The organism is Kitasatospora sp. NPDC048239, from assembly GCF_043202015.1.
Lineage (GTDB): Bacteria > Actinomycetota > Actinomycetes > Streptomycetales > Streptomycetaceae > Kitasatospora.
On record NZ_JBICZP010000009.1, the window covers coordinates 1 to 230,686 of the forward strand.

General features: G+C 73.7%; 179 protein-coding genes and 4 pseudogenes (1 of these 183 cut by a window edge). 94 read left to right on the forward strand and 89 right to left on the reverse strand.

Going from position 1 to position 230,686, the window contains the following annotated elements; all coding sequences use genetic code 11:
* Positions 1–519: 519 nt before the first annotated feature.
* Positions 520–1,236 (reverse strand): ScbR family autoregulator-binding transcription factor, encoded by a 717-nt coding sequence (locus ACGFZP_RS23765; protein WP_392936366.1) that lies wholly within the window; start codon positions 1,234–1,236, stop codon positions 520–522.
* Between the two features lie 191 nt (positions 1,237–1,427).
* Between ACGFZP_RS23765 and ACGFZP_RS23770 the strand changes: the two genes are divergently transcribed.
* Positions 1,428–2,819, forward strand: a complete 1,392-nt coding sequence (locus ACGFZP_RS23770; protein WP_392936369.1) for a condensation domain-containing protein — start codon at positions 1,428–1,430, stop codon at positions 2,817–2,819.
* A 92-nt stretch (positions 2,820–2,911) separates the two neighbouring features.
* Here ACGFZP_RS23770 and ACGFZP_RS23775 read toward each other — a convergent pair whose 3' ends face one another.
* The 6 genes from ACGFZP_RS23775 to ACGFZP_RS23800 form a co-directional block, all read right to left on the reverse strand.
* Positions 2,912–6,106 (reverse strand): amino acid adenylation domain-containing protein, encoded by a 3,195-nt coding sequence (locus ACGFZP_RS23775; protein ID WP_392936372.1) that lies wholly within the window; start codon positions 6,104–6,106, stop codon positions 2,912–2,914.
* 35 nt (positions 6,107–6,141) lie between these two features.
* Entirely contained in the window at positions 6,142–11,712 is a 5,571-nt protein-coding gene (locus tag ACGFZP_RS23780) for an amino acid adenylation domain-containing protein (protein WP_392936375.1), read from the reverse strand.
* Positions 11,709–12,059 (reverse strand): acyl carrier protein, encoded by a 351-nt coding sequence (locus ACGFZP_RS23785; protein WP_392936378.1) that lies wholly within the window; start codon positions 12,057–12,059, stop codon positions 11,709–11,711. The genes ACGFZP_RS23780 and ACGFZP_RS23785 overlap by 4 nt, the downstream gene beginning before the upstream one ends.
* A complete protein-coding gene (locus ACGFZP_RS23790) occupies positions 12,056–15,223 on the reverse strand; it encodes an amino acid adenylation domain-containing protein (RefSeq protein ID WP_392936380.1) in 3,168 nt (1,055 codons plus the stop codon). Before ACGFZP_RS23790 ends, ACGFZP_RS23785 begins: the two co-directional genes overlap by 4 nt.
* Before the next feature lie 137 nt (positions 15,224–15,360).
* On the reverse strand, positions 15,361–16,893 hold the full coding sequence (locus ACGFZP_RS23795) for a class I adenylate-forming enzyme family protein (protein WP_392936383.1): 1,533 nt from the start codon (positions 16,891–16,893) through the stop codon (positions 15,361–15,363).
* 372 nt (positions 16,894–17,265) lie between these two features.
* A complete protein-coding gene (locus ACGFZP_RS23800; protein ID WP_392936386.1) occupies positions 17,266–18,513 on the reverse strand; it encodes an alpha/beta hydrolase in 1,248 nt (415 codons plus the stop codon).
* Positions 18,514–18,614: 101 nt separating this feature from the next.
* Here ACGFZP_RS23800 and ACGFZP_RS23805 point away from each other — a divergent pair, with 101 nt between their 5' ends.
* Together ACGFZP_RS23805 and ACGFZP_RS23810 are read left to right on the forward strand one after the other, a co-directional pair.
* Positions 18,615–19,106, forward strand: a complete 492-nt coding sequence (locus ACGFZP_RS23805; protein WP_392936388.1) for a MarR family winged helix-turn-helix transcriptional regulator — start codon at positions 18,615–18,617, stop codon at positions 19,104–19,106.
* A 145-nt stretch (positions 19,107–19,251) separates the two neighbouring features.
* Positions 19,252–19,860, forward strand: a complete 609-nt coding sequence (locus ACGFZP_RS23810; protein ID WP_392936391.1) for a C40 family peptidase — start codon at positions 19,252–19,254, stop codon at positions 19,858–19,860.
* Positions 19,861–19,949: 89 nt separating this feature from the next.
* Here the strand turns inward: ACGFZP_RS23810 and thrS are convergent, their stop codons facing one another.
* Together thrS and ACGFZP_RS23820 are read right to left on the reverse strand one after the other, a co-directional pair.
* Positions 19,950–21,242, reverse strand: a complete 1,293-nt coding sequence (gene thrS / locus ACGFZP_RS23815) for a threonine--tRNA ligase (RefSeq protein ID WP_392936394.1) — start codon at positions 21,240–21,242, stop codon at positions 19,950–19,952.
* A 235-nt stretch (positions 21,243–21,477) separates the two neighbouring features.
* Positions 21,478–22,038: a TetR/AcrR family transcriptional regulator gene (locus ACGFZP_RS23820; RefSeq protein ID WP_392936396.1), complete on the reverse strand. Its 561-nt coding sequence runs from the start codon at positions 22,036–22,038 to the stop codon at positions 21,478–21,480.
* Between the two features lie 82 nt (positions 22,039–22,120).
* Here ACGFZP_RS23820 and ACGFZP_RS23825 point away from each other — a divergent pair, with 82 nt between their 5' ends.
* Positions 22,121–22,975: a patatin-like phospholipase family protein gene (locus ACGFZP_RS23825; RefSeq protein ID WP_392936399.1), complete on the forward strand. Its 855-nt coding sequence runs from the start codon at positions 22,121–22,123 to the stop codon at positions 22,973–22,975.
* Between the two features lie 85 nt (positions 22,976–23,060).
* On the opposite strand, the gene ACGFZP_RS23830 is transcribed toward ACGFZP_RS23825, so the two are convergent.
* The 3 genes from ACGFZP_RS23830 to ACGFZP_RS23840 form a co-directional block, all read right to left on the reverse strand.
* Positions 23,061–23,801, reverse strand: a complete 741-nt coding sequence (locus ACGFZP_RS23830) for a leucine-rich repeat domain-containing protein (protein ID WP_392936401.1) — start codon at positions 23,799–23,801, stop codon at positions 23,061–23,063.
* 69 nt (positions 23,802–23,870) lie between these two features.
* Positions 23,871–25,280 carry a dihydrolipoyl dehydrogenase gene (lpdA, locus tag ACGFZP_RS23835; protein ID WP_392936403.1) on the reverse strand — a complete coding sequence of 470 codons (1,410 nt, stop codon included), beginning with the start codon at positions 25,278–25,280 and terminating at the stop codon, positions 23,871–23,873.
* A 194-nt stretch (positions 25,281–25,474) separates the two neighbouring features.
* Positions 25,475–26,974 carry a M28 family metallopeptidase gene (locus tag ACGFZP_RS23840; protein WP_392936983.1) on the reverse strand — a complete coding sequence of 500 codons (1,500 nt, stop codon included), beginning with the start codon at positions 26,972–26,974 and terminating at the stop codon, positions 25,475–25,477.
* A gap of 249 nt (positions 26,975–27,223) precedes the next feature.
* Between ACGFZP_RS23840 and ACGFZP_RS23845 the strand changes: the two genes are divergently transcribed.
* The 5 genes from ACGFZP_RS23845 to ACGFZP_RS23865 all read left to right on the forward strand — a co-directional run bounded on the left by ACGFZP_RS23845 (position 27,224) and on the right by ACGFZP_RS23865 (position 31,849).
* The gene (locus ACGFZP_RS23845; RefSeq protein ID WP_392936405.1) at positions 27,224–27,400 is read left to right on the forward strand and encodes an antitoxin; all 177 of its coding nucleotides are present in this window, start codon (positions 27,224–27,226) and stop codon (positions 27,398–27,400) included.
* 383 nt (positions 27,401–27,783) lie between these two features.
* Complete coding sequence (locus tag ACGFZP_RS23850) at positions 27,784–28,269, forward strand: cation:proton antiporter regulatory subunit (RefSeq protein WP_392936407.1); 486 nt, start codon at positions 27,784–27,786, stop codon at positions 28,267–28,269.
* Between the two features lie 4 nt (positions 28,270–28,273).
* A complete protein-coding gene (locus ACGFZP_RS23855; RefSeq protein ID WP_392936409.1) occupies positions 28,274–29,581 on the forward strand; it encodes a cation:proton antiporter in 1,308 nt (435 codons plus the stop codon).
* A gap of 298 nt (positions 29,582–29,879) precedes the next feature.
* Positions 29,880–30,470, forward strand: a complete 591-nt coding sequence (locus ACGFZP_RS23860; protein WP_392936411.1) for a TetR/AcrR family transcriptional regulator — start codon at positions 29,880–29,882, stop codon at positions 30,468–30,470.
* Positions 30,467–31,849: an MFS transporter gene (locus tag ACGFZP_RS23865; protein WP_392936412.1), complete on the forward strand. Its 1,383-nt coding sequence runs from the start codon at positions 30,467–30,469 to the stop codon at positions 31,847–31,849. The genes ACGFZP_RS23860 and ACGFZP_RS23865 overlap by 4 nt, the downstream gene beginning before the upstream one ends.
* Positions 31,850–31,869: 20 nt before the next feature.
* Here the strand turns inward: ACGFZP_RS23865 and ACGFZP_RS23870 are convergent, their stop codons facing one another.
* Positions 31,870–33,240, reverse strand: a complete 1,371-nt coding sequence (locus ACGFZP_RS23870; RefSeq protein WP_392936414.1) for an MATE family efflux transporter — start codon at positions 33,238–33,240, stop codon at positions 31,870–31,872.
* 183 nt (positions 33,241–33,423) lie between these two features.
* Here ACGFZP_RS23870 and ACGFZP_RS23875 point away from each other — a divergent pair, with 183 nt between their 5' ends.
* The 6 genes from ACGFZP_RS23875 (at position 33,424) to ACGFZP_RS23900 (ending at position 38,825) form a co-directional block, all read left to right on the forward strand.
* Positions 33,424–33,963, forward strand: a complete 540-nt coding sequence (locus tag ACGFZP_RS23875) for a PadR family transcriptional regulator (RefSeq protein ID WP_392936417.1) — start codon at positions 33,424–33,426, stop codon at positions 33,961–33,963.
* Between the two features lie 148 nt (positions 33,964–34,111).
* Positions 34,112–35,041 (forward strand): class I SAM-dependent methyltransferase, encoded by a 930-nt coding sequence (locus ACGFZP_RS23880; RefSeq protein ID WP_392936419.1) that lies wholly within the window; start codon positions 34,112–34,114, stop codon positions 35,039–35,041.
* Between the two features lie 87 nt (positions 35,042–35,128).
* Complete coding sequence (locus ACGFZP_RS23885) at positions 35,129–36,154, forward strand: acyltransferase domain-containing protein (protein ID WP_392936421.1); 1,026 nt, start codon at positions 35,129–35,131, stop codon at positions 36,152–36,154.
* 246 nt (positions 36,155–36,400) lie between these two features.
* Complete coding sequence (locus ACGFZP_RS23890) at positions 36,401–37,285, forward strand: oxaloacetate decarboxylase (protein WP_392936424.1); 885 nt, start codon at positions 36,401–36,403, stop codon at positions 37,283–37,285.
* Entirely contained in the window at positions 37,282–37,629 is a 348-nt protein-coding gene (locus ACGFZP_RS23895; RefSeq protein ID WP_392936425.1) for a hypothetical protein, read from the forward strand. The genes ACGFZP_RS23890 and ACGFZP_RS23895 overlap by 4 nt, the downstream gene beginning before the upstream one ends.
* A gap of 155 nt (positions 37,630–37,784) precedes the next feature.
* Positions 37,785–38,825, forward strand: coding sequence for a bile acid:sodium symporter family protein (locus tag ACGFZP_RS23900; RefSeq protein WP_392936985.1), 1,041 nt, complete (start codon positions 37,785–37,787; stop codon positions 38,823–38,825).
* A 127-nt stretch (positions 38,826–38,952) separates the two neighbouring features.
* Here ACGFZP_RS23900 and ACGFZP_RS23905 read toward each other — a convergent pair whose 3' ends face one another.
* Entirely contained in the window at positions 38,953–39,549 is a 597-nt protein-coding gene (locus ACGFZP_RS23905; protein ID WP_392936428.1) for a hypothetical protein, read from the reverse strand.
* A 350-nt stretch (positions 39,550–39,899) separates the two neighbouring features.
* On the opposite strand from ACGFZP_RS23905, the gene ACGFZP_RS23910 reads away from it, so the two are divergent.
* Both ACGFZP_RS23910 and ACGFZP_RS23915 read left to right on the forward strand, forming a co-directional pair.
* Positions 39,900–40,787 (forward strand): HAD family hydrolase, encoded by an 888-nt coding sequence (locus ACGFZP_RS23910; protein WP_392936431.1) that lies wholly within the window; start codon positions 39,900–39,902, stop codon positions 40,785–40,787.
* A 12-nt stretch (positions 40,788–40,799) separates the two neighbouring features.
* The gene (locus ACGFZP_RS23915; RefSeq protein ID WP_392936434.1) at positions 40,800–41,444 is read left to right on the forward strand and encodes a hypothetical protein; all 645 of its coding nucleotides are present in this window, start codon (positions 40,800–40,802) and stop codon (positions 41,442–41,444) included.
* A 60-nt stretch (positions 41,445–41,504) separates the two neighbouring features.
* On the opposite strand, the gene ACGFZP_RS23920 is transcribed toward ACGFZP_RS23915, so the two are convergent.
* Positions 41,505–41,963, reverse strand: a complete 459-nt coding sequence (locus ACGFZP_RS23920; protein WP_392936436.1) for a DNA-binding protein — start codon at positions 41,961–41,963, stop codon at positions 41,505–41,507.
* Between the two features lie 68 nt (positions 41,964–42,031).
* On the reverse strand, positions 42,032–42,475 hold the full coding sequence (locus tag ACGFZP_RS23925) for a hypothetical protein (protein WP_392936438.1): 444 nt from the start codon (positions 42,473–42,475) through the stop codon (positions 42,032–42,034).
* Between the two features lie 338 nt (positions 42,476–42,813).
* Here ACGFZP_RS23925 and ACGFZP_RS23930 point away from each other — a divergent pair, with 338 nt between their 5' ends.
* On the forward strand, positions 42,814–43,509 hold the full coding sequence (locus ACGFZP_RS23930) for a glycerophosphodiester phosphodiesterase (protein WP_392936441.1): 696 nt from the start codon (positions 42,814–42,816) through the stop codon (positions 43,507–43,509).
* Between the two features lie 21 nt (positions 43,510–43,530).
* Here ACGFZP_RS23930 and ACGFZP_RS23935 read toward each other — a convergent pair whose 3' ends face one another.
* Genes ACGFZP_RS23935 through ACGFZP_RS23945 form a run of 3 tightly spaced genes read right to left on the reverse strand, consistent with a single transcriptional unit; the run spans position 43,531 to position 46,540 of the window.
* Positions 43,531–44,412, reverse strand: a complete 882-nt coding sequence (locus ACGFZP_RS23935; protein ID WP_392936443.1) for a hypothetical protein — start codon at positions 44,410–44,412, stop codon at positions 43,531–43,533.
* Positions 44,409–46,199, reverse strand: a complete 1,791-nt coding sequence (locus ACGFZP_RS23940; protein ID WP_392936446.1) for a GMC family oxidoreductase — start codon at positions 46,197–46,199, stop codon at positions 44,409–44,411. The genes ACGFZP_RS23935 and ACGFZP_RS23940 overlap by 4 nt, the downstream gene beginning before the upstream one ends.
* Positions 46,196–46,540 (reverse strand): hypothetical protein, encoded by a 345-nt coding sequence (locus ACGFZP_RS23945; RefSeq protein WP_392936449.1) that lies wholly within the window; start codon positions 46,538–46,540, stop codon positions 46,196–46,198. Before ACGFZP_RS23945 ends, ACGFZP_RS23940 begins: the two co-directional genes overlap by 4 nt.
* 404 nt (positions 46,541–46,944) lie before the next feature.
* Here ACGFZP_RS23945 and ACGFZP_RS23950 point away from each other — a divergent pair, with 404 nt between their 5' ends.
* Positions 46,945–47,700 carry a DUF4389 domain-containing protein gene (locus tag ACGFZP_RS23950; protein ID WP_392936451.1) on the forward strand — a complete coding sequence of 252 codons (756 nt, stop codon included), beginning with the start codon at positions 46,945–46,947 and terminating at the stop codon, positions 47,698–47,700.
* Between the two features lie 12 nt (positions 47,701–47,712).
* Here ACGFZP_RS23950 and ACGFZP_RS23955 read toward each other — a convergent pair whose 3' ends face one another.
* On the reverse strand, positions 47,713–48,177 hold the full coding sequence (locus ACGFZP_RS23955) for an AAA family ATPase (RefSeq protein WP_392936988.1): 465 nt from the start codon (positions 48,175–48,177) through the stop codon (positions 47,713–47,715).
* 87 nt (positions 48,178–48,264) lie between these two features.
* Between ACGFZP_RS23955 and ACGFZP_RS23960 the strand changes: the two are divergent.
* The 3 genes and pseudogenes from ACGFZP_RS23960 to ACGFZP_RS23970 all read left to right on the forward strand — a co-directional run.
* Positions 48,265–48,447: pseudogene (locus ACGFZP_RS23960) on the forward strand (transposase); the annotation flags it as partial.
* Positions 48,448–48,586: 139 nt separating this feature from the next.
* The gene (locus tag ACGFZP_RS23965) at positions 48,587–49,075 is read left to right on the forward strand and encodes a GNAT family N-acetyltransferase (protein ID WP_392936454.1); all 489 of its coding nucleotides are present in this window, start codon (positions 48,587–48,589) and stop codon (positions 49,073–49,075) included.
* A gap of 2 nt (positions 49,076–49,077) precedes the next feature.
* On the forward strand, positions 49,078–49,818 hold the full coding sequence (locus ACGFZP_RS23970; RefSeq protein ID WP_392936991.1) for a hypothetical protein: 741 nt from the start codon (positions 49,078–49,080) through the stop codon (positions 49,816–49,818).
* Positions 49,819–49,825: 7 nt separating this feature from the next.
* Here ACGFZP_RS23970 and ACGFZP_RS23975 read toward each other — a convergent pair whose 3' ends face one another.
* Positions 49,826–50,113, reverse strand: a complete 288-nt coding sequence (locus tag ACGFZP_RS23975) for a hypothetical protein (protein ID WP_392936457.1) — start codon at positions 50,111–50,113, stop codon at positions 49,826–49,828.
* Complete coding sequence (locus tag ACGFZP_RS23980; protein WP_392936459.1) at positions 50,110–50,913, reverse strand: alpha/beta fold hydrolase; 804 nt, start codon at positions 50,911–50,913, stop codon at positions 50,110–50,112. The genes ACGFZP_RS23975 and ACGFZP_RS23980 overlap by 4 nt, the downstream gene beginning before the upstream one ends.
* A gap of 144 nt (positions 50,914–51,057) precedes the next feature.
* On the opposite strand from ACGFZP_RS23980, the gene ACGFZP_RS23985 reads away from it, so the two are divergent.
* Positions 51,058–51,666, forward strand: coding sequence for a TetR/AcrR family transcriptional regulator (locus ACGFZP_RS23985; protein WP_392936462.1), 609 nt, complete (start codon positions 51,058–51,060; stop codon positions 51,664–51,666).
* 329 nt (positions 51,667–51,995) lie between these two features.
* Here the strand turns inward: ACGFZP_RS23985 and ACGFZP_RS23990 are convergent, their stop codons facing one another.
* From ACGFZP_RS23990 to ACGFZP_RS24000, 3 genes are all read right to left on the reverse strand, one after another.
* Positions 51,996–52,943: a hypothetical protein gene (locus ACGFZP_RS23990; protein WP_392936463.1), complete on the reverse strand. Its 948-nt coding sequence runs from the start codon at positions 52,941–52,943 to the stop codon at positions 51,996–51,998.
* Positions 52,944–53,148: 205 nt separating this feature from the next.
* The gene (locus tag ACGFZP_RS23995) at positions 53,149–53,970 is read right to left on the reverse strand and encodes an SAM-dependent methyltransferase (RefSeq protein ID WP_392936993.1); all 822 of its coding nucleotides are present in this window, start codon (positions 53,968–53,970) and stop codon (positions 53,149–53,151) included.
* A 309-nt stretch (positions 53,971–54,279) separates the two neighbouring features.
* Positions 54,280–55,482, reverse strand: a complete 1,203-nt coding sequence (locus ACGFZP_RS24000) for an MFS transporter (protein ID WP_392936466.1) — start codon at positions 55,480–55,482, stop codon at positions 54,280–54,282.
* Positions 55,483–55,740: 258 nt separating this feature from the next.
* Between ACGFZP_RS24000 and ACGFZP_RS24005 the strand changes: the two genes are divergently transcribed.
* Positions 55,741–56,406: a hypothetical protein gene (locus tag ACGFZP_RS24005; protein ID WP_392936469.1), complete on the forward strand. Its 666-nt coding sequence runs from the start codon at positions 55,741–55,743 to the stop codon at positions 56,404–56,406.
* Positions 56,407–56,437: 31 nt separating this feature from the next.
* On the opposite strand, the gene ACGFZP_RS24010 is transcribed toward ACGFZP_RS24005, so the two are convergent.
* The 5 genes from ACGFZP_RS24010 to ACGFZP_RS24030 all read right to left on the reverse strand — a co-directional run bounded on the left by ACGFZP_RS24010 (position 56,438) and on the right by ACGFZP_RS24030 (position 63,578).
* On the reverse strand, positions 56,438–57,358 hold the full coding sequence (locus ACGFZP_RS24010) for an NAD-dependent protein deacetylase (protein WP_392936471.1): 921 nt from the start codon (positions 57,356–57,358) through the stop codon (positions 56,438–56,440).
* Positions 57,359–57,396: 38 nt separating this feature from the next.
* Positions 57,397–59,511, reverse strand: a complete 2,115-nt coding sequence (locus ACGFZP_RS24015; protein WP_392936474.1) for a HelD family protein — start codon at positions 59,509–59,511, stop codon at positions 57,397–57,399.
* Between the two features lie 150 nt (positions 59,512–59,661).
* On the reverse strand, positions 59,662–62,355 hold the full coding sequence (locus tag ACGFZP_RS24020) for a lanthionine synthetase LanC family protein (protein WP_392936477.1): 2,694 nt from the start codon (positions 62,353–62,355) through the stop codon (positions 59,662–59,664).
* Positions 62,352–62,666 carry a hypothetical protein gene (locus ACGFZP_RS24025; RefSeq protein WP_392936480.1) on the reverse strand — a complete coding sequence of 105 codons (315 nt, stop codon included), beginning with the start codon at positions 62,664–62,666 and terminating at the stop codon, positions 62,352–62,354. Before ACGFZP_RS24025 ends, ACGFZP_RS24020 begins: the two co-directional genes overlap by 4 nt.
* A gap of 267 nt (positions 62,667–62,933) precedes the next feature.
* Positions 62,934–63,578 carry a GntR family transcriptional regulator gene (locus tag ACGFZP_RS24030; RefSeq protein WP_392936483.1) on the reverse strand — a complete coding sequence of 215 codons (645 nt, stop codon included), beginning with the start codon at positions 63,576–63,578 and terminating at the stop codon, positions 62,934–62,936.
* A 108-nt stretch (positions 63,579–63,686) separates the two neighbouring features.
* Here ACGFZP_RS24030 and ACGFZP_RS24035 point away from each other — a divergent pair, with 108 nt between their 5' ends.
* The 14 genes from ACGFZP_RS24035 (at position 63,687) to ACGFZP_RS24100 (ending at position 82,037) form a co-directional block, all read left to right on the forward strand.
* On the forward strand, positions 63,687–65,651 hold the full coding sequence (locus ACGFZP_RS24035; RefSeq protein ID WP_392936485.1) for a beta-galactosidase: 1,965 nt from the start codon (positions 63,687–63,689) through the stop codon (positions 65,649–65,651).
* Positions 65,652–65,732: 81 nt separating this feature from the next.
* Positions 65,733–67,082, forward strand: a complete 1,350-nt coding sequence (gcvPA, locus tag ACGFZP_RS24040) for an aminomethyl-transferring glycine dehydrogenase subunit GcvPA (RefSeq protein WP_392936488.1) — start codon at positions 65,733–65,735, stop codon at positions 67,080–67,082.
* Entirely contained in the window at positions 67,079–68,635 is a 1,557-nt protein-coding gene (gene gcvPB / locus ACGFZP_RS24045; protein ID WP_392936490.1) for an aminomethyl-transferring glycine dehydrogenase subunit GcvPB, read from the forward strand. Before gcvPA ends, gcvPB begins: the two co-directional genes overlap by 4 nt.
* A complete protein-coding gene (locus ACGFZP_RS24050) occupies positions 68,590–69,747 on the forward strand; it encodes an ATP-NAD kinase family protein (protein ID WP_392936492.1) in 1,158 nt (385 codons plus the stop codon). Before gcvPB ends, ACGFZP_RS24050 begins: the two co-directional genes overlap by 46 nt.
* A complete protein-coding gene (locus tag ACGFZP_RS24055; RefSeq protein WP_392936494.1) occupies positions 69,744–70,493 on the forward strand; it encodes an SDR family NAD(P)-dependent oxidoreductase in 750 nt (249 codons plus the stop codon). The genes ACGFZP_RS24050 and ACGFZP_RS24055 overlap by 4 nt, the downstream gene beginning before the upstream one ends.
* A 56-nt stretch (positions 70,494–70,549) precedes the next feature.
* Complete coding sequence (locus ACGFZP_RS24060; protein WP_392936496.1) at positions 70,550–71,854, forward strand: ABC transporter substrate-binding protein; 1,305 nt, start codon at positions 70,550–70,552, stop codon at positions 71,852–71,854.
* A complete protein-coding gene (locus tag ACGFZP_RS24065; RefSeq protein ID WP_392936499.1) occupies positions 71,851–72,795 on the forward strand; it encodes a carbohydrate ABC transporter permease in 945 nt (314 codons plus the stop codon). The genes ACGFZP_RS24060 and ACGFZP_RS24065 overlap by 4 nt, the downstream gene beginning before the upstream one ends.
* Positions 72,796–72,802: 7 nt before the next feature.
* The gene (locus ACGFZP_RS24070; protein WP_392936502.1) at positions 72,803–73,627 is read left to right on the forward strand and encodes a carbohydrate ABC transporter permease; all 825 of its coding nucleotides are present in this window, start codon (positions 72,803–72,805) and stop codon (positions 73,625–73,627) included.
* Entirely contained in the window at positions 73,627–75,195 is a 1,569-nt protein-coding gene (locus ACGFZP_RS24075) for an amylo-alpha-1,6-glucosidase (RefSeq protein WP_392936505.1), read from the forward strand. Before ACGFZP_RS24070 ends, ACGFZP_RS24075 begins: the two co-directional genes overlap by 1 nt.
* Positions 75,196–76,065: 870 nt before the next feature.
* The gene (gene cseB / locus ACGFZP_RS24080) at positions 76,066–76,731 is read left to right on the forward strand and encodes a two-component system response regulator CseB (protein ID WP_392936995.1); all 666 of its coding nucleotides are present in this window, start codon (positions 76,066–76,068) and stop codon (positions 76,729–76,731) included.
* Between the two features lie 5 nt (positions 76,732–76,736).
* Positions 76,737–78,083 (forward strand): ATP-binding protein, encoded by a 1,347-nt coding sequence (locus ACGFZP_RS24085; RefSeq protein ID WP_392936508.1) that lies wholly within the window; start codon positions 76,737–76,739, stop codon positions 78,081–78,083.
* Between the two features lie 144 nt (positions 78,084–78,227).
* A complete protein-coding gene (locus ACGFZP_RS24090; protein WP_392936998.1) occupies positions 78,228–78,995 on the forward strand; it encodes an ABC transporter ATP-binding protein in 768 nt (255 codons plus the stop codon).
* A gap of 53 nt (positions 78,996–79,048) precedes the next feature.
* A complete protein-coding gene (locus tag ACGFZP_RS24095) occupies positions 79,049–81,658 on the forward strand; it encodes an ABC transporter permease (protein ID WP_392936510.1) in 2,610 nt (869 codons plus the stop codon).
* Between the two features lie 49 nt (positions 81,659–81,707).
* Complete coding sequence (locus tag ACGFZP_RS24100; protein ID WP_392936512.1) at positions 81,708–82,037, forward strand: DHCW motif cupin fold protein; 330 nt, start codon at positions 81,708–81,710, stop codon at positions 82,035–82,037.
* 50 nt (positions 82,038–82,087) lie between these two features.
* Here the strand turns inward: ACGFZP_RS24100 and ACGFZP_RS24105 are convergent, their stop codons facing one another.
* The 3 genes from ACGFZP_RS24105 to ACGFZP_RS24115 all read right to left on the reverse strand — a co-directional run bounded on the left by ACGFZP_RS24105 (position 82,088) and on the right by ACGFZP_RS24115 (position 85,567).
* Positions 82,088–82,564 (reverse strand): hypothetical protein, encoded by a 477-nt coding sequence (locus tag ACGFZP_RS24105; protein WP_392936514.1) that lies wholly within the window; start codon positions 82,562–82,564, stop codon positions 82,088–82,090.
* A 562-nt stretch (positions 82,565–83,126) separates the two neighbouring features.
* Entirely contained in the window at positions 83,127–84,407 is a 1,281-nt protein-coding gene (locus ACGFZP_RS24110; protein ID WP_392936517.1) for a cytochrome P450, read from the reverse strand.
* 242 nt (positions 84,408–84,649) lie between these two features.
* The gene (locus tag ACGFZP_RS24115) at positions 84,650–85,567 is read right to left on the reverse strand and encodes an MBL fold metallo-hydrolase (RefSeq protein ID WP_392936519.1); all 918 of its coding nucleotides are present in this window, start codon (positions 85,565–85,567) and stop codon (positions 84,650–84,652) included.
* Between the two features lie 347 nt (positions 85,568–85,914).
* On the opposite strand from ACGFZP_RS24115, the gene ACGFZP_RS24120 reads away from it, so the two are divergent.
* The 3 genes from ACGFZP_RS24120 to ACGFZP_RS24130 all read left to right on the forward strand — a co-directional run bounded on the left by ACGFZP_RS24120 (position 85,915) and on the right by ACGFZP_RS24130 (position 91,267).
* Positions 85,915–89,724: an endonuclease/exonuclease/phosphatase family protein gene (locus ACGFZP_RS24120; protein WP_392936520.1), complete on the forward strand. Its 3,810-nt coding sequence runs from the start codon at positions 85,915–85,917 to the stop codon at positions 89,722–89,724.
* Positions 89,725–89,914: 190 nt separating this feature from the next.
* Positions 89,915–90,286 (forward strand): glycoside hydrolase family 88 protein, encoded by a 372-nt coding sequence (locus ACGFZP_RS24125; RefSeq protein ID WP_392936523.1) that lies wholly within the window; start codon positions 89,915–89,917, stop codon positions 90,284–90,286.
* Positions 90,287–90,391: 105 nt separating this feature from the next.
* A complete protein-coding gene (locus ACGFZP_RS24130) occupies positions 90,392–91,267 on the forward strand; it encodes a ribosome-inactivating family protein (protein WP_392936525.1) in 876 nt (291 codons plus the stop codon).
* A 154-nt stretch (positions 91,268–91,421) separates the two neighbouring features.
* Here ACGFZP_RS24130 and ACGFZP_RS24135 read toward each other — a convergent pair.
* The 6 genes and pseudogenes from ACGFZP_RS24135 to ACGFZP_RS24160 all read right to left on the reverse strand — a co-directional run.
* Positions 91,422–92,057 (reverse strand): annotated as a pseudogene (locus tag ACGFZP_RS24135) (sigma-70 family RNA polymerase sigma factor); the annotation flags it as partial.
* A 187-nt stretch (positions 92,058–92,244) separates the two neighbouring features.
* Entirely contained in the window at positions 92,245–95,004 is a 2,760-nt protein-coding gene (locus ACGFZP_RS24140; protein WP_392936528.1) for an AAA family ATPase, read from the reverse strand.
* Between the two features lie 236 nt (positions 95,005–95,240).
* On the reverse strand, positions 95,241–98,015 hold the full coding sequence (locus ACGFZP_RS24145) for an AAA family ATPase (protein WP_392936531.1): 2,775 nt from the start codon (positions 98,013–98,015) through the stop codon (positions 95,241–95,243).
* Between the two features lie 415 nt (positions 98,016–98,430).
* Positions 98,431–100,212: a S8 family serine peptidase gene (locus ACGFZP_RS24150; protein WP_392936533.1), complete on the reverse strand. Its 1,782-nt coding sequence runs from the start codon at positions 100,210–100,212 to the stop codon at positions 98,431–98,433.
* Positions 100,213–100,484: 272 nt separating this feature from the next.
* The gene (locus ACGFZP_RS24155) at positions 100,485–101,123 is read right to left on the reverse strand and encodes a hypothetical protein (RefSeq protein ID WP_392936536.1); all 639 of its coding nucleotides are present in this window, start codon (positions 101,121–101,123) and stop codon (positions 100,485–100,487) included.
* A gap of 56 nt (positions 101,124–101,179) precedes the next feature.
* The gene (locus tag ACGFZP_RS24160) at positions 101,180–101,971 is read right to left on the reverse strand and encodes a glycoside hydrolase family 25 protein (protein WP_392936539.1); all 792 of its coding nucleotides are present in this window, start codon (positions 101,969–101,971) and stop codon (positions 101,180–101,182) included.
* A gap of 267 nt (positions 101,972–102,238) precedes the next feature.
* Between ACGFZP_RS24160 and ACGFZP_RS24165 the strand changes: the two genes are divergently transcribed.
* Positions 102,239–106,078 (forward strand): helix-turn-helix domain-containing protein, encoded by a 3,840-nt coding sequence (locus ACGFZP_RS24165; RefSeq protein WP_392936541.1) that lies wholly within the window; start codon positions 102,239–102,241, stop codon positions 106,076–106,078.
* A gap of 36 nt (positions 106,079–106,114) precedes the next feature.
* Here ACGFZP_RS24165 and ACGFZP_RS24170 read toward each other — a convergent pair whose 3' ends face one another.
* Together ACGFZP_RS24170 and ACGFZP_RS24175 are read right to left on the reverse strand one after the other, a co-directional pair.
* The gene (locus tag ACGFZP_RS24170) at positions 106,115–106,867 is read right to left on the reverse strand and encodes a thioesterase II family protein (protein WP_392936543.1); all 753 of its coding nucleotides are present in this window, start codon (positions 106,865–106,867) and stop codon (positions 106,115–106,117) included.
* Positions 106,868–107,024: 157 nt separating this feature from the next.
* Entirely contained in the window at positions 107,025–107,693 is a 669-nt protein-coding gene (locus ACGFZP_RS24175; protein ID WP_392936546.1) for an AAA family ATPase, read from the reverse strand.
* 210 nt (positions 107,694–107,903) lie between these two features.
* Here ACGFZP_RS24175 and ACGFZP_RS24180 point away from each other — a divergent pair, with 210 nt between their 5' ends.
* Positions 107,904–109,001: a glutamate--cysteine ligase gene (locus tag ACGFZP_RS24180; RefSeq protein WP_392936549.1), complete on the forward strand. Its 1,098-nt coding sequence runs from the start codon at positions 107,904–107,906 to the stop codon at positions 108,999–109,001.
* A gap of 87 nt (positions 109,002–109,088) precedes the next feature.
* On the opposite strand, the gene ACGFZP_RS24185 is transcribed toward ACGFZP_RS24180, so the two are convergent.
* From ACGFZP_RS24185 to ACGFZP_RS24220, 8 genes are all read right to left on the reverse strand, one after another.
* A complete protein-coding gene (locus ACGFZP_RS24185) occupies positions 109,089–109,244 on the reverse strand; it encodes a DUF6131 family protein (protein WP_392936551.1) in 156 nt (51 codons plus the stop codon).
* Positions 109,245–109,376: 132 nt separating this feature from the next.
* Complete coding sequence (locus ACGFZP_RS24190; protein WP_392936554.1) at positions 109,377–109,832, reverse strand: SRPBCC family protein; 456 nt, start codon at positions 109,830–109,832, stop codon at positions 109,377–109,379.
* Between the two features lie 66 nt (positions 109,833–109,898).
* Positions 109,899–111,536 (reverse strand): phytoene desaturase family protein, encoded by a 1,638-nt coding sequence (locus tag ACGFZP_RS24195; protein ID WP_392936556.1) that lies wholly within the window; start codon positions 111,534–111,536, stop codon positions 109,899–109,901.
* A 198-nt stretch (positions 111,537–111,734) separates the two neighbouring features.
* On the reverse strand, positions 111,735–112,523 hold the full coding sequence (locus ACGFZP_RS24200; protein ID WP_392936559.1) for a YhjD/YihY/BrkB family envelope integrity protein: 789 nt from the start codon (positions 112,521–112,523) through the stop codon (positions 111,735–111,737).
* Positions 112,524–112,530: 7 nt separating this feature from the next.
* A complete protein-coding gene (locus ACGFZP_RS24205) occupies positions 112,531–113,316 on the reverse strand; it encodes a SigB/SigF/SigG family RNA polymerase sigma factor (RefSeq protein ID WP_392936562.1) in 786 nt (261 codons plus the stop codon).
* A gap of 449 nt (positions 113,317–113,765) precedes the next feature.
* A complete protein-coding gene (locus ACGFZP_RS24210) occupies positions 113,766–116,153 on the reverse strand; it encodes a SpoIIE family protein phosphatase (protein WP_392936564.1) in 2,388 nt (795 codons plus the stop codon).
* A 154-nt stretch (positions 116,154–116,307) separates the two neighbouring features.
* Positions 116,308–116,673 carry an STAS domain-containing protein gene (locus ACGFZP_RS24215; RefSeq protein WP_392936567.1) on the reverse strand — a complete coding sequence of 122 codons (366 nt, stop codon included), beginning with the start codon at positions 116,671–116,673 and terminating at the stop codon, positions 116,308–116,310.
* Between the two features lie 35 nt (positions 116,674–116,708).
* Positions 116,709–116,882, reverse strand: coding sequence for a CsbD family protein (locus ACGFZP_RS24220; protein WP_392936569.1), 174 nt, complete (start codon positions 116,880–116,882; stop codon positions 116,709–116,711).
* 396 nt (positions 116,883–117,278) lie between these two features.
* Here ACGFZP_RS24220 and ACGFZP_RS24225 point away from each other — a divergent pair, with 396 nt between their 5' ends.
* From ACGFZP_RS24225 to ACGFZP_RS24240, 4 genes are all read left to right on the forward strand, one after another.
* On the forward strand, positions 117,279–117,758 hold the full coding sequence (locus ACGFZP_RS24225) for a flavin reductase family protein (RefSeq protein WP_392936571.1): 480 nt from the start codon (positions 117,279–117,281) through the stop codon (positions 117,756–117,758).
* Positions 117,759–117,798: 40 nt separating this feature from the next.
* Positions 117,799–118,356, forward strand: coding sequence for a DUF6328 family protein (locus ACGFZP_RS24230; protein WP_392936574.1), 558 nt, complete (start codon positions 117,799–117,801; stop codon positions 118,354–118,356).
* A 212-nt stretch (positions 118,357–118,568) separates the two neighbouring features.
* The gene (locus tag ACGFZP_RS24235; protein ID WP_392937000.1) at positions 118,569–120,065 is read left to right on the forward strand and encodes an AMP-binding protein; all 1,497 of its coding nucleotides are present in this window, start codon (positions 118,569–118,571) and stop codon (positions 120,063–120,065) included.
* 156 nt (positions 120,066–120,221) lie between these two features.
* Entirely contained in the window at positions 120,222–120,407 is a 186-nt protein-coding gene (locus ACGFZP_RS24240; protein ID WP_392936576.1) for a hypothetical protein, read from the forward strand.
* A gap of 462 nt (positions 120,408–120,869) precedes the next feature.
* On the opposite strand, the gene ACGFZP_RS24245 is transcribed toward ACGFZP_RS24240, so the two are convergent.
* On the reverse strand, positions 120,870–121,040 hold the full coding sequence (locus ACGFZP_RS24245; protein WP_392936579.1) for a hypothetical protein: 171 nt from the start codon (positions 121,038–121,040) through the stop codon (positions 120,870–120,872).
* A gap of 317 nt (positions 121,041–121,357) precedes the next feature.
* Here ACGFZP_RS24245 and ACGFZP_RS24250 point away from each other — a divergent pair, with 317 nt between their 5' ends.
* The 3 genes and pseudogenes from ACGFZP_RS24250 to ACGFZP_RS24260 all read left to right on the forward strand — a co-directional run bounded on the left by ACGFZP_RS24250 (position 121,358) and on the right by ACGFZP_RS24260 (position 124,979).
* Complete coding sequence (locus ACGFZP_RS24250) at positions 121,358–122,374, forward strand: G1 family glutamic endopeptidase (protein WP_392936582.1); 1,017 nt, start codon at positions 121,358–121,360, stop codon at positions 122,372–122,374.
* A 901-nt stretch (positions 122,375–123,275) separates the two neighbouring features.
* On the forward strand, positions 123,276–124,085 hold the full coding sequence (locus ACGFZP_RS24255) for an aldolase (RefSeq protein ID WP_392936585.1): 810 nt from the start codon (positions 123,276–123,278) through the stop codon (positions 124,083–124,085).
* Between the two features lies 1 nt (position 124,086).
* Positions 124,087–124,979: pseudogene (locus tag ACGFZP_RS24260) on the forward strand (dihydrodipicolinate synthase family protein).
* Between the two features lie 45 nt (positions 124,980–125,024).
* Here the strand turns inward: ACGFZP_RS24260 and ACGFZP_RS24265 are convergent.
* From ACGFZP_RS24265 to ACGFZP_RS24285, 5 genes are all read right to left on the reverse strand, one after another.
* Entirely contained in the window at positions 125,025–125,600 is a 576-nt protein-coding gene (locus ACGFZP_RS24265; RefSeq protein WP_392936588.1) for a helix-turn-helix domain-containing protein, read from the reverse strand.
* A gap of 169 nt (positions 125,601–125,769) precedes the next feature.
* The gene (locus ACGFZP_RS24270) at positions 125,770–127,026 is read right to left on the reverse strand and encodes an SLC13 family permease (protein WP_392937002.1); all 1,257 of its coding nucleotides are present in this window, start codon (positions 127,024–127,026) and stop codon (positions 125,770–125,772) included.
* A 221-nt stretch (positions 127,027–127,247) separates the two neighbouring features.
* The gene (locus ACGFZP_RS24275; protein ID WP_392936590.1) at positions 127,248–128,240 is read right to left on the reverse strand and encodes an ABC transporter ATP-binding protein; all 993 of its coding nucleotides are present in this window, start codon (positions 128,238–128,240) and stop codon (positions 127,248–127,250) included.
* A 223-nt stretch (positions 128,241–128,463) separates the two neighbouring features.
* Positions 128,464–131,334, reverse strand: coding sequence for a hypothetical protein (locus ACGFZP_RS24280; protein ID WP_392936593.1), 2,871 nt, complete (start codon positions 131,332–131,334; stop codon positions 128,464–128,466).
* Positions 131,331–134,618, reverse strand: coding sequence for an FtsX-like permease family protein (locus tag ACGFZP_RS24285; protein ID WP_392936595.1), 3,288 nt, complete (start codon positions 134,616–134,618; stop codon positions 131,331–131,333). Before ACGFZP_RS24285 ends, ACGFZP_RS24280 begins: the two co-directional genes overlap by 4 nt.
* Before the next feature lie 299 nt (positions 134,619–134,917).
* On the opposite strand from ACGFZP_RS24285, the gene ACGFZP_RS24290 reads away from it, so the two are divergent.
* Positions 134,918–135,643, forward strand: coding sequence for an ABC transporter ATP-binding protein (locus ACGFZP_RS24290; RefSeq protein WP_392936597.1), 726 nt, complete (start codon positions 134,918–134,920; stop codon positions 135,641–135,643).
* A 161-nt stretch (positions 135,644–135,804) separates the two neighbouring features.
* Here the strand turns inward: ACGFZP_RS24290 and ACGFZP_RS24295 are convergent, their stop codons facing one another.
* Positions 135,805–136,080 carry a hypothetical protein gene (locus tag ACGFZP_RS24295; RefSeq protein ID WP_392936600.1) on the reverse strand — a complete coding sequence of 92 codons (276 nt, stop codon included), beginning with the start codon at positions 136,078–136,080 and terminating at the stop codon, positions 135,805–135,807.
* A gap of 588 nt (positions 136,081–136,668) precedes the next feature.
* Here ACGFZP_RS24295 and ACGFZP_RS24300 point away from each other — a divergent pair.
* Positions 136,669–137,016 carry an antibiotic biosynthesis monooxygenase family protein gene (locus ACGFZP_RS24300; RefSeq protein ID WP_392936602.1) on the forward strand — a complete coding sequence of 116 codons (348 nt, stop codon included), beginning with the start codon at positions 136,669–136,671 and terminating at the stop codon, positions 137,014–137,016.
* A 285-nt stretch (positions 137,017–137,301) separates the two neighbouring features.
* On the opposite strand, the pseudogene ACGFZP_RS24305 reads toward ACGFZP_RS24300, so the two are convergent.
* From ACGFZP_RS24305 to ACGFZP_RS24325, 5 genes and pseudogenes are all read right to left on the reverse strand, one after another.
* Positions 137,302–137,529, reverse strand: a pseudogene (locus tag ACGFZP_RS24305) (NAD-dependent epimerase/dehydratase family protein); the annotation flags it as partial.
* Positions 137,530–137,739: 210 nt separating this feature from the next.
* Entirely contained in the window at positions 137,740–138,174 is a 435-nt protein-coding gene (locus ACGFZP_RS24310; RefSeq protein WP_392936605.1) for a hypothetical protein, read from the reverse strand.
* A 342-nt stretch (positions 138,175–138,516) separates the two neighbouring features.
* The gene (locus tag ACGFZP_RS24315) at positions 138,517–140,169 is read right to left on the reverse strand and encodes a hypothetical protein (RefSeq protein WP_392936607.1); all 1,653 of its coding nucleotides are present in this window, start codon (positions 140,167–140,169) and stop codon (positions 138,517–138,519) included.
* Positions 140,170–140,478: 309 nt separating this feature from the next.
* On the reverse strand, positions 140,479–140,802 hold the full coding sequence (gene fdxA / locus ACGFZP_RS24320) for a ferredoxin (RefSeq protein WP_392936609.1): 324 nt from the start codon (positions 140,800–140,802) through the stop codon (positions 140,479–140,481).
* Between the two features lie 236 nt (positions 140,803–141,038).
* Positions 141,039–142,673, reverse strand: a complete 1,635-nt coding sequence (locus tag ACGFZP_RS24325; RefSeq protein ID WP_392936612.1) for an FAD-binding oxidoreductase — start codon at positions 142,671–142,673, stop codon at positions 141,039–141,041.
* A 258-nt stretch (positions 142,674–142,931) separates the two neighbouring features.
* On the opposite strand from ACGFZP_RS24325, the gene ACGFZP_RS24330 reads away from it, so the two are divergent.
* The 5 genes from ACGFZP_RS24330 (at position 142,932) to ACGFZP_RS24350 (ending at position 150,703) form a co-directional block, all read left to right on the forward strand.
* The gene (locus ACGFZP_RS24330; RefSeq protein ID WP_392936614.1) at positions 142,932–143,459 is read left to right on the forward strand and encodes a MarR family winged helix-turn-helix transcriptional regulator; all 528 of its coding nucleotides are present in this window, start codon (positions 142,932–142,934) and stop codon (positions 143,457–143,459) included.
* A 162-nt stretch (positions 143,460–143,621) separates the two neighbouring features.
* The gene (locus ACGFZP_RS24335) at positions 143,622–144,092 is read left to right on the forward strand and encodes a hypothetical protein (protein WP_392936617.1); all 471 of its coding nucleotides are present in this window, start codon (positions 143,622–143,624) and stop codon (positions 144,090–144,092) included.
* 28 nt (positions 144,093–144,120) lie between these two features.
* Positions 144,121–144,987, forward strand: a complete 867-nt coding sequence (locus ACGFZP_RS24340) for an SDR family oxidoreductase (protein ID WP_392936619.1) — start codon at positions 144,121–144,123, stop codon at positions 144,985–144,987.
* A gap of 359 nt (positions 144,988–145,346) precedes the next feature.
* On the forward strand, positions 145,347–149,294 hold the full coding sequence (locus tag ACGFZP_RS24345) for a Pls/PosA family non-ribosomal peptide synthetase (RefSeq protein ID WP_392936621.1): 3,948 nt from the start codon (positions 145,347–145,349) through the stop codon (positions 149,292–149,294).
* 74 nt (positions 149,295–149,368) lie between these two features.
* Positions 149,369–150,703 (forward strand): M1 family metallopeptidase, encoded by a 1,335-nt coding sequence (locus tag ACGFZP_RS24350; RefSeq protein ID WP_392937004.1) that lies wholly within the window; start codon positions 149,369–149,371, stop codon positions 150,701–150,703.
* 117 nt (positions 150,704–150,820) lie between these two features.
* Here the strand turns inward: ACGFZP_RS24350 and ACGFZP_RS24355 are convergent, their stop codons facing one another.
* Together ACGFZP_RS24355 and ACGFZP_RS24360 are read right to left on the reverse strand one after the other, a co-directional pair.
* A complete protein-coding gene (locus ACGFZP_RS24355) occupies positions 150,821–152,494 on the reverse strand; it encodes a carbohydrate binding domain-containing protein (RefSeq protein WP_392936624.1) in 1,674 nt (557 codons plus the stop codon).
* 74 nt (positions 152,495–152,568) lie between these two features.
* Entirely contained in the window at positions 152,569–152,787 is a 219-nt protein-coding gene (locus ACGFZP_RS24360; RefSeq protein ID WP_392936625.1) for a hypothetical protein, read from the reverse strand.
* 302 nt (positions 152,788–153,089) lie between these two features.
* On the opposite strand from ACGFZP_RS24360, the gene ACGFZP_RS24365 reads away from it, so the two are divergent.
* The 3 genes from ACGFZP_RS24365 to ACGFZP_RS24375 all read left to right on the forward strand — a co-directional run bounded on the left by ACGFZP_RS24365 (position 153,090) and on the right by ACGFZP_RS24375 (position 156,584).
* A complete protein-coding gene (locus ACGFZP_RS24365) occupies positions 153,090–154,469 on the forward strand; it encodes a serine hydrolase domain-containing protein (RefSeq protein WP_392936628.1) in 1,380 nt (459 codons plus the stop codon).
* 283 nt (positions 154,470–154,752) lie between these two features.
* Positions 154,753–155,658, forward strand: a complete 906-nt coding sequence (locus ACGFZP_RS24370; RefSeq protein WP_392936631.1) for a GNAT family N-acyltransferase — start codon at positions 154,753–154,755, stop codon at positions 155,656–155,658.
* Positions 155,655–156,584 (forward strand): lysophospholipid acyltransferase family protein, encoded by a 930-nt coding sequence (locus ACGFZP_RS24375; protein WP_392936634.1) that lies wholly within the window; start codon positions 155,655–155,657, stop codon positions 156,582–156,584. The genes ACGFZP_RS24370 and ACGFZP_RS24375 overlap by 4 nt, the downstream gene beginning before the upstream one ends.
* A 7-nt stretch (positions 156,585–156,591) precedes the next feature.
* On the opposite strand, the gene ACGFZP_RS24380 is transcribed toward ACGFZP_RS24375, so the two are convergent.
* Entirely contained in the window at positions 156,592–158,187 is a 1,596-nt protein-coding gene (locus ACGFZP_RS24380) for an MFS transporter (protein WP_392936637.1), read from the reverse strand.
* 241 nt (positions 158,188–158,428) lie between these two features.
* Between ACGFZP_RS24380 and ACGFZP_RS24385 the strand changes: the two genes are divergently transcribed.
* From ACGFZP_RS24385 to ACGFZP_RS24395, 3 genes are all read left to right on the forward strand, one after another.
* Positions 158,429–159,157 carry a TetR/AcrR family transcriptional regulator gene (locus tag ACGFZP_RS24385; RefSeq protein ID WP_392936638.1) on the forward strand — a complete coding sequence of 243 codons (729 nt, stop codon included), beginning with the start codon at positions 158,429–158,431 and terminating at the stop codon, positions 159,155–159,157.
* A gap of 88 nt (positions 159,158–159,245) precedes the next feature.
* The gene (gene pip, locus ACGFZP_RS24390) at positions 159,246–160,220 is read left to right on the forward strand and encodes a prolyl aminopeptidase (protein WP_392936640.1); all 975 of its coding nucleotides are present in this window, start codon (positions 159,246–159,248) and stop codon (positions 160,218–160,220) included.
* A gap of 129 nt (positions 160,221–160,349) precedes the next feature.
* Positions 160,350–161,984 carry an esterase/lipase family protein gene (locus ACGFZP_RS24395; RefSeq protein WP_392936642.1) on the forward strand — a complete coding sequence of 545 codons (1,635 nt, stop codon included), beginning with the start codon at positions 160,350–160,352 and terminating at the stop codon, positions 161,982–161,984.
* A 368-nt stretch (positions 161,985–162,352) separates the two neighbouring features.
* Here the strand turns inward: ACGFZP_RS24395 and ACGFZP_RS24400 are convergent, their stop codons facing one another.
* Entirely contained in the window at positions 162,353–162,919 is a 567-nt protein-coding gene (locus ACGFZP_RS24400; protein WP_392936644.1) for an RICIN domain-containing protein, read from the reverse strand.
* Between the two features lie 123 nt (positions 162,920–163,042).
* Entirely contained in the window at positions 163,043–163,234 is a 192-nt protein-coding gene (locus ACGFZP_RS24405; RefSeq protein WP_392936647.1) for a hypothetical protein, read from the reverse strand.
* Here ACGFZP_RS24405 and ACGFZP_RS24410 point away from each other — a divergent pair.
* Positions 163,195–163,614 (forward strand): GNAT family N-acetyltransferase, encoded by a 420-nt coding sequence (locus ACGFZP_RS24410; RefSeq protein ID WP_392937007.1) that lies wholly within the window; start codon positions 163,195–163,197, stop codon positions 163,612–163,614. The genes ACGFZP_RS24405 and ACGFZP_RS24410 overlap by 40 nt on opposite strands.
* Before the next feature lie 100 nt (positions 163,615–163,714).
* On the opposite strand, the gene ACGFZP_RS24415 is transcribed toward ACGFZP_RS24410, so the two are convergent.
* The gene (locus ACGFZP_RS24415) at positions 163,715–164,275 is read right to left on the reverse strand and encodes a MarR family winged helix-turn-helix transcriptional regulator (protein WP_392936650.1); all 561 of its coding nucleotides are present in this window, start codon (positions 164,273–164,275) and stop codon (positions 163,715–163,717) included.
* 76 nt (positions 164,276–164,351) lie between these two features.
* Between ACGFZP_RS24415 and ACGFZP_RS24420 the strand changes: the two genes are divergently transcribed.
* From ACGFZP_RS24420 to ACGFZP_RS24430, 3 genes are all read left to right on the forward strand, one after another.
* Positions 164,352–165,677, forward strand: coding sequence for an MFS transporter (locus tag ACGFZP_RS24420; RefSeq protein ID WP_392936652.1), 1,326 nt, complete (start codon positions 164,352–164,354; stop codon positions 165,675–165,677).
* A 142-nt stretch (positions 165,678–165,819) separates the two neighbouring features.
* Positions 165,820–166,824 (forward strand): YdcF family protein, encoded by a 1,005-nt coding sequence (locus ACGFZP_RS24425; RefSeq protein ID WP_392936654.1) that lies wholly within the window; start codon positions 165,820–165,822, stop codon positions 166,822–166,824.
* A gap of 474 nt (positions 166,825–167,298) precedes the next feature.
* Entirely contained in the window at positions 167,299–168,882 is a 1,584-nt protein-coding gene (locus ACGFZP_RS24430) for a PHB depolymerase family esterase (RefSeq protein WP_392936656.1), read from the forward strand.
* A gap of 47 nt (positions 168,883–168,929) precedes the next feature.
* Here the strand turns inward: ACGFZP_RS24430 and mca are convergent, their stop codons facing one another.
* On the reverse strand, positions 168,930–169,826 hold the full coding sequence (gene mca / locus ACGFZP_RS24435; protein WP_392936658.1) for a mycothiol conjugate amidase Mca: 897 nt from the start codon (positions 169,824–169,826) through the stop codon (positions 168,930–168,932).
* Positions 169,827–169,951: 125 nt separating this feature from the next.
* Between mca and ACGFZP_RS24440 the strand changes: the two genes are divergently transcribed.
* The 4 genes from ACGFZP_RS24440 to ACGFZP_RS24455 all read left to right on the forward strand — a co-directional run bounded on the left by ACGFZP_RS24440 (position 169,952) and on the right by ACGFZP_RS24455 (position 172,106).
* Complete coding sequence (locus tag ACGFZP_RS24440) at positions 169,952–170,596, forward strand: TetR/AcrR family transcriptional regulator (RefSeq protein WP_392936660.1); 645 nt, start codon at positions 169,952–169,954, stop codon at positions 170,594–170,596.
* A gap of 124 nt (positions 170,597–170,720) precedes the next feature.
* On the forward strand, positions 170,721–171,401 hold the full coding sequence (locus tag ACGFZP_RS24445; RefSeq protein WP_392936661.1) for a DUF6445 family protein: 681 nt from the start codon (positions 170,721–170,723) through the stop codon (positions 171,399–171,401).
* 121 nt (positions 171,402–171,522) lie between these two features.
* On the forward strand, positions 171,523–171,738 hold the full coding sequence (locus tag ACGFZP_RS24450; protein WP_392936663.1) for a hypothetical protein: 216 nt from the start codon (positions 171,523–171,525) through the stop codon (positions 171,736–171,738).
* Positions 171,735–172,106 carry a fic family toxin-antitoxin system, toxin component gene (locus tag ACGFZP_RS24455; RefSeq protein ID WP_392936664.1) on the forward strand — a complete coding sequence of 124 codons (372 nt, stop codon included), beginning with the start codon at positions 171,735–171,737 and terminating at the stop codon, positions 172,104–172,106. Before ACGFZP_RS24450 ends, ACGFZP_RS24455 begins: the two co-directional genes overlap by 4 nt.
* Before the next feature lie 886 nt (positions 172,107–172,992).
* On the opposite strand, the gene ACGFZP_RS24460 is transcribed toward ACGFZP_RS24455, so the two are convergent.
* Positions 172,993–173,931, reverse strand: a complete 939-nt coding sequence (locus ACGFZP_RS24460; RefSeq protein ID WP_392936666.1) for a MerR family transcriptional regulator — start codon at positions 173,929–173,931, stop codon at positions 172,993–172,995.
* A gap of 447 nt (positions 173,932–174,378) precedes the next feature.
* Here ACGFZP_RS24460 and ACGFZP_RS24465 point away from each other — a divergent pair, with 447 nt between their 5' ends.
* Together ACGFZP_RS24465 and ACGFZP_RS24470 are read left to right on the forward strand one after the other, a co-directional pair.
* The gene (locus ACGFZP_RS24465) at positions 174,379–175,113 is read left to right on the forward strand and encodes a dienelactone hydrolase family protein (protein WP_392936668.1); all 735 of its coding nucleotides are present in this window, start codon (positions 174,379–174,381) and stop codon (positions 175,111–175,113) included.
* Positions 175,114–175,204: 91 nt separating this feature from the next.
* Entirely contained in the window at positions 175,205–175,645 is a 441-nt protein-coding gene (locus ACGFZP_RS24470; protein ID WP_392936671.1) for a hypothetical protein, read from the forward strand.
* A gap of 15 nt (positions 175,646–175,660) precedes the next feature.
* On the opposite strand, the gene ACGFZP_RS24475 is transcribed toward ACGFZP_RS24470, so the two are convergent.
* The 3 genes from ACGFZP_RS24475 to ACGFZP_RS24485 all read right to left on the reverse strand — a co-directional run bounded on the left by ACGFZP_RS24475 (position 175,661) and on the right by ACGFZP_RS24485 (position 177,169).
* Positions 175,661–176,026 carry an STAS domain-containing protein gene (locus ACGFZP_RS24475; protein WP_392936673.1) on the reverse strand — a complete coding sequence of 122 codons (366 nt, stop codon included), beginning with the start codon at positions 176,024–176,026 and terminating at the stop codon, positions 175,661–175,663.
* 206 nt (positions 176,027–176,232) lie between these two features.
* The gene (locus tag ACGFZP_RS24480; protein ID WP_392936676.1) at positions 176,233–176,697 is read right to left on the reverse strand and encodes an ATP-binding protein; all 465 of its coding nucleotides are present in this window, start codon (positions 176,695–176,697) and stop codon (positions 176,233–176,235) included.
* Positions 176,687–177,169: an STAS domain-containing protein gene (locus ACGFZP_RS24485; protein ID WP_392936678.1), complete on the reverse strand. Its 483-nt coding sequence runs from the start codon at positions 177,167–177,169 to the stop codon at positions 176,687–176,689. The genes ACGFZP_RS24480 and ACGFZP_RS24485 overlap by 11 nt, the downstream gene beginning before the upstream one ends.
* Before the next feature lie 711 nt (positions 177,170–177,880).
* Between ACGFZP_RS24485 and ACGFZP_RS24490 the strand changes: the two genes are divergently transcribed.
* A complete protein-coding gene (locus ACGFZP_RS24490) occupies positions 177,881–179,536 on the forward strand; it encodes a cytochrome bc complex cytochrome b subunit (RefSeq protein ID WP_392936681.1) in 1,656 nt (551 codons plus the stop codon).
* Positions 179,537–179,670: 134 nt separating this feature from the next.
* Here the strand turns inward: ACGFZP_RS24490 and ACGFZP_RS24495 are convergent, their stop codons facing one another.
* Positions 179,671–180,081, reverse strand: coding sequence for a hypothetical protein (locus ACGFZP_RS24495; RefSeq protein ID WP_392936682.1), 411 nt, complete (start codon positions 180,079–180,081; stop codon positions 179,671–179,673).
* 480 nt (positions 180,082–180,561) lie between these two features.
* Here ACGFZP_RS24495 and ACGFZP_RS24500 point away from each other — a divergent pair, with 480 nt between their 5' ends.
* From ACGFZP_RS24500 to ACGFZP_RS24535, 8 genes are all read left to right on the forward strand, one after another.
* On the forward strand, positions 180,562–180,945 hold the full coding sequence (locus ACGFZP_RS24500) for a hypothetical protein (RefSeq protein WP_392936685.1): 384 nt from the start codon (positions 180,562–180,564) through the stop codon (positions 180,943–180,945).
* A complete protein-coding gene (locus tag ACGFZP_RS24505; RefSeq protein ID WP_392936687.1) occupies positions 180,942–182,075 on the forward strand; it encodes a polyprenyl synthetase family protein in 1,134 nt (377 codons plus the stop codon). The genes ACGFZP_RS24500 and ACGFZP_RS24505 overlap by 4 nt, the downstream gene beginning before the upstream one ends.
* A gap of 239 nt (positions 182,076–182,314) precedes the next feature.
* Positions 182,315–182,983 carry a cupin domain-containing protein gene (locus ACGFZP_RS24510; protein WP_392936689.1) on the forward strand — a complete coding sequence of 223 codons (669 nt, stop codon included), beginning with the start codon at positions 182,315–182,317 and terminating at the stop codon, positions 182,981–182,983.
* Positions 182,980–184,062 (forward strand): hypothetical protein, encoded by a 1,083-nt coding sequence (locus ACGFZP_RS24515; RefSeq protein ID WP_392936692.1) that lies wholly within the window; start codon positions 182,980–182,982, stop codon positions 184,060–184,062. The genes ACGFZP_RS24510 and ACGFZP_RS24515 overlap by 4 nt, the downstream gene beginning before the upstream one ends.
* Entirely contained in the window at positions 184,059–184,952 is an 894-nt protein-coding gene (locus tag ACGFZP_RS24520; RefSeq protein ID WP_392936695.1) for a hypothetical protein, read from the forward strand. The genes ACGFZP_RS24515 and ACGFZP_RS24520 overlap by 4 nt, the downstream gene beginning before the upstream one ends.
* A 32-nt stretch (positions 184,953–184,984) precedes the next feature.
* Entirely contained in the window at positions 184,985–185,575 is a 591-nt protein-coding gene (locus tag ACGFZP_RS24525) for a hypothetical protein (protein ID WP_392936698.1), read from the forward strand.
* Between the two features lie 86 nt (positions 185,576–185,661).
* Entirely contained in the window at positions 185,662–187,419 is a 1,758-nt protein-coding gene (locus ACGFZP_RS24530; protein ID WP_392936701.1) for an asparagine synthetase B family protein, read from the forward strand.
* A gap of 22 nt (positions 187,420–187,441) precedes the next feature.
* Positions 187,442–188,806, forward strand: coding sequence for an aldehyde dehydrogenase family protein (locus ACGFZP_RS24535; RefSeq protein ID WP_392936704.1), 1,365 nt, complete (start codon positions 187,442–187,444; stop codon positions 188,804–188,806).
* Between the two features lie 71 nt (positions 188,807–188,877).
* Here the strand turns inward: ACGFZP_RS24535 and ACGFZP_RS24540 are convergent, their stop codons facing one another.
* The gene (locus ACGFZP_RS24540; RefSeq protein WP_392936707.1) at positions 188,878–189,636 is read right to left on the reverse strand and encodes a DeoR/GlpR family DNA-binding transcription regulator; all 759 of its coding nucleotides are present in this window, start codon (positions 189,634–189,636) and stop codon (positions 188,878–188,880) included.
* A gap of 49 nt (positions 189,637–189,685) precedes the next feature.
* Between ACGFZP_RS24540 and ACGFZP_RS24545 the strand changes: the two genes are divergently transcribed.
* The 3 genes from ACGFZP_RS24545 to ACGFZP_RS24555 all read left to right on the forward strand — a co-directional run bounded on the left by ACGFZP_RS24545 (position 189,686) and on the right by ACGFZP_RS24555 (position 191,998).
* A complete protein-coding gene (locus ACGFZP_RS24545; protein ID WP_392936710.1) occupies positions 189,686–189,814 on the forward strand; it encodes a hypothetical protein in 129 nt (42 codons plus the stop codon).
* Positions 189,811–190,488 (forward strand): NUDIX domain-containing protein, encoded by a 678-nt coding sequence (locus ACGFZP_RS24550; protein ID WP_392936713.1) that lies wholly within the window; start codon positions 189,811–189,813, stop codon positions 190,486–190,488. The genes ACGFZP_RS24545 and ACGFZP_RS24550 overlap by 4 nt, the downstream gene beginning before the upstream one ends.
* Before the next feature lie 319 nt (positions 190,489–190,807).
* Positions 190,808–191,998 (forward strand): serine hydrolase domain-containing protein, encoded by a 1,191-nt coding sequence (locus ACGFZP_RS24555; protein ID WP_392936716.1) that lies wholly within the window; start codon positions 190,808–190,810, stop codon positions 191,996–191,998.
* Positions 191,999–192,122: 124 nt separating this feature from the next.
* Here the strand turns inward: ACGFZP_RS24555 and ACGFZP_RS24560 are convergent, their stop codons facing one another.
* The gene (locus ACGFZP_RS24560; protein WP_392936719.1) at positions 192,123–193,721 is read right to left on the reverse strand and encodes a PQQ-binding-like beta-propeller repeat protein; all 1,599 of its coding nucleotides are present in this window, start codon (positions 193,719–193,721) and stop codon (positions 192,123–192,125) included.
* A 143-nt stretch (positions 193,722–193,864) separates the two neighbouring features.
* Between ACGFZP_RS24560 and ACGFZP_RS24565 the strand changes: the two genes are divergently transcribed.
* Positions 193,865–194,524: an NADPH-dependent F420 reductase gene (locus ACGFZP_RS24565; protein WP_392936721.1), complete on the forward strand. Its 660-nt coding sequence runs from the start codon at positions 193,865–193,867 to the stop codon at positions 194,522–194,524.
* Between the two features lie 101 nt (positions 194,525–194,625).
* Here the strand turns inward: ACGFZP_RS24565 and ACGFZP_RS24570 are convergent, their stop codons facing one another.
* The 3 genes from ACGFZP_RS24570 to ACGFZP_RS24580 all read right to left on the reverse strand — a co-directional run bounded on the left by ACGFZP_RS24570 (position 194,626) and on the right by ACGFZP_RS24580 (position 205,849).
* Complete coding sequence (locus ACGFZP_RS24570) at positions 194,626–200,118, reverse strand: amino acid adenylation domain-containing protein (RefSeq protein WP_392936724.1); 5,493 nt, start codon at positions 200,116–200,118, stop codon at positions 194,626–194,628.
* Positions 200,115–205,175 (reverse strand): amino acid adenylation domain-containing protein, encoded by a 5,061-nt coding sequence (locus ACGFZP_RS24575; RefSeq protein ID WP_392936726.1) that lies wholly within the window; start codon positions 205,173–205,175, stop codon positions 200,115–200,117. The genes ACGFZP_RS24570 and ACGFZP_RS24575 overlap by 4 nt, the downstream gene beginning before the upstream one ends.
* A gap of 365 nt (positions 205,176–205,540) precedes the next feature.
* Positions 205,541–205,849, reverse strand: a complete 309-nt coding sequence (locus ACGFZP_RS24580; protein WP_392936729.1) for a GntR family transcriptional regulator — start codon at positions 205,847–205,849, stop codon at positions 205,541–205,543.
* Positions 205,850–205,964: 115 nt separating this feature from the next.
* On the opposite strand from ACGFZP_RS24580, the gene ACGFZP_RS24585 reads away from it, so the two are divergent.
* Positions 205,965–206,402: a YchJ family protein gene (locus ACGFZP_RS24585; RefSeq protein WP_392936732.1), complete on the forward strand. Its 438-nt coding sequence runs from the start codon at positions 205,965–205,967 to the stop codon at positions 206,400–206,402.
* 59 nt (positions 206,403–206,461) lie between these two features.
* Here the strand turns inward: ACGFZP_RS24585 and ACGFZP_RS24590 are convergent, their stop codons facing one another.
* Positions 206,462–207,469, reverse strand: coding sequence for a polysaccharide deacetylase family protein (locus ACGFZP_RS24590; RefSeq protein ID WP_392936734.1), 1,008 nt, complete (start codon positions 207,467–207,469; stop codon positions 206,462–206,464).
* Between the two features lie 252 nt (positions 207,470–207,721).
* On the opposite strand from ACGFZP_RS24590, the gene ACGFZP_RS24595 reads away from it, so the two are divergent.
* Both ACGFZP_RS24595 and ACGFZP_RS24600 read left to right on the forward strand, forming a co-directional pair.
* Positions 207,722–208,261, forward strand: coding sequence for a GNAT family N-acetyltransferase (locus ACGFZP_RS24595; protein ID WP_392936737.1), 540 nt, complete (start codon positions 207,722–207,724; stop codon positions 208,259–208,261).
* Positions 208,248–208,775 (forward strand): 2'-5' RNA ligase family protein, encoded by a 528-nt coding sequence (locus ACGFZP_RS24600; protein ID WP_392936739.1) that lies wholly within the window; start codon positions 208,248–208,250, stop codon positions 208,773–208,775. The genes ACGFZP_RS24595 and ACGFZP_RS24600 overlap by 14 nt, the downstream gene beginning before the upstream one ends.
* Before the next feature lie 19 nt (positions 208,776–208,794).
* On the opposite strand, the gene ACGFZP_RS24605 is transcribed toward ACGFZP_RS24600, so the two are convergent.
* Genes ACGFZP_RS24605 through ACGFZP_RS24615 form a run of 3 tightly spaced genes read right to left on the reverse strand, consistent with a single transcriptional unit; the run spans position 208,795 to position 212,412 of the window.
* A complete protein-coding gene (locus ACGFZP_RS24605) occupies positions 208,795–209,748 on the reverse strand; it encodes a TolB family protein (RefSeq protein WP_392936742.1) in 954 nt (317 codons plus the stop codon).
* The gene (locus ACGFZP_RS24610; protein ID WP_392936745.1) at positions 209,745–211,028 is read right to left on the reverse strand and encodes an MFS transporter; all 1,284 of its coding nucleotides are present in this window, start codon (positions 211,026–211,028) and stop codon (positions 209,745–209,747) included. Before ACGFZP_RS24610 ends, ACGFZP_RS24605 begins: the two co-directional genes overlap by 4 nt.
* A gap of 4 nt (positions 211,029–211,032) precedes the next feature.
* On the reverse strand, positions 211,033–212,412 hold the full coding sequence (locus tag ACGFZP_RS24615) for an alkaline phosphatase family protein (RefSeq protein WP_392936747.1): 1,380 nt from the start codon (positions 212,410–212,412) through the stop codon (positions 211,033–211,035).
* A gap of 173 nt (positions 212,413–212,585) precedes the next feature.
* On the opposite strand from ACGFZP_RS24615, the gene ACGFZP_RS24620 reads away from it, so the two are divergent.
* Positions 212,586–213,587 (forward strand): helix-turn-helix domain-containing protein, encoded by a 1,002-nt coding sequence (locus tag ACGFZP_RS24620; RefSeq protein WP_392936750.1) that lies wholly within the window; start codon positions 212,586–212,588, stop codon positions 213,585–213,587.
* Between the two features lie 47 nt (positions 213,588–213,634).
* Here ACGFZP_RS24620 and ACGFZP_RS24625 read toward each other — a convergent pair whose 3' ends face one another.
* Together ACGFZP_RS24625 and ACGFZP_RS24630 are read right to left on the reverse strand one after the other, a co-directional pair.
* Complete coding sequence (locus ACGFZP_RS24625) at positions 213,635–214,459, reverse strand: alpha/beta fold hydrolase (RefSeq protein WP_392936753.1); 825 nt, start codon at positions 214,457–214,459, stop codon at positions 213,635–213,637.
* A 240-nt stretch (positions 214,460–214,699) separates the two neighbouring features.
* On the reverse strand, positions 214,700–215,584 hold the full coding sequence (locus tag ACGFZP_RS24630; RefSeq protein ID WP_392936755.1) for a carbohydrate kinase: 885 nt from the start codon (positions 215,582–215,584) through the stop codon (positions 214,700–214,702).
* 467 nt (positions 215,585–216,051) lie between these two features.
* Here ACGFZP_RS24630 and ACGFZP_RS24635 point away from each other — a divergent pair, with 467 nt between their 5' ends.
* The 3 genes from ACGFZP_RS24635 (at position 216,052) to ACGFZP_RS24645 (ending at position 219,278) form a co-directional block, all read left to right on the forward strand.
* Positions 216,052–217,569: a M1 family metallopeptidase gene (locus tag ACGFZP_RS24635; protein WP_392936757.1), complete on the forward strand. Its 1,518-nt coding sequence runs from the start codon at positions 216,052–216,054 to the stop codon at positions 217,567–217,569.
* Between the two features lie 331 nt (positions 217,570–217,900).
* Entirely contained in the window at positions 217,901–218,422 is a 522-nt protein-coding gene (locus ACGFZP_RS24640; RefSeq protein WP_392936759.1) for a SigE family RNA polymerase sigma factor, read from the forward strand.
* The gene (locus ACGFZP_RS24645) at positions 218,409–219,278 is read left to right on the forward strand and encodes a hypothetical protein (protein WP_392936762.1); all 870 of its coding nucleotides are present in this window, start codon (positions 218,409–218,411) and stop codon (positions 219,276–219,278) included. The genes ACGFZP_RS24640 and ACGFZP_RS24645 overlap by 14 nt, the downstream gene beginning before the upstream one ends.
* 63 nt (positions 219,279–219,341) lie before the next feature.
* Here the strand turns inward: ACGFZP_RS24645 and ACGFZP_RS24650 are convergent, their stop codons facing one another.
* From ACGFZP_RS24650 to ACGFZP_RS24670, 5 genes are all read right to left on the reverse strand, one after another.
* The gene (locus tag ACGFZP_RS24650) at positions 219,342–223,550 is read right to left on the reverse strand and encodes a TIR-like protein FxsC (protein ID WP_392936764.1); all 4,209 of its coding nucleotides are present in this window, start codon (positions 223,548–223,550) and stop codon (positions 219,342–219,344) included.
* Positions 223,547–224,626: an AAA family ATPase gene (locus tag ACGFZP_RS24655; protein WP_392936766.1), complete on the reverse strand. Its 1,080-nt coding sequence runs from the start codon at positions 224,624–224,626 to the stop codon at positions 223,547–223,549. Before ACGFZP_RS24655 ends, ACGFZP_RS24650 begins: the two co-directional genes overlap by 4 nt.
* A gap of 142 nt (positions 224,627–224,768) precedes the next feature.
* Entirely contained in the window at positions 224,769–226,895 is a 2,127-nt protein-coding gene (locus tag ACGFZP_RS24660) for a caspase family protein (RefSeq protein ID WP_392936767.1), read from the reverse strand.
* Positions 226,892–228,337, reverse strand: a complete 1,446-nt coding sequence (locus ACGFZP_RS24665; protein WP_392936769.1) for a hypothetical protein — start codon at positions 228,335–228,337, stop codon at positions 226,892–226,894. Before ACGFZP_RS24665 ends, ACGFZP_RS24660 begins: the two co-directional genes overlap by 4 nt.
* 158 nt (positions 228,338–228,495) lie before the next feature.
* A complete protein-coding gene (locus tag ACGFZP_RS24670; protein ID WP_392936771.1) occupies positions 228,496–229,596 on the reverse strand; it encodes a chemotaxis protein in 1,101 nt (366 codons plus the stop codon).
* A gap of 637 nt (positions 229,597–230,233) precedes the next feature.
* Here ACGFZP_RS24670 and ACGFZP_RS24675 point away from each other — a divergent pair.
* A protein-coding gene (locus ACGFZP_RS24675) for a hypothetical protein (protein ID WP_392936773.1) crosses the window boundary here: on the forward strand, positions 230,234–230,686 show its start. Its footprint extends 873 nt past the window's final position; only the first 453 of its 1,326 coding nucleotides appear in the window; the start codon lies at positions 230,234–230,236; the stop codon falls past the right edge of the window.

The following is a 230,686-nucleotide window of genomic DNA, read 5'->3' on the forward strand; positions in this document are numbered from 1 at the left end:
CACCCCACACACCCGAACCCCCAACGCCCCCAACACCCGAACCTCCACAACCACCACCCCAATCACAACAAACCCAGAGAACACGGACACCGGACATGGGACACGGACACACTCGGACGCCGGTCAAGCACCTCCACAACCCGGCTAGGCATCTACCTCGATTCAAAAACAGGACAGACGGTTTGTCAATACAAAACCGAACGGGCTGTCTTTTTTAACGATCATCCGATCCTGGCCGATCCGCGGCACCCCACCCGCAGCAGACACGCAAAAGACCCGGTCCAAGGACCGGGTCGGAACTTCCCCAACAGCTTCGATCAAGGTGCGGGCACCTGCCCCGGGCTCCACCGCACCAAGGCCACCGGACGCACCCCGCACGCACGGCCGGCTCCACCGCGCCGACGGCCGCCAGGCGCGGGCACCCCCCGGCCCCAGCGCCGAGAAACCGGACGGACGGCTACCGCCCGGGCGCCGAACCCGCCCCCCACCGCGCCCTGGTGGAGCCGGCCGCCACCCTGCTCACACGCCCACCACGCCGACCGCCGCACCGGCCGCCGCGCCCGCCGCGGCCACCTCCGCGAGCACCCGGGCGCCCCGGTCCGCACCCATCTCCAGGGAGGCCAGCACCCCCGGCACCGCCACGCTCGGCATCACGTGCTGATACATCGCGGAGATCCGCCGCTCCAGGTCGGCGCGGCCCGAGAGCTTCTGCGACTGGATCTGCACACCCGTCCAGGCCGCCGTCACCAGCCACGCCGTGTCGGCCGGGACCACGTGCGGCAGCAGCTCACCGCGCTCCCCCGCCTCCTCCAGCAAACCCCCCAGGCGCGCGATCCACCCCGGAATCGCGCCCCCACCCAGATCCTCGAAGACGTCCTGGCCCAGGGAGAGCCGCGCCCCCGCCGACAGCAACGGGTCGCGCGGCATCAAATGCGCCACCACCATCCCGGTGTCCACGAACTCCTGGAGCTTGCATGACCGTTCGGGAATCGCCTCCTGGGCGAACTGCTCCTCGACGACCCCTTGGGCCAATTCCCGCTTGGACGCGAAGTGGAAGTACACGGCGCCCCTGGTCACCCCGGCCCGCGACACCACCTCACCGATCGTCGCACCCTCGTAACCGAACTCGTCGAAAACCGACGCCGCCGCCTCCAGAATCACCCGACGCGTCCGCACCGCCCGCTCCTGCCGCACCACCACGACCACCCCATCGACCGACCGGAGAAACAAAACCAAACACCCCGTATCTTAACAACGCCTCCCAGCTCATGACCCTGTCTATCCGCGTGACAAAAACCACCATGGAAACCGACCAGATGGTATTTATCCGCAGGATGCGTCGGCCGTAGCCCGGCCCGGTGCCGTGGCCCTAAGATCCGGTGCCACGGTATTGGTCTGGACCATGGTGGATAGACGGGGGAAGTCCGATGCACGACGACGAACGGCTGGAAATCCGCTTCGAGGGGCTGGCGGAGGGCATCGAGGCGGCGACCTGGGGGCAGCGGACGATCTGGGCGCCGATCTCCTGGTATGCGCCCGACGACCACTACTTCAACATCGCGCTGCCGCTGGAGCTGCGCCATCCGGTGGAGCCGGAGGCCTTCGGGGCGGCGCTCAGGGCGCTGCTGGAACGGCACGGCTCGCTCCGCACCATGTACCGCACCAGGCCCGACGGCCTGCTGGAGCAACGTCTCCAGGGCCACGGGGCGCTCACCGTGCGGACGGTTGCGGCGACGGCCGGCGAGCCGATCGCCGCCGCCGTGGAACGCCTCGCCGCCGAGGACAGGGCGGTCCGCTTCGACCTGCTCGGGGACGGACTGCCCCTGCGGGTCAGCGCCCTGCTCGTGGACGGCCTGGTGGCCGCAGCGGCGCTCACCATGGCCCACATCGCCGCCGACGGCACCGGGGCCCAGGTCGTGCGGGACGATCTGCGCCGCCTGCTGGTCCAACAGCGCCGCCGCCCCGGGACCTTGCCGCCCCCGGTGCCGGGTCGGCAGCCGATGGAGCAGGCCGCGTACGAGGCCGGGCCGCAGGCGACCGCCCGCAGCCAGGCCGCGATCGCGCTCTGGACCCGCCAACTCGCCGGGATACCGGCCTCCCTGTGGCCCGAGGAGACCGGCCCCGCGGAGCCGGAGCGCTGGTGGGAGGGTGAACTGGCCTGCCCCCGGCTGGACCTGGCCAGCCGACTGGCCGCGGTCCGCACCGGGACGTCCCCGAGCGCGGTCGTGCTGGCCGCCGTCGGACTGGAGCTGGGAGCGCGGACCGGCGTCGGTGCGGTGCCGCTGAAGGTGATCCTGGGCAACCGGGTGAGCGAGGCCCAGCGGACGGCGGTCGGCGCCTTCGCCCAGAACGGGCTCGTGGTGCTGGACACCGGGGCCGGGGAAGGAGGCGGGGCCGGGAACGGGGGCGGGCTCGACGAATCGGCACAGCAGGCCTGGCGCGCCCAGATGCAGACCTCGCGGCACGGCCACTACGACCCCACGGCACTCGCTGCGGCGGTCCTGGCGGAGGAGAAGCGGCGGGGCGCGGAGATGGACCTCAACGCCCTCTTCAACGACCACCGCGAGCCGGACCGCCCGGCCGGCCCCGGAGCCGCGGCGGCCGCCCCGGAGCCGGCCGACCTGGACGGCATGCCGGCCGGCCGCTTCGGGTGGCGGTCACGATGGGCCCGGCAGGACTGCAAGTTCTTCTTCGGTCTGGCACACCGCGACGGCGAGGCCTTCGCCACCCTGCTGGTGGACACCCGGTACGTTCCGGCGGCCGAGGTCGAGCCGTTCCTCCGCGCGGTAGAGGAGCGGGTGGTGGCCGCCGCGGGCTGACCCCCGCTCACCGGCGAAGCACCGAAGGCTCCCGGTCCACCGTGCGGTGGGCCGGGAGCCTTCGGGTGTGCACGCCAAGGGCCGAGCAGTACCTAGTCGAGCAGTTGCTCGACCTCGCTGTCGCTGAGCGCCTCGATCTCGGCGATCAGCAGCTCCTCGACCCGCTCGGCCAGGGCGGCCAGAGTCGGCCGCTCGAAGACGTCGCGGACCTGTACCTCCAGCTGGGCGCCGGCCCGGATGCGCGCGGCGACCCGGGTGACCAGCAGCGAGTCCCCGCCGAGGTCGAAGAAGTCGTCGAGCGCACCGGCCTTCGCCACGCCCAGGACGTCCTGCCAGATCTCGGCGATGAGCAACTCGGCGTCGGTACGCGGCGCGAGGTACTCGCGGACGCCCGCGGCGACCGCCTCGGGGGCGACGTCCGGCAGGGCGGCGGTGTCGAGCTTGCCGTTGGCGGTCAGCGGCAGGGCCTCGACCAGGGCGAACCCGGCCGGGACCATGAAGGCCGGCAGCCGGTCGGCGAGATGGTCGCGCAGGGCCGTCGGGTCGGCGACGGCGCCGGGCTGCGGCACCACGTAGGCGAGCAGGCGGCTGCCGTCGCGGACCACCACGGCGGCGCGCGCGACGGCCGGGTGGCCGGTCAGCGCGGCCTCGACCTCCCCCGGCTCGATGCGGTGGCCGCGGATCTTGACCTGGTCGTCGGCCCGGCCGAGGAACTCCAGTTGCCCGTCGGCGCGCCAGCGGGCCCGGTCGCCGGTCCGGTACATCCGGCCCCCGGCGTATGGGTCCGCCGGGAACCGCTCCGCGGTCAGCTCCGGGCGGCCGTGGTACCCGAGGGCCAACCCGGCTCCGCCCAGCACGAGTTCACCCTCGAATCCGGCAGGGACCAGGCCCAGCCGGTCGTCCAGCACATAGCACCGCACGCCGGGCAGCGGGCGGCCCAGCGGCGGCCGCCCCTGTGTGTCGGCGGCACCGAGTTCGGTGCTGGTGGCGATGACGGTGGCCTCGGTCGGACCATAGGTGTTGACCAGCCGGACGCTGTCGCCGTGCCGGGCCCGCCAGGCGGCGACGGACTGGGCACGGGCCTCGGAGCCGCCGAGGACGACCAGGCGAAGTGCCGTCGGCCAGGTCAAGTCCTCACCGAGGTCTACCAGTTCGCTCCAGTAGGCGGTCGGCAGGTCGAGCACGGTGACCTCAGCCGCGGCGGCCGTCCGCAGGAAGTCCGGCAGCATCCGGCCGCCGCCGGGCAGCAGCACACAGCGGGCGCCGGTCGCGAGGGCGGGCCAGAGCTCCTCGGCGTGGGTGTCGAAGCCGATCGAGGCGAACTGGACGACCCGGTCGGCGGGTTGCAGCGCGTACCCGTCCGGGCCCGCCATCCAGTGCACCCGGGCGGCCAGGGCCTCGTGGTCGACCAGCACGCCCTTGGGAACGCCGGTGGAGCCCGAGGTGTAGAGCAGATAGGCGGGGGCCGTGCGGTCGCCCACCGGGAACGGCGCCACCGCGTCGGACGCCCAGGCCGGCGGGCCGTCCGGCCAGCTTGCGGGCACGCCGACCACCGACACCCCCGAGACCGAGGCGGCGGCCTCGGGACGCTCCGCCTCGGTGGTCAACAGCAGCCGGGCACCGCCGTCGGCGAGGATGAACCGCTGCCGCTCCGCCGGATACGCCGGGTCGAGCGGGAGGTAGGCGGCGCCGGCCTTCCAGATCGCCAGCAGCGCGGTGACCAGATCGAAGGAGGGCTCGATCCGGACGGCCACCAACCGGCCGCTCTCGTCCCCCAACTGCTCGGCCAGCAGCGAGGACCGGCGGTCCAGCTCGCGGTACGAGAGCGTCTCAGCGCCGAACTCCAGGGCCACCGCGTTCGGTTGGGCGGCCGCGGCGGCGGCGAAGAGCTGCAGCGCGGTCGGCGGCTCGGCCGGCAGCGACGGCCCGGTGCCCAGGGCGAGCAGCCGCTCCCGTTCGGCCGCGCCGAGCAGGTGTCCGCCCTCCACGGGCTGCAGCGGGTCGGCGACGACCCGGGTCAGCAGTTCGCGGTAGCGCGCGGCGGTCGCGTCCACCGTGCTCCGCTCGAACAGCTCGTCGTCCAGGCAGAACGAGGCGAGCATGCCGTCGCCGTCCCGCCAGATGTCGAGCAGGATGTCGAACTTGGCCTGGGTGTAACCGGCGTCGACCGCCTCCAGGGTGACCCCGGCGGGCAGCATCGGACCGGCCTCGGCCGCCGGGACTTCGTTCTGGCTCTGCAGGACGAAGAGGGTCTGGAACAGCGGCGGGCGGTGGCGCTCGCGCGGCAGCCCGAGCTCGGCCACGAGACGCTCCACCGGGACGTCCTGGTGGCCGAAGGCGCCCATCGCGGCGGAGCGCACCCGCCGCAGCACCGTCCGGAAGTCAGGTGCGCCGGACAGGTCGGCGCGGATCACCGCGGTCTTGCTGAAGTAGCCCAGCAGCGACTCGTGTTCCACCTCGTTGCGCCCTGCGACCGGGGTGCCGACGGCGAAGTCCTGCTGACCCGACCAGTGCCCGAGCAGGATCTGGTAGGCGGCCAGCAGCACCATGAACGGCGTGCAGCGCTCCTGGCGGGCCAACCGCTCGATGCCCGCGGTGAGTTCGCCGTCCAGGCGGGCGACGCCGAAGGTGGCCCGGTGGGCCGGCCTGCGCGGTCGGGGGCGGTCGGTGGGCAGGATCAGCGGGGAGATCCCGGCGAGCTTGCCGCTCCAGTACTCGAAGTCCCGCTCACCGTCCGGACCGGCCATCCGCTCCTGCTCGGCGACCGCGAAGTCGCCGAACTGGAGCCGCGGCTCGGCGAGTCCGGCAGGAGTGCCGGCCAGCTCGGCGCGGTAGGAGGCAAGCAGTTCCTCCCACATCATCCTGGCGGACCAACCGTCGGAGACGATGTGGTGCAGCACCAGGCAGAACACCTGGTCGTCCGGGCCGAGCCGGTACACGGTGGGCCGCAGCAGCGGACCGGTGGCCAGGTCGAAGGGGGCGTTGACACGCTCACCCGCGGCGGCCGCGACGGTCCGCTCGACGGCGGCCGGGTCGGTGCCCGGAGCGATCGGCAGGTCGATCTCCTCGATGGCGAGCGCGACCGGCGGGTCGACGAGTTGCAGAGGCTCCTCGTCGACCAGCTCGAAGCGGGTACGCAGCACCTCGTGCCGGGCGATCAGTCGGTTCAGCGCGGTGTTCAGCGCGGGCAGGGACAGCGGGCCGCGCCAGCGCTGGGCCAGGTACATGTTGTAGCTGGCGTCCGAGGGATCGAGCTGCTGGAGGAACCAGAGTCGGCGCTGGTCCACCGTGAGGGGGTAACGGCGTTCGGGGGCGGGGCTGTTCACTCGGCACCTCGGGTGGTGGTCGTGGCCGCACGGCCGGCAGGGGCCATCCGGGCTTGCAGGGTCTCCAGTCCGACCAGGTCGTCCGACGCCGCGTCGGGCACCTCGCGGTCGAAGCGGGCCAGTACCGGCACCCGCATGGCGACCACGGCGAGTACGGCCATGGCCAGGCCCAGAAGCAGGTAGAGCAGGCCGATGCCGCGTCCGTCGCCGGTGCCGATGAACCGGCCGACGGTGTCGGCGAGCGCGCCGTCGCCGTCCATCAGCGGCTGGAGCAGCTTCGGTCCGAAGGGTGCCACCACGGCGAAGCCGATCGGCAGGGTGGACCAGGCGACCATGGTGTTCACGGCGATCACCCGGCCGTGGAAGCGCAGCGGCACCTTGGTCTGGATGATCGTGGCGTACACACCGTTCACCAGCGCCAGCCCGAAGGCCATGCCGAAGGCGCCCAGGGCGACCAGCGGCAGGGTCGGCCGCAGACCGGTCACCAGGCAGGCGGCGGCGAGGGCGAGCGTGGAGAGCAGGACTCCGCGCAGCCGCAGGTGCCGGGGTCCGCCCCAGACCAGCAGGGTCAATCCGCCGAGGACGGCCCCCGCGCCGCCGCCCATCGCGACCCACCCGGTGGCGGAGAGATCGCTGAAGGAGAGCACCAGCGGGGTGGTGAGCAGGAACAGCGGGGAGAGGAAGATGTTCAGCACCGCGAAGAAGACCAGCATCGCCCGGAAGTGCCTGCTGCCGAGCGACAGTCGGAAGCCGGCCCGGATCTCGGCGGTCACCGACTCGCGCCGTCGCCAGCCCATCGCCTTCGGGAACCTGACCAGGGCCACGACGGCGACCGCGAAGACGTAGCTGGCCACGTCGAAGGCCAGGATGCCTCGCAGGCCGATCGCGTCGAGCAGGCTCACGGCGAACAGCGGGACGAGGAACTGGGCGAAGCCGAAGGCCATCTGGACCACGCCGTTGGCACGCCCGAGGTAGCGCTTGGGCACCAGCTGCGGCACCGCCGAACCCCAGGCGAAGCGCTGGAAGGTGAGCGCGGTGGAGAGTACGGAGATCAGCAGGTAGACGTTCCAGACCTCCAGGCGGTCGGTGAGTGCCAGGACCAGCATGGCCGCTTGGGTGACGCCGGCCGCGATGTCGCCGTAGAGCATGATCCGGCGGCGATCGCCCCGGTCGACCACGGCCCCGGCCAGTGGGGCCACCAGGATCCCGGGGACCAGGGCAAAGGCGGCGAGCAGGCCGAAGTGGGCCAGCGAGCCGGTCTTGAGGTAGATCCAGATCGGGAGGGCGAACTCGGTGAGCGCCGAGCCGATCATCGACACCTGCTGCCCGGAGGCGACGGTGAGGAAGCGGCCCATCGTGGGGCGGACCTCGGCCCGCTTGACCGCCCGGGCGGGCTTCGCCGCCGGGGAGGGCTCGGAGGGCTCGGCGCTCTCCTCGGTCTCGGCCGCGTGGTTGCGGGAGACGTCCTCCAGCCACCAGGTGGAGTCCTCACGACGGTGGTGGACCGACTCCGTCCCCGCCGCGATCGAACGGTGGACACCCGTCACGATGTCCGCCAACTCCTGCGCCCGGTACTTCAGATAGAAATGCCCCGCCTCGTCCAGCACCACGACCGCCGCCGTCCCGGTGATCCGATGCCACTCACGGAACCGCTCCTGATAGAACTGCGTCGCCGGATCCCGATCCCCGCACACCGCGATCACCGGCGCAGCGATCGTCCCGCCCTGGCTCGCGAACAGCTCCGTGAAGTAGCGTTCCGCTTCCTTTGTCCCCACTCGCCGGTTGTGCACGATCAGCCGCAGTTGTTCTGCTTCCACCTCGTCGGTGTCCAGGCCTGCCGCTGCCAGTGCGTTGACCATTCCCTGGTCGCTGCGCCACCGGTCCGCCAGTTCCGCGAACCACTCCCCCACCGCCGCGCCCCGCCCCTGGGGACGTGCGAACGGGAAGATCCCTCCCAGATGGACGGCCTCGACTTCCCGTCCCGCGGCCTCCACCAGCCGTGCGATCTCCACTGCCAACCGCACTCCCACCCCGCAGTGGCCGTACAGCACAAGCCGGCCCGGCACTTCCTCCACGATCTCCCGTGCGCACAGGGCGGCGACCTCCTCGATCCCCAGCGCCTCCTCGCCCAGTTCGTGCCCCGGGACCGCGATCGAGTGCAGTTCCCAGTCCTCGGGCAGCGCGTCCGCCAACGGCTTGTAGATCAACGCGCTGCCCCCGCCGTACGGCGCACACACCACACTCGCGGTGGTCCGGGTGCGCGGCGGGGTGAGGCGGTGCAGCAGCCGGCGCGGGCCGCGATCCGCCGCCGGATCGCTCACCAGCGCCGCCAGCGCCCGCACCGTCGGGTGCCGGAACAGGTCCATCACCCCCACCGGCACCGGCAATTCCGGGAACGCCCGCCGCAGCCGCGCCACCACCTGCGTCGCCAGCAGAGAATGGCCCCCGAGCTCGAAGAAGTCGTCCAGCGCCCCGACCTGCGGCAGATCCAGCAGATCCGCCCACATCCCGGCGATCAACACCTCCTGCGGCGTCCCCGGCTCGACGTACCCGGTCTGCGAGCGGGCCTCCTCCGGCTCCGGCAGCGCCCTGCGGTCGACCTTGCCGTGCGCCTGCAACGGGAAACGCTCCAGCGAGACGTAGCGCGCCGGGACCATGTAGTCCGGCAGCACCTCCAGCAGCCGGGCCCGCACCTCCGCAGGCACCAGCGGCTCCACCTCCCCCGGACGCTCCAGGTAGGCGACGAGGTTCTGCCTCACACCCTCACCACGCGCGAGGACCACCGCCTGCACCACCCCCGGCAGCTCCGCCAGCGCCGCCTCGACCTCCCCCGGCTCCACCCGGTAACCCCGCACCTTGACCTGGTCGTCCCCCCGCCCCAGGTACTCCAGCACCCCGCCCGCACGCCACCGCGCCACATCCCCCGTCCGGTACAACCGCTCCCCCGGCCCACCGAACGGATCCTCAACGAAACGCTCCGCCGTCAGATCCGGCCGCCCCAGATACCCCCGCGCCAACCGCTCCCCGCCCACATACAACTCACCCGCCACACCCGGCGGAACCGGCTCCATCCCACCGTCCAGCACATAACACCGCGCCCCCGCCAACGGCGAACCGATCGGCGTACTCCCCGACCCCGAACCCCCCGAAGCCCCCGAATCCCCCGCGGCCACCTCGAACACACTCACACCCACCGTCGCCTCGGTCGGCCCGTAATGGTTGAACACCCGGCACCCGCCCACCGACGCCAACTCCCGCGCCCACGCCCACGACGACGCCTCACCCCCCAGCACCAGCGCCCGCCGCGGCAGCAACCGCTCCACCGCCACATCCGCCGACAACGCCGCCAGATGCGACGGCGTCATCTTCAGATAATCGATCCCCGCCCGCTCCAACTCCCCCGCCAGCTCCACCCCCGCGATCCGCCGCGGCAGCAGATGCACCCGCCCACCCGTCGTCAACGCCAGATACAGCATCGTGATACTGAAATCGAACGACAACGACTGCAACAACCCGAACGACGCCCCCGCCACCACCCCCAACCGCTCCCCCACACCCGCCAGATAGTTCACGACCTCACGATGCTGGACCGCCACCCCCTTCGGCACCCCCGTCGAACCCGACGTATAGATCACATACGCCAGATCCCCCGGCCCCGACACCTCCTCAAGCGGCCCCTCCTCCACCACCGGACCCGGCCCGTCGACCAGCAGCACCTCCCCCCCGAACCCCCCGAACAACGGACGCAGCACCGCATCCGTCACCAGCACCCGCGCCCCCGCATCCGCCACCAGCCGGCCCAACCGCACCGCCGGCTGCTCCGGATCCAACGGCAGATACGCACCCCCCGCCTTCAACACCCCCACCAACGACACCGCCAGCTCCGGCGACTGCTCCAGACACACCGCCACCCGGTCGTCACGCCCCACCCCCAGCGCCCGCAACCGCCGCGCCAACCCGTTCGCCCGACCCTCCAACTCCCCGTACGACACCACCCGATCACCGAACACCAACGCCGGCGCCCCCGGCGAACCAGCCGCCGCCCGCGCCAACAACCCCGTCAACGTCCCCCCACCAGCCGGCAACACCCCACCGACCGCCCACTCCTCCAACACCGCCACCCGCTCCGCCCCCGTCACCAACGGCAACCGCGACACCACCACCGAAGGATCCGCGAGAGCCGCAGTCATAAGCAGCTCGAAGCGCTCCGCCAGCCGCTCGATCGTGTGCTCGTCGAACAGGTCCGAGCGATAGGTGAACAGGCCCGACAGCCCGTCCTCCTGTTCGGTGAGGTAGAGGGCGAGGTCGAAGTGCGTGGTCGTCGCGGCGTAGCCGAAGACCTCCGACTCCAGGGCGTCGACCGCGCCGACAGCGGTCCGGTCGCCGTAGTTCTGGAACGCGAAGGTCACCTGGAACACCGCCGAGCGGCTGACGTCCCGCTCCACCTCCAGATCCGCCACGATCTGCTCGAACGGCACCTCCTGGTGCGCGAACGCGTCCAGCGTCGACTCCCGCACCCGGCTCAACAGCTGACCGAAGGTCGGATCCCCCTCCAACCGCGCCCGGATCGGCAGCATGTTCACGAACGCACCGACCACACCCTCCAGTTCACGGTGCAACCGACCCGCGACGGGCGAGCCGATCGCGAAGTCCTGCTGGCCGCTGTGCCGGGAGAGCAGCACCTGGAAGCCCGCCAGCACGGTCATGTAGGTGGAAGCGCCGTAGGCCCGCGCCACCTCGCCGATCCGGTCGGTCAGTTGGCGGGACCAGCGGAAGCCGTGGGCCGCCCCCTCGAAGGTGAGGACCGGGGGGCGGGGGCGGTCGGTGGGCAGGTCCAGCGCGGGGACGGCGTCGAGGGCCGTCCGCCAGTAGTCCCGGTCGGCGGCGAGCGCTCCGCCGTCCAGGCGGGTCCGCTGCCAGGCCGCGTAGTCGCCGAACTGAACCTCCAGCACCGGGAGTTCCGCCGGAGTGCCGTGGGCGTGCTGGGCGTAGAGCGCGTCCAGCTCGCGGTTCAGCACGTCCACCGACCAGCCGTCGCAGATGATGTGGTGCATCACCAGCGCCAGGACGTGGTCCTCCTCCCCGATCCGCACCAGCAGCGCCCGCAGCAACGGACCCGCACCCAGGTCGAACGGCTCCCCGACCAGCGCACCGACCTCCCGCGCCGCACACCCCTGCGGATCCGCCTCGCCCGCCGCATCCACGAACCGCACCGCGAACGGCCCCGGATCCGCGACCACGACCCGCGCCACCCCGTCCTCCGAGGTCGGGAACACCATCCGCAGACCCTCGTGCCGCGCCACCAGATCCGCCAGCGCCCCGTCCAACGCCACCCGGTCCAACGGCCCCCGCAACCTCCGCGCCGGCGCCAGCGCATACGCCGAACCACCCGGCGCGAACTGCTCCATGAACCACAACCGCTCCTGCCCGCTCGACAACGGCGGCACCACACCCGCCGCCCTCGGCTCCACCACCCGCGCCGGCGCAGCAGCACCACGCAACCGCTGGGCCAGCAGGGCACGCCTGGCGTCGGAAAGGCCGGCCGTGCCGGTCTGGGTCCCGCTCATGCCGCATCCTCCGGAGTCACGCCGTGCTCGGTCACCAGGTGCTCGGCGAGTGCGCCGAGGCTGCGTAGGAAGTCGCCTCCGCCGTCGAGGTCGAGGAAGACCTCGTACCTCGTCTCCACGGCGTCCACCAGGCGTAGTTGGGCGAGCGATCCGATGCCGAGGGCGACGAACGGGGTGTCTGCGGCGGCCAGCAGCTCGGCGGCGGTGAGGGCGCCGTCGCTGGCGTCGGCGACGATCGCGGCGAGGACGGCGGGCAGGCCACCGACGGCCGGTGGGCGGTCGCTCGTCCGGTCAGTCGTCCGGTCGCTCGTCCGGTCGGTGGTCCGGTCGATCACGTGGTCGGTCACAGCTGCTCCTTCACGGCCTCGGCGATGCCGGCCACGCTGGGGGTGTCGAAGAAGACGTCGAAGTCGACGTCCACGCCGAAGGACTTGCGGATCCGGGCGGCGATCTGGATGAACCTCAGCGAGTGCGCGCCGAGGTCGAAGAGGTCCTCGTCCACGCCGACGTCCGGCAGGCCGAGCACCTCGGAGCAGATCGCGCACAGCTCGGCCTCCACCGGGTCGCCGGAGGCGTCGGCGGCCACGGCGGCGTCGGCAGCGGCCGGTTCGACCGCGGGCGGGGCCGGCAGTGCGCGGCGGTCGAGCTTGCCGTTGGGGGTCAGCGGCATGGCTGCGAGCGGCACGAAGAGCTGCGGCACCATGAAACCGGGCAGGGTCCGCAGCAGGTGTTCGCGCAGCTCGCCTGCGGACGCCTCGGCGGAGGCGTCCGCAGGGACGACGTAGCCGACCAGCCGTGGTTCGCCCGTCGCGTCCAGGTCGACGGCGACGGCGGCCTCGGCGACGGCCGGGTGCTCCAGCAGCGCCGACTCGATCTCGCCGAGCTCGATCCGGTGCCCGCGGATCTTCACCTGGCCGTCCATCCGACCGTGGAACTCCAGCTCACCACCCGCCGTCCAGGACACCAGATCCCCCGTGCGGTACAACCGCGCACCCGACGGGCCGAACGGATCCACCACGAAACGCTCCGCGGTCAGCTCCGGCCGGCCCAGATACCCCTCGGCCACCCCGTCCCCGCCCAGGTACAACTCCCCCGCCACCCCGACCGGCAGCGGACGACCGAACCCGTCCAGCACATACGCCCGCGTATTGGCGATCGGACGGCCGATACCCACCGACACCGCATCCACCACCACCTCCGCACACGTCGACCACACCGTCGTCTCCGTCGGCCCGTACACGTTGAACAACCGCGCCGTCACCGCCCGCAACTCACGGGCCAGCGGCAAGGCCAACGCCTCCCCGCCCACCAGCCCCACCACCGACGACAACACCCCGGCCCCGGCCCGCGCCTCGGCGCCCGCCGCCGCCCCGGCCAGCACCACCCGCCAACCCGACGGCGTCGCCTGCACATGGGTCACACCCTCCGCCGCGACCAACCCGCACAACCCCGGACCGTCCACCGCCAGACCGTCCCCCGCCACCACCAACCGCCCACCCGTCACCAACGGCAGGAACAACTCCAGCCCGGAGATGTCGAACGACAGCGACGTCAACCCCAACCACACACACCCCGGACCACAACCCAACCGATCCGCAAAGGACGTCAACAGATTCACCAACGCCCGGTGCCCGACCGCCACCCCCTTCGGCCGCCCCGTCGAACCGGAGGTGTACAGCACGTACGCGCGGTCCTCCGGCCCGGGAGCGGTGAGGGCGGCCGGCACCGGCTGGCCCAGCTGAACCGGCTGGCCCGTCTCGCCCGTCCGGCACGCCTGTTCGTCCAGACGCAGCACCTCCGGGGCGGCCGCGGCCACCTCCTCGCCGAGCCCGCCGTCGGCGAGCAGCAGCGCGGCGCCGGAGTCGGCGAGCACGAAGGCCAGCCGCTCGGCCGGGTAGCCCGGATCCAGCGGCAGGTAGCCGGCGCCGGTGCGGAGCACGGCGAGCAGGGCGACCGGCAGTCGGGAGGTGCGCTTCAGGTGCAGCGCGACCAGGTCGCCCGGGCCGACGCCCAGGGCGGCCAGTCGCCCGGCCAACGCCCGTGACTCGTCCTGCAGTTCGCCGTAGGTGAGGACGCCGTCGGCGGCCGTGACGGCGACGGCGCCGGGGGTGGTCTCGGCCCGCGCGTCGAAGAGGTCGAGGACGGTGCGGTCGGACGGATACTCCTGGCCCGTGTCGTTCCAGGCCTCGGTGACCAGGTGGAGCTCGGCGGCGTCCAGCAGCGGCAGCGCGTCGACGGCGGTGCCCGGGTCCGCGATGGCGGCGGCGAGCAGGGTGTCGAACTGCGCCGCGATGCGCTGGGCGGCGTCGGGGGCGAGCACCGAGGGGTCGTACTGCAGGCTGAGCACGCACTCGTCGGCGGCCTCGACCACCTGGAGGTGCAGGGTGTTGCGGGCGGTCCGGTTGAAGAGCATCCAGTCGACCCGGGCGTTCGTGCCGGTGAACTCCGGTGCCAGGGCGCGACGGCGGTAGCCGAAGGAGACGGGGGTGAGGCCGACCCGGGGGGTGAGCCCGCCGACGGCGGCGCCGAACGGCACGGTGCGGAACCGGTACAGCTCCCGCAGGGTCCTTCGCACCTCGGCGGCGAACTGTGCGAAGCCGGTGCCGGGTTCGGCGGCCGGCGGTGCGTGGTGCGGCAGCTCGTTGACGAACAGGCCGATCTCGCCCGCGAGTTCGTCGGTGCGGGTGGAGAGGGCGACGGCCACCGGGGTGTCCGCGTTGCCGTAGCGGTGGAGCAGGGCGTGGACGCCGGCGAGCAGGAACTCGAAGGTGGTGACGCCACAGGCGCGGGCCGCCCGGCCGAGCGCCACCGGGTCGAGCTCGCGGGTGACGGCCTCGCCGGCGCCCGCGCCCTGGGCGGTCCGGCGGACACCGGGCAGCAGGACGTCGGCGGAGTCCGACCAGCGCGGGCCGAACCAGTCGGCGGCCTCCTGCACCAACTCCGCGGCGGGCGCGGGCGCGACCGGGTAGCCGGGCGTCCCGCGGTCCGGGCCGGCCGGTACGGGGCGGCCCGCCGCCAGGGCGTTGTACGCGGCGGCCAGGTCGGCGACCAGGATGTCCTTGGACATGCCGTCGAAGACGGCGTGGTGGACGACGACCAGCAGGTCCGCGCCGCCGCCCGCTCCGTGGTAGAGCGTGAACCGGGCGAGCGGACCGGCGTCCAGCGCGAACGGCCGGGCGGCCTCCTCGGCGATCAGCTTGGTCAGGCCGTCCGGTCCGGACGTCCCGGCGTCGACCTCGGTGACCTTGAACTCCGCTCCCGAGGATCGCAGTTCGAGGGATCCGTCGCGCTCGACGAGGACCGCGCCGAGTGCCGGGTGGCGCTCGGCCAGTGCGGTGCAGGCGGCGCCGAGGGCAGCGGTGTCGACCTTCTCGAAGGTGATCCGCAGCGGCATGTGGTAGCTGGTGCGGGCGGCTCCGAGGCGCTCGGTCAGCCAGACTCCCTGCTGCGGGAGGCCGGCGGTGACGGCGTTCGGTTCCGGGGTGCCCGGGTTGGCGGCGTGGTCAGGCATCGACAGCTCGCTTCAGGGTCGGGACGTACCGGGGCAGGGCGTCCGCACTCGGCGGAGCGCCCGGTGCGCGGATGCGCAGGCACCGGTGACGGCACATACGTGGCAGGAGTGAGGAGTTGAGGACGAGGGGCCCGGCGTCAGGCCGGGTCGGTGAGCCGTTCGCGGACGGCGCGCTTCAGCGGCTTGCCGCCCTCGTTGCGGGGCAGGACGTCCAGGGTGACGATCCGGGCGGGGATCTCGTGCGCGGCCAGCCGCGCGGCGAGGAAGGCCCGCAGCTCGGCCGGGTCGAACGCGGTGCCGGGCGCGGGGACGACGGCCGCCCCGACGCTCATCCCGAGCACGGGGTGCGGCAGTCCGACGACGGCCACCTCGGCGACCGCCGGGTGCTCCAGCGCGGCCGCCTCCACCTGGAGCGTGGAGACCTTGAACGCACCGGACTTGATGACGTCGGACTCGCGGTCCACCAGGTGCAGGTAGCCGTCCTCGTCGAGGTATCCGACGTCACCCATCCGGACCCAGCCGGTGCGGAAGACCGCCGCGCTGGCCTCGGCGTCCCGGTAGTAGGCGCGCTGGGCGCCGGGGGACCTCAGATGGACGTCGCCGGTCTCCCCCGGCGGCAGCGGGCGGCCGTCCGGGCCGGCCACCATGACCGAGCCCCGGGCGGCCAGACCGAGTGCGGTCGGACGGTCCGGGTCGTAGATCATCGCGGTCTGCGCGGGCGCGGCCTCGGTGGAGGTGTAGTAGTTGACCACCGTGGCGTTCGGGAACGCCGTGCCGAGTGCGGTGGCCACGGTGGGGGGCAGGGCTGCGGCGGTCGAGCCGAGCAGCCTTACCGAGGACAGGTCGAAGCGGGTGTGCACGCCTGCGTTGAGCAGTTCGGCGGCCATCGCCGGGACGACGAACACGCTGCCCACCGAGCGCTGTTGGATCAGCCGGGCGAACCGGCCCGGGGTGAACCGGGTGGCCACCAGGGCGGCCGGGTGCGCGTCGAGGGCGTTGATCAGCATGGTCTGGCCGGCGTTGGTGCCGACCGCGAAGGAGTGCAGGAACTCCTCCGAGTGGGTCAGCGGCCGGTGTTTGGCGGTCGGCCGGGTGCCGTGCACGACATTGCCGTGGGTGGCCAGGACACCTTTGGGGCGCCCGGTGGTACCCGAGGTGTACAGCACCTGGGCCAGGCTGTCGGCGGACACCTCGGGCAACTGCAGGGCCTGATCAGCAAGTTCGGCGGCCTCGGCGGCCAGCCGGGCCGGATCGGCCGTCCACCAGGGCCCGGCGGGGGCGGACGCGGACGGCCCGGCGATCAGGCCCGCCGCTCCGCAGTGGTCGAGGACGTAGCCGACGGCCTCGGCCGGCTGGCGGTCCGAGATCGGGACCGCCACCGCCCCCGCCCTGGTCACCGCGCAGTAGTGAACGGCGAATTCGGGCCAGTCGCGCAGTCCGAAGAGCAGGCCGATCCGGTCGCCCGGCCGGATTCCGCGCCGCACCAGGGCGGTGGCCGCGGCGGTCGCCGCGGCCTGCCACCGGGCGAAGGTCAACTGTTGTCCGTCATCGGTACTGATCGCGGTACGGTCGGGCTGGACAGCCGACCTGAGTTCCAGCAGGCCATGGACCGTACGGCCGACCGCCCGCTCGGAGTCTTTCGCGGATTCGCCAAATGTGGCTCCGCGCATGGAACTTGACACTCTCCCCGTTGCTCCTTCAGGTCAGCCCCTAACACCTCTCGATGGGGTATTGGTCCAGACCTGGCTGAGAGATTGGCATAGACCAACTCCGAGGGTCAAGGATCTGCGGAGATCTCCCACGAGGTGGTCACATCGGCGGTCCGCCGCGACACGCGGAGAAACCGGACGGCACCACACATGCCGTACCACGTCGGCATTCGGCCACATCGGACCCGATCTCCGAAGGGGCCCTGCAGACTCCCGCGCCCGACACCGGCCGCGGTTCGCCGACCCGGGGGTGGGCCGAGCCCACGGATCCAAACGGGGTGCGGCCCGGCCCGCCTGCCGCGAGGGCGGACGGGCCGGGCCGCACGGCCGCGGTCACCGGCCCAGCGCCGCCACCGGGTCCGCGCCGAGCCACCAGTCGGGGTTGGCGGTGCCGTCCGTGGTCCCGCCGTCGGCGTGGACGTAGTACCGGGCGTCGCGACCGGGCTCGGCGAGCTCGCCCGCCAGCGCGCGCTCCAGCCACTCGGCGCCGAAGCGGAACACCTCGGCCGCGACCCCGCCCAGCGGGTGGAACTCGCCCTCGTAGACCCGCATCTCCTTGGGTGCCCGAATCAGCTCGTAGCCGGCCAGCGCCTGCTCCAGCTGCGTCAGCTCGTCGAACTCCCCGATCCCCACCAGGACCGGGCAGTCGACCCGGCCGACCAGCTCGCCCAGCGGCAGCAGGTCGCCCAACTCCCGGTCGAACGCGGCCTCGTCGGTGTACCCGGCCATGAACATGAAGTTGCGCTTGAAGGTCGGCTGCGCCCGCTGGAAGATCGTCCCGAAGTCGCCGGTGACGCCCTCGAAGGTCGCCAGCGCGGCGAGCCGCACATCGGTGGCGGCCGCCCGCATGCCCCAGTAGCCGCTCATGCTGATGCCGAACATGCCGATCCGCTGCGGGTCGACCTCCGGGATCCCGGCCAGGTAGTCGATGTAACGGCTCACCGCCCGCTCGTAGTTGGTGAGGTCAACGGTCAGCCCGTTGGCGCGGGACTCCCCCTGGCCCGGGCCCTCGATGGAGAGCGCCACCATGCCCCGCGAGGTGTAGTAGCGCTCGGCGGCGTAGATGTAGTCCTCCTTGATCATGTCCATCCCCGGCCCGAGGATGACGGCGGAGGCGTTCTCGATCGGCCCGGACGGCAGGTGGAGCAGGGCGTAGAGGTGCCGGCCCTCGAAGTCCAGCACCACCCGGCGGACCCGGTGGCCGCGGAGCTCACCGAGCCGCGCCACACAGTGGTTGGTCCGCTCGCGAAGGGCCGCCTTGCGCGGGTCGGCCGCGTCGAAGACGGAGTACTGGGCGCGGCCCCACATCACGGCGGCCCGCTGGTAGAGGTCGGCGGCGGTGCGACCGAAGCCCTCGCGCTCGTGGTGGGCGGCCCGCTGCTCGGCCTGCGCCGCGACGGTGGCCCAGGCCTTGGGGAGCATGGCACCGCTGCGGACCAGCGCGAACACCTTGTCGAAGTCGGTGTGGTCGTGGCCGAGCTGCTCCATGGTGCCCTTGGCCTGCGGATGCAGGGCGTCGAAGCCGCCCTGCGCGAGGGCGATGTCCAGGATCCAGCTCTGCCCGTTCGATCGGACGGTCATCAGGTGCTCTCCGTTTCGGAGGTGATTGCTAAGTGCTTAATCATTAAGTACTGATACTTTGGGTGCCGTCAACCCCGCTCCCCGCAGGAGAGGATCACCCCATGACCGAATCCCCAGCCGCCCGGCCGGAGCCCGGCCGACCAGGCCCGTCCGGGCCCGACCGCGCCGCCGCACTCGACACGCTCGCCCGCGCCGCCTACAGCCTCAGCGCCGCGGACTCCCGCCTGCGCGGCCGCGCCACCCGCGCCCCCGGGGCGCTCTCCCTGACCCACGCCCGGGCGCTGCGCGTCCTGGCCGAGGAGGGCGCGCTGCCCGTCAGCCGGCTCGCGGCCGGGACGGAGACCACCGCGGCAGCGGCGACCCAGCTGGTCAACGGACTGGTGGAGGCCGGCTACGTCACCCGCGAGCGACCGGCCCACGACCGCCGCTCGGTGCTGGTCACCCTCACCCCGGCCGGACTCGAACGCCACCTCCAGCGCCAGCAGGCACTCGTCACGGACCTGGAACGCCTGGTGGCCGGGCTCGACGATGCCACCGTCGACGCGGTCTCGACCGTGCTGCGCGGACTCGCCGGGATCTACGACGGGCTCTGACCGGTCCTCACCACCCCGTCCCGCGCGGGCGCGCACCGTCGCCCGAGGCACCACCGGTTCACCGGTGCGGGGGATGGCGGGCGGGCACCTCGCGCCGGGATCCTGGTGCTTCACCGGAATTCAGGGGGTTGGCATGGGAATGTCCTTGCCGGATCGCAGCATGAAGCGCCGCCGGGTGCTCGGCCTGGCCCTGGGCGCGGGCCTCGGCCCCGCCATCGCCGCCGGGCCCGCAGCAGCAGCCGGGTCGGCCGGGTCCGCAGCGGCCACCCGGTCCGGGGAGCCCGCCGACCCGCTGGGGCGCCGGGTCGCCGAGCTCGCGGCCGCACAGATCGGCACCCCGTACGCGTGGGGCGGCGGCGACCGGCTGGGGCCCAGCCTCGGCTTCTGCGACGAGGAGAACGGCTACCTCGACGGCCGGTGCCTCGGCGAGAGCACGGTCGGCTTCGACTGCAGCGGCCTGGCGCTGTACTGCTGGTACCGGGCCAGCGGCGGGGCGGTGGAACTCGCGCACTACACCGTCGCGCAGTACCACCGCTCCGCCGCCGTGCCGCCCGACGAGCTGCTCCCCGGCGACCTGCTGTTCTTCTCCCGCCCCGACGCACCCCTGCACCACGTCGGGATCCACGCGGGCGACGGCGCCATGATCCACGCCGAGCGGACCGGAACGCTGGTCGCCCGGGTCGAGCGCGTGCTCGAAATCCCGCGCTGGGCCGAGGAGTTCGCAGGAGCCCGGCGCCCCTCCCCGAGCGCCTGACGCCGACCCGGCCGCCCGCACCAGCCGGCGCCGGACGCAGGCGGCGGCGGGCGGTGCGGGCAGCGGGCGGTGCGGGCGGCGGGCGGCCCCTACCCGACGGCGTCGCCCTCCCACAGACCGGCGGCGTACCCGTCGACGAGGGCCCCGATCCGGGCCACCGCCTCGTCGGCCGGCAGCGGGGCGAGTCGCCGGCCGTCGCGCAGCCGCAGGGCCACCAGGTCGTCCGCGGCCTCCTTCGGACCGATCACCGCCTGGTAGGGCACCAGCCGGGCGGCCCTGATCCTGGCCCCGAGGCTGCCCTGCTCTGGCCCGGCGAGCTCCACCCGCAGTCCCCTTTCGAGACAGCGCCGGCGCAGCGCCTCGGCCTGCGCCACCTGCTCCTCGGCCAGCGGCAGCAGGACGACCTGGGTGGGCGCGAGCCAGCCGGGGAAGGCGCCGCCGTACAGCTCGATGAGGTGGGCGACGACCCGCTCGACGCTGCCGATCACACTGCGGTGGACCATCACGGGCCGGTGTTTGGCGCCGTCCGCTCCGATGTACTGCAGTCCGAACCGCTCCGGCTGGTGGTAGTCGATCTGCACGGTCGACAGGGTCGACTCGCGCCCGGCGGCATCGGCGATCTGGACATCGATCTTGGGCCCGTAGAACGCCGCCTCCCCTTCGGCCGCCTCGTACGGCACCCCGGACCGCTCCAGCACCTCGACCAGCAGCGCGGTGGCGCGCTCCCAGAGCGCCGGGTCGGCCACGTACTTGCCGCCCGCACCGGGCAGCGACAGCCGGTAGCGGACCGGGCGGATGCCGAGCACCCGGTGCGCCTCGCGGATCAGCTCCAGCGCGGCCACCGCCTCGTCCCCGGCCTGCTCCGGGGTGCAGAAGACGTGCGCGTCGTTCAGCTGGATCGCCCGGACCCTGGTGAGCCCGCCGAGCACCCCGGACCGCTCGGAGCGGTACATGCCACCCAACTCGGCCATGCGAAACGGCAGTTCCCGGTAGCTGCGGGCGCGGGAGCGGTAGATCAGGGCGTGGTGCGGACAGAGGCTGGGCCGCAGGACGAGCTCCTCGCCGCCGACTTCCATCGGCGGGAACATGTCGTCCTGGTAGTGCGACCAGTGGCCCGAGATCTCGTACAGCTCCCGCTTGCCGAGCACCGGCGAGTACACGTGCCGGTAGCCCGCCCGCTGCTCGCTGCCGCGGATGAACTCCTCCAGCGCGTGCCGCACGGCGGCGCCGTCGGGCAGCCAGTACGGCAGTCCGGAGCCGATCAGCGGGTCGGTGTCGAACAGGTCGAGCTCACGGCCGAGTCGGCGGTGGTCGGGCGGCGAGGGCGCAGCCGACGGGGAGGGACGGGAAGGGCGGGCGGCGTGGGAAGGCTGGGCGGTCATGGCGGTCTCCACTCGGGCAACGGGCGAGTGACCGGCACGACGAAGCCCCGGGGCACTCGCCCCGGGGCTTTCGACTACGACAGAAGTCAGCGCGCCGGGACTCTCTCCGGCGTCGTCGTGACGACTGCAGCGCGCTTCATGCCCCGACGGTAACAGGGCCTCGTATGACCACGCCACGGAATTACGGCCGGCCCGGGCCCTCCGGCGGTGGCCCGCCGGGATCGCCGGTCGTCACTCAGTGCCGGAGGAGTTCGCAGAAGCGGTCCAGGGCTCGGTCGGCGCGGTGGCGGTCGCCGGTGGTCGTGAGGTCGAACAGCAGGCCCCGGAGGACAGCCATGACCAGCGTGGGGGTGACCGTGCCGTCGGGGTCGGCGGCGACGTCGCGGGAGGCGGCGCCGAGGGTGGTGAACCAGTCCGTGATCGCCTCGGCCTGGTCCGGGTAGTTCTCGGGGTGCGCCAGGCCGTCGGCGTGCACCTCGAAGATCAGTCGGACGTACGGGGTGCGCTCCGGTGCGCTGATCCAGGCCCAGATGCCGCGCAGGCGGGCCTCCGGGCAGGCCGCCTCCGACGGGAGGTTGTCGGCCAACCGCGCCGCACCGCGGCGGCGGGCCTCGGCGAGCACGGCGGCCACCAGCTCCTGCTTGCTGCCGAAGTCGTAGAGCAGCATCCGCGGGCTGGTGTCGAGGGCCGCAGCCAGCGGCCGCAGGCTCAACCCGGCCAGGCCGTGCGCCAGTACGTAGTCGGTCGCCCGCGCCAGCGTGCGCTCCCGCCGGGCGGGATCTGGTGGTCGCCCCACGGTGGATCATCCTCTCGGTGCTGCGAATCTGAGCCCGCATCAGTATATGGTACGACTGTTTCAACAACGGGAGGGAACAGTCATGCACGCACTCGACCGGGCGCTCGCACTGGGCGCCGGAGGTCTCGTCGGCACGGCCTGGATGGCCGGACTCGCCGGCGGACTGCGCCGTGACGGGGTGGATCTCGGCGAGGCCGATCTGTTCGTCGGCACCTCGGCCGGCGCGATCCTCGCCGCACTGCTGGCCACCGGCCAGGACCCTGACCGGCTCGCCGCCCCGGTGCGCCCCGCCGGTTCCGGCATCACCCCGCCGCGGGTGGACGGGCGCCGGCTGGGCGAGGTGTTCGCCGCGCTCGGCGAGGCCGCCTCGAACCCGGCCGAGGCGCGGCGCCGAGTGGGCCGGATCGCGCTCACCGCCGAGACCGGCCCCGAGCAGGCGCACATCGCCCGGATGCGCGCCCTGGCCGGCACCGACGAGTGGCCGGACCGGAGGCTGCTCATCACCGTGCTGGACACCGAGACCGGCGAGCAGGAGGTCCTCGACCGCGCGAGCGGCGCCCCGCTGTCCTCCGCCGTGGCGGCCAGCACGGCCTTCCCCGGCCTTTACCCGCCGATCACCATCAACGGCCGCCGGTACATGGACGGCGCCCTGCAGTCGGCGACCAACGCCGACCTCGCGGCCGGAGCCCGCACCCTCGTCGTGATCGACCCGCAGGCGCACCTGTTCCCCCGCGATCTGCTCCACCGGGAGCTGGCGGTCGCCGCGGCGCACACGGTGGTGACCATCGAGCCCGATCCGGCGTCGATCCGCGTGTTCGGCTCGGACCTGAACGACCGGGCGACCTGGGCGCCGGCCTACCAGGAGGGGCTTCGCCAGGCCGCCGACGCCGCGGAGAAGCTCCGCCTCGCGTGGAGGACGGGATCCGACACGGCCTAGACACCGCCTAGGACCGGACAGGGCCTAGGCTTGTCTGACAATTCCCGCCGCGCGCTGACGCGACGCGAATTGTCAGAGACAAGCCCTAGTGGAGGACCACGCAGCCGCGCTCCGCCAGGGCGGCGAGCAGCCTCGGGGCGGGCGTCACGTCGTTCCAGCGCAGGTCGAGCTTCTCCAGCGCGGGCAGGTCGGCCAGCCAGTCCGGGAGCCCGGTGATCCGGTTGCTCCGCAGGTCCAGCCGCCGCAGCAGCGGGAGTCGGGCCAGTACCCCGGGGATCTCGGTGAAGGCGTTGTCGCGCAGCTCCAGCTCGCGCAGCCCGGTGAGCGCGGCGGTGGAGGGCGGCAGTGCGGTGAGGGCGTTGCCGCGCAGCCACAGTTCGCGCAGCGCGGTGAGCCCGCCGAGCGGGCCGGGCAGCGCCGTGAGCCGGTTGTGCTGGGCGCGCAGTTCGACCAGCCCGGTCATCTCGCCGAGCGCGTCGGGGAGTTCGGTGAGCCGGTTCTCGCCGACGTTGAGGTAGCGCAGTGCGGTGAGTCGGCCGATCGCCTCCGGCAGGGTGGTCAGCGCGTTGTCGTGCAGGTAGAGGAAGTCGCTGAGCCCGGTGAGCTCGCCGAGTTCCTCCGGTACGGCGGTGAGCGCGTTGTGACCGAGGTCGAGGGTGCGCAGTCGCCGCAACCTCCCGATGGCGGGCGGCAGTTCGCTGATCCCGGTGTCGGCCAGGATGAGCACCCGTAGGTCGGTGCGGTCCCAGACGGTGCCGGGGACGGAACCGAGCTGCTGCCGCCAGAGGTTGAGGGTCGGGTCCGTCGGGTCGGGTGTCCGTTGCATGCCCGCATTCTCCCGCAGCCGCCGGGCCGGGCCCGCCTGAACGGGCGGGCCCTGCCGGCGGATCCGGCGTCACATGTTGATCATGTGTCCGGCCAGGCCGTGGATCGCCTCCTTGACCGCCTCGCCCAGGGTCGGGTGGGCGTGGACGTTGCGGGCGACCTCGTGCACGGTGAGGTCCCACTGCTGGGCGAGGGTCAGCTCGGGCAGCAGCTCGGTGACCTCGGGGCCGATCAGGTGGGCGCCGAGCAGCTCGCCGTACCTGGCGTCGCTGATGACCTTGACGAAGCCGATCGGGTGGCCGAGGCCGTGTGCCTTGCCGTTGGCCGTGAACGGGAACTTGGCGACCTTGACGTCGTACCCCTGCTCGCGGGCCTGGGCCTCGGTGTAGCCGAAGCTGGCGATCTGCGGCTGGCAGTAGGTGGCGCGCGGGATCATCACGAAGTCCAGCTCCATGGTCTCCGCACCGGCGATGGTCTCGGCGGCGATCACGGCCATGGACTCGGCGGCGTGGGCGAGCATCAGCTTGGCGGTGACGTCGCCGATGGCGAAGATGTGCTCGACGTTGGTGCGGCCGCGGCCGTCGACGGCGATCGCGCCGCGCTCGGTGAGCTTGACGCCGGTGTTCTCCAGGCCGTAGCCGTTGACGCGCGGGGCGAAGCCGATCGCCTGGAGGACCTTGTCGGCCTCCAGGATCTGCTGCTGCCCGTCGCGGGTGACGGTGACCCTGACCTTGGCGGCCGGGTCCTTGTCGTCGATGGCGTCGACGCGGGTGGAGGTGAGCACCTCGATGCCGAGCTTGCGGTACTGCTTGGCCAGCTCCGCCGAGACCTCGGCGTCCTCGAGCGGGACCATCCGGTCCAGGTACTCGACGATGGTGACCTTGACCCCGTAGTTGTGCAGCACGTACGCGAACTCGACGCCGATGGCGCCCGCGCCCGCGATGATGATGCTCTCGGGCAGCTCCTCGGTGAGGATCTGCTCCTCGTAGGTGACCACGCGGTCGCTGAGGCTGGTGCCGGGCAGCAGGCGGGTGGTGGCGCCGGCGGCGATGATGCAGTGGTCGAAGGTGATGACCTCGAAGCCGCCGCCGGTGAGCGCCACCTGGAGGGTGCGGTCGTCGACGAAGGTGCCGCGGCCGTCGTACTCCGTGATGCCGTTCTTCTTCATCAGGTAGTGGACGCCCTTGACCCGGCCGTCGGCGACGGTGCGGCTGCGGCGGAAGGCCTCGCCGAAGTCGAAGCTGACCGTGCCCTCGACCTTGATTCCGAAGGTCTTGGCCTCCTTGGTGAAGATGTGCGCCAGCTCGGCATTGCGCAGCAGCGCCTTCGAGGGGATGCAGCCGACGTTCAGGCAGACCCCGCCCCAGTACTTGGCCTCGATGACGGCGGCGCGCAGTCCGAGCTGGGAGGCGCGGACGGCGGCGGTGTAGCCGCCGGGGCCTGCGCCGAGGACGACGACGTCGTAGTGCGTGCTGCTCATGGTGCTGACTCCTCCGAGGGTGTCACGGTGACGTGATCTAGGAGCCATGGTGTCAGGAGCGGTCGCGGCGCACCCATCGGACCCCTCCCCGTGCCTGCCTCCCGACCGGCCAGGAGCGGCACCCCGGAGCCGCAACGGTGCGGCGGTCCTCGCCGGGAGGTCCGCCGCACCGTTGTGGCTCAACCGTCAGGCGGTCAGGACGCCACCTCGTGGCCGTCCTGCAGCCCGCCGCCGCTGCCGGCCTGGCCGTCGGTGTGCTCGGGCGCGACCGGCGCGTACAGCGAGGAGAGGTCCCAGGCGTAGGTGCCGACGGCGTTGGCGATCACGTCGATGTTGACGTCGAAGGCGCCGCGGTCCAGGTTGCCGAGGTTGTCACAGGCCTTGTGGTAGCACTTGTCGAACGCCACCCCGGCGGTGCCGCCGTATCGCGCCGCCTGCGCCGCGGACTTGATGACCTCGGCACCCGTGTCGGTGCCGCCCGCCGGGATGCCCGCCTCGATGAACGGGCCGTAGTCGGAGCGGCCGGTGAAGTCGGTGCCCTCGTGGGGCTTGCGCCGGCCGTCCAGGTACTTGGTGATGTTCCGCTCCAGCTGCGCCGATCCCGCCGGGCCGGGGCCCGCGCCGACGTGGTCGGAGTCGTCGCCGTCGTAGACGAACTGGGCGTAGTTGGGCGAGGCGATCATGTCGAAGTTCAGGTAGAGCCTGATCTTCTTCTTCTCGGCGTCGGAGAGCGAGTCGACGTACGCCTCGGAGCCCTTGAGGCCGAACTCCTCGGCCGACCACCAGGCGAACTTCACCTTGTTCTGCACCTGCCGGGTGCCCAGGTTCCTGGCGACCTCCAGGATGCCCGCCGAGCCGGAGCCGTTGTCGTTGATGCCGGGGCCCGCCGCGACCGAGTCGAGGTGGGAGCCGATGAAGACGGTGTTGTTCTCGTCGCCGCCGCGGGTCTCGGCGATGACGTTCCAGGTCTTGCGCTTCTCCATGAAGGTGCGGATGTCCAGGTTCACCGAGACCGGCCCGGCGGCGGCCTTCGCGGCCAGGGCCTCCCCCGCGGCCTTGGTGATCCCGCCGGTCGGGACCCGGCCGGCATCCGGTTCGCCGAGGGTGCCGTTGAGGTCGCCGTCGGTGTTGTTGTAGATGATCGCCCCCGCCGCCCCGGCGGCCGCCGCGGCCGCCTGCTTGGCCGCGAAGGGGCAGCCGCCGCGCTTGATCAGCGCGACCTTCCCGGTGAACGCGCCGGCCGCGTAGTCGCCCGCCTCGCAGCCGGTGGTGTCGTCGACCGGGACGACCGCGAGGTCGGCGGTGAGCCCGGAGGCCGGTCCGCCGACCGAGTACGTCATCGCGATCACCGGAACGCTCTCGGCCTGCGGCGAGACCACCTTCAGCTGCTCCGAGAGCGCCTCGAAGAAGGTGTACTCGAACTCCTGCCTGGACACCTTGAGCCCGGCCTGGCGCGCCTGCTCGTACACGTAGCGGGCCGACTCCTCGTGGCCCCGCGAGCCCGCGACCCGGGTGCCGCCGTTCCGGTCGGCGAACCGCTGGAAGGTCTTCAGGATGTCGTACGCGTCCCGGGCGTTGCTCTCGTCGACGAGCTTCGCGGCCAGCTTCGCCCCCTTCCGGGCCGGGTCGGGGTCGGCGGCGGCGGTCCCGGCGCCGACCAGCAGCACCGGGGTGACCAGCGCGGCCACCGCCAGGGCGGCGCCGGCGGCGCGACCGGCGGTCCTGCGAGCCGATCCCGGCGAAGAGGTCAGACGGCGGGTCCGAGCGCTGAGGCCGCGGGTCCGAGCGTTCAAGGCGAGTCCTTCCGAGAGTCCGTGGGACTCCCGATTTGACATGCTCGTCGCGACCTTGCCAAGTCCGGCGCACAAGCTGACCGGATGCGGACATCCGGTGGCACGGTGATGCTGGAGGGGTGGGGCCGTCTCATCCAGGAGTGTGACCGAATGTCCATGATGGAAAAGATCAAGAACATGCTGAAGGGCCACGAGGACCAGGCCGACAAGGCCGTCGACAAGGCGGGCGACGCCGTGGACGACCGGACCCAGGGCAAGTACAGCGGCCATGTCGACACCGCGCAGGAGAAGATGAAGGAGCAGTTCCGCGACCAGCCGCCGCAGTAGCCCTCCCGGCAGCCCGGCACCTCGAACCGCCCAGTAGCTCAGCGCCCCTACAGCCCGTCACCCCGGCCCGACCTCCGCGTCCGGACCGGGGTGACGCACGTTTCCCGCCCGTAGGCCCTGTCCCGGCACCGCGGCCCGGCGACGGGATCGGCCCTCCGCGCGCGCTCGGCAGGCCGCGCCCGGGCGCCTCCCCGGCACGGTCGGACGCCGTCGAACGACCCCCGTCCCGAACGGGACTTTACATACTCATTACTATTGTCCCGGTAGTGCTTCCGCGTGTCGCAGGCGGCGCGACACGGCCCCCCGTGTCGCCCGCCGGGCCGGACCGTGCACCGGTGCAGCCGCACACGCCAGCGGGAAGCCCTGACGAGAGGACAGCCGCCGTGTCGATTCCCCGTGTCCGGACCACCGCCCTGCCCGGCGTCGGAGTGCAGTACGACCTGACGACCCGAGAACAGCGGCACCTGTCCGTCATCGCACACCGGGACGGCTCACGGAGCCTCAACGCCTACCGCTCGGACGACCCCGACGCCTGCTCGCAGGCCTTCCGGCTGACGGCGGAGGAGTCCGCCGCCCTGGTGGACGCCCTGACGCCCGCTCACCACAGCCCGGGCCTGCTGCACACCACCGACCTCGGCCTGGTCGCCGAGCGCATCCCGGTGACGGGCACCTCCCACTGGAACGGCCGGCTGCTCGGCGAGACCCGGATGCGGACCGCCACCGGCGCCTCGATCGTCGCCGTGCTGCGCCGCACCGGGGCCGTCCCCTCGCCCGCCCCGGACTTCCGGCTGGCCGGCGGGGACACCCTGATCGTCATCGGCACCCGCGAGGGCGTCGACGCCGCCGCGGCGATCCTGGACAGGGAGTGATCGGATGCACACCGCGAGCGTCTTCATCGAACTCGGCTCGGTCATCCTGGTCCTCGGCCTGCTCGGGCGAATAGCCGGCCGGTACGGCTTCTCGCCCATCCCGCTCTACCTGCTCGGCGGGCTGGCCTTCGGCCAGGGCGGACTGCTGCCGCTCAGCGCGAGCGAGGAGTTCGTCGCCACCGGCGCAGAGATCGGCGTGGTCCTGCTGCTGCTGATGCTGGGTCTGGAGTACACCGCGGCCGACCTGGTGACCAACCTCAAGGCCCAGTACCCGGCCGGCGCCGTGGACTTCCTGCTGAACGCGCTGCCCGGCGCGGCGGCCGCCCTGCTGCTCGGCTGGGGACCGGTCGCGGCCGTCGTCCTGGCGGGCGTCACCTGGATCTCCTCCTCCGGGGTGATCGCCAAGGTGCTCGGCGACCTCGGGCGGCTCGGCAACCGGGAGACCCCGGTGATCCTCAGCATCCTGGTGCTGGAGGACCTGGCGATGGCCGTCTACCTGCCGATCCTCACCGCGCTGCTGGCCGGGGCCGGACTCCTCGCGGGCTCGATCACCCTCGCCATCGCGCTCGCCACGGCCGGTGCGGTGCTCTTCGTCGCGCTCCGTTACGGGCGGCTGATCTCGAAGTTCGTCTCCCACGACGACCCGGAGAAGCTGCTGCTGGTCGTCCTCGGGCTCACCCTGCTCGTCGCGGGCATCGCCCAGCAGCTCCAGGTGTCGGCCGCGGTCGGGGCGTTCCTGGTCGGCATCGCGCTGTCCGGGGAGGCCGCCGAGGGCGCGCACACCCTGCTCAGCCCGCTGCGGGACCTCTTCGCGGCGGTCTTCTTCGTCTTCTTCGGGCTGAGCACCAACCCCGCGAGCATTCCGCCGGTCCTGCTCCCGGCGCTGCTGCTGGCCCTGGTCACCGCGCTCACCAAGGTCGCCACCGGGTACTGGGCGGCACGCCGGGCCGGTATCGCGGAACGCGGCCGCTGGCGGGCCGGCGGGGCGCTGGTCTCCCGCGGCGAGTTCTCCATCGTGATCGCCGGTCTGGCCGTCACGGCGGGTATCGAACCGGGCCTCGGACCGCTGGCCACGGCGTACGTGCTGATCCTGGTGGTCACCGGCCCGCTCGCGGCCCGGTACACCCAGCCCGCGGTGGAGCGGCTGGGCGCACTGCGCCGGCGCGGGCGCTGGTCCCCGGCGGCGCGGGGTGCCGCAGCCGCCCCGGACCAGCCCTTCGCAGAGCAGCCCGTGCTGGAACAGCCCGGCGGCGTGCTCTCCGGACCTGGGGAGCAGCCGCAGGCCGACCCCGTCACCGGCCTGTCTCACTGACCGGCGCCCCGGGCGGGTCAGCCCTCGCGACCCGCCCGGGGCGCAGCACCCTCGCCGCCGCGGTCCGCGGTGCCGTCGGGCCCTGCGGGCTCCACGGGTCCTCCGGGCCCGTCGCCGCGGTACCCGCAGAACTCACAGGGCCCCGGCCCCGGCCGCTCGCGCAGCCTGCCGCACTCCTCGCACACCCGGTCCAGCCAACAGGCCGACTCGCCGCCTTCACCCATGTCGTCGATTCTCCCCCGGGCACCCCCGGGCCATCGAGTAGACACTGTCTACGCCACGCTGGTAGACAGTGTCCATGACTGATCAGGACTCAGGCCTGCGCGCCCGCCTGGTGGCGGCCGGGGTCGATCTGGTGACCAGGGAGGGCGTCCACGCGCTCACCCTGCGCGAGATCGCCCGCCACGCCGGCGTCTCGCACGGCGCGCCCCGCCGCCACTTCGCCACCCACGTCGAACTGCTGTCGGCCATCGCCCGACAGGGCTTCGCCGAGCTCGCCACCGCCGTCGGCCTCGCGGGCCAGGGCGCCGACGACGGCACGGACCCGCGGACCCGCATCGCGGCGCTCTCCCGCGGCTACCTGGACTTCGCGGCCGCCAACCCCGGCATGTTCGAGCTGATGTTCCGCCACGACCTCCTGGAGGACAGCGGACTCGGCCTGCGGCAGACCACCCTGCCGCTCTTCGAGACCCTCGTCCGCCTCGTCGCCGCTGTACGGCCGCCCTCCGGCGCCGAGCCGCCGGTGGTCGCCGCCGCGCTCTGGGCCAACCTGCACGGGCTCGCCCAACTCCGGTCCTGGGGCGCCCTCCGGCTCGCCACCGGCGGCGAGGACGTCGAACCACTGCTGCGCGCCGCCCTGGACGCCCACCTCGGTCCGGCGGCCCAGTGAGCCCGCGCGCGAGCCACACCCGGGCGCAGCGGCTGACCCTGGCCGGAAGCATCACCGGGGCGGCGATCGTCGCACTGGACGGGACGGTCCTGATCGTCGCCCGACCGCGCATGCAGCACGACCTGGACGCCTCCCTCGTCGCGGTGCAGTGGACCAGCACGGCCTATCTGATCGCGGTGGCCTGCCTGCTCGTCCTGGCCGGGCGGCTCGGCGACCGCTACGGACACCAACGGCTCTTCGCCCTGGGCATCCTGGGCTTCGCGGTCACCTCCGCGGGCATCGGCCTCGCGCCCGGCGTCGGCTGGGTGATCGCCCTGCGCGTCGCCCAGGGCGTCTGCGGCGCGCTGCTGCAGCCCGCCACCCTCGGCATGCTGCGGGCCGCCTACCCTGCCGACCGGCTCGCCATGCCGATCGCGCTGCGCACCAGTGCGATCGGCCTGGCCGCGGCCGCCGGCCCGGTGGTCGGCGGCGCGCTGACCGACCAACTCGGCTGGCGGTCGGTGTTCTTCCTCACCGCCGTGCCCGCCGTCGCGGCCGGCCTGCTGGCCCTCGTGGTCCGGGTGCCGCAGCCATCGGCCGACCGCACGGCGGGGCTCGACCTGCCGGGTGCGGGCCTGCTCGCGGTGGCACTGGCCTGTCTGGTGCACACGCTGGTCGGGATCCCCGAGCACGGCTGGACGACGGCCACCGCCTTCGGGCTGGCCGCCGCGGTGGCGGCGGGGTGCTGGTTCGCCCGGCACGAGCGGCGCGCGGCGAGTCCGCTGCTGCCGCCCGCCGTCCTGCGGTCGACCACCCTCGTCTCGGCGCTCGGCGTGCTGCTGACGGCCTCCGCGACGCTCTTCGGGGTGCTGTTCCTGGGCACCTACTTCCTCCAGGACGTCCTCGGGCTCGACCCGTTGCAGAGCGGGCTGCAGGCGCTGCCGCTCGCCGTGCTGATGGTGCTCGCCGCCCCGGTCGCGCCCGCGCTGATCAGACGCCGCGGAGCCCGGTGGACCACCGGAGCGGGGATGGCGCTGATCACGGTCGGCGCGGCGCTGGCCTCCCGGCTCGACGGGTCCTCCGGCCCGGTCGTGATCGGCGGCTGCTTCGTGCTGCTGGGCGCGGGGTTCGGGACGGTCATGGTCACCGCCACGGCCGTGATCGTGCGCGACGCCTCGGTGGCCGACGCGGGGGTGGCCGGCGGGCTCCAGCAGACCGCGATGAACGTCGGCCCGGCCCTCGGCACCGCCGCCGCGACCACCCTGGTCGGCGGCGAGGCGCTGGTCACCGCGCTGGGCCCGGCCCTGCTGGCACTGGCCGCCGTGTCCGCGGCCGGCGCGCTGCTCACCGTTCACCTCCCCGGCCCGAACCGGACCCGGACGGCCACCGCGGCGCCCTGATCGGCCGGGCGGCCGTCCCCTCACTCCGCCGCCGCCACGACCGGCGCACCCTCCGCCTCCCCGCCCACCGCCCGCGCGGGCGTCCGCCGCCCTCGCGTCAACAGGTGCAGCAGGGCCAGCTGGGCGACGGCGCCGACGGTCATCCCGGCCCAGATGCCGTGCACGCCGAGCGGACCGGACAGGGCGGCGGCGGAGGCGAGTTGGGCCGTGAGCCCGACCAGGACGGCCGCCACCAGCGACCGTCCGGCGCCCGCCGCCTGGTGGACCCCGCCGAGGGCGACCACCAGGGCGTACGGGAGCAGGTAGAGGCCGACCATCCGCAGGAAGCCGACCGACTGGCCGGCCACCGCCGGATCGTCGGTGAACAACGCCGTGACGGGGACGGCCAGCGTCGCGCACAGCACGGCCGCGCCCGCCCCGAGCACCCCGGCGAGGCGTGCGGTGTCCCGGCCCAGGGCGCGCAGGGCCGCTCCGTCACCCGCTCCGGCGAGCCGGGCGGCCTCGATCGCGGCGGCCTGACGGACGGCGTAGAACGCCATGGTGACGATCAGCAGCACGCGGTAGCCGACCCCGTACCCCGCCACCGCCGGGACACCGAAGGCCGCGACCAGTCCGAGCTGTGCGGCGCCCACGCCCATCCGGGCGGTGAAGTCCAGGCCGAAGGGCGCACCGGCGGCCACCACCCGGCGCATCGCCGACCGTCCCCCGGACGGCGATCCCCCGGCCTTCGGGGCGGCCGCCGGGGCCGCGGGCAGCCGCCGGCGCCGCCGGACCACCGCCGTGACGGCGAGGGCGACGGCGCGCGAGGCGGTCAGGGCGAGCGCCGCTCCCGGGACACCGAGCGCCGGGAGCGGCCCCGGGCCGAGGATCAGCAGCGGGTCGAGCAGGAGCAGCAGGGCGTTGGAGAGCAGCGCGATCCGCATCGGCGTCCGGGTGTCGCCGGCCCCCTTCCAGAGTTCGTCGGCGACGCGCTGGCCGAAGAAGAGTGCGAACGCGGGGAAGGCGATCGCGAGGTAGTCGGCGGCGAGCCCGGCGGCCGGTCCGTCCAGGAACGCCCCGGCCAGCCGCTCGCGCAGCAGGAACCCGGGGACGGACAGCAGGACGCTGCCGAGTGCGCAGAGCCGCCAGGCGGCGCGGGCCGTTTGCCCCGCCGAGGTGTGGTCGGCGGCGCCGAGCGCCCGGGAGAGCCGCAGGCTGGTGCCGGAGGCGACCACCAGCACCAGGCCGAGCAGGAGGTTCTCCACGGTCCCCGCCAGGGTGACGGCCGCGACGGCGGCTCCGCCGAGGCCTGCCACCCAGAAGGTGCCGACCACCGTGGCGAGGACGTTCGACAGGAGTTCGGCGTAGACCGGTCCCGCCAGTGTGATCAGTCTCGGCAGATGCCCCCGCATGAATCCCCCTCCGCCCACCGCGGTCGTTCGCCGCGGTCGTTCGTCCAGGCCGTTCGTCCAGGCCGTTCGTCCAGGCCGCTTGCCGCGACGTTGCCTCGAATAGAGATACATCGAATCGATGCACATCGGCAAGAGGTAAGATCGGCGGACGACGGAGCGCGCGACGACGAAAGGGCTTCGACCGTGCTGACCCTCGCGATCCTGGGCTTCCTCCACGCCGAACCGCTGCACGGCTACGAGCTGAAGTCCCGTATCACCGGCCTGACCGGCCACATCCGGCCGGTCAGCGACGGCGCGCTCTACCCCGCCCTCACCCGCCTGGAGAAGGCCGGACTGCTGCTGCGCCGCAGCGAGCCGGGCAGCGGCGCGGTGCCCCGGCAGGTCCTGGAGCTGACCGCCGAGGGCCGGGCCGAGCTGGAGCGCCGGCTGGCCGATCCGGCCGAGGTGGAGATCTCCGACCAGATCCGCTTCTTCACCGTCGCGGCCTTCCTCGACCGCCTGGCCGATCCGGTCCGGCAGGCCGCCGTCCTGCGGCGCCGACTGGCGTTCCTGGAGGCGCCGAGCAGCTTCTTCTACGACGCGGCCGGCCGGCCGGTCTCCGCCGAGCAGGAGCCGAACCCGTTCCGGCGGGGCATGCTGCTGGTCGCACGGGCCTCCGGGGCGGCCGAACGGGCCTGGCTCACCGAGACGATCGCAGCGCTGGAGGCCTCCTCCGCGCCCTGACCCACCGACCTTGCGCCGCACCGGAAACACCTCGTGACGCATCGGGCGCAACCCGGGTCGACCGTGGCTAAGATGATCCGCCTCACACCACGGCAGCGGCGGCCGACGAGCCGTACGCCGGACCGTACCCGCACCTCAGGAGGCCTCCGTGCCCAGTGCCGACACCGGAACCGCCGAAGCGGCGACCACCCGCTCCGGAGCCGCCCGGGCCGGGAGGTCCCTCCGTACGGCCTCCCCTCGGCCACGGCTGACGCCGGACGGCATCCCCGGCTGGTTCTTCACGGTCGACCAGGAGGCCTTCACCCACTTCCTGACCGCCCAGAGCACGGCGGGCCTCACCGGGGACATCCTCGAACTGGGCACCTACCTCGGCCGCAGCGCCGTCCTGCTGGGCGAGCGGCTCCAGCCGGGCGAGCGGCTGACCGTCTGCGACCTGTTCGACTCCGACGCAGGCGACGCCGACAACGCCGCCGAGATGGTGATGTCCTACCGCAGGACCCTCACCAGAAGCGCCTTCGAGGCCAACTACCTGGCCTTCCACCCGGAACTGCCGGAGATCGTCCAGGGACCGACCTCGCTGCTGGCCGACCGGCGGATCCCGGACGGCAGCTGCCGCTTCGTCCACGTCGACGCCTCCCACCTGTACGAACACGTGGCCGGGGACATCGAGGTGGCCCGCCTGGCGTTGGCCGCGGACGGCCTGGTGGCGCTCGACGACTACCGGTCCGAGCACACCCCCGGCGTCTCGGCGGCCGTCTGGGAGGCGGTGTTCACCGGCGGCCTGCGGCCGGTGCTGCTCACCCCGATGAAGTTCTACGGGACGTGGGGCGATCCGGCGCAGGCCCAGCAGACGCTGCTCGCCCGCGACTGGCAGGCCGAGGGCTACACCGTGGACGAGGACACCATCGCCGGGGGCCTGGTCATCCGGCTGAACCACCGGAACGGGCCGTCCGCGGCGCCGGCCCGGCGCTCGCTCCCGCGCAGGCTCGCGCTGGACCTTCTGCCGCCCGCGGCGACCCGGGCCGCCCGGCAGCTGCTGAGTTCCCTGCGCGGCCGCCGGGCGCTGCGGGCGGGCTGAGCCCGGGCCGTTCGGCCCCCCCCGGTATCGTCGGCCCCGGCCGGTTCCCAGCGGGTCCGGCCGCCGACCGGTCGGGACCGAGGGGGCATGGTGGAGCCGTTCACACCGTCGAACACCGATGCACTGCCGAACACCGATGAACCGCCGAGCGCCGACGCCCTGCCAGGCGCCGACGTCCCGTCAGGCGCCGACGCCCTGTCGAGCGGCGATGCCCTGTCGAGCGCCGAGCTCCTGCCGGACGGCGACGAGCTGCCGCAGGCGCTGCTCGAACTGGGGGTGCCGTTCGACGAGGTGAACGCCCTTCTCTCGGCGCGCGGCCGACTGGCCCGAGACCGCGGGCTGCGCGCCCTCTTCGACGAGGCCCTGCGCGGGCAGCTCGCGGCGATCGGCACGGTGGGCCGTCCGTCCGGGCTCCCCCGTGGGTGGCCGGAGGGGTTCGACGGGGCCGGATACCTCTCCGCGCTGCTCATCGTGGCGCTCGCGCCGCACGCACGGGCCTACCACCGGGCGCGGGGGATCACCCCGGCGGTGTCCCGGATGACCCTGGCGGACCTGGGCCGACAGCTGACGGTGAACCGCTGGCGCGGCGGCGGCGGCCTGCGCAACCCCGCGTGGCTGACCCTGCACTTCCGGGGCGAGCTCTACCAGCTCGGCCGGCTCCAGTTCCAGCGGATACGCCTCACCGGCCAGGACGCCGAGGAGTCGGTGGCGGCCGGGTACGGCGAGTGGGCCCTCCAGATCCACGTGCCCGACCACTGCGGCCCGCTCTCCCCCGCGGCGTGCGACCGCTCGCTCGCCCTGGCGCGCGACTTCTTCGCCCGGCACTTCCCCGCGGAGCCGCACCGGACGGCCTGCATCTTCTCCTGGCTGCTGGACGGGCAGCTCGGCCGCTACCTCGCCGAGGACTCGAACATCATCCGGTTCCAGCGGCGGTTCACCCCGCTGCGGCCGCCCGGTCCGCCGGACGACGCGAACCCGCTCCGGTACGTCTTCCGCGACCCGGGCCTCCCCCTGGCCGAGCTGCCGCGGGACACCGCCGTACAGCGCGCCCTGGTCGACCACCTGCGCGGGGGCGGCCACTGGCACGTCGTCAGCGGCTGGCTGGAACTCTGATCCGGTCCATCGGCCCACGTTCGTAAGACATTCCTATTCATCTGAATTCACCTCACCCACACGAGGGAAAATGCCTTAAAGATTTGCCCACGGAACATTAAAGGCCGCATAGTGACAAGGCCTCAGTTGGTTCTAGAAATGGCCAAGTCCAGGCAAAGTTCCGTGGCATCGCACGGGGCGGACGCAGCGTCAGAGCGACGCCGCACCCCGCCCCTGGGGTGCCCGTCGACAGGTGAGGAGAAGGCATTGCTGCACGCAGGCACGGCATCGGACCACGGACGGCGACTCCGCGAAGAGATCGCGGCCCCCGGCACCACCCCTCTGATCGGCGTGTACGACATGTACTCGGCCTCCATCGCGGCCGAGCACTACGACGGCATGTTCGTCTCCGGTTTCGGATTCGCGGCCTCCTACTACGGCCTACCCGATATCGGCTTCATCGCCTGGCCCGACATGGTCGCCTTCGTCGAGCGGCTGCGCGGCGCCTTCCCGCAGCACCACCTCCTGGTGGACATCGACGACGGCTACGTCGATCCCGAGGTCGCCTGCCACGTGGTGCGCCGGCTGGAGCGGATCGGCGCCTCCGGGATCATCCTGGAGGACCAGAAGCGGCCGCGCCGCTGCGGCCACGCGGACGGCAAGCAGGTACTGCCGCTCGCCGAGTACCTGGAGAAGTTGAACCTGGTGCTCGCCAACCGCGGGGACCTCGTCGTGGTGGCCCGGACGGACGCCACCGAGGAGAGCGACATCCTGCTGCGCGCCGAGGCCCTGGCCGCCACCGATGCGGACGTGGTGCTCGTCGACGGCGTGCGCAGCGAGGAGTGGATCCGGCGGATCCGCGAGGTGGTCGGCGGCAAGCCGCTGCTGTTCAACCAGATCGCCGGCGGCAAGTCCCCCCGGCTCTCGCTGTCGGAGCTGGACGAGCTGGGTGTGGACGTCGCGATCTACAGCACACCGTGCCTGTTCGCGGCGCACCGCGCGATGGACGAGGCGCTGGCCGGCCTGAAGGTGGCGGACGGCCGGCTGCCGGCCCCCGCAGGGGACAGCCGCCAGGTGGGCGTGCGCGAGTCCACCGAGCTCCTGGAGCGCAACATCGCCCGGCCGCGCCCCCGCGAGGCGGTGACGGCATGAGGCGCGCCGCACGCGGCCCGGAGGCGCGCGGTGAGGCTTCGCACGGCACGGCGGTGCGCGGCCTGGCGGCGCGATGGCTCCCGACCCGGTGGCGGGCGGGTGCCGCGGGCCTGGCCGGGGCCTGCGTGCTGCTCGTCTGCGGCGTACCGTCGGCGCAGGCCGAGCGGAGCCTGATCACGGTGATCGACAACTCCCATGCGGACTCGGTGGTGGAGATCGACCGGACGGGCAACCTCCAGGTGGGCAGCGGGGCCGCCGGCAGCGATCACGACGGCTCGGGAGGCCTGGCAGGCGGCCTGTTGGGGCTCGGCCGCCCCATCCCGAGCGGCAGGGGCGGCAGATGACCGGCGCCGGACGGGAGCGCGGGTCCGCCCTGCCGCCTCCCGCCCCGGCGGACGCGGCGGACCCGAGGGTGCCGAGCTTCCCGGTCGGCCTGTCGGCCGGGCCCGGGCCCGCACTGCCACCGTCCCGGACCCGGCTGCGGGGTCTGGACCCGTACATGGCGGCCCTGCTGGCCACCGTCGCCCTCGCCGCGGCCCTGCCCGCCACCGGCTCGGCCGCCCGTGTGGCCGAGCTGGCCTGCGACCTCGCGGTCGGCCTGCTGTTCTTCCTCTACGGAGCCCGGCTCTCCGCCCGCGAGACCGTGGCGGGGCTGCGCCACCTGCGCCTGCACGGACTGGTGCTGGCCTGCACCTTCGTCCTCTTCCCCCTGCTCGGGCTGGCCACGGCCGCCCTGACGCCCTATCCGCTGACCGAGGAGCTGCGCACGGGAGTGCTGTTCCTCTGCCTGGTCCCGTCGACGGTCCAGTCCTCGGTGGCGCTCACCGCCGCCGCCCGCGGCCACGTCCCGGCCGCGATCTGCGCGGGCACCTACTCCAGCCTGGCCGGACTCCTGCTCACCCCGCTCCTGGCCGCCTGGCTGCTCGGATCGCACACCGCACTGTCCGCCGACGGCCTGCTGCGCATCGGCGGCCAGCTGCTCGCGCCCTTCCTCGCCGGCCAGTTGCTGCGCCCGCGCATCGGCGCGTTCCTCACCCGCCACAAACGGCTGCTCACCCCGGTCGACCGGGGCTCGATCCTGCTGGTCGTCTACACCGCCTTCAGCGCGGCGATGGCCGCGGGCATCTGGCACCGGGCGACCCCGGCCGCCCTGCTCGGCCTGCTGGCCGTCCTGCTCGCGCTGCTCGCCGCCGCCCTCGGCTGCGCCCGGCTCGGCGCGCACCTCCTGGGCCTCGACCGGGCCTCCGGGATCGCGGCCGTCCTCTGCGGCTCACAGAAGAGCCTCGCAAACGGCCTGCCGATGGCCACCGTGCTCTTCGGGCCCCAGGCCGGACTCCTGGTCCTCCCGCTGATGGCGTACCACCAGATCCAGCTGATCGCAGGCACCCTGCTCGCCGGCCACTGGTCACGCGCCGCCGACACCTCTCCGCCCGACCCTCCATCCGACCAACCGACCGATGACCAGCCGACCACGACGCATCCGGCCACCGGCCCGCCGACCCGAATCGGCCCGGCGGCCGGACAGCAGGCTCCCGGGTGAGGTCCCGGCACAGGTCCCGGCACAGGCCCCGGCACCGCGCGGCACCGTTCGGTCAGCAGGGCGGCGTGCAGCTGCTGTTCGGGCGGGGCGGGTCCGGGTGGCGGCCCGGACCCGTGTGGTGCGGTGATCAGGCCTTGGCTGCGGACCCGCCGGTGGACGGCGCATCGGGCTTGGTGTCCGCACCGGCCTTCTTGCCGCCCTGGTTCAGCAGGCCGTCGAGGGCGCTCAGGTTGCCGTCGATCGGGGTGGTCATGGCGTCGGCAGCGATCTGCGTCATCTTCTGGAGGTGTTCGGTGGCGGTCTTCAGGGCCTCCTGCGCGCGTTCGCCGGCGGCCTTGTCGTTGCCGGCGGCGGCTTCGATGCCCTTGGTGAGCGCCTGGCTCATGGTGTTGAGCCTGAAGCCGAGGTAGTTGCCGGTGGCGGCGATCGGCTTCGGGTCCAGCAGCGTGCCGAGCAGGACCGGCGCGGCGTTCGAGCCCGCCGGCGTGTACGAGTAGTTGGCAAGGATGCGGCTGAGCGTCAACTCGTCGGCGTTGGCCCGCACGGCCTGGCTGTAGTGGCGGCGGTTGTCGTTCAGATGGTCCAGGACCGCCTGCGACACGTTCCCGCCGCGCACGTGGAAACCGAGCGACTCGACGTAGGTGCGGCTGCCGGGTCGCGGAGCGGTCGCACAGTGCCTTGCGTCCGGAGCGGAGACCGGCACGGCCACCTTCTCCTGCTTCATCGGGGTGGCAACACCTGCCTCCGGAAGCTCCGACTCTCGTTCTGCCAGGTCGAGGCACGCGAATGCCGACAACGTCCGCCGCCACTCCTAGCCGTCCCCCGAGGCGATCGCCGAGCTCACCGGCCTGCTCGCGTCAGGTGACGCGCGCCGGTGACGGCCGTCGTGGTGATCGTCCGGCGGAATCGTGGCGCCGAGACGGCCAATCCTGTACAGCCCTCCAAACGGTCTCAAATCGTGCCATTCAGTTTGAAAACCTTCGCATGCCGGGCACGGTCACTGGTTGACTGCCGCATCTGCCGGTGGCGCGACCGGCGAGCCGGGTCACGCCACCGCCGAGCCGAGGAGGGCCCGTGACCGAGAAGGTGCTGGCGAGCTGGAAGGACGGCCCGGCCCGGCGGGCGATCGTGGACTTCGTCCACGCGGCGACGACACCGGGGTCGGCGTTCGTCGAGGTGGGCGATCGGATCGCCACGTTCGACAATGACGGCACGCTGTGGGTCGAGCAGCCGCTGCCCCCGCAGTTCGACTTCGCGTTCCGCACATGGGAGCGGGAGGTGGAGGCCGACCCACAGCTCGCCGCCCGGCAGCCGTACAAGGCGCTGATCGAGCGGGACCAGGCGTTCTTCGAGGGTCTGGCGACTCAGGAACCGCAGGTGGTGTCGACCCTGCTGGAGGCGTTCGCCCGCTCGTGGGTCGGCACGACCCCGCAGGAGTTCGACGCGCAGGTGCGCGAGTGGATGCGGACGGTGAAGCAGCCGAGGCTCGGCGTCCCCTACGTCGAACTGGTCTACCGTCCGATGCTGGAACTGTTCGACCTCCTGCGCGCGAACCGGTTCCGGGTGTTCGTCTGCTCGGGTGGCGGCCGGGACTTCATGCGCGTGTTCGCGGAGGAGACCTGGGGGATCCCCAAGGAGAACGTGATCGGCTCGGCCGCCGCGTACACCTACGCCGACGGCAGGCTCGTCCGCTCCCGCGAACTCCTCGGCAACCTGAACCTGGGAGCGGGCAAGCCCGAGCACATCTTCGCCCACACCGGCCGCCTGCCCGTCCTCGCCGGCGGCAACGCCGACGTCGACATCGAGATGCTCCGGAGCGCCCGGTTCGCGCTGCTCGTCAACCACGACGACGAACAGCGCGAGTTCTCGTACACCAAGGGCGCCGAGACCTCGCTCGCCAAGGCCGGGGAGCTCGGCTGGACGGTCGTGAGCATGAAGAACGACTGGACCACCGTCTTCTGACCAGGAGGATCCGTGAGTGATCTGACCGCCATCGACGTACTCGTCAACCCGGATGAGAACACCCTCCGCCGCGCCCGCGCCTGGAACGACCGGATGCGCGGGAGCGTCCCGGACGGGTTCGCCCTGGACGCCTCCCACCAGCCGCACATCACCACCCTCCAGCGCTACGTACGCACCGCCCGGCTGGAGGACGTCTACGCCGCCATAGGCGACATCCTGGCCGCGACCGACACGGCAGCGCTGTCCTACCGAGCGGTGGCGATCAAGTACGCCGACTGGGCTGTGCCCGGCCAGGGGCTCGCGGGGATCCTCCTCCAGCCCAGTCGGCAGGTGCTCGACTTCCAGGCCGCCCTGCTCGCCGCCGTCGCCCCCTTCAGCGAGTCCGGCGGCACGGCGGCAGCATTCGTCACCGACCCGGGCGAGGACATCAGCCAGAGCACCCGCGACTGGGTCGAGGGCTACGTCCCCGACCAGATCGGGGCGGGAAGGTACACGGCCCACGTCACCGTCGGCTTCGCCACCCTCGACGACCTCACAGCCATCGAGGCCGAGCCGTTCGACGCCTTCGACGTCCACCCGGCAGCCGTCGCCGTCTACCGGCTTGGCAACAGCGGCGCCGCCCGCAAGCTCCTCAAGAGCTGGACCATTCCGCGCTGACGGCCGGCCCGGGGCAGCTGGCGGTCGGCCCGGGGCGAGGGAAGGGCCTAGGGATGCCCCTCAACCCCCCGTCTCCGCCTCGACCGCGGTGCGCCCGGCCAGTCGCTCGTACCGCTGGCGGGCCGCCTGTGGCGTGCCGAGGCCGAGTCCGAAGGCGATCTCCTGCCAGGTCATCCCGCGGCCCCGGGCCATCCTGAGCAGCACGGCCTCCAGGTCGTCCATCTCGGCGCGTGCCAGCGGGACGAGGCTCAGGGCGGCGGTGATGTCGGTCTGGTCCACCTCCGGCTCGCCCTCCTCCAGCAGGGCGGCGCCGCTGAGCAGGAACGACACCAGCCGTACGGCCTCGTGCGATCCGAGGACGTACGGGTGGGTCTGTCGGCGCCGCTGTTCGTCGGTGGCGCCGTGGCGTTCGCCGATCCGGAACAGCGAGGCGGCCACCCGGTGGGCGCGCGTCTGCTCCGGGTCCGGGGCGGTGAAGGGGTCGGCGGACTGGTCAGAGATCTCCGGTGTCAGTGCCATGAGGACAGCTTCGCCCAGAAAACCATCCAGCGTCAATCATTTGTTTTGAACACCTTGTTCACATCGTCTCATCCGGCTTCACCGAGCCTCGCGGCCGCCTCCGCAAGCCGCGCCTCGATCTCCTCGCGCACCGGCCGGTACACCTCCTCGGCGGCCCGCATGCGGGCCTCGCACTCCGCGAAGAGCCGCCGGGACCGGGCCCGCCGACCGGGTGTCAGGCCGTACCGGCGCAGCCGCACCGCCCGCCGGTCCACCATGAAACCGCTCCTGCTCCGGACGCCGTGGGCGTGACGGACGTCGGACTCGGCCTGTCCCAACGCCTCCTGGAACGCCCGGTGGGCCGCCGCCCAACGGACCTCCTCCTCCGGCGTACCGGGCACGGTGGTGCCCCTCACGCCCAGGCTCGTCGTGTCGTACAGGGTGAACTCCAGCCCCTCGGGCACCCGTACCCACGGCATCTCCCGCCACGGCCACGCGGCCAGGGTGTACGTACGTCGCAGGATGACAGTCACGCGATACTCCTTGGCCCGGTGGCTCGTTCACGCTCCGCCCAGCTTGTCATCCGCAGAGCGCGACGAGACGAGCCCCTCCAACCGGAGCGTCGAGCACCGGCGGACAGACACTGACGGACAGACACCGGCGGACAGACAGCGGCGGACGGGCACCGGCGGACGGGCAGGCCGCGGGCCGGTCAGGCGTACGGAAGGAGCACGGACGTACTGCCGACTTCCACCCGTACGCCGGGAAAATCCCGTGGAAACAACGAGAGTTCGATGCACCGACGATCCCACGACCGCGCACCCGACCAGGTCGGCGAGCCGGCTGCCCCGGGGTGTGGCAGGATCCCGCCATGACCTTGGCCGTGGCGCACCGCGGGGATCCCCGACGGATCAGGGAGAACACCCTCCCCTCGATCTCCTCCGCCGTCCACGCCGGGGCGGACTGGGTCGAGGTGGACGTCCGGGTGACCCGGGACGGGGTGCCGGTGCTGCTCCACGACGACACGCTGGCGCGGCTCTGGCGGCGGCGCCGCCGGATCGGTTCGCTCGCCCACGCCGAGCTGGAGCGCGTGTTCGCGGGCGGTCGGCACCAGGTGCCGTCGCTGCCCCAGGCGATCGCGCTGGCCCGGGAGTGCGGCGTGCGGCTGATGCTGGATCTGCCCGGCACGGTGGAGGCCGACGCGGCCGCCCGGACCGTCCGCGCGCTGGACGCGTACCAGCAGGTGGTCTTCGCCGGGGACCCGTGCGCCCTGGTCGGTGTCCGCGCGGCGGCGCCGGGGGCGTGCATCGCGATGAGCTGGAGGTCCCCGCTGCCGCCGACCGCCGGGCTGCTGCACGTGGTCCGCCCGGACTGGTTCAACCAGTACCACCGCTGGCTGACCCGGCGGATCGTCGGCCGGTGGCACCGCAGGGGCGTGCGGGTCTGCGCCTGGACGGTCGACCGGCCCGCCTCGATCGCCGCCCTGGCGTCGATCGGGGTGGACGCGATCGTCTCCAACGAGATCCGTACCCTGCGGCGGGCGTTGGCCCCTCCCGTCCGGCCCTGACCGCGGGAGGGGCGGAGCCGCTCAGCGCACGTAGTACGGGCGGTTGTGCGCGGCGACCGGCGCCGACTGGTAGGTCCACACCCCGGCGGCGGGAGCATCGGCGACCAGCCGCCCGAGGTCGCGGGCGGCCTCCCCCGCCTCGTCGGCTCCGAAGCGTTCGCCGCCAGACCCCGCCCCACCGGACCCGACGGCGAGGCGGACGCGGCCCGCGGTGCGATCGTCCAGGGCGTAGTAGCGGTACGGCTGGTGCACATTGAGCGGACCGGCCAGCAGTCGGCCCTCGCCGTCGGTGCCGTAGCCGGTGATCGGGGTGTTGTTGACCGGTTCGGAGGCAAGGCCCACCAGATCGGCCTCCAGCGAGAACAGTTCCTCCTGGTCCCGCCGCAGCCCGTCCGGACCGGCCTCGGCCCGGCGGCACGAGACCGACCACCGGTCGCGCACGGCGGCCGCGTTGAGCGAGGGCATCACGGTCTCGAACCACCCGGGGTACTTGGGTTCGGCGTACAGCCTGGTGCCGGCGTCGATGGCGAGCAGGTTGTCGCACAGGACGTGCAGCCGTGCGATGCCGAGCAGCTTGGTCTGGTCGTACCCCCGGGCGTACTGGCCGTAGTTGAGCACCGGCAGGCGGTCCTCGCCGAACTGCGGGTGGGCGATGATGTTGATCTCCACCTCCTGGGTGATGCCCCCGCCACCCGGGTACTGCGCGAAGTAGAGCTGGTAGTTGAGCGACACGCAGGCCATCCCGTCGAACCGGGCGGCGGTCAGCCCCGGGTGGCGTTTGGCGAGCAGTGCGCGCACCGGCTCCGGGTCGACCAGGTAGTCGACCCCCAGGTTGTGCAGTGCGCCGTAGTGGAACGGCAGGTGGTACGGCTCCGGCACGGGCGGGAGCGGAAGGCCGGTCATGAGGACTCCCAGGAGGGCTCGCGGGTCGGCGCTGGGCGGGCGGGCGAGAGGGACACCGGGCGGCCCAGCGCCAGCAGGTCGAGGTGGATCCGGTCGGCGCTGCGCAGGGCGAGCGCGGCCATCGTCAGCGAGGGGTTGGAGGTGCCCAGCGAGGGCATGGAGCCGCAGCCGACGGCGTACAGGTTGGGGTGGTCCCAGCAGCGCTGCCACTGGTCGACGACGGAGGTCCCGGGCGACTCCCCCATCAGGTGGGTGCCGCCGGCGTGGCCCGCGCCCCGGTACGCGTAGGGGCGGCCCTCGTACTCCAGTCGGCCGGGCCACTGCGGGCCGGGCTCGTAGCTGGTGTGGTCCTCCGCGCCGAGCAGCGCGAACAGTTGGTCGGAGACGGCCCGGGCGGAGGCCATGCCGCGCCGGACGTAGTCGGAGAGGTCGTACGCCAGGACCGGGCGCGGCAGGCCGAGGCGGTCGCGCCGGGTCGGGTCGAGGGTGACCCGGTTGGCCGGGTCGGCGGGCTGCTCCAGCTCGAACTGCAGCGAGAACTGCCGCCCGAGCCTGTCGCCCAGCCGCGCCCGGAGCTCCTTGCCGCGCACCCCCGCCCGGAGCAGGTCGGCGAGGTCCGCCTCCGGTGGACCGGACGCCCAGGACCAGCCCCAGTTGCCGATCTCGATCCGGAACGGCGCCCGGCGGGCCCTGGCCGGACCGAACCGGAACGCCTCCAGTCCGCTGGTCGACCCGGGCCCCCGGTAGGGGCCGACCGGTCCGGGCATCAGGCCCCAGGTGAGCAGCGCCGGGTGGTCCATCAGGTTGCGGCCGACCTGGTCGCTGCGGTTGGCCAGGCCGGAGAGCAGCAGCAGCCTGGCGTTCTCGATCGCGTGTGCGGCGAGGACGACCAGGTCGGCCTCCACCCGGTGGGTGGCGCCGCCGCTCAGGTACTCGACGCCGGTGACCCGGCCGGTGCCGTCGGCGAGTACCCGGCCGACCACGGCCTCGGTGCGCAGCCGGACGGTCGGCGCCCACCGGGCCTGGGTGCGCAGCGGGGTGTACTTGGCGTTGGTGGGGCAGATCGGTACGCAGCTGGCGCTGCCCGCGCAGGGGGCGCCCGGCGGGCGGGCCGCGCCGGGCAGTCCGTTGCGCGCGTGCGGGGTGGCGGTGACGGCGAGCCGGGCCTGCTCGGGCATGGCGGGGTCGTGGGCGGTGCGGCCGTCCAGGGCGGCGGTCACCTGCCGGTCGAGGTAGCTGGGCGCGATGGCGCGCATCGGGAAGGCGTAGTCGTCGGGCATGGGCAGGCCGACGGCCTCGCGCTGCTGGTCGGCGTCGGCGGCGACGCCGAGTTCCAGCTCGGCTCGGCGGTAGTACGGTTCGAGCGTCCGGTAGTCGATCGGCCAGTTGCGGCCGTGCCCGTGGTCGGCGGTGCGGAAGTCCTCCGGGTGCATGCGCGGGGCGAGGCCGGTCCAGAGCAGACCGGTGCCGCCGTTGGCGCGTAGGTAGCCGCTGGCGTAGGGCAACGGTCCGTGCTGGAGGAGGTAGCCGGTGGCGGTGAATCCGCCGTCGGGCCGGCCGACGAGGTCGCTGGCGTCGGCGGACGGCGCGTCCGCGCTGCGCGGGTACGGGGAGATGGGGGTTCGGACGGCCGCCTCGTGGTGGGCCGTCGCGGTGTCTCCGGTGCTGCCTGCGGGTCGGCCGGCCTCCAGGACGAGGACGCGCCAGCCCTCCGCACCGAGGCGTTGGGCGACGAGCGATCCGGCGAACCCGGCGCCGACCACGATGGCGTCCCAGCGCGCGTTCACCGGGCGCCGCCGCGCGGGGCGTCGGCCCAGCTGCCGTAGCCCGGCGCCGAGGTGCCGGGTGCGGTGGCGTGGAAGGTCCGCCACATCAGTCCCTGCTCGTAGGCGCGGGTCGAGGAGGGCGGTTCGTCGGGCCAGGCTCCGGCGTACCAGAGGTGGGTGAGCGCGTGTTCGTCGCGCACGGGGTGGGCGAGTGCGGTGCGGTGGTGCTCGTGTGCCACGCCCGTTGCTCGCAGCTCGGCCTCGTCGAAGCCGGTGAGCTCGGCGGAGATCCGCAGGAAGCGGTGGAAGTCGTCCAGGTGGTCGAGGTCGTCAGGGCCGTCAAGGTCGTCGATGGCCGGCATATGGGCGCCCCCCAGGTCATCGCTACATGGCCATGACAGGACTCCTGTCGTGACCGGCTGCCGTCTGCGATCCTCCCTCTCCCGGACCGCCCGGCACACGCGGTGCACGAAAGTGGCCGATCTTGCAGAGGGTTCGATCTCTTCTGACCTCCGGAGGATCGATCCTGCACGGAACAGCCGCCGACTCGGGTGGCGACCCGGCACCCCCACCGCCCGTATCACCTCCAGCACCCGCATCGCCCAGGCGGCGCACCAGAGCGCGCGGGGGCGCCGGGGGGCTGGGATGGTTCGGAGCAGCGGCGTGTCCGCCGCGAGCACGTTGTGTCGACCCCCTGGAGGCCCGGATGTGGCAGGCTCCCCCCGCCCCGGCACCTGTCGCCGGTGAATGGCTACCGGTGCTGGACATGCCCGGGTCCGCACCGCAGAACCGGCTCACGGTGCTGCTGCGCCTGCTGCTGCTGATCCCTCAGTTCGTGGTGGTGTGGGTGCTGTCGGTGGTGGCGTTCTTCATCGCCGTGATCGGCTGGTTCGGGGCGCTCGTCCTCGGACGGCTGCCGGGATTCGTCGAGGACTACCTCTCGGGTTACGTCCCGTACGAGACCCGGATCAACGCCAGTGCGCTGCTGACGGTCGACCGCTACCCGCCGTTCGCCTTCCGCGCCCCCGACTACCCCGTCCAGGTGGAGCTGCGGCCGGGCGAGCTCAACCGGCTGGCGGTGTTCTTCCGCCTGATCCTGGCCATCCCCGCGATGATCATCCAGGGCGTGCTGTACGCCGGGTGGTGGACGGTGGCGTTCATCAGCTGGCTGGTGGTGCTGATCCTGGGCCGGATGCCGCAGCCGCTGTACGAGGCCACGACGGCGATCCTCCGCTACCGGATGCGGTACATCGCGTACATGCTGATGCTCACCTCCGCCTACCCGAAGCGGCTCTTCGGCGAGGAGCCGGGCTCGGTGCCGGGCGGTCCGGTGTCGGCGACCCGACCCCTGGTGCTGAGCGGCGGCGGGCGCGCGCTGCTGGTGGTGTTCATCCTGATCGGCATCGCGTCCTCGGCCACCGGCTCGATCACCGGCACGTTCAGCGACGGCGATGACGACACCGACCACGTCACCGGCCCCCTGGTCCCGGGCCCGGCCGAGGCGCACCGCCCGCGGCTCTGACGACCTGGGGAACTATTCCTGGACGATGACGCGCTCGCCCTCTCCGGTCGCTTCCTCGAAGTTGGCGAAGTAGCGTTCCAGAAGTTCATCGGAGACGGTGACGCTGTTCGCGTCGCTCCGCTGGTTGCGGCCGGCCAGCCGGCGTCGCAGGGTTTCAAGACCGGCCTTGAGACGGATCAGCTCCCATCGGCATCCGTGGCTCTCGATCGCGGCCTTGTACCGGTCGCGGGTGGCCCGGCTCCAGAAGCTGTAGTCGATGACGACAGGCAGCTTCGCCTCCATCAAGCGGATCAGCTCCTCCCACAGCTCCTGCTCGATGGCGGACTTGAGTTGCTCGTACTCCGCCGGGTCGAGGTCGGCCGCGTCGCGGCCGATGCGCGCCCACACCACCTCGTCGATCGACAACCGCCTGTAGCCGCGGCGTTCAAGGGCCCGCGCATATGTGCTCTTGCCCGAGCCGGGCAGGCCGCACATCATCACGACGAAGCCGCGCTCCGTCCCCGTCCAGATGCGGCAGAAGATCCAATTCCTCCATGCAGTTGAGGCTAACCCGCAGGCGGACCGTCTCCGACGAGGCACCAGGGCCGCTACGAGATACGGGAGATCGTCAACGCGATCCTTTACCAGGGCAGGACCGGCTGCCAGTGGGACTGCCTTCCGCACGACCTGCCGCCGACGTCTGCCGTCTACTACTACTACTTCGCGGCTTGGCGCGACGACGGCACAGACGTGAGGATCAACCACCTTGCTGCGCTGGCAGGTCCCCCAGTCGCGAGCGCCGGCCCTTCCGGCTGACGCCGGGGCCGGTCCGAAACTCCTTGGACGGCACGGGGATCGGCTTGCTGAAATGAGAGACGGCCGCTGTTGGAGTCGAAGGGATGCGGCGATGACCGAGATCAGGCTGCACCTGTCGGTGCGCGGCCTCACCGAAGCGGACCTGCCGTCCTGCGGCTGGGCCGGCTCCCCCAAGCACGTGCGCGAGCTCGTCCACCAGATCCGCCGCGCCGAGGCGGGCGAGATCGACTACCTGGCGGTGTGCACGCCGGTCGGGCTCCCGGTGGCGGTCGGCGGCATCGACTACACGGTCAAGCCCGGCGCCGGCACGCTGTGGCAACTCGGCGTCCACCCGGCCCTGCAGTCCTGCGGGATCGGCACGCTGCTGATCCGCTCCGCCGAGCAGCGGATCGGCGCCCGCGGCCTGACCCGCGCCGAACTCGGCGTCGAGGAGCGCAACCCGCGCGCCCGCGCCCTCTACGAACGCCTGGGCTACCGGGCCTTCAGCCGGGAGCTCGACTCCTGGGACGTGGAGGCCGAAGACGGCTCGCTCCAGCGGTACGAGACGATGTGCACGCTGATGCGCAAGGACCTGGCGTGACGATGGACTTCGCGGCGTTCGTCGCCGACGCGACAGCCGACCCGGCCGTCGTCGGGCTCGTCCTCAAGGGCTCCCAGGCCTACGAAGGGATGACCACCCGTCACTCCGACCACGACCTCTACGTCATCCTCGCCGACGACGCGGCGAGCGAGCTGGCTGCGCTCGACGGCTACCGCTCCGCGCAGCTGGACCTGGTCGTCACCACCCTCGAACGGTTCCGCCGGCCCGCCGACTGGGAGCGGTACGCCATCGCCCGCTCCCGGGTGCTGGTCGACCGCCGCGACGGGGAGGTCACCCGGATCGTCGCCGCCATGGGACGGCTCGGCGCAGAGGAGGCCTTCCAGTCCGGCGCCGCCCTGCTGGACGCCTACGCCAACTCGCTCTACCGCTCGGTCAAGAACCACCGCGATGGCAACCCGCTCGCCGGCCACCTCGACGCGGCCGCCAGTGTCGGATTCCTACTCGACCTGCTCTTCGCCCTGGACCGCCGACCGCGCCCCTACAACAAGTACCTGGCCTGGGAGCTGGACCGGTTCCCGCTGCCCGGCTGGAAGAGCGCCGCGCTGCTGGACACCATCGCCCGGATCACCGCGACCGGCGAAGTGGCACTGCAGCAGCGGCTCTTCGCCCAGGTCGAGGCCACTGCCCGGGCCGCCGACCACGCGGCGGTGCTGGACGCCTGGGGCGAGGACCTACTACTGATGCGGCCCCACCCGGACACTCCGACCCACCAGCCCTCCTGACCCGGACCTACTGCCGGCGCTGTTGGCGGACCCGGTGACTCGGGCGGGCGCGGTCATTCACGCCGTTCTCGACGCGGACACCCTCCAGCGGCTCGCCGCAGATCCGGACAGCGACGTTCAGGCTGCGCTCGCCCGGCATCCTGACCTGCCGCCACCGGCCCGCGAGGCCCTTGCCGTCGATCCGGCCTTGAGCGTCCGTGCGAAGGTCTTCGCCCGACCGGACACGCCCGAGCACGTGCGGGCGCAGATCCACGCCGGCCAGGGATATGCCAAGACTGGCGAAGACCTTGCTCATGCCTGCTCCCCGGTGGTGAAGAAGCCGGTCAGGACGGGGGCAAGGATCTCCGGGGTGATGTTGTGCTCCTGGCCGGGGAAGACGTGCAGGGCGAAGTTGTCAGCCAGTGCGGCGAGCTCCCGCGCCCCATCGAGCATCTGCGGTGCGCCCGCGTCCCCGCTGCCGACGAGAACGGGCACGGCCACGGACTGCCAGCGGTCGGCGGGCAGCGGTCGGCCGGACATGGTGTCTCCCATGACCTGGCCGTCGTAGGGCAGGGTGCGGGCGGTAGCCTCCATACCCGTCCAGAAGGGGGCCTGGCGCATTCCCGCGACGGCCTCGGCGGGCATACCGACGGCCGCGGTCATGAAGTAGGCCACGGCATCGCCGTACGCCCCCTGCTCCACGAGTTCCGTCAGGTGGGTGACGTAGTCGGCGGGCAACGGCAGGCGGCTGTCGTTGGTGATGAAGGGCGGCTCGTACACGGCCAGCCGGGAGACCGCGCTGCCCCGGGCCACGGCCTCCAGTGCCAGTACGGCACCGGAGGACATCCCGAAGACCATCGCCTCTCCGCCCACGCGCCCGATCAGCGCGTCCAGGTCCTCGACCTCGCGCTGCACGTCGTACTTCGGGCTGTCCCCGCTGTCGCCGCGGCCCCGGCGGTCATAGGTGAGCACGGTGAAGTGCTCGGCCAGCAGATCACCGAGTGCGGCGGAATCGCCGCGCGTCATGAATGCGCCGCCGACGAGCACGACAGCGGGGCCCGAGCCCTGCTGCTCGTAGGCGATGGCCGTGCCGTCGGCAGAGAACACCTTGTCCATGAGGAATCACTCCAGATTGCTGCGCGGTACACGGGGCAGGAAGCCCCGCGCCCTTCGAAACTAGACGGTACAGTACCCACGCGGGTACTGGTCAGTCCAGTACTCTTTCGCCGGAGGATGAGGCCAATAGAGAAGGAGCCGATGATGGACAGCCGTTCAGCACGCAAGCACGAGGCGATCCTGGAGGCCGCGACCAGCGTTTTCCTGGACAAGGGGTACTCAGGAACGAGCATGGACGACATCGCGAAGCTGGCCGCGGTGTCCAAGCAGACCGTCTACAAGCACTTCTCCGACAAGGAGAAGCTCTTCGCCGACATCGTCCTGGCCACCACCGACCGGCTCGACAGCACGATCGACCTGCTGGCCGACCTCCCGACCGACGCCGCCAACCTGGAAGAGAACCTCACCAGGCTCGCCCGTCAGCTCCTGACCGCCCTCACCGATCCCCGAGTGATCCAGCTTCGGCGCCTGATCATCGCCAACGCCGACGTCTTCCCCGCCCTGGGTACCGAGTGGTATGAGCGGGGCTTCGAACGAGGACTCGCCACGCTGGCAGCGACCTTCCAGCGGCTGTCCGACCAGGGGCTGCTCCGGATCGACGACACGCTCCTGGCCGCGAACCACTTCTCCGGCCTACTGCTGTGGATCCCGGTGAACAAGGCCATGTTCACCGGCAGTGCCCAGCACACCGAGGCCAACCTCGACCGCTACGCCGCCACCGGCACCCGCGCCTTCCTCGCCGCCTACCGCTGACCACCGAACCACCACCAGGCCTCGCCGATTCGCTGGCATCCCCTCCGGGTTCGAAACCCGGCTGCAGGACGGACCGCCGTGGCACGGTCCCGCCCCTGTCGGCAAACGAATGACGACAGGGGGCCCGGCAGTTCAATGAACCCGGACCTCACTGGGCCTGACAGCGGCTCACCAGCCCTCCTGACCCGGGCCAACGGTCGAATCGACTCAGAACGTCCTCTGAGCGCAATCGCTCCCAAGGTCGTAAGGTCTGCGGTCTGCGGTCTGCGGTCTGCGGCTCAGGGTCTGCGCTTGGGGCCTGCCCGGCCGGGCAGGCCCCAAGCCGGGCCTCAGGCCAACGAGTCCCGCCCCTGACGCAGGTTCACCAGCGCCTCGGCGGCGAGGGTGTGCAGGAAAGCGGGACAAAGCCACCGCTCCAGGGCCGCGTCCTCGTCCCACGACCTCAGCTCGGCCCGCCCGCCGGGACTGCGCAGGTGGTAGCCGATCTCGGCGGCGGCGCTCGCGTCGCCGTCCAGCTCGGGATGCCCGTCGGCGGCATGCGTGCAGGCCGCTTCGCCCAGCTGCGGCAGCACCGCCTCAAGTCCGGCGATCATGTCGTCGAGCACCGACCGCTCGGTGATCCGGCCCGACACCGCGTACCACTGGCTCGCGTGCTGGGTGACGACATAGCCCGCGCGCACGCCCTTCGTGGGATGGCGGGGAAGGCTGCCCGCCTGGCGGGACAGCTCCTCTCCAGGGTCGCCGTCGGGGTAGTCGTAGAGCACCGAGGACAGCTCGCCCATGCTCTCCTCGTGGGCTTCGGGAAGCAGCTCGGGAACACCGCCCACCGTGAACGGCGCGATGACGTCGACGGTGATGCGCGCAAACCCGGCCACGTTCGCCGGGCACAGCCACCTGTCGTCCTCGAAGGCTCCGTCGACCAGCCTCTCCACCTCCGGCCCGGCCGGCCACACCTCGTCGTTCACCAGTCCGGTCAGCGCGTCCTCGTAGGGGTGCCCGTCGTGGGCGCAGGCGGCATCGCCCCGTGCCCGGTCCACGGCGAGCAGCGCCTCCAGGGCGGCCACCTCGGCCTCCCGCCCGGGCTGCCAGGACAGGTACCCGCCCATCTGCACCAGCCCGAACACCCACAGCGGCGCCGTCGCGGCAGCGGGATCGGCGGCCAGCCTGCGGGCACAGTCCAGCACCAGCGGATCCACCTCGGCAGGCGCCGAATCCGCCGTGACGCTCCCCCACGACTCGATCAGCCGCTTCGCCTCGGGGTCAGAAATATCGATCATGCCCGCTACGACGATCCGGCACCCACCCGAGGTTCCCGCCCCCACGGGGCAAGGGCGGAACCAGCCCGGCGCAGGAAGTCGGAAGTCGGATCCGCCGACTTCCTGCGCACGCCCGGGTGTCTGGTCACGGCCGCGTGCCTGCGCACGGCCGCGTGCCTGCGTACGCCCTGGTGCCTGCGTACGCCCGGGTGCCTCGGCGGCCCTCTCAGGCCTTGCGGCCGACGCCGGCCCAGAAGGCGACCCGGGCGTCGGCCGGCTCCGGCTCCCGGTCGGGCCGCCAGAGGGGGGCGGTGACCAGGCCCGGCTCCAGCAGTTCCAGCCCGTCGAAGAACCGCAGCACCTGCTCCCGGCTGCGCATGGTCAGTTGGGCGGAGGCGTTGCGGTACAGCGCGGGGCCCTTGGCGGCGTCGGCCGGCGGGGCGAAGTCCCCGGTGGCGTGCGAGATCGCCAGGTGGCTCCCCGCGGGCAGGGCGTCGACCAGCGTGCGGACGATGGCGTGCGGGTCGTCCGCCTCGTCGATGAAGTGCAGGACGGCGAAGAGCAGCAGCGCGACCGGCTGCCCCGAGTCGAGCACCTCGCGCACCTCGGGCGCCTTCAGGATCGCGGCCGGCTCGCGCAGGTCGGCCTGGACCACGGCGGTGCTCTCCGGGGTCGTCCCGCTCAGCAGCGCACGGCTGTGCACCAGCACGATCGGGTCGTTGTCCAGGTACACCACCCGGGCGTCCGGATGCACCTGCTGGGCCACCTGGTGGGTGTTGCCCGCCGTCGGAATGCCGGTGCCGATGTCGATGAACCGCCGTACCCCCGAGGCCGCGAGGTGGTGCACGGCCCGCCCGAGGAACGCCCGGTTGGCCAGCGCGCTGATCCGCACCAGCGGGCTGAGCGCCATCACCTTCTCGGCGGCCTCGCGGTCGGCGGGGAAGTGGTCCTTGCCGCCCAGGTAGTAGTCGTACATCCGGGCGGGGTGCGGGATCTCCGGCCGCAGGTCGGCGGGCGGCCGCAGGTCGCCGTCGTCGTCGCCGCCCATCCACCCCAGCTCGATCTCATGGCGCTCCGTCATATCCACTCTCCCCCTTGGTAAATCCGGTCACCGCTGGGCAGCATAGGGGTCAACCGACACCCGCACCGGCCTCTTCCGGAGGACGGACGCGCCCAGCGGTACCGGTGATGCGGTCGGTGCCGGCGGCGTCGGGAGGCCCTGCCCCGTGGCTGCGGTCCGCAACGCCGCGCGACGCCGACGTCCACCGGGACCGCTGACCGCGGACGGCCGCCCACGGTGACCCGGTGGCCGTGGCCGCAGACAACCGCCCACGGCCACCAGGAACTCGCGTCGGCCCTAGGCAGGACGGCGGGCCCGGTGGAGGAGGTAGGTTCCGGCGGCTGCGGCGAGGGCGGCCATGCAGGCGGTGAAGACGAGTCCAGCGTCGGCCAGGCCGATCGATTCGGTGAGCAGGCCGACGCCGATGACGGGGATCGAGATGCCGAGGTAGGCGACCACGAAGAGCGCCGAAAGGGCGCCGCCGCGGTGTTCGGCGGGGGCGGCTGCCGCCACCTCTCCGACTGCGCCGCGCAGGCCCATCCCCTGGCCTGCGCCGCCCACCAGGGCGCTGAGCACCAGGGGCGGGAGGGTGGTCCAGGCGAGCGAGGCGGCCAGCAGGGCCAACCCGGCGATGAGCACCAGGCAGCCCAGCGGGATCGCCCGTGCGGTGCCGAGCCGGGGCACCAGGAGCTGGCCGAGGGTGGAGGCGAGGAAGGCCGCGAAGACGATGAGGCCGACGACCGCGTGGTTGTGGACGTCCAGGCTCTCGGCGAGGAACGCGGGGCTGACCGAGGTGAACAGCCCCAGCAGGGCGAAGCCGGCGAACGCGGCGATCCCGGCCGGGACGAACACCCCGCGGACCTCGGGCGGCAGGGTCAGCCGCTGCGGCCGGGCGGTGCGCAGCGGGCGGGCCCCGGCGACCGTCTCCGGCAGGAACCAGCTGACCGTGAACGACGCGGCGAGCAGCACCAGGTGCACGACGAACGGCAGCACCAGGGGATCGGGCGCGTACTCGGCGAGGAATCCGGACAGCAGTGGTCCGCAGCCCAGGCCGGCCATGTTGGCGGCGGTCGCGACGAAGCCCGCGCGGGCCCGGCGGCCGGGTGGGGCGAGCTCCAGCACGTACGCGGTGGCGGTGCCGGTGAACAGGCCCGCCGACAGGCCGGACAGCAGGCGGCCCAGGCAGAGCAGCGGCAGGCCGCCGACGGCCAGGAACGCGAGGGCGCTGCAGGCCGCAAGCGCCAGTCCGCAGAGCAGGACGGGCCGGCGTCCGACGGAGTCGGAGACGTTGCCGACGAACAGCAGGACGCCGATCACGCCGAAGGCGTAGATGGCGAACACGACCGTCACCATCAGCTCGGAGAAGCCGATCTCCTCCTGGTACAGCCCGTACAGCGGGGTGGGCAGGGTGGTGCCCGCCATGCAGACGGCGAAGGCGGCGGCGGCCCCGAGGTAGCCCGCCCGACCTGCGCCGGGCCGCGCGGTCCGATGATCGGTCATTCATTCACGGTAGGTGTCCGTGCGTACCGGGCCCGCGACTCGCGGAGGGCGGCTGCGCCGAATGGCGGCCGTCCGCCATCCACCGGACGCCCGAGGCCCGAGGCCTGCGACCCGCGGCCCGGGACGGGAGCGGAGTCGGCCTCCGGACGGGCCTCCGGCGCATCCGCCCCGGATTGTGACGTGGCCCTGTCTAGTTCGTTTGCGTTCCGGTGTGGTGGGATGGGCTCGCACGGGGTGAGGACCGCTGACGGGGGTTTTGTGGTGCGGAGTGGACGGCTGCGGGAGCTGGATCCGGACGCGGCGTGCCTGGTGGCCGTGGGGCTGGTCCGGCTGGGGGCGCAGAAGTGGCTGGGCACGGCGGGCGGGGCACCGGCCTGGGTGGGTGAGCTGCGGGCGGCCTCGTTCGCGGACGCCTGGGTGGCGTTCGGCGAGGCGCCGGCGTCCGGGGCCGGGCTGCGGGTACCCGCGGCCGCGGTGCTGCGGGCCGTCGTGGACCGGACCGCGGAGCTGGTCCTCCGGTCCTGCCGGGAGGACGGACCGACGGCGCTGGAGTGGCTCGGGCAGCGCTCGGCCGAGGCCCGCGAGCAGGCGCACCGGGAGGGCTCGACGCACCCGGCCGAGCCCTGCGCGCTGACCCTGGTGTGGCACGGGGTCCAGTCGCTGGCCACCGGGGACGGGCCCGACCACTCCAGGCGGATCGACGAGCGGGGGGAGGCGTACGTTCGGGAGCGGCACCGGCGCCAGGACACGCTGGCGCTCGTGCTGTGCTGCACCCGGATCGCCGCGGCCGCGCTGGTGGAGCTGTGCGAGGGCGATCCGGAGCGGGTGGCCGCCTGGCTGGAGGAGGACGCCGCGCGCTCCATGCCGCGCGACGGCCGGGTACCGCTGTGGGTGCCGGGGCGGCCCTGGCACCCGGCCGGCTGACCGGCCTCTCAACCAGGCGGTCAAGCGGCGTTCAGGAGGCATTCAGCCGCCGGGCGGCCTCCGTCAGGGTCGGGCCCAGCGGGAGGTCGAGCCGGAGCGCGGCGAGGTCGTCACCGCGCGTCGCCCCCTGGTTGACGATCGCGACCGGCAGCTGCGCCCGGGCGGCGCGTCGGACGAAGCGCAGCCCCGACAGGACCGTGAGGGAGGAGCCGAGCACCACCAGCGAGCTCGCCGCGTCGACCAGGTCGTAGCACTGCTCGACCCGGGGCGCGGGGACGTTCTCGCCGAAGAGGACCACGTCGGGCTTGAGCGTGCCGCCGCAGTCCGCGCAGGGGGCGATGCGGAACCCGTCCACCAGCGGCTGCGACAGCTGCGCGTCGCCGTCCGGGCGCAGCGCTGCCCCCGGGCGGCGGAACCCGCGGTTGAGCTCCTCCAGGCGCTGGTCGAGCTCCGCCCGGGTGCTGGTGCGGCGGCAGTCGAGGCAGACCACGCGGTGGAGTCCGCCGTGCAGTTCGACGGCCTCCCGGGTGCCGGCCGCCTGGTGGAGGCCGTCGACGTTCTGGGTGATGACCGCCGACACGTGCCCGGTGCGGCGCAGCCGCTCCACCGCGTGGTGTCCGGTGTTGGGGCGGGCCTGGGCGATCGCGGGCCAGCCGGTGTGGCTGCGGGCCCAGTACCGGCGGCGGGCGTCCTCGCTGCCGGTGAACTCCTGGTAGGTCATCGGGGTGCCGTTGCGGCGGCGGCCGGTGGGGCCGCGGTAGTCCGGGATGCCGGACTCGGTGGACAGGCCTGCCCCGCTGAGCACCACCACGGCGCGCCGGTCCAGCAGCCGTACCAGGGCCTCCAGGGCATCCCCGGTCCGCAGGTCCGGCTCGTCCGGCCGGCCCGGTCGGGCCCGAGGGGCCTGCCGAACCGGCCGGACCTGCGCGACGGGGTGTTCGAACGCGTCCATGCCGTCGAGGTTAGACCGACAGGGTGGCGGCCGTGGGACTACCCGGAGCAGCGATCCTCGGCCGATTGGCCCTCCGGCCGGACGGTGACCGTGCACAGCCGCTTGGTCGCCCGGGTGAGGGCGACGTACAGGTCGCGCTCGCCGCCGGGGCGGGCGGCGGTGATCCCGTCCGGGTCGACCACGACGGCGGCGTCGAACTCCAGGCCACGCGCCTGTGAGGCCGGCACCAGTCGGGCGTACTGCTCGACCCCCGCAGCCGCGAGCTGCTCCGTCCTGTCGTCGGCGCAGACCACCCCGACCAGCTCACCCGGGTACGCGGCGCCCTGCTCCCGCAGCTCCCCTACCAGGGCGCCGACGAGTGAGTCGGGGGCCGCGGCGAGGGTGCGCGGCACCTCGCCGCGCCGGATCGACCGGATCGGGGTCCGGTCCGGGGCGATCCGGGCGAGCAGGTCGTCCGTGACGGCGAGGATCTCCTGGGTGGTCCGGTAGCTGACGGTCAGGGTCCGCAGGTCGAAGCGGCCTCCGAGGTGCGGGCCGAGCGCCTCCTTCCAGTCCCTGGCCACCGTCGCCGGGCCGGCCTGGGCGAAGTCCCCGACCAGGGTCATCGACCTGCCCGGGCAGCGGCGCACGATCATCCGCCACTGCATGACGGTGAGCTCCTGCGCCTCGTCGACGACGACGTGCCCGAAGGTCCGCTCGGGCGGGCCGTCGACCAGGCCCGCCGCCTCGTCGAGAAGCGGCACGTCGGCGTCCGTCCAGGGCGCACCGGGCGCCCGCCGCAGCAGGGCCCGCTGGTCGTCGGTGCACTCCCGCAGGTAGGCGGCCCGCGCCTCGTCGTCGGCCAGCAGGGCGTCGACCACGTCGCCCGGCGTGAGCCGCGGCCACAGGTCCTCGACGGACCGGTCGAGCAGGTCGTCGTCCAGGAGCTCGGCGCGCACGGCGTCGGCGTCGAACTCGTCGGCGCCCGTGGCGGGTGCGGCGTCAAGACCGAGGCGGCGCAGGTCCGCCGCCGCGACCCGGTCGAGGTCGAGGCCGGTCAGCTGTGCGACCTGGGCGTCGATGTCTTCGAGCACCTCGACGCCGCTGCGGGCGAGCTCCCGGATGAGGGCGTCGACCAGCAGCTCCTTGAACAGCCGACGCGCCCGGTTGTGCGCGAGCCCGCTGGTCCGTGCCGACTCCCGGGCCAGGGCGACGTCCTCGTCATCCAGACTGATCCACTCCTTCCCGACCCGGAGGTCGAAGCCGCCGCCCGGGGCCTGCCGAGAGCGGACCACTTCGGCCAGCGCCCCGGCCAGCGCGTCGCTCCCCTTCAGGCGCGCCACCTCGAACGAGTCCGCAGCGCCCGGTACGACGCCGGCCAGCTCCTCGCACGTCGACAGGAGGACGTCGTTCTCCCCGAGCGAGGGCAGGACCTGGCCGATGTACTCGAGGAACCGCGCGTTCGGCCCCACCACCAGCACGCCGCGCTCGGCCGCCTTCGGGAACGCGTACAGCACATAGGCGGCGCGGTGCAGCGCCACCACCGTCTTTCCGGTGCCCGGACCGCCCTGAACCACCGTCACCCCGCGGTGCCGCGACCGGACGATCGCGTCCTGCTCGACCTGCAGCGTGGCGACCGCCGTGCCCATCCGCCCCGTGCGGCGCTCCTGGAGCGCCGCCGTCAACGGACCGTCACCGACCACGTCCTGTCCGGTGGGTGCGGATCCGTCGAGCAGTTCGTCGCTCACGCCCACCACCCTGCGGCCTGCCATGCGCAGGTGGCGGCGCCGCCGCAGGCCCAGGGGATGAACCGGCGTCGCCTCGTAGAAGGGCCGCGCGGCCTCGGCCCGCCAGTCCACCAGGACGGGCAGCTCGTCAGAGTCCCGCTGCAGCCCCAGTCGGCCGATCCGCAGGACGGTCCCGTCCGTCAGATCGATCCGCCCGAAGACCAACCCCTCCTCGGCCCCCTCCAGTCGGCGGATCTCCCCCGCCAGCCGCCCGGCCGCCAGGTCCCGCTCGTACGCCTTGCCCGCCCCCTCGGGCGGCGCCGCGAGCACGCCCGCCAGCTGCGTCTGCGCCCCGGCCAGCCGCTCGTCGAACAGCTCGGCTATGCCGGCGACCTGAACCCGCTCAAGCTCTACCTCGCGCTCGGCAACATCGTTGATCTGGGACAAGAAAAAAGGCCCTCTCGGCTCAACCCACCAAGCATTTCGAGGCGCCACTATGCAGACGGATTCCGGAAAAGTAAATATTGACCGAACCGGACGGAATGTGACCTGCCATGCGGCACCGCGCACGGGACGGCCGATCCGGCGGCCTCCGAGCTACCAACCGACGGCCTGGCCGAAGCCCTCCCGGCTGAGCTGGTATCTGCGCCCGGGCCTGGCCATCCGCAGGAGGACCAGGGGAATGCCCGCGTATCCCACGAGGTAGTCGGGGGTGATCCGGCGGGGGACGTCGGAGATCCAGGCCTGCCCCTGCGGGGACTCGGTCGCGAACGCGTCCAGGATGCCGACGAGTTCACGGGCCTGCGCCCGCAGTCCGTCGTCGTCGAGGGCCAGCGCGGCATCCCAGAGGAGCTCGGCGTTGCCGGCCAGTCCGTGGCACAGGGTCGGTCCGCTCCACCGGGCCCCCAGGGACACGGAGCGGCAGGCTCTGCGGAGCACCGGTGTCGGGTCGGGTCCGATGCCGAGGCGCCGCGTGTGCAGGAGCAGCCGCCCGATGCCGGTCGCGCCGTGGCACCAGAACGGTGCGGTCGCCGGGCCGCCCTCGACCACGGGCCAGCCGAGCCCGCTGCCGTCCTCCAGGCACGGGACGGCCTGGCGGGTGATCCAGGAGAGCGCGTCCCGCGCGGCTGCCTCGTACCCGGGTGCGCCGGTGGCTTCGTGGAGGTCGAGCAGGGCGTCCGCGATGCCCGCGGCGCCGTGGGCGTAGCCCAGGAAGCTCCTGCCGCTGAGATCCCCGTACCCCGGCGGGATCGGCCAGTGCGCCGTACCGCGTTCGCCCTCGCGCTGCCGCAGGAGGGTCTCGCCGCACTGCACCGCGCGGTCGAGGCACTGCCCGTCGCCGGTCCGGTCCCACAGGAGCAGGTTCCCCAACAGCCGCCCGGCGAGGCCGTGGAACAGGTCGGGAGAGTCGTCGGGACTGGCCTGCGGCAGCCCGGCGGCCCGGTCGGCGGCGGCCTGGACGAGGCCGTCGTCGGCCAGCACCTGCCCTGCCCGCAGGACGGCTGCGGCCACGCCCATGTCCCCCACGTAGAGCCCGTGCGGCCGGTCCCCGGGGACGGGTGGCATGGCGTCCAGCGTCCGTGCGGCGGCGCGCAGGACGTCCGCGTGGTGCGGTACCCGCAGTTCGTCGGTGAGCTCCGCCAGGGCGAGGATCGTGCCCGCCATTCCGGAGTCGAGGTCGCGGCCCACCAACCCCTTGCCGATCCGGTAGCGGCTTCGCCAGGTCACCTCCTGCCCTGACGAATCGGCCTGGTGGCAGATGAAGTCACCGGCCCGGCTGGCCAGTTGAAGCAGGTCGGCGGCCGGCTCCAGGACACCGGTGACCGCCGGCGGCGCGGGCACCCGCGCCGGGTGCGGCTCCGTCACCGTCAGCAGCGCCCGCCGGACCTCGCGCATCGAGGGGAACCGCCGGGCGGGATCCCGCGCCAGGCAGCGCGACACGACCGCGGCCAGCGCGCCGTCCACGCTCGGGTTGAGCCGCCCGAGCGGCCGGGAGAGCAGGTCGTCCGCGTCGGGTGCCCGCGACGGCTCGGCGCCGGTGGCCAGGAGGTAGAGCACCGCGCCCAGGGCGTGGATGTCGTCGGAGGCCGCCACCGCGTCCCCCGCCCTGCAGCCGGGGGACACGTAGCCGCGGGTGCCGGCTCCGGCGGGCCGCTCCGTGGCGCCGAAGGGATGCGCCAGGTCGAAGTCGATGAGCCGCACCGCGCCGTCGGGCCGGAGGATGATGTTGGCCGACTTGAGATCCCCGTGCACATGGCCGATCGCGTGCAGGGCGGACACGGACTCCGCGATGGCGGCGCCGAGTTCCACGGTGCGGGCGGTGGAGCAGACGCGACCCGTTCCGGAAAGGGTCCGCACATACCGGTCGAGCGTCTCGCCCCCGAGATCCTCCGAGACGAGTACCAGTTCGTCCTCGCTCTCGACGACATCGAGGACCGCCGGTGTGACGCGCTGTGAGGCGAGTCGGGCCAGCACGGCTATTTCGCGCCGCAGCAGCAGGGCGCCGTCGTCCACCTCGACCTCGTGGTCCGCCGGCCTCGTTCTCGCGCGCTTCAGCACGCACACCCGGGGCACGGCCAGATCCAGCGCGAGCTGGACGACGGCCTCGGGCGAGTGGGCCAGGGTGACTATCGGCCGGTACCGGCCCGCCACCGTTCTCGCCAGCGGGTGCGAGGTGCTCAGACCGTTCCGCCGGAAGGGGTCGTCCACCCATGCCGGCACATGGGGGGTCGCTCCCCGCACGTCCGGCACCAGCCGGCCGGCCGGGTCCAGCACGGCAAGGACGACCTCGCCGAGCCTGGTCTGCATCCGGGTGTCGCTGAATCCGCCGTACCGGTAGAAGACCACGCTCCCGTCGGCGTAGGCGAGATCCGACGGGATCCGAGGTCCGCGCATGCCCCGGGTGGCGGCCTGGACGGCGGCCGCCGCCGCGAGGGCCTCGTCCTCGTCCCTCGGGTAGGCGGTGATGAACTTTCCGATTTGCGAGATCCCCGCTGCTCCGCGGTTCAGACCGGCGAGCCAGTCGAGGGATCCGAGGACCTTGAAGGCGGCTCCCGTCGCGACCAGGGGCGGCAGGGCCCGTCGAAGGGTTTCGGCCGCCGTCGAGGCGTAGCTGGAAACGTGGAGCTTCCAGCCCTGCCGGGGCAGGGCCCGGTCGCGGGGTGCGGCCGATATCCACGGCTGGAGCGGGTCGGCGGCCGGGGTGATCTGCCAGTCGGGCGAGTGACCGCCGACCGCCTCCACGACCGTCTCCAGCAGCCATCGGTCGGGCCCGCCGGTGGCGGTGCTCATGCGTCGGGGGCGTCGATCTTGATGGTGACGAAGCAGGTGGGTCCGCAGGTGCTGCCGATACAGGTGAAGTCGTTGCAGCCGTCGGTATGGATGCACCCGGTCGGATCGAAGGACTCATCGGCCAGGGAGGCGCTGGAACGTGACCGGCTGATGTCCTGGGAGAGCTGTTCGACCGCGCCCTCCGGAATGTTGTTCTCGGCCAGGACCGCGCCGGGCTCGTCAGCCAGTCGCTGACGGTACTCATCGTCGGTCTCGGCCTTCGCCACGATCTCCGCTAGTCGCAATCTGACGGCGACGACATCCTCGGTCATAGCCGCCCCCAATTCGGTCAAGGTGCGAATAGGACTCGGGGCCGCCTCTCCGGCGGTCCTGCGTGCGTGCACGTCTCCCGCTGTCTGCCTACTCCTCCCAGTATCCGCCCCGCCCCTCCCCCGCCGCTACCGGGAGGCCAGCGCGGCAACGGTCCGTCACATCGGCCACGGAGAGCTACTTCCCAGGCCTCCGGACCCGCCGGGACGGGGCCTGCGACGCGTCCCGACGGGGCCCGGGCAGCGCGCACTCGAAGCCGACGGGCCGGCCTAGTCCGCCGGGATGTGGGCGAGCATCCGCTCCATGCCGCCGACCCAGTTGGCTCTCAGGGCCGTGATGGCGCCGGGCAGGTCCTCCTCCAGGAGCCTGCGGGCGATCTCGCAGTGCTCCTCGGACTCACGGGCCACCGGCTGGTCCTCGGCGACGACAAGGTTCTCGTAGCGCCGCATCCCGGCCTTGACGCCGGCCAGCAGCTCCAGCAGGCGCTCGTTCGGGCACCCGCTGAGCAGCAGGCCGTGCCACTCGTCGTCACGCCGGTCGACCGTCGCGTGCTCGGCCACCGCGTCGGGGAAGCCCTGGGCCAGCCGCAGCAGCTCCGGGGCGATCCTGCGCAGGTGCGCCGGGTCGGAGGACTCCAGCGCCAGGGACTCCAACGCCGCGACGATGGCGACCAGTTCGCGGAACTCCTTGCGGCTGACGGGCGCGAAGCGGAAGCCGCGCCCCTGGCTGCTCTCCAGGACGCCCTCGCCCGCGAGCGTGATCAGCGCCTCGCGCAACGGGGTGCGGCTGACGCCCAGTTCAGCCGCCAGAACGGCCTCGTTGACGTCGGTACCCGCGGCGAACTCACCGCGGGTGAGTCGCTCCATCAACTCGTCGCGAATCTGCTCGCGCAGCGGACGGCGCTCGATCGCCATCGGGGTCCCCAATCTCCGGCATCTGCGGCCTGGCTCTTGACCGGGTCCACAATACTGCACTATGCATTCTGAATACAAAATGCCAACGCGGTGATGGGGAGGCGGATCATGGGCCTGACGCGGGTACCGGGCCTGCTGTTCGGCGGCGACTACAACCCCGAGCAGTGGCCTGAGGAGGTGTGGGAGGAGGACGTCCGGCTGATGGCCCGGGCCGGCGTGAACATCGTGACCGTCGGGGTCTTCTCCTGGTCCCGGCTGGAGCCCGCGCCCGGCGTTCACGACTTCGGCTGGCTCGACCGGATCCTCGACCTGCTCCACGCACACGGGATCGCCGCGGACCTCGCGACGGCGACGGCCACTCCGCCGCCCTGGCTCGTCCGGCGGCACCCCGAGATGCTGCCCGTCGACGCCGCCGGGACCAGGCTGGAGTTCGGCTCACGGCAGGGGTACTGCCCCTCCTCCCCCGTGTTCCGGGACGCCACCGTCCGGCTGGCGCGCGCCATGGCCGAGCGCTACCGGGACCACCCGGCGCTGGTCATGTGGCACGTCGGCAACGAGTACGCCGACCATACGGCGGAGTGCTTCTGCGAGGAGTCGGCCCGTGACTTCCGCCGCTGGCTGGAGCGCCGGTACGGCACCCTCGACGGCCTCAACTCCGCCTGGGGGACGTCCTGCTGGGGCCAGCACTACACGGACTGGGCGCAGCTCGCGCCGCCCCGGAAGGCCCCCGGCCCGGTCAACCCGACGCAGGTCCTGGACTGGCGGCGGTTCTCCAGCGACGCGCTGCTCGCCTGCTTCGAGGCCGAGCGCCGGGTGCTCAAGGAGGTCACCCCGGGCATCCCGGTGACCACGAACTTCATGAGCATCCTGCACCACCTCGACTACTGGAAGTGGGCCGCCGCCGAGGACGTCGTCAGCGACGACGCCTACCCCGACCCCGCCGACCCGAGGGCCGGGGTGAAGGCCGCGCTCAGCTACGACCTGATGCGGTCGCTGAAACGGCAGCCCTGGCTGCTCCTGGAGTCGGCGCCGAGCGCGGTGAGCTGGCGCGAGGTGAACGTCCCGAAGGAGCCGGGCACCATGCGCCTGCACAGCCTGCAGGCGGTGGCCCACGGTTCGGACGGCGTGATGTTCTTCCAGTGGCGCCAGGCCCGTTACGGGCCGGAGAAGTTCCACTCGGCGATGCTTCCGCACGGCGGGACGGACACCCGCCAGTGGCGGGAGACGCTCGCCCTCGGCGCGGACGTGCGGCGGCTGGCCGAGGTGGCGGGGAGCACCACCTCCGCCGAGGTCGCCCTGGTGCTGGACTGGGAGAGCTGGTGGGGGCTCGAGGCCCCCGAGTCGCTGCCGTCCAACCGGCTCAGGCTGCACGCCCTCCTCCTCTCCTGGTACGCCCCGCTGCACGCCCGCGGCATCGCCGTCGACCTGACACCGCCCGACCGGGACCTCTCCGGCTACAAGGTCGTCATCGCCCCGAACCTCTATCTGTGCACCGCGGAGCAGGCCGCCGCGCTCGCGGCCTTCCCCGGCCGGCTCGTCGTGGGCCCGTTCAGCGGGGTCGTCGACGCCGCCGACCACGTCCACGAGGGCGGGGCGCCCGGGCCGCTGCGGGAGCTGCTCGGCCTGCGCACCGAGGAGTTCTGGCCGATCCCCGACGGCCTGACCCAGGAGGTCGTGACGGCGGACGGCACCCGGTTGGTCGCCCGGACCTGGAGCGAGTGGCTGGAGGTCGACGACGCACAGGTGGTGGCGCGGTACTGCGGCGGCCCGCTGGACGGCCGGCCGGCCATCACCCGGCGCGGCCGGGCCACCTACCTCGGCTGCCTCCCCGAGGACGTGGCGCCGGTGCTGGACGAGGTGCTCGACGCCGCCGGCGTCACCGGCGTCACCGGGCCCGACCTGCCGGAGGGCGTCGAGGCCTGCCGCCGCGGCGACCTCCTCTTCCTGCTCAACCACGGGGCCGCTGCGGCCACCGTCCCCCTGCCCGCCTCCGGGACCGACCTGCTGACCGGTCGCCACCTGCACGGCTCCGTGGACATCGCGCCGCGCGACGCCGTCGTCCTGAAGCACTGAGCCCGGCCCGGAAGCACCGCGCAGCACCAAGCTCCAGGCCCCCGAGCCACCGACCCGGCCCCGAAGCACCGAGGAGTACCCGTGACCCATCCCTACATCCCCAACGCGGGGCCCGAGGCCCGGGCGGCGATGCTCGCCGAGATCGGCGCTCCGAGCGTCGCCGAGTTCTACGGCGACATCCCCGCCGACCTCCGGCTGGACCGCCCCCTCGACCTGCCCGCTCCCTTCGCCGACGAGCAGGGCCTCGTCCGGCACATGCGCGGCCTGCTGGCCAGGAACACCGACACGACCCAGGCGCTGAGCTTCCTCGGACACGGCTGCTATCCGCACCACGTCCCGGCGGTGTGCGACGAGGTCAACGGACGCGGCGAGTTCCTGACCGCCTACGCGGGCGAGCCGTTCGAGGACCACGGCCGCTTCCAGGCGCTCTTCGAGTACGTCTCGATGATGGGCGAGCTCCTGGAGATGGACGTCGTCAACGTGCCCACCTACGACGGCTTCCAGGCCGCGGGGACGGCCCTGCGGATGGCCGCGCGCTACACGGGCCGCAGCAGGGTGCTCGTCGCGAGCGCGATCGCCCCCGACAAGCTCGCCAAGATCCGCGACTACCTCGCCCCGGACATCGAGGTCGTGCTCACCCCCGCGGCCGGCTCCGGGGAGCCGGGCGAGGTCCGGGTCGACGACACCTTCGCCGGCCTCTACCTGGAGACGCCCGACCTCCACGGCGTCGTCGAGACCCGCGGACGCGAACTGGCCGATCTGGCCCACGGCGTCGGCGCCCTGCTGGTCGTGGGGACGGACCCGATCTCGCTCGGGGTGCTCGCACCGCCCGCCTCCTACGGCGCGGACCTCGTCTGCGGGGACATCCAGTCGCTCGGCATGCACCAGCAGTACGGCGGCGGCCAGGCCGGGTTCATCGCCAGCCACGACGAGGAGCGGCTCGTCGCGGAGTACCCGTCCCGGCTGTTCGGCATCGCCCCGACCGCGGTCGCGGGCGAGTACGGCTTCGGCGACGTCTTCTACGACCGGACCTCCTTCGCGCTCCGCGAGGAGGGCAAGGAGTGGGTGGGCACCGCGGCCGCCCTGTGGGGCATCACGGCCGGCGTCTACCTCGCGCTGATGGGCCCGCAGGGCATGCGCGAGATCGGCGAGACGATCCTCGCCCGGACCAGGTACGCCATGCAGGCGCTCGCCTCGGCCGGAGCCCTGGTCCGCCACCAGGACGCCGTCCACTTCCGCGAGTTCGCCATCGAGGTGGCGGACCCCGACGGGCTGCTCGCGGCCCTGCGGCTCAGGAACATCTTCGGCGGCGTGCGACTCGGGCCCCGCGAGGTCCTGGTCTGCGTCACCGAGCGGCACTCGATCGCCGACATCGACACCCTCGCGGCGGCCGTGAAGGACGCCCTCTCAGCCATCGGAGGCGCCAAGTGAGCTCGCACGGGGAATCGTTCGCCACGCTGCCGGTCGCACCCAAGCCCGCCCTGCGCCGCTTCCACCAGGCACGCTGGGACGAGGAGATCATCTTCGAGCTCTCCCGCCCCGGCCGGCGCGGCGTGGGCGTCCCGGCGCCGGACGCGCCGCTGGTCGAACTGCCCGAGGGCGTCGGCCGGCGGACCCTGCCCGCGCTGCCCGAGCTGTCGCAGAACCAGGTGGTCCGGCACTACCTCCGGCTCTCCCAGGAGACCCTGGGCGCCGATCTCAACATCGACGTCGGCCAGGGCACCTGCACCATGAAGTACAGCCCGAAGGTCAACGACACCTTCGTGCGCGACCCGCGGATCGCCGAGCTGCACCCCTTGCAGCCCGAGGACTCCGTGCAGGGCGTGCTGGAGATCTACTGGCGGCTGGAGCAGATCCTCAAGGAGGTCTCCGGCATGGCCCGGGTCTCGCTGCAGCCCGGCGCGGGCTCGGCGGCGATCTACGCCAACATCGCGATGATCCGCGCCTACCACGCCTCACGGGGCGAGGGCGGGCAGCGCGACCAGGTCATCACCACGATGTTCTCGCACCCCTCGAACGCGGCGTGCGCGAAGGTCGCGGGGTACGAGGTCGTCACCCTGATGCCGGACGCCGACGGCTACCCGGACATCGAGGCGCTCCGCGCGGCCGTCGGCCCGCGCACCGCCGCGCTGATGATCACCAACCCGGAGGACACCGGGATCTTCAACCCGCGGATCCGCGAGTTCGTCGGCCTGGTCCACGCGGCCGGCGGCCTGGCCTGCTACGACCAGGCCAACGCCAACGGCATCCTGGGCATCACCCGGGCCCGTGACGCCGGGTTCGACCTGTGCCACTTCAACCTGCACAAGACCTTCTCGACGCCGCACGCGTGCGGCGGTCCGGCGGCGGGCGCCTGCGGGGTCTCCGAGGCGCTGGTCCCGTTCCTGCCCGGCCCGGTGGTCGACCGCGACGGCGAGGCGTTCACGTTGAACTCCCCGGCCCGTTCGGTCGGGAAGATCCGGCCGTTCCTCGGGGTCACGCCCAATGTCGTGCGCGCCTACGCCTGGGTGATGGCGCTCGGCGCCGAGGGCCTGCGGGAGGTCGCGGAGACGGCGGTGCTCAACAACAACTACCTGATGCACAAGGTCCTGCAGATCCCCGGCGCCTCCGTCCCCTGGGCGGACAAGCGGCGCGTGGAGCAGGTCCGCTACTCCTGGCAGGAGCTGTCCGAGGAGACCGGTGTGCACTCGGAGGAGATCGGGGTCCGCGCCGCCGACTTCGGCGTGCACTACTGGACCAGCCACCACCCCTACGTCGTCCCCGAGCCCTTCACCCTCGAACCGACGGAGTCCTACTCCCGCGAGGACCTGGACGAGTACGCCGCGATCCTCACCCAGGTCGCCTCCGAGGCGCGCGAGAACCCCGAGTTCGTCAGGAACGCCCCCTACAACCAGAGCGTCCACCGGATCGACACCACCTCGCTGGACGATCCGGCGCAGTGGTCGCCCACCTGGCGCGCCTACTGCCGGAAGCACCGTCGGTGATCGTCGGCCTGATCGTGAACCCGGTGGCGGGGCTCGGCGGCGCCGTCGCCCTCAAGGGCAGCGACGGCGCGGACGTCCAGGCCAGGGCGCTCGCCCTGGGCGCCGTCCCCCGCGCGGCCGCCCGCGCCGCCGCGGCCCTCGGGGCGCTCCACAGCAGGCGGCCCGGCCTCCGGGTCCGCACCGTCGCGGGCGCCATGGGCGAGGACAGCGCCGTCGCCGCCGGCGTCCCGTACGAGATCGCCCACCACCCCCGGGCGAGGACGAAGAGCGCCTCGGGCACCGGCGCCGCGGACACCCGGGCGGCGGTGGCGGCACTCGGCGGCGTGGACCTGCTGCTGTTCGCGGGAGGGGACGGCACGGCGCGGGACGTACTGGACGGCGGGCCGCGGAGCCCGGTGCTCGGGGTGCCCGCCGGGGTGAAGGTCTACTCCGGGTGCTTCGGCCTCAGCCCGTTCGCCGCGGGGGCGACGGCCGCCGGCTTCGACGGGGCGACGGTCGAGGCGGAGGTCGTCGACCTGGACGAGGAGGCGTACCGGTCGGGTCGGGTCGGGGTCCGGCTGTACGGGATCCTCCGGGTGCCCGCCGCGAGGGCCCGGCTCAGCGGTCGCAAGACCGGGTCCTCGGCGGCGCCGCCGGGCTCGGCGGAGTCGATCGCGCGCGAGGTCGCGGCGTCCATGCTGCCCGGGACGGCCTACGCGCTGGGACCGGGGGCGACGACCCTCGCGGTGGGGCGCGAGCTCGGCCTGGAGCTGACGCCGCTGGGTGTGGACGTCGTCCGGGACGGCGCCGTGCTCGCCTCGGACGTCACCGAGCAGACCCTGCTCACCCTTGCCATGTCACAGGTCACGCATGGCGTTCTGTCCGTCATCGGAGGGCAGGGCTTCGTGATCGGCCGCGGCAACCAGCAGTTCAGCCCGCGCGTGCTGGCGCGGCTCGCCGGGATCACCGTGCTCGCAACCCGGCAGAAGCTCGCCGCGCTCGGCGGCCGGCCCCTGCTGGTGGACAGCGGGGACCTCGCGGCCGACGCCGCGTTCGGCGGACACACCCGGGTCGTCACCGGGCACCGCGAATCAGTGATGTACCGCATCCAGTCAGCAAGTGAGGACCTATGAACACCCTGCAGAACAAGGTCGCCATCGTCACCGGCGGCGCCTCCGGCATCGGCCGGGCCACCGCGCGGCTGTTCGCCGCCGAGGGCGCGGCCGTGGTCATCGCCGACGTGGCGGACGCCGCCGAGGTCGTCCGGGAGATCGAGGCCGACGGCGGCCGCGCCACGGCCATCCGGGCCGACGTCTCGTCCGAGACCGACTGCGAGCGGATCGTGAACACCGCCGTGCAGACCTTCGGCGGACTGCACGTCCTGTTCAACAACGCCGGGATCATCCGCCGGCAGAACGCACTGGAGATCTCCGCCGACGACTGGGACCGGGTGATGGCCGTCAACGTCAGGTCGGTCTACCTGATGTGCCGCTTCGCCATCCCGGCGATGACCAAGGGCGGCTCCATCGTCAACACCGGCTCCGGCTGGGGGCTCAAGGGCGGCGGCAACGCGCTGTCCTACTGCGCCTCCAAGGCCGCGGTGGTCAACATGACGCGCGCCCTGGCCATCGACCACGCCGCCGCGGGCATCCGGGTCAACTCGGTCAACCCCGGCGACACCGTGACACCGATGCTCCGCGACGAGGCGCAGCAGCTCCGGGTGGACTGGCCGGCCTTCGAACTGGACGCCGCCGACCGGCCGATGGGCCGCGCGGGCTCGCCGGAGGAGATCGCCGCCGCGGTGCTGTTCCTGGCCGGCGACGCCAGCAGCTACGTCACCGGGTCCGCCCTCGTCGTCGACGGCGGCGGCCTCGCCTGAACGCGCTCCACCCCACCCCCTTGAGACACCCCCAAGAGAACTCCCGGAGGCACCCGTTGTCCGCTTCGAAGAGCAGAACGATCCTGGTCGCCGTCGCGATCGCCCTGTCCGCGTCCGCGTGCAGCGGGACCGGCGGCGCGGGCGCCGCCGGCGGCTCCAAGGACGGCAAGGTCACGCTGCGCTGGTCGACCTGGGGCTCGGCCGAGGACATGCAGGTCTTCAAGGCCTTCACCGACGACTTCAACAAGAAGTACCCGAACATCACCCTGAAGCTCGAACCGGTCGCCTCCTACGAGGACTACCACCCCAAGCTGCTGACCCAGCTCACCTCGAAGACCGCCCCCGACGTGTTCTACGTCGGCGACGACTACATCGGCAAGCTCGTCGCCGACGGCGTGCTCGCCCCGCTCGACGAGCAGCTCGCCGGGCCCCTGAGCAGGAGCAGGCCCGCGGACTTCTTCGAGGGCATCTACGGCGGCGCGAAGAAGGGCGGCGTCACCTTCGGCGTCCCGAACGACACCAACCCCGAGGTCCTCTGGTTCGACAGGAAGGCGCTGGCCGCCGCCGGGATCGCCGAGGACCCGGCCGCGCTGAACGCGTCCGGCCAGTGGACCATGGCGAAGTACCTGGAGATGAACGCCAAGCTCAAGGCCGCGGACAAGTACGGCTCCATCTTCTGGAACTGGTACGGCGCGAACTACAGCCTCGTCAACGGCTTCGGGGGAAAGGTCTGGGACGGCGGCAGGTTCGTCGCGCCGTCCGACCCGAAGGCGCGGCAGGCGCTCAAGACGCTCTCGGACGGCTACCGGGACAAGACCTTCGCCTCCGCCGACCTGCTGCCCGAGGGCAACAGCGCGGCCACCCAGTTCATCAAGCACAAGGCCGGCTTCTACGCCGGCGGCCGCTGGGTCATCGAGAGCATCGACAAGGGCGGCGACCGCGAGAACTACGACATCGTGCCGTTCCCCTCGGAGTCCGGGCAGCCGATCCAGGGGGCGGTCGCGGCCTCCTACCTGACCATCAACAAGGACACCAAGCACATGAAGGAGGCCTTCACCTTCCTGAGCGAGTTCGTCAGCAAGGAGGGCCAGCAGCTGCGGCTCAAGGGCGGCAGCGCCGTGCCGTCGATCAAGGGCGCCGAGAACCTGGTGACGGACGGGAACTACCCCGCGCACGCCCGGACCTTCCTCGACGTGCGCGACAAGGGCTTCGCCAACTACCCCGACGAGGTCGCCGTCCCCGGCCTCACCAAGGCGATCAACGACCAGCTGATGAAGATCTGGGAGGGCAAGACCGGGTTCGACGAGGGCATGACCCAGCTGCAGGGCCTGGTCGACGGCATGAAGGGCCAGAAGGGTTGAGCGCCGTCACCCAGGCCTCGCCCCGCCGGTGGGCCCGTCCCGTCCGGAGCGGCCGCGAGCCGCTCTGGCGGCGGCGGGACCGCTGGTGGGCCGCGGCCTTCCTCGCCCCCCAGCTGCTCGGCCTGCTGGTGTTCCTCGTCGGCCCGCTCGGCTTCGCGATCGTGCTGTCCTTCATGCGGTGGGACGGCCTCGGCGACGCGACCTGGGTGGGGCTGGACAACTTCCGCGCCCAGCTGACCGATCCGTCCTTCGGCCGCGCGGTCTGGAACACCGTCAAGATCGGCCTGATCACCGTGCCGGGCGGGCTCGTCCTGGCCCTGCTGCTGGCGCTCGCCCTGCACGGCGTGCGGGGGCGGACGGCCTACCGGGTGATCTACTTCCTGCCGGTCGTGACCAGTTCGGTCGCCGTGTCGGTGATCTGGCAGATGATCCTCGGCGGCGGCACCGACGGCATCCTGAACGGCACGGTGCACAGCCTGTTCGGGGCCACGCTGCCGAACTGGCTGGCCGATCCCGTCTGGGTCGTCCCCGCCATCGCGGTCGTGACGATCTGGTCCTCGCTCGGGCTCAACGTCGTGATCTTCCTGGCCGGGCTGGCCACGATCCCGCCGAGCCTGCTGGAGGCGGCGAGGATCGACGGCGCGGGGCCGTGGCAGACCCTGCGCTCGGTCATCCTGCCGATGCTCTCGCCGACCGTCTTCTTCACCCTGGTGGTGTCGGTGATCAGTTCGTTCCAGGCGTTCGACCTGATCTACGTCCTGGTCAACCCCGACCACAACGAGGGCGCCCAGACGATCGTCTACAAGGTCTACCAACAGGGCTTCCGCGAGTTCCAGTTCGGCCTGTCGAGCGCCGCCGCGCTGCTCCTCCTGCTGCTGACGCTCGTCGTCACGGCCATCCAGTTCAAGGCGCAGAAGCGCTTCGTCCACTACGAGTCGTGAGGCCGGCATGACCAAGCGGAGACAACTCCTCCTGCACACCGGCCTCGCCCTCGGGGGCCTGGTCATGCTGTTCCCGTTCATCTGGATGATCCTGACCTCCTTCAAGGGCGTCAGCCAGATGATCAACGACCCGCTGGCCTGGCTGCCCGGGCCATGGCGGCCGCGGAACTACCCGGACGTCCTGGACGAGGTGCCGATCGGTCAGGCCTACTGGAACAGCATGTACATCGCGGCCGTCACCGTCGCGGCCACCCTGTTCACCGGCGCCATGGCGGCCTACGCCTTCGCCCGGATTCCGTTCCGCGGATCGGGCCCGCTGTTCGGCCTCTTCCTGGCCACCCAGATGGTCCCGGCGCAGGTCACGATCGTGCCGCTGTACATCATGCTGGCCAGGTTCCAGCTCATCGACTCGCACCTGGCGCTGATTCTGCCGGCCGTCGCCAACCCGTTCGCGGTGTTCCTGCTGCGCCAGTTCATCCGGGCCGTCCCGGTCGAACTGGAGGACGCGGCGCGGATCGACGGGGCGGGCCGCTGGACCATCTTCTGGCGGATCATCCTGCCCAACATCCGGCCGGGCCTGTGGACGCTCGGCATCATCGTCTTCCTGGCCAGCTGGAACAGCTACTTCTTCCCGCTGGTGTTCCTGAACACCCCGGACCTCTTCACCATCCCGCTGCTGCTCGACTCCTTCAACGCCCAACGGGGCGGCATCGACTACGGGCTGACCGCCGCGCTGTCGGCGATGACCGTGGTGCCGATGCTCATCGCCTTCCTCGTCGGGCAGCGCAAGATCCTCAACAGCATGGCCTCGTCGGGCCTGGGAGGGCGCTGATGTTCGCACTGGACCTCGTGGAGCGGCCGTTCACCGAGCGCGGCTCGCGGCTGCTGGTCACGGCCCGACCGGACGGCCTGCGGGTCGCCCGGTCCGAGTACGAGACCGCTCTCGACGACACCGTCGAACTGACCGGGCTGGTGGTGCGCGACCTCGCCGGGCGGCCCCTGCCGGTCGTCGCGGCGACCCCCACCGAGGTGGCGTTCGCGAACGGGGTGTCGCTGCTGTTCGCCGACCCCTCGACCCTGGTGATCGCGGGTCAGCGGGCGCGGGCCTGCTGGCGGCTGCCCGACGGGACTGAGCGCAGCCTGCCCCTGGCCGGCTGCCACGTCCTGGTCGGCCCGCCGGGGAGCTGGTCGGAGGCGGCCGTGCGGGCCGCGGCCGAGGCCCGGTGGGAGGCGTGGTTCGCCCGCATGCCGGCCGTCCGGCCGGACCTGGCGGAGCGGGCCCGGATGGCCTGGTGGACGCTGGCCGTCAACCTGCTGCCGATCGCCGGCCGCGAGGGGCTCGTCCCGTCCAAGTACGGGTACGTGGGCGTCTGGAACTGGGACGCGCTGTTCCACGCCCTGGCCCTGCGCCACGCCTCGCCCGCCCTCGCCCGCGAGCAGGTCCTGCTGCTGCTCGACCACCAGCTCCCCGACGGCCGGCTCCCGGACGTCGTCCACGACCACGGCGTGCTCGCCGAGACCACCGACCTCCCCCGCTCGGACCACGCCCGGCTCGCCGAGCACGTCGGCCGGGCGAACGGCGCCGTGCCCTGCGCGGACCCGGTACCGGTCACCAAACCGCCGCTGGCCGCCTGGGCCGTGTGGAAGATCCACGAGACCGACCCGGACCTGCCCTTCCTCGCCGCGGTCTACCCCGGGCTCGTCCGCGCGCACGAGTGGTGGTTCGCCGCCTCCGACCCGGACGGCGACGGCCTCCCCGCCTATCTGCACCCCTACTCCTCCGGCCTCGACGACAGCCCCGTCTGGGACTACGGCCCCCGGGCCGAACCCCCCGACCTCAGCTCCTACCTGATCCTCCAGGCCGACCGCCTGGCCGACATCGCGGACGCCCTGGACCTGCCCGCGGAGGCCGCCCGCTGGCGGGGGCGCGCCGCCGCCCACACCGAACTGCTGGTCGCCAGGCGCTGGGACGGCACCCGGTTCCGCACCCTGGCGGATGCCGAGGACGTCCCGGTGCGCACCGCGCTGGACCTCATGCCCCTGCTCACCGGCCGGCTCCCCGCCGAGGTGGCCGCCGCCCTGGAGGAGTCCCTGCGCTCCCCCGCCTACTGGGGCGAACACCCTGTCCCGACCGTGGCGTTCGACGATCCCGCCTTCGACCCGGACGCGATGTGGCGCGGCCCCGTCTGGCTCAACATCAACTACCTGCTCATCGAGGGCCTGCGCCGCTCCGGCTTCGCCGCCACCGCCGACGAACTCCGCCACCGCACCCTGGCCATGGTCCGCGACACCGGCGGCCTCTACGAGTACTGGAACCCCCTCACCGGAGCCCGCGCCCCTCGTGCGACCTCCGGCTTCGGCTGGTCCGCCGCCCTGTTCGTCGACCTGGCCGCCGACTGACCGGAATCCGTCGCGCAGGAGGACGAGTTCATCGGCCACCGGGAGACGAAAAGCCGGAATACGCAGAGCCGGGAGGCACAAAGCGGTGAGGCACAGGACCGAGCGCAAAGAAAGGCCGCCTCCACATCTCACCGCGGAAACGGCCCACGCCCTGCATTAAGCTGAACAACAGGATCTATACCTGCGCCCCCCGAGACCTCGGTGGTCCCGTTATCCCCCGCCCGCAAAGCCGGGTGGGGATTTCGCGATCACGAGCCGCAGAATCAGGGCTCCTGCTTCGCTGATCCGCATATATCCGCCTCCTCGCGATCGCCCTGCCGGTAGGTTTTCCGGCACTGTCCAGGTTACTCCGGGAAACGCCCATCCGGACCCGAAAGGTGCACAAATACCGCTTCCCGGATCCCCGGTGACGCCGTGCTCGTCTCCGTGCTCGCCGCCGTGCTCGTCTCCGTGCTCACCAGGGGGGCGAGTCGGTGTCAGCACCCGGACCGGGCCGGCTTTGTATCCGGTGGGTATCAGGGAGCGCTTGGTCGTGCATCGAATCCGTGCGCCGGCCGTGCCGCGGAGGGGCCGGCGGGGCCGGGAGATCCCGCGCCCTCCGGCCGTCCGGGCCGGTGCCACCCGCTCCGGCCTGGGGGTTCGCGGGCGGGAGGGCCTGCGGGAGGGTGCTGCGTGTCCCTCCGTGGGACGCGGCCGCCGTGTCCGGTGTCTGCCGTATCGTTCCGTTCTGGCCACCGGCTGCGCGTGCAGCCGGGACCGGCGCCCATCCGAACCCGTCCGACCAGGAGTCGTCCGCCCGTGTCCTCGCCCGCCCCGGCCGGGGCCTCCCCGCGCCCTGTCCGCGTGCTGCTGGTGGAGGACGACGACCTGATGCGCCGCTCCTTCACCGTCGCCCTGGAGCGCTACGGCTACGAGTTGAAGGCCGCGGCCGACGGGCTCACGGGGCTCGAACTCTTCCGGGACGAGGACTTCGACCTGCTGATCCTGGACGTCATGCTGCCCGGCCTGGACGGGATCGGCCTGTGCCGCAGGGTCCGGGAGACCAGCCTGGTGCCCGTACTGATGATGTCGGCGCGCGGCGACGGGCTCGACGTCGTCGCCGGCCTGGAGGCCGGAGCGGACGACTACGTCGTCAAACCCGTGGACACCTACGTGCTCGTGGCGCGCATCCGCTCGCTGCTGCGGCGGGCGACCTACCCGTCCGCGCCGGATCCCGAGCAGCCCGCGGCCGAGGAGCCGCGCTCCGAGGGGGAGGTCCTGGCGTTCGGGGACCTCGCCATCGACACCGCCGGCATGGAGGTGTCCGTCTCCGGGAGCCCGGTGGCGCTGACTCCGACCGAGCTCCGACTGCTCCTCGAGTTCGCCGCCCGCCCGGGCGTCGTCCTGGAGCGGCACACCCTGCTGCGCAACGTCTGGGACTACGGCTGGGACGGCGACAGCCGGGTGGTGGACCTGTGCGTGCAGCGGCTGCGCAGGAAGCTGGGCCGGGAGCGGATCGAGACGGTCCGCGGTTTCGGCTACAAGCTCAGGCGCTGAGGCCGGTGCGTCCGTTCCACCGGCTGCGGCCGGCCCGCGCGTCCCTGCGCTGGAAGATCGCCGCCCTGGCCGCGGCCACCGCCTGCCTGGTCGCGGCGGCCGTGGGCGTGCTGGTGCACGTGCTCACCGCGCAGGACATCCGCGACCGGGCCGGAGCACGGGCCTTCAACGCCGTGTACTCGGCCATGGACGTCTACCGGCGCACCGGAACGCTGGCGGACGGTGCCGAGCTGGATCCGGCCGAACTGCCCGCCGCACTGCGGCACCCGACCGACGGCGACCGGCACACGGCCTACGACGGGCACGTCGAGGGAAACCTCGGGCCGAGCGTCTGGGCCGCCCAGCTGACCGGCGGTCCCGGCAGCCCGGTGCTGGCCGTCCGGGTCAACATGAGCCCGGACCTCTACGGGCTGCACCGGCTCGACGTGACCATGGTCGTCGCCTCGCTGGTCGCACTCGCGGCGTCCGTGCCCCTGGCCGTCTACGGGGCCGGGCTGCTCGCCCGCAGACTGCGGCAGGTCTCCGAGACCGCCGGCCGGATCCACGCCGGCGACCTCGACGCCCGGACCGGGCCCACCAAGGGCCGCGACGAGGTCGCCGACATCGCCGCCACCGTCGACCTGATGGCCGACAGCCTCGGCCGACGGCTCCGCACCGAGCGCCAGTTCACCGCGGACGTGGCCCACGAGCTGCGCACTCCCGTCGGCGGTCTGCTGGCCGCCGCCGACCTGCTGCCGCCCGGTGAGACGGAGGACCTGCTCCGGGCCCGGGTGCGCGATCTGCGGGCCCTGGTCGAGGACCTCCTGGAGATCTCCCGCCTCGACGCCGGTGCCGAACAGCCGGTCCGCGCCCGGGTGCCGCTCGGCGCCGTCGTCTCCGAGGCCGTGGCGCGCACCGGCCTGGACACCGAGGTCACCGTCGCCGGGGCCCGGGAGCACGAGACGGCCGGGCACGAGACCCCCGGGCACCAGACGACCGGCTCCGGGGCCTCGGACCGGGACAGCGCGGAACCGGAGGACGCCCGGAGCAGGGGGACCGTGGAGACCGACCCGCGCCGCCTGGAGCGCATCATCGGCAACCTCGTCGTCAACGCCCACCGGCACGGAGCCGGCCCGGTGCAGGTCCTCGTCGACGGCCGTACCGTCGTCGTGCGCGACCACGGCCCCGGCTTCCCCGCGGACCTGCTGCTCCACGGTCCGCGGCGCTTCCACACGGGCACCGCGGAGCGCGGCCCGGGCCACGGCCTCGGACTGACCATCGCCCTGGGACAGGCCCGGCTGCTCGGCGCCGAACTGCGGCTGGGCAACGCCCCGGACGGCGGCGCCGTCGCCACCCTGCGCCTGCCCCGCTGATCCCCGCCGGGCGCCCCCTACAGAACTGCTGCACAGCAGAGCGGACGCCGATACACGGCGGCTCAGGCCCCGATACGTTCCCCGGACACCCTTCGAAGTGCACCCGTCCGCACCCGAAGAGGAGTCCCCGTGACCGCCAACCCCCTGGCGCTGCAAGCGCTGCCCACGACCCCCGGAACCGCGGCCGCCGCCGCCGGCCTGACGAAGGTCCACGGCAGCGGCGACACCCGGGTGGTGGCCCTGGACCGCATCGACCTGGAGTTCCGGGAGGGCGGGTTCACCGCGATCATGGGCCCCTCCGGCTGCGGCAAGTCCACCCTGTTGCACTGCCTCGCCGGGCTGGACTCGCCCAGCTCCGGCTCCGTGCGGATCGGCACCACCGAACTCGGCACGCTCGACGACCGGCAGCTGACCCGGCTGCGCCGCGACCGGATCGGCTTCGTCTTCCAGGCGTTCAACCTGCTGCCGACGCTGACCGCCCTGGAGAACATCACCCTGCCGCTGGCCCTCGCCGGACGCCGGCCCGACCCGCAGTGGCTGGACCGCGTGGTCTCCATGGTCGGCCTCTCCCAGCGCCTCGACCACCGGCCCGGACAGCTGTCCGGCGGCCAGCAGCAGCGCGTCGCGGTCGCCCGCGCGCTGGCCTCCCAGCCCTCGATCGTCTTCGCCGACGAGCCCACCGGCAACCTCGACTCCCGCGCCGGGACGGAGGTCCTCGGCTTCCTGCGCGACTCGGTGCGCGAACTCGGCCGGACGGTGGTCATGGTCACCCACGACCCCGTCGCCGCCGGGTACGCCGACCGCGTGGTCTTCCTCTCCGACGGCCGCCTGGTCGACGAGATGGCACAGCCCACCCCGGAGCGGGTCCTCGACGTCATGAAGGCCTTCGACGCCCGCTCCCGCACCAGCTGACCCGCAGCGGCCCCGCACCTCCCGTCCGCCCTCCACCTCCCCGAAAGCCCCCCATGCTGAGAACAGCCCTGCGCAACGTCCTGGCACACAAGGCCCGTCTGGCCATGACCGTCCTCGCGGTCGGTCTCGGTGTCGCGTTCGTCTGCGGCACCCTCGTCTTCGCCGACTCCACCGCCGCGGCCCACCGCGCCGCCGCCTCGAAGGACTACGCCGGCATCGCCGTCACCGTGACCGCGAAGGAGTCCCCGCCGGGGACGGCCGCGGAGCAGCAGGACAGCGTGCTCGACGACGCACTCGCACGGAGACTGGCCGACGTGCCCGGCGTCGCCGCCGTACGGCCGTCGGCGGACGGAGCGGCCGCGCTGAACGCCGCGGACGGCACTCCGCTGCGGGTCAGGGCCGGGGCGAACCCGGCCGGCGCCTACGTCCCGGGCAAGGACGGCAGGGACGGCCGCTATCCGCTGGTCGAGGGCCGCGCCCCGCGGGGCGGCGACGAACTCGCCGTGGACCGCGGCACCGCCGCCGCCGGCGGCCTCGCCCTCGGCGACCTGGTCACCCTGGCCACCGACGGCCCGGCCATGACCAAGCGACTCGTCGGCATCGTCACCACCACCGACACCCGGGTGACCGCCGGCGGCACCCTGGCCCTGTTCGACACGGCGACCGCCCAGGCGCTGTTCGCGACCCCGGGCCGGTACACCGGAATCGACCTGTCCGCCGCGCCCGGCACCGACCAGTTCGAACTCTCCCGCCGGGTCACCGCCGTGCTCCCGGCCGACCGGGCCGAGGCCACCACCGGCGCCGCCCAGGCCGACCGACAGGCCGTCCTCGTCGACACCCTGACCCGGGGCTACCAGAAGGTGCCGACGGTCTTCGCCGGGGTCTCGCTGTTCACCGGGTCGTTCCTGATCGTCAACGCCTTCACGATGCTCGTGGCGCGGCGCACCCGGGAGATCGCGCTGCTGCGGGCGATCGGCGCCTCACGCCGCCAGGTGGCCCGCTCCGTCCTCGCGGAGGCCTTCCTGGTCGGCCTCGTCGCGTCGGCGGCCGGCTTCCTGCTCGGCCTCTGCATCGCCTCGGTGCTGCCCGACGTCCTGGGCGCCGGCGGCGCCACCCTGCCCCGCGGCCCCCTGGTGATCGGCCCGCGCCCCGTCATGGCGGCGCTCGCCGTGGGTGTGGGCATCACCGTGCTCGCCGCGTGGCTGCCGTCCCGCCGGGCGGCGCGGGTCGCCCCCGTCGAGGCGATGCGGACGGCCGAACGGCCCCCCTCCGGCGCCCGGTCCCGGATCCGCGGTGCCGCGGGCCTTGCCCTGCTCCTCCTCGGCGCCGGCCTGCTGGTGTCCCTGTCGGGGGCGAAGGACGCCTCGGAGGAGAACCTGCGGAGCGCGATGCTCGGCTGCGCCGTCCTGGTGGTCGCGCTGATCGTGCTGGCGCCGCTGCTCGCCGTCCCGGTGATCCGCCTGACCGGACGCCTGGTTGACCTGCTGACCGGCCTACTGACCCGGCGGCCGACCGGGCGCCTGGCCGGGCACTCCGGGATCACCGGCCGGCTCGCCCGGGAGAACGCCCTGCGCGACCCGCGGCGCACCGCGGCGACCGCAGCCACCCTGCTGATCAGCACCGCGCTGGTCACCGGACTCGCCGTCATCGGCAACTCCACCGAACGGGCCCTCGACCGCCAGGCCGCGGCCGGGCTCGGCGCCGACTACGTGATCAGCTCCCGTACCCCCACCACCGGTATCGACCCGGCCGCCGTGCAGCGGGTGGCCGGGACCTCCGGCGTCCGGACCGCGAGCGCCGTCACCGACTCGGTCCTGTTCACCGGCGGCGGCGTTCACGACGTCTCCGGTGTCGACCCCGGCACCGTCGACGAGGTGATGAGGCTCGACTTCGTCAGCGGTTCCGCCAAGGACCTCGGGCCGGGCCGGATCGCCGTCTCCGCCACCACCGCCCGGGAGAGCGGGCTGAGCACCGGCAGCCGGGTCTTCGCCCGCATCGGCCGGAGCCAGGGGCCCACCGGGTACACCGTCGTCGGCGTCTACCGGGACAACCCCACCGCCCGTGACGCCCTGGCCGCCCGTTCCGAGGTCCAGCAGCACGCCTTCCTGCCCCACTCCGTCCAGCGGATCCTGGTCCGCACCGACCCCGCGGCGATCTCCCGGACCACCGAGGGCAGGCTGCGCACCGCCGTCGGCAACAGCCCGCTGCTGAAGGTGCAGGACCGCCCCGCACTCGTCCGCGACGCCGCCGGCACCATGGGCGGTCTGCTGGACGTGATGTACGGACTGCTCGCCATCGGCGCCGTGACGGGCGCGCTGGGCATCGTGAACACCCTGGCCATGTCGGTCGCCGAGCGCACCCGCGAGATCGGCGCACTGCGCGCCCTCGGCATGGACCGCGCCGGCGTTCGGCGGATGATCCGCCAGGAGGCCCTGATCGTCGCCTCGTTCGGCACGCTGCTGGGCCTGGCGGGCGGTCTGTTCGGTGCCTGGGCGGTCGGCTCGCTGGCCAACGGGGCGGTGGAGCAGTACTCACTGGCGCTGCCCTGGGGGACGCTCCTGCTGGTCTGCCTGCTCTCGCCCGCGGTCGGTGTGGCGGCGGCCGTCCTCCCGGCCCGCCGGGCGGCCGCGCTGAGCCCGCTGGAGGCCGTCGCGGCGGTCTGACGCAGGGCCACCGGCCCGCGGTGCGCCGCCGTGCGGATAGGCTCGCCGGATGGATATGACCGGCGTGAATTTCGGCACCACCGACTGGTCGTCGGTCCCGACGACGGAGCACGCGGGCGACTCCGGGAGCGCGACGTGGCGCACGCGTGAGTTCGGTTCGGTACGGGTTCGGATGGTGGAGTACAGCCCCGGCTACGTGGCGGATCACTGGTGCAGTCGGGGCCACGTCCTGCTGGTCCTGGAGGGGACGCTCACCACCGAGTTGGCGAACGGCGAGGTCGTCACGCTCAAGGCGGGCAGCAGCTACCAGGTCGGGGACGACATGGAGCCCCACCGCTCCAGCACGCAGGAGGGCGCCCGTCTGTTCGTCGTCGACTGACGGTCGTGGAAGGGGCGGGATTCGGAAGGTGGGGGCCGCGGGGTCCTGCGTCAGTAGACCAGGATGTCCCAGTGGCTGCCCTCGTTGCAGTACAGGTTCCCCGAGGCGGCCTTCCACTGCGGGTAGCCGTCGCCCCGGTAGCCGATGTAGGTGAAGCTGTTCTGGATGTAGCCGTCGATGCAGGAGTTGCGGGAGATGTCGACCTTGTAGCCGTTGTAGTGGCTGTAGGTTCCGGAGGCGTGTCCCACCTCGGTGCCGCCCGTGATGTTGATGGCACAGCCGCTGGACTGCTTGAGGGTGATGATCGTGCTCACCGTGCCGGAGTTGATCTGCTCGAACGACGTGCAGGTGGAGTTGGACCGGGTGGTGCAGCCGCCGCTGGAACTCCAGGTGATGCCGGCGTTCCTGAACTGACCGGCGGCGGTCGACTGCGACAGCTTGGTACCACTGGCGCCGGCCGTGGGCGCCGAGACGGCGAGCCCGGCCATGGCGAGGGCGACGACGATGACTGCGGTGCGGGCCTTCATCTGTTCTCCCGGTGAGGGCGGTGGGCCTCGGACTGTGCGCGGAGCTGTGTGGAACCCGGTGCGGCACCAGGATGGCCCCACCGCCCTCTATGCGAGTAGACACCGGCCTGTGAATTTCGCGTGACGGTCATGTATCGGACAAGCGTGGACGCCCTGTCGTCCGGCCCCGCGGCAGCGGCCCCGGTCGCACCGACGGCCCGTGCCCCGCTGCCCGGAGCCGTTCCTCGGGCTGGATGAGGTGGTCGGGGCCACCGGGTTCGGTGTCGATCTGGACCCAGTGGATGTCGCCTGTGAAGGCACCGTTCGGGCTGTCGTACTCCGGTGCCACGGGGGTGCCGGCGTCCTGGCCGACGTCGGCGGTCTCGTCGGCGGTCTCGTCGGCGGAGAACAGGAAGGAAGCGCAGATTCCTCCTCGCCGAAGACTCCTGGCGAGTGCGGCAAGCCGCCGTCACCGGCCTGCCGACCAGGTCCGAAGGCCCGTCCTCGTATCCTCCCGCTCGCTGCGCCGGGCGGGCCGGCCCACTCGTGCAAGGGCGCGGGGCGGGAGGCCGGGGCCGGCCCGTCAGGAAGCGGCCGGCGCCTGCTCGCCGAGCAGCACCGGCAGCGTGCGGTGCCCGTTGGAGATCAGCGAGTCGACCGGCTCCAGCCGCGCGTCCGGGGCGAACGCGAGGCCGGGGAATCGCGCGAACAGCCTGCTCAGCGCGGTGCGCCCCTCCAGTCGGGCCAGCGGCGCGCCGAGGCAGAAGTGCGGACCGTGCCCGAAGGCGAGGTGGTCCTTGACCAGCCGGGTGACGTCGAACGCGGCGCCACTGTCTCCGTAACGCGCCGGGTGGCGTCCTGCGGCCGCGTAGCTGCCCAGGATCGGCTCGCCCCGGCGCACCGTCACCCCGCCGGGCAGCTCGATGTCCTCCACCGCGAAGCGCAGCGGCAGGTGGGCGAGCGGCGCGTTGCGGCGCAGCGCCTCCTCCACCACGTCGTCCCAGCCGGCCTCGCCCGCGCGCACCAGGGCGAGCTGGTCGGGGTGGGTGAGCAGGTCGGTGATGCCGTTGTCGATCAGATTCACGGTGGTCTCGTAGCCGGCCGTGACGATCAGCAGAAGGGTGTCGCGCAGCTCCTCCTCGCTCAGTGCGCCGGAGCCGCCGTCGGACTCGGCGTCGCGGGCGGCGATCAGCAGGGAGGTCATGTCGTCGCCCGGCACGCGGCGCTTGACGGCAATCAGCTCCTCCAGCAGGGCCTGGAACGCCGCTGCGTTGGCCGCCGCCTCCTCGGGGGTGAGGGTGGTGGAGAACACCTTGTCGACCACTCCCCGGAAGCCCTCGGTCACCTCGTGCGGCAGGCCCAGCAGCTCGGAGATGACCCGGATCGGCAGCGGATGGGCGAAACGGTCGCGCAGGTCCACCACCTCGCCGGGGGCGCTCGCGGCCAGGTCGTCCAGCAGGGCGTCGGTCAGCTCTTCGATGCGCGCCGTCATCGCGGTGACCTGGCGGGGCGTGAAGGCGTTGCTCACCAGTCGGCGCAGCCGCCGGTGGTCGGCGCCGTGCGCGTTGAACATGTTGCGCACGCTCACCCACAGTGCCAGCGGCCAGGTCCGCACCGCCTCGTCGAATGCGGGCCAGTGCAGCAGGCCGTCCTTGGAGACCCGGGGATCCTTGAGCAGTTCCTCCAGCAGCACGGGGTCGGACACCGACCAGGCCCGGACGCCCAGGATGTCGACCGGTGTGGCCGGACCGCGTGCGAACAGCTCGGCGGTCTCGGCCTCACGGGCACGGCCGGTCGGGTCGAGCACGATCGGGTCCGGCGCATTCGGGTCCGGCGTGTTCGGGTCCGGTACGAGGTGCTCCACAGGGGCCCTCCAGTCGATGCGGTACGAGTGCGCGGTCGTCCGCCGCGCGTCGGAGAAGAATGCGGGCCCGTGCACCGCTGAGCCGGGCTTCTCGCTCGCCCGCGGGGCGAGTCGACGACCGAGCCGTACACGGACGCGACGACCGCGCGGCCCGTACCGGAAACCCAGGCGCGGGCACACCGTGCGCAGGAGGTCGGCGGGGTCGACCTCCTGCGCACGGCGGGGGCGTCCGGGTCGGGCGGTCAGTAGTCCCAGACCACCGGCACGAAGCGGAACGTGCCGCTGCCGGCATCCGCCACGTGACAGACGGACGGGAAGGGCAGGTGACTGGCCATCAGTTGCTCGCCGGTCGCCGCCATTTCCGTCAGGAGCCGGGTCCGGATGCGGGCCGACTCCTCGGGATCGTGATCGAAGCCGTTGTGCCACTCGGGCTTCCGGTCCCCGCACTGGAACACGGCGTCGCCCGCGAACGTCAGCCGGTCACCGCCGGACTCCAGGCGGATGATGCTGTGGCCGGGGGTGTGACCGCCGGTGCGGTGGATCAGGACGCCCGGCGCCACCTCGTACTCCCGCTCGAAGGGCCGCAACTGGCCGCGGTACAGATCGAGGAACCGCGAGGCGGTCGTGCGGAGCACGTCCGGCACCGGTGCGGGCATGTCGGTGCGGGAGAAGTCGGGCGCCGCCCAGAACTCGGCCTCGGCCGCGGCCAGGTGGACCCGCAGGTCGGTACGCAGCCGACCCCGCAGCCCCTCGACGAGCAGCCCGCCGATGTGGTCCATGTGCAGGTGGGTGAGCACCACGTCGGTCACCGACGCGGGGTCGATCCCGGCGGCGTCCAGTCGCGCGGCCAGCTGCCCGGCCCGCGGGAAGCCCGGGAACTCCGTCCCCAGGCCGGAGTCGACGAGGACGGTCCGGCCGCCGCTGCGCACCACGGACACGTTCAGCGGCCAGTTGATCGACTCCAGCGGCAGGTACATGTCGCCGAGCCAGGCCTTCAGGTCGGCCGGGGCGGCGTTGGTGGCCAGCGTCGTGGGGGAGATCGGCAGCACCCCGTCGCTGATCACCAGCACGTCGATGTCGCCGACCTTCAACGCGTAGCGCGACGGGACCGGTTCGTCGCGTCCCGGCGCGTCGGGGCGGGCGAGGTTGACCTGGGTCATGGGTGTTCTCCTTACGAAGGGCGCCAACCGGAGGCCTCGACGGCGCCACCGTGGGCTGCGCCGTCCAGTCATCCATACAGACCGGCCAGCGGTCCGGTCTGTGACAGCCCCCCCGGTCCGAAGCCGCCACAGCACACCGTCGACCGCGGCCTGAGCCGAAGCGACGAGGTGTCACAGATGGGGTGCGAGCCCGGTCTTCCTGCATGGGAACGGACGCCCCGGTACCCGGCACGGGCGAGCCCGGCCGGGCGGGGCGGCCGCTCCGGCGGCGGGCCGCCCGGGGCGGCCTCAGGCCCGGGCCCGCCGCGCCCATGCCGACGGCACGACGACGCAGGAAACGAGGCCACGTGAAACACCTCCGACCAGCGGCGGCCCTACTGGCCGCCCTGGTGATCCCCCTCGCAGCACCGGAACTGGCCACCGCGGCCCCGGCACCCGCCCCACCGGCGGTCTCCGCCCCGGCAGCGGCGTCCGAGGCCGCCTCCGCCGCGGAGGAGCCGGACCTCAGCTACGCCAACCGCACCTCCCCGCCGATCGGCATGCCGGACTGGTCGCGCGTCGGCTACCGGGGCGGGCAGGACCTGCCGCGCGGCGAGTCGGCCCTCACCGAGGACGCCGCCTGCCGCATCTCGCCGCAGGAGCTCGCCGCCGCCTACGGGGTGCGTGCGGACGACGGGGCCGACGACACCGCCGGCCTGCAGCGGGCGATCGACGACATCAAGGCCCAGTGCTCGCCCAAGGCCGACTTCAACCGCCTCTCCCTCATCGAACTGCCCGCCGGCCGGATCGACCTGTCCCGGCAGGTCTACGTCGACGCCGGCTTCCTGACCCTCCGGGGGAAGGGCTCCGGCGCGGGCGGTACCCGGCTGGTCTTCCGGCCCGACCTCGGCACCCGGTACGACCAGGTGGCCAACGGCCGCTGGGACCAGGACTCCATGGTGGCCGGGACCGGCGGCGACGTCGGCACGGGCGGCTGGATCTGGCCGGGGCGCGGCATGTTCCGGGTCCAGACCCGGGAGGTCGCGGCCCGGTACCAGGACGACTGGGAGGCGGCCACGACCGTCCCCATGCGCAAGGACATCTTCGAGGGCAGCGTCAACCAGCACTGGGTCTCCGGCCTGAAGCTGGCCGCCCGGGACGGCGACCCGGGCTACTCCGCCCGGAAGGGGTCGTCCGTCGTGCGCCTGGACGCCAAGGCCGACATGAAGAAGTTCCGGACCGGCGGCTACGCCTGGGTCGGTGCGGCCAACAGCAGGAACTTCTACGCGCAGCAGGGCATCACCGACCCGAGCATGATCGAGGCGCTCCACATGCGCCAGCAGATGTTCAAGGTCGTCCGCGTCGACGCCACGGCCAGGACGGTCACCCTGGACCGCGCGCTGGAGTGGGACCTGCCGGTGAACTCCGAGTCGGACGGCTCCCCGCCGATCAACGGCAGCGGCACCCCGTACGCCAGCAAGATCACCCCGCTGAGGACCGTCGAAGGCGTCGGCTTCGAGGACTTCGCCTTCACCCAGGACATGAACGGCCTGCCCAAGATCGGCGGCCAGGAGACCTACCGGCTGACGCCCGAGCAGGCCGTGCACAACTACGGCAACCTGGCGCCCGAGTACGCGATGCACGGCATCGTCTTCAAGTGGGCCGCGAACAGCTGGGCGCGCGGCCTGAAGGCCGAGATGACCGGCTCGCACCCGATCGTCACGGAGAACGCGCGCAACCTGCAGATCGAGCGCAACAGCTTCGACGGCGCCTGGAACAAGGGCAAGGGCGGCAACGGCTACCTGCGCGGCAGCCGTGTCTGGGACTCCCTGTGGGCCCACAACGTCAGCCGCAACCTGCGCCACTTCACCTTCCAGTGGTCGGCCGGCGGCAACGTCGCCTTCCGCAACGACCTCGACTCCGACCTCAACCTGCACGGCGGCTGGGAGCACAACAACCTCTTCGAGCAGAACACCCTGCGGATCCCGTACGAGCACCGCTCGGGCAGCTGCCAGGCCAACTGCGGCGGCGAGGGCGGCGAGATGGACGAGGGGACGTGGTACCCGATCTGGTGGGCGGCCGGCCCCAAGGCGGGGAAGTGGTCCGGCTCCTCAGGGCCGCAGAACGTCTTCTACAACAACACCATGCTCAAACAGACCGTCCCGGGCGGCCCGTTCGAGCCGTACGGGCCCTACGGCACCCGGACCGGCACCGCCTTCCAGTTCGGCTCCGACAGCCAGGACCCGGACCGCTTCCAGCCGCTCGGCCAGAGCGGGCAGGCCATCGCCGACTGGACCGGCCGGGAGACCCTGGACTACACCGGGGCGGGGGTGGTGCCGCTCGACGTGGGCAAGCGGCACTCCCTGTTCCTGCGGTACACCGGCGACGAACTCGACCCCCGCGCCGACGGCGATCGCAAGGTGATCACCTGGAACATGCGCGGCCGGTACATCACGGGGTCGAACAACAACTCCGACAAGTGGCGGACGAGTCTGGAGGACATGGCCGCCACCCACCGGCCCGACGTGATCCTCCTGCAGGAGGCCGGCGCCCCGCCCTTCCCGCTGGGGATCAACGCCGAACGCATCGACATCGAGCAGACCGCGTACCAGCGGCGGAACGCCGCGGGCGAGGTCATCGACACGCCCCCCGTCCGCGAGTACCGGCGCACCCTGAACGGCGTGAACGGCTACCTGTACTGGCTGCAGACGGACACCAACACCACGGGAGTCGGCCAGATGAACCTGGCCGTCTGGACCCGGGAGCGGGCCATCGACCCCGACGACCCCACCGGCGCCGGGCGGATCTTCGTCGTTCCCTCGCTCGGGACCGGCCTCTCCCGGCCGGCGCTCGGCGTGCGGGTCGGCGGAACGATCTACTTCACGGTGCACATGGACACCGGCGGCGGCGCGAACGCCACCGGCCTGCTCAACACCATCAGGTCCCGGGTGGCCTCACCGCAGGGGCTGCCCACCGCCGTCTTCGGCGACTTCAACACCGATCTCGGCACCTTCCGCCGGACGATGAGCAGGCTGTGGGACGTCCAGGGGGCTCGGGACCACACCTACCCGGTCAACGGCGACCAGCCCCCGGGGAACTACGACTTCGGGGCGATCCCGGCGCGTTTTGGACCCGAACCACAGGTGTACCTCACCAGCGCCGACCGGGTCGAGTCCGTGCGGACCTCGGACCACTACCCCGTCGCCTTCACGCTCTCCCCCACACCGGGCGATCCGCTGCCGACGCCGACGCCGGCCCCCAAGAAGAGGAAGCCGAAGGGGGACCGCACCGCCCGCTCCGCCAAGAGCACCTACGCGCCCTACCCCAGCAGCAAGCCCGGCGGCGGCACGGGCGGCAGCGGCCGGACGCTCGGCACCCGGCCGCTCAACCGGGGCAACCGCGACATGGAGACCCTCGTGTTCGAGCCGGCCGCCGACCACCCGGACCAGTTCCGCATCCTGCACCGGATGACCCGCACCTACCTGAGCCAGGAGTTCGGCCTGCTCAGCACGCCCGCGGTGCTGCTGCCCGAAGGCGACCAGGGGCTCACGCAGATCTGGAGCGTCATCGACATGGGCGACGGCACCTGGGTCGTGCTGAACGCCGAGACCGCGCAGGTGCTCGCCGCCGTCGACGGGCCCGAGGGAGAGGAGGTGATGCTCCGCGACTTCGACTCGGAGGACGCCTCCCAGCGGTGGTTCTTCCAGGAGCCCGAAGTCGAGGCGCTGGACGTGGACGAGCTGCTGCGGCAGGACGACGATCCTCAGGACCTGGTGGTCGGCGTGCCGACCGGCACCGGCACCGGCCTCCCGCTGGACCTGGTGGTCGACGGCAACGGCGCCCGCGAGCAGTTCACCACCGTCTCCGCGGACCGGATCGGCGAGGACTACTGCTACTACCTCGTCAACAACGGGAGGTACGTCAACACCTCTGCCTCCGACCCGTACCCCCGGCACGAGGCGCTCCTGACGCTCGACCCGTTCCGCCCCGACCACCCCAGCTACCTGTGGTGCACCGACACGCCGGACCGGCACGCCACCGCGGGCGTGCGGCTGACCCAGCGCACGGCCACCGGCCAGCGCCTCTACCTCACCTCGCGCGGGAACGCCCGGGGGCTCGCCGTGACCGAGAGCCTCACCGCCGCGGACCTGTGGACCTGGAAGGAGATCCCCCAGTGAACGACCCGAGGCAGCACCCGCGGCCCGGCGGACGGAGGCGGCGGCGTGCGACGACGTGACGTCCTGCGGGCCGCCGCCGCGCTCCCGCTGGCCGCGGCGCTCCCCCGCCCCGCGAACGCGGGCCGGCGCCGCCGCGGAGGCATCCGCGGCGGACGTCCTGCCGAGCCGACAAGCGGGCGCCGGAGTACCGGTGGAACACGCAGGGCGTGAGCCGCAGCCTGCTCGCCTCGCAGCGCCCGACGGCTTCTGGAGCCCCTCCCTGGGCGATCCGGCGCACCTGCCGGGCAAGGAGTCCAGCGGCACGGCCCTGTTCTGCTTCGGCCTGGCGTTCGCCATCCGCACGGGCGTGATCGACCGGGCCGCGTACCTGCCGGTCCTCGCCCGGGGCTGGAACGCGCTGGTGCGCGACGCGGTCCACCCGGACGGGCGGCTGGGCTGGGTGCAGGGCGTCGGCGACCGGCCGGAGTCCAACCAGCCCGTCGGCTACGGATCCACCGCGGACTTCGGGGTCGGCGCCTTCCTGCTGGCGGGCTCCGAAGTGGCCCGACTGACCGATCACTGACGGTTTGTCACAGAACGGGGGCGTTCCCGGTCTTCCTCTGCGGGAGCGGGAACGCCCCCTCCGACGCCGGGCCCTCGGGCCGGCACCACCCATCGGGAGCACCGAATGACGACAACAGTTCTCAAGCGCCGCGGGGTCCGCGCCCTGCTGGCGTTCGCCGTGGCCGCCGCGGTCGCCGTCCCCGGCCTCGGGGCCGCGTCCCCGGCCCGGGCGGACACGCCCGACGGCACCACCAAGGTCGTGGAGGTGAAGCTCGACCACAACTACACCGGGGGCAACGTCGCCGGGTACCACACGGCGCTCATCCGCCTCCGCCAGGCGGCGGGGCGGCAGTTCCGCGACGACGACGTCTACCTCACCCAGGCGACGCCGCCCGGCCTGATCGCCCTGCGCATCCAGGACCGCGACGGCAACGAGCTGTCGAGCCTCTACTTCAACCCGGCGAACCTCTACGTCGGCGGCTTCCGCACCAAGAGCGGCAAGCTGTACGCGTTCAACGACGCCTCGGAGAACGTGCGCACCGAGATGGGCCGCGGCGGCCAGGTGAACACGCTGGCCTTCGGCGGCAGCTACGGCTCGCTCGTCTCCACCGCCGGGGACGAGCCGTCGATCGAGTGGCTGAACGGATTCATCGGCTCGGCCGAGACCGTCGGCAGGGCCGACCAGCAGCTGGGCGAGGCCGCCGGCCGGGCCACCGTCGCCCGGGCGCTGATCAAGCTGATCGGCGCCTTCTCCGAGGCGGCCCGGTTCACCGACTTCCGCGACACCTGGGACGCGGTCGTCGCCGGGCGCAACGGCGGCGCCTTCTTCGAGATATCGAACCCCCGGCTGCGGGCGCTGCGCGGCGCCTGGGGATCCATCTCCAAGTTCGCGATCGACATCACCACCGTCCCGTCCACGCCTCCCCTGACCGTCAACGGCGTGGGCACGTTCGCCACCTGGCAGGACGTCCGGGACCACCTGCGGGTGATCCGCCGATAGCGGGCCCGCGGGCCTCCCGGCGGCAGCCGGGGCGGACGGGCGGAGCGGGGTCGGCACAACGGGCCGCCTCCGCTCCGCCCGTTGCGCCGCAGGTGGGGCGGTGCGGTTCCGGCGGTGCCCGGAGCCGCTGCGGAGGCCCCGTTCACCGCGCCGCCAGCAGCGATTCCAGGGCGGCGGTGTCCCCGGCCCGGGCGGCCGCGACGAAGGCCGCCAGCAGCCGCCGGTGCTCCGTCGGGTCGGCGGTCCCCCGCTGCTCGGCGGCCAGGCGGCGGCGGGCCCGGCTGGTGATCTGGCGGACGTTGACGGCGCTGAGGCGCAGCATCGCGGCGATGTCGGCGTTGGCGTACTCGAAGGCCTCGCGCAGGATGTAGACCGCCCGCTCCGTGGGCGTCAGCCGCTCCAGGACCACGAGCAGCGCGGACGCCAGCTCCTCCGCCCGCTGCACGCCGGCCTCGGGGTCGCTGCCGGTGTCGACGGGCTCGGGCAGCCAGGGGCCGAGCGGGGTCTGGCGGCGCGTCCGGGCGGACTGGGCCACGTTGAGGGCCAGCCGGGTGGTGGCGCGGGACAGGAACGCCGCGGGGCTGACCACCGCCGAGCGGTCGGTCAGCTGCCAGCGCAGCCACACGTCCTGGACCACGTCCTCCGCCTCGACCGCGCTGTCCAGGATCCGGTACGCGGCGCCGAAGAGGCGGGGCCGCAGCCCCTCGAAGGCGGCCGCGGCCTCGTCCAGGGTGGCCTCGCCGGCGGGCGGCCGGGTGTCCGGACGCGTCCCGGGCAGGTCTGTCAACATGCTCATCACGGCTCCGTTTCGCCTGCGGCATCCGTCGATGCCCCCGGGGAACACGCTCCCGCCGCGGCCCCCGCCGTGACGCCCCGGAAGGTGCCTGGTCCGCCGCCCCGGGGGGTACCGGGGCGGGCACCCCCGGGGGTACCGGGGCGGGCACCCCGTCGGCGGGAACCGGGGCTCGGGCGCGGGCTCAGGCCGTGGCCGCCGCGCTGTCGAGCAGGGCGCCGCCGAGCTGCTTGCGGGAGGTGACGCCGAGCTTCGTGTACACCTTGCGCAGGTGCCACTCCACCGTGTGCGGGCTGAGGAACAGCTGGGCCCCGATCTCGGGGTTGGTCATCCCGCCCTCGGCCAGGCGCGCGATCTGGGTCTCCTGGGCGGTGAGCGCGGTCCGTGACTCGGCCGGGCGCCGGGGCGCCGTCGCGCCGGTGGCGCGCAGCTCCCGCCACGCGCGCTCCGCGAAGCCCTCGACCCCGATCCGACTCAGCATCTGGTAGGCGGTGCCCAGGTGCTCGCGGGCGTCGGCCCGGCGGTTCTCCCGCCGCAGCCACTCGCCGTAGAGCAGGTGGGCCCGGGCGTGGGTGATCCGGACCCCGGTGCGGCCCAGGCGTTCGACGGCCTCCTGGTGGAGGGCCTCGGCGGCCGCTCCCGCGTTCACCTGGGCGCGCACCATGGCGGAGGTGCCGAGCGCCCAGTCGGTGCCGCTGGCCCGGGCCAGGTCGGCGACCCGGTGGGCCGCCTCGGCGGCGCGGGCCGGCCGGCCGCTGCGGGCGGCGGCCTCGACGAGCTCGACCGTCGACCTGATCGCGAGGCCGAGCTCCTGGAGGCTCTCCGCGCCGCGTTCGGCGGCGGCGCAGGCGTCCTCGTAGCGGCCGAGCCCGTTGTACAGCACGGCCTTCGCCCACTCGCCGGAGCCGGGGACGTCGCCCGGCCTGCCCCGGTGGGGGCCGGCGTCCCGGGCCATGGCGTCGGTCGCCCTGAGCACCTCGGCCTCCCGGCCCCTCCACGGTTCGGTCACCAGGGAGGCGTAGTGGGCGAGGTAGCGGCTGCCGGTGGCCTCGCCGATCGCCTGCGCCTCGGCGATGAGCGCGTCCGCGTGGTCGAGTTCGCCGGCCAGGACGCGGTTGGAGACGAGTTGCAGCAGGGCCGACGGCAGCACCGACAGCGTGCCCGTCCCGCGGGCCAGCTCGACCAGGCGCGAGGAGAGCACTGTGTTGCTGTCGAAGTCCCAGACGTTGAAGGCCATCCGAGCGGCGAGCGGGAACCAGCCGAGGCCCTCCTCCGCGGAGACCTCCTCGGTACACAGAGCGCCCAGGGCGCGCAGCACCGTGGGCGCGCCCGCCCGGTAACCGTCGACCGTCATCGCGGCCAGGCCGCGCAGCAGCAGGTCGTTGCGCTCCGGGGGCGGCCCGGGCGGTGCGGCGAGCGCGGCCCGGGCGATGTCGGCCAGCGCGGCGCCGCTCGGCGGCCGGTCGATGATGAGGGCGGCGTGCAGCGCGTCACGGTAGGTCTGCTGGGCGAGTCCGGTGTCCAGCGCCTCCAGGCGGCCGGCGGCCCGCACCAGCACCGGCAGGGCGCTGCCGGCGTTCTGGGAGGCGAACACGATCCGCCCGCGCAGCAGGTCCGCCTGGGCGAGCCGGCGCTCGTCCAGCGGGCCGAGGGCGGCGGCGTCCAGCAGTTCGCGCGCGGTGTCGTAGCCGCCGGCCTGGTACTTGGCCTGGGCGGCCGCCAGGGCCCTGACGGCGCGGGCGGCCGGGTCGGGGGTGAGCTCGGCCGCCCGTTCCAGGAACGCGGCGGCGGCCGCGACCCCGCCGCGGGCCTGCGCCCGGCCTGCGGAGCGCTCCAGTTCGGCGGCGACCTCCTCGTCGGGCCCCGCGGTGGCGTTGGCGAGGTGCCAGGCGCGGCGGTCGGGGTCGGTGTCCGGGTCGGTCGCCTCGGCCAGGGCCCGGTGCACCTGCTGCCGGGCCTCGGGCGCGGCGGCCCGGTAGGCCGCCGAGCGCACCACGGGGTGCCGGAACCGCACCCGGGTGCCGATCGTGACCAGGCCCGCGGCTTCGGCCGACGGGGCGGCGGAGTCTTCGATGCCCAGCAGGGCGGCGGCCTCGGCCAGCAGGGCGACGTCCCCGACCGGTTCGGCCGCGGCGAGGAGCAGCAGGTGCCGGGCGGCGGGCGGCAGGGCCTGGATCCGGTGCAGGAAGCTCTGCTCGATCTGCCCGACCAGCGACCGCGCGTCGGGGCGTCCGAAGCCGCCGGCCAGTTCCTCGGGGCCGAGCCCGCGGGGCAGTTCGAGCAGGGCCAGGGGGTTGCCCTGGGTCTCGGCGACGATGCGGTCGCGGACGCGCTCGTCGAGCCGGCCCGGGACCACGGAGTCCAGCAGGGCGCGGGCGTCGCTGTCGCCGAGCCGTCCGACCGTGAGCTGCGGCAGCCCCGTGAACCGGGGCTCCAGGGACGGCTCGCGCACGGCGAGGACCAGGCCGATCCGCTCGGCGAGCAGGCGCCGGGCGACGAAGGCCAGCGTCTGCACGGAGACCTCGTCCAGCCACTGGGCGTCGTCGACGAGGCAGAGCAGCGGGTCCTGTCCGGCGGCGTCGGCGAGCAGACTGAGCACGGCGAGGCCGACCAGGAAGCGATCCGGCGGGGTGCCCGCGGTCAGGCCGAACGCGGTGCCCAGCGCGTCGCGCTGCGGGGCCGGCAGGCGGCCGAGCCGGTCCAGGAACGGGGCGCACAGCTGGTGGAGCCCGGCGTACGGGAGCTCCATCTCGGACTGGACGCCGGTGACCCGGGCGGTCCGGAGTCCCCGCGCCCCGGCGGCGGCGTGCTCCAGCAGTCTGGTCTTCCCCACGCCCGGCTCGCCGCGGAGCACCAGGACCCGGCTCCCGCCGCCGCGCACGGCGTCGAGCAGTTCCTCCAGTGCCCCGCACTCGCGGCTGCGCCCCAGCATCTCCTGATTCATCGGCCGGCCGGCCTCCACTTCGGTCCCCGCCGGACCCGGGTCCCCGGGCCCGGCGCGCGGTCGTTCCCGGCGCGGACCACGGTGCCGTCCCCGAGGGCGGCCGCGCTCGCACGCGGCGCCGGTCGGCGCCGCCGGGCCCACCCTGCCGCCCCGGCCCGCCAGCCGGCGCCCGGGGAACCCCGGGTCGACCCCCGGGTGTCCCCCGGGGCTCCCAGGGGTCCGGGGAGGGCGGGCCTTCAGGCGTCGGCCAGGGCGGCGCGGAGCCGGTTGCGGGACTTGACGTCGAGCTTGGTGAACACCTTGCCCAGGTGCCATTCCACAGTGCGGGGGCTGATGAAGAGTTCGGCGCCGATCTCGGAGTTGGTCAGGCCGTCGGCGGCCCGGCGGGCGATCTGGCCCTCCTGGGCCGTGAGGGCCTCGCGCCGCGCCCCGCCCGCGTCGGCGGGGCGCGGCCGGACCGTCTCGCCGGTGGCCAGCAGTTCGCGCCGGGCGCGCTCGGCGAAGGCCTTCGCGCCGAACCCCCGCAGCAGGTCGTGGGCGGTGCGCAGGTGCCCGCGCGCGTCGCCGCGCCGGTTCTCGCGGCGCAGCCACTCGCCGTACACCAGGTGGGTACGGGCCAGGTGGACGACGATGCGGCTGCGTTCGAGGCGGGCCAGGGCCTCGCGGTAGAGCCGGTCGGCACCCGGGCCGTCGTCCAGCAGGGCGCGCGAGCGGGCCAGCACGCCGAGGGCCCAGTCGGTGCCGGCCGCCCCGGCGCGGTCCTCCAGCCGACGCAGGGCCGCCGCGGCCCGCTCGGGGGCGTCGGCGCGGACGGCCGCCTCGACGAGTTCGGCGAGGGCGAAGCCGTGGACGGCCAGGTCCTCGTGCGCAACGGCCCCTTCCGCGTGGGCCAGGGCGTCCTGATAGCGGCCGAGGCCGTTGTGGAGGACAGCGAGGAGGTAGTGCTCCAGGCCGATCGCGCGACCCTCGCCCCATGAGTTCGCGTCCCGGGCGGCGCTGCGGATCACCTCGGCGGCCCGCGCGTCGTCGCCGCGCCAGGCCGTCAGCAGGAGCGCGGGGTACGCCATCGGCGAGTGGCCGGCCACCTCCGCGATGGTGTCGGCCTCGTCGATGAGCGCCGCCGCGAGGTCGAAGTCGCCGGCGTGCACGGACAGGGCGGCCCGGTAGCCGAGCGCCAGGGGGAGGACGTTGAGGGCGCCGGCCTCGCGGGCCGAGCGGACCGCTTGCTCGGTCATCCAGTGCCATGCCTCGTCGTCCCACAGCTCCCCGGCGACCAGCCAGGTCAGCCAGAGCCAGCGCATGGCGTCGCCGCTCTCGCCGACGGCGGCCTGGCGGAAAGCCCCCAAGGCGGACCGCAGCAGCGGCCCGCCCTCGGCGCAGCCGTCGAGGAACCAGGCCGCCAAGCCGTCGAGGAGAAGGTCCGTGGGCCGTGCGGGCAGCACCCCGGGCGGTGCCGTGCGGGCGGCTTCGGCGACCTCCCGCACCCCGATCTGCCGGCCCAGGCGGCCGGCGAAGACCGCCGATCCGAGGGCGTCCAGGTACGCCTCGCGCGCGAACGCGTCCCCGGCCCGCGCCAGCCGGCCGGCCGCGTCGAGCAGCAGAGGCAGCGCCTCTCCGCCGCGCCGGCGGGCGAAGGCGACCTGGGCGCGGAGCCGGACCAGTCGGGCATGCTGCGCCTCGTCCAGCGGGCCGAGCTGGGCCGCGGCGAGGAGTTCGAGCGCCGCGTCTGGGGATCCGGCGTCAAACGCGGCCTGGGCGGCGGCACCAGCGCGCGCGCCCCGCAGAGCCGGATCGGGCGTCAGTTCGGCCGCGCGCCGCAGGAAGGCCGCCGCCGCCGCGATCCCGCCGCGGGCCTGGGCCCGGCCGGCCGACCGCTCGAGCTCGCCCGCCAGGGCCTCGTCCGGGTCCACCGCCGCGTGGGCGCGGTGCCACGCCCGGCGGTCCGAGTCGAAGGCGGGGTCGATGGCCTCGGCCAGCGCGCGGTGCACGTCCCGGCGCACGGTGGGGTCGGCAGCGCGGTAGGCCGCCGAGCGGACCAGCGGGTGGCGGAACCGCACCCGGGTGCCGAACTCGATCAGCCCCGCGGCCTCGACCGCTCCCTCGGCGTCCGCGCCGAGGTCGAGCCGCTCGGCGACCCGCCGCAGCAGCGGCGCGTCCCCCATCGGCTCCGCGGCCGCCGCCAGCAGCAGCCGCTGGGCAGCGGCGGGCAGTGCGCCGATGCGCTGCAGGTAGGCCTGCTCGATCTGGCCGGCCAGCGGGCGGACGTCCGGGCGCCCGAACCCGCCGGCCAGTTCCGCCGCCGACAGCCCCCGGGTCAGTTCCAGCAGGGCCAGCGGGTTGCCGCGGGTCTCGGCGACGATGCGGTCCCGGACCCGCTCGTCCAGCCGCCCGGGCACCACCGATTCCAGCAGCGCCCGCGCGTCGTCGTCGCGCAGGCCCCGGACCGCGATCTCGCGCAGCCCCCCGAAGGGGTCGCCGCCCACGACGGGCGCCGGGGTGCGCGCTGCGAACACCAGCGCCACCCCTTCTGCCCACAACCTCCGGGCGACGAAGGCCAATGTCTGGGCGGAGACCCGGTCGAGCCACTGGGCATCGTCCACGACGCAGACCAGCGGCTGCTCCTCCGCCGCCTCGGCCAGCAGGCTGAGCACCGCCAGGCCGACCAGGAAGCGGTCCGGCGCGGTCCCCGCGCTCAGGCCGAACGCGACGGACAGGGCGTCGCGCTGGGGGCCGGGGATGCGGTCGAGCCGCCCCATCAGGGGCACGCAGAGCTGGTGCAGTCCGGCGAACGCCAATTCCATCTCGGACTCGACGCCGATCGCCCGCAGGACGCGGCACCCGCTCGCCCGCTCCACCAGGTACTCCGCGAGGGCGGACTTGCCGACCCCCGGTTCGCCGCGCAGCACGAGGACCTGGCCCCGGCCCTCCCGGGCCCCGGCTATCACCTGATCCAGCACTCCGCACTCGCTTCGCCGGCCGCGCAGCCTGCACCGCGGAGCGCTGCCCGCCATCCGCCACCACCATGCAGTCCAAGGTCCGGGCTCTGATCGTTCCGGGTCGTCCCCATCATGCATCAGCCCTCGCGGAGCGGACAAACCCCTGCCGGGCGCCGCCGCAGGCATTCTGATGGTCCATCACCACGGCGGGCGGGCGGCCCGTCACGCACGGCTCACCGGCCCGGACCCGGGCCCGCCCTCCAGTGCGCCGCCCCGGGATCACCAGGTGCGAGAATCCGCCCGCCCTGCGCGGCGCAGCCACCACGGCAGCCGGCCGACGTACCCTCCCGGCCGAGCAGCACTCCCGGGCGCAGCAGGCTCGTTCCGGCGAGCCCCAAGGTCTCGGTTACCGCGCACGGTCCCGCCACCGCGACGACCCGTGCTCCGCCACCCGGTGGGCGGCGGGGCACGGGTCGTCGGTGCGGCACGGCTAGAAGGTGAGGTTCCAGGCGTCGACGGTGCCGATGTCGCCCGAGGCGCCGTCCTTCACCCGGAGCTTCCAGGTGCCGTTCGCCACGCTCGCGGAGGCGTTGACGGTGTAGGTCTTGGCCACGTTGTCGGCGCTGTCGCCGTCCGCGAAGTCCTCCAGCAGGTAGACCGTGCCGTTGGGGGCGACCAGCGAGATCACCAGGTCACCGCGGTAGGTGTGCTTGATGTCCACGCCGGCCTTCAGCGCCGCGGGGGCGTTGCCGGTCACGCCGGTGACGGCGATCGGGCTCTCCACGGTGGCGTTGTCGGCGATCGCCGCGTCGGTCAGGTTCTCGAAGTACTTGCCGGTCGGCGGGGTGGTGGTGCCGCCGACCGCCTTCAGCGCGTCGACCTGGCCCTCACCGAAGAAGGCGTTGGTCGCCGTGGTACCGGTGCAGCGGCTGTCGGACGCGGGGCAGGCCACGTCGTTGGCCTGGGTGGCCAGGCGGGAGCGGAGGTAGGCCGGGGTGAGCGTCGGGTCGGCGCTCACGAGCAGCGCGGCCACGCCGGTGACGTGCGGGGAGGCCATCGAAGTACCGCTCTTCGTGCCGTACTTGCCACCGGGCAGGGTCGAGTAGACGCCGTTGGAGCCGTCACCGCCGGGCGCCGCGACGTCGATGACACCCTTGCCGAAGTTGGAGTAGGAGGCCTTGACGTTGCCGCTGCCCATCGCGGCGACGGTCACCACGCCCGGCAGTTCGGTCGGGATGTCGAGGCAGGCGTTGGTGATGGTCCGGGTGGCCGGGGTCGAGTCGTTCGGGCTCTCGCTGTCGGTGGTCTTGTTCGCCAGGTCGTAGTTGGAGTTGCCGGCCGCGGCCACCTGCAGCGAGCCCTTGCCCTCGGCGTACTCCTGGGCCCGCTTGACGCCCTCGATGATGGCCGCCTGGTCGGCGTTGTCCGGGCAGTTGAACTGCCACGGGTCGGTGTAGTAGCTGTTGTTGGTCACCTTGAAGCCGTGGTCGCCGGCCCAGACGAACCCGCAGACGGTGTTCTCGGCGAAGAAGAGGGTGCTGCTCGGCTCGGCGATCCGCACGGAGGCGATCTTGACGCCGGGTGCGACGCCGATGACGCCCTTGCCGTTCTTCGCCGCCGCGATGGTGCCCGCGACGTGCGTGCCGTGGGTGTCGACGTCGCGCCAGGCGCCGGAGCGGGTGTCGGCCTTGCCGTAGGCGCAGGACACCGAGTCGGCGGCGTCGAAGTTGGGCGCGAGGTCCTGGTGCTGGTCGTCGACGCCGGTGTCGAGCACGCCGACCTTGACGCTCGACGAGCCGGTGGTCACGGCCCAGGCCTGGTCGGCCTTGATCTGGGTCATGTCCCAGCGGTTGGACTCGGTGAGCGTGGTCGCCGACTGGGCAGGGTTGGCGGGCAGCGCCGGGTTGTAGGCGTCGGCCGGGACGTCGGAGGTGCGGGTCGCCCCGACCTTCTGGATGCCGCTGACGCCGCGCAGGGTGGCGGCGAAGGAGGCGGACGTCGAGTGGGCGACGACCACGCCGATCGCGTCGTAACTGGAGAAGACCGTCCCGCCGTTGGCGGTGACGGCGGCCTTGGCGGCGGCGACGTCGGCGGGGGCGGAGATGACCAGGTACGCCCTGGTGCCGGCGGCCCAGGCCGCAGCGACCGGCGAGGGGGCCGAGGCTGCGGAGAGCGACGCCGCAGGGGCGGCGGCCGGGGCGGCCGGCGCGGGGACGACGGGTGCGGAGGCGGGGGCGGCGGTGGCGAGCGTCGCGGGGGCGCCCAGTGCCACGGCCGTGAGAAAGGCGAAGGCTGCGGCCGGACGACCGATCCGCCGGGATATCAGGGGTGACACGTGCGTCCTCCGATCGGTCCGCGCGTGAGGGGGTTCGCACGGAATTGATCGCAACATGCCAGATGGAGGGCCATTTGGGGAAGGCTTTACGCATGACGATTTGTCACAGCCGTGTCAACTTTTTGTGGCACGCCGCTCCCGGGCACGCCGAACCCCGGCGGGACCGGGCAAATCGGTCCCCGCCGGGGTCGCGGGACGGGCGCCGGGTGTCAGTCGGCCAGGTTGACCGGGCGGTAGGCGTGGTAGCCGTCGCCGGCCTTCAGCCCGTAGCCGTGGTCGCGGTGGCGGGTGCCGACGCCGCCGGCCTGCTCGTAGGAGTGGTAGGAGTTGTGCTTGCCGTCCACCCAGCCGTCGAAGATGACGACGTGACGGTGGTTCGGGTCGTTGCTGTTGGCCTTGATCACCAGGTCGCCCTGACGCAGGTCGGACATCGGGATCGGCTTGGTCCAGCCGTCGTTCTTCAGCGCGACGGTGTTCGCACCCGGCTTGGGGATCCTGAGCGCCATCGAGGCGAAGCCGGAGCAGTCCTGGCGGTAGCCGTCCTTCCAGTGCGTCGACTGGCTGTACGGGACGGGCTTGCCGCCGTTGGCGGTCAGCCAGGCCCTCGCCCGCTTGATCTCCTCGGCGCGGGTGATCCTCGGCGCCGCCCGCAGACCGTCCGCCGCGTCGACGCTCTCCACCGCGTCGGCGCTCTCCACCGCGTCGGAGTCGGCGGCGGTGTCGGCGGCGATGGGGAGTGCGGCGGCGGGCGCGGTGGAGAGCGCGGCGGCGGGGCCGGTCAGGGCGAGCGAGCCGAACAGGGCGGTCGCGGCGAGAGCGGGGACGGTCCAACGGCGGATGCGGTTCACGGTGATGTCTCCTGTGGGGTGTGGAAGGGGTGGGGCGGAAGGGGGTTGACCGGGCCTCAGCCCAGGTGGGCCAGGCGGCGCAGGGCCGCCTGGTCGCCGTGGAAGACGCTGGCGTCGACCCCGCCCGCGGTGCCGGGCACCGAGGCGTGGTCGGTGTACTGCCAGAACTCCCAGCCGGCCGCGCCGGGCAGGGGCTCGGGCGGGGTGTCGCCGTAGCGGGCGAGCCAGACCTTGTGGCCGCTCAGCTCCTTGGTGCCGCCGAGGCAGTCGTCGACGAAGCCCTTGCGGGTGTAGACGATCGGCGCGGCGCCGGTGGCCTGCTCGACCCGGGCGATGAAGGCCTTGACCTGGCCGAGCTGGAGCCGGTGGCCACCGCTCCGGCACTGCTCCAGGTCCAGGACCGGCGGCAGTTCGCCGGGGTGGGTGCCGGTGAAGCCCTCGCGGTGGAGCACGTCGAGGAAGTGGTCGGCCTGGGCCGCGCCGTCCTGGTCGGCGGTGAAGTAGTGGTAGCCGGAGCGGATCAGGTCCACCGAGCGGGCGCCGGCGAGGTCCCGGGCGAACCAGCCGTCGGTGAACCCGGTGCCCTGGGTGGCCTTGAGCATCGCGAAGGACTGCCCGCTGCGGGCGATCGCGGGCCAGTCGAAGGCCTGCTTCTCCTGGGGGCCGTGGTTGCCGTGGTAGGTGTCGATGCCGCGCACCCGGTAGCGGTCCTGGCCGGTGCCGGTGCCGGCGGCGTCGGCGGTCGTCGCCGGCCCGAGGGCCGTGGTGCCGACGGCGGCCGCCACGACCGCGGCGACGGCGGCCGCTCTCAGGGTCGTGCAGAGCGTCGTACGAAGGCGGAGCTTCACAGGGGGGATCTCCTCTGCTGTGGTTCACGAGGTGGTGACGGAGCGTTCGATCCTTCGCCGGGGCGGTCGGCGGTCCGTTGCCTGGTGAGAGCTTGGCCCACGGCCGGCCGGGCTTGCACCGGTTGCCTGTTGTCGCCCGCGCGGGACACCTCGACAACAGGTCTGACCTGGCCTTCTCACTCCTACGAGGGGAAACGCCGACACCCCGTGACCCGCCCCGCCCGCCGTCGTTGACCGGTCGGAGAGAAGCGGATCGGGGGGCCGGCGATGCACACGGAGAGCAACTCACCGGGCCAGGCGGACAGCCGGGCACCGGGCACGGCACGGCCCCCTGCTGTACAGGGCACAGCACATGTACAGGGCACAGCACAGGGCGCCGCCGAGGAGCCGGACGACGCGCGGGGCTTCGCGACGGCGCTGCGCGCCCGGCGCCTCGCCGCGGGCCTCTCCCAAGCCGACCTGGCCCGCCGGGTCCACTACGACAAGAGCCACATCAGCAAGGTGGAGAACGGCGACAAGCCCGCGACCGCCGACTTCGCCCGCGCCTGCGACCAGGCGCTGCGCTCCGGGGGCGCCCTGGTGCGGCTGGCCACCCGGGGGCAGTGCCCGTACCCCGGGCTCGCCTCGTTCAAGGCGGAGGACGAGCGCTGGTTCCACGGCCGCGAGCGGGCCCGCGCCGAGCTGCTCGGCCTGCTCGCCGAACGCCTGGCGGACCGCGGCGGGCCGGTCCTGGTGGTCGGACCGTCCGGCGCGGGCAAGTCCTCGCTGCTCCGGGCCGGTCTGCTGCCCGCACTGCGGCGCGGCGGCCTGCCCGGCCTCGGCCCCGTCGCGGGCACCGTCCTGACCCCCACCGGCCACCCGTCGGAACAGCTCGCCGGCCTCGCCGAGGACCGGTCCGCCGTCTGGATCGTCGACCAGGCCGAGGAGCTGTTCACGCTCTGCCCCGACCCCGGTCGGCGGCGGGACTTCCTGGACGCGCTCTGCCGCGAGGCCGGCCCGGACGGCAGCCGGCTGGTGGTGCTCGGCGTCCGGGCCGACCTCTACGGACACTGCCTGGCACACGAAGGGCTGCTGCGGGCGGTCCGGCACGGTCAGCTGGCGCTCGGGCCGATGACCGCCGCCGAACTGGGCGAGGCGATCACCGCACCCGCCCGCACCGCCCGGCTGGAGCTCGAACCCGGCCTGCTGGACCTCGTGCTGACCGACCTCGGGCTGGACGACGCCCGCCCCGCCGACGCCTACGACCCGGGCGCCCTGCCGCTGCTCGCCCACACCCTGCGCGCGGTCTGGCAGCAGCGGGCCGGCCGCTCCCTCACCCTGGCCGGGTACCGGGCGATCGGCGGGCTGCACGGTTCGGTCGCGGCGACGGCCGAGCGGGCCTGGGCCCGGCTGGACGACGAGGCCCGGGCCACCGCCCGCCGGGTGCTGCTGCGGCTGGTCCACCTCGGGCCGGACGGCCAGTGCTCGCGCCGCCGGGCCGAGCGCTCCCGGCTGCTCGCGGCCGGCGCCGACCCGCGCCCGCTCGACCACGTCCTCACCTCCTTCGCCGCCGACCGGCTGCTCACCCTGGACGCCACCGGCGTGACGCTCTCCCACGAGGCGCTGCTGCGGGCCTGGCCCCGCCTGCGCGGCTGGATCGAGGAGGGCCGCGCCGGGCTGAGGCTGCACCAGCAGCTCGCCCAGGACGCGGAGCACTGGGCCGAGGCCGGGCACGAACCGGCGCTGCTCTACCGGGGCAGCCGGCTGGAGCTGGCCCGGCAGTGGGCGGCCGAGGCCGCCGACGAGGAGGTGCTCACGGGCGTCGAGCGGGAGTTCCTGGCCGCGGCGGCCGCCCGGGAGGCGCAGGAGCAGGCGGCCGAGCGGCGGCGGGTCCGCACGCTGCGCCGGCTGGTCGCGGCGCTGGCGGTGCTGTTGGTGTCGGCCCTGCTCGCGGCCGGGTTCGGCTGGCAGCAGCGGGACCGGGCCGCCACCGCCAACCGCGGCAACCTGGCCCGCGCCCTGGTCTCGGAGGCGCAGCGCAGCGCCGACCGCGACCCCTACGCGGCCCTGCTGCAGTCCGTCGAGGCGCGCCGGGTGGCGACGGCCGGGGTGCCGGAGCTGCGCCGGCAGGCCGAGGACGCGGTGCTGAGCACCCAGTCGCAGTATCTGAGCGGCCGGATCGGCGGGTTCGAGTGGGGCGTCAACGCGCTCGCGCTCAGCCCGGACGGACGGCTGGTCGCGACCGGCGACTCGCAGGGGCAGGTGGCGCTCTGGGACGCGCACACCCGGACGCTGGTCGCCGAGCTCCAGGACCACGTCGGCAAGCCGGTGCAGGACGTGCGGTTCAGCCCGGACGGGTCGCTGCTCGCCGCCGCGATCACCCTGGACCAGACCCGGCGGGTGCGGCTCTGGCGGGTCGCCGACCGGCAGGCGCTGCCCTCCCCGGTGATGCCGCCGAGCCCCACCGGCCGGTCGACGGTGGCCAAGCGGGTGGCGTTCAGTCAGGACGGCGCGCTGCTGGCGGCGGGCAGCAGCGACACCGACCTGCCGGGCCGGATCTGGATCTGGCGCACGGACGCGGGCGCCGCTCCCCCGGTGCGGACGCTGACCGGCCACTCCGGGGTGATCCAGGGGCTGGGCTTCGGCCCCGGGCACCGGCTCGCCTCGGTGGCGACGGACGGCCGGGTCCTGGTGCGGGACGTGGACGCGTCGCCCGCGGAGGACGGCGGCGAGCCGGAGCCGGTGTTCGCCGGGTCCGCGCCGGACTCCCGCTCGCTGGCGTTCGCGGCCGACGGGCGGGTGCTGGCGGTCGGCGACGTGCACGGCGGGATCCGGCTGTGGCGGCCGCCGGCGGACGACGCGCTGTCGTCCGAGTGGTCTGCCACCGACCTGCCGGGCCACCTGGACTCGGTGAACGCGCTGGGCCTGACCCCGGACGGCGCGACCCTGGTGTCGGCCAGCGGCGACCAGAGCGCGCGGGTCTGGGATCTGGCGACCCGTCGGGTCACCGCCGAGCTGCGGGGTCATCCCACCTTCGTCCTGGGGCTGGCCGTGGGCGGTGACAACCGCACGGTGGTCACCTCGGCGGGCATCAGCTCGCCGCCCGGCAGTGTGCTGCTCTGGGACCTTCGGCGCGGCACGGATCTCGCTCCCGGCCCGGACCGTCCCGCCGTCACGGCCGTGGCCGCGGCCGGCGACCGGGCGGCGGTGGGGACGGCGGACGGCCGGACGGCGCTGTGGGAGGTCGGGGGCGGCGCGGCGCGGCCGGTGACGGTCTCCCCGCCGAGCGGACGGGCCGTCACCGCCCTGGCCTTCGACCGGGCCGGCCGCACCCTGGTGAGCGGCGGGATCGACGGCACGGTCCGGGTGCAGCGGGCCTCGGACGGCGCGGTGCTGGCCGAGCACGCCGTCGGCGCCGAGGTCACGGCCGTCGGGATCGGTCCGGACGGCACGGTGCTGGCGGTGGGGACGGCGGACGGACGGCTGCTGACCGGTCTGTCGGACGGTTCGCCGCTGCGCCCGCGCCCGCACACCGCGCTCGGCGCCGTCCAGGCGGTGGCCTTCCTCGGAGAGGGCGCCGAGCTGGCCTTCGCCTGCGACTCGCAGCGGGTGCAGCTGCTCGCCGTCGGCGATCCGTCGGCCACGGCGCGGCCGAGCCGGATGATGCACGACGACCACGTCCGCCGGATCGCCGTCAGCCCGGACGGGCGGCGGGTGGCCACCGCCGGCAACGACCGGACGATCCGCCTGTGGGACGCGTTCAACGGGGAGCCGCTGGGCCGGGGTCCGTTGGCGGTGGGCATGGACACCGTCCGGGCGCTCGCGTTCGCCCCGGACGGCCTGCGTGTCGCGGACGTCGGCCGCCAGGGCGTGCTGCGGCTGTGGGATCCGGCGGCCGGGACGCCCGTGGCCACCGTCACCGGCCCGGTGCAGCCGTTGAACGGTCTGGCCTTCCTGCCGGGCGGAGGGCAGGTCCTGACGGCGGGTGACAACGGCGCGGCGCCGGTGTGGAGCCTGGACGCGGGGGCGGTTGCCGCCGGGGTGTGCGCCGTGCTGCGGCCGCCGGTGGGGCCGCAGGAGTGGGCCCGGCTGGTGCCCGGCGCGGGGTACCGGCCGGGGTGCCCGTGACGGCGCGGGGCGACGCGCCGTCACGGACCGGCCGGGTCAGGCCTTCAGGTGGGCGGCCAGCACGTCCAGCACGGCAGGCGCCTGCTCGGCGTGGTAGAAGTGGCCGCCGGGGAACACCCGCAGGTCGAAGGCGCCGGTGGTGTGCCTGGCCCAGTCGCCAACCTCGTCGAGGGTGGCGCGCGGGTCGGCGTCCCCGGTCAGCGCGGTGATCGGCTGCGGGATGACGGCGTCCGGCACGCAGCGGTAGTTCTCGATCGCCGTGTAGTCGCTGCGCAGCGCCGGCAGGATGATGGCGCGCAGCTCCGGGTCGGCCAGCAGCTCCGCGTCGGTGCCGCCGAGGTCGGCCAGTTGGGCGAGCAGCCCGTCGTCGGGCAGCAGGTGGACGGCCGACTCGCGGACCCGGGAGGGGGCGCGGCCGCCGGAGACGAAGACGTGGGCCAGTCCGGGCCGGTCGTCGCGGGCGAAGCGGCGGGCGACCTCGAAGCAGACGGCGGAGCCCATGCTGTGCCCGAAGAAGGTCAGCGGCCGGTCGGCCCAGGGCTTCAGCGCCTCGTACACCTGGTCGGCGAGCGCGTCGATCGAGTCGATCCCCGGTTCGCCGAACCGGTTCTGCCGCCCGGGGTACTGGACGGCCAGCACGTCGGCGTACGGGGAGAGGGTGGCCGCGTAGTCGACGAACCAGCTGGCCGCGCCGCCGGCGTGCGGAAAGCAGACCAGCCGGGCGGGGGCCGTGTCGGAGGGGTGGAAGCGGCGGAACCAGGGGCTCTCGGTGGCGGTGCTGGCGGCCATGCGGTGGGGCCTCTCTCAAGACGGGACAACTGTTCAGCTGCCCACAGTCTCTCCACGGACCACCCGCCCCCACCAGGGCACCCCGCCGATCAGGCCGTCCGGGGCGGCGCGGCGGCCCCGGCGGGTGCGCGGGCGGTGAGGGTGCGCACACCTAGTGTCACCGGGTCAGTGCGCCGGCTGGTCCGAAGCGGACGGCGGCGGCGCGTTCGCGGGAGGTGCGGTCGAGGAGGAGGACGGAGGCGGCCTCGGGTGCGGGGCTCGGGGCGGCGCCGCGGGTGTGCCCGGTGAGGGCGGCGAGCAGGCGGTCCAGGCCGCGGCGGTGCCGGTCGAAGACGCGGCGCGGGGCCCAGCGGCCGCGTTCGCGCTGGCCGGCGAGGGCGGTGGCGGCGCCGACGTCGAGCAGCACGAGGTGCAGCTCGCGGCCCTGGCGGGCGGCGGCGCGGGCGAGCATGCGGCGCATCCAGGCCCGGCTGCCGCAGTCGTGCACCAGCAGCGGTCCGCCCCGGCGGACGGAGGCCCGCAGCAGGCGGACGTGTTCGAGCCGGGCCCACGGCCGGTAGACCGCGTAGGGGAGGCGGGCGGGCATCACGGCCTCACAGGCCTCGTGGACGGTGCGGGGGTCGACGGTCGCGGCCTCGGGGGCCTGCGCCGACCAGCGGCGCAGCAGGGTGCTCTTGCCGCTGCCGGGCAGCCCGGAGACGACCACGACGGCGTCCGGCGGGTAGTGGACGGTGAACGGTGCTCCGGCCTCGCCCCGCAGGTCGGCCACCCCTTGCGGTCGCATCAGCGGGTCCGCCTCCTGCTCCACCGCGGCCTGGCTGTTCATGGTGCTCACTCATCCCCGTCCGTGCCCGACCCGGAACGATAACAACCTCCAGGTGGGATGCCGGGTCGCGGGCGCACGCCGGGGGACGAGCTTGCCTGGCCCTTTACCAGCCCTTGACACGAAGGCCGGCCGACGGGCCGCGATCCGCGAGGGCCGCGGCCCGTCGGTGCGGCACGGATTGCCACCGGCCTCGCGGGGTATCCGCCAGACATGCTCACCATCGGCGTGGAGGAGGAGTACCTCCTGCTCGACCCGGCGACCGGGGTGCCCGTCGCCCGAGCCGCCCAGGTGTGCCGGGCCGCCGGCCTCCAGTCGGCGATGGAGCAGGACGAGGTCCAGCGCGAGCTGCTCCAGGCGCAGCTGGAGGTCGCCACCCCGGTGTGCCGTGAGCTGGAGGAGGTGGGCGGCCACCTGCTGCGGATGCGCCATGCCCTCGGCCGGGCCGCGTCCGAGGACGGCTGTCTGCTGGCGGCCTGCGCCGGCGCGCCCTTCAGCGACCGCCTGCCGGTGCCGGTGACGGACACCCTGCGCTACCGGACCATGCACGGCGACGCACCCCGGCTCACCGACGAGCAGCTGATCACCGGCATGCACGTCCACCTCGGCATCCCGGACCGGGCGACCGGCGTCCTGCTGCTGAACGGACTGCGGCCCTGGCTCCCCCTGTTGGTGGCGCTGGCCGCGAACTCTCCGCTGTCGCAGGGCACCGACACCGGCTTCGCGAGCTGGCGCACCGTGGTGTTCGGCCGTTGGCCGGTCAGCGGGCCGCCGCCGGTCTTCGACGGCGCCGACGACTACGACCGCCGGACGCGTGCGCTGGTGGAGTGCGGGCTGATCCGCGATGTCGGCCAGATCTACTGGCACATCAGGCTGTCCGAGCACTTCCCCACCGTCGAGGTCCGGGCGATGGACGTGCAACTGCGCCCGGACGAGGCGGTGATGCTCGCCGGCACCGTCCGGGCGCTCGCCGCGCGTCTGCTCGGCGATGCGGCGGCCGGGCGGCCGGCGCCCTGGGCCCGGCCCGAGGCCGAGGCGCTGGCGGCGGCCGTCTGGTACGGCGCGCGGCACGGCTGCAGCGGTGAGCTGTTCGACCCGCTCCACGGCCGGCCGTGTGCGCCCGGTGACGCGGTCGCCGCCCTGCTGGAGTTCACGGGCCCCGCGGTCGGGGCGGACGAGCGGCACATCACGCCCGTGCTGGAGCGGATCCTGCGCGAGGGCAACGGGGCCGCCCGCCAGCTCCGCGAGCTGCGCGACGGCGGCCGCGGTGGCCTGATCCGCATGATCGCGGACCAGACCACCGGGGTCTGACCGGCCCGGCTGCGACACCTGCGGGCGCCGTGACACCTGCGGCCGTGGCGCGCGCCGGGCGTGACGTACTGCTACCGGGGGTGGTTCCTACCAGTAGTGGCGGCGTCCGGCGACCTCGTGGCCGACCGCGCCCATGACCCACAGGACCAGGCCGATGAGGGCCAGGATGAGGCCGACCGTCCACAGGATGGAAACACCGGTGACGAATCCGATGACGAGGAGGATGACTCCGATGACGATCACGATGACCTCCGGTTCCCCCCGGCCGAGTTGCCCCCGCCGATACGGAGGACGTCGTACGCCTTTCCGCTTCTCGGGTTTTCAATCCGGGGAACCGCGAACCGATCGGGCACGGGTCGGTCCTCGTGCCGTGGGTCAGAAGCGCGCCACGCGCTGCCGGTGCTCCCTGACCGCCACCCGGGCGAGGTTGCCGAGCAGCCGGCGGTTGCGCAGGTGCAGCAGCAGCTCGCTCGGCGGCCCCTGGAGCCGCGCGCCGAGGCCGGTCAGCGGGTGCTCGTCGAACAGGACGAGGGAGTTGTCACCCCAGGGGACGAGGGTGAAGGAGATCCGGACGGCGCCGAACGGGTCGGCCTTCGCCTCCAGGTCCAGTCGGGTGCCGGGCTCGCAGATCCGCACCACGCACCGGTCGTCGATGGTGAGCGGGCCCAGGCCGGCCCGGTAGCGCAGCGCGGCGCCGACCGCCGGCCAGCCCGGGTCGACATGCTCGATGTCCTGGGTGCCGACGACCCACTCGGCGTAGCGGTGGCCGTCCGCCAGGACGTTCCAGACCGCCTCCGGTGGGCATGCGACGAACTGCTGGCGCCGTGCCATGGGACTCCTCCTCCGTGGTGCCCGCCCGGTCGCCCCGCCGTACGGCGGTTACTCCCGGGGCGGCCGTCAGTTGTGGCGTTCGCCGGGGCCGGACAGCAGCCGCTGGGCCGCGGCCAGACCCGGTGCGAGGACGCGGCCGGCCAGGAGCCGCTGCGCGCGCAGGGCGGCGCGGGCGGCGTTGGCTCCGCAGGCGCCGTGGACGCCGCCGCCCGGGTGGGCGGACGACGAGGCCAGGTAGAGCCCGGTGACGGGCGTCTCGGGGCGCCCGGTGCCCGGCACGGGACGGAACACCAGCTGCTGGTACGGCGCGGTGGTGCCGCCGTTGATCGCGCCGCCGACCAGGCTGGGGTTCAGACTCTGCAGGACCGGCGGGGTGAGGATGCGTCGGGCGACGATCCGGTCCCGGAAGCCCGGGGCGAAGCGCTCCACCTGGTTCTCGATGCGCTCCGCCATCGCGGCCGCCTCCCGGTCGTCCCAGCGGCCGGTGATGGCGTCCGGGCCCAGGTCGTCCCTGATCGTCTGGGGCACATGGGTGTAGGCCCAGGCGGACTCGGTTCCGGCCGGGGAACGGGCGGGATCGGCGGTGGTCATCTGCCCCAGCAGGGCGAACGGTCGGCGCGGAAGCCGACCGGTGGTCAACTGCAGCGCGTAGTCGCTCAGTTCGTCCAGGTCGGCGCCCAGGTGCACCGTGCCGGCCGGGATCGCCGCAGGCGCCGTCCACGGGATCGCGCCGTCCAGCGCCCAGTCGACCTTGACGGTGGAGAAGTCCCACTGGAAGCGGCGCAGGTCCGCGCGCATCCGGGGCGGCAGGTGCTCCCACCCCACCAGGCCGCCGTACAGGGCGGGGGCCGGGACGTCGGCGAGGACGGCACGACGGGCCCGGTACGCCTGGCCGTCGGCGGTGCGCACCCCCAGCGCGCGCCCGCCGCGCACGACCACCTCCACCACCGGGGCGTCGCAGTACACCCGTCCTCCCAGGGACTCCAGCCGTCGCACCAGCGCTCCCGCCAGCGCGCCGGCGCCGCCGACCGGGACGGGCCAGCCCACCTGCTGGCCGAGCATCGCCATCAGCCAGCCGAAGGCCCCGCTGCCGACGCCCTCGGGCAGCAGGTCGGCGTGCAGGGCGCAGCCGGCCAGCAGCAGACCGGCACCCGGTCCGGTGAACTCCTCCTGGGCCAGGCGGCGCACCGGAAGGGTCAGGAGCCGCAACGCCCGCAGCCCGCCCGCGGCCCGCAGCCGCGCCGCCACCGCCACACCCGCCCTGACCGGCGGGAACGGGGTGAACAGCGTGCGCAGGAGGTGCGGGTCCAGCTCACCCCACAGCCGTGAGAGCCGCTGCCAGGCCTCGGCGTCCGCCGTGCCGAAGGCGCTCTCCAGAGCGGCGCAGGTCGCGGCGGCGCCGTGGTGCAGCGTGGCGCAGCGCCCATCGGCCAGCGGGTGGGCCAGCACGGTGGGGGCGTGGCTCCAGCGCAGCCCGTACGCGCCCAGGTCCAGTGCCCCGATGGCGGGCGAGGCCGCGGCGAGCGGGTAGAAGGAGCTGAAGACGTCGTGGACGTAGCCGGGGTGGACGCCCCGGTCGCTGCGGACCGCGCCACCGGGCTCCGGGCGGCCCTCCAGGACGTCGACCCGCCAGCCGGCGTCGGCCAGGACGTTCGCCGCCACCAGCCCGTTGGGGCCGGCGCCGATGACGATGGCATCAGGCATGGCTCTCCTTGTGCCGCTGCACTCTCCCTGCGCCGCCGCACTCCCCTCGTACCGCGGCCCTCCCCGTTCGGCACGCTACCCGCGCCGGTGCCGTACGGCCCGTCGGAGCAGCCGCGCCAGGCCCGGGCGGCCGCGGCACGGCCGGGCAGTCGTGGCAGAGCCGGGCAGTCGTGGCAGAGCCGGGCGGCCGGGTGCCGCTCAGCGCGGGCCCCGGCGGTGCGGAACCGCCCGCAGGGACAGCAGGGAGCGGCCCGCTATCGCACCCCCGTACACGCAGAACCCCACCCCGATCAGCCAGGACTGGACGACCAGGACGGTGCCCACCGGTCCGTACGAGACCACGCTGGAGACGATCAGCGGTGCGAACACCAGGCGCGAGAAGGCCCGCAGGCCGGCCAGCGCGAGGACGGTCGCGACGGCGCCCGGCAGCAGCCTGCGCCAGGGGATCCGCGCGCCGAGCAGCAGGCGCTGCAGCCACCAGAACAGCAGCACGCCGCCGCTCACCGCGGCGGCCGCCTGCAGGGCCGGCTGCGCCGGGGTGTGCTGCCAGGGCACCCGGCTCCAGGTCGCGACCAGCAGGTAGCCGATCAGCCCGGTCAGGGCCGTCACCTGCCGCCACACGCTGTGCCAGGCGCCGGGCGCCAGTTGCCAGATCCGCTCGTACGCGTTCTGCACCGCGGTCATCAGGGTGACCCCGAAGACGGCGAGGGCGGCGAGGCTGAGGCCGGTGGTGGTGCTGAGGACCTCCCGCCGCGAGGCGAACAGCTCCCCGACGGCCGTCGCCGACCGGCCGGACAGGCCGAGGCCCTCGGCGATCCAGTCGGCGATCCCGTCGCCGCGGGTCGGCGACGCGGCGGCGATCACGACGAGCAGCGGCACCAGGGTGACGAAGCACAGCGCCGCGAAGGCCAGCGCCCGGTGCATGAGCTCCACCTCGCGGCCCCGCCGCCAGGCCGCCGCGGCCACCCGCCGGGCGCGCGCGGTCATGGCCGGGTCAGCCGGCGTCCGCGTTCGGATCGGCCAGCCGCTCGCGCAGTCCGCCCAGGGTGGCCGCCAAGAGCCGGGAGACGTGCATCTGGGAGCAGCCGATCTGTTCGGCGATCTCCGACTGGGTGCAGTCCCCCCAGTAGCGCAGCATCAGGATCGTGCGCTCGCGTGGCGAGAGGTCCCCGAGCAGCGGCCGCACCGACTCCCGGAACTCGACCAGGGCGAGGTTCCGGTCGCGCTCGCCGAGCCGGTCGATCAGTGCCCCGCCGGGCTCGTCCTCCTGGTCCTCGCGCAGCGCGTCCAGGGACTCGGAGCGGTAGGCACGGCCCACGCCGAGCCCGGCGGCGACCTCGGCGGGGTCCAGGTGGAGGTCCTCGGCGAGCTCCTCCGTCGTGGGCAGCCGCCCGAGTCGCTGCTCCAGGGCGTCGGAGCGGCGGGCGACCCGCAGATAGAGCTCCTGGAGGCTGCGCGGGACCCTCACCGGCCAGGAGGTGTCGCGGAAGGACCGCTTGATCTCGCCCGCGATGGTCGGTATCGCGTAGGTCACGAACTCCACGCCCCGGCGGTGGTCGTAGCCGTCCACCGCCTTGATCAGGCCGACCGTGCCGACCTGGATGAGGTCCTCCGGCTCGGCGGTGCGGTTGCGGAAGCCCGCGACGACGAAGCGCACCAGCGGCATGTTGAGCTCGATGATCGTGCCGCGCACGTAGCTGTAGGCGGCCGACTCCCGGGGCAGCTCGGCGAGGCGCTCGAACAAGGCGTCGCTCGCCGCCCGGGCCTCGGTCTTGCCCATGGCCCGCAGCTCCGTGCGGGTCGGTCGGTGGAAGTCCTGGGGCAGGGGCGCGCGTGCGGGCGCCGCTGCCGTGAGAAGGGCGGACAAGGGGCGTCATCTCCCTGGGTCGTCCCCACAACCGCCGCCCTGGACCTTCGGGCGGTGTCGCCTGCCGTACGGCGGGCACGGACGACCGCCGACGGGGGCACGCGGGGCTCGGGTGAGATGGGAGACCGTGGCACCCGGCTTCTTCAGGCGGCGGCATCCCGGCACGGTGACCGTGCCGTGAATCCGGCGGACGCGGGTCCGCCGGTGCGGAGGGGCTGAGCCAGAACACTCCGTTCTTGTGTGATGCCCGGTGGTCCGGGGTGCCAACCGTCCCCGGTCCACCTCGCCGACGCGGCGAAGCCGGCCCGGTGGACGGCCTCCGGGCCGGCCAGGTGGATCGCCTCTGGCGGGCGCACGGCCGCTCAGGTCAACCGGATGCCGATGACACAGGTGTCGTCCTGCGGGTTGGGCGCCCTGAGGCGGCGCAGCACGTGGTCGAGGCAGCCGGGGATGCCGGGCGCCCGGTACTCCTCGACCGCCCTGAGCAGCCGCTCCAGCCCGCTGTCGAGGCCCTCGCCGCGCCGTTCGACCAGTCCGTCGGTGAAGAGCAGCACCAGGTCGCCCGGTTCCAGGTCCAGGACGGTGGCGCGGTAGTCGGCGGCGAGGTAGGCGCCGAGCAGCGGCCCCACGGGCGGGTCGAGGTAGCGGGCGACGCCGTCGTGGACCAGCAGGGGCGGCAGGTGTCCGGCCCTGGCCCAGGTCAGGGTGCGCCGGACGGGGTCGAGGCGGCCGCAGACGGCGGTGGCGATGAAGTCGCCGCCGAGGTGGCAGAGCATCTGGTTGAGGCGTTGCAGCAGCCGGTCCGGCTCGGCGCCGGTGAACGCCATGCCGCGCAGGGCGTCGCGCAGCTGGGCCATGCCGGCGGCGGCGCGCAGGCCGTGGCCGGAGACGTCGCCGACCACGATGAGGACGGTGCCGTCCGGGAGGGTCAGGACGTCGTACCAGTCGCCGCCGACCCGGGTGTCGCTCTCGGCGGGCAGGTAGCGGGCCGCCACGTCGAGGTTGTCCGCGGGCGGGCCGCTCGGCACGTCCATCAGCGCGTGCTGGAGGGCGCGGACGGCGCGGTGCTCGACGGCCGTCTGCCGGACCTGCTCGGCGAGCCGGGCCCGGGTGTCGGCGAGCGCCTTCTCCGTGCGCCGCCAGGCGGTGATGTCCTGGATGACGCCGCGCACGGCGAGGACCTCGCCCGCCCGGTGCCCGGGGACGGTCTCGGCGATCGCCCGGACGGTCCGCGTGACCCCGTCGGCGCGGACCACCCGGAACTCCAGCGTCGCGGAGCTGAGCCCGGCGAGCAGGCGCTCGGCGAGCAGGCGGACGGTGGCGCGGTCGGCCGGCGCGATGGCGGCCTCGGCCTCCACCGGGCCGAGGGTGCCGAGCGCGGCCCGCTCCCGCAGGCCGAGCAGCCGGAAGACCTCGGGCGAGCAGTCGAGCCGCGCGGAGGAGACCTCCCACTGCCAGGTCCCGAGGCCGGCCAGCCGTTGGGCCTGGGCGAGCTGCTGCTCCCGGCGCTCCTGTTCGTCGTGGGTGCGCCAGCTGACCAGGACGCCGTCCAGGAACGGGGTGGCGTGCAGGGTCATGGTCGAGCCGTGCACCGCGCCGCCGACGACCTCGATGTACTGCTCGGCATCGCCCCGGTAGGGCACGCTGGTGGCCGCGACGTCGAGCAGCTGCTGGAAGGTGCCGGAGGAGACCATGCCGGGGTAGAGCTCGCTGAGCAGCCGGCCGGTGATGTCCTGGCCGGTGCGGCCCGCCAGGTCGACGGTGGCCGCGTTGGCGTGCTCGACGCGCAGGTCGGTGACCTTGCCCTCGCGCTCGCGGACGGCGTGCAGGATCAGGACCGGGTCGAGGAGCACGTCCAGCACCGCCCGGAACCAGGGCTCGCCGGTCGGCACCGGCGCTCCCGCCTCGGTGCCGGGGGTGAGCACGCGCAGCAGCTGGGAGGCGCACAGTCGGGCCAGGGCGGTGAGGTAGCGCTCGCCTTCCCGGTCGGCGTGGAACTCTCCGGGCCAACCGAGTTTCATCGCGCCGATCACCCGCTCGCCGGCGCGCAGCGGCAGCGCGCAGATGGTGTCCCCGGGGACGAGGTCCTCGCCCTTCAGGTCGGGGAACCGTGCGGCGAACTCGGCGCGCCCGCGCACCCAGACGGTCGCGCCGCCGCGGGCGGCGTCGGTCAGCGGCAGGGACATGTGCGGCGGGATGCGCTGCCACTGGCTGAGCTGGTGGGCGGGGACACCGTGGCTGGCGACCAGCCGCAGCGCGCCGTCGGGCTCCAGGAGGGCGAGGGCGATCGCGCCGACCCCGAGCGGGGCGAGGGCGGCCTCGATGAGCAGGGTGGCGAGCTCGTCGGGTGTCTCGGCCGAGGCGAGGGCCGAGGCGGCTACGTGGTACCGGGCCGCGAAGTCCCCCGTGACCACGGGCGCGGCGACCGGGGGCCGCGGGGCGGCCGGGCCGCGCGGCACGGCCACGGGGGGCGGCGGGGCGGCGGGGATGTGCTCGTCGGCGTCCGGTGGCGCGGCCGTCCCGAGGAGGTCGGCGGCGATGTCGACGAGTTTGCGGTTGCCGTCCTGGGAGAGCTGGACGAGGTGGCTGAACGCCTCGTCGGGGGTGCAGGAGATCCGTTCGATCAGGATTCCCTTGGCCTGTTCGATCACGGCGCGCGTGCGCATCGCGCGGCGCTGGCCCTCCACCTCGCCGCGCAGCCGGTCGATGGTGGCCTGCAGCCGGGCGCTTTCGCTCTCCGGTTCCGACATCCGCGCCCTCTGGTCTGTCCTGCCAAGGTCCCCGGTTCGCCTGTACCGGCTACCGGGGGGACGGTGCGATGGGCTTCCAGCTTAGGGGCCCGGACCGCGCCGGGCGCGGCCCGGGCCTCCGGCGGTGGTCGTCGGCGTCCGGCCCCGGAAGGGGTCAGCCGTCCGGACCGGCGAGTGCCTCGGCCACCGAGGGGCGGATGTGGAAGAACGCCTCCGCCCCGGTGATCTCCAGCACGCGGGCCAGCATCCGGCTGGGGCCCGCGAGCACCAGCGTCCGGCCGTCGCCCTCGGCGGCGAGGCGGGTGCGCAACAGCAGGTTCAGGCCGGTGGAGTCGCAGAAGGTCAGTCCGGCGCAGTCGATCACGACCGGTCCGGGTGGACCGCGCAGGGCGGCCTCCAGCGCCTCACGCAGTGGCTGCGCCGTGTCGTGGTCCAGTTCGCCCTCGGGTCGGACCACCACGCTCCGCCCGAGGGTGGTGACCGTCACCGTGAACCCGGCCGGGGCCCGGCCGACGTCCATGACCTGCGCTCCTGAACGCGGTGGTCGGGTGCCGGTCAGTCCCTGGTGGCGTCCTTGACCTTCTCCGCGGCCTGCTTGAGGTCGCTCTTGGCCTGCGTCGCCCGGCCCTCGGCCTTCAGGCCCGGGTCGTCGGTGGCCCTGCCGACCGTCTCCTTCGCCTTGCCCTTCGCCTTCTCCGCGAGGTTCTTGACCTTGTCCTCGGCACCCATGGGGTCACTCCTCCGCTCTCGGGCCGGCCGTGGTGCGGCCGACGTCTCCGGGCGTCTGCTCAGGTCCGCGGACCTGAAACCACTTGGTCCTGTCCGGCCCCAGCCCCTCGGCCCGTGCCGGCCGACGGAGTCGGCGCCCGCCGTGGGCCGTCGAACCGCAGAGGTGGTCGACGGGTGCACCCTCGAAACCCAACGGGGCCTGCGCGCCGCCGTGATGCGGAGCCCGGCCCCCGGTGGGCCCGGTCGGCCGGGCAGCGCGCGGGAGCGGCGGGCCTCCCGGGAGCGGACGGCACCCGGTGGACGTAGGTTGCGGACATGGCCGGTGACGGCCGAGGCCCACCCCTCGGCCTCGGACGCACCCGGCAGCACCCGGATGCCACCGACGGAGGAGGCGACATGAGCCGGTTCGACGCGTTCGCCGCACGGCTCGACTACCCGGTCTACGTCGTGACCGCCGCGGTCGGTGAGGACCGGGCGGGCTGCCTGGTCGGCTTCGCCGGACAGTGCTCGATCGAGCCGCCCCGGTTCACCGTGTGGATCTCCAAGGCGAACCACACCTACTCCGTCGCCTCGCGTGCCGCGACCCTGGCGGTCCACCTGCTCCCCCGGCAGCGCCACGACCTCGCCGAACTCTTCGGCGGCCGCAGCGGCGACGAGCTCGACAAGTTCGCGGCCGTCCGTTGGGCTCCCGGCCCGGAGGGCGTCCCCGTGCTCGCGGACGCCCTCGCGTGGTTCGCGGGCCGCGTCCGCGACCGGGCCGACTGGGGGGACCACGTCGGCTTCCTCCTCGACCCCCTCACCGCCCACACCGCCGGGGACGGCCCGCCGCTCGTCTTCCGCGACGTGCAGGACATCGACGCGGGGCACCCCGCATGACCGGGACCGGGCTCCGTCGGCAGGGAGCGGGAGCAGCCCCGTGACCTCGGACGGAAGGGACGGCGCCGCGGCCTCCGGCCGCGACGAGACACCCCTGGAACGGGCCGACCGCCTCTGGAGCGAAATGCTCCAGGAGGTCCGCGTCGCACAGACCGGCGCCCAGATCCTCTTCGGCTTCCTCATCAGCGTCGCCTTCACCCCCCGCTTCGCCGCCCTGCCCGACTTCGACCGGAACCTCTACGTCGCCACCGTGCTCCTCGGCGCCGTCGCCACCGGCTCCCTCATCGCCCCCGTGGCCTTCCACCGCTTCCTCGCCGGCCACGGCATGAAGCCCGAACTGATCCACATCGCCGCCCGCCTCATCGCCACCGGCCTGGTCACCCTCGCGCTGACCATCACCGCCGCCCTGCTCCTCCTGCTCCGCACCGCCACCGGAAACCCCACCGCCGCGTGGATCCTCAGCGGCGTCGTCCTGGCCTGGTTCACCACCGCCTGGCTGGTCCTGCCCGAGATCGTGCTGCGCCGCCGTAGCGGCACGCGACCGCGTCCCCGGGCGGGCGGCCCACCGGAGGGCGGCCCGGACCGGCACCGGTCCTGAACCCCGGCGCACCGCTCCCACCACCGGCCGGGCCTGCCCCGGCGCCGCCGGCCCGGCGGGGGTGACGGCGCACGCGCAGTAGGGTGGGCGCCCGACGTGATGGACCGTCAGATGCGGGCGGACGGAAGGGCAGGGGCGTGGCGGGGACACTGGAGGCGGGGCGCGGTCCGGGGCCGGACGCGGCATCCGGGGTGGCGACGTACACCGGGTTGGTGCTGGCAGGGTTGGCACGGGATCCGGGGCGGGTGGCGATCCGGCACGCGGGCGGGGCGCTGACGGCGCAGGAGTGCCTGGACGGCGTGTACCGGACGGCCCGCGCGCTGCTCGCCTGCGGGCTCGAACGCGGCGACGGGGTGACGGTGCTGGCCGGGAACCGGCCGGAGGCGGTGCTGGCCCGGTTGGCGGCGAACCTGATCGGGTGCCGGGTGGCGATGCTGTACACCGACCGCCCGGTGGCGGACCAGGTGGCGATGGCCGAGGACGCCGGGACGGCGGCGTTCGTCTTCGAGCCCGGCCGGTTCGACGCGGCCGCGCGGCGGATCGCCGCGGCGCTGCCGGCCGCGGCCGTGCTGGCGCTGGGCCCGACCGCGTTCGGGGCGGACCTCGCGGAGCTGGCGGCGCCGCTCTCCGCCGCGCCGCTGGCACCCCGGTACCGGCCGGACGACGTGATGGCGGTGCGGTACACCGGCGGCTCGACCGGCCGGCCGAAGGGGGTGCTGCGCCGCTTCGCCCGACCGCCGCGCCCGGAGCTGGTCGCCGCCTCCACCTTCCTACTCTGCACCGCGCTCTGCCACGGCGGCGGCACCACCGCCGACCTGGCGCTGGCGGCGGGCGGCACGGTGGTGCTCCAGGAGGGCTTCGCGGCGCAGGAGGTGCTGGCAGCGGTGGAGGAGTACCGGGTGTCACGGCTGTACCTGCCGCCGCACCTGCTGTACCAGGTGCTCGACCACCCCGGGCTGAGCCGTACCGACACCGGCAGCCTGCGCAGGGTCGGCTACACGGGGTGCCTGCCCGTGCCCGAGCGGCTGGCGGAGGCGACGCGCCGGCTTGGTCGGGTGCTGCACCAGACGTACAGCCTGACGGAGTGCGGTCCGGTCACCCGGTTGACGCCGGACGAACACCTGGACCCCCGGCTGCTGACCACGGCCGGACAGCCGTTCCCGGACACCGAGGTCCGCATCGTGGACGAGGAGGGCGTGCCGCTGCCGGCGGGCCGGACCGGGGAGATCTGCGTGCGCACGCCGACGGCGATGTCCGGCTACTGGCGCAACCCGGAGCTGACCGCACAGGTGCTGCGGGACGGCTGGCTGCACACCGGCGACCTCGGCAGCCTGGACGCGGCCGGGTACCTCACGGTGGCCGGGCGGCGGGACGGGATGGCGATCGTGGACGCGCACAACGTGTTCCCCCGGGACGTCGAGCTGCCGCTGCTGGCGCATCCGCAGGTCCGGGAGGCGGTGATGTTCGCGACGACGGGCCCGGACCGGCTGGAGCGGGTACACGCCGCCGTGACGACCGCGGCGGGCGGCGGGGTGACGCAGGCGCAGCTGCACCGGTGGGTGCGGGAGCGCGGCGGGCCGCTCTGCGACCCGTCGTCGATCCTGCTGCTGCCGCGCATCCCACTGGGCGACACCGGGAAGCCGGACTTGGCGGCGCTGCGGGCACTGGTCGAGGAGGGCGGGCCACAGGGGGCGCTCGGGACCGAGTAGCTCGCGCCGGTTGTGCGTCGACCGCCCGCGCGTACGCCCTCCGGTCCGGCGGGTACGCACTCGGGACCCGCCCGTGGACGCTCGACCTCGTGGTCCGGACTGCCGATACCCCCGGCGGCAGTCCGTTCCCGCCCGTACAGCAGGAGGAATCCTCCCGTGACCTGGCTCCGCGTCCTGACCGCGCTCGGCATCCTCGCCGCGGCGGCCAGCGCCCTGCTCGTCTTCGCCCTCTGCACGGCCGCCGGCCGGGGTGACCGCAGCGACCGGGGCGGGCCGCGCGGCGACCTGCGCTCGGAGGCCGAGCGCAGCGGGCTGATCCGGCGCATGGGCGACGACGCCTGAGCTTGACTCTGTCGGGGATCCTGGTCGTCCGTGTCGGCTACCGGCTCGCCACGAGCGCAGGCGTGGGAGGTTTCGAGACCTCGGCACCCGGACGGGGACGGGGACGGGGACAGGCCGGCATCTCGCACTCCTCAGGAGTCTCGCGGACACCATGCACCCGCGAGACTGCCACACCATGATCACAGGCGGCCGAACACCAAGATCCCCGACAGAATCAAGCTTGGAACTCGCACAGACAGGCGCGGAGGCGGCACCCCGGTAGCAGAGCAGGCACAGGTCTTGGCGATCATGGAGTTCCGACGCTCTGTGATCGCCGGAGGCCTGTGCCTGTACTCGGTCGGCTGATCTGGCTGAACAGACCAAGCTCGTAGCGGGGTGTGCATCGTGTCAGCGCCGTCCGGGCGAGCGGGGCCGGGGCAGCCGGGGCCGGCTGCCCCGGCCCTCGTAAAGAGGTGCAGGGGGTCAGGATTCGGCGCTGCGGCCAAGGACGAGGACTTCGGCTCGTTCCCGGAAGGGGCGGCGCAGGAGTTTTCCGCTGGTGTTGCGGGGGAGTTCGACGAGGGGGATGAAGTGGGTGGGGCGTTTGTAGCCGGCGAGTTGGGTGATGCAGTGGGCCCATTGCAACGGTTTCACCCGGCCCCACATCCAGGCCGGGCGAGTGACGGTCCGGGGCGGAGTCGAGATCGCGATAAAGACCGTCGAAGGCGCCCGTCACCAAGACGGGTCAGTTCGCGATCACGCAAGGCCCCCCGCGCAGACTCCAAGATCCGCTTCTCGGAAGTGGCCGATGATCCGAGGTGAAGCCCATTCCTCCGTGCGCCCCTTCCGCACTCCTGAACGCCGGTCCAGGCTCATGGTCCGCCTGATGACGGGCCCTTACCGTAATGGCGGGGATCACCCTGCACGGCCGCTGTGGTCGGGTGCGGGTGTGGCGTTAAGGGGGACAGTTCATGCGAGTCGTCTACGAGTTGCCGGGCGGTGGCCGGATTCTGGCTTTCAGCCGTCCACCTGCCCATTTCGACCCGACGACCGCCGAGGATCGGCTGCTGCTGGCGTACGGGTATCCCCGACGCCCGCTGCGGGAATCTGCTCTGCTCGCAGAATGGACAGACGCGGTCGGCCGACTGGGTACCTATGTGGAGCCGAGGTTCGGCCCGCGTCCGCGGCTCGGTGGCTCTGCGCCAGGCCCACGGCCTCGGTCCGTCACCGCGGGACCGGAGACGTCCGACAATTGGTCGGGGGTGGTGGTCCACGCGCCGGCGGGTAAGACCTTCAAGTGGGTCCGCGGGTCCTGGACCATGCCAAAGGCAACCTGGACTGGCCCTAACGCGGCCAACGAGATCAGCTCCTGGGTGGGCATCGACGGCGATGGGTCGGGCGACGTACTGCAGGCCGGTGTTGATACCAGCATCCTGATCGACGGCGATCTCACTCTCGTGAAGCACTATGCGTGGATCGAGTGGTTTCCGCTCAGTGCGAAGCCGGTGGTCGAAAGCCTGCCGGTGGAGCCTGGCCACCAAGTCGACGTTCTGATCTGCGGTTCGGGTAACCGCGCGGAGATCTTCTTCAGCAATCTGACTCTCGGGATCTACACCAGTTTCCCGATCTACGCCCCGGACTCCACCACCTTGCTCGGAAACAGTGCCGAATGGATCGTGGAACGGCCGAGCGAGAACGGAATTCGCCAGCAACTCCCCGAGTACGGCACGGTCATCTTCGACAAGGCCCTGGCCGGATTCACCGACGAGACTACGGTGGACGCGGCCACCGGCAACACCATAGCCATGCTGGATGACGCGGGCGCGGTGGTGTCGAAGGGCAGCATTCTGGGACCGCAGCGCGTCCGGTGCCGGCACAGCCTCCACCTTCCCAGGCCCCCGCACTTCCCCCGCCCCTCGAGTAGAGACGAAGCGGGGGTGGAGTCGGCGGAACGAGGTGCTACCCCGGGTGCCGTCGATGGGTGGTGACCCACGACTCGGTCACGATGCCCAGCGAGTCCACCACCTCGACCGCACCTTCGCACGCACCGCCCGGCGATCGCTTCACCGCCTTCACCTCGGCCCTGCTCGACGCGCTCGCACATGAGCAACCCCTCACCCTCGACGGGGTGTACCAGCACGTCGACAGTGCCCTGGCCGGTCTCGGACTGCCCCGGCCGCAACGCCGCTCCGCCAGTGCCGCCGGTGGCCTCGGCCTTGTCACCGGGCCCGCGGGGACGGACGACCCGCCGGGTTCGGCGACGAGGTCCGGCTCACAGGCCGGCGAGGAAACCGTCCTCGCCGATCCGCCCCGGGGGCTGCTCGGGCGCGCTGGGCCCGTCCTGCTGTGGCTCGTGTTCCCGACAGCGCCCGTCACCTACTTCGTTCAGTCCGACTTCCTCTTCTTCTATCTCCTCCCGATGCTCCTCGTGATCGGGCGGGAGCGACTTCCGCAGGCTCGGCTACGTCAACTTCTGCAAGCTGAAAAACATCGGCTCGTCCGAATTCAGCCTGGAACAGGCCATCGTCGGTGTCGCAGGCAGGACGATTTTCCGAAACGACCGCGAACTGATTCAGCAGGACCACAGGCTCGCCCCGCCCCGGTGACGCCGCGGATGGCCCGAAACACCCAGCCGAGCCACCCGCGAGGTGGATCCGGTGACGGATCGGCCGCGTTCGCGGAGGTCGAGGAGATCAGGGAAGCCCCGCCCGGGGGCGCCGGGCCGAAAGGCCCTACGAGGGACGGGTGTCGACGCCAGGACACAAGGTGTCCTAAAGTGAACGAGGTGTCATCGCCATGGCCGCCCACCCGGCGGCACGGCGACGACCCGACGTTCCCGTACGCCGCCGCACGTCCCTGACGTACCCCGCACGGAGGAGAACCACGGCCATGGCCGACACCCTCACCACCGCCAAGGCGGATCTGGTGGACCTCGCCCACCGCAGGATGCTGACCGCCATCCCCGACAACGACTGGACCATCCGCCAGAAGCTCGCGCTCACCTGCCGGATCCTGTTCGACGCCGGCCACGACTCCGGGCTGGCCGGCCAGATCACCGCCCGCGCCGAGGCCCCCGGCACCTACTACACCCAGCGGCTCGGGCTGGGCTTCGACGAGATCACCGAGTCCAACCTGCTGCTGGTGGACGAAGACCTCAACGTCCTCGAGGGCGAGGGCATGGCCAACCCGGCCAACCGCTTCCACAGTTGGGTCTACCGGGCGCGCCCGGACGTCACCTGCATCATCCACACCCACCCGCTGCACATCTCCGCGCTGTCGATGCTGGAGACACCGCTGGTCGTCTCGCACATGGACCTCTGCCCGCTCTACGACGACTGCGCGTTCCTGGAGAAGTGGCCCGGAATCCCGGTCGGCAACGAGGAGGGCGAGATCATCTCGGCCGCGCTCGGCGACAAGCGGGCCCTGCTGCTCGCCCACCACGGCCAACTGGTGGCGACCGGCACGGTGGAGGAGTCCTGCGTACTGGCGGTGCTCTTCGAACGGGCCGCCCGGCTCCAGCTGCTGGCCTCGGCGGCCGGAAGGATCCAGGAGATACCGGAGCTGCTGGCCCGCGAGGCCCACGACTGGATCTCCACCCCCAAGCGCGGCCAGGCCTCGTTCGCCTACTACGCCCGCCGCGCCCTACGGGCCGGCCACGGCGACGCGCTGAACGTCGAGGGTGTCGAGGGTGGTGCCTGAGATGGCCGAACTCGCCCTGGACGGCATCATCGCCTACCCGGTGACCCCGTTCACCCCCGGCGACGGCACCGTGGACACCGGGCAACTCGCGGCCCTGATCGACTGGTTGGTCGAGTCCGGCTGCCACGCCGTCGCGCCGCTCGGCTCCACCGGCGAGAGCGCCTACCTGGACGACGCGGAGTGGTTCACCGCCGCCGAGGCCTCGGTGGCCGCCGTCGCCGGGCGGGTCCCGACCGTGGTCGGGATCGCCGAGCTCACCACCCGCAACGCCGTCCGACGGGCCCGGTTCGCCGAGCGGACCGGCGCGGACGCCGTGATGGTACTCCCGCTGTCCTACTGGAAGCTGGACGAACGGGAGGTGGTCCGGCACTTCACCCAGGTCGCCGACTCCGTGGGCATCCCCGTGATGATCTACAACAACCCCGGCACCAGCGGGATCGACCTCTCCCCCGAGCTGATGGTCTCGCTGTTCGAGGGCGTCGAGAACATCACCATGGTGAAGGAGAGCAGCGGCGACATCCAGCGGATGCACCGGCTCGCCCAACTCACCGGCGGTGAGCTGCCGTTCTACAACGGCAGCAATCCGCTGGCGCTGGCCGCCTTCGCGGCGGCGCCGCCGGCTGGTGCACGGCCGCGCCCTGCCTGATCCCGGAGCTGAACCTGGAGCTCCACCGGGCGGCGCGGGCCGGCGACCTGGCGGCGGCCCGCGAGATGTTCCACCGGCAGCTGCCCGTCCTGCAGTTCCTGCTGCGCGGCCGGCTGCCCGCCACCGTCAAGGCCGGACTGGCACTGCGCGGCCTGGACGTCGGGGAGCCGCGCCACCCGCTGCTGCCGCTGGACCGCGAGCGGACCGACGAGTTGGCCGGACTGCTCGCCACCGCGCTCGCCGGCTGACCCGGCCCGCACTGCCCCGGCGCCCCCGACCCCGGCCGATCCGGGTCAGGGCAGCACCGGCACCCGGTCCGCCGGGCCGGCCGGGTCGTCGTGGATCACCACGAGGATCTCGGCCGGCCCGGCGCCGGTGCTCCGGCAGCGGTGCGGCAGCGCCGAGTTGAAGTAGACGCTGTCGCCGGGGCCGAGCTGGACGGTGTGCTCCGGGAACTCCAGCTCGGCCGTGCCCGCGTGGACGAAGAGGAACTCCTCCCCCGCGTGGGACTTGAACGGCGAGTCGCCCGGATCGGTCGGCGGGTACATCACGAACGGCACCATCTGCTTGCCGCTGAGGCCGGTCGCGATGCCCTCGTAGTGCGGGGCGCCCGGGCCGGACCCGCCCGCGATCGGCGTCCGCTCGCCCGCCCGGACCACCGTCACCAGCTCCGGCTCCACCTCGTCCGAGAAGAGCCTGCCGACGTCGACGTTCAGTGCGTGCGCCAGTTTGAGGGCGGTCGAGATCGACGGGTCGCTCAACCCCCGCTCGACCTTGGACAGATAGCTCTTGGTCACCCCGACCTGCGCCGCGAGCGCCTCCAGGCTGAGCCGGTTCTGCTTCCTCAGCACCCTGACCCGGCTGCTCATGCGGCACCTCTTCACCCTGGAACGTCGGGTTCAGTATCCCATCGGCGACGGCCCCCCAGGCACCCGGGGCGGCAACGGACCGGCCCCGCTAGGCCCGTCGCCCCCGCCCCGCCCCCGACCCGACCCGCCCCCGCCCCCGCCCCCGCCCCCGCCCCCGCCCGGGAGCCGGCTACGTCCCGAGCAGCTGCAGCGACCCCCACAGCGCCACCGTGGCCGACACCAGGGACACCGGGACGGTCAGCAGCCCGAGCCGCGTGAACTCGCCCAGGTGCACCCGATCGTCGTGGGCGTACACGATCCGCCGCCACAGCAGCGTCGCCAGCGAACCGGCGTACGTCAGGTTGGGCCCGAGGTTGACGCCGAGCAGGACGGCGAGCACCGGTCCGGCCCCGGCGGACGCGGTGAGCGGCAGCATGACCAGCACGGCGGGCAGGTTGTTGATCAGATTGGCGAGCACCGCGGCCAGCACGGCGATCGCCAGCAGCGCCGGCAGGCCGTCGCCACCGGGGACCAGGTGCCCGAGCGCCCCGGCCAGTCCGTTGTCGACCACCGCGCGCACCACCACCGCCAGGGCCAGCACGAAGGCCAGGAAGCCCGGGTTGGCCGCCCGGAGGATCGCCCGCGGGGTGACCGTGCGCCGGACCAGGGCCCGGCCGGCCAGCACCAGCGCGCCGGCCGCGGCCGCCCAGGCCGGCTCGACGCCCAGCGCCGAGGCGAGCACGAAGCCTGCCAGCGCGCCGACGACGGTCACCAGCGCGAACAGCGGCACGGCGGGAGCCGGTCCGGACTCCTCCGGCGCGGGGCCCGGCACCAGGTCGGCCGCGAAGAAGCGGCGCAGCACGAGGTACTCCACCGCGATCGCCACCAGCCAGGGCAGCGTCATCAGCGCGGCGAACCGCCCGAAACCCAGGCCGCTGGACGTGAAGGCGAGCAGATTGGTCAGGTTGGAGACGGGCAGCAGCAGCGAGGCGGTGTTCGACAGGTGCGCGCAGGCGTAGACGTGCGGTCTGGGCCGCACCCCCGCCCCGGCCGCGGTGGCGAAGACCACCGGGGTGAGCAGGACCACCGTCGCGTCCAGGCTGAGCACGGCCGTGATCGCCGATGCGACGGCGAACACCCGCAGCAGCAACCGCCCAGGCCGGCCGCCCGCGTTGCGGGCCATCCGGGCGCCGCAGTAGCGGAACAGCCCCTCCTCGTCGCAGAGCTGCGCGAGGACCAGCACCGCGGCGAGGAAACCGACCACCGGCCCCAGCCGCTCGGCCTCGGCCCGGACCTGCTCCAGCGGCAGCACCCCGACGGCGACGAGCAGCCCGGCGGCCGGGACGGCGGCCGCCGCCTCGGGCAGCCCGCGCGGGCGGGCGACGGCACAGATCAGGACCACCGCCAGCAGGACGGCGGAGAGGGTTTCGGCTATCGGCGTGCTCAGGGCCGGCTCCTCTGGGGGCGCGGGGTGGTCGACGGGCGCCCCCTATCGAACCAGCACTGCGCCCGGGGCCGACCACCGCCCCCGGGCCCCACGACCGGGGCCCGCCGCCGCGAACGGCCAGGTCAGCCGCCGGCCGTCGCGGCGACCGGCCCTCCCGGCCGGGGGTCCGCTCGGCGACCGACCCCGGCCGAACGCTCAGTGGCGGACCCCCGGCCGAACGCTCAGTGACCGGCCAGGTCGTCCGGGCGCACGGCGATGTGGTCGTCACCGAGGTCGACCGCCACCCGGTGCTCCATCCCGAGCGCCTCCAGGAACTTCACCGGCAGCTGCACCCGGCCGGTGCGGTCCAGCATCACGTACTCGCGCTCCTTGATCGACTCCTCGCCGTGCTCGTCGGTCACGGTCCGGCGCAGCACCTCGCTGCTGGTGCGGCCGTCGCGGATGGCGACGGTGCGGCGCACCTCGCCTGCCACCATCGGGTCGTGGGTGACGATGACGACGGTGGCGCCGAGCTCGCGGTTGACGGTGCGGAACGCCTCGAAGATGCCGGCCCCGGTCTCGGAGTCCAGCTCGCCGGTCGGCTCGTCGGCGAGCAGCACCGGCGGGTTGTTGGCCATCGCGACGGCGATCGCCACCCGCTGCTGCTGGCCGCCGGACATCTCTCCGGGGCGGCGGTGCGCCAGGTCGCCGAGGTCCATGGCCTCCAGCAGCTCGGCGACGCGGGCCGCCTGCTGCCGGGCCCGGCCGGCCGATCCGCCCTGGCGGCCGCGCAGCTGCATCGGCAGGGCGATGTTCTCGGCGGCGGTCAGGAAGGGCAGCAGGTTCCGGGCGGTCTGCTGCCAGATGAAGCCGACCACCTCGCGGCGGTAGCGCAGGCGTTCCTTCGCCGACATCTCCAGCAGGTCGCAGCCGGCCACCGTCGCGGTGCCGGCCGTCGGCACGTCGAGCCCGGCGAGGATGGTGAGCAGGGTGGACTTGCCGCTGCCGGAGGCGCCGACCAGCGCCACCAGGTCGCCCTGCTGGATGGTCAGCTCCAGCCCTTGGAGCGCCTGCACCTCGATGCCCTCGGCGCTGAAGATCCGCACCAGGCGGTCGCAGACGATCGCGGCGCCCGCGCCGTACGCCTTCGGACTCGCGGCGGCGAGAGCCTTCTCCTGCAGCTCCTGGAAGGTGGGTGCCTGGCTTGCCGCCTGGCTCTGGGGGGCGCTGTTCACCGCTGGTCTCCTGTCGCCGCTGCGCCTGGGTGCGCTCCTGGTCGCGGTTGCCGCGAGCCGATTCCGTTACCGCTACCGCTACCGCTCGTACTGCTGCCCGCCCGGGGGTGTTCGCAAAGCCCCACAGGGGCCGGCGCGACTTTGCGAACACCCTCTCGCGGAACTTTGCAAACACCCCGGGGACCCGACTGAGGACGGGCCCCGAGGGCGGCCCGGCCGCTGGTCACCGCTGGTCCCCCACCCGCAGTTCGGTGGTGATCTGCCGTCGACCGGAGATCAGCGCCTCGGCCAGCACCCCGGCGCAGACCAGGGCGGACAGGCCGAGCACCTGAATCAGGACCGGCACCACGGCGGGCTGCAACCCGCCCTTGACCGGGGCGCCCACCAGGGCGGACAGGTCGAAGGCCGGTCCGAGCAGGGCGACCGCGGCGATCGCGGTCAGCCCTCCGCCGACCGCCGCCACGAGGGTCTGCGGCAGGGTCTCGGCGACGATCAGCGCCAGGCCCTGCCGGGGGCGCAGGCCCATGGTCCGCAGCCGGGCGAGCATGGCGACGCGTTCGGGGGCGGCCCGGAGCAGGGTCAGCAGGACGGCGAGCAGGGCGAACCCGGCGGCGCCGATCACGGCGGCCCAGAACAGCCGGCCGGCCGCGGCCTGGAGCGGGTCGTCCGCGAGCTCGGCGGACCGGGCGCTGCTGGTGCGCACCGCGTAGCCGGTCGGCAGGCCGTCCGGCTCGTCGGCCGTGACGCCCTTGGTGGCGGCCGCCGACGCGGGTGCGGGCGAGGCGGCCTGGGTCGTCGCGGGCGCGGGCACGGCGGCGGGCGCGGACGCCTGCCCCGATGCCGCGCCGCCGGGGCCCGAGTCGCGGACGACCTTCCGCAGCTGCTGCTCGTTCACGTCGCCGGCCGCGAACCACAGGTTGGGGCGGCCCATCTGCGGCAGCCGCGCGGAGGCCGGGCCGATCGGCAGGATGATGAAGCGCCGGGTCTCGGCCTCCAGGGCGGGGGTGCCGTCGACCGAGCCGGTCTTGGTGGCCAGGATCTCCCGGCCGTTGGGCATCCGCAGGCGGTACTCACCGCTGCCGACCGCCTTGGCGACCTCGGCGCTGAACAGGGCCGGCATGGGCGTGTCGATCCCGCCTTCGCCGCCGGCCAGGGCGGCCGGGTCGAACTCTCCTCGCCCGACCGTCCGGGACAGCTCGGCGTAGCTCTGCGGGTCGACGGCCAGCAGGTGGACCCGGGCGGAGCCGTTGTTGGTGCCGAGCAGGAACACCTCGCTCTCCCACCAGACCTTGGAGCTCGTCCGTACCCCGGGCAGGGCGTCCGCGGCCGCGGTGAGGCCTGGTTCCAGCGCGAAGCCGACCGGCGCGACGACGGACGCGTCGGCCCCGATCTCGTCCCGGGCGGCGTGGATCCGGGCGCCGTCGACCGCGTCCAGCACGGTGGCTCCGAAGCCGGCCGTGGTGACGGCGAGCATCAGCGCGAGCAGCGGGAGGATCGAGGGACGCGGTCGTCCGCCGGTGCCCCGGGCGGCGCGGGCCAGGCCGAGGAAGCCGACCAGTCCGGACCCCCGGCCGGTGGCGCGGGCGAGCGCGCCGACCACGACCGGCTGGATCCGGGCGAGCAGCAGTCCTCCGCTCAGGGCCAGCAGCAGCGGGGCCGCGACCAGGATCGGGTCCAGGCCCTCTCCGGAGGGGGCGATGCCGCGGCGGCGGACCTCCAGCACGGCCGCGCCGGTGATGGCGAGGACGGCGAGCTCGCCGACCAGTCGGCGGCGCCTGCTCGGCGGGCGCTGCGCGGACCAGAGCAGGACGGCGCGGGCGGGGAAGCCGAGCAGGGCGAGCAGGGTGGTGGCCAGGGCGGCCAGCACCGCGCCGGACCAGCGCGCGGTCGGCAGCAGCAGGAGGGCGAGCGCGGTGGCGACGGCGGCGGCGGGCAGCACGGTCAGTGCGCCCTCGCCGAGCAGGCGCAGCAGCACACCGCCGCGCGATCCCCCGCGGGCCTGGAGCAGCCGCAGCTCGCCGCCGCGCCGGTCGAAGGTCAGCGCGGCCGCCAGGCAGAGCACCACGCCGGCGACCCCGGCCAGGCCGGCCGGGCCGATCGCGGAGAGCGGCGCGGTGGCCTCCTGTCGGGCCACGGCCCGGTCGAACAGCTGCGGCAGCTGGGAGCTGAGCTGCAGGTCCGGCCGTCCGCTGTCCTGGATCAGGTGGATCCCGGTGGAGCCGGCCACGTAGGAGGAGATCTCCGCGCTGGTCTGGGAGAGCTGGTCCGCGCGCAGTTCGTCGACGTCGACGGGCAGCCGCCAGAAGTCGGTGGAGCCGGTGCCCCACCGGTCGAGTCGGGGCACCGCACCGGGGTCGATGATGCCGGCGGTGGCCCAGTAGCGCTTCCCGGCGCCCATCAGACAGGCCGCCTCGGGGCAGTTGAGGTTCAGCCAGTACTGGTCGCCCGGGTCGATGGCGGCGTAGAGGCCGACCACCTTCGCCTGGACCGGTTCATCATTGAGGGTGGACCCGGCGTCGAGGACCTGGCCGAGGTGGATGCCGATGGTGTCGGCGGCACTCCTGCTGATCGCGATCTGGACCGGCTCGGCGTCGTTGCCGACGGTGGGCCAGTTCCCGGCGACCAGGCTGGTGTGCTCGGTGACGCCCTTCAGGTAGAGCAGGCCGAGCCTCGGGGGCACCTCGTCCGGCCGCGCGAGTCCGGTGTTGAAGAGTGTGCGCAGCGAGTTGCCGCGGGTGCCGTACACCGACTTGTCGTCGGCGAACCGGAAGGTCTCGTTCGGATGGGAGGTGAACTTCCCCACCAGCCGGTCGAGGTCCTTCGGCTCGTACTTGTGTCCCGCGGTGAAGAGCACGCTGGTCCAGGCCGGCCCGCGGCTGTGCAGGTAGTCGCGCAGGGCGGAGTCGGTCCCCCGGTCGAGGGCCCGCGGGAACGCCGCCGCGAGGAAGACGGTGCCGAAGGCGAGTGCGGCCATGAGCAGCACCGCGGGTCGCGAGGAGCGCAGCCTGGTACGGACCCAGGGCGCCGGGAGGTGCTCGGACCGCGGTTCGGCGTCGGGGCGCCGGGGCGTGCCGGTGCCGGCCTGGGTGGTCACATCTCCTCCACGTGCCGCAGCCGGGCGGCCACGTCTCGGCGGCGGCGTCCGATCAGGAAGGCCGACAGCAGGGGAACGGCGGCGATCGCGGCCGCGAGCAGGACGGCCCAGCCGAACGGCAGGTCGACCAGGACCTCGGGTACCGGTCGGCGGGCGGCCGGGGTGAGGACCACGAGTGGCACGATCAGTTGGACGATCAGGGCGCCCAGGCCCAGGCCGACGGCGCTGCCGAGGCCGACCAGGACGGCCTGCTCGGCGGCGGCGGTGCGGACCAGCCAGCGCCTCGGGGTGCCGAGGGCGAGCAGCACGGTGAACTCCCCGGCGCGTTCCCGGGCGGAGGCCGCCGAGGAGGCGGCGAAGCCGATCGCGGCGAGGATGGTGCTGACCAGGGCGATGGCGGCGAGCGCGCTCTGCGGGGCGGCGCTGAGCGGGTCGGAGAGCAGCTCGGCGGCGACCTCGTCGCGCAGGGTGAGGGTCTGCCCGCCGGGTGCGGCGCGCAGGGCGGCGGCGGCCTCTGCGGGCACCTGGTCGCCGCGGCCGGTGGCGGGCAGCCACCATTCGGTGGGCGCGGGCAGTTGTCGGCCGCCCGCGGCGAGCAGGCGCCCGGTGGTGGCGAGGTCGAGGGCGAGCGCGGTGCCTCCGGCCACCGGGAGGGACTCGACGGCGCCGGTGATCTTGACCGGCAGGGTGACTCCGGCGAACGGCACCTGGACGGTGTCGCCGACGGCGGCCCCGGTGGCGGTGAGGTACCCGTGGGTGGCCACGCCGGTGAGGGCGTCCGGGGCCGGGGCGCCGGCGGGTCCGATGTTGGCCTGGGTGACGCCCTTGCCCTTGGTGCCGGGGGCGTAGCGCAGCTTGAGCAGCTGCTGGTCCCCGGCCGCCGCGCCGTCGACGGCGGACTCGGACCTGCCCTCCTGGGCGAGGGCGGTCAGGGCCCAGGTGAGGCCGGCGGGTACCGGGACGGCGGTCGCCGGTCCGTGTGCGGTGTCGGCGACGCCGATCCGGCGGACGGTCAGGTTGCCGGAGTGCGGGGCGGCGCCGTCCTGGCCGAACACGACCACCAGTCCGGCCACGGTGAGCGGCGCCGCGGCGGAGCCGACCGGGGCGCCGGCCAGGGTGGCGAGGTCGGCGGTGGCCACGGCGTCGCCCTGGGCGGGGATTCCGGCCAGCGCGGCGCGGTAGGTGCTGCCGAAGCGGTCGCGCAGCATCAGCCAGACCTCGGGGCCGACCGGGGATCCGTCGGCCGGGCTGACGGTGACGTGGACGTCGATCCGCTGAGGCCGGCCGGGGAGCGGCAGTCCGGTCGGTGCACCGGGGGGCGCGGGTTTGGCGAGCGGGGCGAACAGTTCCTGCCGGGTGTGCCCGTCGAGCAGGTCGGAGCGGACCGGGACCCGCTCGGCGAAGCCGGCGGCGTCCAGGGCCAGTACCTGGCCGGCGACGCCGGTCGGCAGTGAGGAATCCTGGCGGACCACGGGTATCAGCCGGTCGCCGCCGGGCAGGGCGCTGAATCGCCCGCCCTGGCCGATACCGCCCCCCTGTGCGTCGGAGATCCGCAGGCCGCCGGCGCTGGCGAAGTCGGACTGGTCGCGCTGGGAGCCGGACCAGGTGCTGTGCTGACCGAGCGCCAGCACACCGGTGGAGACGGCGAGTACCAGGAGCAGGACGGGGCCGGTGGCCCGGCCCGGGCGGCGGGCGAGCTGCCAGCCGGCGAGGGCGGGGACGAGTCCGCGGCCGCGGGCGGCCAGTCGGCCGCCGAGGGCGGCGCCGAGCGGGAACAGCCGCAGCACCAGCAGGGTTCCGGCGGCGAGGGCCAGGGTGGGGGCGGCGATCAGGACGGGGTCCAGGCCGAGCCGGCCGGAGGCGTCCGCCGACAGTCCGCCGTTGTAGTGGGCGAGTTGCTGGTAGGCGAGGAAGGCGAGGGCGACCACCGCGAGGTCGAGACCGGAGCGGACGGCGCCGGCGACGACCGCCTGGCGTCGGCCCGCCCGGCTCAGCACGGCGGCGCCGGCGCCGCGCAGGACGGCGGGGGCGGTGGTGAGGACGACGCAGGCGAGGGCGCAACCGCCGGCGACGGGCCAGAGCGTCCAGTTCAGGCCGGAGTCCAGCGGCATGTCGGCGAGCGGTCCCCGGCTGGCGAGCACGCGCACCAGGATCGGGGTGAACAGGGGTGCCAGCAGTGCGGCGGGCAGGGCGAAGAGCAGCGACTCGGTGGCGGTGAACACCCCGAGGCGGGCGCTGGAGGCGCCGCGCGCGGCCAGCAGGGCGTTCTCGCTCTCCTGTCGGGCGGCCATCAGGTGGACCACCAGCAGGAGGACGGCGGCGGACAGCACGATCAGTTGGAGGGCGCCGATCAGCAGGGTGGAGCGGGCGACCAGGGCGCTGGACTCCAGTTCGCGCAGGAGGTCGGGCAGTTGGGTCGCGGCGCGGAGCCCCGAGAGCTTCTGGAGCTCCTCGGTGAGGCCGGGGGCGCGGTCCCGGACGGCGGCGGCCTCGGGGCCTCGGATGTCGGCGAGGTCGGCGTCGAGCAGCCAGCTGCGGCCGTTCTGCGGCAGGCCGGCGGCGGTGAAGGCGGTGTCGTCGACCAGCATCGGGCCGTAGGTGGTGAAGCCGCCGACCTGGATCTCGTGGCCGCCGACCGGATCGAGCCGCCAGTACGGGTCGTTGGGGTCGACGGCGCGGTAGACGCCGGTGATCCGGACGGTGAGGAGCGTGCCGGTGAAGCGATCGTCCAGGCGGACCTCGGCGGGCAGCGCCTCGGCGGTGAGGCCGAGCCGGGCCAGCGCGGCCTGCGGGACGGCGGCCTGCAGCGGTACCGCGGCGGCCGGCTGACCGGCCGCCGCGGGCCAGCCGCCGGCGACCAGGCGCACCCGCTCGCGGTCGAGCGCGGCGAGCACGGTGAGGTCAACGTCCTTGCCGGACCCGCCGGTTGCCGCCGCCGCGGCCGGGGCGGGCTGTCCCGCGACGGCATTGGCCGGCAGTCCGAAGGAGCGGCTGCGGGCGAGGCTCTGGGTCTGTACGGACCGGTCGCCGAACACCTTGTCGCTGTACGACCGGACGGCCTGGTCGTCCTTGGCCCGGGCGTCGACGGGGTGCTCCGCGCTGATGAGCACGGTGGTCCTGGCATGGCCGGACCCTTGCAGCGCCTGACCGAGGCCGACCTCCTCGACGGTCCGGCTGAACGCCACGAGCGTGGTCAGCACCGCTGTGGTGATGAGCATCGTGAGCAGGACGGCGGTGGCCAGTATCAGTCGTCCGCGCAGACGGCGGACGACGAAGCCGAGCATTCCGATTCCTCCCCGAGACTTTCCATGGCCCCCACCGGCGCCCGTCTCACGGGGGCATGGCCCCAGGGACGTCCCTTGCACACGGCGTGGTGATCACCGGCGCTTGATCACCGGATAGCGGACGATGCTGTCAGATTCGTTCTCGGAACGGAAGGGACTTGCGCGAATCATGTGAGTAGTGAGCAAATTCTCCGCATAGACAGGGATGGTCTACCTGATGACCTGTCAATACGCCATGAACACTTCATGCGCGGGAAGCATCCGCAAGGAACATCGAGGCACACCCAGGGGGACGCCGCATGACGCAGCAACCGGCCGGCACCGTCACCGCTCCCATGCTGGCGGTCACCGATCTCCAGCGAAGTTTCGGTACCGGCGAGCGGGCCGTACAGGCGCTGCGCGGCGTCTCGTTCTCGGTCGGCCGAGGCGAACTGACCGCCCTGAAGGGACGATCGGGCTCCGGCAAGACCACGCTGCTCAACCTGGTCGGCGGCCTCGACACCCCGACCGGCGGGACGGTCGCGCTGGACGGCACCGACCTGGCCGGACTGGACGAGGACGGACGGCTGGCGATGCGCCGTGACCGGATCGGGTTCGTGTTCCAGTCCTTCGGCCTGATCCCGGTGCTCACGGCCTCCGAGAACGTCGGCGTGCCGATGCGGCTTCGCAAGGTCCCGGCCAAGCAGCGCGAGGAGCGGGCACGGACCCTGCTGGCCCTGGTCGGCCTCTCGGACCACGCCCACCAGCGGCCCGGCGAGCTGTCCGGCGGTCAGCAGCAGCGCGTGGCCATCGCCCGTGCGCTGGCCAACGAGCCGGACCTGATCATCGCCGACGAGCCGACCGGCCAGCTGGACTCCGAGACCGGCCGCTCGATCATGCAGCTGCTGCGCGCGGTCGTCCGCAACGAAGGCGTCACCGCCCTGGTCGCGACCCACGACCCGACCCTGATGGAGCTGGCCGACCGGGTGATCGAGCTCCGCGACGGCCGGATCGTCGAGGCCGAGACCGCGGACGTCGCCGAGTAGGCCGTCGAGGCCCTCTCCCACCGGGACGGGCGGGGCCCCCCGGCCACCGCGAACCCGCCCTCCCGGCCACCGGGACTCTGCCCTTTCGGCCACCGGCCGGCCGTCCTGCCGGACATCTCCACGTCCGCAGTACCGCCGCACGAACCGCCCCACGAACCGCCTCAGAGCGACCTGAGCGCCGCCTCGCACGCGCGGCAGCGCCTGGTCCGCTGGGAGGGCGGGTACCAGGGCTCGCCGGGGCCGGCCGGGCGGTACTCCTCCCGTTCGAGCTCGTCGGTGTCGATCCCGCAGAACGTCACCGGACCGGGGTCGCCGCCCGCGTCCGGGTCACCGGGCGCCGCGTGCACCCAGCGCACCCTCGCGCCCACCTCGACCTCCCCCGCGTCCAGCACCTCCGTGGACGGCTCCAGCTCCACCAGCACGATCACTCCGCTCATACCTCGACCCTGCGCCCCTCCGCCACCACCCGCATCCCGGCCCGGGCCGACAGGCCGGGCGTGGTTCGCCCCTTTCACGGGTTTCACGCGATCGGGTTTCCCGAGATCGACGTTTCCGCCGGCAATCGGCCCGGACCCGGCTCGCCTGGGTCCACCGTGCACAGGAATTCCCCGCGGAATGCAGTTCTCGGCCCATTCCGCCGAGTGAGGCGGAGAAGTTCGGCGAGGCCTTCGACTTCACCCGCAGTGTCGGCGACGACGCGGTCGGCGATCCCCCTGCCGTGCTCGCCCGGATCCGGGCCCGGGCCTGGGCCCGGACACTGGGCGGTGCAGAGCGACTACCTGCCCCACGCCCTGCTCACTGCTCACCGCTCACCGCTCACCGCTCACCGCTCACACAGAATCCGGCCGGGCGTAATTCCCACCAGCCTGCGGGGTGCCGAGCAGTGGTCTCTCTCCGACGCGCCCCTCGCAGCCGGCCCCGCAGCAAGGAGCGTGGGCCCCTACGAGACAATGGGGTTGTGGGTTCAGGCGGGTGCGCGAGATCGTTTGCGGCGATACCCCGCCGCCACCTGTTGGAGGACCTCCGTGACTGATCTCGCGCCCGCATCGCTGCCAGCCCCGCCCTACTACGCGGTGGTGTTCACCTCCGTACGGACCGCTGGTGACGAGGGCTACGGGGACAGGGCGGAGCAGATGCTGAAACTGGCTGCCGACCAGCCGGGCTTCCTCGGCGTCGATTCGGCGCGCGGCGCGGACGGTCTGGGAATCACGGTGTCGTACTGGAGCGACGAGGAGTCGATCGCGGCCTGGCGGGGTCACGCGGAGCACACGCTGACCCGCGCACACGGGCGCGAGCACTGGTACGCCTCGTTCGCGGTGCACGTGGCCAAGGTCGAGCGCGCCTACGGGTTCCTGCGCCCGGCCGATCTGTAGGTGGCACCACGGGGCCCGCCCTGGCTCACGGTGTCGCCGGGTTCCCGGCGTTCGCGGGGCAGTTGTGCCGGTGGGGCTGTGGTCCTGCGATCCCCGCCTTGAGGGCGGTGGCGAACGGCTGGTCGGCAGCGTGTCCGCCGGGCACTCCAGGGTGTCGGAGTCCTCGTCGACGGGCTTGGCGGGCCAGTCGGCGAAGGCGTGGACGGAGGAGACGAAGCTGTAGTGGCCGGCGCGGCCGCGGAGCAGCCGGGCGCTCTGTGCCACGTCGTACGGCTGCTGACCCGAGGTGTCGACGACGGCGTCCCATCGCCGCCCGTCGACCAGGCGCTCCAGGTCCTCCGGCCGGGTCCGGTCACCCCGCACCGCCTCGGCGCGGTCGAGGTCGGCACCGCTGACCCCGCGGTTGAAGGTGGTGACCTCATGGCCACGCGAGAGGGCGTCTGCGACGTAGGCACGCCCGAGGAACGTCGAGCCGCCGAGCACGAGGATCTTCATACCCGACAGCCTGTCCATGGCCGGTCTCCCGCACACGGCCGGCCGTTCGCTTCGATCCCATCCCGGCGCACCTCACGGCGGCCGACGGCTACTTGCCGGGCCGACCGAGCTGGCGGACGGTCGTCGCCGTCGGCGGCCTCGCACATGTCGGCGACGCCGTTGATGAAGGAGATCCTGAGGCCGGGTTGCCGCCCCGGCGTGATGCCGGGGCGGCGCGGTGACGGCGGGTCAGGCCTGTGCTGCGGTGTCGGCGGCCTCGGCGCGCTGCTTGGCCACCAGCCGGTGGCGCAGTGCCGCGGCGGCGGGGTCGGCGTCGACGTCGCGCCAGCGGCGGCGGTCGAAGCCAGGCGTGTCGGACCACTCCTCGGCGACCTCCACCAGGGCCTGCCAGCTCTGTCGGAGTGTGTGCAGGTTCTCCCCACGGTGCCGGTCGTCCGGGTTCTCGGTCAGGCGCGTGAGCATCACCTCGGCGCGGGCGGAAGCGGTGCGCACCAGGCTCTCCAGAGCCCGCGCGGCGCGCTGCTCCGGGCTGCCGAAGGCGTCGTCCCCCTTGATCGGGCTGATCCGCTGGTGCAGGAAGCCGTGGATGGCCTCGATGTCGGCCTGGGTGAGGTCCACCGCGTAGTGCAGCTGCTCGGCGGGCGGGGTGCTGGGCTCGGTCATGGTTCCCCTCCGGTCGGGGCGGGCCGGTCGGACGGGTCGTCACGCCCGGTTTGTCGCCTCGGATATGGCATGTCTACCTGAGGTGGCAGGCACCACATCGGCGTTTTTCAAGATTCTCCGCCGATCGGGAGCCGGCTCGCCGTGTGCCTCACCGAGCGCGGTCAGCGGAAAGCCATGGGCAGCAGACACGGCAGTGCCGCGCGCCCCGACCGTCCGCCATCGGCGGTCCGCCAGGGCGGCACGGGCTGCGGGGATCGGCTCATGAGACCGCCCTTCGGCGCCGAACGCGGGGCGGGGCGGCCGCTCCGTCGCCGGAACGCCGCCCCGCCCGCCGGGCCCGTGTCAGTGCGTCGTGTAGTAGCCGAGCAGGTCGATCATGAAGTCAACGTCCTCCCAGCCCTGGTTCCAGATGTCGATGATCCCACCCTTGCCGGCGGGGGTCTGCGCGACGTTCGCAGCAGTGGTGCCCGCCGTCCAGTTGACCGCTGAGGCGACGGGCCGCTCCGGCGTCGCCGGGGTGCCGTTCTGGTAGTCGGACCAGAAGTAGGGGTCGGGCGCGAGGGAGAGGAAGCCCGGCCCGGAGGTGTTGGTGACGGTGGTGTTCAGCACCCAGCCGTCGACCTGGGGGTTGGTGGTGTCGCCCTCGTTCCGCATGGCGTAGTAGCTGCGGGCGGCCAGCGGTCCCGCCTTGCGGCCCCACTTGTCCGTGCGGCTGTCGACGACCCGGAAGGGCACGACCGCGGCCACGAACGCCGAACGGCTCTCCGGCGTGTAGTAGCCGACCACGTCGACCACCACGTCCGCCGGACCCCAACTGCCGTTGCGGATCCGGATCGTGCCGTCCGGGCCGACCGGCACGATCACCGCGTTGGCGATCGTCTGACCGGGAGTGAAGTTCACGTTGGAGGTGGTCGGCGGCGTCTGCCCGCCCGGGTAGGCGGTCAGGTGCCCGGCCTCCTCCGAGCCGGTGGCCGTCAGGTTGAGCGCCACCGCGGTCACGCCCTTCGGCGCGCCCTCGCGGCCCGCGATCTGCACGCCGAGGCTCGACTGGCCCGCGACCTGGGCCTGCGCCGCGCCCAGGCCCGCGCGGGTGTCGACGGCCCGCACCGGCGCCACCGACACGTAGCCGCCGGCCTTCGCGTGCGTGAAGAAGCCGGTGACGTCCGCGATCAGGTCGACCGGCTCCCAGCCTGCGTTGAACAGGTACACGTATCCGTCCGCGCCGACCGCCGAGACCACCATGTTCGCAACGGTCTGCCCGGCGACGAAGTTCACGTTCGACGTCTCGGCGCCCTCGGCGAGGTCCTTCTGCGACTCCACCGAGATGTGACCGGGGCCCACCGTGTCGGTGACCGTGACGTTCATGGCCACCGCCGCCGCCCCGACCGGTACGTCCGCCGCGCCCGCCACCTTCAGCGCCACCGAACTGCGCGCCGGCACCTTCGCCTTGACGGCGCCGACGCCCTCGCGGGTGTCCAGCAGCCGGGTCGGCGCGTGCGGGGTGAACTCGGCCCCCCAAGTGGTGACCTTGACCTCGTTCGTGGCAACCGTGCCGTGGGTGGTGTCCTTCACCGTCACCTTGATGTCGTACGAGCCGACCACGGCGTACGTGTGCCTGGTCGTCCGGCTGTCCGACGCGTAGCCGGCAAGGTCCGCCGAGAACGAACTCGTGGTGTCGTCGCCCCAGGAGATCGTCACCTCCACGCCGGCCCGCTCGCTGACGCTGACGTACGTCCTGAGGTCGATGATGTGCCCGGCCCACGGCGTCGCCGACAGGCTGACCCAGGGGTTCGAGCTCCCCGAGAGTGGTGCCGCAGCGCCATTCGGCGCCACCACGGTCCGCTCCGCCGGGCTGCTGAACGCCGGGGCCGCCGGGAGACTGAACCCCGGCGCAGCCGGTTCCCCGGCCGCCGCGGCGGCCGCCCCCTTGTCCACCTGGACCGCGCCGGGCTCCGCCAGCGCGATGCCCGGCGTAAGACCGACACCTGCCGCCACCAGGACAGCCGGAACCGCAAGTCGGCGACTGCGCACCGAATCCCCCCATGCTCACATCCGTCGACAATCGAACTGTTCGATGTCTTGATCAATCTAGCAGTCTGATCTTTGACCCTCTGTGACGAGCGCCCCGTCCCGACAAGGGCTGCGTGCTCCCCGGCGGGTAGCCGGGACAGCGGCAGGTGCAGCTGGTGGCCGGCGCGGGTCGAATCGAACACCTCGGCCCCTGGGCTTGATGCCCGGGCGAGCAGCGGGGCAGGGCGTCGACCAGGCCGAGTCCGGACGGGAGGGCCCGGCGCGCCAGGTGGGTCAGACGGTGTCCTGGACCGGCAGTGCCGCCACCATCGGGTGGTCCTTCTCGATCAGGCCGAGCTTCGCGCTGCCCCCGGGGGATCCGAGGTCGGTGAAGAACTCGGCGTTCGCCGCGTTGAACGGACGCCACGGCTCCGGGGTGTCGTCCTCGAAGTAGATCGCCTCGACCGGGCAGACCGGCTCACAGGCGCCGCAGTCGATGCACTCGTCGGGGTGGACGTAGAGCATCCGCTCCCCCTCGTAGATGCAGTCGACGGGGCACTCGTCCAGGCATGCCTTGTCCTTGACGTCCACACAGGGCAGGGCGATCACAAACGTCATCGGGCTGCCGGCATCGGCTGCGGCTGCCTCTCGATGAAGGCCTGCGCCCTGCTGAACCCCGGCGACGCACTCTCCGAGGACGGTGCCGGCCCCCGACGCCTGTAGGCCCTGTCCTAAGGGCCCCCGGGGCCGGCTCCGCGAGGACCAGCAGCGCGACTGCACTACACGCCGTCGGCGTGCAGCCAGGCCAGGCGGGCAGCCGCGCGGGAGCGGTCAGCGCGGGTCCGCCTGCACGGTCAGGACGGCAGGGTGATCGACTGGGCGTGGTGGAAGACGTTGTTTCCGTCCCAGGTCTTCTTGGTCTTCTGCAGCCGGGCGTAGTTCTCCTTGTAGTACAGGCGCTGGTACGCGGGCTTGACCTGGCCGGCCTGGCCGAGGTCGACGTCGGGGTAGTTGACGTAGGCGCCGTCGGTGGTGCTGGTCGGACCGATCTCCGGGATGCCGCCGGTGGACTTGTAGACGGCCTGGTAGATGCCGCGCAGATAGGCGAGGTGGGCGTCGTCCCCGGCGGGGTCGGTCCAGTAGGTCTGGTACTGGAGCTTCATGATCGAGTCACGCTGGGGAACGGCCGTCTCGGTGGATCCGCGGGCGTTGATCCGGCAGCCGTAGGAGTCGACCTGGACGAGGGTCTGCGTGAGATCGATCCCGCCCGCGTCCCTGGTCAGCCAGGCCCAGAAGGCATCGGTCTGGGCGGCGGTGAAGGGCTCGCGGTGGTAGGCCGACTTGTACTTGCCGCGCTGGTTGTCGCCGGAGGGATTGAGCGTCATGGTGGCCTGGAACCACGGCATCTGGCGGCGCTTGTCCGGGTAGGGCAGGAGCAGGCCTCCGGCGGTGTGCGTCTGGACGGTCGACTTGGTCGTCATGCCGGATTCCACGAAGGCCACGAACGCGTCCAGCGGGGCGGGGTCGTCCTCGTCCCACTGGCTCAGCAGGACGACGTTCCCGTTCGACTTGTGGGTGAGCTTGAGGATGCTGAACAGGCCCCGGTAGACGGTCTCGTCCTTGCCGCTGTGCTTGGCGAAGAAGGCGCCGAAGTTCTTCAGCAGCGTCCGGAAGTCCCCGGGGTTCTTCAGCAGGCCCTCCCACGGCCAGGCGACGCTGCTCAGCCAGACCCGCGGCGGCGGCTTGGGGATGTCGTGCGCGAAGTGGTAGCGCAGCACGACACCGAAGTTCCCGCCGCCGCCCCCGGTGTGCGCCCAGAAGAGGTCCTCCTCCGGCGAGCCCTTGGTGTCGAGGCGGTTCGCCTTGGTGAGCTCGACCTTGCCGCCCCGGACGGTGACCACGTCGACCTGGACCAGGTGGTCGACGGTCAGCCCGTGCCGCCGTGACAGCAGGCCGTACCCGCCTCCGCAGATGTGTCCGCCGGCCCCGACCGAGTAGCAGGAGCCGGCCGGCAGCGTGACGTCGTACTTCCGGAACAGGGTGGTGTAGACGTCCCAGTTGGTGGCGCCACCCTCGACGCAGTACGTCGGCTTTCCGAACTTGTCCGTCGCGGTGTACACGCCCCGCAGGGTGCTGAGGTCGAGAATCACGCCGCCGCTGTTGTCGACGAACCCCTCGTAGCAGTGCCCGCCGGCCCGGATCGTCGGCCGCAGCCCCCTCCCGAGGGCCGTCCTCAGCTCCGCCACGGCGCCCGCCTCGTTGCCGACCAGGCGGATGTACTCCGGCTTGCTGCTCCAGCGCTGGTTGAAGCCCTGACTGAGCGTCTGGTACCGCGGATCGCCCGGCAGCACGGACTGCCCCTCGGCCACCGCCGCGGCCTCGGCGGCGGAGGCCGGCCCGGCGGCCGCTCCCAGCGAACCGACCGAAACCCCGGCGGCGGCCATTCCGGCACTGCCCAGGAATCCACGGCGGGAGAATTCTCGACGCATGTCAGGACACACTTTCTCTACGCTGAGAAGCTGGCAGCCGCACGCTAGCACGAGAAATGGAAAGAGGAATCCCTATACGAATTAATGTGAAAGTACGTCCTTTTCGAAAGCCGGTCCGGACCCACCAGGCCCGACCCCGCCCGCCCCCAGGGCATCGACACCACCGCAGGCGCCACCCCGACCCCAGCGGGGCCGCACCCCGCCCCGCCCGGACCGGCCGCCTTGACGACCTAGGTGATTAGGGGCCATATTACTTCCATGGCTCACGACAGGCCCCGGCCAGACCCGGGCGGCGCCCCCACGCTCGACCAGGCTCAGCGCCAGATCACCCGCTACGGCCTCACGGCCGACCCGCAGGCGATCCTGGTCGCGGCCCGCCTGATGACGGCGGGCGCGCGGCTCGGCCAGGCCGGCGAGGCGCACTTCTCCCGGTTCGGCCTCTCCACCGGGCGCTACCGGCTGCTCGCCGACCTGGAGGACCACGGCGGCGAGAAGGCGCCCTCCCAGCTCGCGGTGAGCCTCGGAGTGTCGCGGGCGACCGTGACCGGCCTGGTCGACGGGCTCGAGCGCGACGGCCTGGTGGCCCGCCGGCCGTCCGCCGAGGACGGCCGGGGCAGTGTGGTCATCCTGACCGCGCGCGGCGCCCAGCGCCTGCGGGACATGGCACCCGAGCACTACGCACGCATGCAGGCCATGGTCGGCGGCCTCTCGGTGGAGGAGCGCAGCGTGTTCCTCGACCTGCTGGCCAGGCTGGTCGAGGGCATGGACGCCCTGACCGCCGACTAGGGCGTGTTTCAGAAGGCGTCCAGGTCCTGCTGGACGTAGGCCCCACCGGCTCCACCACGGCGGGCCGCCCGGAGACGACCGGCGGCCCGCCCCCTCGCGGACAAATAATTAGGCAACTAAGCACTAATAATTAGCCACCTAAGCACATAGAAGAGGAAGCCCATGACCGGAACGCACACCATCTCCACCGGCCCGCCCGGCGGGCCCCCGCCGTTCGTGCTCCACCGCGAGGTCCTGGTCGCCTACGCGATGCCCGCCCTGATGGCAGGCCTCGTCGGCCTGGCGACCGGGCAGCCCGAACTGCTGATCGCGGCCGGCACCACCATCGCCGGCACCTCCGCCGTGGTCACCGCACTGGTCGGCTCCCGGCTTCGCCGCCGCCCGGACCACTCGTGGACGCTCCGGGTGCCGCGCGCCCTGCTGGCGGTCGGACTGGGCGTCCTGGCCGCCGCCCTCGCCCTGCTGCTGGGCTGGTCCGGCGCGCACTGGCTGCCGCGCATCCCCGCGCTGGCCGACAGCCCGTGGCCCGACCGGCTCCGCATCGACCTCCCGGTCTCGGCCGCGATCGGCGCGACCATGACCGGCTGGCGCTGGCGCGGCACCCGCCCGCGCCGGCGGCACCAGTCCCGCTGACACCACCACCAACCGAAAGGACCACACGATGATCGCCATCATGGGAGCCTCCGGCGCCACCGGCGGCGCACTGCTCCAGAGCCTCGCCGCACTCGGAGTCCCGAGCCGCGCCCTCAGCCGCGACCCGGACCGGCTCAAGGCCGGCCTCACCTACCGCACCCGCCCGCTGGTCGAGCCGGTGGCCGCCGACGCCGACGACCCCGACTCGCTGCGCACCGCCTTCCAGGGGGTCCAGCAGCTGTTCCTCACCATGGCCAACGGGCCGCAGCAGGTCGAGCACGAGCTGCGCGCCGTCGACCTGGCCGTCCGGAGCGGCGTGGAGCACATCGTCAAGATCTCGGCGCCCGCCGCCGAGCCGGACTCCCCCGTCGCCATCTCACGCGGCCACCACCGGGTCGAGGAGCACCTGCGGGCCTCGGGGGTCACGGCCACCGTCCTGCGGCCGTACGCGTTCATGCAGCGACTGCTGCTGCTGGCTCCCGGCATAGCGGGTGCCGGGTTCGTACACGGTACGCTGGGGGAGGCCCGGTGCAACTACGTCGACTGCCGGGACATCGGCGAGGTCGCCGCCGCAGCGCTCACCCGGCCCGGGATCGCCGGGGGGACGTACCACCTGACCGGTGACCGCGCCTACAACCACCCGGAGCTCGTCGCGCTGATCGGCGCAGTGCTCGGACGGCCCGTCCGGTACGTCGACCTGGAGCCCGCGGAGCTGCACGCACACCTGGTGCGGTTCGCCGGGATGCCCGACTGGCTGGCGACCCACGTCCTGGAGATCCAGCGACTGGCGGCCGACCGGCCGGAGCGCCCGGACGACACCGTCGCCCGACTGCTCGGACGGCCTCCGCGCACCCTGGAGGCCTTCCTCGGCGAGCACCGGGAACTGTTCAACTGATCCATCCGGCGCCGTGGCGGGCCCGGAAACCGGGCCCGCCACCCGAAGGGAGCACAATTCGGTGTGGCGTGGCTCACGCTGGAGAAATTTGCCTGACGGTCCGTCAAACTGACTGACATTCCGTCACTTCCGGCCGACCAATGCTCAGTTATTCACTGATGGATCGTCAGATTCGGCCATTCCAGACCGAGTTGACGGGAGTGTCGGGTAGTTCGCCGTTCATCACCCAGGGCTACCATCGGTCGGGTTGTCCGCTCCGGCCCCGGAGTGGGGTCACCCGATCAGGCGTGTGCTCCCACCGCCCCCAGGGACCGGGCATTGGTCGGAACGGGGCGAGGACGAGGAGCGCACGGTCTGCCATGACAGCTGAACCGATCCACACCGAGACGGAACCGGTCCACGCCGGGACGGCGCAGGACACGCCCCCGGCGGAGCCCAGTGCCCCCGCGGAGCCCAGTGCCCCGGCGGGGCAGGCCCTCTTCCCCGGTCGCCAGGCTCCCGCCCCGCGGACCCTGGTCGACGTCCTGGACGCCACCGTCCGCGCCCACCCGAACGAGCCCGCCCTCGACGACGGCCGCACCGTCCTCAGCTACCGGGCGCTCGCCGCCGAGGTCGAGCAGCTGCGCGGCCGGCTGGCCGCCGCGGGCATCGGCCCGGGCGACCGGGTCGGCATCCGCGTCCCGTCCGGCACCAACGACCTCTACATCGCGATCCTCGCCGTACTGGCCGCAGGCGCCGCCTACGTGCCCGTGGACGCCGAGGACCCGGACGAGCGCGCCCAGCTGGTCTTCGAGGAGGCCGCCGTCGCCGCCGTGCTCGGGGCGGACCGCGCGCTGACCGCCACCCGCACGGACCGGACCGCGGTGCCCGCCGGCTACCGGCCGACCCCCGCCGACGACGCCTGGATCATCTTCACCTCCGGCTCCACCGGCAAGCCCAAGGGCGTCGCCGTCACCCACCGCAACGCCGCCGCCTTCGTGGACGCCGAGGCCGCGCTGTTCCTCCAGGAGGAGCCGATCGCCCCCGGCGACCGGGTGATGGCCGGGCTCTCCGTCGCCTTCGACGCCTCCTGCGAGGAGATGTGGCTGGCCTGGCGCTACGGCGCCTGCCTGGTGCCCGTCCCCCGCTCCCAGGTGCGCAGCGGCGCCGACCTCGGCCCGTGGCTCGCCGAGCAGGAGATCACCGTGGTCTCCACCGTCCCGACGCTGGCCGCACTCTGGCCCGCCGAGGCGCTGAACGAGGTCCGGCTGCTGATCTTCGGCGGTGAGGCCTGCCCGCCCGAGCTGGTGCAGCGCCTGGTCACCGAGGGCCGCGAGGTCTGGAACACCTACGGGCCCACCGAGGCGACCGTGGTCGCCTGTGCGGCCCTGCTGACCGGCGACGGCCCGGTGCGGATCGGTCTGCCGCTGGACGGCTGGGACCTCGCGGTGGTCGACGAGCAGGGGCGTCCCGTCCCGGTCGGGGACACCGGCCAGCTGGTGATCGGCGGCGTCGGCCTGGCCCGCTACCTGGACCCGGTGAAGGACGCGGAGAAGTACGCACCGCTCGACTCCCTCGGCTGGGAGCGGGCCTACCGCAGCGGCGACCTCGTCCAGGCGGACCCGGCGGGGCTGCTGTTCCTCGGCCGCACCGACGAGCAGATCAAGCTCGGCGGCCGCCGGATCGAGCTGGGCGAGGTCGACGCGGCGCTCCAGGCGCTGCCGGGCGTGGCCGGCGCGGCCGCCGCGGTCCGCACCGCGCGGGGCGGCAACCAGCTGCTCGTCGGCTACCTGGTGACGAAGGACGGCTGGGACCGCGAGCAGTCCGTCGAGCGGCTGCGCGCCGAGCTGCCCGCCGCCCTGGTGCCGCTGCTCGCCCCCGTCGACTCGCTGCCCACCCGGACCTCCGGCAAGGTCGACCGGGCCGCCCTGCCCTGGCCGCTGCCCGAGCTGGAGACGGCCGGCCCCAGCGAGCAGCTGTACGGCACCGAGGCCTGGCTGGCCGAGCAGTGGGCGGAGATCCTGGGCGTGCCGGTGACCAGCGCGCGCGACGACTTCTTCGCCGTCGGTGGCGGCAGCCTGGCCGCCGCCCGGCTCACCACCCTGCTGCGCACCCGCTACCCGAACGCCGCCGTGCTGGACATCTACCAGCAGCCGACGCTGCGCAAGCTGGCCCGCCACCTGGAGCGCTCGGCCGCCGACGGCGGCGAGGCGCGGACGATCGCCCTCGTGCCGACCAGGGCCAAGCTGCTCCAGCTGCTGCTGCTGATCCCGCTGTTCACCGTGGTCGGGCTGCGCTGGACGGTCGCCCTGCTGGCGCTGGGCAACGTGCTCACCTGGTTCGGCGACTACCCGTGGGCGCCGACCGCCTCCTGGTGGGCGGTGGGCGCGGGCGCGCTGGCGCTGTTCACCCCGCCCGGCCGGCTGGCGATCGCGGCCGGCGGCGCCCGGCTGCTGCTGCGCGGGCTGCGGACCGGCAGACACCCGCGCGGCGGCTCCATGCACCTGCGGCTCTGGGCCGCCGAGCGGCTCGCCGAGGTCAGCGGCGCCACCGCGCTCTCCGGGGCCTGGCTGGTGCGCTACGCGCGGGCGCTGGGCGCCAAGGTCGGCGAGGAGGTGGACCTGCACTCGCTGCCGCCCGTCACCGGCATGCTCAAGCTGGGCCGGGGCTGTGCGGTGGAGGCCGAGGTCGACCTGTGCGGGTACTGGCTGGACGGCGACCGGCTGGAGGTCGGCCAGGTCAAGGTCGGCTCGGGGGCCGTGGTGGGGACGCGCTCGACGCTGCTGCCCGGCGCCCGGGTGGGCAAGCGGGCGCAGGTGGTACCCGGTTCCAGCGTCACCGGGCAGGTTCCGACCGGCCAGCGCTGGGGCGGCGCGCCCGCGGTCAAGCTGGGCCGGGCCGAGCGGACCTGGCCCAAGGAGCGCCCGCCGCGCCGGGCCCGCTTCGCCGCGCTGTACGGCGCCAGCGGTACGGCCCTCGGCCTGCTGCCGGTGCTGCCCGCGCTGGCGTCGCTCGCCGTCGTCGCCCGGTTCGTCCGGCCCGGTGACGACCTCGCCGCCGCGCTCGGCGGCGCCCTGCTCGCGCTGGTGCCCGCCACCCTCGTCTACGGCGCGCTGTACGCGGCGCAGCTGGTGGCGGCGGTGCGGCTGCTCAGCCTGGGTCTGACCACGGGGGTGCACCCGCTGCACGGCCGGGTCGGCTGGCAGGCCTGGACGGTCACCCAGCTGATGGACCAGGCGCGGGAGGTCCTCTTCCCGCTGTACGCGGGTCTGGTCACGCCGCTGTGGCTGCGGGCGCTGGGCATGAAGGTCGGCCGCGGCGCCGAGGTGTCCACGGTACTGGCGCTGCCCAGCCTGACCACGGTCGGCGACGGCGCGTTCCTGGCCGACGACACCCTGATCGCCCCGTACGAGCTGGGCGGCGGCTGGGTGCGCCTCGGCGAGTCGAAGGTCGGTGACCGGGCGTTCCTCGGGAACTCGGGGATGACCGCGCTGGGGCGCGCGGTGCCGGCCCGGGGTCTGGTCGGTGTGCTGTCGGCGACGCCGAAGAAGGCCAAGAAGGGCAGCTCCTACCTGGGTATGCCGCCGATGCGGCTGCCGCGTTCGGCGGACGAGGCGGACCAGAGCCTGACGTACGAGCCGCCGACCCGGCTGCTCTGGGCGCGCGGGCTGGTCGAGGTGGCCCGGCTGCTGCCGGTCCTGGCCTCGGGCGCGCTCGGTGCGCTGACCCTGGCGGCGCTGTCCTGGCTGGCCGCCGGCTGGTCGCCGCTGGCGGCCGCGCTGCTCTCGGGCCTGGTGCTGCTGGCGGCCGGCTTGGCGGCCTGCACGGTCGCGGTGGCGGCGAAGTGGCTGCTGGTCGGGCGGTTCCGGGCGGTGGAGCACCCGCTGTGGAGCGGTTTCGTGTGGCGCAACGAGCTCGCGGACACCTTCGTCGAGGTGCTGGCGGTGCCGTGGCTGGTGGGCTCCGTGCCCGGTACCCCGGTGCTGAACCTCTGGCTGCGGGCGCTCGGTGCGGGCGTCGGGCGGGGTGTCTGGTGCGAGAGCTACTGGCTGCCGGAGGCGGACCTGGTCACCCTCGGGGACGGGGTCAGCATCAACCGGGGCTGTGTGGTGCAGACCCACCTCTTCCACGACCGGATCATGCGGATGGATACTGTCATCCTCCGCGAGGGCGCCACCCTGGGCCCGGGCGGCATCGTGCTGCCCGGCAGCACGGTGGGCGCGCGCAGCACGCTGGGCCCGGCCTCGCTGGTGATGCGCGCCGAGTCCGTCCCCGCCGACACGCGGTGGCTGGGCAACCCGATCGAGGCGTGGCAGCCCACGTCGTGACCGCCCCACCCGCCCCCGCCGCGCCCGTCGCCCCGACCGCCCAGGAAGAGTACGACCCGGTGAAATCCCGTCCGGTGAACCCCGACCATGCCGCGCCGCACCGCACCGCCGCGCCGGACCCGTACTTCCCCAACAGCGGGGACCAGCGCTACCGGGTCCACCGCTACGAGCTCGCGCTGGACTACCGCCCCGGCCCGAACCGGCTCGGCGGCACGGCCCGGCTCAGCGCGGTGGCCCGCGTGGCCCTGCCCGAGTTTGCGCTGGACCTCGCGGAGTTCCGGATCGGCCGGGTGCTGGTGGACGGCAAGGCCGCCCGCTACACCCACCGGGCCGGCAAGCTGCGGATCCGTCCGGTCAAGGCGCTCGCCGCGGGCGCCGCGTTCACCGTCGAGGTGCACTACACCGGCAACCCGCGGCCGGTCCGCAGCCCGTGGGGCGGGCTGGGGTGGGAGGAGCTGACCGACGGGGCGCTGGTCGCCAGCCAGCCGGTCGGCGCGCCCTCCTGGTTCCCGTGCAACGACCGGCCCGCCGACAAGGCCACCTACCAGATAGCCGTCACCACGCCGTCCCCGTACACCGTGGTGGTCGGCGGCCGGCTGCTGGCCCGCACCACCCGGGCGTCCAGCACCACCTGGGTGTACGAGCAGTCCGCACCGACCTCGCCCTACCTGGTCACCGTCTCGATCGGCCCCTACCAGGCCGTGCCGCTCGCCGAGCGCCCGGCCGTCCCGCAGACCGGCTACGTCCCGGAGCGGCTGGTCGGGGAGTTCACGGCCGGGTTCGGCCGGCAGGCGCAGATGATGGCGTTCTTCGAGGGGGCCTTCGGCCCGTACCCGTTCGGCGAGTACACGGTGGTCGTCGCCGACGAGGAGCTGGACGTACCCGTGGAGGCCCAGGGCGTCGCCACCTTCGGCACCAACCACCTGGGCGGGGGCTGGGGGCGCGAGCGGCTGATCGCCCACGAGCTGGCCCACCAGTGGTTCGGCAACAGCGTGTCGATCGCCGACTGGAGCCACATCTGGCTCAACGAGGGCCTCGCCAAGTACGCGGAGTGGCTCTGGTCCGAGCACACCGGCGGCCCGTCCGCCGCCACCCACGCCGCCGCCGCGCACTCCCTGCTCAGCGGTCTCCCGCAGGACCTCCGGCTCGGCGACCCCGGCCGCAAGCTGATGTTCGACGACCGGCTCTACCAGCGCGGCGGCCTCACCGTCCACGCGCTGCGGACCGCCCTCGGCGACGCCGCCTTCCTCCCGATGCTGAGGGACTGGGCCACCATCCACCGGCACGGCGTGGTCGCCACCGCCGACTTCCGCACCCACGCCGCCCGCTACACGGAGGCCCCGCTGGACGCGCTGTTCGACGCCTGGCTGAGGGAGCCCGCGCTGCCGCCACTGCGGCCCGCCGTCTGACCCCGCGAGCAGAATGGTCCGGCCGGGACGACCCCGTCCCGGCCGGACCGATCCGTGAAGGCGGTATGACGATCCGTCCGAGGGCGGGCGCGCGTATGCCCGCCCCCGGACGCGGTGTCAGCCGGTGAAGCCGGCCGTGATGGAGGTGAACTGCCAGTCGTTCTGGGCGATGCCGGAGCAGGTCTCCTGGAGGCCGCCGCCCGCGCAGCCGCGGTCGCGGTTGACGGACCAGAAGGCGAGGCGGGCGATGTGGTGGCTGTTGGCCCAGTCGCGGATCGCGGTCCAGTTCTGGACGGTGGTGACCTCGCTGTTGTCGCTGAGGCCGTTCATGCCGGAGATGCCGACGTGCGCGTAGGCGGTGGCGTCGTCCCACCCGAAGGTGGACTTCAGCTTGGCCTTCAGGCCCTCGGCGGCGCTGACGGTGGCGGCGTACATGTCGGTGGAGGCGTTGCCGAAGTCGAACGGCATGATGGTGAAGACGTCGATGTCCGCGCCGAGCGCCTTGGACTGCTCGATCAGCCGGTTGCCGTAGTAGGTCGGGCCGGTGGTGTCCGTGCCGAAGGTGAGGATGGTGCGCAGCCCCGGGTTGTTCTGCTTGACGATCTTGAGGGCGCCGAGGATGCGGTCCTGGACGGCGGTGTTCTCGAACTCGTCGGTGTTCTCGATGTCGACGTCGATCGCCTTGAGGCCGTACGCGTCGATCACCTTCTGGTAGGCGCCGGCGAGGTCGGCGGTGGTCGCGCAGTTGGGGCCGAGCTTGTTGCCGCTCCAGCCGCCGATGGAGGGGACGATGTCCCCGCCGGCCGCGCGGACGGCGTTGACGGTGGCCTGGTCGACACCGTTCAGCAGCGGGCGCTCGCTGTCCCAGGTGGGGTTGCAGCCGTTCTGCGCGAGGATGAACGCCATGGTGAACCACTTGATGCCGGTGGCGTTCATGACGGTGGTCGCGGCGGGCGGGTTGCCCCAGCCGTTGTAGAGGTAGGGCGCGGCCTGCTTGAAGCCGGTCGGGGTGCCGCCACCGCCGGTGTCGGTGGTGACGGCGAGCGCCGCGGAGGATCCGGAGGTGTTCCCGGCCGCGTCCCTGGCCTTGACGGTGAAGCTGTACGCGGTCGCGGCGGTCAGGCCGTTGACGGTGGTCGTGGTGCCGGTGGCGGTGGCCACCTTGGTGCCGCCCTGGTACACGTCGTAGCCGGTCACCCCGACGTTGTCGCCGGCCGCGTCCCAGGCGAGGGTGACGCTGGTGGCGGACTTGCCGGTGCTGCGCAGGTTGCCGGGGGTGGTGGGTGCCTGGGTGTCGGTGGGGGTGCCGCCGCCGGGGCCGTCCAGGCTCAGGTCGTCGGCGTAGTAGGTGCCCTGGCCGTACCAGCCGTTGACGTAGACCTCGGCGCTGGTCTGGGTGGCGCCGGTGGTGAAGGAGACGGTCAGCTTGGTGTAGTCGGCGGCGGAGGTCCAGGCTGAGCCGCCGCCGGTGACGCCGAGGTAGACGTAGCTGCCGCGGACCCAGCCGGAGAGCGAGTAGGTGGTGTTGGGCTGGACGGCGACGGTCTGCGTGCACTTGGCGTTGTCGCTCGCGCTGGCGGCTCCGGCGAGGGCCTTGGACCCGCCGTGGACGGGTGTGGAGACGACCGAGCCGAGTCCGCCGGAGCAGGACCAGCCGGCCGGCGAGCCGGTCTCGAAGCCGGGGTTGGTGAGCTGGTTCGCCGCGTGGGCGACGGTCGGTGCGGTGAACGCGGCGGCGGCCGCGAGCAGGGCGGCCGCGCCGGCGGCGGGCAGTCGGGTGCGCTTGTGCACCGGTGACCTCCAGTGGGGGTGTGGGGGCGGAGGTGCGGGGAGGAGCCTAAAATGGACTGGACCAATTCATGCTGTCAAGTACCGTCCGGCGAGCGGACGGTGAGCGGGCGGCGGGGCGGGCGGTGAGCGGGCGGCGGGGCGGGCGGTGAGCGGGCGGCGGGGCGGACTGCGAGGTGGACTGCGACAAGCGCGGCGGCACGCGCGGCGAAGGTCGCGGTGATGTGCGCGGCGGCGGGCGCAGCCGGCGCGACCGCGTGCGGGCGGACAGCGCGGAAGGCGAGCCGGCCGGTCATGGTCGAGCCGAGGCTACTGTCCGGTGGCCGATGAACCACTCACCGTAAAGCCGCCCGTGTGTTGCCAGGCCTGAGGGGTGGCGACGGGTGCCCCGTCGGAAGGTTCGCGCACCGGGTCGAGGGCGGCGGGCACCCGGTCGCGGGCGGTGAGGCCGTCGGGGCCGGCCCGACAGAAAGGGGTGGAGCCCTGCAGACGGCGGACGTAGGTTGAGGGGGCGCGGGGCGTCGACCGCCACCGGGGTCGGCAACGGACCCCCGCGCCCGGCCGTTCCGTCGCTCCACCGAAGAATTCAGAGGATCAGATGACCGACCAGTACGACGAGCTCCTCCCCACCACCCGCCGCGCCCTGCTGCACCAGGTCGCGGTGGCACAGGCCGAGGGCCGCACACCCTCGATGGTGGCCGCGGTGGTCCGGGACGGCCGACTGGTCTGGAGCGGGGCCCGCAGCATGATCGACGGTCATGCGCCGACCGCCGACGTGCAGTACCGGATCGGCTCGCTCACCAAGACCTTCGTCGCCGTCCTCGTGCTACGGCTGCGCGACGAGGGCCTGCTCGACCTCGCCGACCCGCTGGAGCGCCACCTGCCCGGCACCCCGGCCGGCGGCGTCACCGTCGCCCAGCTGCTCTCGCACTCCGGCGGCCTCGCCGCCGAGACCCCCGGGCCCTGGTGGGAGCGGACCGACGGCTCGCTGCGCCCTCACCTCGACGACATCCTGGAGCCGGGGCGGGAGTTCAAGCACCCGACCGGGCGGCGCCACCACTACTCCAACCCCGGCTACGCCCTGCTCGGCGCCCTGGTCGAGCGGCTGCGCGGCGAGCCCTGGGGCGAGGTGCTGCGGCGCGAGGTGCTGGCGCCGCTCGGGATGGACCGCACCACGCTGCTGCCCGAGCACCCGCACGCCGGCGGTTTCGCCGTCCACCCCTGGGCCGACGTCATGCTGCCCGAGCCGCTCACCGACACCGGGCTGCTGGGCCCGGCCGGCCAGCTCTGGTCCACCGTCACCGACCTGGCCCGGTGGGCCGCCTTCCTGGCCGGCGGCGACGGCAAGGTGCTCGCCGCCGACACGCTGGCCGAGATGCGCCGGCCTGCGGTCGGCCCGGACGGCGCCGACTGGTCCAGCGGCTACGGGCTCGGCCTGCAGCTGGCGAACCGCGACGGCCGCGTGCTGTACGGTCACACCGGTTCGATGCCGGGCTTCACCGCGGGGCTCTGGGTCAGCGAGTCGGACGGTCTGGCGGCCATCGCGCTCAGCAACGCGACCTCCGGCGCCAGCGCCCAGCAGCTCGCGGCGGAGCTGATCCGCGTCACCGCCGAGCACGAGCCGCGGCTGCCCGAGCCGTGGCGGCCGCTGTCCTCCGTGGACGAGGAGCTGCTCGCGCTCACCGGACCGTGGTACTGGGGTGCCGCTCCGCACACCCTGCGGCTGCTGGCCGACCGCGCCCTGGAGCTCGCACCGTCGAAGCCCGGCGCCCGCGGCTCGCGCTTCCGCGCCGAGCCGGACGGCACCTGGACCGGCCTGGACAACTACTACGCGGGCGAGACGCTGCGCGTGGTGCGGGCGGCCGACGGGTCGGCCAGCCACCTGGACCTCGGCACCTTCGTGTTCACCCGCGAACCGTACGGCCCGGCCGACGCGGTGCCGGGCGGCATGGACCCGCAGGGGTGGCGCGCCTACTGAGCCGCGCCCCGGGCCCGGCCGTGCCGGAGCTCGGTTTCCGCACCCTTCCACCCCGTGCAGCGGAGCATATGACGGCGCCCTGACACCCGGCAGGTGTCCGGAAAACGCCGGGTGGCCCCATTCAGCAGTTGCACATCTTCCCTCCGCCGAGCCGCAACGTGAATGCCAGCCGGCTCGGAAAAACATACGGATACCGGTTCGCGCGCCCGTCCACCGCGCGAACCGGGCCGATGCCACGACGGATCCGTGGCACCGCCGTCCGTACTGCCCTGGAGGGTCCGCCATGACCACCGTCCCCACGTACGCTCCGCCCGCAGTCGCCCCCGGCCACCTCGCGGCGGTACCCGCCCCGCGCCCGGCCCGGTCGCCGATCACCCAGCCCCCGTCCCTGCAGCCGGCCGCTCCGCAGGTGCCCCCGCTCCAGGCCTCCGCGCTCCAGGCCCCGGCCGCGTACACGGTCTCGCTGGCGCGCGACGAGGAGGACGTACGCGCCGCCCAGCGGCTGCGCCACCAGGTCTTCGCGGCCGAGCTGGGCGCCGTGCTGCACAGCCCGCTGCCCGGCCTGGACGTCGACCCGTTCGACGCGTACTGCGACCACCTGCTGGTCCGCCAGGGCGAGGACGGCCCGGTGGTCGGCACCTACCGCCTGCTCCGCCCGGAGGCCGCACGGCGGGCCGGGCGGCTCTACTCCGACAGCGAGTTCGACCTGGCCGGCCTGGCCCCGATCCGCGACGACCTGGTGGAGCTCGGCCGGTCCTGCATCCACCCCGACCACCGGGGCAACGGCGCCGTCATCAACCTGATGTGGGGCGGCATCGCCCGCTACCTCGCCGACACCGGCCACACCTGGGTCGGGGGCTGCTGCTCGATCCCGCTGGAGGACGGCGGTGCCACCGCCGCACGGGTCTGGGACACCGTCAGCGCCAAGCACCTCGCCCCCGAGGGCTACCGGGTGACACCGCACCGGCCGTGGGACCCGACCGGTGTGCCGCGCGCCGAGCGGGCCGCTCTGCCCGCGCTGCTGCGCGGCTACCTCCGACTGGGGGCCTGGGTCTGCGGTGCCCCCGCGCACGACCCGGACTTCGCCACCGCCGACCTGTACGTGCTGCTCTCGCTGGAGCGCACCGACCCCCGCTACCTGCGGCACTTCCTGTCGGGGGCCGCCGCTCAGCCAGGAACGGGCTCGTGAGCGTCTGGCTGCCGACGGCGACCTGCACGCCCCGGACCTGTCTCACCGAGCCGGGCCCGGTGGTGGCCCGGTCCCGGCGGGTGCTGCGGCTGGCGGCCTTCCTGGTCGTACTGCTGACCGGCCTGGCGCTGGTCCCGCCGGTCCGCGCCCTCCCCCGTGGGCCGCGCCACCTGCTGGTCCGGTCCTGGGCCCGGGCCCTGCTCGGCGCGCTCGGGGTCACCGTCCGGTTCGGTCCGGACCCGGGCGCGGCTGCGGCCCCAGCCGCGAGCACGGGCACGGGCACGGGCGGGGGCGGGGGCAACGGCACGGACGCGGGCAGAGGCACCGGCACGGGCGTGGCGAGCGGCGGTGCCCCGACCGGGGTGCTGGTGGTGGCCAACCACGTCTCCTGGCTGGACATCCCGCTGATCGCGGCCCGCCAGCCCGGCCGCTCGATCGCCAAGACCGAGGTGCGACGCTGGCCCGTACTCGGACCGCTGGTGGCGTGGGGCGGCACGGTCTTCCTCGACCGCGACCGGCTGCGCGCGCTCCCGGCCGCCGTGGACACCGTCGCCGCCGCCCTGCACGCCGGCCACCCGGTGGTGGTCTTCCCCGAGGGCTCCACCTGGTGCGGCAAGGAGAGCGGGCGCTTTCGCCCCGCGCTGTTCCAGGCCGCGGTCCAGGCCGGCGCCGCCGTCCAGCCGGTGACGATCCGCTACCGGCTGGCCGACGGGTCACCGACCAGCGCGGCCGCCTTCGTCGGGGACGACGGACTGCTCAACTCACTGGCCCGGGTGCTGGCCGTCCGCGGGCTGGTGGCAGAGGTGACGTTCCTGCCGCCGATCCCGGTCCCCTTGGAGCGGCCCGGGCGGGGCGGGCCCGGCTGCCGGGCCCGCCGCGACCTGGCCCGCACTGCCCAGGCCGCCGTGGAGGCGGGTGGGCGGTGACCCCCGGTCAGCCCGACCTGCCGCCCACCAAGCGCGCCGGGCGCGACCCCCCGCCGTCCGGCGCCGTCGCCACGGGCCGGCCCGCCCGGCGCAGCAGGACGGCGACCAGGACGGCGGTGGCCGCCAGCCCGGCCGATCCGCAGCGCAGCGCGAGGTGCACGCCGTCGACGAACGCGCCGTCCACGGCGGCCTGCACCGGGCCGGGGAGCGCTGCCCCGCCACCGTGCCCTGCTCCCGCGCCGGCGCCACCTCCGGCTCCGGCTCCGGCTCCGGCCAGGGAGTCGGTGGCCCGCCCGACCGTGCCGGGCGGGACCCCCAGCCGCTCCAGCGAGCCGGTGAGGGTGCTGGTCAGGCGGTGGGTCAGGATCGCGCCGAGGGCGGCGACGCCGATCACACCGCCGAGTTCACGCAGGGTGTTGATGGTCGCGGAGGCCATCCCGGTCTGTGCGGGCGCGACCCGCTGGAGCACGGCGATGGAGACGGGGGTGAACGTCATCCCCATGCCGAGACCCATCGCGAACAGCGTCCACAGGTACTCCGGGTAGCGGGCCTGGTCGCCGTGGAGGGAGAGCCCGCCGAGTCCGGCCGCACAGAGCAGCAGTCCGATCACCATCGGCGGCCGCGGGCCGTGACGGCTGGTCAGCCGCCCCGCGATCGGGGCGGCGGCCACGATCATCGCCGCCATCGGCAGTCCCGCGTACCCCGCATCGGTCGGTGACCACTTCAGGACGCCCTGCATCAGCAGCGGGAGGAAGAACATCGTGCCGAACATCCCGAAGCTGACCATGAAGCCGCTGAGCAGGGCCCCGCCGAGGACGCCGTCGCGGAACATCCGAAGCTCCAGCATCGGTTCGGGCAGGCGCAGTTCGAGCAGGACGAAGGCCGACAGCAGCAGGGCTGCCACCAGTGCGCAGGCGAGCACCCGGGTGTCGGCCCAGCCCCGGGACGGCCCCTCGATCAGGACGTAGACCAGTGCACCGAGGCCCGCGGCGGACAGCGCCAGGCCGGCCAGGTCGATCCGCCGCTCCCGCGGGGCGATGACCGGCAGCGACCGGCCCGCCAGGACCAGCCCCGCCAGCCCGATCGGGACGTTGATCCAGAACACCCCGGCCCAGCCCAGGTGTTCCACCACCGGTCCGCCGATCACCGGCCCGACCGCGAGGCCGAGCGCGGAGACGGCCGACCAGAGGCCGATCGCCCGGGCGCGCTCGCGCTCGTCGGTGAACACGTGCCGCAGGATCGCCAGGCTCCCCGGGGTGAGCAGCGCGGCGCCGACTCCCTGGAGCATCCGGGCGGCGATCAGCAGCCCGATCGTCCCGGCGAGCGCGGCGGCCGCCGATCCGGCCGTGAACAGCGCCAGCCCGAGGCGGAACACCCGGGTGCGGCCGTACCGGTCGCCGAGCGCGCCGCCGGTGAGCACCAGGGCGGCGTAGACGAGGCTGTAGCCCTCCACCACCCACTGCAGACCGTTGATCCCGGCGTCCAGATCCTGCCCGATGCTCGGCAGGGCCATGTTGACGATGACGTTGTCCAGCATGGACATGAACATGGTGACGCACAGCGTCGCCAGTGCGAGCCGCTTGCGCAGAGCGCTCGACCCCATCGGTACTCCTCCATCCTTCGAGCCCCTAACACTGTTAGGGGCGAACCGGCACGGACAGAGTGTCCCTAACGGTGTTAGATTGCAAGTGGGATTCCCGCGACCGCGGGATCGGTGAGGCGCGGGGCCCGGAGGCACGGGCGCTCCGGAGTCGCGGGACCGCAGAGCCTTGGGGTCCCGCGACCGCGAGGTCCCGGGCCGCGGGTGGCGGCTTCCCGGAGTCGCGGGAGGCGAGCAAAAACCCATGGCGGCAGACGACCAGGGCCAGACCCAGCCCACCCTGACCAGGGAGGCACTCGCCGCGGCCGCGCTACGGGTGCTGGAACGGGACGGGCTGGCGGGCCTGTCGATGCGCAAGGTCGCCGCCGAGGTGGGCGTGAAGGCGGCCTCGCTCTACTGGCACGTCCGCAACAAGGAGGAGCTGCTCGACCTGCTGAACGACGAGATCATGGCCCACGCCGTCGAGCCGCCGCGCGAGGGCGACTGGCGCAGCCAGTTCCTGGAGTACAGCCGCCGCTACCGCCGTCTGCTGCTGGACAGGCGCGACGCCGCCAAGGTGGTCGCCGGCCGCCTCGCCCCGGGCCCACATCTGCTGCGGCTCATGGAGGAGCAGCTGGACCGGCTGCGCGAGGCCGGATTCTCCGACGCCGACGCGGCCATGACCACCTATCTGCTGGGCGCCTACGTGCAGGGCTTCGTACTCCAGGAACAGTCCCCCATCTCCGCCGAGGAGACCAGCGGCACCAGCCGCGGCGAGATCGCCGCCGCCGCCGGCGAGCGGTTCCGCGCCCTGCCGCCCGAGGCCTTCCCCAACCTGGTGGCACTGGCCGGCGACCTCACCGAGCCGGCCATGGACGCCCGGTTCGACTTCGGCCTCGAACGCATCCTCGACGGGCTCGCCGGCCTGCTGCCGCCCGACCGCCGCGGGACGGCCCTTACGACTGAGGCCACGCAGGCCCGGAACAGGCCCTGAACCCCCGTCGGAATCCTGGTCGACGCCGCCACAGCGGGACGGGTAGCCTCCCTGACGTCCCGTCCGTTCGTACCAGGAGGTGCCCGCCATGCCCGACCTGTACCCGCTCACCGAACCGTCCGCACAGGGATTGCTGGAGGTCGGGGACGGCAACGCGATCCACTGGGAGGTCTCGGGCGCCCCGGACGGGAAGCCCGCCCTGGTGGTGCACGGCGGACCGGGCTCAGGACTGAACGCGGGCAACCGGAGGTACTTCGACCCGGACCGGTACCGCCTGGTGCTGTTCGACCAGCGCGGGTGCGGACGGAGCCGGCCGCACGCCGCCGACCCGGCGACCGGGCTGGAGCACAACACCACCGCCCACCTGATCGCCGACATGGAGCGGCTGCGCGAGCACCTCGGCATCGAGCAGTGGCTGCTGTACGGCGGGTCCTGGGGGTCCACGCTGATCCTCGCCTATGCACAGGCCCACCCGGAGCGGGTCTCCGAGATCGTGATCTGCGGGGTCACCATGACCAGGCCCGAGGAGACCGACTGGCTGTACCGGGGTGTCGGCCGGTTCGTGCCCGGCGCCTGGGAGGCCTTCCGGGACGCGCTGCCCCCCGAGGACCGGAACGGCGACCTGGTCGCCGCCTACAGCCGCCTGCTCAACAGCGCCGACGCGGCCGTCCGAACCAAGGCGGCACGGGACTGGGCAACCTGGGAGGACGCGGTGATCGCCCACGAGTCGCTCGGCAAGCCGAACGCGTACACCGACCGGCCCGACGACGCGCTGATGGCCTTCACCCGGATCACCGCGCACTACTTCGCCCACGACGCCTTCCTGGAGGACGGCCGGCTGCTGCGCGACGCCGACCGGCTGGCCGGCATCCCGGGCGTGCTGATCCACGGCCGGCTCGACCTCGGCTCCCCGCTGAAGACCGCCTGGGAGCTGGCGCAGGCCTGGCCGGAGGCCGAGTTGACGGTCGTCCAGGAATCCGGGCACACCGGAAGCCCGGCCATGCGCGAGGCGGTCTTCGCGGCGATCGAACGGTTCGCGGGGGCGGACGAACGCGGTCAGTGACCGCTCGACCACGAATTGCTCACGGGGGGTGACATTCGGGGCGCACACTCCGACACTGAGAGGAGAACTTCCACCTCAACGGGTCGGCCGGCGCCGACCGGTGTCGGCCGCCGAGAGGGCAGGCAGGCCATGAGCACGCCGTCCGCCAGGCTCCCGATCATCTATGTGCGCGGCTACGCCGGTGGCACCTCGGGGATCGAGAAGGCCGTGATGGACCCGTTCTACGGGTTCAACGAGGGCTCGACACACATCCGCATCGGACGCGATGACGACCCCGTCTTCTACCAGTTCGAAAGCCCGTTACTGCGTCTGCACCTCGACGAGGGCTACCACATCTTCGTCGAGGGCGGTCAGGCCGGCTACCTGGAGACCCATGACAACATCCCCCCGGACAGCATCTGGATCCACCGGTTCTACGACGGCTCCTCGGGCACCTGGGGGGCGAAGCCCCGGCAGTTCGACCTGGAGGCCGCGGCCGCCGACCTGCTGGCGCTGATCGAGCGGCTGCAGGAGCGGACCGGCGCACCGCGCGTCCACCTGGTCGCCCACTCGATGGGCGGGCTGATCTGCCGCTGCCTGCTGCAGAAGACCATCCCGGACCAGCGCCCGGGCCGCCGGGCCGGCGACTACGTGTCCAAGCTCTTCACCTACGGCACCCCCCACGGGGGTATCACCTTCGACGTCGGCTTCGGCGTCCCGGAGGCGCTGCGCGACGCGATCAACGTCAACGGCTCGGACATCTTCGGCCCGGAGCACATGTACCGGTACCTCACCCCGACGGCGCGTCTGGACCCGAACGGCCCGCCGAAGGGCTGGCGGGCCGTCGACCTGCCCGACGACGACGGCACCGGATCCGCCGAGGAGGCCGCCGGCGGCTTCCCGCTGGAGCGGGTGTTCTGCCTGGTGGGCACCGACCCGACCGACTACGACGTGGCCCACGGGCTCTCCTCGGCGACCGTCGGACCGCGCAGCGACGGCCTGGTGCAGATCGAGAACGCCCAGGTCACGGGTGCCCACCAGGCCTTCGTCCACCGCAGCCACAGCGGCCGCTACGGGCTCGTCAACTCCGAGGAGGGCTACCAGAACCTGCGGCGATTCCTCTTCGGCGACCTCCGGGTGCGCGCCGACCTGGTCGGCCTGGACCTGCCGGACGACGACCCCGAGGTGAGCTGGCAGGCCGAGGTCCGACTCGCGGTGCGCGGGCTGCCGGTGACGATGCACGAGCGGCTGGCGCCGCACTGGTGCCCGATCCAGCTGCCCTCACGGGCGCCGGGCGGTAACGGCAACGGCAACGGCTATGGCGGCTCGCGCGCGGGCACGGGTGTAGGCGTGGGCGTGGGCGCGGGGGCGAACGGGGACGGGAACGGGGACGGCAGCGTGCGGCTGGCCACGACCTTCCTCTCCAGCTCGCTGCCACGGCCCGAGGAGACCGGGCCGCTGCGGTACGCCCTCGTCCTACGCGTGCTGTCGCTGCACGAGCACCACGGGCTGTTCGGCTTCGGCGACCATCTGGAGCAGACCGCCGACTTCGCCGACAGCCTGATCGTCGACGTGGACACCTCCGGCCCCCATCCGGCCGCCTGGGCCTGCTGGAACTCCCAGATCACCGGCGCGATCAAGGACCTCCGCCCCGACGGCATCCCGCTCCCCGACGACGACCCGGCCGCCGACGCCTGGATCGGCCACATCCCCGTCCCGGCGACGGCCGCCCCCATCCTGGGCCAACACGCCCAGGTCCGGCTCTCGGTGGCGCCCTGGAACTAGGGCCTCTCTATGGATCAGGCCGGATCAGCGCGCGGCATCGGAGTGCGTGCAGCGCCAGGCGGACGGAGGAGGGCGTCCATGCGGTGGGGGCACCTCCCGGCCGAAGGCTGGGGGCCATAGGCAACCGCGACAACGCAGCGTGAGGGTACCTCCCGGCGGAAGGCGGGGGCGTGCGTGCTCCGGCGTCGCGCACCCGGCCTGATCCATGAGAGAGGCCCTAGAGGCCGGGCGGGGCCGCGTCCGGGAGTCGACCGGCGCCTCTCCGGCCGACGATCAAGCGGCAGCCCGACGCCGGTGGCACCGCCCTGAGCGGCGCCACCGGCCGGGCGGCCAGGAAATCGGCGACCAGGAAATCGAAGGACCGCTGCTCAGCCGATCGGTTCCATGCGGAACAGGTCGGGCTGCATGGACTGGACGATCTGGGCTGCCGCAGCGGTGGAGTGGTCCTGGGTGGCGACCCACATGCGGGTGGAGTTCTGGGTGTGCTGGGGCGAGAGGGCGAGCAGGTCGGTGCCGGGGGCCTTCACCAGCCAGAACTCCTGGGCGTTGTTCCCGATGTGGGAGCCGCTGGTCTCGTCGCAGTGGTCGGTGATGACCCAGGCGCCGGCGCCGAGGTACCGCTGGTCGACGACCATGCACCGGTCGCGCCAGCCGACGAGCTTGTAGATCTGCTTGCCGTCGGGCTCGGTGGTGTGGCAGACCCGCCACCGCTGGTTCACGAGGTTGTTCCACCGGAACTGGGCGACCGCGCCGTAGTTGTCGGAGGCCTGGGAGACCTCCACGGCCAGGCCGCTGGCGACCGCGGTGATCCTGTAGTAGCCGGGGTCGCAGGGGAAGCCGGTCGAATCCACGGCAGCCTGGGCGGCCGGGGTCGCGACGACCAGCGTCGAGGCAACGGCAGCCGCAGTGCCGATGGCGGCGGTGAGGCGGCGCAAACCGAGGCGGGGCGGTGCCGACTGCGCATCATGAGCTCGCTTTCGCGGAGGGGCCGGGGGACGCAGGACACGTGGAGGACGTGGGGTTACCGGAGGAACCAGCGCCGAAACTGCAGGGAGCGGTCAGCAGCCGATCCGCTGGCGGGCGAGCGAGCTCAGCGTCCCGGCCGGCTCGGACACGGCACAGGAGACCGTTCCCCACTCGAGGTCCGCGAAGGTCGTGTAGGTGCCCGTGCCGTTGGGGTTGCTGTTGATCCAGAAGCCGGAGGACTGACCTGTGCGCGCGCACAGGTAGCGGACGAACTCGCCCTGCACCGTCCGGCTGCCGGGACCAGTGGGAGACGGCCGGTCCGCTTCGTGCGTTCGGCCTCCGAGTGGGCGCCGACGAGGTGCCGGCGGGGACGGTCGGCCTGCGGCTCGCAGCGGACGGCCCGGCTCCCGGCCAGGTGAATGTCGCCTACGGCCTCCACCCGTCCTGGAGGGGACGCGGCCCGGCTACCCGCGCGGCCCTCCTGGCGTCCCGGTACGCGGCCACTGCGGGTGGGGAGGAGGCGGTGATCCAGGTGGATCCGGAGAATCCCGCCTCCGCCGCGGTCGCACGGCGGACAGGATTCACCGCCGGCAGGCAGCTGCCCGGCGACGGTGGCGCAGGGCTCGACCGGTACAGCCGGGACCTGCGCGACGCTCCCCGGTGAGGCTCGGCAGCGACGGGACAATCCTGGTCGAGCACCTCGGAACACGCCTCAGGAGGTCGCCTCGATCACAACTCGATACGCACCCTCGGCCGGGCAGACCCTAAGCGTCGGCGGGAGCGTCCGTCGGCGGCTCGGGCGGGGCCTCGGCGGCCAGGAGCACACGGCGCAGGAGGTCGGAAAGCTGGCGGCGTTCGGCGGGGTCGAGGACGCCCAGGAGGCGGCGTTCCTCGCGTCCGACGACGTCCAGGGCCGAGCGCCAGGCCTCGCGGCCGGCCTCGGTGAGCTCGACGTCGACCCGGCGGCGGTCCTCGGTCGAGGGAGTCCGGATGACGAAGCCTCGGCGCTCCAGTGCTTCGAGACGGCCGGTCACCGATGCGGGTGCCATGTTGAGGTCGGTCCGCAGCTCGGACGGGACGGCGTGTCCGCCGCGGCCGGCCAGTACATGGAGGGTGTCGAACTCGTGCTTCGGCAGGCCGTAGTCGGCCACGCCCTGCTCCCGGACGCGACCCAGGTGCTTGGTGAGCTTGTTCATCCGGGTGACGGCGCCCTCGATGTCGGGGTCGAGGTGCGGGAGGACGGGGCGCCAACGCTCGACATGGCCGTCGGTCCAATCCCGCGGTTGGCCGGGTGCTCGGTCGGCGCGTTCCTGCTCCTGCTCCATGGCCTGAGTTTACGGGTCATCGATCGGCGTCAAATATTTCGTTGCCGAAATTTCGGTACCGAAATACAGTCTCCGCGTGACCCACCCACTGAGGCATCGTGACTTCCGGCTGCTCTTCATCGGCCGAACCATCTCCACCCTCGGAGACGCCGTCGTCCCCGCCGCGCTCGCCATCGCGATCACCAGAGCCACTGGCTCGTCCGGGGCGCTCGCCCTGGTGCTGGGCTGTGCCATGGTGCCCCGGCTACTACTGCTGCCGCTGGGCGGCGTGGTCGGGGATCGCATCAACCCCCGGCTGGTCGCCCTGACCACCGACCTGGTCCGGGCCGCCGCCCAGATCTTCGTCGGCCTCGAACTGATCGGCGGGGAACCGAGTCTGACCCACATCGCCGTCGCCGAGGCGGTGGGAGGCGTCGCCTCCGCCTTCGCCATGCCGACCGCCTCCCCACTGGTCGCGGGCACCGTCGAGGGCCCACTGCGGATGCGGGCCAACGCGCTGCTGGCCACCGTCAGCAGCGGTGGTCGGCTCGGCGGCCCCGCACTCGCCGGCGTGCTGGTGTACACGGCGGGCGCCGGCTGGGCGTTCATCCTGGACGGCGCCTCGTTCGTGGTCAGCGCCACGCTGCTGGCCTGCATCACCGTCCGCCACTCCCCCGCCGTTCGCTCTTCGCTCGTCGCCGACCTGGCCGAGGGCTGGAGCGAACTGCGCTCGCGGGACTGGTACTGGACCAGCCTGATCGGCCACGGTGCCTGGAACGGCGCAGCGGCCGTCCTGCTCACGCTCGGCCCGCTGATCGCCTCCGAGCGCCTGGGCGGGGACGGCGTCTGGATCGCCATGACGCAGGCCGGAGCGGTCGGCATGCTGGCCGGCTCGCTGATCGCCGGCCGGGTCCGCCCGCGCCGACCGGTGCTGCTCGCCAACCTGGGCCTGGCCCTGTACGCGCTGCCGCTACTCGCCCTCGCCATCGCCGCGCCAGCGCCGATCACGGTCACCGCGTACGCGCTCGCGATGACCGGGCTCGGGTTCCTCAACCCGGTCTGGCACACGGTGGTCCAGCAGGAGTTCCCCGCCCAGGTCCTGGCCCGGGTCACCTCCTACGACTGGTTGCTCTCGCTCGCCGCCGCACCGCTCGGCTACACGCTCGCGCCACTGGCCGCCGAGGCCTGGGGCAGTACGACACCACTGCTGATCACCGCCGTTCTGGTGGCACTGGCCTGCGCCGGTACCGCGGCGGTGCCGGGCGTGCGCCGGGTCGGGAGCGCCGGGCGGGAGGCGTTGGAGGCGCAGGAGGATGGCGGAGGTCGGTCGGAGCATGGAGGTCGGTCGGAGGGCGAAGGCGGGCCGGAGGGCGCCGACCGACCGGAGGGCGAGCGCGGGAGTACAGCCGAGGTCAGGGCCTGAGGTTTCAGGCCGGAGTTCGAGCCGGGGCCGTGCCGGTTCGGGCGGCCACCCGTCCGGTCGGCGGCGCGGTCTGACGAGACCGCTCCGAGGCCCGGCCTGACACCCCGTCCGGGTGGTCAGGCGCGGCCCCTACGATACGGGCATGATCGCCTACGCCCCAGCAGCCCTGTTCTTCGTCCTGTGCGGGATCGGGGTGCTCCGCGACCGCCGCCGGTTCAGCAATGCCGTCCTGCTCGGTATAGCCGTCTCGCTGCTGGCCCTTGCGCTGCTCGCCGAGCTGCGCAAGGCCCCGACCCTGGTGGCGGAGCTGGCGGCGGCCGCGATCATCCTGCTGCCGGCCGTCGGTACGCTGGCGCTGATCGGCTTCCTGATCACCAACGGGTTGACCATGATCCGCAAGGAGGGTCTGCGCCCGGCGAACCTTCTCTCCCTGCTGGCAGGCCTGGGCATCCTCGGCGTGATCGGACTGCTCGTCGCGGCGCTGGTCACACACTCGTACCGGCTCGGCGTCCTCGCGGGCACGGCCGTCCTGGTCGTCGGATACATCTCCTTCCTGTTCGTCTGCTTCGTCGGATACGCCTTCCTCTACGGACGCCACCGGCCGCGCGGGGACGTGGACTTCGTGGTGGTCCTCGGCTCCGGACTGATCGGCGGCGAGCGGGTGCCGCCGCTGCTGGCCAGTCGGCTGAACCGGGGCCGCGACGTGTTCGAGAAGCAGGCCGCCCGTGGCAACCCGCCGGTTCTGATCACCTCGGGCGGCCAGGGGCCGGACGAGAAACTGCCGGAGTCCCACGCCATGGCCGACTACCTCGTCGAGCACGGTTTTCCGGTGGAGCACATCGAGCGCGAGGACCGCTCGCGGACCACCGAGGAGAACCTGCTCCTCAGCAAGCTCATCATGGAGCAGGCCAAGCCGGACTACCGCTGCGTCATCGTCACCAACAACTTCCATGCCTTCCGGGCCGCGCTGATGGCCCGCAAGACGGGTGTCAACGGGCAGGTGTTCGGCTCGCCGACCGCCGCGTACTACTGGCCGAGCGCGACGATCCGCGAGTTTGCCGCGGTGTTCCTCTCCCACAAGCTCGTCAACTTCGGCATCTGCGGTTTCCTCGCGCTGTGCGGGGTGCTCGCCGCCGCCGCGCTCTGACCCGCCTCGGTGCTCGCTTCGGTGCTCGCCTCGGTGATCTCCCCGGGCCCTGGCCGCCGACGCGACCGGGGCCTGGGCGCGTCGGGCCGCCACCGGCTCGCGCTCGCCCGTGCGCCGTCTGCCAGGTGGTGGGGCAGGGGCGGGGATCGGTCTGGCGCAACACCTCCTCACTCGTGAGATACGGGTATGCGGACAGCGGCCGACCGGTCGGCCACCGGTTGGTCCGGGTACGCGGCACCCGGCCCGTCAGGGGTGTTTCATCCCGCAGCTCCTGAGTAGTCATGGTCCCGACCTGCCTTCTTAGTGGCGGACACCCCGATGCCAATCACGCACCCAGCGCTGACAGCCGCGCCATGGCGGCTTCTGCCATGGCCGGGCGGCGGAGGGCGGGTGACCAGCACATACCCCCGGCAGTCCGAACGCGCCACGCTGCACGACGTCCCATCGAACTCCTCCCCCACCCAGGAGTCCCCCATGGCTGTCCCGTCTGCTCGTGTCCCGTCTGCTCGCATCCCGGCCCCTCACGCCCCCGTCCCTCCGTCCTCCGGCGCCGCTGTTCGCCGTCGCGCCGGGCGGCTCGCGCGCTGCCTTGCCGCCGCCGCGCTGGCGGCGGGGACGCTCGGCAGCGCCGCCGTCCACGCGGCCGCCGCAGCCACCCCGTCGGCCGAGCCCGCCGCACCTGCCGCACCTGCCGCAGGCTCCGCCGACGGCCTGAGCGGGACGTTCCAGCAGGTCACTGCCTTTGGTACCAACCCGGGCAACCTGGCGATGTACTCGTACGTCCCGGCGGGGCTTCCCTCGGGCGCGCCACTCGTGGTCGCCCTGCACGGCTGCGTCCAGAGCGCCGGCGACTACTACCGCAACTCCGGCTGGACCAAGTTCGCCGACCTGTACGGCTTCGCCGTGGTGTTCCCGCAGACCAGTTCGGCCAACAACAGCCTCTCCTGCTTCAGCTGGTTCGACTCGAACAAGGACAGCCGGGGCACGGGCGAGGCGAAGTCGGTGGTCGAGATGGTGGCCAAGGCCGAGGCGCTGTACGGCTCGGATGCCGGCCGGGTTTTCGTCACCGGCCTCTCGGCTGGCGGCGGGCTGGCCGCCGACCTGCTGGCCGACTACCCGGACGTCTTCGCCGGCGGCGCGATCGACTCCGGGCTGCCCGCGCACTGTGCGACCACCCAGAGCGCCGCCTCGGGCTGTCAGAACAACGACCAACGCCTCACCCCGGCCCAATGGGGTGACAAGGTCCGCAGGGCGTACCCGGGTTGGACCGGGCCGTGGCCGCGAGTGGCGATCTGGCAGGGCAGCGCCGACACCACGGTGAAGCCCGTCAATGCCACCGAGCTGCGCGACCAGTGGACGAACGTCTGGGGTCTCGGGCAGACCGCCTCCGCCAGCCGCAGCCTGCCGGGCGGAACCACCCAGACCGTCTACAACGATGCCGGGGGCCGACCCGCCGTGGCGCTGTACTCGATCGCCGGGATGGGCCACGGACTCGCCGTCAGCCCCGGCTCGGGCACCGACCAGTGCGGGACCACCGGCAGCTACTTCCTCAATACGATCTGCTCCAGCTACCACACCGCCCAGTTCTGGGGCCTGGACGGCAGCACGCCCTCCACGCCCGGGCTGCCCGCGCCCTCCGGGCTGACCGCGACGGCCACCGCGGACTCGATCACCCTTGCCTGGCAGTCCGTCGCCGGCGCCTCCTCGTACGAGGTGTACCGGGGCGGCAGCACGCTCGGCAGCGCCACCGGAACCTCCTTCACCGACACCGGGCTGGCCGCCGGGACCACGTACGCGTACACCGTGGCGGCGGTCGACTCGACGGGAGCCGTGGGCACCCGGTCGGCGACGGTGACGGCGAGCACCAGCGGCAGCGCGCCGCAGTGCTTCACCGACAACAACTACAACCAGGTGAAGGCCGGTCGGGCGACGCAGAGTGTCGGCATGACCTACGCGCTCGGCTCCGGGCAGGGCATGGGGCTGTGGAACGTCCTCACCGTCCACACCCTCAAGCAGACCGGCCCCGGCTACTTCGTCCTCGCCGACGGAGAGTGCTGAACCCCGCCGCACCACCACGCGACCGCTGAGGTACTGCCGCAAGACCCTCACGACTCCGCCCCGGGACGCAGGCCGGCGAACAGGTCGGTCTCGGGGCGGACGCTCTCCACCAGGCACCGGGCGAGGTGGTAGTCCTCGGTCGGCCAGACCTCGCGCTCGATGTCACGCGGGTGCGCCATGAAGTTGGCACCGGGCTCGATCTGGGTCGCGTGGGCGAGCAGCGCCGCATCCCGTACGGCGAAGTACTCGGCGCAGCCGATCCGGGTGGTGGTGGCGAGGACAGGCGGGGTGTCCGGCCACTCCGAGAGCAGCGGGCCCATCGCCGATTCGACGCCCCGCGCCGTCATCGCGTCGTGCAGGGTCTGGAACCAGGCCCGGGACAGCGCCAGGTGGTAGTAGAGCTTGGCCGGCTGCCAGGGCTCGCCCGCCGCCGGGTAGCGGTGCGGGTCGGCCGCCGCTTCGAACGCCTCGACCGTGACCCGGTGGGTCATCACATGGTCGGGGTGCGGGTAGCCGCCCGTCTCGTCGTAGGTGACGACCACGTGCGGGCGGAACTCCCGGATCAGGGCGACCAACGGCTCGGCGGCGACGGCGAGCGGCTGTACCGCGAAGCAGTCGACCGGCAGCGGCTCGCCGTCGGCGGGCAGGCCGGAGTCGGTGAAGCCGAGGAAGCGCTGGTCGATGCCGAGGATGTCGCGCGCCGCCGCCATCTCCCGCCGGCGGATCCGCGCGAGGTCGGCCTGCACCTCGGGGCGGTCCATGCCGGGATTGAGCACGGACCCGCGCTCGCCGCCGGTACAGGTGGCGACCAGCACCTGCACCCCCTCCGCGGCGTAGCGGGCGAGCGAGGCCGCGCCCTTGCTGGACTCGTCGTCGGGGTGGGCGTGCACGCTGAGCAGACGCAGTACGGGCTTGTTGTCGGCGGTGGTGACCGATGCGGTCATGGCCCCTCCCGGGGATCGTCCGGCACGGCCGCTCCGGCCGCAAGAGAGAACTTAGAACCGACCCAGTGATTAGGTCAAGCCTAATTACTGTGCTCGACCCAGCAAGACTGCGCTAGGCTTTACCCATGACCGAGGGCACCCCGAATCTGCGCGAACTCAACAAGCGCCGCACCCGCGAGGCGATCTCGCACGCCGCGACCACGCTCTTCATCGAGCGGGGATTCGACCGGACGACGATCGCCGAGGTCGCGACGGCCGCCGGAGTCGCCAAGATGACCGTCACCAACCACTTCCCGCGCAAGGAGGACCTGGTCCTCGACCTGCACGAGGAGATCGTCGCCCGCCCGGCCCGAACGGTCGCCGGGCGCGCTCCCGGCGAGTCCGCGCTGGCCTCGCTGCGCCGGGAGTGCCTGGCCGCGATCGACCGGCACGACCCCGCCCTCGGGTTCTCCGGACCGTCCTTCGCCCGCACCGTGACCGGGAGCCCCGCCCTGCTCGCCCGGCTCCGAGAGATCCACGAGCAGAGCGAGGAGGCACTCGGCGCCGCCCTCGCCGAGGCGACGGACGCCCCGCCCGGCGATCTCACCGCCCGCCTCGCCGCCGGGCTGCTCGCCGCGATCCACCGGACACTCTTCGCCGAGGTGTTCCGCCGCATCCTGGCCGGAGAGGAGCACGAGACGATAGCCCGCGCCATCCGCCCCGCCGCCGTCCGCGCCTTCGACCACCTGGAGGGCGCGCTCGGCGGGTACGCCGTCCGGCCGGCCGAGTAAAGGCACCTCCGACCTCGACCTTTCCGGCGATCCCACCGCCGGCACCACCTCCGATGCCGCACTTGACGAAAGGTTGACCTGCTCACGGCAGAACGTTGGCGAGGGGTAACCCTATGGTCAGCCCATGCCCCAACAGCCCATCAGGCGCATGACCCTCCCGGTCCTGCCCTACCGCAAACCCACGCCCGGCCGGGACTACTGGATCCTGGACGACGTGCTGTCCGACCCGGACGCCGTCCGGGCCCGCTGCCTGGATCGCGGCGACTGGACCGAGGGCTACCCGTACCGACCCGAGAGCTGGCCGGGCCTGCGCACCATGCCCGGCCTGGAGCCCGCCGAGCTGGCCCGCGTCGAGGCCCTGGTCCGCAAGGCCACCGGGGCGCCTCGGCTCTGGGTGCAGAGCACCCCCGGCGGCGGCACCCTCAACCACAACTGCGTCCAACTGGTCGGCGGCGGCGAGTCGGAGTCCCGCCCGCACACGGACTCCCGCGCGCTGTGCCGCTACGCGGCCGTGCTCTACCTCAGCCCCGGCGCACCGAAGGAGGCCGGCACCAGCTTCTACCGCCAGCAGTTCCCCGGCGGCCGGCTGGGCGGAAACATCGTCAACCCTCCGCACAACAACCTGGTCGAGGCCCTCGGCACGCGCCATGTCCCGGGCGACGCCTTCACCGAGGACGTCCGCGTCCCCAACCGCTACAACCGCCTCCTGCTGTACCACGCCAACCTCATCCACAGCGCGACCACCTACTACGGAACCGCGCTGGAGGAACGGCGGATGACAGCGGTGTTCTTCTGGATGGCCTGACCAATGACCCGGGTCGGGCGGCACCGCGGGGCATCGGACGCGCGGGCACGGCCCAGCTCCGCGCCGACCCAGCTCCACACCCTCTGACACCACCCTGCTATCAGGTGGTAGCTTGAATCCCATGGCCAAGACCCAGGTGAATCTGCGGATGGACGACTCGGTCGCCGAGATGGCCCGGCACGCGGCGGAAACCCGCCGGATGCCGGTCAACGACTACGTCGCCCAGCTGATCCGGGACGACAACGAGAAGCTGCGCACGGTCTTCCTGGCCGGAGCGGCACACGTCCTGGACGAGTACGGCGACCTGCTCGACACGATCGAGCAGGGGCAGCGGTGATCCTCCACGTCGACCTGGGCTGGATCCTGGAGGTCGCCGAGCTGGCCGGACAGGACGATCCGGCGCCGATCGACTACGGCGTGGCGATCGCCGCCGTCGAGCGGCACCGCGCAGTGGTCGCCGGCCAGGACGTCTACGACGGTTCGATCGCACGGGCGGCCGCGCTCACCCACACCCTGGGGCGACTGCCCTGGCTGGAGCGGTCGAACCTGCGGGTGGCGGTCGCCGTCGCGCACGGCTACCTCCAGGCCAGCGGCGTCCCCGTGAAGCTCGACCAGGAGCGGGTCACGGCCCTGGCGGTCGAGCTGCGACGCCCGGCCGCGACCGCATCGGACATCGCGGCGGTACTGAGAACCTGGCGCAGCTGAGGCCGCCTCTGCCGGGGCATGCGGAACGCGCGCTCCAGGTCGAAGCGACGGAGAAGGGCAACCGGCAGCGGCCGGCCGATGCTGAGCGGCCATCGCTCCCGGATCGTCGAATCCTCGCCCGGCAACCGGCGAAGGGGCTCGCCCATGCCGAGATGCCGGACCGTGAACATCGGCCGTTCATCGGCCCTGACGGCGCTCTCTGAAATTGGCTGTGGCACAGATTTCGTGACGATCACATCCCGGACAGGCGACAGGGCGAAGGCCGTCCCGGGCTGAGCCCGGCCTGCTCAATCCTCCGAGCTGTGTGTAACGTCCAGCGATCGGATCGCTTTCGCGCTGATGCTCCCGAGGGGCTCTCCCGGCGGGCTCGGTCCTTCATCCAGGTACACGGTCTCCGCGTTGAAAAGCCGGGGAGTCGCGCAGTATCGGAGCCGCTGGCTGAAGCTCGGGATCCCAGGAGCGGAGGGCGAAGAGGTCGATGCCCTCCAACTCGGGCCTTACAAGCCGGTTCCGGAAGTAGAAGGGCTGACGGATGGGTGGTGGCGAGGCGCAGGCTCGCTGATCGCGATCTACAAAGGCGCGGCCGAGTACTTCGCCAGAGCCCGCTACCGGACTGCCGTCATCTACTCCGCCCCGCCCCCGCTCCCCCGCTATCCGGTCGCCGAAGCATATCTACCGGAGCCAGGTGGCACCTTGCGAATATTTCCGACCGTCTGGCCGTTCTCTGCCACGTCCTCCTCGGGCAGCAGGTCGACGGCCTGCCGAAGGAGTGTGAACGCGTCATCCATGTGCTGCGTTGTCCCTGGACCGTGGAGCACCCCGAGGGCCTCGCGTGCCTGACTGTCTCAGCACCGCGAGGCCGCTGCGGGGCGGACACGGCAGCGGGCTACTCCTCGAGACCGGTGCGCAGGGCCTCGATGAACCAGGCGAACACCGGCACCAGGCTTGTCGGGACGGGCCATCCGTTGATGACGGCCAGGAGGCGCCAATAGCGTTCCGCACGCGAGTCGTTGGCGACCTCCAGGCGTGTCAGCAGCCAGCGGCGCAGGTCGGTGTCGTCGGCGCGGCCGAAGACCTGGGCGTAGCGGGCGGTGAGGGCGTCGATGATGGCCGCTGCCTCGACGGAGGTGGGGGCGATGCCGGCGGCGAGGGCGTGCCCGACCTGTTCGCGGACCGTCTCGGTGAGGTCGTGGTGCAGACCGGTGGTGTCGCCCTGGGCGCGTTCGGCTGCCTGGTGCTCTGCCATCCGGCGCACTGCGGCGCGAAAGTCCGGGTCCTGGGTGAGTTCGGCGAGCTCCGCCCATGCCTCGACCTGATCCGGTTCGGGGTCGTCCGGCAGGTCGGGCATGGCCGAGCGCATCATGTCCACGAAGTCGGGGTTGGCGTCCAGGCCGCCGAAGGTGTCGTCGATGAAGTCGTTGACGAGGCGTCGGCGCTCGTCGTCGGAGAGTTTCGCGAGCTTGTGCATAAGGTCCATCTCCTCAGGGGTGGAGCCCCGCTTGGCTACCGCTCGAAGCACCGCGCGACGCAGCCGTAGGCTGCGGATCTGCACGTCCAGGGCGTCGGCATGCGCTGCCGCGACCTCGGGAACCGAGATCTCCCGGTCCAGCACCTGCCGGATGACGGCAAGGTCGACTCCCAGGTCACGCAGTGTTCGCACGAGGTCCAAACGCGCGAGCGCACGGAGGTCGTAGAGCCGGTAGCCGGCCGGGCTGCGGTCAGTCGACGGCACGATCCCGGTGTCGGAGTAGAACCGGATGGTCTTCACCGTCAGCCCGGTCCGCCGGGCCAACGCTCCGATCGTGTAAAGCGCGTCGTCGTCCATGCCCCCACCTTCGCGCCTCCCCCTACTGGAGACTCAAGCCCATCACCCAGGAGACCCCACCGGCTTGGGGACGGGCTACCCCCGCGTCATCCACAGGTCTTGAGGACTATCCGAACCACCGGTTCGGTCCCACCGAATGAGCTTGTGAAGCTCAGCCACCAGAGGGGTTGAGCCTGGTGAGGGGCGCGAGGGGGTGGCCGGGATCGTTTGTGCGAGCGGCAGTGAGGCTTGGGGGTGGCGACGGGATTGTTCGCTGGGCTACGTTGTGTGGTCATGACTACCGGGACGGCGTCGCGCCACGCACGGATTGGTGACCCGGTGCTCTTCTGAGTGCCGGACGGGCCGTGGGCGGCCCGCTGTTGGATCGTGGATCCTGTGCTGCTGCGCGGGCTCCGCCTCCGTCGTGTTGATCACAGGCTGGACAGGTCAACCACGACAGGAGAATTCATGCCCACCACGATGCTGCAGATTCCCACCGCGCACGGCCAGGCCGACGCGTTCGCCGTCTTCCCCGACGGGGGCGGGCGGTACCCGGGGGTGCTGATGTACCCGGACGGCTTCGGGATCAGGCCCGCGCTGCTGGAGATGGCCCGCGAACTGGCCGGACACGGGTACTACGTGCTCGTTCCCAACCTCTTCTACCGGCACGGCCCGGCACCGGTGGTCGAGCTTCCCGAGCACATCGGCGAGGAGGCCCGGCCGGCGGTCTTCGCCCAGCTGATGCCCTTGATCGAGGCGCACACCCCCGAGCGCGTCCTGCGCGACGCCGACGCCTACCTCGGGTTCCTCACCACCCGGCCCGAGGTCGCTGCCGGACCGGTCGCGGTGACCGGCTACTGCATCGGCGGCCTGCTCGCGATGCGCACCGCCGCGGCCCACCCGGGCCAGGTGGCCGCCGTCGCCGCGTTCCACGCGCCCGTGGGCGCCGACGGGCCCGACCTGCTCTTCAAGATCACTGCCCAGGTCCATCTCGGCCACGCCGAAGGCGACATGACACCCGAGGCTCTCGGCGAGCTCAACCGGACCCTGGATGCCGCAGGTGTCGGCTACACCTCCGAGATCTACCCCGGCACCATCCACGGCTTCACGATGTCCGACACCGACGCCTTCGACCCCGCCGCCCTGCGCCTCCACTGGGACCGCCTGCTGCCCCTTCTGGGCCGCACCCTGGCCACCGGCTGACACCCGTGGTCAACGGCTGCGGCCCCGGCCCGGAACCCAGGCCCGAGGACCTGGTGCGCGGGGTGGCAGCCGGGCGGGTTAGGTTACCCGGATGAGTCTTCTCGAGGATGTGGCCGAGCGCGACGGCTGGCGGTGCTGGGTGTGCGACGAGCCGGTCGACCCTGACAAGTCGGTGAACGACGCCCGCGGGCCCAGCGTTGACAGCCGGACCGCCGACCGGAAGGCCAAGGTCGCCGAGCGGCTCGCGCACCGCGGGTGCAACTCCCGCAAGGGCGCCGTCAAGGTGGTCATCGCCTGGCCGGACCGCCTGTACGTGGTCGAACCCGCGCCGCTGATCACCGTTGCCGGGAGGTTGGAGCGCAAGGGGGGCCGCGAGATGGTGGGTCGTTGTCCGACCAGGAAGGACGCCCAGGAGACGGCGGACTGGCTGCTGGACCGGTTCTCCCGGCTGGTGCCGGAGCTGCCGGTGACCGCCGACATCGAGGCGGGCGGCGGCCAGTTCCTGGTCATCCTCGCCACCGGCCGCCGCTGACCGCCTCCCGGCGGTTCAGGGCGCGGCGTCCCTGATCGGGAAGGTGCCGGCGGCGCCGGTGAGCTCCAGCATCCGCAGCACCAGGGGGCGGGGGCGGGTCAGCTCGATCCGGCAGCCGTCGGCATCGGCGCGGGCGCGGGCGCGCAGCAGCACGTTGAGGCCGGTGGAGTCGCAGAACTCCAGAGCACCGAAGTCGATCACCACGACCGTCCCGACCGGTCGCAGGGCCTCGTCCAGGGCGTCCCGCAGGATGTCGGCGGTGTCCAAGTCGAGCTCTCCGCGCAGGGTGAGCACGGTGCCGTGTGCCCAGGGCCGCGCGTCCACCGCCAGCTCGCCCGGCTCGACCCCGTCGGCTTTCGGTCTCGGCTTCGGACGCTTCATGGGCTCGACACCTCCCGCCCGCGTCTGCCGCTTCCCTCCACGATAGGTCCGCCCGGCGGAATTCAGTCGGCCCGGCGCCCGGCCGACAACCAGGGCACGGCACCCCGGGCACGGTGAACAGGACACGCCAACAAGGACACGGCGCCCAGGGCGCGGTGACCAGGACACTGGTCGGCGAACGCCGGGCGCACCCGGTCCGCACCGCGTCAGCCGCGCACCCGACCGGAGCCGAGCGGGGAGGCCACCTCCAGCCAGACCCGCTTGCCCTCCCCCTCCGGCTGCGAGCCCCAGGCGCGGGCCAACCGATCGACCACCCGCAGTCCGTGACCGCCCGGCCGGCCGGGGTCGGCACGCAGCTGCAGCCGCGGCGGCACCGGGCTCGCGTCGCTCACCTCCACGCGCAGCCTCCGGTCGTCCCAGTGCAGGCACAGTTCGCGCGGGCCGCCGGGAGCGTGCAGGCAGGCGTTGGTGACCAGCTCGGAGACCATCAGCAGGATGTCCTCGGCGGCCGCCCGCTGCTCGGCGTCTCCCGTCGGCAGCCAGTTCCAGTCGGTCAGGGCGTGGCGGCTGAAGTCGCGGCAGCGGTGCACCGCCCCCTCGCAGCCGTACAGGGCCAGCCGCCTGGACTGCCCGCCGACCGGCGTGCTGCTGACACGGCCCTCACTGGTCACCGGAGACACCGCTCGCGTCGCCGGCGGCGTTCGGCGCTGCGCCCGGCTGCTGAAGGGCCGCGCCGATGCTCGGGTGGACCCGGAGCACGGCGTCGGCACCGGTCACCTCGAACAGCCGGGCGACGGTCGGCCGCAGCCCGGCGACCTCCAGCCGCCGACCGGCCGCCTCGGCCTCCAGACGGGCCCGCAGCAACACGTTGAGTCCGGTGGAGTCACAGAACCCCAGACCGCCGAGGTCCACCACCACCCGGGTGAGGCCCTCCTCGACGGACCTGCCCGGGGCGGAGCCCGAAACCTGGCCCGAGCCCGAAACCGACCCCAGAGCCGCCCGCAGGGCCGCACGCACCTCGTCCGCCGTGTCGTAGTCCAGATCCCCGGTGACCACGACGACCAGCGCACCGGCCTCCTGCCGGGACGAGACCGACAGAAGGGGCGGCCGCTCGCCCCCTGCTGCTCCTGCTGCCATCGCCATCCCGGGCTCCCGGTCCGCCGGCGACGGCCCTGCGCCGTCCCGATCATGATGCCGTGCAGACTGCCGACCCGCGCGGAACGACGGGGAGCGCTGTACCGCCTCGACGGCCGCCGGGCGGTCCGACCAGACCACGGCTTCGTCCATACCGGGGCGTCTGCCCTGCCCGCTTCCGGCTACACCGCCGTCAGCGGCCGCAGCGGACGGCCCGCGGGAAGGGCACGGTCACCGGACCGCCACCGGACCGGCCGTCCCACGCGGACGCCGCCCGTCAACGCCGCGCCCGCCGGTACCGCCTGCGGCTCACCGCCGCGGTGGACCGGCCGACCGGACCTGTCCGGTCGCGCCCGAGGTCCCCGATCGGCCGCTTCCGACAGCAGGAGAGGAAACGATTCAGCGCCCGGTTGCAGGGGTCCCAAGCAGCGCGGACGCGCACCCGCGAGCGGCGGCCGACGGGTGAAAGCCACCCCCGTCAGGGCCGACACGACCGGCCGGACGTACCGATGGACGTGCACAGGCGGCCCCCTGCCGACAGCATGACAGAGTAAGCGCTCCATCACTATGAGCAACGGGGCCAGCGGGTCGGCGGATCCGCGCGCCGGTGATCCCGGCGGCCCCGTTATCGAGAGGTCCCATGATCACAACACTCGACCGGCCGGAAGCTCCGCAGGCGGAGCTCCGGGACGGCACGCAGCGGACGCCGGGGAGCCTGTCGTGAAAGCCCAGCAGCAGCCGCGCCCGGGACCGGTCAGCAGCACGCGTGCGGCGCCCGCGAACAAGGCCGAGGCGCTCGCCGACTGGGCCGACGGCCGACTGGGCATCTACGCCCTGTCCAGGTCCAACCTCCGCAAGATCTTCCCGGACCACTGGTCCTTCATGCTGGGCGAGATCTGCCTCTACACCTTCATCATCATCATCCTGACGGGCGTGTGGCTCACCCTCTTCTTCGTGCCCAGCATGGGCGAGGTCATCTACGAGGGCTCGTACATCCCGCTCAAGGGCATCCAGATGTCGCAGGCCTACGCCTCGACGGTCGACATCAGCTTCGAGATCCGCGGCGGCCTGCTGATCCGGCAGATCCACCACTGGGCGGCGATCGTGTTCGTCGCCGCGATGCTGGTGCACATGATGCGGGTGTTCTTCACAGGTGCGTTCCGCAAGCCGCGCGAGATCAACTGGATGTTCGGCGCGCTGCTGCTGTTCCTCGGGATGTTCGACGGCTTCATGGGCTACTCGCTGCCCGACGACCTGCTCTCCGGCACCGGCATCCGGTTCATGGAGGGCGCGGTGCTGGCCGTCCCGATCGTCGGCACCTACCTGCAGATGTTCATCTTCGGCGGACAGTTCCCCGGCGTGGTGATCGTGCCGCGACTGTTCACCGTGCACATCCTGCTGATCCCGGGGATCATGCTGGGCCTGCTGGTGGCACACCTGATCCTGGTCTTCTACCACAAGCACACCCAGTTCGCCGGGCCCGGCCGCACCCGGGACAACGTGGTCGGCATGCCGCTGATGCCGGTCTACATGGCGAAGGCGGGCGGCTTCTTCTTCCTGGTGTTCGGGGTCGTCTCCGTGATGGCGGCGATCGCGACCGTCAACCCGATCTGGCTGTACGGCCCCTACCGGCCCGACCAGGTGTCCACGGACGCCCAGCCCGACTGGTACATGGGCTACTCCGAGGGCCTGATCCGCGTCATGCCGGGCTGGGAGGTCAGCGTCTGGGGCGGCCACACCCTCAACCTGGGCGTGTTCATCCCGCTGATGGTCTTCCCGATGGTGCTGGCCGCCATCTGGTCCTACCCGTTCCTCGAGGCCTGGGTCACCGGCGACAAGCGCGAGCACCACATCGCGGACCGCCCGCGCAACGCCCCCGTCCGCACCGCCTTCGGCGCGGCCTGGGTCAGCCTCTACCTGGTCCTGCTGGCCGGTGGCGGCAACGACCTGATCGCCACCCACTTCCGCCTGTCGATCGACGCGATCACCTACGCGGTGCGGATCGGCTTCTTCGTGGTGCCGCTGGTGACCTTCGTGGTGGTCAAGCGCTGGTGCCTGGGCCTGCAGCGGCGCGACAAGGAGAAGGTGCTGCACGGCCGGGAGACCGGGGTCATCAAGCGGCTCCAGCACGGCGAGTTCATCGAGGTGCACGCCCCGCTCCCGCAGGGCCGTCTGCACACCCTCACCGACCACGACCAGCCGCAGCCCGCCGTGCTGCCCGCCGAGGTCGACGAGAACGGGGTGGCCCGCAAGGCCGGCATCCTCACCCGCACCCGGGTGAAGCTCTCCCGGGGATTCTTCGGCGAGGGCAGCCAGATCGCCAAGCCCACCGCCGAGGAGCACCACGAGATCACCAGCGGCCACGGCCACCACTGATCCGCGGCTCCCGCACGACGGGGCCCGCCACGCCGTCGAACGCGTGGCGGGCCCCGTCGCCGTCCCGGACGACCCTCCTGAGGAGGCGTCCACCTCTCAAGGCAACGACCGCCCCGGGTCCGGCCCGGGCCGGATCAGCCGTGCAGGACGGCCGGGATCACCGCGAGCAGGGCCGTCGCAAGCGTCACCGAGAGGCAGACCGCCGCCCACCGGGCGCAGATCCGCCGGCACTCGCTGCGGTAGCGGGCCGCCAGCTGCCGGCAGCGCTCCACCGCCCGGTCGACGACATCCTCGGCGTAGCGCAACCGATCGGCGGCGTAGGCCTGTTCGAGGTTCTCCCGCTCGCCGGGCGAGAGCCAGGGGAACTGGGCGGCGAAGGACCGGGCGTCCCGCTCGGCCGCCGCCACCTCCGCCTCCCAGGCCAGGTAGCCCTCCAGGCGCGCGATCTCCACCTTCGAAACCTTCGAGGCCTTGGAGTCCTTCATGGCCTTCATGGCCTTGGAGTCCTTCAGGGCCTTCGCTGCCTTCGAGGCCTTCGAGTCCACCCGGGCACCCTCCCCGGCGCCCTTGCCCGGCCGAGGGCTCCGCGCTCTCGGCGGACGCTGTCTGCCACCCATGACCATGTCCCTTGTCCGGTAGAGAAGGCACCGGGGCGAGCAGCACTGCCGCAGCGGCCCGGGCTTGACGGCGGTCGGCCGACACCCCGCCCGCAGAACGCGGAACACCGGGGACGCATCGCACCGAAACCAGGTAACTACTACCAGTGACGGGACGGTAGCCCAGCGCCGACGCGCCGGGCGCGAGGGCCGCCGCGCGGGCCCGGCGGGCTCCGGTCGGGGCGGACGCCCACCCGAACGAGGGAGTCGACGCCCGCCCCGGGGGGGCCGACCGGGCCAAACGCCAGGGCGAGCACCGCCACGCAGCGCACACGGCCGTGTACCATCTGCGATCGAGGCGGCGCCCTGACGGCCGCCGGCCCGGCCCTCCCCGGTCCGCCCCGGGGGTTCGAACCAGGAGGTCACGCGATGCCCGATGCCGGTCGTTTCAGCGAGTTGGGCGAGCAGGGCTCGCGAGCCGTCATGGAGGCGGCCGCCGTACTGGAGAGTGAACTGTCCGCCGGACTGACCGAGGCCAAGGCGGCCGGCGAGCGGCTGACCAGCGAGCACCAGGTGGACCAGCAGGAGTTCGACCGACTGGTGCGCCGGGTCTCGGAGAACACCCACCAGCTGATCGACGCCGTCACCGCCCGGGTGATGGACAACGCCGCGGGCGAGGCGTCCGAGCACACCCGGCGGATCGCGGCCAACGCGCACGACGTCCTCGACCTGCTGCTCAATCTGAGCAGTCTGGCGCCGGCCGTAGCCAACCGGGCCATGCGGAGCACCTTCGACGACCGGCAGGACGGGTGACGGCGGCGAGCCGGGAGGCCGTCGGCGGCGCGGTGCTGGTCGAGCAGGTGCTGGCCCGCTACCGCGAGCGGACCGTCACCGAGCTGCTGCGGCACATCCCGGAGCAGAGCCCGCCATACCTCTACGACCTGGCCTCGGACTACCCGGCCCGCCCCTGCAAGGGGCTGCGCTCCGCGCTCTGCCTGGCCACCAGCGCGGCGTTCGGCGGCGACCCCCGGCGGGCGATGAACCCGGCCGTGACGGTCGAGCTGTTCCACAACGCCTTTCTGATCCACGACGACATCCAGGACGGCAGCGAGCTGCGCCGGGGCGGGCCGACGCTGTCCGCCCAGTACGGGGTCGAGGTCGCGCTGAACGTCGGCAACGCGACCAACCTGCTCGGCCTGCGGCGACTGATGGCCAACCGGCGCGCGCTCGGCGGCGAGCTGGCCTGGCGGCTGTTCGAGGAGACCGAGCTGATGTGCCGCCAGTCGCTGGAGGGCCAGGCGATGGAGATCGCCTGGATCCGCGACAACGCCTGTGACCTGGTACCCGCCGACTACTACCGGATGTGCCTGAAGAAGACGTCCTGGTACACCTTCCTGTACCCCTGCCGTGCCGGGCTGCTGGTGGCCGGCGGTGCGGCCCGCGGGGAGGAGCGCAGGCTCGACCGGTTCGGCTGGTACCTGGGCGCCGCCTACCAGATCCAGGACGACGTGCTGAACCTGATCGGCACGCTGGAGGGCTACGGCAAGGAGATCGCCGGGGACCTCTGGGAGGGCAAGCGGACCCTGGTGCTGATCCACCTGCTGGAACGCTGCTCCCCCGCCGAACGCGCCCGGATCGTCCGCTACCTGAGCCGCACCAGGGCGCAGCGCGGGCCCGGCGCGGAGGAGGACGTCCACTGGCTGCTGGAGCGGATGACGGCGTACGACTGCGTGGCGAGCGCTCAGGAGGCGGCCGCCGGGCTGGTCACCGCGGCCGAGCGCGAGATCGCGGCGGTACTGCAGGACTGGGTTCCGGTACCGGCCGAGGACGGGGAGGGCGGCGGCGACACCGGCGAGGAGGGCGCGGTTGACGGCCAGGAGGCCGCCGAGGCCCGGGAGTTCCTGCTCGCCCTGCCGGGGTTCGTGGTCACCCGCGACCGCTGAGCGCACTGCTCCCCGGGCTGGACGGCCCGCGGACCGGTGCGTTCCGGGCGGCCTGCCGCTGACGGCCCTACCGCCGGCGGCGGGCCGCCCCCGGGGTCGCGCCCGCCTCCGCGTTCACACCGTGCGGGTAGGATCCGCTCCCTACCGGGCGCCGACCCTGGTCCGGGCCCGGGAACCGGCCGCGGCATGATCGGCGTCAGGGGAAGCGATGCCGGTTGAGCATGGGGGTGGGGTGGCCGATGTCCGTACGATCCGGGCTGCGCGGGCTGGAACGGCTGGCCGGGCGGCTGCCGGGCGGGGTGGACCTGTACCAGTTGCGGCCGGACGGCCGCGTCCTGATCGCCGACCGGGACGGCGCCCGGGAGTTGGGGCCGCAGGGGGCGCACGGACCGGCCGGCGAGGAGCTGCTGCGCTTCATCGACGACGGCCAGTTCGCGCACTACCTGGTCGGTGACGCCAAGACCTCGCCCGAGCGGCCGTCCAACGCCACCTACAAGCTCGGCATCGTCGCCCCGCACAGTGCGTTCACCCCGCACGCCCACGGCGGCGAGCACCTGGTGCTCAGCCTCGGCCACGCCTCCTGCGGGCTGTACGACGCCGAGCGCCGCCGGGTCGTGGACGTGCCGCTCACGCCCGGACTGCTGATCCGCATCCCCGAGCTGATGCCGCACTCCTTCGCCAACCGGGGCTCCGGGCCGCTCAACATCCTGGCCGCCAATACCGGGTTCGGCATCGACCACGAGGACTACGCGATCACCGCGGCCGAGGCCGAACGCCGCGAGGACGCCCAACTGGCCGCCGCGCTCAGGGAAGTGGAGCAGACCCAGAGCGTGGGTACGGTCAGCGCGAGAGAGCGGCTGGCCGCCCGGCTGCGCCGCTTCGCCGCCACGCTGGAGACGCCGAGATGATCTGCCCGCACTGCCAGTCGAACCTGCTGCAGCGTCAACGCACCGGCCGTACCTGCTCGAGCTGCCGCAAGAAGTTCGCGCTCGACCCCAAGGTGGACGGGGTCGGCCTGCACGATGTGCGGATCCGGCGCACGACCACCCGGCTGACGGACGAGGGCAGACTGGTCTGCACCGTCGACCAGGTGCGCTGGGCGCTGGAGAGCCGGGGCCGCCCGGCACAGGAGTTCCGCGGATCCAAGGGCGGCGCGGGCTGCCTGACCGTGCTCGGCATCGGGGCGCTGATCGCCGCCATGGCCCTGCACGGCAGCCTGATCGTGCTGGCCGCCCTCGTGGGCGTCACACTGATCGGCTTCGCGGTCCGCGCGATGGTCCTGTCCGACGCGCCCGCACCGCTCCGCCAGCGCCGGCCGATGCGCACCGCCGGGTCCTTCCACGGCACGCTGGTGACGCGCTGGAACGCCGTCTACGGGAGCCTCCCGTCGGGTCTGGTGGAGGACGACCGGGTCAGGTCCGAACCCCTGGTGGGCCCTCCCTCGGTCGTGCTGCTCTGCCCGGACCCCACGGTCACCAGGTTCCTGCAGGCCAACGGCTTCCCCCGGGAGCACCGGGCGCTGCTCGTCGCCGACCTGCGCGCGGTGCCGGACGGCGTACCCGTGGTGGTCCTGCACGACGCCTCCCCGCAGGGCTGCCTGCTGGTCGCCGACGCCCGGGCCAAGCAGCCCGGCCGCCGGGTGGTGGACGCGGGCCTCCCAGCCCACGCCGTGCTGGCCGCCGAGAGCAGGTTCGTCCACCTGTGCGACCCGGACCGCTCCGAGGAGCTGCGGATCCGGCTGGAGAGGTCCGTGCCCGGGCTCAGCCCGAGCGAACTCGCCTGGTACGCCGAGGGCTGGTGGAGCCCGGTGGCCGCACTCCCGCCCAAGCGGCTGCTGGCGATCGCCGTCCGCGCGGTCGAGCGCGCCGTCGAGCCGCCGGCCCGGATCGCGCTCGTGAAGCAGCGCGCACCGGAGGACCCCGCCGAGACCCGCCGCCGCGCGCTCGCCGTCGGTTTCCTCACCTGGCCCGAGGAGGGCACCCCATGACCGCCCCGCCGCCGCCCATACCCTCCGGACCGGGCCTGCCCCGGCGCGGTCCGGCGCGCCGCCGCCCGCTGCTCGTCGGCGCGCTGGCCCTGGCCGCCGCCCGGGCCGGGGCGCCCGGCGACCTGCGGTACACCGAGCGCCAGCTGTACTACGAGCTGTGCCGGGTCCTGCAGCCCCTGCACGCCGGGCCGCGGCGGATCCCGTACACGCTCGCGCCGCCGGTTCGCTACGCCCGGTTCGCCGAGGCGCTGGCGGCGCGGAGCGGTGAACCGCCCGGGCTGCTCCCCCCGCTGGCGCCCACCGCGCCGGCGGTGCGAACGGTGCGGACGACCGCCGAGAGCGACCTCTACGACTACGGGATACCCCGGCTGCTGGTCTGCCAGAGCCGGGACATCACGCGGATGCTGATCGCCAACGACCTGCACCTCGAAGCGGCCTGCCCGGTACTCGCCGCCGACGAACTGCCGCTCGACCCACGGCTGGTGGCCGCCCTGGAGCAGGGCGACGCCCTGGTGCACGTCCTGCACGACGCCAGCCCCGCCGGGCTCGCCTGCTTCGAGCGGGTGCGCGAGACGTACGGCCCCCGTGGCGCCGGGCTGAAGGTCCGCTCGATGGGCCTCGTCCCCCGGCACGCGACCACCCTTCACCTGACCGCCGGACGCGGCCCGCACCCGTACACCGGCCCGCTGCCGACCGGGCTGCGCGAGGCGGAGCGGGCCTGGCTCGGCAGCGGCCGCACCATCGAGCTGGCCGCCGTCGGCCCCGCCCGGCTGCTGCACACCGTGATCCGCCAGGTCCGGGGTGCCTCGGGCGCGCCCCGCCGGGCCCCGCTCCACCGGCGGGTCCGCACCGTGCGCGATACCGGCTTCCTGACCTGGCCGACGGCCTGAGGCCGTCACCCCACACCTGAGGACTCCCTTCGATGACGCAGCCACGGCACATCGGCTACAGCGACGAACTGCTGGCGGACGGCACCGTGCACCGCCGCTACGAGGACGGCCGCAGCGAATGGCGCCGACGCGGCGCCGACGGCCGCGTGCACTGGCACGACAACCGCGAGGGCGTCGGCACCGACGAGCGCCTCGGCACCGACCTGATCAAGCGCACCAACGCCGACGGCACCGTCGCCTACGGCCGCGACATCGGCTACGGCCGGACGGTCTGGGCCCGCGGCGAGCAGGTCACCGTGAACCGCACCGCCTTCCGCGGCCGCCTCGGCGTGGTGCTCGGCGCCCTCGGGGTGGCCGGTGCCACCGCCGTGGCCGTCTCGCAGTTCCCGCCCTTGGAGCTGAGCGCGGACGAGGAGGAGGAGCTGCGCCGGCAGGCCCAGGCGCAGCAGGCCAACTCCTCTGGTGGGGACGGCGGTTCGGGCGGCGGGGACGGCGGCTCGGGCGGGGGCGGTGGGGACGGCGGGGACTTCAGCGGGGACGACGACGGGGACGGTCACGGCGACTACGCGGGCGACTGGAGCGACTCCGGCGCCGACGGCTGGGACGGTGACGACTTCGGCTGAGTCCGGGCCCCGGACGCCTCGAACCATTCGGGGCTGCGCACGCACCCAACCTGTGCACGCACCACACCGAAAGGCACCACTGAGCAATGGCACGCTGCTGCGCCTGCACCGGGTCCGACTCCGGCCGGGCCCGCGCCCATCTCGCCGCGATCGCCGAAGCAGGCGGATCAGGGGGGACAGCTCTCGGCAGCGGCGCCATGGCCGCCCTGATCGCGGGTGAACCCGGCTACGCCGAAGGGCCGTTCACCGTGGACGGCGTCACGGCCGTCGGCGAGGCCACCCTGCACAACCGCGCCGAACTACTCGCAGCCCTGACCGCCGCCGGCACCCCCGCCCCGCCCGCCTGCCCCGACGGCGAGCTGCTGCTGCACCTGTGGCGGCGGCTCGGCGCGGACGGCGTCCGGCAGGCCGACGGCATGTTCGTGCTCGTCGTGGTGGACGGCACCGACCTCGTCCTGATCCGCGACCACGTCGGCGCCCGGACGGTCTTCTACGCCCGCGCCGACGGCTGCTGGGCCGCGTCCACCTCCCTGCGCGCGCTGCGGCACTGGCCCGCGCTCGCCACCGGCGTCAACCTGGCCGCCGTCCGCTCCTTCCTCACCTTCGCCTACCTGCCCGGCGAGGAGACCCTGCTGCGCGGGGTCTCGGAGGCGCTGCCCGGGCGGATCCTGCGGCTCTCGGCGGACGGGTCGACCCGCGAGGAACGGTACTGGGAGCCCGCCGAACTGCTCCCCGCGAAGGCCGACGAGATACCGCCCGGGGAGTACGCGCAGCAGCTGCGCACCCTGCTGGAGCAGGCCACCGCCCGGCGGCTGCCGGTCGGCGAGGACGTCGCGGTGCTGCTCTCCGGCGGGGTCGACAGCTCGCTGGTCACCGCGCTCGCCGCCCGCCTGCACGACCGCCCCGTGCACACCTACTCGATCAGCTTCGGCGACGAACTCCCCAACGAGCTCGGCTACTCCGGCCTGGTCGCCGAGCACTGCGGGACCAGGCACCGGGTGCTCAGCGTCTCCGGCAGCGAGGTGGCCGCCCGGCTCGCCGACACCGTCGCCCTGCTGGACAGCCCGGTCGGCGACCCGCTGACCGTCCCCAACCTGATGCTCGCCGAGGCCGTCGCCGGCGACGGGCTGAGCGTCTCGCTGAACGGCGAGGGCGGCGACCCGGTCTTCGGCGGCCCGAAGAACCTGCCGATGCTGGTCCACGAGATGCACCGGGACGACCCTGCGCCCGAAGTCCGGGCGGAGGCGTACCTGCGGTCGTACCGCAAGTGCTACGAGGACCTGCCCCGGCTGCTCACCCCCGGCGCCCTGCGGATGCTGGAGGCCGAACCGCTGCCGCGCCGCTTCGTCGCGCCCTATCTGCGGCCCGGGCCGATGCACTCGCTGCTGAACCAGCTGCTGCACTGCAACCTCCGCACCAAGGGCGCGCACCACATCCTCACCAAGGTCGAACGGCTCACCGCCTCGCGCGGCGTCCAGGGCCGCTCCCCGCTGTTCGACCGGCAGGTGATCGACCACGCCTTCGCCACCCCGCCACGGCTCAAGCTCAACGGCACGGTGGAGAAGTGGGTGCTCAAGGAGGCCGTCCGCGACCTGCTCCCGGCGACCGTCACCGACCGCCCGAAGAGCGGCATGCGGGTGCCCGTCCAGCAGTGGCTCCGCGGCCCGCTGCGCGACCTCTCGGGGGACCTCCTGCTCGGCCGGCAGGCCCGCGACCGCGGACTGGTCCGCCCCGACACCGTCCGTACCTGGATGCGCCGTGAGGGCACCCTGCTCCCCCGCCAGGGAGGCAAGCTCTGGCTGGTCCTCACCCTCGAACTCTGGCTGCGCGCCTACGACCTGTGAGCTGCTACCCGGAAGGCCCAGCATGCACCCGACCGACCTGACCGACCCGGCCGGCCCGACCGAGCCGGTCGTCCTGACCGACCCGCGGACCGGCGCCACCCGCGGCACCCTGCCGGCGGCCCGCGCCCCGCGCGTCACCGCGGCCGTCGCCGCCGCCCGGGCCGCCGCCGGCCCCTGGCGCGCGCTCACCCCTCGCGAGCGGGAGCGGCGCCTGGACGCGCTCGCCGACCTCGTCGAGCAGCACCTCGACCGGTACGCCGCGCTGGAGCAGGCCGGTACCGGCAAGCCGGCGGCCGAGGCGCTCGGCGAGGTCCGCGAGGTCGCCGACCTGTTCCGGTTCTACGCGGGCGCCGCCCGGACCGGCAGCGCGCCCGCCGCCGGGCGGTACCTCCCGGGCCACGAGAGCTGGGTGCGCTGGGAGCCGATCGGCGTGGTCGGGGCGATCGTCCCGTGGAACTACCCGCTGCTGATGGCCGCCTGGCGCTGCGCCCCCGCCCTGGCCGCGGGCAACACGGTGGTCGTCAAGCCCGCCGAGACCACCCCCGACTCGGTCGGGCTGCTCGCCGAGCACGCGGCGCAGGCGCTCGGCGAGGGCGTGCTCGGTGCGCTCCCGGGAGACCGGGAGACCGGCCGGCTGCTGGTCGCGAGCGGCGTCGACATGCTCGCCTTCACCGGCAGCGCGGCCGCCGGCGCCGACATCGCCGCCCGGGCCGGCCACCGCCGGGTCAGCCTGGAGCTGGGCGGGAACAGCCCCGTCGTGGTCCTGCCCGACGCGCCCGACCACACCTGGACCGCCCTGGCCGCGGCCTGCACCTACAACGCCGGCCAGAGCTGCGCGGCACCCGCCCGGGTGATCACGCTGGCCGAGAACTACGAGCAGGCCGTCGCCGGGCTCACCGCCGCCCTGGCCGACTGCCGGGCCGGCCGCGACTTCGGCCCGCTCAACAACCCCGACCAGGCCGCCCGCTACGACCGCCTGCTCGCCGCCTCCGCCGCGAAGCGATCGCTCGCGGCCCCCGGCCGCAGCGACGGCCTCTGGCGCCCCGCCTGGCTGCTCGCCGACCTGCCGGACGACGACCCGGCCGTCCTGGAGGAGGTCTTCGGCCCGCTCCTGACCGTCCAGCACGCGGCCGGCCTCGACGAGGCGCTCGCCCTGGCCAACGGCGTGCCGCAGGCGCTCGCCGCCAGTGTCTGGACCAGCGACCTCAGCACCGGTCTCGACCTCACCGCCCGTCTGAACGCCGGTGAGACCTGGCTCAACTGCCACCTCGCGCAGAGCGCCGAGCTCCCGCACGGCGGCCGCGGCGCCTCCGGTCACGGCACCGACCTCAGCACCCTCGCCCTCCAGGAGTACCAGCGCCCGAAGACGGTCACCGCCCGGCTCTGACGGGCCCTCGGCCCGGGGGCTCGACGCTCCGACCACGGCAGTTCCCGTGGACAGCCGAACCACGGTGGCACTCAGCCGGCCGTCAGGACCTCCACGCCGCGAGCCGTGAGCTGCTCGACCACCGCGTGACGGGGGTCGGCGTCGGTGATCAGCCCGCTGATCCCCTCCCACGGCAGGACGCGGAAACGTGACGCCGTACCGATCTTCTCGGACGAGGCGAGGATGTAGGTCTCCGCGGCCCGGGCGGCCAGGGCGCGCTTCATCGCGGCCTCCTCGGCGTCGCCGGTGGTCAGCCCGGCCTCCGGGTGGACGCCGGTGACGCCGAGCAGGCAGAGGTCGGCCGAGACGTTCTGGGCGGCCTCCACCGCGGCGGCGCCGCAGGCAACCGCCGAGTGCTTGAAGATCCGGCCGCCGAGCAGGAAGACCTCGGCCTGCGGATGGTCGAGCAGCGCGACCACGATGGTCGGGCTGTGGGTGATCACCGTGCAGGCCAGGTCCGGCGGAAGCAGCCGGGCGACGGCGAGGGCGGTGGTGCCGCCGTCCAGGATCAGCGTGCTGCCCGGCCGGACCAGCGCGGCGGCCTTCGCGGCGACCCTCTGCTTGCCGTCGGGGGTGACGGTCGTCCGGGCGGCGTAGTCCGCCACGGCCGGGGAGACGGGCAGCGCTCCGCCGTAGACACGGTGGCAGAGCCCGTCGGCGGCGAGGTCGCGCAGGTCGCGCCGCACGCTGTCCTCGGAGATGCCCAGGTCGGCGGCGACGTCCTTGGCGACCACCTTGCCCTCGCGGGCGAGCAGGCCCAGCAGGTGGTCGCGCCGTTCAGCAGCCAGCATCCGCATTCTCTCCTGTTCTTGCACGTTTTTGCATGTATCGTAGCGCGCCATGACCGACAAGCCGATGCTCATCCTCATCGCCGGGCCCTTCCGCTCCGGCACCACCCGCCGACGCGGCCTGCCCGCCTGCCACGACGTGGCCGAGATCCCGCGCCGCACCGCGCAGGTGACCGCGTGAACGGCCGCCCCGGCATCGACACACCCGACCACCGCGGCCGCACCGGCCTCGACCGCGTCGGCCGCGACCTGCACCGCAACCCCGACGTCGTGGTCCGCGAGGTGGAGCTCACCTCCCAGGGCTGGCACGTCCTGCGGCGCACCACCTTCGACTACCGGCGCCGCGACGGCCGTTGGGACACCCAGCAGCGCGAGACGTACGACCGCGGCAACGGCGCGGTCGTCCTGCCGTACGACGCCGAGCGCGGACGCGTACTGCTCACCCGTCAGTTCCGCTACCCCGCCTACGTCAACGACCACCCGGACGGGATGCTCGTCGAGGCCGCGGCCGGTCTGCTCGACGGCGACGAGCCGCTCGCGGCCGTCCGGCGCGAGGCCGCCGAGGAGCTCGGTGTCACGCTCGGCCCGCTCACCCACGTCCTCGACGCCTACATGAGCCCCGGCTCGGTCACCGAACGCCTGCACTTCTACGCGGCCCCCTACACCTCGGCAGACCGCACCGGGGACGGCGGCGGGCTGGAGGAGGACGGCGAGGACATCGAGGTGCTCGAACTGCCCTTCACCGAGGCCCTCGGCATGGTCCGCGACGGGCGCATCACCGACGGAAAGACCATCCTGCTCCTGCAATGGGCGGCCCTCGACGGACCTTTCGCCACCACGGCGGGCACCGGCTGACACCGCCTCACCCGGTCGGCCCTGCTGTGGGTCAGGGCTCGGCCGGGTACGCACCGACTCCTGCGCCGGGCAGCCGAGTTGGCGACCAGGCCGACAGCCCAGGCCGCCGGAGGGGGAGGAGGAGAACGGGACCGCGGTACCGGAGCAGGGCCCTGCCGGGAGCAGGGTCCTCGTACCGTCGGGCGACGCCGGGGAGAGGGCCCGCTCCCTAGTGTCAGACAGGTGATCACCGCGGTCCGCCCACGGGGCGGGGCACCGCCGTCACCCCTCGTTCCCCCCTCCCGGCGCCCTCGTCGCGCCGTACCCAAGGAGCTTCCGCATGGCCGACCGCCACTCCCACCGACCCCGGGCCATCCGCACCACGAGCACGCACGCCCTCGCCCTGATCCTCGCGGCGGCCGCCGCCGTCGGCGCGGCCGGTGCGTTCCCCGCCGCGGCGGCGCCGTCCGCCGGCCCGAAGGACGCCGTACGGACCGGCCTGGAACGGCTGGTGACGGAGGACCGCTACCCCGCCGCGATGGCGTCCGTCCTCAGCCCCGACGGGCGCACCCGCAACTACGCCGCGGGCGTCGCCGACCTGCGGACCGGGGCGAAGGTGCCGGTGGACGGGCAGGTGCGCGCGGGCAGCAACACCAAGACCTTCGCCGCCGTGGTCGTCCTGCAGCTGGTCGGCGAGGGCAAGGTCGAGCTCGACGCCCCCATCGACCGCTACCTGCCCGGACTGGTCCGCGGCGAGGGCATCGACGGCGGCGCCATCACCGTCCGCCAGGTGCTCCAGCACACCAGCGGGCTGCCCAACTACACCGACTACATCTTCGAGGGCGTCTTCGGCAAGGATCGCCACCACTACTACCAGCCCCGCGAGTTGCTCGACCTCGCGCTCGCCCACAAGGCACTGTTCACCCCCGGCACCGACTGGTCGTACAGCAACACCAACTACGTCCTCGCCGGCCTGCTGATCGAGAAGATCACCGGCCGTCCGCTCGCCGAACAGCTGACCAAGCGGGTGATCGACCGACTCGGGCTGCGCCACACCTACTTCCCGGGGGTGGGCGACGAGGGCATCCGGGAGCCCCACCCCCAGGGCTACCACGGCTCCGGGCCGGACGGCTCGCTCGACGACGTCACCGAGTTGGACCCCTCCTGGGCGTGGGCCGCCGGACAGCTGGTCTCCACGCCGAGCGACCTCAACCGGTTCTTCTCCGCCCTGATGGGCGGCAGGCTCCTCAAGCCCGCCCAGCTCGACCAGATGCGCACCACGGTCAGGATGCCCGACCTCCCCGGCTCGGTGCCCGGCCAGCAGTACGGCCTCGGGCTGATCCGCACGCCGCTCAGCTGCGGCAAGACGGCCTGGGGACACGGCGGCGCCACGCCGGGCTTCCACAGCCTCCCGGGGGTGACCGAGGACGGGCGCGCCGCCACCATCGCCGTCACCGCGAACATCGCGCCCAGCCCGCAGGCCTTCCCGCACGTCGAGGCCCTGTTCGACGCGACCCTCTGCGCCCGGTGACGCCCGGGGCGGCCCGGCGTCCAACGCCCTGACCTCACCCGCCGGCCCTGGCCACCAGCCCACACGGGCGGTGACCAGGGCCGGCCCTGTGGCTTCGGGGAATCCGGCCTCAGGGAATTCGGCCTCAGGCCGAGGTGAACGCCGAGGGCCGGCCGAGGGCGACCAGCCGGTGGTCCTTGGTGCCGACGTAGATCCGGCCCCGGTCGGTGGCGGGCACGGAGAACTTGCTGACCGTCCCGAGCGGGAAGGAGCGGCGCAGCCGGAGGGTGCCGTTCACGGGGACGGGATCGTAGGCGCGCAGCTCGCCGCCCTCGCCGTACTGTCCGGTGCCGGACCAGATCACCCAGACCAGCGCCGAGCCGGAGCGGGTGCCGTCGGAGGTGACGACGGGTGAGCCGGACATCTTGAGGAAGTCCTCGGCGCTGGTGCCGGCGCTGGTCAGCGCCGGGGTGCCGGCGGCGTTCACGGAGTACTTGAGGGCGCGCAGGCGCCCGTAGTTCTCGACGGTGTAGACGTAGCCGCCGTCCCCGCCCCACACACCCGGGTGGCCCCACACGCCGCCGTACGGGCCGGTCATCCCGACGGGGTTGTCGGTGCCGCCGGGGCCCTGGCCCATGCCGCCGAGGTTGTCGCGGTCGAGCAGGAAGATCCGCCCGTCCTTGCCCACCTGGACCAGCAGCCGGGGGTGGGCGGGGGTGCCGAACTGCTTCGCGGGGAGGGCGACCGGGCCGCCGGAGCCGAGGTCGGTGTCCTTCCTGTCGAGGGTGGCGTTGTTGGCCGGGCTGAAGAAGTCCTTCGGGGTGAAGGTGCCGTCGCCGTTGACGGCGAAGCGGACCACCGACTCGCCGAGGCCGCCGGGCGGCTTGTCGCCGGGCCCCTTCGCGGGTGAGGCTCCGGCGCCCTGGCCGTTCGCGGTGGCCAGGATGATCCGGCCGGGGCCGTCCGAGACCAGGCCGCTGCCGGCCATCCAGATGCTGGCGCGCTGGGTGTCCGAGCCGGCGACCGTCGACCAGAGGGTGAGCTTGCGGGTGGTGGTGTCGAGCCCGGCCAGGGTGCCGATGTAGTCGCCGATGCCGCAGAGCGAGCCGAAGCCGAAGTAGACGGCGCCGTCGAGGAGCAGCAGCCCGGGGCGCTGGAGGGAGCGGTAGGCGTTGAAGGGCTTGCCGGGGGCGTTGACCGGGTCGCCCTGGACGGTGACCGGCCAGCCGCTGCGCTCGGTGCCGGTCTGGGCGTCGACGGCGTGGACGTAGTAGTGCGGGTGCTTGTCGTCCGGTCCGTCGTTGACCTTGCTGGTGAGGTAGACGGTGCCGGTGGCCGGGTCGTGGACGGGGGTGGAGGTGGTGCCGACGTTGGGGCCCGGGTCGGAGCAGCCGATGGCGGCCGAGGGCCAGGCCGGGCCCATCTCGCGGTGCCAGGTGATCGTCCCGTCGGAGGCGTTCAGGCCGTAGACGTGGTTGGTCTCGGTGGCCACGACCACGGTCCGCCCGATGACCAGCGGCTGGGCGAACACCTGGCCGTTCAACTGGGTGGAGAAGCGCACTCCGAAGTCGGATTTGGCGACCTCCTCGGGCGACAGTCCGGGTTCGTCCTGGTCCCATCCGGTGCGTTCGGTGGTCACCGAGATGGTCGGGACGTCGGCGCGGGCCGCGGCGGCGGGGGCGAGCAGGGCCAGGCCGGTGAGGACCGCCGCCGCCTGCCTGACGGGTCTGTTGGTTCGGTTCATGCCGCCCATGTTTCGGGCCGTCGACGCGGCCCACCAGCAGAGTGGGCCACTCGGCGGTCGTCCGGTAGTCGTAATGCCGCACACGGCCGGCGCGCTCTGCCCTATCGTCATCGCGGCACAATGATCGAAAGGACTGACGAACAGTGAGATTCGGAATCATCGGGACCGGCGTGGTCGGGCAGACGCTGGCGGACAAGCTGGTCGCGCTCGGCCACGAGGTGACGCTCGGCTCGCGGACCAAGGACAACGAGAAGGGCGCGGCCTGGGCCGAGCAGGCCGGGCCGAGCGGCCACAGCGGTACCTTCGCGGACGCCGCCGGGTTCGGCGAGGTGGTCCTCAACGCCACCTCGGGCACGGTCGCACTGGCGGCCCTGCGGGCGGCGGGCGCCGAACAGCTGGCCGGCAAGCTGCTGGTGGACGTCTCCAACCCGCTGGTGTTCTCCCCCGACGGCGAGGTGAGCCTCGACCCGGCGAACACCGACAGCGTCGGCGAGCAGATCCAGCGGGAGTTCCCGCAGACCCGGGTGGTGAAGGCGCTCAACACCGTGACCGCGCCCCTGATGGTCGACCCGGCCCGGCTGCCCGGCGAGCACAACCTCTTCATCGCCGGTGACGACGACGCCGCGAAGGCCGAGACCACGGCCCTGCTGGAGCAGTTCGGCTGGCCGGCCGGCTCGGTGATCGACCTGGGCGACATCAAGGGCGCGCGGGCGATGGAGATGATGATGCCGTTCTGGATCCGCCTGATGCGCTCCTTCGGCACCGCCGAGTTCAACTACTCGATCAGGCGCGCCGGGCAGTGAGCGGGCGGGCCCGGGCCCCCGGTCTGCCGGGGGCCCGGGCCCGTTTAGGCCCTGTCCGGTCGATCTTGAGGGATCAGCGCGCGGCTCCTAGCGCGCCGGCGTCAGGCGCCCGGCCGGCCCGCGCCGGCCGGGACGCGGTCCTCCGTCTGTTCCGTCGCGGGGGCGGGGCGTTGGCGGGGCGGGGTGGGGCCGGGCGCGCCGCCGGTGCGGGCGGCCCGGGTGAGGGCGAGCAGGCGGTCGGCCTCGGCCTGGATGGCGTCCTTGTCGCCGATCTCGGCGTCCGGCAGGGCGTCCGGCAGGAGGTCCTCGATGAGCCGCAGCGGGCGGTAGGCGAGGCCGAGCAGGCCCCAGACCGCGAGGACGGCTCCGATCAGGACCAGCAGGAGCCCGGCGCCGCGGCCGGGGCCGGTGCCGATGATCATGCCGACCGAGTCGGCGAGGGCTCCCCCGGGCCGCATCAGCGGCTCGAAGACGTGGTCCGAGAGCGGGCCCGCCGTGAGGAAGCCCAGCGGCATCATCGACATGACGAGCATCTGGTTGGTGGCCAGCACCCGGCCCTGGAGCTCCATCCCGACCTTGGTCTGGATCAGCGCCATCCAGTGCGAGTTGAGGATCATCAGCGAGGCCCAGAGGACGAAGAGCCCGCAGGCCACCAGGGCGGGCTGCGGCCGGCTGCCGGCCACCACGGCCGCCAGGCCGACCACCGAGGTGAAGCCGATCATGCCGATGGCGCGCCGCCTGGTGCCGCCCCACAGGGCCATCACCAGGGCGCCGGTCATCGCGCCGACGCCGCCGACGGCGGTGATGACGCCGAGCTGAACCGCCGATCCGCCGGCCAGGACCATCGGGGTGACCAGGACGGTGGCGATGGCGAACAGGTAGTTGAACACCACGAAGAAGACCACCATGGCGACCAGGCTGTGCCGCCGCACGATGTAGCGCCAGCCGGTGACGACCTCGCGTAGCAGCGGCTCCTCCTGCTTGTCGAACATCGCGTCCGGGAAGCGGACCAGCAGCAGGCAGCTGACGCCGATCAGGAAGGTGGCCATGTCGAACAGGACCACGCCGTGCAGGCCGATCAGCGAGACCAGCACGCCGCCCGCCAGGACGGCCATCATGTCGCCCGCCCCGGTGCCGAGTTGGGCGAGGCCGTTGGCCTGGCCGAGGTAGCGTTTGGGCACCAGCTGGGTGATCGCGGCCAGGTAGGCCGGGCGTTGGAAGGCGGAGCAGACCGCCCCCGTGCAGGCGACCAGGTAGATGTGCCAGACCTCCAGCAGGTCGGCCCAGAGCAGCACGCCGAGCGAGAGCATGCCGGCCGCCGCCACGGTGTCCGTCACGATCATGATCCGGCGGCGGTCGAGCCGGTCGGCGAGCGCCCCCGCGATGGGCAGCAGCAGCACGGCGGGCAGCACCGCGACCACCGAGATCATCGCGAAGTCGAAGGCCGAGCCGGTCTGCTGGTAGACCCAGACGCCGAGCGCGAAGGTGGAGAGGCTGGTGCCGACCATCGAGACGAACTGCCCGATGGCGACCTTGGCGAAGACGCCCAGTTCGGCGCGGGCCGCCGGGCGCTTGGCCGGGGCCTGCTCGGAGACCGTCCCGGTGGCGGTGAACTCCGCTATCACCCGGGCCAGTTCGTCGGCCTGGTGCTTCAGGAAGTAGTGCCCGGCGCGCGGGATGACGGCCAGGTCGACGGTGTCGCCGAAGTGCTCCCACTCGGCGTACCGCTCCTCGTACAGCTGGGTGGCGCGGTCCTTCTCGCCGACCACGCAGAGGATCGGCGCGGCGAGCACGGCCGGGCGCCCGTCCCCGTAGGCGCGGGTGTAGAAGTCCTCCGCCTGCCGGACGTCGTGGCGCAGCGCCCGGACCAGGAAGTCCTGTTCGGCCTGGTCGTAGACGTCGGTGAAGCCGCCCATCGCCCGCAGGTAGTCCAGGTAGGACCGGTTGGAGAGCATCCGGTCGCCGGGCAGTCGGCGGGCCATCCACTCGGCGAACCGGCCGGGCAGCCGGGCGGCGGGGAACGTCCCGCCGAGGGCGACCCCGCGCAGGTCGACGCCGGCCGCCTCCAGCCGGGAGCCGAGGGCGGTGGCGAGCGCACCGCCGAGGCAGTGGCCGTACAGCAGCACCGGGCCCTCGATCCGGGCGGTGATCTGCTCGGTCAACCGGTCGGCGAGGCCTTCGAGTTCGGCGAGCTCGTCATCGGGGCGGCTCGGGTCGTGCCCGGGCAGCTCGACGGCGTACAGCCGGTGGCCTGCGGGCAGGGCGTCGGCGAGCGGCTGGAAGGTGATCGGACTGCCGCCGCCGTAGGGGACGCAGACGACGCTCACCTCGGCCGGCGCGTTGCCGCGGGTCAGCTTGTGCAGCAGGCTGCGCGGGCCCTGCTCGGCGGCGCCGCCGGCCCTGGCGTCGAGCAGGGCGGCGAGTTCGCGGACGGTGGGCTGCTGGAACAGGTCGATCACGGACAGGCCGCGGCCGATCAGGCGGACGGTGTGCACGGCGGAGAAGGAGTCGCCGCCGAGCGCGAAGAAGTCGTCCGTGGCGCCGATCTCGTCGACGGCGAGCACCTGCCGGTAGGCGGCGGCCACCTCGTGCTCGGCCTCCGTCGCCAACTCGCCTCCGCCGGAGACCGGCTGGGCTGCGGCGGGCTCGGGCAGGGCGGCCCGGTCGACCTTGCCGTTGGCGTTCAGCGGCAGCGCGTCGAGGACGACCAGGGCGGCCGGCACCATGTAGTCCGGCAGCCGGGTGCGCAGCGCGGCGCGCAGCTGGCCCGGGTCGGGGGCGGCGGCCGGGTCGGCGGGCACCAGGTAGCCGACGAGGGTACGGGCGGCGCCCTCGCCGCGGGCGACCACGACGGCCTCGCGGATCTCCGGCCGGGCCGTCAGCTCGGCCTCCACCTCGCCGATCTCGACCCGGAAGCCGCGGATCTTGACCTGGTGGTCGACCCGGCCGAGGAACTCGACGGATCCGTCGGTGCGGCGCCGGACCAGGTCGCCGGTGCGGTAGCTGCGCCGGCCGTGGACGAGGGTGAAGCGCTCGGCGGTGAGGTCGTCCCGGCCGAGGTAGCCACGGGCCACGCCGCCGCCGGAGACGTACAGCTCGCCGGGGACGCCGACCGGGACGGGCCGAAGCCGGGCGTCGAGCACCTGGGCGCCGACGTTGCCGAAGGGCCGGCCCAGCGGCGCGGTGACGGCGTCGCCGAGGTCCGCGGGGACGGGGGCCCCGAGCATCGAGACGGTGGTCTCGGTGGGGCCGTAGTGGTTGTGCAGCCGGAGGTCGGGCCGGGCCGCGCGGATCCGGGCGACCAGGTCGGGCCGCAGCGCCTCGCCCGCGCAGATCAGCAGCTCGGCGGGCAGGATGTCGCCGAGGCCGCCGCCGTGCGCGGCCAGGCCCTCCAGGTGGCTGGGGACGAGCTTCATGGCGTCGATCCGGTGCGCGGCCGTGTAGGCGGCGAAGGCGTCCGGGTCGGTGGCCTGGTCGCGGGTGAGCAGGTGCAGGCAGCCGCCGCCGGTGAGCGCGCCGAACACGTTGGTGGTGCCGAGGTCGGCGGCGAAGGTGGAGACCAGCGCCCAGTTCCAGCCCTCCGACCCGGCGCCGAGGCGCTCGCGCAGGCCGTGCAGGTAGTTGCGGTAGTTGCGGTGCTCGACGGCGACGCCCTTGGGCGTGCCGGTGGAGCCGGAGGTGAAGATCAGGTAGCAGAGGTGGTCCGGGCGGACGTCCACCGCGGGCGGCTCGCAGGGCTCCACCGGGGTGGTGAGCCGGTCCACGACGACGGCCGGCGGGCCGTCGACGCGGCCGAGCAGGTCCTCGGTGGTGACGACCGCGGCGGCCCCGGCGGCGGTGAGCAGGGCGCGGATCCGCTCGTCCGGGTAGACCGGGTCGAGCGGAAGGTACGCGCCGCCGGCCTTGAGGATGCCGAGCATGCCGACGGCCAGGGCGGCCGAGCGCTCGACCAGCAGGCCGACCGGGCGGTCCGGGCCGACCCCGAGGGCGACCAGCCGGTGGGCCAGCGCGTTGGCCCGGTGGTCGAGTTCGGCGTAGCCGAGGACGCCGTCGGCGCCGCGTACCGCGGGCGCGTCGGGGGTGCGGCGGGCCTGCTCCTCGACCAGCCCGTGCAGCGTGCCGCCGAGGTCCCAGCCCCGCAGCGAGTCGTCCCAGTCGGCGAGTTGCCGCTCTTCGGCGGGGGTGAGCAGGGGCAGGTCGGCGAGCGGGCGGTCCGGGTCGGCGGCCATCGCGTCGAGGACGGTGGTGAGGTGGCCGAAGGTGCGCCGGATGGTCGACTCGTCGTACAGCTCGGTGCGCCAGACCAGGTCGGCGTCGAGTTCGCCGCCGTTGTCGACGACGGCGACGGACAGGTCGAACTTGGCGGTGTCGGTGCCGACGGGCTGCCAGCCGGCCTCCAGGCCGGGCAGGTCGAGGACGGCCTCGGCCTGGTTGTGGACGTTGAGCAGGACCTGGAACAGCGGGGTGTGGGCGAGTTCGCGGTCCAGGCCGAGCGCGTCGATCAGCCGCTCGAAGGGCAGGTCCTGGTGGCCGAAGGCGCCGAGGGTGTTCTCCCGGACCCGCTCCAGCAGCAAGCGCACGCTCGGGTCGCCGGAGAGGTCGGTGCGCATCGCCAGGGTGTTCACGAAGCAGCCGACCAGCGGTTCGGTCTCGCTGCGGGTGCGGCCCGCGACGGGGGTGCCGACCACCACGTCCTCGGCGCCGGTGTAGCGGGAGACCACGGTCTGCAGGGCGGCGAGCAGCACCATGTACGGCGTGGCGCCGGTCTGTTCGGCGAGCTCGCGGATCCGGCGGGTGCGCTCGGCGCCGAACCCGATGGTGATCCGCCCGCCCCGGGTGCCGGCCACGGCCGGGCGGGGGCGGTCGGTGGGCACGGTGACGGTGGCGGTGGCACCGCGCAGGCGCTCCAGCCACCACTGCTCCTGGCGGGCGAGCTCCTCGGCCAGTTCGGTCTGCTGCCAGTGCGCCACGTCTGCGTACTGGACGGCCAGCGGCGCGAAGGCGGGTGCCCGGCCCTCGCGGCGGGCCGCGTAGGCGGTGGCGAGGTCGCCGAACAGCACGCCGATGGACCAGCCGTCGGCGGCGATGTGGTGCAGCACCAGGCTGAGCACGTGGCGGCCCTCGCCGGTGCGCAGCAGGGCGGCGCGCAGCGGGAGGTCGGCGGCGAGGTCGAACGGGCGCCGGGCCTCCGCCTCCAGCCACCGGTCGAGGCCCTCGGCGGGGACGTCGGCCGTGGTGAGCGCCGGGCCGTCGGCGTCGAGCAGGACGGGGCGGACCTCGCCGTCCTCGGTGCGGTAGACGGTGCGCAGCACCTCGTGGCGGGCGAGCAGGTCGCCGAGGGCGGCGGCCAGCGCGGCGGGGTCCGGCTCGCCGTCCAGGTGCAGGGCGAGCGGGATGTGGTAGGCCGCGCCGTCCGGGTCGTACTGGGCGAGGAACCACATCCGGCGCTGGGCCGAGGAGAGCGGCGCGGGGGTGCCGGCCGGGCGGGGGGTGATGCCGCGCTGCGCCGGTCTGGCGGCGGCCTTGGCGGCCTTGGCCTGGGCGAGGCGGCGGCGCAGGAGTTCCTGGCGTCTGGCGTCGGGCTGGTCGGTCATGCGTTCTCCCCCGTCAGGGCGCCGGCGGCCGCGTCGGGCCGGGCGTCCGGGTCGTGCCGTACGTCGGATTGGCCGGGTGCACCGGGTGCACCCGGGTCGTCAAGGCCGGTGAGGCCGCCGAGTTCTTCGAGGTCTTCGAAGTCCCCCAGGTCTTCGAGGTCGATCTCGGCGAGGAGCAGGTCCTCGATCCGGCGGGCCATGGCGGCCAGGGTGCGGGCCTCGAACACGGTGCGCAGCGGCAGGTCGGTGTCGAAGACGTCCCGGACCCGGGCGGTCAGGCGGGTGGCGAGCAGGGAGTGGCCGCCGAGCGAGAAGAAGTCGTCGTGCCGGGAGACGCGCTCCACCCCGAGGACCTCCTGCCAGAGATCGGCGAGCAGTTCCTCGCAGTCCCCCTCGGGCGGCGCGCCGGCGCCGCCGAGCCGCGGCAGCGGCAGTGCGGCCCGGTCGACCTTGCCGCTGGGGGTCAGCGGCAGTGCGTCGAGCAGGACGAGCGCGGCGGGCACCATGTAGTCGGGCAGCCGGTCCGTGAGGGCGGCCCGCAGGGCGTCCTCGGTGAGGCCGCCGCCGGCGACGGCGTACCCGGCGAGGACCGGGCCTGCGGGGGTGTCGACCAGTGCGGCCGCGCCCGCGCCGACGCCGGGGACGGCGGTCAACGCGGCCTCGATCTCGCCGAGTTCGATCCGGAAGCCGCGCAGCTTGATCTGCGCGTCGGTGCGCCCGTGGTACTCCAGCCGTCCGTCGCGGCGGCGGCAGGCGAGGTCGCCGGTGCGGTACATCAGCGCGCCCTCGGGGCCGCCGGGCTCGGGGACGAACCGTTCGGCGGTGAGGTCGGGGCGGCCGTGGTAGCCGAGTGCGACGCCGTCACCGGCGATGCAGAGCTCGCCGATGCCGTTCACCGGGGCGGGCCGGCCGGCCGCGTCCAGGAGGTGCAGCCGGGTGTTGGCGATGGGCGCGCCGAGCGCCACCACCCCGCCGTGGGCGGCGAGTTCGGCGGTGACCCGTTGGGCGGTGGACCAGACCGTGGTCTCGGTCGGGCCGTACAGGTTCCACAGCGCGGCGGTGCGCTTGAGCAGGGCCTCGGCCAGGTCGGCGGTGAGCGCCTCGCCGCCGCACAGGGCGGTCAGGCCGGGGCGGCCGGGCCAGTCGGCCTCCAGCAGCATCCGCCAGGTGGCGGGGGTGGCCTGGGCGACGGTGACGGCCCGCTCGTCCAGCCAGGCGGCGAGCGCACGCCCGTCGGTGGCGGTGGCGCGGTCGGCGATCTCCACCCGGGCGCCGGTGACCAGCGGAAGCCACAGCTCCAGGCCGGCGATGTCGAAGGTGACGGTGGTGACGGCGGCCATCACGTCCCGGTCGGTGAGGCCGGGTTCGCGGCCCATCGATCCGAGGAAGTTGACGATCGCCCGGTGCGGTACCGCCACGCCCTTGGGACGTCCGGTGGAGCCCGAGGTGTAGAGCAGGTAGGCCGGGTCCTCGGGGCCGACGGCCGCGGCCGGGGCCTCGGGCGCGGCGGCGGCCTCGGGGCCGTCCACCAGGACGGTGGTGCGCCCGAGGAACAACTCGTCGCCGGCCGTGGCCTGTTCGGCGACCAGGACGCCCACTCCGGCGTCGTCGAGCACCGCGAGGTTGCGGGCCGCCGGCTGGTCGACGTCGATCGGCAGGTAGGCGGCGCCGCTGCGCAGCACACCGAGCAGGGCGGCGGGCAGCATGCGCCCGCGCCGGACGGCGACCGCCACCAGGCTGCCGGGGCCGACCCCGTGCACGCCCAGCAGGTGGGCCAGCCGGGCCGCGGTGGAGTCGAGTTCGGCGTACGCCAGGGTGCCGTCGGCGGCGGCGACGGCGACCGCCTGCGGGGTTCGGGCGGCCTGGGCGGCGACCAGCTCGTGCAGCCGGGCGTCGGGCAGCGGAGCCGCCGTCCGGTTCCCCTCCTCGGAGTCGGCCAGCTCGGCGGCCGAGAGCATCGCCAACTCGCCGATCGGCCGGTCTGGTTCGGCGAGAGCGGCGGCGAGCAGCGCGGCCAGGTGGTCGAGCGCGGCCTGCACGGAGGGCTCGTCGTAGCGCGAGGTGCGGTACTCGGCGGAGAGCAGCGGGCCGTCGGCCGGGAACTCCAGGAACAGCGAGAGGTCCGTCTTCGCCGTGCCGTTGCACACCTCGGCGACGAACTCCAGTTTCACGCCCGGCAGTTCGACGCCTGCGACCGGGTGGTTCTGGACCGCGAGCAGGGTCTGGGCGAACGGCGAGGACGTCCGGCCGGCCGAGTCGCCGGCCCGGCGGGCGTGCTCCAGGAACGGGTAGCCGCTGTGCTCGGCGGCGTCCAGCACCACCGGGCGCAGGCGGGCGACGAGTGTGCGGAAGGTGTCGGCGGATCCGATCTCGAAGCGGAGCGCGACGGTGTTGATCAGCGAGCCGAGCACCTGCTCCAGCTCGGGGACGGGGCGCACGGCGAACGGGGTGAGCACGGCGAGGTCGGTGCGGCCGGTGTAGCGGTGCAGCACTCCGCCGAGTGCGGCGAGCACCGCCATGTAGAGGCTGGCGCCCTCGCCGGCGGCCCAGCGCTCGGCGGTGCGGAGGAGTTCGGCGTCGAGCCGGCGGGCGATCCGGCGGCCGGCCGTGTCGTGCGGGTTGGGGTGCGGGCGGTCGCCGGGCAGGTGCTGCTCGGCCTCCAGGCCGAGCAACCGCTCGCCCCAGCGCAGCGCGGCCTCGCGGGCGGCCTCGTTGGCGCGCTCCTCCCAACGGGCGACGTCGGAGAACTGCAGGGCGGGTTCGGCGAGGTCGCCGTCCCGGTACGCGCGGCCCAGCTCGGCGAGCAGCAGTCCGGCCGCCCAGCCGTCCATCGCGGCGTGGTGGACGGTCAGCAGGAGTTCGTACCGGTCCGGGCCGGTGCGCACGGCGAGGGCGCGCAGCAGCCGGCCCTCGGCGAGGTCCAGCGGCCGGGCGGCCTCGGCGCGCAGCGCCGCGTCGAGCCGCGCCTCGTCCGCCGACGCCTCGTCGGCCGCGGTGTGCGGGCGGTCGGCGAGGTCGAGCAGCGGCACGTCCACGGTGTACGGCTCGCGGACCTCGGCGTGGAGCTCGCCGCCGCGTCCGGCGAGCGCGGTGCGCAGGACTTCGTGGCGGCGGACCACCTCGGTCAGCGCCCGGCCCAGGGCGGCGAGGTCGAGCCCGCCGGTGGCCCGGATGCGCAGCGGCACGTTGTAGAGCGCGCTGCCGGGCAGGACGGAGGAGTGCAGCCACAGCTCGCGCTGGAACTCGGTGGCGCGGGCGGGCAGCTCGGCGGCCCGCTCGGGGGGTGCGACGCCGGGGCGTCCGCCACCGCCGTCGGCCACCCGGCGGGCGAGCGCGGCGACGGTCGGCGCGGCGAAGAACTCGCCGAGCGGTATCCGGGTGCCGTACGCGCGCTCGATCCGGGCGAGGACACCGGCCGCGAGCAGCGAGTGCCCGCCGAGGTCGAGGAAGACGTCGTGCACGCCGATCCGGGGCAGGCCGAGGACGTCCTGCCAGAGTGCGGCGATCCCCTCCTCGACCTCGGTGCGGGGCGCGACGAAGAGGTCCTGGCCGCCCCGGCTGCGGGCGACCGGCGGCAGCGCCTTGCGGTCGGTCTTGCCGTTGGGGGTGAGCGGCAGGCGCTCCAGCACGCCGACGGCCAGCGGCACCATGTAGCCGGGCAGGGCGGCGGCGCAGTGGGCGCGCAGCTCGGCCGCGGTTGGTTCGGCGGCCGGGGCGGGCTGGACGAAGGCGGCGAGGTAGTCGCCGGCCTCGTCCCGCTGGACGACCGCGGCGGCGGACTCCACCGCGGGGTGACCGGCCAGCACCGCCTCGATCTCGCCGAGTTCGACCCGGAAGCCGCGGACCTTCACCTGGTGGTCGACGCGTCCGTGGTACTCCAGGTCGCCGTCCGGCAGGCGCCGCACGAGGTCCCCGGTGCGGTAGCAGCGCTCGCCTCCGACGGCGGTGAACCGCTCCTCGGTGAGGTCGGGGCGGCCGTGGTAGCCGCGGGCCAGCCCTTCGCCGGCCAGGTACAGCTCGCCGATCCCGCCGTCCGGGACGGCGATCCGCTGCTCGTCGAGCACGTGGGCGGTGGTGCCGCCCAGCGGGCGGCCGATGACCGGCTCACCGGCCCCCTCGCGCGCGACCAGCGACCACGTCGAGTAGACGGTGTCCTCGGTCGGGCCGTAGAGGTTGTACAGGCGCTCGACCCGGGGCTGGGCGTAGACCTGGTCGGCCAGATGGCGCGGTAGCGCCTCCCCGGCCAGGTTGACCACGCGTACGCCGTCCGGCAGGCCCCCGCCGCCGGGGAGGCCGCCGCCGCGCAGCAGCGCCGCCATGGCGCTGGGCACGGTGTTGACCAGCGTCACCTCCTCGCGGGCGGGGAGCTCGGGCAGCGCGAGGACGTTCTCGGCGACCAGCACGGCGCCGCCGACGGTGAGCGGGAGGAACAGCTCGTACACCGAGATGTCGAAGCAGACCGAGGTGCCGAACAGCACACCTGCCAGGTCGGCGGGGGTGTAGGTGTCGGCGGCCCACCGGAGCATCGCGTTGACGCCGCGCTGGGTGACCGCGACCCCCTTGGGGCGTCCGGTGGAGCCCGAGGTGTACAGGACGTAGGCGAGCGCGTCGCCGCCGGCCGCCCGCGCGAGGGGGGCGGTGGGACCGTCGCCGTCGACGTACAGCAGGGTGGCGCCGGCGCCGGCCAGCAGGTGCTCGTGGGACCGGTCGGTGACGACCACGGGCGCCTGGGCGTCGCCGATCACCAGCTCCAGCCGGTCGCGCGGGTAGGCCGGGTCGAGCGGCACGTACGCGCCGCCGGCCCGCAGCACCGCCAGCAGGGTGACGACCAGGTCCGCCGAACGCGGTAGGCAGACCCCCACCAGGGTCTCCGCGACCACCCCGGCACCGGCCAGCCGGGCCGCCGCCGACTCCACGGCCGCGGACAGTTCACGGTAGGTCAGGCGCCGTCCGCCGTCGATCACGGCGACGGCCTCGGGCGTCCGTCTGACCTGGGCATCGAACAGGTCCGCCAGCGGTGCTGCCGGATCCAGTGGAGGAAGTCCCGTCGAACTCATCAACTCTCCTGAGGGATGGCCCTGCGCCGACTTGTGGTCGGCGAGAAATGGGCGGTGTGCCCTGGGAGATGGTGGGGTACAGATCTCCGGATGACCAGCACATTTCCGACACTCGTTCGGTATGCCGGAAAGATCACCCTTCCCGCACCACTCAGCGGTACACATCCGTGACGGTTCGTCGGCGATTTCCTACCGAGTGTCAGGACTCGTGACACGGCGGTCGGCTGACGCTACGGTCGTCCCCACGGTGCACCGGTGCGCTTCGCACCCGCGTGCGGCACTCCGGGAGACATGCCCCCCGACCTGCCCTTTGCCTTGCCTTTACCATTCCTTTGTCAGTACACCGCCAGGCACCCCCGGCAGCCTCAGCCCCGACCCGCCCCGAGGGGGGTACGCACCCACGCCGTACGCGACCGGACGAAGGTGCCGGCGCCCCTGCGCCGCTCGACCAGCCCCGCCCCGGCCAGCTCCTCGTACCCGCGCACCGCCGTGCCACGGCTCACTCCCAGCGCCTCGGCGAGCAGCCGCTCGGCCGGCAGCCGGTCCCCGGGGTCCACCAGGCCGCGCTCCACCGCGTCGGCCAGCGCGGCGGCCAGGCAGCGGTAGCGCGGACCCTCCCCGCGATCCCAGCCGTCCAACGCGATCCGCACCCACCACCCGAGGTCCCGGTCCATTGCCTCAGCCTGGCACCGCCCCGGATCGGCGGCACCCCGGCCACCGGTCATCCGGCCGCCCGCCGCCCGCCGCCCCGGATCGGGGCGCACCCCCGCGAGGGGCCAGAATGGACCCATGTCCCGACGCCGCCCCGCGCCCCGCGCCGCCGCCCCCGCGCCCCGTCTGCTGCCCTCCTCCCCCTGCCCGTGCGGGCTGCCCGCCGCGTACGGCGAGTGCTGCGGCCGACTGCACCGGGGCCAGGCCGCCGCGACCACCGCCGAGCTGCTGATGCGCTCGCGCTTCAGCGCCTTCGTCGCCCAGGACGAGGCCTACCTGCTGCGCACCTGGCACCCCGACACCCGGCCCGACTCGGTCGAGTTCGACCCCGCGCTGCGCTGGACCGGCCTGGAGGTGCTCTCCAGCACCGAGGGCGGCCCGTTCCACAGCGCGGGCACCGTGGCCTTCCGCGCCCACTACACCGAGGGCCGCGAGCAGGGCGTCCTCAGCGAGCACAGCCGCTTCGTGCGGCACGAGGGCGCCTGGGTCTACCTGGACGCCCTCTCGCTCTCCTGAGTCCTGCCCGCGGGGTGTGCGGTCCGCCCGCGCCGCCCGCCCGGCGGGACCAGCCGGACCTACAGGTAGTCGTCCAGCCGGGCGAAGGCGAAGCCCTGCGCGGTGACCTCGTCCACGACCTTGCGGAGCAGGTCGGGCATGGTGCCCTTCCACAGGTCGGCACCGCGGAAGTGGGTGAGGATGATGTCCCCGGAGTGCAGGCGCTGGTCGTCGTAGCGGTACTCCACCCGGTCGGGGAAGGCCTCCTCGTTCCAGAGCGGGACGGCCTCGATGCCGCAGGAGGCGGCGGCCCGGAGCGTGTCGTCGTTGTACTCGCCGTAGGGCGGCCGGAACAGCCGTGGGCGGGCGCCGATCTGCTGCTCCAGCTGGTCCTGCTGGCGGCAGATCTCGTCGCGCTGCTGGTCGTAGCCGAGCACCTTGAGGTTGCGGTGGTTGATCGTGTGGTTGTTCACCGCGTCGCCCTGGGCGGCGAGCCCGCGGAAGTAGCCGTAGTCCTCGCGCGCCAGGTAGTCGGCGACGAAGGTGCTGAGCGGGATCCCGAGCTCGTCCGCCATCCGGGAGAACTCCGGGTCCTTCTCCGCGCCGTCGTCGACGGTCAGGAAGACGATCTTCTCGGCGGTCGGCACCCGGTAGACCACCGGGGGCAGCCCGTCCTGGAGCTTCACCCCCTGCACGGGCGTGAGCTCGGCCCTGGCCGCGGGCCGCTGCGGGGCCTTCAGCGGCGGCTGCCGCACTCCCCAGCGGTGGGCGGTCTCCAGCGCGGTGCGCACGGCCGTCTCCCGCCGGGCCACCGCCGCGCTGCCGGCCTCCTCCTCGGCCCGGGCCGGCCCCGGCAGCAGCAGCGGCGCGGCGGCCGGACGCGGCGCGCCCCGGTCGGCGGCCTCCTTCGCGGCCCCGCCGGCGGGAACGGCCCCCTCTGCCGGAACGGCCCTCTCGGCGGGAACGGCGCTCGATGCGGCCCGGGCCGCGTCCGGACGGCCCGCCGAGGGTGCGGCACAGCCCGCGACCGCGGCGGACAGGCAGACCGCCGCCGCGAGGCCGGCCCGTACCCGGTGACTCCCCCTCAACCCCCCATTAATCACATGATCTGATGATGTGCTCATGGAGCACTGCTCCCCCCTGCCACCCCCCGGCCAATCCCCCTCTCACCCGCCCGGCCTACCGCACCGCCCGCACCGCCGACGCGGCGAACTCCCCCTCCGCCGCCCCCGGCCGGACGCGCCCGGTGCCACGGGGCCGGGCCGGTCGAATCCCGCACACCCCGGCCGACCTCGGAAAACGCCTCGCCTCCTGGCCGGGCTGCCGACCATAATGCGCGCATGACGATCACCGTTGCGCGTACCGCCGACCGCTGGGAGGTCTCCCCGGCCGATGTGGGTTCGGAGGAGGCGCAGGCGCTGCTGCGCGACTACTACACCGATGTCGCCAACCGGTACTACCGGCTGCACCTCGGGCGTGACGGCACCCCCGAGGAGATCGAGTCCGGCCTCGCCGACTCGCCGAGCGACGACCTGGCCGCACCCACCGGGGCGTTCGTGCTCGGGCGCTACGACGGCGCCGCGCAGGCCTGTGCCGGGCTGCGCGTACGGGACGCCCGGACGGTGGAGCTGACCAGGGTGTTCGTCCGCCACGAGGTGCGCGGTTCGGGCGGCGGCGGGCGGCTGCTGGCCGCCGTGGACGAGGCCGCGCGGTCGCTCGGCGCCGAGCGGATCGTGCTGGACACCCGGCTCGACCTGGTCGAGGCCCGCGCGCTGTACAGCCGGCACGGCTACTCCGAGATCCCGGCGTACAACACCGGGCCGTACGCCCAGATCTGGTACGCCAAGAACCTCACGGCACCGGCGCATGCGGACCGTTGAGCTGGTCTGCGACGCGGCCTTCGACCGCGCGGTGCGCGAGGTGTGGCAGCGGCTCTCGGACGGCGGGGTGGACAGCCTCGCCCACAACACCCACGCCGGCCACCGGCCGCACCTCACCCTGGCCGCCTGCGCCCGGATGCCGGCCGACGCCGGGCCGCGCCTGGACGAACTCCTCGCCGGCGCACTGCCGCTGACCGTCCGGCTGTCCGGCCTGGTCTCGTTCGGCGCCCGCAGCCGGCGCCGGGTGCTCTCCTGGTCGATCGTGCCCACCGTGGAGCTGGTCCTGCTCCACCAGCGGGTCTGGGAGATCCTCGCCGAGGCCGAGGACCCCGGCCCGTACTATCTGCCCGGCCGCTGGTCGCCCCACATCGGGCTGACCCGCCGGCTCGAACCGGGCGCCCTCGCACTCGCGCACAGCGTGCTCGGCCGCCATCCGGACGTCGAGGGCGCCTTCGGGGCGGCGCGGAGCTTCGACTCGGAGAGCCAGCAGACCACCTGGCTGGGGGCGCGCTGAGTACGCCGGGCCGGGCCGGTCACCCCACCCCCGCCGGGGACTCCAGTGCCGCCGGGGACTCCGCGTCGCGGGCGAACAGCCGCGGCTGGCCGGTGCCGTCCGCCGGGACGGTCCAGACGTCCGCGCCCGTCCCGGAGTGCGGCAGCCCGTAGGCGACGGTGGCGTCGTCCAGCCAGGCCGCCTGGTCGTCGACGCCGCGGGTCTCCGCGAGGGGCGTCTCGGCGAGATCGGCCAGCCGCAGCACGGTGAGCCGCCAGCCGCCGTCGGGCAGCATCCGCTTGTAGGCCAGCCGGGTGCCGTCGGGGGACAGCGACGGGCACTCCACGTTGTCCTTGAGGGTGCGCAGGCCGCGGGTGGCGAAGTCGCCCGCCATCAGGGAGCGGTGGCCGTCTGCCGAGAGCGTCGCGTAGAAGCGGTTGTCGTCCGCGGTGAACGTGACGCCCCAGACGTTGGCGTCGGGCGCGGGGTCGTGGCCGTCGACGGTGAAGTCCTCCAGGTTGCCGACCAAGGTGCCGCCGCGGGTGTCGAGGATGCCTGACCGGGTGGAGAACCGGCCGCCGTTGTAGGAGTCGCCGGTGACGAAGACCGTCCAGGAGACCATCCGGCCGGAGGCGGAGACCCGGGCCCGGCTGGGGACGCCGTTGAGCGGGATGGCGCTCTGCCGGTGCAGCTCGCGGTCGAGGACGGTGAGCTGGTAGGAGCCCGGGCCCTCCAGCAGGCAGACGCCGGTTCCGGCGGCCGCGTACACCCGCGCGCAGGGCAGCGTGGAGGGGGTGCGCCGCCCGTCGGGGTGCTGCACCGCGAGCAGCCCCGTCCGGGTGTCGCGGATCAGCAGCCCGGGGCCGTCCAGGGTGGGCGCGGCCTCCCCCGGGTCGCGGGCGGGGGCGGGCGCGGCCCGCAGCACGGTGTAGCCGACGGCGACGGCGGTGAGCAGGACGGTCGCGACCAGGGCGGTGAGGATGCGCCACTTCATGGCGAGGGGTGTCCTTCGTGCGGAGGCGGGGAGGGCGGCGAGAGGTGCGGCGAGGGGGCGGTGAGCAGGGCTGCGGAGGCGGCCAGCGCCGCGGCGGCGGCGCCCGCCGCCGCCAGGCAGGCGGTCGGCGCACCCCACGCCTGCCAGGCCGCCCCGAACGCCACCGAGGAGCAGAGCGCGGCCAGCGCCTGCCCGGTCTGCAGCAGGGCGAGTCCGCTGGTGCGCAGTTCGGGCGCCAGCAGCGGCCCGGCGAGGGCCATCAGGACGCCGTCGGTGGCGGCGTAGAACGCTCCGTGCAGCAGCAGGATCAGCGGCACCAGCAGCACCGGGGAGCCAGGCCCGAGGGCGAGCAGCACCTGGACGGCGACCACGGCACCGTAGCCGCCGAGCACCACCGGCCGGTGGCCGGTGCGGTCGGCGAGCCGCCCCAGCGGCGCGGCCAGCAGCAGGTAGGCCAGCGCCGAGCCGACCGCCAGCAGCGGGAACGCGGTGAGCGGGAGGTCGTCGCGGCGCTGGAGGACCAGGTAGACGAACCCGTCGCCGACCGTGGTCAGCGCGAGCAGGGCGGCGGCCGCGCAGAGCCGGCGGAACGGACCGCGGCGCAGCAGTGCCAGCGCGGTGCCCGGCCGGACCGAACCCGCGGGCAGCGGCTCCTGGTGGTCGCGGACGAAGAGCGCCAGCAGCAGGACCCCGAGCAGGGCGAAGCACAGGCTGGTGAGGAACACCGCGTCGTAGGAGCGGCCCGAGCCGGCCAGCGCGAGCACGCCGACCGCGACGAGCGGCCCGGCGAACGCCCCCAGGCTGTCCAGGGCGCGGTGTGCTCCGAACGCCCGGCCGAGCCGGTCGGCGGGGACGGACAGGGTGATCAGGGCGTCCCTGGGCGCGGTGCGCAGACCCTTGCCGGTGCGGTCGACCGCCAGGACGGCGCCGATCGCCACGGGTGCGGCGGCGGTCAGCAGCAGCCCGGCCCGGGCGGCGGCCGACAGGCCGTACCCGATCCCGGCGACGAGCTTGCGGCGCCGGAACCGGTCGGCGACGTAGCCGCCGAGGAGCCGGGTGAGGGCGGTGGATCCGCTGAACACGCCGTCCACCACACCGTACTGGGCGGTGCTCAGGTGCAGGCCGAGGACGAGGTAGGCGGGGAGCACCGAGCCGACCATCTCGGCGGAGACGTCGGTGACCAGGCTGACCAGGCCGAGGGCGAGGACGTTGCCGGTGAGGACCCGCCGGGCCGGGGCCCCGGTCGCGGGGGCCCCGGCACGCACGCTGGAGAGGTACACCGGCTCAGCTCAGCGTGATGTCGTCGAACCAGGTGATGCTGGGGTCACCCGGGTAGTCGTCGTCGTGGTTGACCAGCTGCACGGTGTACGAGTGGCCGGGGGTGAGCGTGTCGGTGGCCTGCCGCCAGCCGCCGTTGGCGGTACAGGTCCTGGGCAGCGGGGTGGCCGTCGTGCCGCTGGTGTTGTGCCGGACCACGACGGTGGCCCAGGCGTAGTCGACGCTGTCGCGGCAGTCGCCCTTCCACCAGACGGTGAGCCTGGTGATGCCCGGTGGGGCGGTGAAGGTCTGGCTGAGGACGGAGTCGCCGTCGGTCGGCCCGGTGGAGCCGGCCGCGCCCCCGTAGGCGCCGGAGTGCGGCACCTCGGCGATGGCGGTGGTGCCGGTGCGGGTCCAGCCGTTGAAGGTGCCGTACTCGAAGCCGCCGTTGACCAGGCCGGTGGGCGTGGAGGGAGTGGGGGTCGGGGTCCCGGTGGGGGTGCCGCTGGGCGTCGGTGTCGGGCTCGGCGTCGGGCTCGGCGTCGGCGAGGTGGTCCAGACGTCGGTGATCGGGGTGGCGTTCGCCGCGTTGCCCAGGGCGCCGAGGCCGTAGGCCTCCTCGATGGTGCGCAGGACCGTGTAGTGGTCGATGCGCTCGGAGTAGACGCCCGGGCGGACCTTCTCGCCCACGAACAGGGTGGCGATCTGGTTGACGGAGCTGAAGTTGTCCTCGTCGAAGGTGACGATCAGCAGGCTGTTGTGGGTCTTGGCCCACTGCGCGTACCCGTCGAGGTTGGTCCGCAGCCAGGTGTCGCCGGTCTCGGGTGCGCAGTCGTGCATGTCGTTGCACATGTCGGGGATGACGAAGGAGACCGTCGGCAGCTTGGTGTAGTCGCTCGGGAAGCCGCTGTAGGGGAGGCTGGCGGCGGCCGGGACGTTGTCGAAGTCGGCCCAGGGGTTGTGCTTGCGGACGTAGCCGCCGCTGCTGCAGCCGGTGTATCCGGTGGACGGCAGGCCTTCGGAGTAGCCCTTGAAGGTGTACCCGGCGGTGGTGAGCTGGCTGCCGAGGTTGGCCTTGCCGGTGAAGTTCTGCGGGCAGGAGTCGCCCGTCACGCCCTGGAGCTCGCCGGAGAACAGGGCGACGTAGTTGCCCTGGCTGGGGTGGGTGATGCCGAACGAGCGGGAGAAGCTCGCGCCCTGCCCGGCCAGGGAGTTGAGGTAGGGGACGGCGGGGTTCCCGATGATCTTCGAGTAGTCCTTGTTCTCGAACAGGACGACGACGACGTGGTCCGGCCGCGGCACGGCGGCGGCGGTGCCGTTCTGGTCCGGCGCGGCGGACGGACGGGCGCCCACGGCCGCCCCGGCGCCGGTGAGGGCGATCAGGAAGGCCACCACGGCGGTGATCACCGATCTGGCTCTCGGCGCGGGCCGCCGCCCGGGCGGGGACTGCGGTCTGAGTCGGGACTGCGCTGCCGGCATGGCGTGCTCCTCGGTCTCGCACCCGTCCGGGCCCGCACGGATCCGGTCCGCGCGGGTGTGATCCGGACGGGTTTGTCGCGGACATGGTGGAGGCGGCCCGGGTGGGAGCGATAGCGTGCGGGCGGCCGTCCGCACCCCTGCGACGCGGCCGCAGCGGCGCCGCCTGGGGTGATGGACCGGCGTCGCTGGAAATCCAGTACCGGCGAGTAACCTCGGGATCCGCGATCGACGACCTCCACGGCGCACCGCACGGCGGCCCGTTCCACACCGCCCTGCGCTCGGCCATCACCGCCCGCGGCCTCAGTCTGGAGCGGCTGCACGAGCGGCTGGCCGCCGCCGGACTGCGGGTCAGCGTCTCCACCCTCAGCAACTGGCAGCGCGGCCTGAGCCGGCCGAGCCGCCCGCAGAGCCTGCGCGCGGTCGCCGAGTTGGAGCGCGTGCTGGGCCTGGCGGCGGGCTCGCTCGGCGGCCTGCTGGACGCGCCCGTGCACCGCGGCCGCCGGCTGCCGGCCCCCGCCCCCGGCACCCCGGTACTGCCCGCGAGTCGGCTACGGGCCCGGATGGGCGTCCCGGCCGAACCCGAGCTGGACATCCTCGCCGTCCAGGACGAGGTGACCGTCACCGGGACGGGCTGGGTCGCCACCACCCGGACGGTGGTCCGCGCCCGCCGCTCCGGCGTGGCCCGGCACGTCGTGCTCAGCCACGTCGGCGGCGACGCGCTGCCCGAGATCCGGGCCGGCCGGGACTGCACACTCGGCCGGGTGCGGACCGACCGCGCGGCCGGCCTGGTCGCCGCCGAGCTGCTGTTCGGCCCGCTCGGCCGCGGGGAGACGTTCGCGGTGAAGCACGCCATGACCGCGAACGAACCGGAGCCGTACTACGGGCACTGGTTCCGAACCGCCGGGCAGCGCTACGAGTTGACGCTGCGTTTCGACCCCGGGGCCGGGGCCCGGCGGGCCTACCGGATCTGGCGGCTCGACGCGCGCTCACCGCACCGGGACGTGGTCCGGCTGCGGCTCATCGACGGCCGCCTCGCGCACTTCGCCGACTTCGACCTCTCCCCCGGGTTCCACGGCATCCGCTGGACCGGCCGGGAGCCCTGAGGGGCGGCGCCCTCCCGGGTCGCACGGGCCGCCGCCCGGTCCCGGTGTCAGGCCCGCTCGGCGGGAGGCCGTTCGGTGACGTCCCGGAGAAAGCGGTGAAGCGTCTCCCGCAGGGCCTCGGGCTGTTCCAGATGCAGATCGTGTCCCGTGCCCGGGATGCTCATCGCCACCGTTTCGGGGCGCTGCCGGAGCATCCTTCCGGACTCCTCCGGCGCGATGATGCCGCTCTGGCCGAGGACGACCAGGGTCGGGCAGGTGATGCCCGCCCACTCCTCCCAGTAGTCCCGCCGGGCGATCTCCGCCAGGGAGTCGACCATCACCCGGCGGTCGAAGCGCGGCCACCACCCGCCGTCGCGCTCCTCCAGTCCGTCGGCCCAGCCCTCGCCGACCGGGCCGCCGCCGAGGAACTCCACGGCCGCCGCCCTCGACGGGAAGGGCGCCGGCCACGAGTCGAACCAGCTGCCGATCTGGGCGGCGGTCTCCGGACTCGACCCGCCGGGGCCGGCTTCGACCATGACCAGCGCACGGAGGAGACCGGGGTGCGCCGCGGCGGTGAGCATGGCCGTGTGGCCGCCCAGCGACTGGCCGACCAGGACCGGCTCCCGCAGGTCGAGCTGGTCGAGCACCGCGACGACGTCGGCGACGAAGGCGGCACGTGAGACGTCCCGCGGGCGGCGTTCACTGGCGCCGTGGCCGCGCTGGTCCACCGCGACGACCCGGTGGCGCCCGCTCAGGTCCCGGGCCGCCGCGTCCCATTCACCGGCGTGCCCGGCCAGGCCGTGCAGCAGGACCACGGGCGTCCCGGACCCGCCCCAGTCGCGGCAGTGGAGTCGCACATCGCCGCGCACGACGACGCGTTCGGTCCATGTCATGAGGATTCCTTCAGGCAGCAGGGGAATGGCGGCAGGGGACGTGGGGGCGGCGGGGCCGTCGTAGGAGCGGCCTTCGAGCGACGGCCGACGGGCGGCGGACGACACCCGGCTTCGGATCCTCGGGTCAGCGCCCGACGAACCGGTTCAGGAGTTCGAGGGCACCGCTGACGTGGACGGTGCGGTCGACCGCCTCCACCGCGCGGGCCGGGCCGCAGTACCGTGCGGGCGCGCCGTCATCCTTCAGAGGACGGCGTACAGTTCGGCGGTGTCCGGTGGGTTGGCACCCGCGCGGGAGACGGTCAGTGCCGCGGCCGCGGCCGCCGTCGCCAGGGACCGGTCGAGGTCGGCTCCGGCATGGCGGGCGTGGAGCAGCGCGGCCATGAAGGAGTCGCCGGCCCCGACGGTGTCCGCGACCGGGACGGGGACGGCCGCCACCTCGGCGCGGCGCCCGTCCGAGGTGAGCGCGAAGGCGCCCTGCGCGCCGCGGGTGACCGCCACCGTGGCCGGTCCGAGGTCGAGCCAGCGGCGGGCGACGGACTCCGGATCCTGGCCGGGGTAGAGCCAGGCCAGGTCCTCGTCGCTGGCCTTGACCAGGTCGCTGAGCGCGACGCAGCGCTCGACCCGGCGGACGGCCCGCTCCCGCTCGCCCATCAGCGCGGGCCGCACGTTGGGGTCGTAGCTGACACCGGCCCGGCCGTGCCGGCGCCGGACCAGGTCGAGGACGGCCGCCGCCCCCGGGTCGGTGACGGCGGCGATCGAGCCGATGTGCAGATGGCCGGGCACGAACGGGAGCTCGGCCGCCGCCAGCGTCCACTCGATGTCGAAGGTGTAGCGGGCCCGGCCCTGTTCGTCCAGCTCGACCAGCGCGGACGGCGTCCGGGCGCCCTCCCCCGGGGCGTTGAGGACGGCCACGCCCGCGGACTCCAGGTGGGCGCGGATCAGCCGGCCGTTGGGGTCGGCGCCGAGCTCGGTGAGCAGCGTGGTCGGCAGGCCGAGCCGGGCCAGCCCGTAGGCGACGTTGGCGGGGCTGCCGCCGGGGTGGACGCGGTCGGGCCCGCCCGGGGTGCGGACGATGTCGGCGACGCACTCGCCGATCACCAGGAAGCTCGGGACGGGGCTGGTCAAGGCTGCTCCTGGCGGTCCGGGGCTTCGACGCGGTGGCGGTTGCCCAGCCTACGCGTTCGAGCGGCGGGGCCGCGGCCGGACTGCTGCGGGGCCGCGGCCTCACCTCGGCCGGGCTTCGGCCTGACCGGAAAAGGGCATGAGGAACGGCCGCCGGACCTGGCCAGGTTCTCCGACGGCCGTGGCCCCACCCGTCAGGGGGTGGAACACCTCGAAGTTATGACAGTCCGCAGCCGGTCCGCCACCACTGTGGTCCGTCCGGGGGAGGGCGCGTGTCGCGGGAGCCGCCCGGACTGTCCGACCGGTCCACTACGATCCGTGGTCGGGCGGTCGCTTCCGGTGCACGGCCGGTCGGCCGCGCGCCTCGACGCCCTGCACGACCCGATGACCCGGCACACCTTGACGCCCCGGCACAGCCCGACGGCCCGACGACCCTGTACGACCCCGTAGCACGACCCGACACGAAAGCGGTGATCACCCTGCCCAGGCCCCGCTCCGGCCGCTGCGGCCCCGCCGCCCTGGCGCTCGCGCTCAGCGCGGCGGTCCTCTGCTCCGCCCCGCCGTCCTCCGCCGCCACTGCGGGCGGTGTCGGCGACCCGGTCTTCCCCTCGCTCGGCAACCAGGGCTATGACGCCCTCGCCTACGACCTCTCCTTCGCCTACCGGCCCGACAGCCGCACCGTGGACGCCACGACCGTCCTGACCGCCCGTGCGCTGACCGGCCTGCCGGAGTTCGAGCTCGACGCGCTCGGCCTGGACGTGCACACCGTCCGGGTCGACGGCCGCCCGGCCGCCTTCCGCCTGCACGACGAGAAGCTGACCGTCACCCCGGCCCGGCCGGTGCGGCGCGGCACCGTGCTGAAGGTGACGGTCGCCTACAGCGCGGACCCGCGGGCCAGGCCGACGCACACCGGCTGGGTGCCCACCCCCGACGGGTTCGCCGTCGCCGGTCAGCCGGACGGCGCGCACACCGTGTTCCCCTGCAACGACCACCCCGGCGACAAGGCCCGGTTCACCATCGCCGTCACCGCGCCGGACACCCTGCTGGGGGTGGCCAACGGGACGCCCACCGGTACCGAGCGGCACGACGGCGGGCAGACCACCCGCCGCTACGTGACGCGCGATCCGATGGCGACCGAGCTGGTTCAGGTCTCCGTCGGCGACTACACCGTGCGCGAGCGCACCGGCCCCGGCGGGCTGCCGCTGCGGGACGTCGTCCCGACCGCGCGCGCCGCCGACCTCGAACCGGCCCTCGCCCTCACCCCCGCCCAGCTGGAGTGGGCGGAGCAGCACCTCGGCCCGTTCCCGTTCGAGACGTACGGGCTGCTGCCCGCCAACACCGACGACGAGGCCGCCTTCGACTTCACCGGCCTGGAGACGCAGACCCTGACGCTCTACAAGCCGAACTTCCTGCGCCGGCCCGAGCCCCAGATCGGCTCGCACATGATGCACGAGCTGGTGCACTCCTGGTTCGGCGACAGCGTCTCGCCGGGGACGTGGGCGGACCTCTGGCTGAACGAGGGCCACGCCGACCTCTACGGCCTGATGTACCGCTACGAGCGCGGCTGGCCCGACTCCGGCGGCTTCACCACCCTCACGGACCGGATGCGCGACGTGTACGCACGGGGCGACCAGTGGCGGCACGACTCCGGCCCGGTGGCCGCGCCGACCGCCGCCGACCTCTTCGACAGCCAGCGGTACACCGGCGGCGCACTGGTGCTGTTCGCGCTGCGCGAGCAGGTCGGGGCGGCCGTGTTCGACCGGATCGAGCGGACCTTCCTGCAGCGCTACCGGTACCGTACGGCCACCACGCGGGACTACGTCCGGACGGCCTCGGAGGTCTCCGGCCGGGATCTGTCGGGCTTCCTCGACGACTGGCTGTACGGACGGCGCACCCCGCCGATGCCGAACCACCCGGACTGGACGGTCACCCCGGTGCCGGCCACCGCCCGGGGCGACGCCGCCCCGCGCGGCACCGGGACGCTCTGAGCATCCGGACCGGCCCGGTACGCCCCGGCGCGCCGGGCCGGTGCTCCCGGGCGCCCTCCGCGCGCCCCTGTGCGGCGGGCGCCCGGGAGCGCATCGTGGTGCCCACGGCCCGCCCGCCGCCCGGCCCAGCTCCGGCCGGCTCGCGGGCCGTCCAGCGTTGCGGACCGGTCCGGCCCCGCTCCTTGGCGCCACCCCGCTGTCACCCGCTCCGCACGTCGTAGGAAATAGTTGCGGTGACCAGGCAACCCGCACGGACTCCCAGCGCGTTCAGCAACCGTGAGAAGGACACGACTGGCAGGAACGATGGGGACACCATGGCGGGGACGGCACGATGAGGGATGCGACACCGGACTTCGAGGAGTTCGTCGCGGCCCGCAGCCCTCGCCTGCTGCGCATGGCCTGGCTGCTCACCGGCGACCCGCATCTGGCGGAGGACCTGCTGCAGACCTCGCTGGCGAAGGTCTGGCCGCGCTGGGAGAAGATCTCCATCGACCGGCCGGAGGCGTACGTCCGGCGGGTGCTGGTGAACTCGCACGTCTCCTGGTGGCGGCGGCGCTGGCACGGGGAGCTGCCGTACGGCGAGCTGCCGGAGCCGCCGACCGTGGCCGACCCGTTCGAGAACTGGGCGGTCAACCAGGTCGTGGCCGCCGCCGTCCGGGCCCTGCCGCCGCGTCAGCGGGCGGTGGTGGTGCTGCGCTACTTCGAGGACCTGAGCGTGGAGGAGACGGCCGAAGCCCTGGGCTGCACCTCGGGCACGGTCAAGAGCCAGACCCATCGGGCCCTTCAGGCGCTGCGCGGCAAGCTGCCCACCCCGGAGCTGATGTTCGACGGGGGACGCCGTGACCTGGTCTGAGCACCTCGATCCGGACAGCCCTCGGGCCGACGACACCGAGGAGGAGCGGGAGCTGCGGATCCTGCTGCACCGCGCCGCCCCCGAACTGCCCGCCCCCGACGACCGGATGGACCGGATCCGCGAGCGCGCCGACCGGACCCGCCGCCGTCGGCGGCTCGCCGGACTGACGGCGGGGCTCACCACCGGTCTGGTGGCCGCTTTCCTCGCGGCCGCCCCGGCCACCGCCCCCGCGCCGTCCCCGGCGGCGCTCCAGCCGGCGGGCACGCCACCGCCCACCACCGCTCCCCTGGCCTCCCCCGCCGCGACGCCCAGCACGCCGACCGCCACCGACCCCACCGTTTTCGAAACGGAGATCCCCTTCGGTGTGGTCGACAGCCTGCGCCTCGACGTCCCGAGCCGCTGGTACACCCTCCACCTCCCGACCTCCGATCCGCCGGGCACCGTCGGCTACACCGCCACCCAGCCCCTCACCAACGCGCCGTCCTGCACCTGGGAGCAGATCTTCTGTCTGACGACCGGCCCGCTGGACAAGGACGGGGTGCTGATCACGTTCGGGCTGGTCCGCGACCACGATCTGCAGGGAAAGCTCGCCACGGCCACCGGGCCGGCGGTCGACGTCCCCCTCGACAAGGAGTGCGTCCAGATCGGCGGCACCCGGGAGCTCCGGGGCCACGACACCGTGGTCGCGGCCGACGCCACCGTCGTGATCGAACTGACGGCCTGTCTGCGGGAGCCCGGCGAGAAGACGCTCCAGCAGGTCCAGCGGGTGCTCGCCTCGGTCCGACCGGCGGAGGACTCCACCATCCAGACGGGCGGCGGGATCGGCTGGCCCTCGTCCCCGTCCACCTCGCGCTGACGCCGGAGGGCGCGGAGCACCGGGCCGTCGGGCCATCGGGCCGTCGATCGGGCGGCCCGCTCGTCAGCCGTCCCGCTGGTCCCGGCCCGAGGGCTCGGGGAACTCCGGGAACGCCTCCCGCAGGGACGGCCGCAGCGGGCTCGCCGGCCGGGCGGCCAGCGCCGCCGCGAACCCCCTCCGTGCGGCGTTCATCGCCGGGGCCACGACGGCGTCGAAGTCGGCCAGCGTCCTCAGGGCGAACGGCCGGACCCGGGAGTACCACGTGCGCCTGCGCAGCCCGAGGCTCAGCCCCAGGTCGCGGAGGTTCACCGGCCAGTCCGTGGAGGCGTTGTCGGGATCGTCGGCGTTCCACGGCTCCAACAGGACCACCGCGTCCGGGTTGAGCCGGAGGAACAGCTGCAGCAGTGCCAGCCGCTCCTGGCTGCGCAGCGCCCACCGGTCCACCAGGAGAAGGGCGGGGTTCACCGGGCCGTCGTTGTCCAGCACCGCCCGCACCTCCTCCTCGAACTCGTGGACCGAGGCGTCCATCCCCAGCCGCCGGACGGCCCGCGCCGTGTACTCGCCCAGCGAGAGCTCGGCGTTCGGCTCGTACGGGTTCCACCCCGTGCGCCGCGAGCCGTAGAACCCCGGCCGCCGACCGGTCGGCAGCTCGTCCTCGGCGAGTGACAGCACCAGGACCCGCAGGCTGTGCACGTCCTCCGCCCGGCGGATCGCGACCGGGTGCTCGAAGGCGTTGGGCTGGGACAGCAGGTCCAGCGGGCGGCCGGTCTGAATGACCGTCTCCTCGGCCACCCGGACGATCCGGCTGGCCAACCGGTGCACCGCCACCTCGTACGCGGGGCGGGAGTCCGCACTGCCGATCAAAGCGAGCAGTCCCGGCTCCTCGTCGCTGCGGGCGCCCTGTCCGGTGACCACGAGCTGACGGGCGACCGGGGGCATCGCGTCCTCGGCCAGCGGCTCCCAGAGCACCGGCACGATCCCGGTGGCCCGTCGCTCGCCGGTGCCCACGCGGTACACCGGGCGGCGGGAGAACGCGTACCACTCCCATCCGCAGACCTCGTTGGCGAAGTAGTCGGGCGAGTACAGCGGTACGAAGACCCGGCAGGACGCGAGGGCCCGGGTGTTGCGGCCGGCCCACCGGGTGCCGAGGCGCTCGGAGGTGTCCATGAAGCCGACCGAGGCCGCGTCCCACTCGGTCGGGACCAGCTCCAGGACGGCCTCGCGCAGATCGTCGAAGAACACCTCCAGCCAGCGGGTGGCGGCGGGCGAGCCGGTCGGGCCGCCGCGCACGAGGTGGGCGTGGCTCAGGTAGAAGTAGGGCTTCAGGTCCTGATCCGGAATGGCGTCCGACCCGGGCAGGGAGCGGGTCCGAACGGTCGCCTCCGGCTCGGGCTGCTCCGCGGGCCGACCCGCCGGCTCCGCTGCCGGTTGATCGGCAGGCTGATCGGCGGGTTCATCGGCGGGTTCATCGGCCGGCGCCTCCGTCGGCACCTCGACCGGTTCCTCGGCCGGTTCCTCGGCTGCTTCCTCCACCGGGGCCGGCTGTCTCAGGGCCTCGGCCACCGCCGGCAGGCCGCGCCGGTCGGCTTCGAGCGCCAGTGCCTCCCGGGTGTGCGGCGCCGCGTGCGCGACCAGGGCGGACCAGAGCCCGTCCGGCGGTTCGGCCTCCGCCGCCGGCCCCCGGCGGTGGCGCGCCGTCAGCACCGGGTTGACCAGGTAGCGCGGACCCTCCTGCGGCGAGTCGTCCACGGATGGGTGGGCCCGTCGTACCAGCAGGCCCGGCAGCCCGAAGATCGGCCTGCACGCATCGTGCAGTGCCACGGCGAACCAGGCGGCGCCGCGTTGCTCCGACGCCAGGTAGGCCAGTGCACCGGCCCGTAGCAGCTCGGCCGAGAGGGCGGGCGGGTAGCCGAGCCCGCCGACGGCCAGGGCGGCGTCGAGCATCGCCCGGACCTCCGGCGGGGCGGCGCGCCGGCGCTCCAGCAACTGCGGCACGCCCGCCATCGCCTGGATGATCCGGCCGTCCCCGGCCAACAGGGCGGCGTCGGCGAGTCGGCCGTCGAAGGCCACCGCCAGCTCGGCCTCCTGCTCGGAGAAGGCGTCCGGCACGGTGATCAGCTCGGTGGCCGCGATCAGGGCGCGGACCGGTGACCACCCGTCGGACTCGTTGCCGGCGCTGAGGTGCTGCACATAGGAGGCCCTCATTGTGCCCAGTAGCAGGACCGGTCTGCGCTCCTCGTCGTCCAGCAGCTCTCGGAGCAGCCGGGCGAAGGCGCTGCGCTCCGACTGCGGCCCCTCCAGCAGCAGCCGCTGGACGTCGTCCAGCCAGATCACGCCGAACGGCCCGACGTCGGCCGGGCGCAGCTGCTGCCGGCGGTCGATCCGGTGCAGGCGCCAGTGCGGGGGCACCTGGCGCAGCGCCTCGTAGCAGGCCCGCGTCATTCCGGTGACGGCGTTGCCGACCAGCAGCACGGACCGGCTCCGGCCGTCGGCCGCCTCGCGCACCAGTGACCGGAGCCGCTCGTCGTGTCGGCGCTCGAAGTACCGCCCCAGCCCGTCGGGCGTCTCGGGGGCGTCCTCGGACGCGTCCTCGGGCTCCGCCTGGGGCGCCGTCATGTGGACGCCGAAGGCGAGCGGTGTGATGAGGTCCGCGAGCGAGGGGGCCGCCGCCGGGGCCCGCCCGCCCTCGGCCGACTCCGCGAAGGGCAGCGCGGCCCCGTCCACCAGCCGGCCCCCGGCCTGCCCGGTGACCCGGGCGGCGGTGAAGTCCGCCGTCGCGGCGCGGCGGGCCTTGAGGTAGGCGGCGACCTGGTGGCGGACGGTGCTGCGGATCTCCGCGACCTCGTCGCGGCGCTGGGCGGCCAGCAGGGCCTCGCGGACGCCGGGGAGGAAGTCGAAGCGGAGGGCGTCCGGGTCGCCGCCCGGCGGCGGGGGCTGCCAGGGGGCGAGCAGCCCGCCCAGCAGCACCTCGGCGAGGTGGCCGTGGTCGGCCTGCGGGAGCATCACACGGCGGACCAGGGTCATCACGGGGAGGACCAGCGGGACGACGGAGAGGTGTCCGGCCAGTTGCCGGGCCAGTGGGGAGGCCGTCTCCCGGAACTGTTTGAGCGCGAGGTCCGCACTCTGCGGCAGGGCGGGCGGTGCGGCGGGGGCGGAGGCTCCGTCGCCGACCAGCAGGCTGCTCAACCGGCTGCGCCGGCCGGTGCCGGAGACCAGGGCGGCGAGGGCGCCCAGCGCCGACGGCGAGGCGTCGACCACCGGGACGGGCATCGGCCGGTCGGCCCGCAGTCGGCGGTGGGTGCGGCCGCGCGGGCGGGTGGCGGTGGCCTCCCAACCGGTGTTGGGCGCGGCCGGTCCGGTGGCACGCAGCCAGAGCGGGGTGGGGCGGACGGAGCCGCGCGACCACAGCCGCTCGGGCAGGACGTTGAGGAGGGCGACGGAGCCGTGCCGCCCCCAGCCGCGCAGGACGTTGTCCACGGCCGGGCCGCCCCAGCCGCCGCCGACGGTGTCGGTGACGACCAGGACGAGGCGGCGCCCGGACGGGTCGGCGATCTCCTGCGGGCGGCGGGGCGCGCCGCCGGGGCGGGCGGCGAGGGAGGGGGTGCCGCCGGCCTCGGTACCGCCGAGGTACCAGGTGCGGACGTCGCGGAAGACCCCGGTCTGGGCGACCACCCGGCGCAGGTCGGCAACCAGGTTGTGCCAGAGCGTCATCGAGCGGTGCGTGTCGATGACCAGGGCGAGGTCGAGCCAGCGGCCGGGTGTGGGGCGCAGCACGGGGACCAGCAGGCGCTGGTCGACGCCTGCGCTGACGGTGGCCTCCTCGTCGAGTTCTGGCTCGCCTCGGCTGTCGGCGAGGGTGCGCCGACCGAGCGGGCGCAGGGCGCGCATGACGGCGAGCGGGTCGGCGAGGGCACCGGCCCGGGCGACCCGGACGAGGTCGCCGCGCCGGGCCGCGGCGCCCTCACCCGGATTCTCGGGGCGGCCGGAGCCGCCGGGGCTCCCGGGTGCGGTGAGGTCGGCGGTGGCGTAGTGCTGTTCGAGCGGGCCGTCGGCCGACTCGTCGGGGCCCTGGTCCCCGGTCCGGTCCTCGGCGGCGTCCTGGTCCACGGGGGTGTCCTGGGCCGCCGGGGCGGCGGGCTGCTGCGGGCGGTCACGGCCGGAGTCGTCGAGGCAGCCGGCCAGCCAGAGGATGTCGGCGAGCTCCTCCGGGCCCAGGTCGGCCGCCGAGGCGGCGTCGGCCTCGGCGAGTGCGCGCAGCAGCCGGGCGATCACGGCGAGGCCGGTCCGGTGAGCTTCTGCAGCACGGTCCGCAGGAAGGTGTCGCGTTCGGTGTCGTCGGACCAGGCGCCGCTGAGCCGGAGCTGGACGGCGTTCAGCAGCTGGTCGGTGGCGAGGTCCCCTTCGACGCGGCGTTCGTCGAAGGCGCGGATCAGCCCGTGGACGAGGTCGCGGCGGTCGTCGTCGAGGTCGGCGGGCAGGTGGAGGCGCTGTCTGATGATCTGTTCGAGCTTCTCGGTACTGGGCGGCTGGACGTGCAGCCGGATGCAGCGGCGCAGGAACGGCGGCGGGAAGTCGCGTTCGTTGTTGCTGGTGAGGACGACGAGGGGGAAGGCCAGGCACTGGACGCGGCCGTGGTCGACGGCGACGGTGGCACCGGCGGCCTGGTCCGCTCCGAAGGTGTCGTCGGTGCCGATCCGGACCCGGGGTTCGCGGGCGGCGATCCGGGCGAGTTCGGGGATCTCGAAGCCGCCGTCCTCGAACACGGTGAGCAGGTCGCCGGGCAGGTCGATGTCGCTCTTGTCGATCTCGTCCACCAGCAGGACGCGCGGGTGGACCTGCGGAAGCAGCGCGGTGCCGAGCGGGCCCAGCCGCAGGTAGGGGGCGATGGAGCGGTCGGGCGCGGGCGGGCGCGGCGAGTCCCCGGCGTCGCCGCCGCCGCGCAGCTGCTGCAGGTTGGCGTCGTGCAGGCGGCTGATCGCGTCGTAGCGGTAGAGGCCGTCGCGCAGGGTGCTGCGGCTGGTGATCGGCCAGTGCAGGACCGGGCCGAGGCCGAGGTCGGCGGCGATGCTGTAGGCCAGGGTGGACTTGCCGACGCCGGGCTTGCCGGTGACCAGGAGCGGGCGGCTCAGGTAGAGGGCGGTGTTGACGGCGTCGGTCTCGGCCTCGTCGGGGACGTAGCCGGTGCCGCGCCGGGTGGTGCGCTCCCAGGCGGGTCCGGTGGGGCCGGGAGGGCGGTAGCCCGGGTCGGGGGTGCCGTCGAAGTCGCGCCACGGCGGCTGCTTGCCGGCCAGCCGGGCGAGCCGCTCCTCGGGGGTGCCCGCCCCCTGGTAGATCCACCAGTCCTTCATGGGCTCCTCGCTCCGTCCTTTCGGGTCGGTCGGTTCTGTCGGTCGGGTGCGTGGGCTGTGTGGGGCGTGTGGGTCGGGGTCGGCGGGTCGGGGTCGGCGGGTCGGGGTCGGCGGGTCGGGGTCGGCGGGTCGGGGTGGGCGGTCAGGACAGCGATCTGGTCTGCGGGCGGTGCTCGGGGTCGTCCCAGAGCAGGCCGAGGGGCTCACCGCCGGGGCGGCCGGCCGGGCAGCCGCCGCAGCCGCCGGGCGGGCCGCCGATCCGTACCTGCCGCACGAGGGCGGGCAGGCGGCCGAGGTCGAACTCCCCGGTGGGGTCGGCGGAGCCGGTCGGGGTGGTGGAGCCGGTCGAGCCTGTCGAGCCGGCGGCGGCGAGCACGGCGGCCAGGCCGTCCGCGGTGCGGGCCCGGCAGCCGCCGCAGCCGTCGGGGCCCTCCGCGCGGTCGCGGTCGGTCCCGGGGGTGGTGCGGGTGCCTGGGTCGGTGCGGGTGCGGGGGTCGGTGTCGGTACCGGTGGGGGTCCGCCGCCAGACGGCGATCGGCATCCCGGCGTCGAGCAGCACCTCCAGCCGGTCGGACAGTGGCGCGCCGTGCCGGTCGAGCAGGGCGCAGACCGGGTGGCCCTCGGCGCCGAGCCGGTCGGCGAGGCCGAGGTCGAGCGGGGTGCCCTCGGAGAGCGGTACGACGGCGTCGGGGTGGCGCCCGCCGTGCTCCCGGTACCAGGCCCACTTCGACTTCCAGCGCTTCTCGGACTGGTGGGTGCGCTCGTCGGGGCAGCGGACCAGGACCTCGTACGCGCGGCCGAGTTCGGCCGTCCGGCGCCTGCGGGTGGGCAGCGGCCAGCTTTCGAACGGCTCGTCCAGCAGGATCTCGGGGACGTGGAACTCGATCCGCTGCACGTCCGGGTCCGCGGCCGGGCCGAAGAGCTGGTGGACCAGCTCGCCCTGCACGGTGGTCAGGTCGACCGGCCGGGCGGACTCCCAGAGCGCCTCGAAACCCCGCCGGTAGCGCCACATCCGGACCAGGTAGCCGTCCTCGTCGCTGGACTCCGCGAGCTGGACGTGCAGTTCCGCCCGCCCCTCGCGTTCCGGGGCGGGCGGCGCGGGGACGGCGTCGGCGCCCAGCCGGCGGCCGGTGCGCCGGACCCAGTCCGCGAGGCGCTCGGCCCGTTCCGGGTCGTCCTCGCGCGCGGCGAGGTAGCGGACGAAGGCCAGCGGGAGCGGCAGCCGCCGTCCACCGCCGCCGAGGCGCTTGTCGAGGTCGCGCACCACGGCCATGGGTTCGGCGGCGGGCAGGACCGGGCCGGGCGGGGCGCAGCCGGCGGCCTCGAAGGCCCAGCGGTAGGCGTGGTAGGCGTCGGGCGGCAGCCGGGGGCCGGTGAACAGGCGGGTCAGTTCGGCCCAGGCCTGGGCGTCGAGCGGTGGTGCGCCGGGCGGCTCGTCCGGCCAGCCGTCGTCGGTGAGCGGGGAGCCGTCCCAGCCGGTGATGCGCCACTGGATCTGCTGCCAGGCCAGGCCCTGGTCGGCGAGTTCGGCGAGGTCGTCGCGGACCTGGCGGGCGATGTCGGGCAGCCGGTCGATGCTCTCGGCGAAGGACCGGCCGTCGAGGCGGGCCAGCAGGGTGTCGGTGAGGCGGCCCGCGCCGTCGAGGTTCTGGGCCGGACGGCCGGGCTGGGCGGCGTAGAGGACGAAGGTGCTGCGACCCGGTGCGCGGCCGCCGCTGCCGTACCGGGTGCTGCCGAAGGTGGACCGGACCCGGGCGGGTATGTCGAGCCGGCAGGCGTCGCCGATGGAGACCACCCGGGCGAACCGGCCGCGGGTGATGCTGGTGGACCGCCAGAAGCGGAGCGCCGAGTCGAGGTCGAGGTGGCGGACCGACTCGGTGCCGGCGTCCGCGAAGGGCAGCAGCAGCCGGTCGTCGTCGTCCGAGTAGCCGTGTCCGGCCCAGTAGAGGACGAGCAGGTCGCCGTCGCACTTGGGCAGTTCGCGGAGCAGGGCGTCCTCGATCTCGGCCTTGGTGGCGGGGCGGTGGTCGGGCAGCGGGTCGGCGGGCGGGTGTCCCTGGACCGCCGGAAGCGGGGAGAGGAACAGCCGGACGTTGGACTCGGGGACGCCTGCGCCGCCGGTGAGCCACTCCGCGAAGCGGACGGCGTCCCGGGCCGGGCCGCGGAGGTTCCAGTCGGCGCCCACCCGGTACGACTCGATGCCGACGACCAGGGCGAAGACCCGTTCGGGTGAGAGCTGGTGGCCGGGCCCCCCGGGGGTGGGCGTCACCCGCCGTCCCCTGCGGCGGTCCCGTCAGCCGGGTGCCGCCCGTCCGCCAGGAGGGTCCCGTCCGCCGGGCCTGCGCCGGTCATTGGCCTCGGGGCGGTCGCGAGGGCGGCGGCGATCCGGTCGTAGACGGCGGGAAGCTTGAAGTAGGCGCTGTGGCAGTACGGGAACGGCTGGCGGCTGCTCACCTCGTGGTCGGTGACCCGGGCATCGCCGGGGAAGACCGGGGCGGCCCGGTACCCGAGGAGGTCGCCGGGGTCGTAGATGTTCAACCAGTCGGGGAACCCGCTCGGCAGGCCGCTGCCGGGTTCGAGGCCGTTGAGCGCCCCGAGCTCGTGCAGGAAGGGCGCCTGCGATCCGACGGTGACCAGCAGCCGCAGGTCGGGCGGGGTGCCGCCGGAGGCGGCGAGGGCCAGGCAGTCGACCAGGGCGATGCCGCCGAGGCTGTGCCCGATCACCACGGTCGGGCCGGGGGCGGCGGCGATCCGCTCGGCCAGGTAGGCGCGCAGCGGCCCGCCGCGCGCCTGGTAGCGCAGGATGTCGCCGAGCGCGGGAGTGGCACCGACGGTCAGCGCGCCGCGCCGGCGTTCCAGCAGGCGCTGGCCGCCCACCCGCATGCCGAGCCTGCCGAGGACTCCCGCCGCCCGGCCGAGCGGTCCGCGGGCGGTGCCGCCGAGGCGGTCGGCGAGGAGTTCGGTCAGGCGGTCGCGTTCGTCGGCGGTGCAGAGCGCCCGGGGGCCGGCGGCGGTGAGCAGTTCGGCGGTGAGCGCGCGGGCGGTGGCAGCGGTCAGCTCGGCGGCGGCCGCGGCATCGACGGCCTGCTCACAGGCCTCGGCGAACTCCTCGGCGGCGGCGAGGCGCCGCAGCGCGGCCGGGAGGTACGGGGCGAGCGCGGTGGCGGCCAGCAGGGTGGCGAGCTCGTCGCCCACCGGGGTGGACACCGTGGCGGGCTCCGACGGCGCCGGATCCGACGCAGGATCCGGCCCGGAATTCGGCCCAGGATTCGGCGCGAAGTCCGAGGCGAGGGCGGCCAGCCGGTCGGCGACGGCCTGGCCCGGGGCGGCGCCGGGTATGCCGAACCCGTCGTCCTCGGCGGGCAGTTCGGCGAGGACCCGGAGTTCGCACAGCGGGTCGACGAACAGCAGGGTCCAGCCACCGTCCGCCCGGTCGGGGGCGCCGGACTCGTCAAGCGCGTCGAACTCGCCCGGGGCGTCGACCCACCCGGGCCGGTCGACCGGCGGCTCGGGTGCGTCCAGGGGCAGGCCCGCGAAGCCGGGGATCGAGGCCCCGCCCGCGCTGAGCGTCACGCCGTGCTCGTCACCCCAGTAGCAGGGCACCACATCGGCATCCGGGAACCGGGCCCGGAGCTCGCGGGCCACCAGTTCGAACAACGGGTCGTAGCCCTCGCGCCGTACCCCGGTGCCGTGCACGAACAGGAACCGCATGTCGCCCCCGCGCTCTCCCGAACTCCCCTGCCCGACCAGCACCCTAGCGCCGCTGCCGCCCGTGGACAGCCTGTCCGCCACAAAGTCCGCCACAAAACCGTCGGGCTCCCCGCCGCGATGGCGGGGAGCCCGTGGGGCGGCGGCGGGCGCCGGGTGGGTCAGTAGCGCAGGACGGCGGCGATCCGGCCACGGCCGGCGAGCTCGTCGGCCGGAACGAACTGGACCTTGGCACCGGTGTCCAGCGCCCGCTCGACGATCTCGTCGACCATGTCCTCGCGGACGTCCGGCTCGCCGGCCGGGGCGGGCACCAGGTGGCTGTCGGTCACCCGGACCGGCTCCCAGTAGTCCTCCTCGACCGCCACCAGGCCGGCCCGGCCCGCGGTGACGCTCTGCCAGACCTCGTCGATCCCGGCGGCCAGCGCCTTGACGCCCTGGGCCTGGTCGAGGCGCTCGTGCAGCTCCGCGACCGCCTTCTTGCCCTGCTGCTCGACGGTGGCCCGGACGGCCTCGGCGACGGCGGCGGACTGGGCGTGGCCGAGACCGCCCCGGTGGACCTGGGCGGTGGCGCGCTTGGCGGCGGTGCCGACCTCGTCCAGCAGCGACAGTGCGGCGGCCTCGCCGAGCACGTACAGCGGGCGGGCGTCGGTCTCCAGCAGGACGGCGAGCGCGGTGTCCGCCTCGCGCAGGAAGCGGCGGGTCTCCTCGTCGCGGAAGGTGCTGGGCACGTCGCCGATCCGCTCCTGGCGCTCGACGTCCCAGTCCGGCCGGACCTGGTCGAGCGGGAAGCCGCCGGCGGCGTGCTCGACCAACCTCGGCCCGGTGCCGCTGAACAGGGCGACCCGGTCGGCCGCGACGGTCAGCACCCAGTAGGGCGCGCCGGCCGTGGAGGCGGAGACCAGGTTGCGGGTCAGGAACGTCTCGGCGAGGACCACCCGGGCGGGGACGGTACGGGGCAGCGACCACACCTGGTGCTCGCCCGGCGCCGCGAAGATCACCAGGCCGTCCTCCGCGTGGACCAGGTCGACCTCGGCCAGGGCCCGGTCCAGCTGGTCGACCACGTCCAACCGGTCGGCCCGGGAGACCGCCTCGTCGGCGTGCAGCCGGTTCTTCGCCTCGGCCACGAGGTTGCGCAGGCGCACCGGGTCCTGGGTGTTGTCGGGCTCGCTGCGGTGGGTGGGCAGCAGGACGGAGACGGCCGGGTAGCGCCGGGGGCGGCGCAGCTCGGCGAGGACGGCAGGCGTGAGCTCGGCTGCGTGCATCGGGTGCCCTTCTTGTCGTGGTTGCGTCGGCTTGTCGGGTGCCTCGGCAGGATCGGCATTATCGGCTGTTTTTCTGTTTTGCCAGAGTTTGCCGGATTTGCCTCCCCGACCCTTCCCCATCCGAACACCCACCTATGCCCGTCAGCACCGAAAAGGTGTCCGTATGCGAGGCGCCCCCGGGCGGACGGGCACCGCCCCAGGGGTCCAGTTCGCACCTGATGCAGAATCAGGACATGTTGATCGCCTGATACTTCTGTCCTGCCGTTGGTCCAGCCCCTACGCTGAGCGCTGCCGCACACGGGGAGCGAGGGGAGCCACAGGTGGGGGACGTCATCACGGTGCATCTCGGCGGGGGCGCGCTCGTCCACGCCGAGGCGACGGCGCCGGAGGCTGCGAAGGCCCCGGCCGCCACACCGGTCGGAGCAGCCGACGGCGCGGGGGTACCGGGCACCGCCGGGGCACGGAGCCGCGCAGGGGGACGGGACGCCGCAGGGGGCCGGGACGCCGTAGGGGCACGGGGCACCGTCCGGCGGGCGCCGGCCGGGCTTCCGGCGCGGTCGGACGCGGTCGGCGACGGGTCGGACGGCGGACCTCCCGGCGTCGGGGCCCCGGTCGGACCGCGGGTGAGCGACGCCCGGTGACCGGCCCGTGGCCGCTCCGCGTGGAGGCCGCGCTGACCGCCGCCGTCGAGGTGTGCGACGACTCGGGCTTCCTGGGCAGCGGGTTCGTCCTCTCCCCCGGGGTCGTACTGACCGCCGCGCACCTCGCCCGCCGGAGCCGCAGCGGGCTGGGCGTGCGGGGCCCCTGGGGCCGGGTCCTCGCAGCCGGTCCCGCCCGGCTGTTCCCCGCCGAGCCGGGTGACGGCAGGTTCCACGCCTTCCCGGATCTCGCCCTGCTCGACCTCGACCGGGCGGTCGCGCTGCCGCCGTTCGCCCTGGACGCCGGGCGCCCGCCGGGCCCCGGGACGGCGGTGCTGGTGGCCGGGTTCTCCACCCACACCCCGATGCCCGGGGCCCAGGAGGACTCGCTGCTGCTCACCGTGGCCGGCCCGTCCGCGGGCTACCTGCGGGTGACCGGGGACGAGGTGAAG

Coding starts and splice junctions, on each gene's coding strand:
- ACGFZP_RS24020 (WP_392936477.1), bottom strand. CDS start 62,355: ATGAGCACCGCCACCGGCGGGCCCGACCGATGGCTGCTGGAGACGGTC.
- ACGFZP_RS24290 (WP_392936597.1), top strand. CDS start 134,918: ATGACGCAGCAACCGGCCGGCACCGTCACCGCTCCCATGCTGGCGGTC.
- ACGFZP_RS24170 (WP_392936543.1), bottom strand. CDS start 106,867: ATGGCCGCCAGCACCGCCACCGAGAGCCCCTGGTTCCGCCGCTTCCAC.
- ACGFZP_RS24030 (WP_392936483.1), bottom strand. CDS start 63,578: ATGGCGATCGAGCGCCGTCCGCTGCGCGAGCAGATTCGCGACGAGTTG.
- ACGFZP_RS24000 (WP_392936466.1), bottom strand. CDS start 55,482: ATGACCGATCATCGGACCGCGCGGCCCGGCGCAGGTCGGGCGGGCTAC.
- ACGFZP_RS23905 (WP_392936428.1), bottom strand. CDS start 39,549: ATGAAGCAGGAGAAGGTGGCCGTGCCGGTCTCCGCTCCGGACGCAAGG.
- ACGFZP_RS24665 (WP_392936769.1), bottom strand. CDS start 228,337: ATGCGGTTCCTGTTCGTGCACGGCACCGGGGTACGGCGCGAGGGCTAC.
- ACGFZP_RS24285 (WP_392936595.1), bottom strand. CDS start 134,618: ATGCTCGGCTTCGTCGTCCGCCGTCTGCGCGGACGACTGATACTGGCC.
- ACGFZP_RS24325 (WP_392936612.1), bottom strand. CDS start 142,673: ATGCGTCGAGAATTCTCCCGCCGTGGATTCCTGGGCAGTGCCGGAATG.
- ACGFZP_RS24395 (WP_392936642.1), top strand. CDS start 160,350: ATGAGCACGCCGTCCGCCAGGCTCCCGATCATCTATGTGCGCGGCTAC.
- ACGFZP_RS24165 (WP_392936541.1), top strand. CDS start 102,239: ATGCACACGGAGAGCAACTCACCGGGCCAGGCGGACAGCCGGGCACCG.
- ACGFZP_RS24445 (WP_392936661.1), top strand. CDS start 170,721: ATGCCCCAACAGCCCATCAGGCGCATGACCCTCCCGGTCCTGCCCTAC.
- ACGFZP_RS24625 (WP_392936753.1), bottom strand. CDS start 214,459: ATGACATGGACCGAACGCGTCGTCGTGCGCGGCGATGTGCGACTCCAC.
- ACGFZP_RS24585 (WP_392936732.1), top strand. CDS start 205,965: ATGTCCCGACGCCGCCCCGCGCCCCGCGCCGCCGCCCCCGCGCCCCGT.
- ACGFZP_RS24365 (WP_392936628.1), top strand. CDS start 153,090: ATGACCGACCAGTACGACGAGCTCCTCCCCACCACCCGCCGCGCCCTG.
- ACGFZP_RS24255 (WP_392936585.1), top strand. CDS start 123,276: ATGGCCGACACCCTCACCACCGCCAAGGCGGATCTGGTGGACCTCGCC.
- ACGFZP_RS23965 (WP_392936454.1), top strand. CDS start 48,587: ATGACCGAGATCAGGCTGCACCTGTCGGTGCGCGGCCTCACCGAAGCG.
- ACGFZP_RS23985 (WP_392936462.1), top strand. CDS start 51,058: ATGGACAGCCGTTCAGCACGCAAGCACGAGGCGATCCTGGAGGCCGCG.
- ACGFZP_RS24360 (WP_392936625.1), bottom strand. CDS start 152,787: ATGACCGGCCGGCTCGCCTTCCGCGCTGTCCGCCCGCACGCGGTCGCG.
- ACGFZP_RS24385 (WP_392936638.1), top strand. CDS start 158,429: ATGGCGGCAGACGACCAGGGCCAGACCCAGCCCACCCTGACCAGGGAG.
- ACGFZP_RS23790 (WP_392936380.1), bottom strand. CDS start 15,223: ATGCCTGACCACGCCGCCAACCCGGGCACCCCGGAACCGAACGCCGTC.
- ACGFZP_RS23920 (WP_392936436.1), bottom strand. CDS start 41,963: ATGGCACTGACACCGGAGATCTCTGACCAGTCCGCCGACCCCTTCACC.
- ACGFZP_RS24010 (WP_392936471.1), bottom strand. CDS start 57,358: ATGGACGCGTTCGAACACCCCGTCGCGCAGGTCCGGCCGGTTCGGCAG.
- ACGFZP_RS24250 (WP_392936582.1), top strand. CDS start 121,358: ATGCGAGTCGTCTACGAGTTGCCGGGCGGTGGCCGGATTCTGGCTTTC.
- ACGFZP_RS23855 (WP_392936409.1), top strand. CDS start 28,274: ATGCACACCGCGAGCGTCTTCATCGAACTCGGCTCGGTCATCCTGGTC.
- ACGFZP_RS24180 (WP_392936549.1), top strand. CDS start 107,904: ATGCTCACCATCGGCGTGGAGGAGGAGTACCTCCTGCTCGACCCGGCG.
- ACGFZP_RS24510 (WP_392936689.1), top strand. CDS start 182,315: ATGTCCGTACGATCCGGGCTGCGCGGGCTGGAACGGCTGGCCGGGCGG.
- ACGFZP_RS23945 (WP_392936449.1), bottom strand. CDS start 46,540: ATGCCGGCCATCGACGACCTTGACGGCCCTGACGACCTCGACCACCTG.
- cseB (WP_392936995.1), top strand. CDS start 76,066: ATGCGCCGCTCCTTCACCGTCGCCCTGGAGCGCTACGGCTACGAGTTG.
- ACGFZP_RS24345 (WP_392936621.1), top strand. CDS start 145,347: ATGACAGCTGAACCGATCCACACCGAGACGGAACCGGTCCACGCCGGG.
- ACGFZP_RS23885 (WP_392936421.1), top strand. CDS start 35,129: ATGGTGGAGCCGTTCACACCGTCGAACACCGATGCACTGCCGAACACC.
- ACGFZP_RS24210 (WP_392936564.1), bottom strand. CDS start 116,153: ATGTCGGAACCGGAGAGCGAAAGCGCCCGGCTGCAGGCCACCATCGAC.
- ACGFZP_RS24485 (WP_392936678.1), bottom strand. CDS start 177,169: ATGGCGATGGCAGCAGGAGCAGCAGGGGGCGAGCGGCCGCCCCTTCTG.
- ACGFZP_RS24415 (WP_392936650.1), bottom strand. CDS start 164,275: ATGGAGCAGGAGCAGGAACGCGCCGACCGAGCACCCGGCCAACCGCGG.
- ACGFZP_RS24140 (WP_392936528.1), bottom strand. CDS start 95,004: ATGAATCAGGAGATGCTGGGGCGCAGCCGCGAGTGCGGGGCACTGGAG.
- ACGFZP_RS23780 (WP_392936375.1), bottom strand. CDS start 11,712: ATGAGCGGGACCCAGACCGGCACGGCCGGCCTTTCCGACGCCAGGCGT.
- ACGFZP_RS23895 (WP_392936425.1), top strand. CDS start 37,282: ATGAGGCGCGCCGCACGCGGCCCGGAGGCGCGCGGTGAGGCTTCGCAC.
- ACGFZP_RS24605 (WP_392936742.1), bottom strand. CDS start 209,748: ATGAAGTGGCGCATCCTCACCGCCCTGGTCGCGACCGTCCTGCTCACC.
- ACGFZP_RS24195 (WP_392936556.1), bottom strand. CDS start 111,536: ATGCCTGATGCCATCGTCATCGGCGCCGGCCCCAACGGGCTGGTGGCG.
- ACGFZP_RS24440 (WP_392936660.1), top strand. CDS start 169,952: ATGACCGAGGGCACCCCGAATCTGCGCGAACTCAACAAGCGCCGCACC.
- ACGFZP_RS24130 (WP_392936525.1), top strand. CDS start 90,392: ATGACGACAACAGTTCTCAAGCGCCGCGGGGTCCGCGCCCTGCTGGCG.
- ACGFZP_RS24555 (WP_392936716.1), top strand. CDS start 190,808: ATGGCCGACCGCCACTCCCACCGACCCCGGGCCATCCGCACCACGAGC.
- ACGFZP_RS23955 (WP_392936988.1), bottom strand. CDS start 48,177: ATGATGTGCGGCCTGCCCGGCTCGGGCAAGAGCACATATGCGCGGGCC.
- ACGFZP_RS23935 (WP_392936443.1), bottom strand. CDS start 44,412: ATGACCGGCCTTCCGCTCCCGCCCGTGCCGGAGCCGTACCACCTGCCG.
- ACGFZP_RS23805 (WP_392936388.1), top strand. CDS start 18,615: ATGACCGAATCCCCAGCCGCCCGGCCGGAGCCCGGCCGACCAGGCCCG.
- ACGFZP_RS24525 (WP_392936698.1), top strand. CDS start 184,985: ATGACGCAGCCACGGCACATCGGCTACAGCGACGAACTGCTGGCGGAC.
- ACGFZP_RS24560 (WP_392936719.1), bottom strand. CDS start 193,721: ATGAACCGAACCAACAGACCCGTCAGGCAGGCGGCGGCGGTCCTCACC.
- ACGFZP_RS24225 (WP_392936571.1), top strand. CDS start 117,279: ATGAGCCGGTTCGACGCGTTCGCCGCACGGCTCGACTACCCGGTCTAC.
- ACGFZP_RS24580 (WP_392936729.1), bottom strand. CDS start 205,849: ATGGACCGGGACCTCGGGTGGTGGGTGCGGATCGCGTTGGACGGCTGG.
- ACGFZP_RS24425 (WP_392936654.1), top strand. CDS start 165,820: ATGATCGCCTACGCCCCAGCAGCCCTGTTCTTCGTCCTGTGCGGGATC.
- ACGFZP_RS23980 (WP_392936459.1), bottom strand. CDS start 50,913: ATGGACAAGGTGTTCTCTGCCGACGGCACGGCCATCGCCTACGAGCAG.
- ACGFZP_RS24475 (WP_392936673.1), bottom strand. CDS start 176,026: ATGAAGCGTCCGAAGCCGAGACCGAAAGCCGACGGGGTCGAGCCGGGC.
- ACGFZP_RS23950 (WP_392936451.1), top strand. CDS start 46,945: ATGCCCGGGTCCGCACCGCAGAACCGGCTCACGGTGCTGCTGCGCCTG.
- ACGFZP_RS24265 (WP_392936588.1), bottom strand. CDS start 125,600: ATGAGCAGCCGGGTCAGGGTGCTGAGGAAGCAGAACCGGCTCAGCCTG.
- lpdA (WP_392936403.1), bottom strand. CDS start 25,280: ATGAGCAGCACGCACTACGACGTCGTCGTCCTCGGCGCAGGCCCCGGC.
- ACGFZP_RS24380 (WP_392936637.1), bottom strand. CDS start 158,187: ATGGGGTCGAGCGCTCTGCGCAAGCGGCTCGCACTGGCGACGCTGTGC.
- ACGFZP_RS23975 (WP_392936457.1), bottom strand. CDS start 50,113: ATGAGCAAGGTCTTCGCCAGTCTTGGCATATCCCTGGCCGGCGTGGAT.
- ACGFZP_RS24340 (WP_392936619.1), top strand. CDS start 144,121: ATGATCGCCATCATGGGAGCCTCCGGCGCCACCGGCGGCGCACTGCTC.
- ACGFZP_RS23870 (WP_392936414.1), bottom strand. CDS start 33,240: ATGCGGGGGCATCTGCCGAGACTGATCACACTGGCGGGACCGGTCTAC.
- ACGFZP_RS23930 (WP_392936441.1), top strand. CDS start 42,814: ATGACCTTGGCCGTGGCGCACCGCGGGGATCCCCGACGGATCAGGGAG.
- ACGFZP_RS24035 (WP_392936485.1), top strand. CDS start 63,687: ATGGGCCTGACGCGGGTACCGGGCCTGCTGTTCGGCGGCGACTACAAC.
- ACGFZP_RS24570 (WP_392936724.1), bottom strand. CDS start 200,118: ATGACCGACCAGCCCGACGCCAGACGCCAGGAACTCCTGCGCCGCCGC.
- ACGFZP_RS24175 (WP_392936546.1), bottom strand. CDS start 107,693: ATGAACAGCCAGGCCGCGGTGGAGCAGGAGGCGGACCCGCTGATGCGA.
- ACGFZP_RS23995 (WP_392936993.1), bottom strand. CDS start 53,970: ATGGGCGGCGACGACGACGGCGACCTGCGGCCGCCCGCCGACCTGCGG.
- ACGFZP_RS24100 (WP_392936512.1), top strand. CDS start 81,708: ATGGATATGACCGGCGTGAATTTCGGCACCACCGACTGGTCGTCGGTC.
- ACGFZP_RS23825 (WP_392936399.1), top strand. CDS start 22,121: ATGCACGCACTCGACCGGGCGCTCGCACTGGGCGCCGGAGGTCTCGTC.
- ACGFZP_RS24460 (WP_392936666.1), bottom strand. CDS start 173,931: ATGGACGACGACGCGCTTTACACGATCGGAGCGTTGGCCCGGCGGACC.
- ACGFZP_RS23800 (WP_392936386.1), bottom strand. CDS start 18,513: ATGACCGTCCGATCGAACGGGCAGAGCTGGATCCTGGACATCGCCCTC.
- ACGFZP_RS24670 (WP_392936771.1), bottom strand. CDS start 229,596: ATGCACGCAGCCGAGCTCACGCCTGCCGTCCTCGCCGAGCTGCGCCGC.
- mca (WP_392936658.1), bottom strand. CDS start 169,826: ATGACCGCATCGGTCACCACCGCCGACAACAAGCCCGTACTGCGTCTG.
- ACGFZP_RS24540 (WP_392936707.1), bottom strand. CDS start 189,636: ATGCTGGCTGCTGAACGGCGCGACCACCTGCTGGGCCTGCTCGCCCGC.
- ACGFZP_RS23845 (WP_392936405.1), top strand. CDS start 27,224: ATGTCCATGATGGAAAAGATCAAGAACATGCTGAAGGGCCACGAGGAC.
- ACGFZP_RS23795 (WP_392936383.1), bottom strand. CDS start 16,893: ATGCGCGGAGCCACATTTGGCGAATCCGCGAAAGACTCCGAGCGGGCG.
- ACGFZP_RS24200 (WP_392936559.1), bottom strand. CDS start 112,523: ATGACCGCGCGCGCCCGGCGGGTGGCCGCGGCGGCCTGGCGGCGGGGC.
- ACGFZP_RS24295 (WP_392936600.1), bottom strand. CDS start 136,080: ATGAGCGGAGTGATCGTGCTGGTGGAGCTGGAGCCGTCCACGGAGGTG.
- ACGFZP_RS24105 (WP_392936514.1), bottom strand. CDS start 82,564: ATGAAGGCCCGCACCGCAGTCATCGTCGTCGCCCTCGCCATGGCCGGG.
- ACGFZP_RS24450 (WP_392936663.1), top strand. CDS start 171,523: ATGGCCAAGACCCAGGTGAATCTGCGGATGGACGACTCGGTCGCCGAG.
- ACGFZP_RS24190 (WP_392936554.1), bottom strand. CDS start 109,832: ATGGCACGGCGCCAGCAGTTCGTCGCATGCCCACCGGAGGCGGTCTGG.
- ACGFZP_RS24220 (WP_392936569.1), bottom strand. CDS start 116,882: ATGGGTGCCGAGGACAAGGTCAAGAACCTCGCGGAGAAGGCGAAGGGC.
- ACGFZP_RS24095 (WP_392936510.1), top strand. CDS start 79,049: ATGCTGAGAACAGCCCTGCGCAACGTCCTGGCACACAAGGCCCGTCTG.
- ACGFZP_RS24025 (WP_392936480.1), bottom strand. CDS start 62,666: ATGACCGAGGATGTCGTCGCCGTCAGATTGCGACTAGCGGAGATCGTG.
- ACGFZP_RS24075 (WP_392936505.1), top strand. CDS start 73,627: ATGTTCGCACTGGACCTCGTGGAGCGGCCGTTCACCGAGCGCGGCTCG.
- ACGFZP_RS24520 (WP_392936695.1), top strand. CDS start 184,059: ATGACCGCCCCGCCGCCGCCCATACCCTCCGGACCGGGCCTGCCCCGG.
- ACGFZP_RS24335 (WP_392936617.1), top strand. CDS start 143,622: ATGACCGGAACGCACACCATCTCCACCGGCCCGCCCGGCGGGCCCCCG.
- ACGFZP_RS24600 (WP_392936739.1), top strand. CDS start 208,248: ATGCGGACCGTTGAGCTGGTCTGCGACGCGGCCTTCGACCGCGCGGTG.
- ACGFZP_RS23970 (WP_392936991.1), top strand. CDS start 49,078: ATGGACTTCGCGGCGTTCGTCGCCGACGCGACAGCCGACCCGGCCGTC.
- ACGFZP_RS24205 (WP_392936562.1), bottom strand. CDS start 113,316: ATGGGCAAGACCGAGGCCCGGGCGGCGAGCGACGCCTTGTTCGAGCGC.
- ACGFZP_RS24640 (WP_392936759.1), top strand. CDS start 217,901: ATGAGGGATGCGACACCGGACTTCGAGGAGTTCGTCGCGGCCCGCAGC.
- ACGFZP_RS24470 (WP_392936671.1), top strand. CDS start 175,205: ATGAGTCTTCTCGAGGATGTGGCCGAGCGCGACGGCTGGCGGTGCTGG.
- ACGFZP_RS23990 (WP_392936463.1), bottom strand. CDS start 52,943: ATGATCGATATTTCTGACCCCGAGGCGAAGCGGCTGATCGAGTCGTGG.
- ACGFZP_RS24575 (WP_392936726.1), bottom strand. CDS start 205,175: ATGAGTTCGACGGGACTTCCTCCACTGGATCCGGCAGCACCGCTGGCG.
- ACGFZP_RS23860 (WP_392936411.1), top strand. CDS start 29,880: ATGACTGATCAGGACTCAGGCCTGCGCGCCCGCCTGGTGGCGGCCGGG.
- ACGFZP_RS24465 (WP_392936668.1), top strand. CDS start 174,379: ATGCCCACCACGATGCTGCAGATTCCCACCGCGCACGGCCAGGCCGAC.
- ACGFZP_RS24215 (WP_392936567.1), bottom strand. CDS start 116,673: ATGGACGTCGGCCGGGCCCCGGCCGGGTTCACGGTGACGGTCACCACC.
- pip (WP_392936640.1), top strand. CDS start 159,246: ATGCCCGACCTGTACCCGCTCACCGAACCGTCCGCACAGGGATTGCTG.
- ACGFZP_RS24500 (WP_392936685.1), top strand. CDS start 180,562: ATGCCCGATGCCGGTCGTTTCAGCGAGTTGGGCGAGCAGGGCTCGCGA.
- ACGFZP_RS24545 (WP_392936710.1), top strand. CDS start 189,686: ATGACCGACAAGCCGATGCTCATCCTCATCGCCGGGCCCTTCCGCTCC.
- ACGFZP_RS24115 (WP_392936519.1), bottom strand. CDS start 85,567: ATGACCCAGGTCAACCTCGCCCGCCCCGACGCGCCGGGACGCGACGAA.
- ACGFZP_RS24515 (WP_392936692.1), top strand. CDS start 182,980: ATGATCTGCCCGCACTGCCAGTCGAACCTGCTGCAGCGTCAACGCACC.
- ACGFZP_RS23900 (WP_392936985.1), top strand. CDS start 37,785: ATGGCGGCCCTGCTGGCCACCGTCGCCCTCGCCGCGGCCCTGCCCGCC.
- thrS (WP_392936394.1), bottom strand. CDS start 21,242: ATGACCGCCCAGCCTTCCCACGCCGCCCGCCCTTCCCGTCCCTCCCCG.
- ACGFZP_RS24070 (WP_392936502.1), top strand. CDS start 72,803: ATGACCAAGCGGAGACAACTCCTCCTGCACACCGGCCTCGCCCTCGGG.
- ACGFZP_RS24330 (WP_392936614.1), top strand. CDS start 142,932: ATGGCTCACGACAGGCCCCGGCCAGACCCGGGCGGCGCCCCCACGCTC.
- ACGFZP_RS23770 (WP_392936369.1), top strand. CDS start 1,428: ATGCACGACGACGAACGGCTGGAAATCCGCTTCGAGGGGCTGGCGGAG.
- ACGFZP_RS24655 (WP_392936766.1), bottom strand. CDS start 224,626: ATGAAGGACTGGTGGATCTACCAGGGGGCGGGCACCCCCGAGGAGCGG.
- fdxA (WP_392936609.1), bottom strand. CDS start 140,802: ATGACGTTTGTGATCGCCCTGCCCTGTGTGGACGTCAAGGACAAGGCA.
- ACGFZP_RS24370 (WP_392936631.1), top strand. CDS start 154,753: ATGACCACCGTCCCCACGTACGCTCCGCCCGCAGTCGCCCCCGGCCAC.
- ACGFZP_RS24530 (WP_392936701.1), top strand. CDS start 185,662: ATGGCACGCTGCTGCGCCTGCACCGGGTCCGACTCCGGCCGGGCCCGC.
- ACGFZP_RS24055 (WP_392936494.1), top strand. CDS start 69,744: ATGAACACCCTGCAGAACAAGGTCGCCATCGTCACCGGCGGCGCCTCC.
- ACGFZP_RS24535 (WP_392936704.1), top strand. CDS start 187,442: ATGCACCCGACCGACCTGACCGACCCGGCCGGCCCGACCGAGCCGGTC.
- ACGFZP_RS23830 (WP_392936401.1), bottom strand. CDS start 23,801: ATGCAACGGACACCCGACCCGACGGACCCGACCCTCAACCTCTGGCGG.
- ACGFZP_RS24595 (WP_392936737.1), top strand. CDS start 207,722: ATGACGATCACCGTTGCGCGTACCGCCGACCGCTGGGAGGTCTCCCCG.
- ACGFZP_RS24145 (WP_392936531.1), bottom strand. CDS start 98,015: ATGGCGGGCAGCGCTCCGCGGTGCAGGCTGCGCGGCCGGCGAAGCGAG.
- ACGFZP_RS24310 (WP_392936605.1), bottom strand. CDS start 138,174: ATGACCGAGCCCAGCACCCCGCCCGCCGAGCAGCTGCACTACGCGGTG.
- ACGFZP_RS24430 (WP_392936656.1), top strand. CDS start 167,299: ATGGCTGTCCCGTCTGCTCGTGTCCCGTCTGCTCGCATCCCGGCCCCT.